214 protein-coding genes, 4 tRNA genes, 4 pseudogenes and 1 riboswitch (2 of these 223 only partly in view) are annotated in these 226,396 nt (G+C 64.6%); of the genes and pseudogenes, 108 read left to right on the forward strand and 114 right to left on the reverse strand.

Translation table 11 applies throughout. From position 1 onward, the window contains the following. Positions 1-801: the 3' end of a glycoside hydrolase family 97 protein gene (locus OU999_11800; protein ID WAC22440.1), read on the forward strand. It extends 1,257 nt beyond the left edge of the window; the window shows 801 of its 2,058 coding nt (coding positions 1,258-2,058); its start codon lies beyond the left edge, outside the window; its stop codon occupies positions 799-801. After that, a complete protein-coding gene (locus OU999_11805; protein ID WAC22441.1) occupies positions 798-1,709 on the forward strand; it encodes an alpha/beta hydrolase-fold protein in 912 nt (303 codons plus the stop codon). Before OU999_11800 ends, OU999_11805 begins: the two co-directional genes overlap by 4 nt. Positions 1,710-1,752: 43 nt before the next feature. On the opposite strand, the gene OU999_11810 is transcribed toward OU999_11805, so the two are convergent. Then, entirely contained in the window at positions 1,753-2,775 is a 1,023-nt protein-coding gene (locus OU999_11810; GenBank protein ID WAC22442.1) for a hypothetical protein, read from the reverse strand. A gap of 271 nt (positions 2,776-3,046) precedes the next feature. On the opposite strand from OU999_11810, the pseudogene OU999_11815 reads away from it, so the two are divergent. Continuing rightward, positions 3,047-3,196 (forward strand): annotated as a pseudogene (locus tag OU999_11815) (DUF3008 family protein). Positions 3,197-3,427: 231 nt separating this feature from the next. On the opposite strand, the gene OU999_11820 reads toward OU999_11815, so the two are convergent. Next, a tRNA-Gly gene (locus tag OU999_11820) sits at positions 3,428-3,502 on the reverse strand. A gap of 242 nt (positions 3,503-3,744) precedes the next feature. On the opposite strand from OU999_11820, the gene OU999_11825 reads away from it, so the two are divergent. Then, positions 3,745-4,650, forward strand: coding sequence for a tetratricopeptide repeat protein (locus tag OU999_11825; protein WAC25418.1), 906 nt, complete (start codon positions 3,745-3,747; stop codon positions 4,648-4,650). 5 nt (positions 4,651-4,655) lie between these two features. Continuing rightward, positions 4,656-5,282, forward strand: coding sequence for an LON peptidase substrate-binding domain-containing protein (locus OU999_11830; GenBank protein WAC22443.1), 627 nt, complete (start codon positions 4,656-4,658; stop codon positions 5,280-5,282). Between the two features lie 33 nt (positions 5,283-5,315). On the opposite strand, the gene rpoN is transcribed toward OU999_11830, so the two are convergent. The 6 genes from rpoN to OU999_11860 all read right to left on the reverse strand — a co-directional run bounded on the left by rpoN (position 5,316) and on the right by OU999_11860 (position 10,590). Next, positions 5,316-6,863 carry an RNA polymerase factor sigma-54 gene (rpoN, locus tag OU999_11835; protein ID WAC22444.1) on the reverse strand — a complete coding sequence of 516 codons (1,548 nt, stop codon included), beginning with the start codon at positions 6,861-6,863 and terminating at the stop codon, positions 5,316-5,318. A 33-nt stretch (positions 6,864-6,896) separates the two neighbouring features. Beyond that, on the reverse strand, positions 6,897-7,679 hold the full coding sequence (gene lptB, locus OU999_11840) for an LPS export ABC transporter ATP-binding protein (GenBank protein ID WAC22445.1): 783 nt from the start codon (positions 7,677-7,679) through the stop codon (positions 6,897-6,899). Positions 7,680-7,860: 181 nt separating this feature from the next. Beyond that, complete coding sequence (locus OU999_11845) at positions 7,861-8,403, reverse strand: LptA/OstA family protein (GenBank protein WAC25419.1); 543 nt, start codon at positions 8,401-8,403, stop codon at positions 7,861-7,863. 53 nt (positions 8,404-8,456) lie between these two features. Continuing rightward, the gene (lptC, locus tag OU999_11850; protein WAC22446.1) at positions 8,457-9,095 is read right to left on the reverse strand and encodes an LPS export ABC transporter periplasmic protein LptC; all 639 of its coding nucleotides are present in this window, start codon (positions 9,093-9,095) and stop codon (positions 8,457-8,459) included. A gap of 65 nt (positions 9,096-9,160) precedes the next feature. After that, positions 9,161-9,778 carry a ribonuclease D gene (locus OU999_11855; protein ID WAC22447.1) on the reverse strand — a complete coding sequence of 206 codons (618 nt, stop codon included), beginning with the start codon at positions 9,776-9,778 and terminating at the stop codon, positions 9,161-9,163. Further along, on the reverse strand, positions 9,775-10,590 hold the full coding sequence (locus OU999_11860) for a TerC family protein (GenBank protein ID WAC22448.1): 816 nt from the start codon (positions 10,588-10,590) through the stop codon (positions 9,775-9,777). The genes OU999_11855 and OU999_11860 overlap by 4 nt, the downstream gene beginning before the upstream one ends. A gap of 726 nt (positions 10,591-11,316) precedes the next feature. Here OU999_11860 and OU999_11865 point away from each other — a divergent pair. The 5 genes and pseudogenes from OU999_11865 (at position 11,317) to OU999_11885 (ending at position 14,952) form a co-directional block, all read left to right on the forward strand. Then, positions 11,317-11,532, forward strand: a pseudogene (locus tag OU999_11865) (cold-shock protein). 114 nt (positions 11,533-11,646) lie between these two features. Next, positions 11,647-11,850, forward strand: a pseudogene (locus OU999_11870) (cold-shock protein). A 160-nt stretch (positions 11,851-12,010) separates the two neighbouring features. Further along, positions 12,011-12,784, forward strand: a complete 774-nt coding sequence (locus tag OU999_11875) for a class I SAM-dependent methyltransferase (protein ID WAC22449.1) — start codon at positions 12,011-12,013, stop codon at positions 12,782-12,784. A 231-nt stretch (positions 12,785-13,015) separates the two neighbouring features. Then, positions 13,016-14,200 carry an acyl-CoA dehydrogenase family protein gene (locus OU999_11880; protein WAC22450.1) on the forward strand — a complete coding sequence of 395 codons (1,185 nt, stop codon included), beginning with the start codon at positions 13,016-13,018 and terminating at the stop codon, positions 14,198-14,200. Continuing rightward, the gene (locus OU999_11885; protein WAC22451.1) at positions 14,197-14,952 is read left to right on the forward strand and encodes an SDR family NAD(P)-dependent oxidoreductase; all 756 of its coding nucleotides are present in this window, start codon (positions 14,197-14,199) and stop codon (positions 14,950-14,952) included. Before OU999_11880 ends, OU999_11885 begins: the two co-directional genes overlap by 4 nt. Positions 14,953-14,958: 6 nt before the next feature. Here the strand turns inward: OU999_11885 and OU999_11890 are convergent, their stop codons facing one another. Then, entirely contained in the window at positions 14,959-15,339 is a 381-nt protein-coding gene (locus OU999_11890; GenBank protein WAC22452.1) for a VOC family protein, read from the reverse strand. A gap of 122 nt (positions 15,340-15,461) precedes the next feature. Between OU999_11890 and ung the strand changes: the two genes are divergently transcribed. After that, the gene (gene ung, locus OU999_11895; protein ID WAC22453.1) at positions 15,462-16,190 is read left to right on the forward strand and encodes a uracil-DNA glycosylase; all 729 of its coding nucleotides are present in this window, start codon (positions 15,462-15,464) and stop codon (positions 16,188-16,190) included. Between the two features lie 44 nt (positions 16,191-16,234). On the opposite strand, the gene OU999_11900 is transcribed toward ung, so the two are convergent. The 3 genes from OU999_11900 to OU999_11910 form a co-directional block, all read right to left on the reverse strand. Continuing rightward, entirely contained in the window at positions 16,235-16,639 is a 405-nt protein-coding gene (locus OU999_11900) for a DUF2177 family protein (GenBank protein ID WAC22454.1), read from the reverse strand. Between the two features lie 121 nt (positions 16,640-16,760). After that, the gene (locus tag OU999_11905) at positions 16,761-17,144 is read right to left on the reverse strand and encodes a VOC family protein (protein WAC22455.1); all 384 of its coding nucleotides are present in this window, start codon (positions 17,142-17,144) and stop codon (positions 16,761-16,763) included. Between the two features lie 169 nt (positions 17,145-17,313). After that, positions 17,314-18,906, reverse strand: coding sequence for an isocitrate lyase (locus OU999_11910; protein WAC22456.1), 1,593 nt, complete (start codon positions 18,904-18,906; stop codon positions 17,314-17,316). A 221-nt stretch (positions 18,907-19,127) separates the two neighbouring features. On the opposite strand from OU999_11910, the gene OU999_11915 reads away from it, so the two are divergent. Both OU999_11915 and OU999_11920 read left to right on the forward strand, forming a co-directional pair. After that, entirely contained in the window at positions 19,128-20,420 is a 1,293-nt protein-coding gene (locus OU999_11915) for a glycosyltransferase family 87 protein (protein ID WAC22457.1), read from the forward strand. 115 nt (positions 20,421-20,535) lie between these two features. Next, entirely contained in the window at positions 20,536-21,483 is a 948-nt protein-coding gene (locus OU999_11920; protein WAC22458.1) for a MipA/OmpV family protein, read from the forward strand. Positions 21,484-21,530: 47 nt separating this feature from the next. Here OU999_11920 and OU999_11925 read toward each other — a convergent pair whose 3' ends face one another. From OU999_11925 to OU999_11935, 3 genes are all read right to left on the reverse strand, one after another. Then, complete coding sequence (locus OU999_11925) at positions 21,531-22,328, reverse strand: TIGR00266 family protein (GenBank protein ID WAC22459.1); 798 nt, start codon at positions 22,326-22,328, stop codon at positions 21,531-21,533. Positions 22,329-22,459: 131 nt separating this feature from the next. Beyond that, positions 22,460-23,869: a hypothetical protein gene (locus OU999_11930; protein WAC22460.1), complete on the reverse strand. Its 1,410-nt coding sequence runs from the start codon at positions 23,867-23,869 to the stop codon at positions 22,460-22,462. Continuing rightward, positions 23,866-24,504, reverse strand: a complete 639-nt coding sequence (locus OU999_11935; GenBank protein ID WAC22461.1) for an ATP-binding cassette domain-containing protein — start codon at positions 24,502-24,504, stop codon at positions 23,866-23,868. The genes OU999_11930 and OU999_11935 overlap by 4 nt, the downstream gene beginning before the upstream one ends. A gap of 74 nt (positions 24,505-24,578) precedes the next feature. After that, positions 24,579-24,684: riboswitch (TPP riboswitch) on the forward strand. A gap of 47 nt (positions 24,685-24,731) precedes the next feature. Here OU999_11935 and thiC point away from each other — a divergent pair. From thiC to OU999_11950, 3 genes are all read left to right on the forward strand, one after another. After that, a complete protein-coding gene (thiC, locus tag OU999_11940) occupies positions 24,732-26,621 on the forward strand; it encodes a phosphomethylpyrimidine synthase ThiC (protein ID WAC22462.1) in 1,890 nt (629 codons plus the stop codon). A 127-nt stretch (positions 26,622-26,748) separates the two neighbouring features. After that, complete coding sequence (locus OU999_11945) at positions 26,749-27,096, forward strand: hypothetical protein (protein WAC22463.1); 348 nt, start codon at positions 26,749-26,751, stop codon at positions 27,094-27,096. A gap of 23 nt (positions 27,097-27,119) precedes the next feature. After that, on the forward strand, positions 27,120-27,479 hold the full coding sequence (locus OU999_11950) for a hypothetical protein (protein WAC22464.1): 360 nt from the start codon (positions 27,120-27,122) through the stop codon (positions 27,477-27,479). Positions 27,480-27,509: 30 nt separating this feature from the next. On the opposite strand, the gene OU999_11955 is transcribed toward OU999_11950, so the two are convergent. Beyond that, positions 27,510-28,034, reverse strand: a complete 525-nt coding sequence (locus OU999_11955; GenBank protein WAC22465.1) for a hypothetical protein — start codon at positions 28,032-28,034, stop codon at positions 27,510-27,512. A 179-nt stretch (positions 28,035-28,213) separates the two neighbouring features. On the opposite strand from OU999_11955, the gene OU999_11960 reads away from it, so the two are divergent. Beyond that, complete coding sequence (locus tag OU999_11960; GenBank protein WAC22466.1) at positions 28,214-28,651, forward strand: hypothetical protein; 438 nt, start codon at positions 28,214-28,216, stop codon at positions 28,649-28,651. A 20-nt stretch (positions 28,652-28,671) separates the two neighbouring features. Here the strand turns inward: OU999_11960 and OU999_11965 are convergent, their stop codons facing one another. The 5 genes from OU999_11965 to OU999_11985 form a co-directional block, all read right to left on the reverse strand. After that, the gene (locus tag OU999_11965) at positions 28,672-29,037 is read right to left on the reverse strand and encodes a hypothetical protein (GenBank protein ID WAC22467.1); all 366 of its coding nucleotides are present in this window, start codon (positions 29,035-29,037) and stop codon (positions 28,672-28,674) included. Between the two features lies 1 nt (position 29,038). Then, a complete protein-coding gene (locus OU999_11970; GenBank protein ID WAC22468.1) occupies positions 29,039-30,088 on the reverse strand; it encodes a hypothetical protein in 1,050 nt (349 codons plus the stop codon). A 73-nt stretch (positions 30,089-30,161) separates the two neighbouring features. Beyond that, on the reverse strand, positions 30,162-31,427 hold the full coding sequence (locus OU999_11975) for a glycosyltransferase family 87 protein (GenBank protein ID WAC22469.1): 1,266 nt from the start codon (positions 31,425-31,427) through the stop codon (positions 30,162-30,164). Positions 31,428-31,508: 81 nt separating this feature from the next. Beyond that, positions 31,509-31,946, reverse strand: coding sequence for a DUF2141 domain-containing protein (locus OU999_11980; protein ID WAC22470.1), 438 nt, complete (start codon positions 31,944-31,946; stop codon positions 31,509-31,511). A gap of 14 nt (positions 31,947-31,960) precedes the next feature. Then, entirely contained in the window at positions 31,961-32,740 is a 780-nt protein-coding gene (locus OU999_11985; GenBank protein WAC22471.1) for a sterol desaturase family protein, read from the reverse strand. Between the two features lie 148 nt (positions 32,741-32,888). Between OU999_11985 and crtY the strand changes: the two genes are divergently transcribed. Further along, the gene (crtY, locus tag OU999_11990) at positions 32,889-34,064 is read left to right on the forward strand and encodes a lycopene beta-cyclase CrtY (protein WAC22472.1); all 1,176 of its coding nucleotides are present in this window, start codon (positions 32,889-32,891) and stop codon (positions 34,062-34,064) included. A 105-nt stretch (positions 34,065-34,169) separates the two neighbouring features. Here the strand turns inward: crtY and OU999_11995 are convergent. Further along, positions 34,170-34,243 (reverse strand) — tRNA-Cys (locus OU999_11995). A gap of 264 nt (positions 34,244-34,507) precedes the next feature. On the opposite strand from OU999_11995, the gene OU999_12000 reads away from it, so the two are divergent. From OU999_12000 to OU999_12025, 6 genes are all read left to right on the forward strand, one after another. Then, complete coding sequence (locus OU999_12000) at positions 34,508-35,179, forward strand: protein-L-isoaspartate O-methyltransferase (protein ID WAC22473.1); 672 nt, start codon at positions 34,508-34,510, stop codon at positions 35,177-35,179. Positions 35,180-35,249: 70 nt separating this feature from the next. After that, positions 35,250-36,686, forward strand: coding sequence for a TolC family outer membrane protein (locus OU999_12005; protein WAC25420.1), 1,437 nt, complete (start codon positions 35,250-35,252; stop codon positions 36,684-36,686). Positions 36,687-36,724: 38 nt separating this feature from the next. Further along, complete coding sequence (locus OU999_12010) at positions 36,725-37,159, forward strand: DUF2497 domain-containing protein (protein ID WAC22474.1); 435 nt, start codon at positions 36,725-36,727, stop codon at positions 37,157-37,159. 55 nt (positions 37,160-37,214) lie between these two features. Then, positions 37,215-39,290, forward strand: a complete 2,076-nt coding sequence (locus OU999_12015) for a S9 family peptidase (protein ID WAC22475.1) — start codon at positions 37,215-37,217, stop codon at positions 39,288-39,290. 49 nt (positions 39,291-39,339) lie between these two features. Next, positions 39,340-42,171, forward strand: a complete 2,832-nt coding sequence (locus OU999_12020) for a valine--tRNA ligase (GenBank protein ID WAC22476.1) — start codon at positions 39,340-39,342, stop codon at positions 42,169-42,171. Positions 42,172-42,489: 318 nt separating this feature from the next. Then, positions 42,490-44,802, forward strand: coding sequence for a UvrD-helicase domain-containing protein (locus tag OU999_12025; GenBank protein ID WAC22477.1), 2,313 nt, complete (start codon positions 42,490-42,492; stop codon positions 44,800-44,802). Positions 44,803-44,814: 12 nt separating this feature from the next. On the opposite strand, the gene OU999_12030 is transcribed toward OU999_12025, so the two are convergent. Both OU999_12030 and OU999_12035 read right to left on the reverse strand, forming a co-directional pair. Continuing rightward, positions 44,815-46,908 (reverse strand): bifunctional (p)ppGpp synthetase/guanosine-3',5'-bis(diphosphate) 3'-pyrophosphohydrolase, encoded by a 2,094-nt coding sequence (locus OU999_12030; GenBank protein WAC22478.1) that lies wholly within the window; start codon positions 46,906-46,908, stop codon positions 44,815-44,817. 209 nt (positions 46,909-47,117) lie between these two features. Further along, entirely contained in the window at positions 47,118-47,456 is a 339-nt protein-coding gene (locus OU999_12035) for a hypothetical protein (GenBank protein ID WAC22479.1), read from the reverse strand. 162 nt (positions 47,457-47,618) lie between these two features. On the opposite strand from OU999_12035, the gene OU999_12040 reads away from it, so the two are divergent. Then, positions 47,619-48,158 (forward strand): helix-turn-helix domain-containing protein, encoded by a 540-nt coding sequence (locus OU999_12040; protein WAC22480.1) that lies wholly within the window; start codon positions 47,619-47,621, stop codon positions 48,156-48,158. Positions 48,159-48,201: 43 nt separating this feature from the next. Here the strand turns inward: OU999_12040 and OU999_12045 are convergent, their stop codons facing one another. Beyond that, the gene (locus OU999_12045) at positions 48,202-49,185 is read right to left on the reverse strand and encodes a substrate-binding domain-containing protein (protein WAC25421.1); all 984 of its coding nucleotides are present in this window, start codon (positions 49,183-49,185) and stop codon (positions 48,202-48,204) included. A gap of 167 nt (positions 49,186-49,352) precedes the next feature. Here OU999_12045 and OU999_12050 point away from each other — a divergent pair, with 167 nt between their 5' ends. From OU999_12050 to OU999_12060, 3 genes are all read left to right on the forward strand, one after another. Beyond that, entirely contained in the window at positions 49,353-50,099 is a 747-nt protein-coding gene (locus tag OU999_12050; GenBank protein ID WAC22481.1) for a DUF2807 domain-containing protein, read from the forward strand. 148 nt (positions 50,100-50,247) lie between these two features. After that, on the forward strand, positions 50,248-50,841 hold the full coding sequence (locus OU999_12055) for a class I SAM-dependent methyltransferase (protein WAC25422.1): 594 nt from the start codon (positions 50,248-50,250) through the stop codon (positions 50,839-50,841). Then, complete coding sequence (locus OU999_12060) at positions 50,838-51,563, forward strand: DUF2807 domain-containing protein (protein ID WAC22482.1); 726 nt, start codon at positions 50,838-50,840, stop codon at positions 51,561-51,563. The genes OU999_12055 and OU999_12060 overlap by 4 nt, the downstream gene beginning before the upstream one ends. A gap of 33 nt (positions 51,564-51,596) precedes the next feature. On the opposite strand, the gene OU999_12065 is transcribed toward OU999_12060, so the two are convergent. Further along, positions 51,597-51,827 carry a hypothetical protein gene (locus OU999_12065; GenBank protein WAC22483.1) on the reverse strand — a complete coding sequence of 77 codons (231 nt, stop codon included), beginning with the start codon at positions 51,825-51,827 and terminating at the stop codon, positions 51,597-51,599. A 144-nt stretch (positions 51,828-51,971) separates the two neighbouring features. Between OU999_12065 and OU999_12070 the strand changes: the two genes are divergently transcribed. Then, on the forward strand, positions 51,972-52,181 hold the full coding sequence (locus tag OU999_12070; protein ID WAC22484.1) for a hypothetical protein: 210 nt from the start codon (positions 51,972-51,974) through the stop codon (positions 52,179-52,181). A 26-nt stretch (positions 52,182-52,207) separates the two neighbouring features. Here the strand turns inward: OU999_12070 and OU999_12075 are convergent, their stop codons facing one another. Next, positions 52,208-52,975: an alpha/beta hydrolase gene (locus tag OU999_12075; GenBank protein WAC22485.1), complete on the reverse strand. Its 768-nt coding sequence runs from the start codon at positions 52,973-52,975 to the stop codon at positions 52,208-52,210. Then, positions 52,968-54,056 carry a DNA replication/repair protein RecF gene (gene recF / locus OU999_12080; protein ID WAC22486.1) on the reverse strand — a complete coding sequence of 363 codons (1,089 nt, stop codon included), beginning with the start codon at positions 54,054-54,056 and terminating at the stop codon, positions 52,968-52,970. The genes OU999_12075 and recF overlap by 8 nt, the downstream gene beginning before the upstream one ends. Before the next feature lie 257 nt (positions 54,057-54,313). On the opposite strand from recF, the gene OU999_12085 reads away from it, so the two are divergent. Beyond that, a complete protein-coding gene (locus OU999_12085; protein WAC22487.1) occupies positions 54,314-54,442 on the forward strand; it encodes a hypothetical protein in 129 nt (42 codons plus the stop codon). Positions 54,443-54,487: 45 nt separating this feature from the next. Continuing rightward, the gene (locus tag OU999_12090) at positions 54,488-54,676 is read left to right on the forward strand and encodes a PspC domain-containing protein (protein WAC22488.1); all 189 of its coding nucleotides are present in this window, start codon (positions 54,488-54,490) and stop codon (positions 54,674-54,676) included. 33 nt (positions 54,677-54,709) lie between these two features. On the opposite strand, the gene OU999_12095 is transcribed toward OU999_12090, so the two are convergent. Further along, positions 54,710-55,564, reverse strand: coding sequence for a queuosine precursor transporter (locus OU999_12095; GenBank protein WAC22489.1), 855 nt, complete (start codon positions 55,562-55,564; stop codon positions 54,710-54,712). A 36-nt stretch (positions 55,565-55,600) separates the two neighbouring features. Here OU999_12095 and OU999_12100 point away from each other — a divergent pair. Continuing rightward, a tRNA-Arg gene (locus OU999_12100) sits at positions 55,601-55,677 on the forward strand. Between the two features lie 41 nt (positions 55,678-55,718). Here the strand turns inward: OU999_12100 and OU999_12105 are convergent. Then, a complete protein-coding gene (locus tag OU999_12105; GenBank protein ID WAC22490.1) occupies positions 55,719-57,113 on the reverse strand; it encodes a methyl-accepting chemotaxis protein in 1,395 nt (464 codons plus the stop codon). 776 nt (positions 57,114-57,889) lie between these two features. On the opposite strand from OU999_12105, the gene OU999_12110 reads away from it, so the two are divergent. After that, positions 57,890-58,642, forward strand: coding sequence for a ferredoxin--NADP reductase (locus OU999_12110; protein ID WAC22491.1), 753 nt, complete (start codon positions 57,890-57,892; stop codon positions 58,640-58,642). Between the two features lie 16 nt (positions 58,643-58,658). Here OU999_12110 and OU999_12115 read toward each other — a convergent pair whose 3' ends face one another. The 6 genes from OU999_12115 to OU999_12140 form a co-directional block, all read right to left on the reverse strand. Continuing rightward, positions 58,659-59,093: a thioesterase family protein gene (locus OU999_12115; GenBank protein WAC22492.1), complete on the reverse strand. Its 435-nt coding sequence runs from the start codon at positions 59,091-59,093 to the stop codon at positions 58,659-58,661. Then, on the reverse strand, positions 59,090-60,634 hold the full coding sequence (locus tag OU999_12120) for an acetyl-CoA acetyltransferase (protein WAC22493.1): 1,545 nt from the start codon (positions 60,632-60,634) through the stop codon (positions 59,090-59,092). The genes OU999_12115 and OU999_12120 overlap by 4 nt, the downstream gene beginning before the upstream one ends. A 98-nt stretch (positions 60,635-60,732) precedes the next feature. Beyond that, on the reverse strand, positions 60,733-61,452 hold the full coding sequence (gene gspN / locus OU999_12125) for a type II secretion system protein N (protein ID WAC22494.1): 720 nt from the start codon (positions 61,450-61,452) through the stop codon (positions 60,733-60,735). After that, positions 61,449-61,928: a type II secretion system protein GspM gene (gene gspM / locus OU999_12130; GenBank protein WAC22495.1), complete on the reverse strand. Its 480-nt coding sequence runs from the start codon at positions 61,926-61,928 to the stop codon at positions 61,449-61,451. The genes gspN and gspM overlap by 4 nt, the downstream gene beginning before the upstream one ends. Further along, positions 61,925-63,043 carry a type II secretion system protein GspL gene (gspL, locus tag OU999_12135; GenBank protein WAC22496.1) on the reverse strand — a complete coding sequence of 373 codons (1,119 nt, stop codon included), beginning with the start codon at positions 63,041-63,043 and terminating at the stop codon, positions 61,925-61,927. The genes gspM and gspL overlap by 4 nt, the downstream gene beginning before the upstream one ends. A 91-nt stretch (positions 63,044-63,134) precedes the next feature. Beyond that, entirely contained in the window at positions 63,135-63,611 is a 477-nt protein-coding gene (locus OU999_12140) for a DUF4345 family protein (protein ID WAC22497.1), read from the reverse strand. Between the two features lie 227 nt (positions 63,612-63,838). On the opposite strand from OU999_12140, the gene OU999_12145 reads away from it, so the two are divergent. The 5 genes from OU999_12145 to OU999_12165 are packed head-to-tail and all read left to right on the forward strand — an operon-like array spanning position 63,839 to position 67,498. Continuing rightward, positions 63,839-64,603, forward strand: coding sequence for an SDR family oxidoreductase (locus OU999_12145; GenBank protein ID WAC22498.1), 765 nt, complete (start codon positions 63,839-63,841; stop codon positions 64,601-64,603). 19 nt (positions 64,604-64,622) lie between these two features. Beyond that, entirely contained in the window at positions 64,623-65,261 is a 639-nt protein-coding gene (locus tag OU999_12150; protein ID WAC22499.1) for a glutathione S-transferase family protein, read from the forward strand. Position 65,262: 1 nt separating this feature from the next. After that, positions 65,263-66,234 carry a thiamine pyrophosphate-dependent dehydrogenase E1 component subunit alpha gene (locus OU999_12155; GenBank protein ID WAC22500.1) on the forward strand — a complete coding sequence of 324 codons (972 nt, stop codon included), beginning with the start codon at positions 65,263-65,265 and terminating at the stop codon, positions 66,232-66,234. Further along, positions 66,231-67,268 (forward strand): alpha-ketoacid dehydrogenase subunit beta, encoded by a 1,038-nt coding sequence (locus OU999_12160; GenBank protein ID WAC22501.1) that lies wholly within the window; start codon positions 66,231-66,233, stop codon positions 67,266-67,268. Before OU999_12155 ends, OU999_12160 begins: the two co-directional genes overlap by 4 nt. Next, complete coding sequence (locus tag OU999_12165; protein WAC22502.1) at positions 67,268-67,498, forward strand: dihydrolipoamide acyltransferase; 231 nt, start codon at positions 67,268-67,270, stop codon at positions 67,496-67,498. Before OU999_12160 ends, OU999_12165 begins: the two co-directional genes overlap by 1 nt. Positions 67,499-67,515: 17 nt before the next feature. Here the strand turns inward: OU999_12165 and OU999_12170 are convergent, their stop codons facing one another. From OU999_12170 to OU999_12190, 5 genes are all read right to left on the reverse strand, one after another. After that, the gene (locus tag OU999_12170) at positions 67,516-69,330 is read right to left on the reverse strand and encodes a DUF885 domain-containing protein (protein ID WAC22503.1); all 1,815 of its coding nucleotides are present in this window, start codon (positions 69,328-69,330) and stop codon (positions 67,516-67,518) included. An 80-nt stretch (positions 69,331-69,410) separates the two neighbouring features. After that, positions 69,411-71,693 (reverse strand): TonB-dependent receptor, encoded by a 2,283-nt coding sequence (locus OU999_12175; protein WAC22504.1) that lies wholly within the window; start codon positions 71,691-71,693, stop codon positions 69,411-69,413. Positions 71,694-71,775: 82 nt separating this feature from the next. Further along, positions 71,776-72,261: a hypothetical protein gene (locus OU999_12180; protein ID WAC22505.1), complete on the reverse strand. Its 486-nt coding sequence runs from the start codon at positions 72,259-72,261 to the stop codon at positions 71,776-71,778. Between the two features lie 140 nt (positions 72,262-72,401). Beyond that, complete coding sequence (locus OU999_12185) at positions 72,402-73,661, reverse strand: amidohydrolase family protein (protein WAC22506.1); 1,260 nt, start codon at positions 73,659-73,661, stop codon at positions 72,402-72,404. Between the two features lie 34 nt (positions 73,662-73,695). After that, a complete protein-coding gene (locus tag OU999_12190; protein ID WAC22507.1) occupies positions 73,696-75,015 on the reverse strand; it encodes an amidohydrolase family protein in 1,320 nt (439 codons plus the stop codon). 267 nt (positions 75,016-75,282) lie between these two features. Here OU999_12190 and OU999_12195 point away from each other — a divergent pair, with 267 nt between their 5' ends. Genes OU999_12195 through OU999_12205 form a run of 3 tightly spaced genes read left to right on the forward strand, consistent with a single transcriptional unit; the run spans position 75,283 to position 78,799 of the window. Then, positions 75,283-77,088 carry a DUF885 domain-containing protein gene (locus OU999_12195; GenBank protein WAC22508.1) on the forward strand — a complete coding sequence of 602 codons (1,806 nt, stop codon included), beginning with the start codon at positions 75,283-75,285 and terminating at the stop codon, positions 77,086-77,088. A 2-nt stretch (positions 77,089-77,090) separates the two neighbouring features. After that, a complete protein-coding gene (locus OU999_12200; GenBank protein WAC22509.1) occupies positions 77,091-77,348 on the forward strand; it encodes a DUF3311 domain-containing protein in 258 nt (85 codons plus the stop codon). After that, positions 77,345-78,799 (forward strand): sodium:solute symporter family protein, encoded by a 1,455-nt coding sequence (locus OU999_12205; protein ID WAC22510.1) that lies wholly within the window; start codon positions 77,345-77,347, stop codon positions 78,797-78,799. The genes OU999_12200 and OU999_12205 overlap by 4 nt, the downstream gene beginning before the upstream one ends. Positions 78,800-78,814: 15 nt before the next feature. Here OU999_12205 and OU999_12210 read toward each other — a convergent pair whose 3' ends face one another. Beyond that, on the reverse strand, positions 78,815-79,711 hold the full coding sequence (locus OU999_12210) for a LysR family transcriptional regulator (protein ID WAC22511.1): 897 nt from the start codon (positions 79,709-79,711) through the stop codon (positions 78,815-78,817). Positions 79,712-79,867: 156 nt separating this feature from the next. Between OU999_12210 and OU999_12215 the strand changes: the two genes are divergently transcribed. The 6 genes from OU999_12215 (at position 79,868) to OU999_12240 (ending at position 84,632) form a co-directional block, all read left to right on the forward strand. Further along, positions 79,868-80,788: a dihydrodipicolinate synthase family protein gene (locus OU999_12215; GenBank protein WAC22512.1), complete on the forward strand. Its 921-nt coding sequence runs from the start codon at positions 79,868-79,870 to the stop codon at positions 80,786-80,788. Between the two features lie 5 nt (positions 80,789-80,793). After that, complete coding sequence (locus tag OU999_12220; GenBank protein ID WAC22513.1) at positions 80,794-81,969, forward strand: FAD-dependent oxidoreductase; 1,176 nt, start codon at positions 80,794-80,796, stop codon at positions 81,967-81,969. After that, positions 81,966-82,250, forward strand: a complete 285-nt coding sequence (locus OU999_12225) for a (2Fe-2S)-binding protein (GenBank protein ID WAC22514.1) — start codon at positions 81,966-81,968, stop codon at positions 82,248-82,250. Before OU999_12220 ends, OU999_12225 begins: the two co-directional genes overlap by 4 nt. Then, complete coding sequence (locus tag OU999_12230; GenBank protein ID WAC22515.1) at positions 82,243-83,607, forward strand: NAD(P)/FAD-dependent oxidoreductase; 1,365 nt, start codon at positions 82,243-82,245, stop codon at positions 83,605-83,607. The genes OU999_12225 and OU999_12230 overlap by 8 nt, the downstream gene beginning before the upstream one ends. 107 nt (positions 83,608-83,714) lie before the next feature. Beyond that, the gene (locus OU999_12235) at positions 83,715-84,203 is read left to right on the forward strand and encodes a VOC family protein (protein WAC22516.1); all 489 of its coding nucleotides are present in this window, start codon (positions 83,715-83,717) and stop codon (positions 84,201-84,203) included. A gap of 24 nt (positions 84,204-84,227) precedes the next feature. Beyond that, positions 84,228-84,632, forward strand: coding sequence for a RidA family protein (locus OU999_12240; GenBank protein ID WAC22517.1), 405 nt, complete (start codon positions 84,228-84,230; stop codon positions 84,630-84,632). A gap of 16 nt (positions 84,633-84,648) precedes the next feature. Here OU999_12240 and OU999_12245 read toward each other — a convergent pair whose 3' ends face one another. Both OU999_12245 and OU999_12250 read right to left on the reverse strand, forming a co-directional pair. Then, the gene (locus OU999_12245; GenBank protein ID WAC22518.1) at positions 84,649-86,301 is read right to left on the reverse strand and encodes a DUF885 family protein; all 1,653 of its coding nucleotides are present in this window, start codon (positions 86,299-86,301) and stop codon (positions 84,649-84,651) included. A gap of 39 nt (positions 86,302-86,340) precedes the next feature. Beyond that, a complete protein-coding gene (locus OU999_12250) occupies positions 86,341-87,510 on the reverse strand; it encodes an aminotransferase class I/II-fold pyridoxal phosphate-dependent enzyme (GenBank protein WAC22519.1) in 1,170 nt (389 codons plus the stop codon). A gap of 139 nt (positions 87,511-87,649) precedes the next feature. On the opposite strand from OU999_12250, the gene OU999_12255 reads away from it, so the two are divergent. The 8 genes from OU999_12255 to OU999_12290 are packed head-to-tail and all read left to right on the forward strand — an operon-like array spanning position 87,650 to position 95,189. Further along, positions 87,650-89,950, forward strand: coding sequence for a bifunctional salicylyl-CoA 5-hydroxylase/oxidoreductase (locus OU999_12255; protein WAC22520.1), 2,301 nt, complete (start codon positions 87,650-87,652; stop codon positions 89,948-89,950). Between the two features lies 1 nt (position 89,951). Continuing rightward, positions 89,952-90,713, forward strand: coding sequence for an SDR family NAD(P)-dependent oxidoreductase (locus tag OU999_12260; GenBank protein ID WAC22521.1), 762 nt, complete (start codon positions 89,952-89,954; stop codon positions 90,711-90,713). Continuing rightward, entirely contained in the window at positions 90,710-91,207 is a 498-nt protein-coding gene (locus OU999_12265; GenBank protein ID WAC22522.1) for a MarR family transcriptional regulator, read from the forward strand. The genes OU999_12260 and OU999_12265 overlap by 4 nt, the downstream gene beginning before the upstream one ends. Further along, the gene (locus OU999_12270; GenBank protein ID WAC22523.1) at positions 91,204-92,013 is read left to right on the forward strand and encodes an enoyl-CoA hydratase family protein; all 810 of its coding nucleotides are present in this window, start codon (positions 91,204-91,206) and stop codon (positions 92,011-92,013) included. Before OU999_12265 ends, OU999_12270 begins: the two co-directional genes overlap by 4 nt. 3 nt (positions 92,014-92,016) lie before the next feature. Next, positions 92,017-93,183: an acyl-CoA dehydrogenase family protein gene (locus OU999_12275; protein WAC22524.1), complete on the forward strand. Its 1,167-nt coding sequence runs from the start codon at positions 92,017-92,019 to the stop codon at positions 93,181-93,183. After that, positions 93,183-93,587, forward strand: a complete 405-nt coding sequence (locus OU999_12280; GenBank protein WAC22525.1) for a thioesterase family protein — start codon at positions 93,183-93,185, stop codon at positions 93,585-93,587. The genes OU999_12275 and OU999_12280 overlap by 1 nt, the downstream gene beginning before the upstream one ends. Next, a complete protein-coding gene (locus OU999_12285; protein ID WAC22526.1) occupies positions 93,584-93,994 on the forward strand; it encodes a RidA family protein in 411 nt (136 codons plus the stop codon). Before OU999_12280 ends, OU999_12285 begins: the two co-directional genes overlap by 4 nt. Positions 93,995-94,013: 19 nt before the next feature. After that, positions 94,014-95,189, forward strand: coding sequence for an acyl-CoA dehydrogenase (locus OU999_12290; GenBank protein ID WAC22527.1), 1,176 nt, complete (start codon positions 94,014-94,016; stop codon positions 95,187-95,189). A gap of 20 nt (positions 95,190-95,209) precedes the next feature. Here OU999_12290 and OU999_12295 read toward each other — a convergent pair whose 3' ends face one another. Beyond that, positions 95,210-96,535 (reverse strand): M24 family metallopeptidase, encoded by a 1,326-nt coding sequence (locus OU999_12295; protein ID WAC22528.1) that lies wholly within the window; start codon positions 96,533-96,535, stop codon positions 95,210-95,212. 401 nt (positions 96,536-96,936) lie between these two features. Here OU999_12295 and OU999_12300 point away from each other — a divergent pair, with 401 nt between their 5' ends. From OU999_12300 to OU999_12320, 5 genes are all read left to right on the forward strand, one after another. Further along, the gene (locus tag OU999_12300; GenBank protein WAC22529.1) at positions 96,937-97,410 is read left to right on the forward strand and encodes a MarR family transcriptional regulator; all 474 of its coding nucleotides are present in this window, start codon (positions 96,937-96,939) and stop codon (positions 97,408-97,410) included. Positions 97,411-97,614: 204 nt separating this feature from the next. Continuing rightward, entirely contained in the window at positions 97,615-99,390 is a 1,776-nt protein-coding gene (locus OU999_12305) for a tetratricopeptide repeat protein (GenBank protein ID WAC22530.1), read from the forward strand. A gap of 69 nt (positions 99,391-99,459) precedes the next feature. Further along, the gene (locus OU999_12310; GenBank protein WAC22531.1) at positions 99,460-100,239 is read left to right on the forward strand and encodes a cyclase family protein; all 780 of its coding nucleotides are present in this window, start codon (positions 99,460-99,462) and stop codon (positions 100,237-100,239) included. A gap of 6 nt (positions 100,240-100,245) precedes the next feature. Continuing rightward, positions 100,246-102,369, forward strand: coding sequence for an indolepyruvate ferredoxin oxidoreductase subunit alpha (locus tag OU999_12315; protein WAC22532.1), 2,124 nt, complete (start codon positions 100,246-100,248; stop codon positions 102,367-102,369). Continuing rightward, positions 102,369-103,811 carry an indolepyruvate oxidoreductase subunit beta family protein gene (locus OU999_12320; GenBank protein ID WAC22533.1) on the forward strand — a complete coding sequence of 481 codons (1,443 nt, stop codon included), beginning with the start codon at positions 102,369-102,371 and terminating at the stop codon, positions 103,809-103,811. Before OU999_12315 ends, OU999_12320 begins: the two co-directional genes overlap by 1 nt. 3 nt (positions 103,812-103,814) lie before the next feature. Here OU999_12320 and OU999_12325 read toward each other — a convergent pair whose 3' ends face one another. Continuing rightward, positions 103,815-105,563 (reverse strand): DUF885 family protein, encoded by a 1,749-nt coding sequence (locus OU999_12325; protein ID WAC22534.1) that lies wholly within the window; start codon positions 105,561-105,563, stop codon positions 103,815-103,817. 83 nt (positions 105,564-105,646) lie between these two features. On the opposite strand from OU999_12325, the gene OU999_12330 reads away from it, so the two are divergent. Beyond that, positions 105,647-106,126, forward strand: coding sequence for a MarR family winged helix-turn-helix transcriptional regulator (locus OU999_12330; protein WAC22535.1), 480 nt, complete (start codon positions 105,647-105,649; stop codon positions 106,124-106,126). 12 nt (positions 106,127-106,138) lie between these two features. Here OU999_12330 and OU999_12335 read toward each other — a convergent pair whose 3' ends face one another. The 7 genes from OU999_12335 to OU999_12365 all read right to left on the reverse strand — a co-directional run bounded on the left by OU999_12335 (position 106,139) and on the right by OU999_12365 (position 116,328). Beyond that, a complete protein-coding gene (locus tag OU999_12335; GenBank protein WAC25423.1) occupies positions 106,139-107,440 on the reverse strand; it encodes an FAD-binding oxidoreductase in 1,302 nt (433 codons plus the stop codon). A gap of 145 nt (positions 107,441-107,585) precedes the next feature. Continuing rightward, positions 107,586-108,485, reverse strand: a complete 900-nt coding sequence (locus OU999_12340) for a bile acid:sodium symporter (GenBank protein WAC22536.1) — start codon at positions 108,483-108,485, stop codon at positions 107,586-107,588. Positions 108,486-108,497: 12 nt separating this feature from the next. Then, positions 108,498-108,977 carry a DUF3830 family protein gene (locus OU999_12345; protein ID WAC22537.1) on the reverse strand — a complete coding sequence of 160 codons (480 nt, stop codon included), beginning with the start codon at positions 108,975-108,977 and terminating at the stop codon, positions 108,498-108,500. A gap of 10 nt (positions 108,978-108,987) precedes the next feature. Next, a complete protein-coding gene (locus OU999_12350; GenBank protein ID WAC22538.1) occupies positions 108,988-110,661 on the reverse strand; it encodes a DUF885 family protein in 1,674 nt (557 codons plus the stop codon). 1 nt (position 110,662) lies between these two features. After that, positions 110,663-112,897, reverse strand: coding sequence for a prolyl oligopeptidase family serine peptidase (locus OU999_12355; GenBank protein ID WAC22539.1), 2,235 nt, complete (start codon positions 112,895-112,897; stop codon positions 110,663-110,665). Positions 112,898-112,985: 88 nt separating this feature from the next. Continuing rightward, a complete protein-coding gene (locus OU999_12360) occupies positions 112,986-115,766 on the reverse strand; it encodes a TonB-dependent receptor (GenBank protein WAC22540.1) in 2,781 nt (926 codons plus the stop codon). Positions 115,767-115,848: 82 nt separating this feature from the next. After that, positions 115,849-116,328: a hypothetical protein gene (locus tag OU999_12365; protein WAC22541.1), complete on the reverse strand. Its 480-nt coding sequence runs from the start codon at positions 116,326-116,328 to the stop codon at positions 115,849-115,851. On the opposite strand from OU999_12365, the gene OU999_12370 reads away from it, so the two are divergent. Further along, positions 116,297-118,015, forward strand: a complete 1,719-nt coding sequence (locus tag OU999_12370) for a DUF885 family protein (protein WAC22542.1) — start codon at positions 116,297-116,299, stop codon at positions 118,013-118,015. The two genes, OU999_12365 and OU999_12370, sit on opposite strands and share 32 nt — an antisense overlap. Before the next feature lie 123 nt (positions 118,016-118,138). Next, positions 118,139-118,588: a YaiI/YqxD family protein gene (locus OU999_12375; GenBank protein ID WAC22543.1), complete on the forward strand. Its 450-nt coding sequence runs from the start codon at positions 118,139-118,141 to the stop codon at positions 118,586-118,588. On the opposite strand, the gene OU999_12380 is transcribed toward OU999_12375, so the two are convergent. The 5 genes from OU999_12380 to OU999_12400 all read right to left on the reverse strand — a co-directional run bounded on the left by OU999_12380 (position 118,585) and on the right by OU999_12400 (position 125,737). Then, positions 118,585-121,038, reverse strand: coding sequence for a zinc-dependent metalloprotease (locus OU999_12380; GenBank protein ID WAC22544.1), 2,454 nt, complete (start codon positions 121,036-121,038; stop codon positions 118,585-118,587). The genes OU999_12375 and OU999_12380 overlap by 4 nt on opposite strands. Positions 121,039-121,078: 40 nt before the next feature. Continuing rightward, the gene (locus OU999_12385; GenBank protein ID WAC22545.1) at positions 121,079-122,629 is read right to left on the reverse strand and encodes a PepSY domain-containing protein; all 1,551 of its coding nucleotides are present in this window, start codon (positions 122,627-122,629) and stop codon (positions 121,079-121,081) included. A gap of 26 nt (positions 122,630-122,655) precedes the next feature. Next, positions 122,656-124,806 (reverse strand): TonB-dependent receptor, encoded by a 2,151-nt coding sequence (locus OU999_12390; GenBank protein ID WAC22546.1) that lies wholly within the window; start codon positions 124,804-124,806, stop codon positions 122,656-122,658. A 101-nt stretch (positions 124,807-124,907) separates the two neighbouring features. Then, complete coding sequence (locus OU999_12395; GenBank protein ID WAC22547.1) at positions 124,908-125,336, reverse strand: hypothetical protein; 429 nt, start codon at positions 125,334-125,336, stop codon at positions 124,908-124,910. A 62-nt stretch (positions 125,337-125,398) separates the two neighbouring features. Beyond that, positions 125,399-125,737, reverse strand: a complete 339-nt coding sequence (locus OU999_12400) for a hypothetical protein (GenBank protein ID WAC22548.1) — start codon at positions 125,735-125,737, stop codon at positions 125,399-125,401. Between the two features lie 187 nt (positions 125,738-125,924). Here OU999_12400 and OU999_12405 point away from each other — a divergent pair, with 187 nt between their 5' ends. Continuing rightward, positions 125,925-126,422 carry a DNA starvation/stationary phase protection protein gene (locus tag OU999_12405; GenBank protein WAC22549.1) on the forward strand — a complete coding sequence of 166 codons (498 nt, stop codon included), beginning with the start codon at positions 125,925-125,927 and terminating at the stop codon, positions 126,420-126,422. Positions 126,423-126,618: 196 nt separating this feature from the next. On the opposite strand, the gene OU999_12410 is transcribed toward OU999_12405, so the two are convergent. Both OU999_12410 and OU999_12415 read right to left on the reverse strand, forming a co-directional pair. Then, positions 126,619-126,777, reverse strand: a complete 159-nt coding sequence (locus OU999_12410; protein ID WAC22550.1) for a NepR family anti-sigma factor — start codon at positions 126,775-126,777, stop codon at positions 126,619-126,621. Between the two features lie 167 nt (positions 126,778-126,944). Then, positions 126,945-127,607: a sigma-70 family RNA polymerase sigma factor gene (locus OU999_12415; GenBank protein WAC22551.1), complete on the reverse strand. Its 663-nt coding sequence runs from the start codon at positions 127,605-127,607 to the stop codon at positions 126,945-126,947. A gap of 230 nt (positions 127,608-127,837) precedes the next feature. Between OU999_12415 and OU999_12420 the strand changes: the two genes are divergently transcribed. Continuing rightward, complete coding sequence (locus OU999_12420) at positions 127,838-127,975, forward strand: entericidin A/B family lipoprotein (protein ID WAC22552.1); 138 nt, start codon at positions 127,838-127,840, stop codon at positions 127,973-127,975. 77 nt (positions 127,976-128,052) lie between these two features. Here OU999_12420 and OU999_12425 read toward each other — a convergent pair whose 3' ends face one another. The 9 genes from OU999_12425 to OU999_12465 form a co-directional block, all read right to left on the reverse strand. Then, a complete protein-coding gene (locus OU999_12425) occupies positions 128,053-128,220 on the reverse strand; it encodes a DUF1328 domain-containing protein (protein WAC22553.1) in 168 nt (55 codons plus the stop codon). An 86-nt stretch (positions 128,221-128,306) separates the two neighbouring features. Next, positions 128,307-129,134, reverse strand: coding sequence for an NUDIX domain-containing protein (locus OU999_12430; protein ID WAC22554.1), 828 nt, complete (start codon positions 129,132-129,134; stop codon positions 128,307-128,309). Positions 129,135-129,195: 61 nt separating this feature from the next. Beyond that, complete coding sequence (locus tag OU999_12435; GenBank protein ID WAC22555.1) at positions 129,196-129,456, reverse strand: hypothetical protein; 261 nt, start codon at positions 129,454-129,456, stop codon at positions 129,196-129,198. Between the two features lie 116 nt (positions 129,457-129,572). Further along, on the reverse strand, positions 129,573-129,989 hold the full coding sequence (locus tag OU999_12440; GenBank protein WAC22556.1) for a hypothetical protein: 417 nt from the start codon (positions 129,987-129,989) through the stop codon (positions 129,573-129,575). 474 nt (positions 129,990-130,463) lie between these two features. Beyond that, the gene (locus tag OU999_12445; GenBank protein WAC22557.1) at positions 130,464-131,261 is read right to left on the reverse strand and encodes a helix-turn-helix transcriptional regulator; all 798 of its coding nucleotides are present in this window, start codon (positions 131,259-131,261) and stop codon (positions 130,464-130,466) included. 56 nt (positions 131,262-131,317) lie between these two features. Then, positions 131,318-132,226: a 4-hydroxybenzoate octaprenyltransferase gene (ubiA, locus tag OU999_12450; GenBank protein ID WAC22558.1), complete on the reverse strand. Its 909-nt coding sequence runs from the start codon at positions 132,224-132,226 to the stop codon at positions 131,318-131,320. Between the two features lie 117 nt (positions 132,227-132,343). Further along, positions 132,344-133,150 carry a tryptophan 2,3-dioxygenase gene (locus OU999_12455; protein ID WAC22559.1) on the reverse strand — a complete coding sequence of 269 codons (807 nt, stop codon included), beginning with the start codon at positions 133,148-133,150 and terminating at the stop codon, positions 132,344-132,346. 40 nt (positions 133,151-133,190) lie between these two features. Then, entirely contained in the window at positions 133,191-133,379 is a 189-nt protein-coding gene (locus tag OU999_12460; GenBank protein WAC22560.1) for a hypothetical protein, read from the reverse strand. A 62-nt stretch (positions 133,380-133,441) separates the two neighbouring features. Beyond that, positions 133,442-133,762, reverse strand: coding sequence for a hypothetical protein (locus OU999_12465; GenBank protein ID WAC22561.1), 321 nt, complete (start codon positions 133,760-133,762; stop codon positions 133,442-133,444). A gap of 262 nt (positions 133,763-134,024) precedes the next feature. Here OU999_12465 and OU999_12470 point away from each other — a divergent pair, with 262 nt between their 5' ends. From OU999_12470 to OU999_12500, 7 genes are all read left to right on the forward strand, one after another. Next, positions 134,025-135,032 (forward strand): metalloregulator ArsR/SmtB family transcription factor, encoded by a 1,008-nt coding sequence (locus tag OU999_12470; GenBank protein WAC22562.1) that lies wholly within the window; start codon positions 134,025-134,027, stop codon positions 135,030-135,032. Then, the gene (gene metF / locus OU999_12475; GenBank protein ID WAC22563.1) at positions 135,029-135,985 is read left to right on the forward strand and encodes a methylenetetrahydrofolate reductase; all 957 of its coding nucleotides are present in this window, start codon (positions 135,029-135,031) and stop codon (positions 135,983-135,985) included. The genes OU999_12470 and metF overlap by 4 nt, the downstream gene beginning before the upstream one ends. Continuing rightward, the gene (locus OU999_12480) at positions 135,982-137,028 is read left to right on the forward strand and encodes a homocysteine S-methyltransferase family protein (GenBank protein WAC22564.1); all 1,047 of its coding nucleotides are present in this window, start codon (positions 135,982-135,984) and stop codon (positions 137,026-137,028) included. Before metF ends, OU999_12480 begins: the two co-directional genes overlap by 4 nt. Before the next feature lie 159 nt (positions 137,029-137,187). Further along, a complete protein-coding gene (gene metH, locus OU999_12485) occupies positions 137,188-139,797 on the forward strand; it encodes a methionine synthase (GenBank protein ID WAC22565.1) in 2,610 nt (869 codons plus the stop codon). An 86-nt stretch (positions 139,798-139,883) separates the two neighbouring features. Beyond that, the gene (locus tag OU999_12490; protein ID WAC22566.1) at positions 139,884-141,155 is read left to right on the forward strand and encodes a cation:proton antiporter; all 1,272 of its coding nucleotides are present in this window, start codon (positions 139,884-139,886) and stop codon (positions 141,153-141,155) included. Between the two features lie 69 nt (positions 141,156-141,224). Continuing rightward, positions 141,225-142,163, forward strand: coding sequence for a right-handed parallel beta-helix repeat-containing protein (locus tag OU999_12495; GenBank protein WAC22567.1), 939 nt, complete (start codon positions 141,225-141,227; stop codon positions 142,161-142,163). Positions 142,164-142,239: 76 nt separating this feature from the next. Next, the gene (locus tag OU999_12500) at positions 142,240-144,312 is read left to right on the forward strand and encodes a protein-disulfide reductase DsbD family protein (GenBank protein WAC22568.1); all 2,073 of its coding nucleotides are present in this window, start codon (positions 142,240-142,242) and stop codon (positions 144,310-144,312) included. Between the two features lie 7 nt (positions 144,313-144,319). Here the strand turns inward: OU999_12500 and OU999_12505 are convergent, their stop codons facing one another. The 4 genes from OU999_12505 to uvrB all read right to left on the reverse strand — a co-directional run bounded on the left by OU999_12505 (position 144,320) and on the right by uvrB (position 147,658). After that, positions 144,320-144,682 carry a hypothetical protein gene (locus OU999_12505; protein ID WAC22569.1) on the reverse strand — a complete coding sequence of 121 codons (363 nt, stop codon included), beginning with the start codon at positions 144,680-144,682 and terminating at the stop codon, positions 144,320-144,322. 142 nt (positions 144,683-144,824) lie between these two features. Further along, positions 144,825-145,145 (reverse strand): HigA family addiction module antitoxin, encoded by a 321-nt coding sequence (locus OU999_12510; protein WAC22570.1) that lies wholly within the window; start codon positions 145,143-145,145, stop codon positions 144,825-144,827. Continuing rightward, positions 145,117-145,362: a type II toxin-antitoxin system RelE/ParE family toxin gene (locus tag OU999_12515; protein ID WAC25424.1), complete on the reverse strand. Its 246-nt coding sequence runs from the start codon at positions 145,360-145,362 to the stop codon at positions 145,117-145,119. The genes OU999_12510 and OU999_12515 overlap by 29 nt, the downstream gene beginning before the upstream one ends. A gap of 115 nt (positions 145,363-145,477) precedes the next feature. After that, entirely contained in the window at positions 145,478-147,658 is a 2,181-nt protein-coding gene (uvrB, locus tag OU999_12520) for an excinuclease ABC subunit UvrB (protein WAC22571.1), read from the reverse strand. Positions 147,659-147,794: 136 nt separating this feature from the next. On the opposite strand from uvrB, the gene OU999_12525 reads away from it, so the two are divergent. The 5 genes from OU999_12525 (at position 147,795) to OU999_12545 (ending at position 151,830) form a co-directional block, all read left to right on the forward strand. Next, positions 147,795-148,355, forward strand: a complete 561-nt coding sequence (locus OU999_12525; GenBank protein WAC22572.1) for a DUF3617 domain-containing protein — start codon at positions 147,795-147,797, stop codon at positions 148,353-148,355. A 101-nt stretch (positions 148,356-148,456) separates the two neighbouring features. Further along, complete coding sequence (locus tag OU999_12530) at positions 148,457-149,563, forward strand: serine hydrolase (GenBank protein ID WAC22573.1); 1,107 nt, start codon at positions 148,457-148,459, stop codon at positions 149,561-149,563. A gap of 54 nt (positions 149,564-149,617) precedes the next feature. Continuing rightward, entirely contained in the window at positions 149,618-150,013 is a 396-nt protein-coding gene (locus OU999_12535; GenBank protein WAC22574.1) for a VOC family protein, read from the forward strand. A gap of 166 nt (positions 150,014-150,179) precedes the next feature. Beyond that, positions 150,180-151,496 (forward strand): amidohydrolase, encoded by a 1,317-nt coding sequence (locus OU999_12540; protein ID WAC22575.1) that lies wholly within the window; start codon positions 150,180-150,182, stop codon positions 151,494-151,496. A gap of 10 nt (positions 151,497-151,506) precedes the next feature. Beyond that, on the forward strand, positions 151,507-151,830 hold the full coding sequence (locus OU999_12545; GenBank protein WAC22576.1) for an HNH endonuclease: 324 nt from the start codon (positions 151,507-151,509) through the stop codon (positions 151,828-151,830). Positions 151,831-152,237: 407 nt separating this feature from the next. Here OU999_12545 and OU999_12550 read toward each other — a convergent pair whose 3' ends face one another. The 18 genes from OU999_12550 to OU999_12635 all read right to left on the reverse strand — a co-directional run bounded on the left by OU999_12550 (position 152,238) and on the right by OU999_12635 (position 172,004). Next, positions 152,238-152,969: a hypothetical protein gene (locus OU999_12550; protein WAC22577.1), complete on the reverse strand. Its 732-nt coding sequence runs from the start codon at positions 152,967-152,969 to the stop codon at positions 152,238-152,240. Positions 152,970-153,157: 188 nt separating this feature from the next. After that, positions 153,158-154,279: a photosynthetic reaction center cytochrome PufC gene (gene pufC / locus OU999_12555; GenBank protein ID WAC22578.1), complete on the reverse strand. Its 1,122-nt coding sequence runs from the start codon at positions 154,277-154,279 to the stop codon at positions 153,158-153,160. A 5-nt stretch (positions 154,280-154,284) separates the two neighbouring features. Then, positions 154,285-155,340 (reverse strand): photosynthetic reaction center subunit M, encoded by a 1,056-nt coding sequence (gene pufM / locus OU999_12560; protein WAC22579.1) that lies wholly within the window; start codon positions 155,338-155,340, stop codon positions 154,285-154,287. A 15-nt stretch (positions 155,341-155,355) separates the two neighbouring features. Next, positions 155,356-156,180, reverse strand: coding sequence for a photosynthetic reaction center subunit L (pufL, locus tag OU999_12565; protein ID WAC22580.1), 825 nt, complete (start codon positions 156,178-156,180; stop codon positions 155,356-155,358). 176 nt (positions 156,181-156,356) lie between these two features. Further along, positions 156,357-156,542 (reverse strand): light-harvesting antenna LH1, alpha subunit, encoded by a 186-nt coding sequence (gene pufA / locus OU999_12570; GenBank protein ID WAC22581.1) that lies wholly within the window; start codon positions 156,540-156,542, stop codon positions 156,357-156,359. A gap of 15 nt (positions 156,543-156,557) precedes the next feature. Continuing rightward, positions 156,558-156,770 carry a light-harvesting antenna LH1, beta subunit gene (gene pufB / locus OU999_12575; protein WAC22582.1) on the reverse strand — a complete coding sequence of 71 codons (213 nt, stop codon included), beginning with the start codon at positions 156,768-156,770 and terminating at the stop codon, positions 156,558-156,560. A 129-nt stretch (positions 156,771-156,899) separates the two neighbouring features. Beyond that, entirely contained in the window at positions 156,900-158,354 is a 1,455-nt protein-coding gene (bchZ, locus tag OU999_12580) for a chlorophyllide a reductase subunit Z (protein ID WAC22583.1), read from the reverse strand. Next, positions 158,351-159,895 carry a chlorophyllide a reductase subunit Y gene (bchY, locus tag OU999_12585; protein ID WAC22584.1) on the reverse strand — a complete coding sequence of 515 codons (1,545 nt, stop codon included), beginning with the start codon at positions 159,893-159,895 and terminating at the stop codon, positions 158,351-158,353. The genes bchZ and bchY overlap by 4 nt, the downstream gene beginning before the upstream one ends. Continuing rightward, positions 159,892-160,890, reverse strand: a complete 999-nt coding sequence (locus tag OU999_12590; GenBank protein ID WAC22585.1) for a chlorophyllide a reductase iron protein subunit X — start codon at positions 160,888-160,890, stop codon at positions 159,892-159,894. The genes bchY and OU999_12590 overlap by 4 nt, the downstream gene beginning before the upstream one ends. Next, positions 160,887-161,813 carry a chlorophyll synthesis pathway protein BchC gene (gene bchC / locus OU999_12595; protein WAC22586.1) on the reverse strand — a complete coding sequence of 309 codons (927 nt, stop codon included), beginning with the start codon at positions 161,811-161,813 and terminating at the stop codon, positions 160,887-160,889. Before bchC ends, OU999_12590 begins: the two co-directional genes overlap by 4 nt. Before the next feature lie 166 nt (positions 161,814-161,979). Continuing rightward, the gene (locus OU999_12600) at positions 161,980-163,089 is read right to left on the reverse strand and encodes a methyltransferase (protein WAC22587.1); all 1,110 of its coding nucleotides are present in this window, start codon (positions 163,087-163,089) and stop codon (positions 161,980-161,982) included. Positions 163,090-163,094: 5 nt separating this feature from the next. Beyond that, positions 163,095-163,994, reverse strand: coding sequence for an alpha/beta fold hydrolase (locus OU999_12605; GenBank protein WAC22588.1), 900 nt, complete (start codon positions 163,992-163,994; stop codon positions 163,095-163,097). After that, positions 163,991-165,685, reverse strand: a complete 1,695-nt coding sequence (locus OU999_12610; protein ID WAC22589.1) for a magnesium chelatase subunit D — start codon at positions 165,683-165,685, stop codon at positions 163,991-163,993. Before OU999_12610 ends, OU999_12605 begins: the two co-directional genes overlap by 4 nt. Beyond that, complete coding sequence (bchI, locus tag OU999_12615; GenBank protein ID WAC22590.1) at positions 165,682-166,689, reverse strand: magnesium chelatase ATPase subunit I; 1,008 nt, start codon at positions 166,687-166,689, stop codon at positions 165,682-165,684. The genes OU999_12610 and bchI overlap by 4 nt, the downstream gene beginning before the upstream one ends. Before the next feature lie 208 nt (positions 166,690-166,897). Then, the gene (locus OU999_12620; GenBank protein ID WAC22591.1) at positions 166,898-168,184 is read right to left on the reverse strand and encodes an acyl-CoA dehydrogenase family protein; all 1,287 of its coding nucleotides are present in this window, start codon (positions 168,182-168,184) and stop codon (positions 166,898-166,900) included. Positions 168,185-168,245: 61 nt separating this feature from the next. Beyond that, entirely contained in the window at positions 168,246-169,595 is a 1,350-nt protein-coding gene (gene creD / locus OU999_12625) for a cell envelope integrity protein CreD (GenBank protein WAC22592.1), read from the reverse strand. Between the two features lie 413 nt (positions 169,596-170,008). Then, entirely contained in the window at positions 170,009-171,322 is a 1,314-nt protein-coding gene (locus OU999_12630; protein WAC22593.1) for a M20/M25/M40 family metallo-hydrolase, read from the reverse strand. A gap of 106 nt (positions 171,323-171,428) precedes the next feature. Further along, positions 171,429-172,004 carry a PH domain-containing protein gene (locus OU999_12635; GenBank protein WAC22594.1) on the reverse strand — a complete coding sequence of 192 codons (576 nt, stop codon included), beginning with the start codon at positions 172,002-172,004 and terminating at the stop codon, positions 171,429-171,431. A 221-nt stretch (positions 172,005-172,225) separates the two neighbouring features. Between OU999_12635 and OU999_12640 the strand changes: the two genes are divergently transcribed. Next, positions 172,226-174,289, forward strand: a complete 2,064-nt coding sequence (locus tag OU999_12640; protein ID WAC22595.1) for an outer membrane beta-barrel protein — start codon at positions 172,226-172,228, stop codon at positions 174,287-174,289. Positions 174,290-174,413: 124 nt separating this feature from the next. Beyond that, positions 174,414-175,193 carry an outer membrane protein assembly factor BamD gene (locus OU999_12645; GenBank protein WAC22596.1) on the forward strand — a complete coding sequence of 260 codons (780 nt, stop codon included), beginning with the start codon at positions 174,414-174,416 and terminating at the stop codon, positions 175,191-175,193. 58 nt (positions 175,194-175,251) lie between these two features. Here the strand turns inward: OU999_12645 and argF are convergent, their stop codons facing one another. Next, positions 175,252-176,178 carry an ornithine carbamoyltransferase gene (argF, locus tag OU999_12650; GenBank protein WAC22597.1) on the reverse strand — a complete coding sequence of 309 codons (927 nt, stop codon included), beginning with the start codon at positions 176,176-176,178 and terminating at the stop codon, positions 175,252-175,254. A gap of 152 nt (positions 176,179-176,330) precedes the next feature. Continuing rightward, complete coding sequence (locus OU999_12655; GenBank protein ID WAC22598.1) at positions 176,331-177,530, reverse strand: aspartate aminotransferase family protein; 1,200 nt, start codon at positions 177,528-177,530, stop codon at positions 176,331-176,333. Positions 177,531-177,756: 226 nt separating this feature from the next. On the opposite strand from OU999_12655, the gene OU999_12660 reads away from it, so the two are divergent. Beyond that, positions 177,757-177,833, forward strand: a tRNA-Arg gene (locus OU999_12660). A 149-nt stretch (positions 177,834-177,982) separates the two neighbouring features. On the opposite strand, the gene OU999_12665 is transcribed toward OU999_12660, so the two are convergent. Continuing rightward, entirely contained in the window at positions 177,983-179,335 is a 1,353-nt protein-coding gene (locus OU999_12665) for a glycosyltransferase family 1 protein (protein WAC22599.1), read from the reverse strand. A 13-nt stretch (positions 179,336-179,348) separates the two neighbouring features. Next, the gene (locus OU999_12670) at positions 179,349-179,504 is read right to left on the reverse strand and encodes a hypothetical protein (protein WAC22600.1); all 156 of its coding nucleotides are present in this window, start codon (positions 179,502-179,504) and stop codon (positions 179,349-179,351) included. A 487-nt stretch (positions 179,505-179,991) separates the two neighbouring features. On the opposite strand from OU999_12670, the gene OU999_12675 reads away from it, so the two are divergent. Continuing rightward, a complete protein-coding gene (locus OU999_12675) occupies positions 179,992-182,271 on the forward strand; it encodes a TonB-dependent receptor (GenBank protein ID WAC22601.1) in 2,280 nt (759 codons plus the stop codon). Between the two features lie 55 nt (positions 182,272-182,326). Here the strand turns inward: OU999_12675 and OU999_12680 are convergent, their stop codons facing one another. The 3 genes from OU999_12680 to OU999_12690 all read right to left on the reverse strand — a co-directional run bounded on the left by OU999_12680 (position 182,327) and on the right by OU999_12690 (position 184,511). Further along, positions 182,327-182,878 carry a hypothetical protein gene (locus OU999_12680; GenBank protein WAC22602.1) on the reverse strand — a complete coding sequence of 184 codons (552 nt, stop codon included), beginning with the start codon at positions 182,876-182,878 and terminating at the stop codon, positions 182,327-182,329. 104 nt (positions 182,879-182,982) lie between these two features. Then, a complete protein-coding gene (locus tag OU999_12685; protein WAC22603.1) occupies positions 182,983-183,177 on the reverse strand; it encodes a hypothetical protein in 195 nt (64 codons plus the stop codon). An 11-nt stretch (positions 183,178-183,188) separates the two neighbouring features. Then, entirely contained in the window at positions 183,189-184,511 is a 1,323-nt protein-coding gene (locus OU999_12690; protein ID WAC22604.1) for an MFS transporter, read from the reverse strand. Positions 184,512-184,665: 154 nt separating this feature from the next. Between OU999_12690 and cyoA the strand changes: the two genes are divergently transcribed. From cyoA to OU999_12735, 9 genes are all read left to right on the forward strand, one after another. Beyond that, entirely contained in the window at positions 184,666-185,874 is a 1,209-nt protein-coding gene (cyoA, locus tag OU999_12695) for a ubiquinol oxidase subunit II (protein WAC22605.1), read from the forward strand. After that, positions 185,871-187,892, forward strand: a complete 2,022-nt coding sequence (gene cyoB, locus OU999_12700) for a cytochrome o ubiquinol oxidase subunit I (protein ID WAC22606.1) — start codon at positions 185,871-185,873, stop codon at positions 187,890-187,892. Before cyoA ends, cyoB begins: the two co-directional genes overlap by 4 nt. 4 nt (positions 187,893-187,896) lie before the next feature. Then, positions 187,897-188,529, forward strand: coding sequence for a cytochrome o ubiquinol oxidase subunit III (gene cyoC / locus OU999_12705; protein ID WAC22607.1), 633 nt, complete (start codon positions 187,897-187,899; stop codon positions 188,527-188,529). After that, positions 188,529-188,912, forward strand: a complete 384-nt coding sequence (cyoD, locus tag OU999_12710) for a cytochrome o ubiquinol oxidase subunit IV (GenBank protein WAC22608.1) — start codon at positions 188,529-188,531, stop codon at positions 188,910-188,912. The genes cyoC and cyoD overlap by 1 nt, the downstream gene beginning before the upstream one ends. Further along, the gene (locus OU999_12715; GenBank protein ID WAC22609.1) at positions 188,909-189,616 is read left to right on the forward strand and encodes an SURF1 family protein; all 708 of its coding nucleotides are present in this window, start codon (positions 188,909-188,911) and stop codon (positions 189,614-189,616) included. The genes cyoD and OU999_12715 overlap by 4 nt, the downstream gene beginning before the upstream one ends. Next, the gene (locus OU999_12720; GenBank protein ID WAC22610.1) at positions 189,613-190,908 is read left to right on the forward strand and encodes an ATP-binding protein; all 1,296 of its coding nucleotides are present in this window, start codon (positions 189,613-189,615) and stop codon (positions 190,906-190,908) included. Before OU999_12715 ends, OU999_12720 begins: the two co-directional genes overlap by 4 nt. Further along, positions 190,905-191,444 carry a response regulator transcription factor gene (locus tag OU999_12725; protein ID WAC22611.1) on the forward strand — a complete coding sequence of 180 codons (540 nt, stop codon included), beginning with the start codon at positions 190,905-190,907 and terminating at the stop codon, positions 191,442-191,444. Before OU999_12720 ends, OU999_12725 begins: the two co-directional genes overlap by 4 nt. A 505-nt stretch (positions 191,445-191,949) precedes the next feature. Continuing rightward, entirely contained in the window at positions 191,950-192,093 is a 144-nt protein-coding gene (locus tag OU999_12730; protein WAC22612.1) for a hypothetical protein, read from the forward strand. Positions 192,094-192,164: 71 nt separating this feature from the next. Continuing rightward, a complete protein-coding gene (locus tag OU999_12735) occupies positions 192,165-192,743 on the forward strand; it encodes a hypothetical protein (GenBank protein WAC22613.1) in 579 nt (192 codons plus the stop codon). Between the two features lie 20 nt (positions 192,744-192,763). Here OU999_12735 and mtgA read toward each other — a convergent pair whose 3' ends face one another. Genes mtgA through OU999_12750 form a run of 3 tightly spaced genes read right to left on the reverse strand, consistent with a single transcriptional unit; the run spans position 192,764 to position 194,533 of the window. Further along, the gene (gene mtgA, locus OU999_12740) at positions 192,764-193,456 is read right to left on the reverse strand and encodes a monofunctional biosynthetic peptidoglycan transglycosylase (protein ID WAC22614.1); all 693 of its coding nucleotides are present in this window, start codon (positions 193,454-193,456) and stop codon (positions 192,764-192,766) included. Positions 193,457-193,463: 7 nt separating this feature from the next. Beyond that, positions 193,464-193,967 carry a DUF192 domain-containing protein gene (locus OU999_12745; GenBank protein WAC22615.1) on the reverse strand — a complete coding sequence of 168 codons (504 nt, stop codon included), beginning with the start codon at positions 193,965-193,967 and terminating at the stop codon, positions 193,464-193,466. After that, positions 193,961-194,533 carry a RecX family transcriptional regulator gene (locus tag OU999_12750; protein WAC22616.1) on the reverse strand — a complete coding sequence of 191 codons (573 nt, stop codon included), beginning with the start codon at positions 194,531-194,533 and terminating at the stop codon, positions 193,961-193,963. Before OU999_12750 ends, OU999_12745 begins: the two co-directional genes overlap by 7 nt. Positions 194,534-194,727: 194 nt before the next feature. Between OU999_12750 and OU999_12755 the strand changes: the two genes are divergently transcribed. The 4 genes from OU999_12755 (at position 194,728) to OU999_12770 (ending at position 199,094) form a co-directional block, all read left to right on the forward strand. After that, positions 194,728-196,455: a fatty acyl-AMP ligase gene (locus OU999_12755; GenBank protein WAC22617.1), complete on the forward strand. Its 1,728-nt coding sequence runs from the start codon at positions 194,728-194,730 to the stop codon at positions 196,453-196,455. A 95-nt stretch (positions 196,456-196,550) separates the two neighbouring features. Next, a complete protein-coding gene (locus OU999_12760) occupies positions 196,551-196,946 on the forward strand; it encodes a hypothetical protein (GenBank protein ID WAC22618.1) in 396 nt (131 codons plus the stop codon). Between the two features lie 166 nt (positions 196,947-197,112). Further along, a complete protein-coding gene (locus OU999_12765; GenBank protein ID WAC22619.1) occupies positions 197,113-198,738 on the forward strand; it encodes a Kef family K(+) transporter in 1,626 nt (541 codons plus the stop codon). 38 nt (positions 198,739-198,776) lie between these two features. Beyond that, entirely contained in the window at positions 198,777-199,094 is a 318-nt protein-coding gene (locus OU999_12770) for a hypothetical protein (GenBank protein ID WAC22620.1), read from the forward strand. 173 nt (positions 199,095-199,267) lie between these two features. Here the strand turns inward: OU999_12770 and OU999_12775 are convergent. Beyond that, positions 199,268-199,396 (reverse strand): annotated as a pseudogene (locus tag OU999_12775) (type II toxin-antitoxin system RelE/ParE family toxin). Next, positions 199,393-199,650 carry a type II toxin-antitoxin system ParD family antitoxin gene (locus OU999_12780; GenBank protein ID WAC22621.1) on the reverse strand — a complete coding sequence of 86 codons (258 nt, stop codon included), beginning with the start codon at positions 199,648-199,650 and terminating at the stop codon, positions 199,393-199,395. The pseudogene OU999_12775 and the gene OU999_12780 overlap by 4 nt, the downstream one beginning before the upstream one ends. A gap of 211 nt (positions 199,651-199,861) precedes the next feature. Here OU999_12780 and OU999_12785 point away from each other — a divergent pair, with 211 nt between their 5' ends. From OU999_12785 to OU999_12805, 5 genes are all read left to right on the forward strand, one after another. Beyond that, entirely contained in the window at positions 199,862-201,073 is a 1,212-nt protein-coding gene (locus tag OU999_12785) for a toxic anion resistance protein (protein WAC22622.1), read from the forward strand. A 13-nt stretch (positions 201,074-201,086) separates the two neighbouring features. Next, positions 201,087-201,809, forward strand: a complete 723-nt coding sequence (locus OU999_12790) for a hypothetical protein (GenBank protein WAC22623.1) — start codon at positions 201,087-201,089, stop codon at positions 201,807-201,809. Between the two features lie 16 nt (positions 201,810-201,825). Then, positions 201,826-202,434 carry a DUF1449 family protein gene (locus tag OU999_12795; GenBank protein WAC22624.1) on the forward strand — a complete coding sequence of 203 codons (609 nt, stop codon included), beginning with the start codon at positions 201,826-201,828 and terminating at the stop codon, positions 202,432-202,434. A gap of 204 nt (positions 202,435-202,638) precedes the next feature. Further along, the gene (locus tag OU999_12800) at positions 202,639-204,288 is read left to right on the forward strand and encodes an SPFH domain-containing protein (GenBank protein WAC25425.1); all 1,650 of its coding nucleotides are present in this window, start codon (positions 202,639-202,641) and stop codon (positions 204,286-204,288) included. Between the two features lie 62 nt (positions 204,289-204,350). Further along, positions 204,351-204,812 (forward strand): hypothetical protein, encoded by a 462-nt coding sequence (locus OU999_12805; GenBank protein ID WAC22625.1) that lies wholly within the window; start codon positions 204,351-204,353, stop codon positions 204,810-204,812. A gap of 21 nt (positions 204,813-204,833) precedes the next feature. Here the strand turns inward: OU999_12805 and OU999_12810 are convergent, their stop codons facing one another. Further along, complete coding sequence (locus tag OU999_12810; GenBank protein ID WAC22626.1) at positions 204,834-205,235, reverse strand: gamma-glutamylcyclotransferase; 402 nt, start codon at positions 205,233-205,235, stop codon at positions 204,834-204,836. Positions 205,236-205,362: 127 nt separating this feature from the next. Between OU999_12810 and OU999_12815 the strand changes: the two genes are divergently transcribed. Together OU999_12815 and OU999_12820 are read left to right on the forward strand one after the other, a co-directional pair. Continuing rightward, on the forward strand, positions 205,363-205,689 hold the full coding sequence (locus OU999_12815; GenBank protein ID WAC22627.1) for a DUF962 domain-containing protein: 327 nt from the start codon (positions 205,363-205,365) through the stop codon (positions 205,687-205,689). Between the two features lie 68 nt (positions 205,690-205,757). Beyond that, positions 205,758-205,979, forward strand: coding sequence for a hypothetical protein (locus tag OU999_12820; protein WAC22628.1), 222 nt, complete (start codon positions 205,758-205,760; stop codon positions 205,977-205,979). Between the two features lie 9 nt (positions 205,980-205,988). Here the strand turns inward: OU999_12820 and OU999_12825 are convergent, their stop codons facing one another. The 6 genes from OU999_12825 to OU999_12850 all read right to left on the reverse strand — a co-directional run bounded on the left by OU999_12825 (position 205,989) and on the right by OU999_12850 (position 212,627). Then, positions 205,989-207,224, reverse strand: a complete 1,236-nt coding sequence (locus OU999_12825; GenBank protein WAC22629.1) for a NupC/NupG family nucleoside CNT transporter — start codon at positions 207,222-207,224, stop codon at positions 205,989-205,991. A 109-nt stretch (positions 207,225-207,333) separates the two neighbouring features. Continuing rightward, complete coding sequence (locus OU999_12830) at positions 207,334-208,272, reverse strand: DMT family transporter (GenBank protein ID WAC22630.1); 939 nt, start codon at positions 208,270-208,272, stop codon at positions 207,334-207,336. 57 nt (positions 208,273-208,329) lie between these two features. Beyond that, on the reverse strand, positions 208,330-209,256 hold the full coding sequence (locus tag OU999_12835; GenBank protein WAC22631.1) for a hypothetical protein: 927 nt from the start codon (positions 209,254-209,256) through the stop codon (positions 208,330-208,332). Positions 209,257-209,281: 25 nt separating this feature from the next. Continuing rightward, complete coding sequence (locus OU999_12840) at positions 209,282-209,914, reverse strand: glutathione S-transferase (GenBank protein WAC22632.1); 633 nt, start codon at positions 209,912-209,914, stop codon at positions 209,282-209,284. A gap of 10 nt (positions 209,915-209,924) precedes the next feature. Beyond that, entirely contained in the window at positions 209,925-210,761 is an 837-nt protein-coding gene (locus OU999_12845) for an ATP-binding protein (GenBank protein WAC22633.1), read from the reverse strand. 129 nt (positions 210,762-210,890) lie between these two features. Continuing rightward, positions 210,891-212,627 (reverse strand): acyl-CoA dehydrogenase, encoded by a 1,737-nt coding sequence (locus OU999_12850; GenBank protein ID WAC22634.1) that lies wholly within the window; start codon positions 212,625-212,627, stop codon positions 210,891-210,893. Positions 212,628-212,675: 48 nt separating this feature from the next. Between OU999_12850 and OU999_12855 the strand changes: the two genes are divergently transcribed. Then, on the forward strand, positions 212,676-213,644 hold the full coding sequence (locus tag OU999_12855) for an L-threonylcarbamoyladenylate synthase (protein WAC22635.1): 969 nt from the start codon (positions 212,676-212,678) through the stop codon (positions 213,642-213,644). A gap of 5 nt (positions 213,645-213,649) precedes the next feature. Here OU999_12855 and OU999_12860 read toward each other — a convergent pair whose 3' ends face one another. Both OU999_12860 and lgt read right to left on the reverse strand, forming a co-directional pair. Then, positions 213,650-214,726 carry an SAM-dependent methyltransferase gene (locus tag OU999_12860; GenBank protein ID WAC22636.1) on the reverse strand — a complete coding sequence of 359 codons (1,077 nt, stop codon included), beginning with the start codon at positions 214,724-214,726 and terminating at the stop codon, positions 213,650-213,652. Between the two features lie 4 nt (positions 214,727-214,730). Continuing rightward, complete coding sequence (lgt, locus tag OU999_12865) at positions 214,731-215,621, reverse strand: prolipoprotein diacylglyceryl transferase (protein WAC22637.1); 891 nt, start codon at positions 215,619-215,621, stop codon at positions 214,731-214,733. Between the two features lie 67 nt (positions 215,622-215,688). On the opposite strand from lgt, the gene OU999_12870 reads away from it, so the two are divergent. Together OU999_12870 and OU999_12875 are read left to right on the forward strand one after the other, a co-directional pair. Further along, positions 215,689-217,407 (forward strand): class I adenylate-forming enzyme family protein, encoded by a 1,719-nt coding sequence (locus OU999_12870; GenBank protein WAC22638.1) that lies wholly within the window; start codon positions 215,689-215,691, stop codon positions 217,405-217,407. A gap of 31 nt (positions 217,408-217,438) precedes the next feature. After that, positions 217,439-220,180 (forward strand): [protein-PII] uridylyltransferase, encoded by a 2,742-nt coding sequence (locus OU999_12875; GenBank protein ID WAC22639.1) that lies wholly within the window; start codon positions 217,439-217,441, stop codon positions 220,178-220,180. Positions 220,181-220,186: 6 nt separating this feature from the next. Here OU999_12875 and OU999_12880 read toward each other — a convergent pair whose 3' ends face one another. Next, a complete protein-coding gene (locus tag OU999_12880) occupies positions 220,187-220,456 on the reverse strand; it encodes a hypothetical protein (GenBank protein ID WAC22640.1) in 270 nt (89 codons plus the stop codon). 84 nt (positions 220,457-220,540) lie between these two features. Beyond that, entirely contained in the window at positions 220,541-221,851 is a 1,311-nt protein-coding gene (locus OU999_12885; protein ID WAC22641.1) for a hypothetical protein, read from the reverse strand. Positions 221,852-221,962: 111 nt separating this feature from the next. On the opposite strand from OU999_12885, the gene OU999_12890 reads away from it, so the two are divergent. From OU999_12890 to OU999_12905, 4 genes are all read left to right on the forward strand, one after another. Then, the gene (locus OU999_12890; protein ID WAC22642.1) at positions 221,963-223,135 is read left to right on the forward strand and encodes an acyl-CoA dehydrogenase family protein; all 1,173 of its coding nucleotides are present in this window, start codon (positions 221,963-221,965) and stop codon (positions 223,133-223,135) included. 109 nt (positions 223,136-223,244) lie between these two features. Further along, positions 223,245-224,441 (forward strand): hypothetical protein, encoded by a 1,197-nt coding sequence (locus tag OU999_12895; protein ID WAC22643.1) that lies wholly within the window; start codon positions 223,245-223,247, stop codon positions 224,439-224,441. A 132-nt stretch (positions 224,442-224,573) separates the two neighbouring features. After that, entirely contained in the window at positions 224,574-225,812 is a 1,239-nt protein-coding gene (locus OU999_12900) for a hypothetical protein (GenBank protein WAC22644.1), read from the forward strand. A gap of 81 nt (positions 225,813-225,893) precedes the next feature. Beyond that, positions 225,894-226,396, forward strand: partial view of a glutathione S-transferase family protein gene (locus OU999_12905; GenBank protein WAC22645.1) — the 5' portion only. 133 nt of this gene lie beyond the right edge of the window; the window shows 503 of its 636 coding nt (coding positions 1-503); it begins with the start codon at positions 225,894-225,896; its stop codon lies off the right edge, out of view.

Here is a 226,396-nt window from a genome sequence, read left to right on the forward strand (position 1 = left end):
GCCGATGCCGGCGGCATCATCGCGCCGGGCGACCGGCCCGGCGAGCAGCGGATGGAATGGCATGACGGCCAGCGCATGGCGCAGCACCACCTGAAAGTGGTGCAGGAGGCCGCCGCGCGCCGCATTGCGGTCAACCCGCACGAGCCGATCAAGGATACGGGCCTCCGTCGCACCTATCCCAACTGGGTGAGCCGCGAAGGCGCGCGCGGCGGCGAATATCAGGCCTGGGGTACGCCGGGCAACGGACCCAAGCACGCGCCGACCCTGGTATTCACCCGGATGCTCGCCGGCCCGATGGACTACACGCCGGGCATCCTCTCGCTGAAGGGACGCGGCAGGCGCGACCTTGAATCGACGCTGGCACGCGAGCTTGCGCTTTACGTGGTGCTCTATTCGCCGATCCAGATGGTCGCCGATCTGATCGAGAATCTGGAAGCGCACCTGCGCGAGCTGGCGTTCATCGAGGCTGTGCCGACCGACTGGGCGGAGACCCGCACATTGCTCGGCGAGGTCGGCCAGATGGCGGTCATCGCGCGCAAGGATCGCAACGGGCCCGACTGGTATGTCGGCGGCGTCACCGATGACCGCGCGCGCGACGCCGCGATCGACCTGTCCTTCCTGCCCCAGGGCTCGCGCTGGCGCGCGCATATCTGGCGCGATGGCGACAAGGCCGATTACCGCACCGACGCGCGGCACGAGATCGTCATCGAGCAGAAACCGGTTGGTGCCGGCGACACGCTCACGATCCGCATGGCACCGGGTGGCGGCTTTGCGCTGCGGCTGGAGCGGCTGGACCGGTGAGCCTGATCCGGCTCGCGCTGGCGCTGCTGGCGCTCGCGCTCGCCCCCGCGCTGCGGGCAGAGGATGCGGGACGGCTGCTGCAGTACGAGCGGATCGCGGCCGCCGGCCTGCCCGACCAGCGCCTCACCATCTGGCTGCCGCCGGGCTATGATGCCGGGGTGCGGCGCTATCCGGTGCTGTACATGCACGACGGGCACAATCTGTTCGACCGGCGCTTTTCCAATTTCGACAAGATCTGGGCGGCGGACAAGGCGATGCTGCGGGCCTCGGCCAGCGGCGCGGTCGAGCCGCATATCATCATCGGCATCTGGGCCCCCGGCGCGGACCGCTTCCGCCAGTATCTGCCGCGCAACATTCACGACGCCGCGTCACCCAGCTTGCGCGCGCGGATGGACGCGGCGGCGGGTGGCCCGATCCTCTCGCACGTCTATCTCGAATGGATCGCAGGGCCGCTCAAGACCTGGGTGGATGCGAACTTCCGCACCCGCACCGGGCGCGACGATACCGCGATCATGGGATCGAGCATGGGCGGGCTGATGAGCTGCTACGCCTTCCTCAATCGCCCTGACATTTTCGGCCGCGCCGCGTGCATCAGCACGCACTGGCCCGCCATCGATCCGCGCGCGGTGGAGGGCGGCGATCCCGAACTGATCCGGCTATGGGACCGCTGGTTCGCCGAGAAGCTGGGCCCACCCGACGACCGCCGCCTCTGGCTCGACCACGGCACCGCCACGCTCGACGCCTTTTACGCGCCTTATCAGCAGGCCGTCGACGCCCGCATCGCTGCCTCGGGTTGGCAAAAGGGCCAGGACTGGGAAAGCCGGGTGTACGAGGGCGCCGAACACGAGGAAAACGCTTGGGCCGCGCGGTTGCCGGAGATCATGGGGTGGTTGTTAAGGCGGGAGTGAGGGGAGGATAGCTTTCTGGTGGCGTATTGCTGAGATCCAAACCCTATTCACTTGCTTTTGATAGCGTTGGTTCACCAGCAGGCGGAGGTGCTGGGGGACCGGGAATTTCTAATGCGCCTTGCAGATAGGCTGCGGCCAACGTTCCAATGATTGCTGCCATAATTCCGATCCCCCACGAAGCCACCCGAGGCCATACTTTACCCAACCAGCCTATCTTCTTTTTTCGCAGATGGATGGCTGCAAATGGCACATAGCGAGAGTGCAGCCAATTCACCCCCAAAATGAGTGAAAGTACGATACCCATGAGGATGACGCGATCAAAAAGGTCGCGAAGGCTAGGTAGGAACACGATTGTAGCCAGCAACATCACTTGATTGATGCCTATGCCCCACCTTTTGAAATTCGTAACGTAGGTGCGCTCGTAGCGCTTAAGATCGCGCTTCAGAGTTTCAAGCTGCCCAAGCACCCACGCCTCATTCGCGCCTTGGGTCGTGGCCGTGTTCATCTGAGGCCCAAACTCGATTGCGACCACCTGATTGGAACCTGACCCGTCAGGCTTTTGTGCAAATATTTTGATGAATTCCGCCCGATCGACCGCAAATTGGAGTTGCTTAAAATCCTCCAGATATCGAGCTTGCTCTGTGCCTGCGACCACCGTTACAACAACGCTAGGGAACTCCCGCCTGATGCTATCAGCAATTTCTGTGATTTGCTCGCGCTCAATTTCAATGGCGCCGAAATTATGCCTTGCGATATGGAATTGCTCTGCTCGCTGAACATCATCCGGCTGCTCTCCTCCTGTATGAGGAAAGAGGATGAACGTGCCTGCAGTCCCGATGGTCGTTTCCCAGTCGCCATGAATTTCGCCCTTCGCATTCATGGTGCCAAGGGCCTCGAAATTGCCGAGCTCAACATCTTCCACATCGGCTGCTGGTGTCCCGGCTAATTTAAGGACAGGTGCTGTAAAAGCCCCAACGACGTTGTAAATGGCAACGCCCACACCTTGTTCGTTAATGCGAAGTACGCCAGAAAGCGCGGCATCATCGCCATCAAGCACAACGAACAAGTTGCCGATATTTGTGCCCCAAGTCCTGCCCGCCCATCGTTTAGTTATTGTCATACCGCCCCCTAACCTCTGAAGCATACACGAACGAGCATGCTTGGCACAGGTAAAGAACAATGAATGTACGAAGAACTATCACGGAATTGCCAGAAAATACCCTTGCCAATCCCTCGGCGCTACCCCAAGCTCATATTGCACTTATGTGGTGAAGCAATTGACGCCCCCCCACCCCATCCCGGCGCATCGTCCCTCGTCCATCGAGGAGCAACGTACCATGCCCGCAAAATCCAAGGCGCAGCAGAAGGCGGCGGGGGCTGCGTTGGCGGCCAAGCGCGGGGATGCGCCCAAGAAGAGCCTCAAGGGCGCGTCGAAGCAGATGGCGCAGTCCATGTCCGAAAAGGAGCTGGAGGATCTGGCCTTTACCAGGTGCAAAACGCTCCGCGTGATCGAACAGGCGCACAGCCGGATCGCGTCGGGCAGCAGCGCGATGCAGGGCCTGGGATCGACCACCGGCAGCTACTGACGCCGCCCCGTACCGCGCGACCGATTTCGCGCCTGGGGAAAGAGGGGCCATAAGCGCCCCTCTATTTTGCGCGCGCACGATCGCGATCAGGCCGAAGCCTGATGCACTATCGCTGCTAAATATCGGAAAAACTGGAGCGGGCGAAGGGATTCGAACCCTCGACCCCAACCTTGGCAAGGTTGTGCTCTACCCCTGAGCTACGCCCGCTCGGCGGCTGGTCCAGTGTGTCGGTCCAGCGGGTGAGGCGCGCAGTTAGCATCGGCTTTTGGGTCCGGCAAGCCCCTATTTGCGATTCGTGCGGAATCATTGTTCGGGCCTTGGCATATGCGGCTTGCGCACCATCTTGGGGTTTCGGATAAGGGCGTGCGAAACGGGAGGCAACATCCCGCACAGCCGGGCGGAACCCCGCCATGGCGCGCACCGCGACAGGAGCATTGAACTTGGCAAGCATGGGTTTGACGACCGAAGAGCACAAGGCGGTCGAGGCATTTCGCAGCAAGGTGGTCGAACCGTCGATGACCAAGCTCGTCATCCTCGATTTCTGGGCGGAATGGTGCGGGCCGTGCAAGGCGCTGACGCCGGTGCTGGAAAAGATCGCCGAAACCTATGCCGACAAGGGCGTGGTGCTGGTGAAGGTCAATGTCGATGAGGAACGCTTCATCGCCGCGCAGTTCCAGATCCAGTCGATTCCCACCGTCTACGCGATGTTCCAGGGCCAGCCGGTCGCCAACCTCACCAACGCGCGCACCGAATCGCAGCTGGCCGGCATTTTGGACCAGCTGCTCGCCAAGCTGCCGATCCAGGCGGGCGATGACGCGGCGCAGGGCCCCGATATCGCGCCGTTGATCGCTATGGGCGAAGAGGTGCTGGCCGAGGGCGATGGCGAGCGCGCGGCAGGCATTTTCGCGCAGATACTCGATATGGTGCCCGATAGCGTGCCCGCGATTGCCGGGCTGGTGCGAGCGTTGGCCGCCGCTGACAAGGTGGCCGAAGCGCAGGCGCTGCTCGATGACCTGCCCCCCGAGATCGTGGCCGACCCCGCGCTGGAACGCGCCAAGGCCGCGCTGGCGCTGGTCGCCGACAAGGCCGATGACAGCGAGATTGCCGGATTGCGGGCCGCCGTCGAATCGGCCCCGGACGACCATGCCGCGCGCTATGACCTGGCCGTGGCGCTGTTCGCCGCCGGATCGCGCGACGAGGCAGCGGACCATCTGCTCGCCATCGTGCGCGCCGACAAGGATTGGAACGAGGGCGCGGCACGGGCCCGGCTGCTGCAGATTTTCGAGGCGGTGGGCCTGGAAGACCCCTGGGTTTCGGCGACGCGGCGCAAGCTTTCCGCCGCGTTGTTCGGCTGAGGACGATGGCCGCGATGGTCGCACAGCGCATATCCATTTTTCCGCTGACCGGCGTGATCCTGTTTCCGGGACTGCAGGTGCCGCTGCACATTTTCGAACCGCGTTATCGCGCGCTGGTCAGCGACGCCATGGCGCGTGACCGGCAGATCGGCATGATCCAGCCGCGCGGTGCGGGCGAACCGCCGCCGCTGTTCGACATGGGCTGTGTCGGCCGCATCATCGATGTCGAAGCCCTGGAGGATGGCCGCTACAATCTGGTGCTCGAAGGCTTTGCTCGTTTCCGCGTGATGCGCGAACTGGACGTGACCACGCCATTTCGCCAGATCGAGGCCGAGCTGATCGAGGAAAACGAGATCGACCAGGCGCTGTCCAGCGTCGAGCGGGCGAGCCTGGAGCGCGAATCGCAACGCTTTGCCAATGCGCAGGGCTATAGCGTCGACTGGGATTCGGTCGCGCGGCTCGATGACCGTTCGCTGGTCAACGGCATCGCCCAGATCGCGCCGTTCGATGCGGCCGCGAAACAGGCTTTGCTCGAAGCCGAAGGCCTCAAGGTCCGCGCCGATCTGCTGGTGCAGCTGATGCAGTTCTTCGGCCGCCGCGACAGCGATGATCCCCAGGTGACGCTGCAGTAATGCCGCTTCCCCTCCTGCGAGCGGGAGGGGAGATCAGCGCGCGCCTTGCAGCTTCTTCTGGCGGCGGCGCTGCACCGAAGACCCGAGCCCCAGTGCCTCCCGATATTTGGCGACGGTGCGCCGGGCGATGTCGAAACCGCGCTCCTTGAGCATGTCGACCAGCTGATCGTCGGACAGGATGTTCTTGGCATCCTCCTCGTCGATCAGCGCCTTGATATGGCTTTTCACCGCAGAGGCGGACACAGCATCGCCGCCATCGGTCGCCTGGATCGCGCTGGTGAAGAAATATTTGAGCTCGAACAGCCCGCGCGCGCAGCTCAAATATTTGTGGCTGGTGACGCGGCTGACGGTCGATTCGTGCATCTCGATGGCGTCGGCGACGCTGCGCAGCGTCAATGGGCGCAGGTGCGTGACACCGTTGCGGAAAAAACCTTCCTGCTGCTTCACGATCTCGCTCGCGACCTTGATGATCGTGCGCTGACGCTGGTCGAGCGCCTTTACCAGCCAGTTTGCCTCGGCCAGGCATTCGCTGAGCCAGGCCTTGGACTTGGCATCGTGGCGGCCCCCGGTGAGCGAGACGGCATAGGAACGGTTGACCAGCAGCCGCGGCAGCGTCGCGCTGTTGATCTCGATCATCCATTTGCCTTCGCGCTCGACCACGAACAGGTCGGGCACCACTGCCTCGATGCTTGATCCGCCGAAGCGGCTGCCGGGCTTGGGGTCGTATTGGCGCAGTTCCGCGATCATGTCGGCGAGATCTTCGTCATCGACCCGGCAGATGCGCTTGAGCTGGGGCAACGCACCGCGCGCCAGCAGCTCCAGATTGTCGATCAGCCGCGCCATGCACGGATCATAGCGGTCCGCCTCCCTCGCCTGGAGCGCGAGGCATTCGGCCAGATCGCGCGCGCCGACGCCGGTGGGCTCGAGCGTCTGGACCGCCGCCAGCGCCGATTCGACCTCGGCCAGCGGCACACCAAGCTGGTGCGAGACCTGCAACAGATCACCGCGCAGATAGCCGTTTTCGTCGATCAGCTCGATCAGATGGCGGCCGATGAACAGCTGCACGCCGGACAGCACGATGCCCGCCTGGGCATGCAGATGCTCGCGCAGCGACAGGTCATATTCGAGCGAATCCTCCCAGCCGTCGCTGTCCGCGCCGCCGCCGGTGGCAATGTCATTGAGCGAAAGCGCGCCATCGAGCCCGCCTGAACCTTCACCCGCCACGCGCTCGGGGCAGTCGCTGGCGCTGTCGTGATGAAACACCTCGCCATTGAGGTCGATGTCGAGCGGGCGGTCCACCTCTCCCATGCCGGCGCCAATCAGCTCGTCGCTGCCCGCAGGGTCGCCATCGGAAGGGGGCGCAGCAGGAGCATCGAACACCGCATCGACCCCGCCCAGCTGGATATCGCCACCGCCATCCTCGCCGCCCAGTTCGAGCAGCGGATTGCGCTCCAGCTCTTCGCCGATAAACGCCTCGATCTCGATATTCGACAGCGCAAGCAGCCGGATCGCCTGCTGCAGCTGCGGCGTCATCACCAGCGACTGGCTCTGTCTCAGATCAAGGCGCGGCCCCAGCGCCATCAGATCAGCCCCTCATCGCCCGTTCGCCGTGCATCACAGCGCAAAGCCCTCGCCCAGATACAGCCTGCGGACATTCTCGTCGGCAACCAGAGCCTCGGGCGTTCCGGCGAACAGCACCTTGCCATCATAGATGATGCAGGCGCGGTCGACGATATCGAGCGTCTCGCGGACATTGTGATCGGTGATCAGCACGCCGATGCCGCGCGACTTGAGCTGCTTGATGAGATCGCGAATGTCGGCGATCGACAGCGGATCGATCCCCGCGAACGGCTCGTCAAGCAGGATGATCGAGGGGCTGGCGGCCAGCGCGCGGGCGATCTCGCAGCGCCGACGCTCGCCGCCCGACAGCGCCATCGCTGGCGAAGCGCGCAGCCGGGTCAGGCCGAATTCGTCGAGCAGCGTTTCCAGCCGCTCAGCCCGCGCGGTCACGTCGGGTTCGACCAGTTCGAGCACCGCGCTGATATTCTGTTCGACCGACATGCCGCGAAAGATCGAGGTTTCCTGCGGCAGATAGCCCAGACCCAGGATCGCGCGGCGGTACATCGGCAGCGGCGTGATATCGACGCCATCGAGCATGATGCGGCCCGAATTGGGCTTTACCAACCCCATGATCGAATAGAAGCAGGTGGTCTTGCCCGCGCCATTGGGGCCGAGCAGGCCCAGCACCTCACCCTTGGCGACCTGCAGCGAGACGTCGGACAGCACGACCTTCTTGTCATAGCTCTTGGCGATCGAGACGACATTCAGGCCGTCGCGCGACGTCGACGGATCGGCTGCGGTACCGCTGAGCAGGCCCTGGGGGGCAACATCGTTCATTCTGACTTCCTGCAAACCTAGCCCGCGACCCGCGCCGCCGCTTCTGCCTTGCCTTTCCCATAGCATGGAACAAGGCGATGAAAACCGGCGATATTCGCGTGTTGGCAGGATTTATGCATGGACTGGCGGAAACCATGTCGTCCGCTTCCAACCTGGCTCGGGGAGGATCTGGAAAGAAAGCTCAATCCCGCTTGGGCACCGAGAAGGTTCCCGATACGCGGCCGCCGGCGCTGCCCGTCTGGCCCGGCGCGCCGCCGGCAGAACGGCCATCGACCGTCGAGCGGCCCGTGGTCAGATCGATCACCATCCGCCCGCCATTGAGCGTGTTGCCGCCCTGGCGCAGCGCGACATTGCCGATCAGCGTGATGATGCGCCGGTTGAAATCATAGATGCCGACATTGCCGCTGGCACGTTCCTCGCCCTTGGTGACGACGACGCCGCCATTGGCATCGATCCGCTCGATCTCGATGCCACCCGCATTGCGATAGGCCACGGTCATGCGCGCAGCCTGCAGCCGCAGGCCCGCCTGGGTGATATCGACATTGCCCGAAAGCAGCACGCGGTTGGCGCGATCCTGCAGCTCAATGCGGTCGGCAGCATAATCGACGGGCGCATTGCTGTTATGGTTCATCAGCGACTGCGCGGTGACGCTGGCCGGAGCCAGCATCAGGCCAGCCAGCACCACGCCACCTGCCGATGCTGCCAGCAGGGCGCGCTGCGCCATACCTGAAACCTTGCCCGAAAACCGCATGCTGAATCCTGTCATCCTGAAGCCCGTCACGGCATACCGCCCTGGGTCATGCGCAGCCGCGCCCGACCTTCCAGCGTTACCGTGCGCTCGGCCAGGTTGGCCCTTAGCCGGTCGGCGCGGAAAGTGCCAGTCGGCAAGCGTCCGGTGACTTCGCCGCGGCTGACCATGCTGCGCTTGGGCAGATCGATATCGACATCGCGCGTCACCATGCGATAGCCATTGGCGCTGCTGAACTGGACCGGGCCGATGATCGAGACCTGCTCGCTATCCATGTTATAGTTGCCGCGCCCCGCCTCGAGCACGCCGGGCCCATCCTTGAGCAGGATACGCGCGGCGAGATCGTTCATTTCCACCACCGGATTGCGCGAGCTTTTCTGCACGGCGGAGCCTGCCTCGAGCGAGAACGGCCGCCCTTCGCTGTCCTGGCCGCGATACAGCGCCTGGGTCACGCGCATGCGTTCGCGCGCGATATCGACCTGGTTCTTGTCGAGCAGGAAGCTGACTTCGGTGTTGCGCAGCAGCGGTGCCAGCGCGAGGAACGCCACCAGCACGCCGATCGCGGCAGGCAGGAACATGCCCAGAAAGCGCACCATCTTGTCATGGCTGCTGCCGGGCGCGGCGAACAGCTGACGGCGGTTACGCATCTGATCGGCGCGCTGGGTCATGTCGCGATTAAACCTGTCGGTTGCGAACCCGCGATGAACGGGCCTGGTTTGAGCGACGCGCCCTATCAGGCGTGGGCGAAAATATCAATTTCGGGCCAACCGGCGAGATCGAGCTCGGCGCGCGCGGGGAGAAAATCGAAACAGGCCTGGGCAAGCTCGCGCCGCCCTTCGCGGACCAGCCGCGCGTCCATCGCCTTGTGCAGCGCGTGCAGGAAACGCACGTCGCTGGCGGCATAGTCGCGCTGGGCATCGTTGATCTCGGGCGCGCCCCAGTCGCTCGACTGCTGCACCTTGCTCAACTCCTTGCCCAGCACCTCGCGCACCAGCTCCTTCAGGCCATGCCGGTCGGTATAGGTGCGGATCAGGCGCGAGGCGATCTTGGTGCAGAACACCGGCGCGGCCATCACGCCCAGATAATGCTTGATCGCCGCCAGATCGAAACGGGCGAAATGATAGAGCTTCAGCCGCTCGGGATCGGCCAGCACCGCACGCAGGTTGGGCGCGGCATAATCGCTGCCGGGCATGAAGCGCACCAGGTGCTCGTCGCCGCGGCCGTCGGAAATCTGCACCAGGCAAAGCCGATCGCGCGGCGTGATCAGCCCCATGGTTTCGGTATCCACCGCCACGGGCCCGGGGGCCAGCACGTCTGCCGGCAGGTCGTCTTCGTGAAAATATACGCTCATGCTGTCTCGCCGTCATTGCTGGTCGGCGATGCGCCGCGTCGCTTTTCCCGCCCGTTGCGGGCCCAGATGTTCAGAGCCTCGACCATCGCAGAAAATGCCATGGCGGCATAGATATAACCCTTGGGCACATGGACGCCGAAGCCGTCGGCGATCAGCACCGCGCCGATCATCAACAGGAAGCCCAGCGCCAGCATCACCACGGTCGGGTTACGGTTGATGAAATTGGCCAGCGGATCGGCAGCAACGAGCATCACGCCCACGGTGATGATCACCGCGGCCATCATGATCGGCACCTCGTCGGTCATGCCGACCGCGGTCAGGATCGAATCGATCGAAAAGACCATGTCGAGCGCGATGATCTGGACGATGGCCGCTCCGAAGCCGATCGCAGCCTTGCCCTTCTTGTCGAGCGCCTCGCCCGAAGGCTCGTCATCGACGCTGTGATGGATTTCCTTGGTGGCCTTCCACACGAGGAACAGCCCGCCTGCAATCAGGATGAGATCGCGCCAGGAAAACTGCGTCTCGAACGTCGGTTCGCCATGCTGGCCGGGCGCGCCGGTAATGCCCAGATCGAACACCGGCGTGGTCAGCGAGACGATGAAGGCGATCATCGACAGCAGCGCCAGCCGCATCACCAGCGCCAGGCCGATGCCGACGCGGCGCGCAGTCTGCTGCTGATGCGCAGGCAGCTTGTTCGACAGGATGGAGATGAAGATCAGGTTGTCGATGCCCAGCACGACTTCCAGGATGACCAGGGTGACAAGCGCGGCCCAGGCGGCTGGGTCGCTCAAAAGCGGGATGATGCTGTCCATCGCCCCCAATTGCCGCAGCCATCGGGGTCTGGCAAGGGCTGGCGCGCGCGCATCCCGCCGATTTTGCGGTGGGCTGTAACAAGTCGGCCGGGCAATGCATGCCCACCAGTGTTGCCAGGCCGCGCCAGCCATGCGGCAAAGCCATGGCCAGCGCCATTTATCGTTCGCCAAGCATTGGAATTTGGTTTAAGAGAATCACTTGGAAGTGCGCGCCTTTCGCGGGTGTATCCCGATGCGCAAGGTCTGAATTGCGGTCTTCCACAGAAATTTGGTCAGTGGGGGCCGACGGCTGCGTCGATTAACCGGATGCTTTCATTGAATTGGGTTGGGGTGTTTTAAGTTTTGCAAGGTATGCGAGGCGGCTGGCAAGGTGCCAAAGCCATTGACCCGGATACCAGCCTGAAGTTGAGCGATGGGGTTCACGTCCGCCCTGTTCTTGAGCAAATGATCCAGGACGACATTGAAAGTGAATAGTTCGGCATGAGTTTTGACAGGGGTCGGCGCGGCGGCAGAGGCCGGGACAAACGCGACAGATTTGGCGAGGATGATTTCGACGCTTTTTCGCCTCCGCCTGCTTATGGTGACCGTGGTGGTTTCGGCGGCGGTGATCGCGGCGGATTTGGCGGCGGTGACCGTGGCGGCTTCGGCGGCGGCGGCGGTGGTGGCGGCTTCGGCGGTGCCCCGCGCGGCGGTGGTGGCGGCGGCGGTGGTCGCGGCTTTGGCGGCATGCCCACCCAGGTGGTCGGCGAAGCCAAGGGCAAGGTGAAGTTCTTCAACGCTCAGAAGGGCTTTGGCTTCATCCAGCGCGAAGATGGCGGCGACGATGTGTTCGTGCACATCAGCGCGGTCGAGCGTGCCGGCCTTTCCAACCTCGCCGAAGGCCAGGGCCTGGAATTCACTCTCGTCGATCGTGGCGGCAAGGTTTCGGCCAGCGACCTCAAGGTCGATGGCGAGCTGATCCCGGTGACCGAAGGTTCGGGCGGCGGCGGTGACCGTGGCGAGCGTGCTCCCCGTGGCGAAGCACCGCGGCGCGAACTCACCGGTGAGCGTGCGACCGGAACGGTCAAGTTCTTCAACTCGATGAAGGGCTTCGGTTTCATCACCCGTGATGACGGCCAGCCCGATGCATTCGTGCACATCAGCGCGGTCGAGCGTGCCGGCATGGCAGGCCTGAACCAGGGCGACCGTCTGGAGTTCGACCTCGAAGTCGACCGCCGCGGCAAGCACAGCGCCGTCAATCTGGTCGCGCACCACGATTGATCCGGTGCTCGGCCTACAAGGGCCGGGACAAGAGACATGAAACCCCGCCTGTGCCTTTTGGCGCGGCGGGGTTTTTTGTTGACGAAGTCCCGCCTCGCACCGGACGGGAATTCCATCATCAGACCTGGCAGGATCACTTGTGGCAAAGGAGAGCCCCGACATGCTGCGCAAGTCCGATGGCAGCGCCGGTGATGTGGATTACGGAGTGATCGGTCGTAGCTATGTCCACTACCGGAAGCCCGATCCGTTCATTGCCGCACAAATACGCCGGGCCCTTGGCGATGCGACAAGCGTCCTGAACGTTGGCGCAGGCGCAGGCTCTTACGAACCGGACGATTGTATCGTGACCGCTGTGGAACCCTCAGCGTCGATGCGCGCGCAGCGCCCTGCCCATCTTGCCGTGGCGATTGATGCCGTTGCCGAAGATTTGCCGTTCACGGACAAGAGCTATGACGCTTCGATGGCGACCGTCACCATCCATCAATGGTCCGATCTGGAAGCAGGCCTGGCAGAGATACGAAGGGTCACGCGCGGCTCGGTCGTTCTGCTGGTCTGCGACCCGGCGCTGATGATGGATTACTGGCTGAGCGACTATATTCCCGAGGTTCGCGAAACAGAGGCCAGGCGTTTTCCCGCGATCGATCGGATAACGCGCGCGCTGGGGGGCTCTGTGGCCATCGAGCCCGTCCCGATACCTCTCAACTGTGCAGATGGCTTCAACGAAGCCTATTATGGCCGACCAGAGATGTTTCTGGACCCGCAGGCGCGGCTGGCGTGTTCAAGCTGGAGCCTCGTACCACAGGCAGCCATTGATCGCTTTACTCAGTCCCTGGCGGAAGATCTGGCAAGCGGTGACTGGGACAGGAAATATGGGCATTTCCGTCTGCAGCCATATTTCGATGGGCCATTGAGGCTCATTGTCGGAAAGCCGTAACAGAAGCTGATGACGCTGCTGCCGAGCCGGGCGGAGCTGGCGCGTTTCAGAGAAAGCCGGCATCCGGAGCGCTGGCCGATCGCCCCTATCTCTGGATTCCAGTCTTCGCGGGAAAAAGGGTAAGGGGAAGACAGGAAATCCGCCCCCTCCCCCACTTTAATCAGTTGATTAAACTGTCAGCTCGTTTACCCGGCTTGGGCGATTCCATGAACGTTGCGGGAGCCTTTTTTCATGTCCCACCTGTCCGCCGCCGAAGTCGATGCCATTGCCGCGAAGGTTGAGCGGTTCGTCCGCGAAGTGATCGCGCCCTATGAGCAGGACCCTCGCTGCGGCCCGCATGGACCGTCCGAAGAGCTGGTGCTGGAGATGCGCGCGCTTGCCCGCGAAGCTGGTGTGATGACGCCGCATATCCTGCCCGATGGTCGCCACCTGACTCAGGCGCAGACCGCGATCGTGCTGCAGAAATCGGGCCTGTCGCCGCTCGGCCCGGTCGCCGTCAACACCGCCGCGCCCGACGAGGGCAATATGTACCTGCTGGGCAAGGTCGGGAGCCCGGAGCAGAAGGCGCGGTTCCTGAACCAGCTCGTTTCGGGCGATTCGCGCTCGGCATTCTTCATGACCGAACCGGCCGACGAAGGCGGCGCGGGCTCCGACCCGTCGATGATGCAGACGACCGCGAAGCTCGACGGCAACCATTGGGTGATCAACGGGCGCAAGGCGTTCATCACCGGCGCAGAAGGCGCGAAGGTCGGCATCGTCATGGCCAAGTCAGAGGACGGCGCGTGCATGTTCCTGGTCGATCTGCCCGACCCTGCGATTCGCATCGAGCGGGTGATGGACACCATCGACAGCTCGATGCCCGGCGGCCATGCCATTGTCGCCATCGAAAACCTGCGCGTCCCCGCCGACCAGATGCTGGGCAATAGCGGCGAGGGCTTCAAATACGCGCAGGTGCGCCTCTCCCCTGCCCGGCTGTCGCACTGCATGCGCTGGTTTGGCGCGGCGACCCGCGCGCACGAGATCGCGAGCGATTATGCCTGCCGCCGTCATGCGTTCGGCAAGCCCCTGGTCGATCACGAGGGCGTCGGCTTCATGCTGGCGGAGAACCTGATCGACCTGAAACAGGCCGAGCTGATGATCGCCTGGTGCGCGGGCGTGCTCGACACCGGCGAGCTCGGCACGGCCGAAAGCTCGATGGCCAAGGTTGCGGTGTCAGAGGCGCTTATGCGCGTCGCCGATCGTTGCGTGCAGGTGATGGGCGGCAAGGGCGTCAGCGGCGACACGATCGTCGAGCAGGTGTTCCGTGAAATCCGCGCCTTCCGCATCTATGACGGCCCGACCGAAGTGCACAAATGGTCGCTCGCGAAGAAGATCAAGCGCGACCACAAGCACGCGACCGAAGGAGCCGCCGCATGAGCCTGAGCGCAGATCTGACCGGCCAGCGCATCCTGGTCACCGGCGCATCGAGCGAAGGCTTTGGCGCGCATTTCGCGCGGCTGCTGGCGAAGAGCGGCGCGCATGTGATCGTCACCGCGCGCCGCCTGCCCGCGTTGGAGGCGCTGGTCGAGGAAATCCGCTCTGCTGGCGGCAGCGCCGAGGCGATCCGGATGGATGTCGCAGAGCTCGCCTCGGTGCGCGAGGGCATGGCGGCCGCAGGGGCGATCCACACCTGTATCAACAATGCCGGGGTCGCGGTGACCAGGCGCGCGCTCGACCAGACCGAGGACGATTACGACTTCGTGATGGGCATCAACCTGAAAGGCGCGTGGAATGTCGCGACCGAGGCGGCGCGCGGCATGCGCGAGCGCGGCGGCGGCAACATCATCAACACCGCGTCGATCACCGGCTTTCAGCCCGCTGCTGGAACCGGCCCCTATGCCGTGTCCAAGGCGGGCGTGCTGCACATGACGAAGCAGCTGGCGATGGAGCTGGCGCGGTTCAACATCCGCGTCAACGCGCTCGCGCCTGGCTATTTCCTGACCGACATCAACCGCGACCAGCTCTCTGGCGAGGCAGGCGAACCCCTGCGCAAGCGCATCGCGATGCGCCGCTATGGCGAACTGCCCGATCTGGATGGCCCGCTGCTGCTGCTCGCCTCCGATGCCAGCCGCTTCATGACCGGCAGCATCCTGACGGTCGATGGCGGGCATCTGGTGCAGTCGCTCTGAGGCGGCTCAGTTGCTCTGGGTGAGGCTCAGCAGATTGCCGTCCGGGTCCTGAAACCAGGCGACCTTTGCCACCCCGTCGGGCGCGGTCCAGATACCCAGCGCGTCCTGACCGAAGCCTTCATAGAATTTGGGTGCGACGCCGCGGCTGGCCAGATGCTCCATGGTCTGCTCGATATCCTCGACCGACCAGCCCAGCGCCGGGTGCGGCGCGGCAGCATAGCCCTCCAGCTCGGTGACCCGCAGCACGGCCCCGCCCAGATCGAACACGGCGGCAAAGCCGTCATCGGCAACAAAGGGCAGCTGGAGCGTATCGCGGTAAAAGGCTTCGGCCACCCGGCGATTCGCGGTGTTGATGAAGGTGACAGGTTTGGCGTGGGTGAGCGGCATGCAGAGATCTCCCGCTAATGCGTCGCGATTCGCGCGGCATGATGCCTGTGTATCATCAAATGGGTCCGAGGCGAAAACCCTTGGGTTGACGCTTTGGACCGGCCAGCGCCATGGTCGCGCGCATGGAACAGCCTGACTCGCCGCAAGCCGCCATCCAGCTCGATCCGCAATGGCGCGCGGCGCTGGCCGGTGAATTTGCCGCGCCCTATATGGCCGAACTCAAGCAATTCCTGCTGGAGCGCAAGGCGGCGGGCAAGCGCATCTTTCCGCCCGGAAGCCACTGGTTCCGCGCACTCGACCTCACCCCGCCGGACCAGGTGCGCGTGGTGATCCTGGGCCAGGACCCCTATCATGGCCCCGGCCAGGCCCACGGCCTGTGCTTCAGCGTGCGGCCCGGGGTGCCGGTGCCGCCCTCGCTGGTCAATATCTACAAGGAATTGCAGCGCGACCTGGGGCTGACCCCGCCGCGCCACGGTTTTCTGGAGCCCTGGGCGCGCCAGGGCGTGCTGCTGCTCAACGCGGTGCTGACGGTGGAAATGGGCGATGCCGGATCGCATCAGGGGCATGGCTGGGAGCGGTTTACCGATGCGGTCATCGCGCAGGTCAACGCGCTGCCGCACCCGGTGGTGTTCCTGCTCTGGGGTGCCCATGCCCAGAAAAAGGCAGCAGGCGTCGACAGCATCGATCGTGGCGGGCGGCATCTGGTGCTGAAGGCCCCGCACCCCTCGCCGCTATCGGCGCATCGCGGTTTTCTGGGCTGCGGCCATTTCAGCCAGGCCAATGCGTTCCTGCAAGACCAGGGGCTGGACCCGATCGACTGGCAGCTGCCCGAAAGCGTGCAACCCGCCTGACGCCATGCGCCACCTTCGCGAAGGCAGAGAGCGGGTTTGAACGTTTACTTGAACACCGCCCGCGTCACCGCAAAGCCGACCAGCGCCGACGATCCGGTCAGGAACGTGCCCCAGATGATGTCGAGCACGGTGATCTTGGTGCTCCAAGTCGCCAGCGTCGCCTGGTTGGTAAGGTCATAGGTCATGTAGCAGAAAAAGCCGAGCAGCGCGCCCTTGACCAGGGCGGTCTGCCAGCGGCCGTCGGCCAGAGCGGGGACCACGGCGAAAATCTGGATGCCCGCGATATACAGCAGGTAGAACACCACTGCAGGCGCGAGGCGGAAGGACGGGGCGAGCAGATCGCCCAGCAGCGGCTGATAGAGGCGCGGGGCCATGGTCTTGAGCCAGACGCTGTCGATCAGCGCAAAGGCAAGCCCGGTGAACAGATAGGCGGCGGCATAGCGGAGCATGTATCGGCTTTCTGGCTGAGGACGGATAAGGATCGCTTCGCGCCGGAAACGACCCTGGCCACCGGCGATTGTCAACGGTCTGATGGCAGCTACGCCCGACCATGCGATCCAGATACGCGCGTCAGCCCATCGGCTTGGGTTGCCACAGTTCGATCTTGCGCCCTTCCGGGTCCATGATGTGCGCGAACAGGCCATTGGCCTCGGCGGGGAAGGTCTTGACCGGCTCCACCCCTTCGGCCGCGCAGCGCGCCAGCACCGCCTCCAGATCGTCCACCATCAGGTTGAACATGAACTCCTTGGTCGATGGCGCGAAATATTCGGTGCTTGCTGCAAAGGGCGAGAACACCGTGCCCGCGCCGGGGTGATTCGCGGCGTCCTGCGGCAGAAACACCAGCCCGCCCCAGTCATCGAAGGTAAGGCCCAGCACGCGGGCATACCATGCGCGCAAGCCATCTGGGTCGGGTGATTTGAAGAAAAGACCGCCAAGGCCGATGATCTTGCCCATGTCCGCTCCTGTCGCCTGAGTCGGTGCGCAGGATATCACGAAGTAAACATAGCCCCCAAAAGGAAACCCGCCGATGTTGCCACCGGCGGGTAAACCTTTTTCCTCCCCAGGAAAACTTTATCGGTCAGACATTATTTTAACGCACTACCGATCACAAGGAACCGTCCGTTCAACCGAACTGGTTCATCGTGTTGTTGACGCCGCCGGCCTTCAGCGCCGCCTCGCCAGCGAAATATTCCTTGTGAGCATCGCCGATGTCGCTTCCAGACATGTTCTGGTGCTTCACGCATGCGATTCCCTGACGGATCTCCTGCCGCTGGACGCCCAATACATAGCCCAGCATGCCCGCTTCTCCAAAATATTCCTTCGCCAGATTGTCGGTCGACAGCGCGGCGGTGTGATAGGTCGGCAGCGTGATGAGGTGGTGGAAAATGCCGGCGCGGCGCGATCCATCCGCCTGGAAGGTGCGGATGCGCTTGTCGGCGGCAATGCCCAGCTCGGTGTCGTCATACTTGGCGTCCATCAGCTGGGCGCGGTCATATTCGGACACGTCGAGACCTTCGGACACCATCGCGTCATAGACCTGCTGGCGGAAGTTGAGCGTCCAGTTGAACGACGGCGAGTTATTGTAGACCAGCTTCGCATTGGGAACGACTTCGCGGATGCGGTCCATCATGCCAGCGATCTGCTCGACATGCGGCTTTTCGGTCTCGATCCACAGTAGGTCGGCGCCGTTCTGCAAGCTGGTGATGCTGTCGAGCACGCAGCGGTCCTCGCCAGTGCCTTCGCGGAACTGGAACAGGTTGCTGGGCAGGCGCTTGGGACGCAGCAGCTTGCCATTGCGGTTGAGGATGACATCGCCGTTGCGCGCAGTGGCGGGGTCGATCTCTTCGCAATCGAGGAAGCTGTTATACTGGTCGCCGATGTCGCCCGGCTCGTGGCTGACGGCAATCTGCTTGGTCAGGCCCGCGCCCAGCGAGTCGGTGCGCGTGACGATGATGCCATCCTCGACGCCCAGTTCCAGGAATGCATAACGGCAGGCACGGATCTTCGCGAGAAAGTCCTCGTGCGGCACGGTGACCTTGCCGTCCTGGTGACCGCACTGCTTTTCGTCCGACACCTGGTTTTCGATCTGCAGCGCGCAGGCACCGGCTTCGATCATCTTCTTGGCGAGCAGATAGGTGGCTTCCGCATTGCCGAAGCCGGCATCGATATCGGCGATGATCGGCACGACATGCGTCTGGAAATTCTCGACCTGGGCGAGCAGTTCCTGTTCCTTGGCGGTGTCGCCTGCGGCGCGCGCCTTGTCGATGCCGCTGAACAGCAGGTCAAGCTCGCGGGCATCGGCCTGGCGCAGGAAGGTGTAGAGCTCTTCGATCAGCGCGGGCACGCTGGTCTTTTCGTGCATCGACTGGTCGGGCAGCGGACCGAAATCGCTGCGCAGCGCGGCGACCATCCAGCCCGACAGGTACAGATAGCGGCGCTTGGTGGTGCCGAAATGCTTCTTGATCGAGATCATCTTCTGCTGCGCGATGAAACCGTGCCAGCAGCCCAGCGACTGGGTGTACTGCGCAGGATCGGCATCATAGGCGGCCATGTCTTCGCGCATGATCTTGGCGGTATAGCGCGCGATGTCGAGGCCTGTGCGGAAGCGGTTCTGCAGCTGCATGCGCGCCACCGATTCCGGATTGATGCCGGTCCAGCGGCCCTGCTTGCTGCCGACGAGCTGTTCGTTTGCGCGGATTTGATCGGTATAGGACATGGCGTCTTTCCTCATTGCGAATCAGACGGTGTCACAAATTGACACCTCATGAGAGTTGGATACGCCGATCCGGCGCTGACGACCGCAAAATAGCGCAAAATTCTTGTAGTTTTGCGCCAGGTGCGAACAAGCCGCGTGTCAAACTGTAAATTTAATTACAAATGACCGCGACGTTAACCATATGGAAGGCGCGGCATGCTAACCCGCTCTTCATGACGGCCATGACAGATCCTGCGGCCAGTGCCGATCGTGCTGCCCTTGCGGACAGCCCCTTCACGCGCACGCGGCTGGCGATAGCGATCCTGGCGGTGCTGGCGATGCTGGCGATCGTCTCGGCAATCTTCTTCCAGGCGCCGCAGCTGGTCGGCGCGACCAAGATCCTGACCGATTACGATGCGTTCCATGTTGCCGGGCGGCTGGCGCTGGAGGGCCGCGCCGACGATGCCTATCGGCTGGAGAGCATGTTCGCCGCGCAGGAAGAATTTACCGGCAAGCGCTCGTTCATGCCCTGGACCTATCCGCCGCCCTTCACGCTGTTCGTGGCGATGCTCGCCAACCTCCCGGTAGGCGTCGGATTTCTGCTGTTCACCGGGCTGACTTTTGCCTTCTATCTCCATGTCGTCCACCGAATCGCAGGCCGCTTCACGCCGGGGGTGCTGATGCTGATGCTGCCGACCTTGCTGCTGCTGACGCGCACGGGGCAGAACGGCTTCCTGACCGGGGGGCTGATCGGGATGTTCCTGCTCGCCTTTCTGAACCGCCAGCCCGGAGCGGGGCTGCCGCTGGGGCTGATGGTGATCAAGCCGCATCTGGCCGTGGGCATCACGCTGATGACGCTGGCCGAGCGGCGCTGGCAGTCGGTGATGATCGCCGCGCTCACCGTGATCACGCTGCTGCTCGCCGCGACCGCCGCGCTCGGGCCCGAGGTCTGGTCGGGCTTTATCGATGGCATCGCGGAATCGGGCACCTATCTGCGCGACGGCTATTACCCTTTGTTCCGCATGACATCGCTTTATGCCACCGCGCACACGCTGGGCGCAGGCCCCGGCATGGCGATGGTGATCCAGGCCGCAGGCGCGCTGAGCGCCATCGCTGCACTGCTATGGCTGTGGCGGCGCGGCACCAGCGGCAACCGGCTGGCCGCCGCGATCTGCTGCGCATCGCTGTTCATCAGCCCCTATAATTATGATTACGACCTGACCATCCTGGGCCTGGCCATAGCCTTTGTGCTGCCCGAGCTGGCAGAGCGCACCCGACCGGCCGAACAGACCACGCTGTTCGCGCTGACCTGGATCGCCACCGGCTATGGGCTGGGCGTGTCGATCACCATGCCCGAAAATTCGGTGGTGCGGCTGGGTGATCCCGAAAGCGGTGCCCGGTCGCTGTCGCTGATGGCACCGATGCTGCTGCTGGTGATCGCGCTGGCAACCCTGGCGCTGCGGCGCGCGCCGCTTGGCAGTCCAGCGCAGGATGACAGCGACGCGCAGGTCCAGGGGCGCATGCCCGCCGCGTGACAGTGGCGCGATATGCGATCTTGATCTGCTGCACCGCAGCATTATATCGAGTCGCGCGGTGTCCCCCCACATGCTCCTGCCCCGGCAGAGCCCCAGCCTCCATGGAATGTCCCCGATGATCGCCAGAACCCTTGCGAGCCTTGCCCTGATTCTGAGTGCAGGCACGCCCGCCTTTGCCCAGGCCGTGGCCGACCAGCCGCCCGCGCCGAAGCCCGCCGAGAGCGAAGACAAGGCCCCGGCCAAGCCCGGCCCCACGCCGGAACAGCTGCGTCTGCTCGCCACCGCCACCGCCATGGCGCAGTCGGTTTTCGCCAAGGATTTCTACATGACCGTGGGCCTCGGCGCGGGCATGGTGCCCAGCTATGAGGGGTCGGACCAATATGTCTTCTTCCCCGCACCGGTCGTCCAGGGCAGCTACAAGGGCTATAATTTCGGTGCGCGCGGTCCCGGCCTGTTCGTCGACCTGATCAAGGACCCGGTGCTGCCCAAGGTGGAGTATATTGCCGGGCCCGTGGTTCGCGTTCGACTGGAGCGGAACAACCGTATCCGCGACGCGGTGGTCAAGCGGCTGGGGGATTTCCCGATCGCGCTGGAAATGGGCGCGACCGGCGGCATCAAGATCAATCGCATCTTCAACCGCTTCGACAGCATCACCATCCAGACCGATGCGCTGTTCGATGTCTCCGGGGTGCATTCCGGTGCGCTGGTGACGCCGCAGGTCAGCTATAACCGGCTGCTCGGCACCAAGGGCGTGATCAACCTGTCCGCCTCGGCCGATTTCGTCGATGGTGATTATGCCGATACCTATTTCAGCATCGATGCAGCTGGCAGCCGCGCATCGGGCCTGCCGCGCTATCGCGCAGGCGGTGGCCTCAAGTCGCTCCAGACATCGGCCCTTGTCGGCATCGATCTTTCGGGTAACGCGCTCGATGGCGGCTGGGGTGCGTTCGTGCTGGGCAGCTATTCGCGGCTGCAGGGCGATATTGCCGACAGCCCGATCGTCGCCATTCGCGGCGATGCCGACCAGTTCTTTGGCGGCGTCGGCCTCACCTATACCTTCTGACATTATGCCGCCCCCGCGCCGCCCGATGGCCGCGCGGGGGCCGGCAGTCAGTTGTTGCCGCTGATCAGATCACCAAAACTGCCGAGGGCAGAGCCTTCGCCCCGCGTCTGGCCGCCCCGGCTGCCCGCCGCTGCCAGCATCCGGCCTGCCAGGCGCGAAAAGGGCAGCGACTGGATCCACACATGGCCGGGTCCGCGCAGCCGCGCGAAGAACAGCCCCTCTCCGCCGAACAGCGAGGTCTTGATGCCGCCGGCCGAGACCAGGTCAAAATCCACATTGCCGGTAAATGCCGCGATACAGCCGGTGTCGACATGCAGTTCCTCGCCGGCGCGCAGTTCGCGCTCGACGATCGTGCCCCCCATCTGCGCGAACACCATGCCATCGCCTTCCAGCTTCTGCATGATGAAGCCTTCGCCGCCGAACAGGCCGGTGAGGATACGCTTCTGGAAATGGATGCCGATCGACACGCCCTTGGCCGCTGCGAGGAAGCTGTCCTTCTGGCAGATCAGCCGGCCGCCATATTGCGACAGGTCGATGGGCAGGATCGATCCCGGCACCGGCGCGCCAAAGGCAACGCGCGCCTTGCCCGAGCCGGTATGCGTGAACACGGTGGTGAACAGGCTCTCACCCGTCACCAGCCGCTTGCCCGCTCCCAGCAGCTTGCCCATGAAGCCGCCGCCCTGATCGTCGCTGCCGTCGCCGAACACGGTGGTCATCTCGATCGAAGGGTCCTTCCACACCATCGATCCGGCCTCGGCCACGGCGCTCTCGCCGGGATCGAGCTCGATCTCGACAAACTGCAGTTCCTGGCCCTTGATCTCGAAATCTATCTCATGCGCGGGCATGTCCGTCTCCTGTGGGTATAAGCTGAAGCGACCCTAATGCCTGGCCATGACCGCAGCAATGCGGTGGGTCATAGGCGGGACGAATGTTCAGGGTCCAGCCCATGCGGCATGGTGCCATGAATTGGCGCTGATCAGCTGGAGAGATAGACGTACCAGGCGATCAGCAGCACGACCCGCGGGGCGAAAGATGATCCGGTCAGCGCGGCGAGCACTATGGCGGCTATCGAAGCAGCTCCGCCGGTCGTCACCGCCAGCGCCAGCGGCTCGCCCGATCCGCGCGCGACCGCAGCGGGCAGCGCCAGCAGCAGCGCCCAGCCGGTTCCCGCCACCACAAAGGCCGCGCGCCGCATCATCGGCGACAGGGCGGTGGTCGCAGCCAGCTTGAGCAGCCCGCGTGCCTCGCTGCGCCCGGCATGCGCGCACAGCCCGAAGATCAGCAGCAGCAGCGCCGCCGGGCTGCCCATATGGCGATAATCCCCGCCCAGCCCCATCAGCGCCACCGCAGCGGCGAGCAGCAGGAACAGGCGTCCTGCTCCGACCAGGCGGAATTCGGCGCGCACCAGCCCCAGCGCGGGCGATCCGGCCAGCCGGGCAGCGGGCGCATCGACGCGCGCCGCCGGAGGTGGCCCTGCGGACAGCAGCCTGGCGATCCGGCCCTGACCGGCCTTGCGCCTGCCGACGCGATGCGGGCGATATATCAGCCCCGCGATCAGCACCATCGCCACCGCAATCCCGATCCAGGCCAGCCGCGCGGCGATATAGCCCGGCGCGTGCAGCCCGGCGCGCACGTCCAGGTCGATGCGGCCGGGCTTCAGGGTGGCCGGGTCGACTCCGCCGATCTGGACGTTCATCTCGCCTGCCGGCTCGGGACCTGCCAGCGGGCGGACAAAGCCGGGATGGTCGAACAGGTTGGAGGTGAAGGACGAAGGCTGGTTCGCCCCCACAAGCGGCATCACGATCGATGCCATCCACAGGAAGAAATAGGCGAGATCGCCCAGCGCCCCGCGCAGCCATGGCAGCGCATCGAACAGGATGCGCAGAGCCGCAAGCATGATCAGCGGCGGGGTGGCGATCAGCCAGAGCGGATAGGCGATCTGCCACAAGCTGTACGGCCCGCTCACCATCAGCCAGCCGAGGAACCAGCCCGCCAGCGTCAGCGTGCCCAGCGTGCCGAGCAGCACCGCAGCATCGGCGGCGAACCGCCCGAACAGCATCGCAACGCGCGGCGCGGCGGTCACCTCCTCCACCTGCCAGGGCTGGCGGCGGTTGGTGTTGGCGCGCAAATAGATATACCCCACCGGCAGCAGCAGCGTCGTCACCACGATGCCCAACCACACACCAAGCATCGCCGAGGTCAGCACCGGCAGCTGATCCTGGACCGCGATCACGACGCCTTGGCCGCTCTCGTCCGAAATCATGAAGCGCGCGCCCACCGGGGCGATCAGCAGCAGCAGCCACAGCCCCCAGCTGCGCCGGTAGCGCAGCAGGCTGGTGTCGAGCGACGAGCGCAGCACCTCGCCGGGCCGGGCCGCGATGCTCATGCGGGCCGCACCTGGCCCTGATCGACGCGCAGCACCTGCACCGCATGCGGGGCGAGCGCGTCGGCAAGATGCGTGGTCATCACCACCACCGCCTCGCGCGCGCGCTCGACGATCAACTCGCTCAGCCGCGCTGCGGTCTCGCCATCCAGCTCGGCCGTGGGCTCATCCAGCGCCAGCAGCCGGGGCGCGCCTAGCATCGCCTGCGCGAACACCAGCCGGCGTCGCATGCCGCCGGAAAAGGTGGCGATGCGGTTGTTGATATCGGCATGCAGCCCGATCCGGTCGGTGATCGCGCCGAACTGCGCATCGGCCTCGGCATGTTGCAGCCCCTTCAGCGCCGCCATGTGCAGCGCAAACTCGCGCGCAGTCAGATCCTCGGGCAGATCAACGGCTTGCGGCGCATAGCCCAGGCTCGCCCGCAACGCCCTGCGCGCGCCGGGCAGCGCCGATCCATCCCACGCAATCTCGCCACCATTGGGCTTCTCCGCCGTCGCCAGCAGCCGCAACAAGGTCGACTTCCCCGCCCCGCTCGGCCCGACCAGCAGCGTAAGGCCCGTGGGAAAGGTGGCGGTCACCCCGTCAAGCACCCGCTTGCGGCCATAGGATCGGGAGATGTTGTTCAGTGTCAGCATCATGCTGTATTATTACGGCAATACACATCGCGCAAGCGGATTTCGCTGGCCTTGGCGCGCCGACCATCCTAATCTCACCCCCATCCCCGGGGAGCCGAGCGGCTGAGAGGTGGGCGTTGCGTCCCACGACCCGTTGAACCTGAACCGGCTGATACCGGCGGAGGGAGGGAGCGGGCTTGTCCATCCATGCGCCCGCATCCGCTCTCCCGCCGACCAAGGAGAGCATAACCATGGCAGATATCCACTCCCGCACCGAGATCGGCGTGACCACCGGGCCCATTCGCGGCAGCCGCAAGGTGCATGTCGCGACCAAATCGGGCAGCGGCATCCGCGTGGCGATGCGCGAGATCGATCTGGCCGGTGGCGAGCCTTCGGTGCGCGTCTATGACACCTCGGGCCCCTATACCGACCCCAATGCCCATATCGATATTTCCGCAGGGCTTCCCGAGCTGCGCCGCGACTGGATCCTGGCGCGCGGCGACGTCGAGGAAGTAACCCAGCGCGAGGTCAAGCCGGAGGATAACGGCCAGCTGGGCCCCGATCGTTCGGGCGGCGTGCCCCCCTTCCCCAATGTCCGCAAGCAGGTGCTGCGCGCGAAGCCGGGCATGAACGTCAGCCAGATGCATTATGCCCGTCGGGGCATCATCACGCCCGAGATGGAATATGTCGCCGAGCGCGAGAATCTGGGCCGCGAACGGCTCAAGGAATATCGCCGCGACGGCAACAGCTTCGGCGCGTCGATCCCCGATTATGTGACGCCCGAATTCGTCCGCGATGAGGTTGCGCGCGGCCGTGCGATCATCCCCAGCAACATCAACCATCCCGAAACCGAGCCGATGGCGATCGGCCGCAACTTCCTGGTCAAGATCAACGCCAATATCGGCAACAGCGCGGTCGCCTCGAACGTGGCGTCCGAAGTCGACAAGATGGTCTGGTCGATCCGCTGGGGCGCGGACACCGTGATGGACCTTTCCACCGGCCGCAACATCCACGACACGCGCGAATGGATCCTGCGCAACAGCCCCGTTCCGATCGGCACCGTGCCGATCTATCAGGCGCTGGAAAAGGTCGGCGGCATTGCCGAGGAACTGACCTGGGAGATCTTCCGCGATACGCTGATCGAACAAGCCGAACAGGGTGTGGACTATTTCACCATCCATGCAGGCGTGCGGCTCGCCTACATCCCGATGGCGGCCAAGCGCGTCACCGGCATCGTGTCGCGCGGCGGCTCGATCATGGCGAAATGGTGCCTGGCGCATCACAAGGAAAGCTTCCTGTACGAGCATTTCGACGAGATCACCGAGATCATGAAGGCGTACGACATCGCCTATTCGCTGGGCGATGGCCTGCGCCCCGGATCGATCGCCGATGCCAATGACGAGGCGCAGTTCAGCGAGCTCTATACTTTGGGCGAGCTGACCCATCGCGCGTGGAAATCCGACGTGCAGGTGATGATCGAAGGGCCCGGGCACGTCCCGATGCACAAGATCAAGGAGAATATGGAAAAGCAGCTCGAGGTGTGCGGCGAAGCGCCGTTCTATACCCTGGGCCCGCTCACCACCGACATTGCGCCGGGCTATGACCACATCACCTCAGGGATCGGCGCGGCGCAGATCGGCTGGTATGGCACGGCGATGCTCTGCTATGTCACGCCCAAGGAGCATCTGGGCCTGCCCGATCGTGACGACGTCAAGGTCGGCGTGGTCACCTACAAGCTCGCCGCGCATGCCGCAGACCTTGCCAAGGGCCATCCGGCAGCGCAGGTGCGCGACGATGCGCTGAGCAAGGCACGCTTCGAATTCCGCTGGCGCGACCAGTTCAACCTCTCGCTCGATCCTGACACCGCAGAGGAATTCCACGACCAGACCCTGCCCGCGGAAGGCGCGAAAACCGCGCATTTCTGCAGCATGTGCGGCCCCAAATTCTGCTCGATGCAAATCAGCCAGGAAGTCCGCGACTTCGCCACCAAGCAGAACCAGGGCGTCGAAGGCTTCATCGCCACCGGCCCGAGCGGCGCAGAGACAGCCGCCGCCAGCCGCGAGGCCGCGCTGAAAGGCATGGCGGAGATGAGCGAACGCTTCAAGCAGGAGGGCGGCGAGCTGTACCTGCCTGCGGAGTGAGGGGGGCCGGGCATTTGAGAGGCGAGCCATGATTACCGAAACGGCCAAGCACGCCGCAAGGAGCAGCTCGCCCTTCACCGCCCACCGCCTGAATTGCGCCCGAACACCATCAGAACCAAGGCCCGACATGTCCCGTACCCCGCTCACCCTCGCCCTGCTCACACTCCCCCTTGCTGCCTGCGCGCAGGACGCGCCGCCGCCGCCCTCAGAGCAGGAGGCTCCCGTCATCACAGGCGGCTGGAGCAAGGCCACACTCACGCCCGAGATCGAGGCAGTTGCGGTCTGGGCGTTCAATGCCATGGATGTGCCCGGCGCAGAGCTCGCCGAGATCGAGGCTATCAGCCAGCAGGTCGTGGCGGGGATGAACTATCGCATGGATCTCGTGTTCACGGACGGCAGCCGCTGGCGGGTGCAGGTGTATCAGAACCTGTCGGGTGAGCGCAGCCTGACCAGCGCGGAGCAGATCAAGGGCTGAAGGCCCCCAAGCGGAGACAGGATATGAGCGGCCCGGCCTTCCCCGAAGACCCCAGCTATCGCGTCGTGCTGACCGGTCTGAATACCGGACCGACGCCCGATACCGGCACGCTGCTGCTGCAACTGCCCGATCAGGGCGCGTTGCCGATGCTGCAGGTCTATGATGGCACCGCGTCGTACATCAAGCTGGTGCGGCGCTGGCGGCGCGGGGCCCGGCCGATCGAGCATCAGACGGTCTGGCTGGATATCGATGTCGGCCATGGCCCGTTCGAGGTGGTGGAGCCGCGCCCGCGCGAGGACATTCTGGCCGATATCCGCGCCTTTCTGGGCGATGATCCGCGCGCCGATGCGCTGATCGCCTGCCTGCCCAAGCTGCCCTGGTAGCGCGAGCGCTGGAGCCGGCAGAGTGCAGCCTCAGACCATCTTGTCCCAAAGGATCGCGCCCCACACCAGCATGGTCATCGCACCACCCGCGAAGGTGGCGATCACCGAATGGCGCAGATAATGCGCCTGTGAGTCGATCGAATGGATGAAGGCGGCGAACAGGCGGCGTTGCAGCTTGAGCACGCTATCGGGATCGGGCCCGGAGATCAGCCCTTCCTCCAGCCCTTCGGTTTCGAACTCCTCGCCCAGCAGCAGCGCGCGCAGGCACAATATGCTCGACCAGACCAGCGGCAGCAGACCGACCAGGCTGAGCAATGTCAGCAACGGCTGGGTCGGCGCATCGAGGCTGAGCGGCGCGCCGGGGCTCGCGGAAATGGGATGCGTGCCGATGGTGGTCATCAGCGCGTTGAACGCCAGCAGCCCGCCGAGACGGATCGACAGGTCCAGATCGCGATTCTCCAGATATTCGAGCGTGGCGATGAAGCCCGGGTCGGGACAATCGCCCAGCATCGCCTGAAACGCGCGGAGACGGGATCGGAAGAACGGTCGCACCATGGCCTTTAGCTAACGTCATTCGCGGCCACGCGCCAGACGGCAGATTGCGCCCAAGGGCGCGCCATCGAATTGATCCACTCCGGATCAAACTGCCCGGATCGGGCTGCACGCGGGGCGGTGGACGCATTATGCTTGCCCGCAGCAGCGAGCCGCTGCCACACGCCTGCGGAGGCCAAGCCATGCTCCATGCCAGACTGGCCCTGATGCGCGCGATGCTGGCGGCCGCAATCATCGCCTTGCCCGCCGACCTTGCGGCCGGCTCTGCGGCGACGGGCCCGGGGGACAAGGCCATGCCGATGGACTTTTCGCATGTCACCAGCCGCGAGAAAGCAGCGGCGCTGGCCAGGCGCGGCGAACTGGTGAAGATCCGGCTGCTGCCCAAACGCTTTGGCGGACCGGATGCACCGGAAAACACGAGCTATGTCCCCGCCGGCACGGAAGTGGCGCTCGATTTTGCGCATGATCGGATCAGCGGGCTGGTCGAGCTCAAGGCCATCGACCGGATGACCATCAAGCCCGAATATCGCGGCAAGAGCAAAGTCCCTGTGGCGATCACCTATATCTGTCACGGTGCGGGGGACAAGCCGCCGATCACGATCACGGTCAACATCTGGTAAGGGCCTGGCGAGGCGCGGGATCACCCCCCGCCGCGCGGCACCTTGCGCCTGCGGCTGGCGAGCAGGATGTCGCTCATCTCGTCAATGAGGACGCGGCCCTTGATGCCATCTTCGGTCTTGTCTTCCGGGTCGGCCTCGAAATGCGCGCGCATCTGCTGCGACATGCTGACAAGCTGGGCATATGTCTGTTGGCCGAGTTGGTGGCGGATCGTCTTCAAGCCTTCGTTGAGCTGAAAGAACGTGATGTCGATGCTTTCCTCATACGCCCATGACATTCCCGACTTGAATTCTGGCGCATATAGCATCATCCAACCCAGAAGATCATAAATGGAATCCAGGTCCTTGGGGAAATAGGGAGGTTTGCTGGGATCCTCTATTTTCGGCATCTTACTTTCCTGGCTTCTTGATGACGTAGGTACTGCCTCGTCCAAGCTGGGTAGGGCGCACGATCACCACAGAGTCGGCTCCAAAATCAGCGCCGAAAAACCCTCGAATCTGAGGCTTCGACGGCAACTTGCGTTCAGTGGTCATATCATAGGCCATTCTGCCAACCCTCGCATCAGGGATGCGATATGTTCGATCCGTTCCGGACGTATCATATTCGCGACCCGACACTCGCACCTGCCTGCCAACGCCATGTTGAATACCATAGCGATCAAACAGCATCCTCATTTCAGCCTTGACGGAGCGATCAATGAAATTGCCTATCGCTTCGTCGGGCGAAAGGCGCGGTCGCAAGTGCCCGGCACCAAACAGCTTAACGCCTTTCTCATAGGCTCGGTCAGTACTCGCCTGCATTTGCCGCAAGACCTCGACCTGCAGCGGCCCCATATCCCCCAGCTTGTTGTAACGCACCGCCGCGCGGTGCATCCTGAGGGTCTTGATCTCGTTGATCTGCCCCTCCAACGTGGTCGCAGGGCCGAGGCTCGAGTAGCGAAAATCGGGGTCCACCTGTCTGATCTGCGCGATCAGGCTCTTCACTTCGGCACCCGCGAGCTCCGTCGTCAGGCGGCGCGAGGGGCCAGTGATATCAAGCGCATTGTCGGCCAGCGCGATGATCGCCCCGCCCGGAGCATTGCGCAGACCCGGGAAGGTCTGCTCGAGCGTCATCGGGTCGTAGCTGGGCCGACGCTGGTTGCCGCCGATCCGGGCGCGCGGATTGGGCTTGTAATTGGCCAGCGTCAGCCGTGGTTGCGTCGCCGCCGGCCTGTCGGCAGGTGCAGAACCCTCGCGCGGGGATCGGCGCGCCGTGCCTGACCGCTGCCCGCCTGGAGCAAAGGTGAACTGCCCGTTTTCGGGATCGTGATAGGGGTTGAACTTGCGCTCCATGCGCCGCGTCGGTGCGACGAGACCGGAGCGCCTGCCGGTCCTCAGATAGGCTTCGAACGCCTGGCTGTACGGGGACTTATGGCTGATCGCATGGGGGTTTCCAGACATGGAATGCTCCCTTTGACCCGAGGGGAACAATCCAGGAACAAATCCAACATTTCAACAAGTTTTACCGATATGGTTATTTTGTATAAGAACAACCAACCATTTCTTCGCCAAGATGCTGGGGTGGCTCGGCATCCGGCACCCTATCCTGCCGACGCAGCACAGCTATGCTCCAGCCGATCAGGATCAGCAGCAGCGGGGCCATCAGCGACACGGGTTGATCGTCGACGCGAACCGCGCTGCCATCGCGCAGATAGGACGCGGCAAGGCCATAGCCGGTCGCCGCCCAGCATAAGGCCAGCAGGGCGGCCTGTTCCCATGCGCGGGTGCGCGCCAGCAGGTCAGGCAGGATGAAGGCAATCGCCAGACCCAGCAGGCACAGGTCATAGTCATAGGCATAAGGGCTGACGAAGAGGCTGGCGGCGCAGGCGAAAGCCGCGAGGCGATGCGGCGACAGCCGGTTGCGCCAGGCGAGCAGCAGCAGGCTGATCGCAGCGCACGCACCGAGCGCCTGTCCCACGAGCGCGGCTCCAGCGGGCAGGCCGAGGCTGAGCGCAAAGGCATAAAGCGAGGTCATGCGGAACATCGGATAGCGGCCCTCTGCCAGGAACACGCCGGACTCGCCCACGCCGTCGGCAAACGCCGTCCAGATCGCCGGGCCGAAGACCAATGTCGGCACGATCAGCGCTGTCGCCACCACCGCGGCGGCAACCATCATCACCCGCCCGCGCCGCTCGGCCAGGGTGAGCAGCGCGATACCTGCGGCAAGGTGCGGCTTGATCACCATCAGCCCCAGCGGCAGGCCCGCGCCGGGCTTGCGCGCCAGAAACGCAGTGAGGAACCAGCCGGTCAGCGCGCCGGTGAGAAATCCGTTCTGTCCGGTCATCACGCCCAGCGCCAGCACGGGCGCCATCGCCAGCAGCACGCCGGGCAGATGATCGCCCGCAATCCGACGCAGCATCAGCACAAAGCCCGTCAGCGTCAGCCCGGTAAACAGCGCATAGCCCAGCCCCAGCGGCAGCGCGGCCAGCCCCGCGACGAACAGGGTGAAGGGTGGCGGATAGGTCCAGGGCATGAACGCCGTGGTGCCCGTCATCCGCTGCTGCGCGGCCTCCATCGTCGCCATGCGATAGGCGTCACCCGCATGGCCTTCCAGCGCCAGGCTGCCTGCGACATGAAAGGCATGGAAATCGACGAACACGCCGCCGCCGCTCTGGCTGGCGCGGTGATAGGAGATCGCCGCCAGGGTCAGCAGCATGGCCAGCGCGGTCAGCACGGCCCTGGTCACCACAGGGCTGGTGGCGAAAATGCAGGGCAGGCGCTGGAACATGCGCGCAAACATGCCGCATCCGCGCTGCGATTTGGTTAACGCAAGCCTAGCGGATGCAAGCGGCTACTGCCCGCCTTGCAGACAACACGCGCCTTACAGATAATATTTGATCTTCACCCGCTGGCTGGTGCCGCTGCCCTGCGCGACGAACACCACCTGCGAAAAGCGCGGCGGGCCGAAGCTGAAGCTGGGGTTGCGCGAAAAGCCGATGCCTTCCTTGGGAATGCCGGCAAAAGTATCGAGCTTGTTGTTGCCGTTTTCGTCATGGACGATGGCGAGCGCATATTGCCCGGCGGGCAGGTTGTCGAACCGCGCCATGCCGTCCTTGGCGCGTGCGGTCAGGCGATAGGCACTCTTGTCCTTGTCGCAATCGGGAAAGCTCTTTTCATTGGCGGTCAGGCACAGCTGCAACAGGCCCTTGGTCGAACGCAACTGGTCGACCGTGATCTCCACATTGCTCAGCGGCGCGGCACCCGGCAACAGGCTGAGCGCCATGAAACCGATTGCGCAGGTCGAGAAAAGCTTACCCATTCCCCATCTCCGGATCAGACCGAGCGAGTGGCATCGCCCATCGACGCTGCCTCGCGCGGACGCGACTGTTTTTCCTGAAAGGCCCCCAGCCCTTTGTCCGTCCCGCATAGCCTGTCCCAGAAGCGGAAATAAAGTCCATAATTGCAAGTGTAGCGCGCATGATGGAGCTGGTGGTGGCTGGCGGTTATCAGCCCCTTGCCTAACCGGCCCTGAACAAGCCAGCGCGGAAACAGCTCCCAGCCCATATGGTTGGTCACCCCCATCAGCGTCATGGTGAACAGCACCAGACCCAGCATCGCGGCATGGATGGGGATGAGGAACACCAGCGCCGGGATCACCACCGCGCCGGTCAGCGCCTCGATCGGGTGGAAGCTCATCGCCGCCCAGGCTGTCGGCGGGCGGCTGTCGTGATGCACCGCATGCGCGATGCGGAACCATTTGGGCACGTGCATCCAGCGGTGCGTCCAGTAGAACCAGGTATCGTGCGCAAACAGATAGAGCAGCACCGATAGCGGCAGATACCAGAGCGGATAGGCGGCCCAATCGGTATAAATCTGCGTCCAGCCGCGGTTCTGCCAGCCCCAGGCGACGATGCCGGTGGGGATGCCATAGATCGCCGCGCTGTACAGCGACCAGCGGATCTCCCTGCCGATCTGCGGCTTCAGCCCGGCATAGAGGCCCGGCCGCACCTTTTGCGTCAGCCAGGCGAACAGCCCGCTGGTGATCAGATACCGCACGCCGACGATCAATGTCATCGCCAGCGCAGACACCAGGATATGCGAGGAACCGAGCATTCCACCGCTGTAGCGTGCTTGGGCCACGCTGCAAAGCGCCGCTTCCGCCCGTCCATCGCACCGCCCGCTGCGGCAGATTGGGTTTGTCGTGATTTCCGAGCCGTGAAATGTTCCATTTCGCTCGAAATCACTCTAGGGCGGTAGGAACATGAAATCCCCGCGCAATATTTCCAGCAAGACGCTCAAGTGCGATGTCGCGATTCTCGGCGGTGGCCTGGCCGGCGGTCTGATCGCGCTCGCGCTGCGCCGCAAGCGGCCCGAACTCGACGTGCTGCTGATCGAGGAAAGCGCGACGCTGGGCGGCAACCATATCTGGTCGTTCTTCGGACCCGATGTCGCAGGCGAGCACCGCTGGCTCGTCGCGCCGCTCGTCTGCCATGGCTGGCGCGGTTATGATGTAAAATTCCCGGGGCACGAGCGCGGCCTTGAGGAAAGCTATTATTCGATCCTGTCCGACCGGTTCGACGCCTATCTGCGCGAGGCCTTGCCCGCGCATCATATCGTCACCGGCGTGCGCGCACTGGCGGCGAGCCAGACCAATGTGGTGCTGGAAAATGGCGCCCGGATCGAGGCTGGGGGCGTGATCGACGCGCGCGGCGGCGGCAATGTGCGCCATCTGCGCTGCGGCTGGCAGAAGTTCATGGGGCAGATGCTGCACCTCAGCGAACCGCACGGCCTGACCCGGCCGATCGTGATGGACGCGACGGTCGAGCAGATGGACGGCTATCGCTTCGTCTATTGCCTGCCGGTGAGCCCGATGGAGATCTTCGTCGAGGACACCTATTACAGCGACACCTCGGACCTCGACACCCAGGCGCTGTCTGCGCGGATCAGCGCCTATGCCGAGGCCAAGGGCTGGCAGGTCGAGCGGGTGAGCCGCACCGAAACCGGCGCGCTGCCGGTGGTCTATGGCGGAGATTTCGGCGGCTATTGGCAATCGACCGGCGGCGATGTCGCCAAGGCGGGCACGCGCGCCGCACTCTTCCACGGCCTGACCGGATATTCGCTGCCCGATGCGGTGCGCCTGGCTGCGCATATTGCCGAAATGCCAGATCTGTCGGGCGCGGCGCTGGCCGAGATGAGCCGCAAGACCAGCCTGGACCATTGGCAGGCGGACGGCTTCTACCGGATGCTCACCAAGATGCTGTTCAAGGCTGCCGGGCCCGAAGAGCGGTACCGTGTGCTCGAACGCTTCTATACCCTGCCCGATGGACTGATTGCCCGTTTCTATTCCGGCAAATCGACGCTGATGGACAAGGCCCGCGTCCTGGCCGGCCGTCCCCCGGTGCCGATCTGGCGCGCGATCCGGGGATTGCTGAGCTAAGCCCCGCTGCCGGTGCATCCGAAACCGATGCATGTGACGCAGCGGAACCGACCGACCGGCGGGGCCGCACCGGCGATCATGTTTCCGCAACACTGACAGGGAAATTGGAGGCCCGAGCCGGAATCGAACCGGCGTGCAAGGATTTGCAGTCCTCTGCGTCACCACTCCGCCATCGGGCCACCGGTGGGGAAGGAGGGCGCATTGTGCCGGATCGGGTGGAAAGTCAAGATGCAAGAATGACATCCCGGCTCAGTTGTCATCTCCGCCCGGTGAATGATGCTGCCATATTGACGCAAATGCTGTATTGCCATGATAATACAGCCGTGCCATAACCTGCCATGCAGTGATGTCGATTGCATTTTGCAACCGGAGAGCTATCAAAGCGGGGCGTGATGTTCCGTTAGGGCTTGCATCGCTGTCCGCATATTCTAGGGCGCTTGGACATGACCGATACACAGACTCTTGCTCCGACCGATTTCGCCGCTGCCCGCAGGCACATGATCGAAAGCCAGCTGCGTCCCAGCGATGTCAGCGACCCCGTGGTGATTGCCGCCATGGCCGTGACCGCACGCGAGGATTTTGTCCCCGCCAGTCATCGTGCCCTTGCCTATATCGATCGCGCGGTATCGCTGGGCGGTGGACGCGTGCTCAACCCGGCGCTGTCGACCGGCCTGCTGCTGACCCGCGCCGAATTGTCCAGCGACGACAAGGTGCTGCTGATCGGATCGGGCACCGGCTATATGGCCAGCTTGCTCGCCGGAGTGGTGGCGCATGTGGTCGCCATCGAACAGGATCGTGCCTTGGTCGAACAGGCCAAAGCTCAGCTTGACGGCCTCGCCAATGTCGAAACCGTCGAATCGGCGCTGGCGGAAGGCCATGCTGCGCGCGCGCCCTACAGCCTCATCATCATCGATGGAGCGGTGGAGCAGGTGCCCGAAGGCATCGTGGCGCAGCTGGCCGATGGCGGACGGCTGCTGACCGGCTTGGACGAGGCAGGCGTCTCGCGGCTCGCCATCGGACGCCGCCAGGGTGGCGCGTTCGCGCTGGTGCCCTTTGCCGATACCGACATCGCACCGCTTGCGGCCTTTGCCCGGCCAAAAAGCTATACCTTCTGAAGCAGGGACCACGGCTGTGGCACCGGCGGTGGACGACAAGAGAACCGGATTGATGAAGACTTCGCTTTGGATGGCCGGTTGTGGTGCGGCGCTGGTACTGGGGAGCACACCGCTGCACGCAGAAACGCTGCGTGACGCGCTGATTGCCGCATATCAGACCAACCCCACGCTCAACGCCGCGCGCGCGCAGCAGCGCGCAACCGATGAAGGCGTGCCGATCGCGCTGGCCGATGGCCGGCCCAACTCGCAGGTCCAGGCGCAATATTCGGAAAACTTCCTCAACCCGGCCAACGCGTTCACCGCGCCCGACCGCTCGGTCAGCGGCACCGTCAGCCTCAACGTGCCAGTCTATTCCGGCGGCAGCGTGCGCAACGCGATCAAGGCCTCCAAGACCCGGGTCGAGGCTGGCCAGGCCGATCTGCGCGGCACCGAAGCCACCGTGTTCAGCAACGTCGTCGCCGCCTATATGGACGTGATCCGCGACGAGGCGATCGTCGGCCTTCAGCGCCAGAATGTCGAGGTGCTCGACGTCAACCTGCAGGCATCGTCAGACCGGTTCGAGATCGGCGACCTGACGCGTACCGACGTTGCCCAGTCCGAAGCGCGGCTGGCCATCGCGCGGACCGACCTGCAGACCGCCGAAGCGAACCTGATCCGCAGCAAGGAAACCTATATCCAGCTGGTCGGCCAGGCACCGGGAGATCTGGAACCGCCGCCGCCCCTGCCCAATCTGCCCGCTGCACCCGATGTCGCGGTGGCGACCGCGCTGGACAGCAACCCCGATCTGGAAGCCGCGCGCGAGCGCGTGAAGGCAGCGAATTTCGACGTGAAATCGGCGCGCGGCACCCGCATGCCGCAGGTCAGCCTGTTCAGCCAGGGCAACTACCAGAACTTCCTGGGCACGCTGGGAAGCGCGCTCATTCAGGGCAATTTCGTGCAGCAGCAGTCGAGCGCCGCAGCCGGCGTGCAGCTGACCGTTCCCGTCTATCAGGGCGGCCGTCCGGGGGCACAAATCCGCCGGGCTCAGGCTGTGTCGGGTCAGGCGATGGAACAGGAAATCGCGGTCGAGCGCAGCATCATCGCGCAGGTCCGCGCCGCCTATGCCAGCTTCAACGCCTCGATGCAGGTGATCGATTCGTCGCAAAAGGCGGTGGAGGCGAACACGCTGGCACTGGAGGGCGTGCGCGCCGAGAACAGCGTCGGCAACCGCACCATCCTCGACATTCTGGATGCCGAGCGCGAATTGCTGAATGCGCAGGTGCAGCTCGTCACCGCGCGCCGCAACGCCTATGTCGCGGGCTTCACCCTGCTCGCCGCGATGGGCCGGGCAGAGGCACGCGATCTGGGGCTGGACGGCGGCATGCTCTATGATCCGGAGATCAACTACGAGCGCGTGCGCGACAAGATCAACGATTTCGATTCGGACAAGGACCCGGTCGTCCAATCGACGCGCACCGTTGACAGCCCGGCGCAAAATGCCGCACTGATCGGGCCGCCCAACCAGTAAGCTGGATCAGGGCCGAATCGGATCAGGGGCGCAAGGACATGACACGCGACATTGGCGAGCCAAGCCTTGAGGAAATTCTCGCCTCGATCAAGAAAGTGATCGCCGAAGACGGCCGTCGCCCGCGCCGCGCAGCGCCGCAGCGTCCCGCACCCGCCCGGCAGAGCGCGCCGGTGGACGACATTCTGGAACTGACCGACAGCGTCGAGCCGGACCCTGTCGCCGAGCCCGAAGAGAGCCCGCTGATCAGCCGCGCCGGTGAACAGTCGATGCGCGAATCGCTGGCAGTGCTGGCCACGCTGACCGAACCCGGCGTCAGCCCGCAGATCGTGCGGTCGGGTGAAACCTCGCTGGAGGGCATGGTGCGCGAGATGCTGCGCCCGATGCTGTCCGACTGGCTGGACAAGAACCTGCCCCCCATTGTCGAGGCGATGGTGGCCAAGGAAATCGGGCGGATCACCGGCCGCAAGGGCTGATCGCCTGTCGCCAGGGGCTTTGCGCCCGGCATGTCAGGTGGTAACGCCTGCAACCATGAAGAAGCCGCTTTTCGCCGCGCTGCTCGCCAGCGCCCTGTCGCCCCTGTTCCTTGCAGCCCCTGCCCTCGCCCGGCCGATGACCGAGACGGACCTTGCGACCTTCAATCGCCTGGGCGCGCCGGCCGCATCGCCCGATGGCAAATGGGTCGCCTATCAGCTGACCAGCACCGATCTGGCGGCGAACAAGCGCAGCACCGGCCTGTATCTGCTCGATATTGCCAGCAAGAATGCCCAGCCGATTTCGGTTGCCGATTCGCCGGGCCATAACGAAAGCGCGCCGGTCTTCGCGCGTGATGGCAAGCACCTGTTCTTCCTCTCCAACCGCACGGGCACCACTCAGGTCTGGCGCGTCGCGCTGCCCGGCGGTGAGCCGGTGCAGGTGACGATGGCGGCGGTCGACATCAGCGGCTTCAGCCTCTCTCCCGATGGCAACCAGATCGCGGTCTGGGCGGATGTGGCCGAAGGATACTCGGTCGATGCGTGCGATGCCAAGGCAAAGCCGCAGGGCACCGGCCGCGAATATGACCGGCTGTTCGTGCGCCACTGGGACAGCTGGCGCGAGCCGGGCACCTATTCCCGAATCTATGCCTATGCGCTCGGCACCGACGGCAAGGTGGCAGGACCTGCCCGCGCGATCAGCGGCTCGATCGAGGGCGATGCTCCCAGCAAGCCGTTCGGCGGCGGCGAGGAAATCGCCTGGGCCGCCGACAGCAGCGCGATCGCCTTTGCCATCCGCAAGTCCGATGGCGACGAGCCACGCTCGACCAATCTCGACATCGTCTGGCAGCCCCTGGCCGAGGGCGCTGCGGCGATGAACCTGACCGAAGCGAACCAGGCGACCGATTCGCTGCCCGCCGCTTCGCCCGATGGCCGCTGGCTGGCCTGGGCCGCGATGGCACGCCCGGGCTATGAGGCCGACCGGATGGTCGTGCACCTGCGCGACATGAAGACCGGCAAGGTCACGAAGCTGACCGAAGCCTGGGACCGATCGGCAGGCTCGCTGGCCTGGGCGGCGGACTCCCGGAGCCTGCTGGTGACGGCGCAGGACCTGCTTGAGCATCCGGCATTCCGCATCGACGTGCCCAGCGGCAAGGTCACAAGGCTGACCGAACGCGGCAATATCGGCAATGTCGTCCCGCTGGCGAGCGGCGGTTTCCTCTACACGGTGAACTCGGTCGCCGCGCCCGACGATCTGGTGCTGATGGACAAGAGCGGCCAGACCCGCCGCCTGACCAATGTCAACGCCGACAAGCTCGCCGCGCTCGATCCGGTGCAGTACGAACAGTTCAGCTTCAAGGGCGCGAATGGCGACCTCGTATACGGCCAGATCGTCAAGCCGCAGGGTGGGGGGATTGGCGCAAGGGGGGGCAAGCTGCCAGTCGCGCTGCTGGTGCATGGCGGGCCGCAGGGCAGCTTCTACAACGCATGGTCCTATCGCTGGAACCCGGCGGTGATGGCCTCGCAGGGCTATGCCGCGGTCACCATCGATTTCCACGGATCGACCGGATACGGCCAGGCCTTTACCGACAGCATCAACCGCGACTGGGGCGGCAAGCCGCTCGAGGACCTCAAGCTCGGCATGGCCGCGCTGCCCGGCATCGACGCCTCGCTCGACACGCCCAATGCCTGCGCGCTGGGCGGCAGCTATGGCGGCTATATGATGAACTGGATCGCGGGCCAGTGGCCCGACGGCTTCAAGTGCCTGGTCACGCATGCCGGCGTGTTCGACCTGCGCGCGATGGCATTCGAGACCGAGGAGCTGTGGTTCGACGAATGGGACCATGGCGGCCCCTGGTGGCAGCGCACCGACGCGGAAAAGTGGAACCCGGTCAATTACGTGACCCGCTGGAAGACGCCCACTCTGGTCATCCATGGCGAGAAGGACTTCCGCATCCCCTATTCGCAATCGCTCGCCGCGTTCACCGCGCTGCAGCGTCAGGGGATCGAATCGAAGCTGCTGATCTTCCCGGACGAGAACCACTGGGTGCTGAAAGCACAGAACAGCGTGCAATGGCACCGCAACGTGTTCGACTGGCTGGCCAGGCATCTCAAGGCCCGCGAGGTGAAATAAGCGCGTCCGGGCTTGGCTTGATGCGGCAAATGCCGCTAATGGCCTGCCCATGACCGACAAGACCGAACTTCCGAAGACATTCGATCCGTCCGCGATCGAGGCGAAATGGTATCCGCATTGGGAGGAAACGAACGCGTTCCGGCCCGAGCGGCCCGATGCCGTGCCCTATACCATCGTCAACCCGCCGCCGAACGTTACCGGTAGCCTGCACATCGGCCATGCGCTCGACAACACGCTGCAGGACATCATGATCCGCTACGAGCGGCTGCGCGGCAAGGATGCGCTGTGGGTGGTCGGCACCGACCATGCCGGCATCGCGACGCAGATGGTGGTCGAACGCCAGCTCGAGGCACGCCAAGACAAGCGCACGAACTACAGCCGCGAGGATTTCGTCAAGAAGGTCTGGGAGTGGAAGGAAGAAAGCGGCGGGCAGATCACCCGCCAGCTGCGCCGCCTGGGCTGTTCGATGGACTGGTCGCGCGAGCAGTTCACCATGGACCCGCATTTCAGCAAAGCGGTGCTCAAGGTGTTCGTCGACCTGTACAATCAGGGGCTGATCTATCGCGACAAGCGCCTCGTCAACTGGGACCCCAAGCTCAAGACCGCGATCAGCGATCTTGAGGTCGAAACCCGCGAGGTGCAGGGCCATTTCTGGCATTTCCGCTATCCGCTCGCTGATGGCGTGACGCTCGACGATGGCCGCGACCATATCGTGGTCGCGACGACGCGGCCCGAGACGATGCTCGCCGATATGGCGGTGGCGGTGAACGGCGCCGACCCGCGCTATGCCAGCGTGATCGGCAAGTTCGTCGAACTGCCGATTACCGGGCGGCGCATTCCGATTGTGGCGGACGACCATGCCGACCCCGAGCTGGGATCGGGCGCGGTGAAGATCACGCCGGGGCATGATTTCAACGACTTCGAGGTCGGACGGCGCGCAGGCATCGCGGCGGCGGACATGCTCAACATGTTCGATGCCGAGGCAAAGGTGGTGCAGACCGCCGATGGCCTGATTCCTGCGGAATTCGTCGGCATTGATCGCTTCGATGCGCGTCGCCAAGTGGTCGAGCGGATGAAGGCGCTCGGCCGTCTGGTGCCGCATGTCGTCACCGCCAAGGATGGCGAAGTCACCGAACACGACGCCGAACCGCGCACCATCCAGACGCCTTATGGCGACCGCGGCGGCGTGGTCATCGAACCCTGGCTGACCGACCAATGGTATGTCGATGCCAAGACCCTCGCCCAGCCCGCGATCGAGGCGGTGAAGACCGGCGTGATCGAGATCGTGCCCAAGAGCTGGGAGAAGACCTTCTTCCACTGGATGGACAATATCCAGCCCTGGTGCGTCTCGCGGCAATTGTGGTGGGGGCACCGGATCCCGGCATGGTACTGTTTCAACCACGTGACCCTCGAAACGCAAATCTTCGTTACGCAGGCTCAAGATGAATTCGAGCAGATGGCGATCAAGAACGATCCCCAGATCAAGCGGTTCGTGTACCTTAATTCGCGTCGCGAAACTTATGAATATTGTGAACAAGGGGGAGTGCCCGTCGATACCTGTCTTGTTTATCGAGATGAAGACGTCCTCGACACCTGGTTCTCCTCCGCGCTCTGGCCGTTTGCGACGCTGGGTTGGCCACAGGATGGTGCGGACGCGCCGCTGGTTGCCAAGCACTATCCCAACGATCTGCTGATCTCGGGCTTCGACATCCTGTTCTTCTGGGATGCGCGGATGGCGATGATGGGGACGCATTTCATGGGCGCAGCGCCCTGGAAGCAGCTGTACCTGCACGGCCTCGTCCGCGCCGCCGATGGCGCGAAAATGTCCAAGTCCAAGGGCAATACCGTCGATCCTTTGGGCCTGATCGACCAATATGGCGCCGATGCGCTGCGCTTCTTCATGGCGGCGATGGAAAGCCAGGGCCGCGACATCAAGATGGATGAGCGCCGCGTCGAGGGCTATCGCAACTTCGCCACCAAGCTGTGGAACGCCGCGCGCTTCTGCCAGTCGAACGGCATCTGTGCGAGTTCCTCGGTTGCGGCACCAGCGGCGACGCTGGCGGTCAATCGCTGGATCATCGGTGAGGTCGTCGATACCGTCGCGGCATTGGACAAGGCGCTCGCGGACCTGCGCTTCGATGCGGCGGCGAACGCGATCTATCACTTCGTCTGGGACCAGTTCTGCGACTGGTATCTGGAGCTGATCAAGCCGGTGCTTTCCGCCGAGGGCGATGCAGCCGAGGCTGCAGAGACTCGTGCTGTAGCCGGCTGGGTGCTCGACCAGATCCTGGTGATGCTGCATCCGTTCATGCCGTTCATCACCGAAGAGCTGTGGCACGCGCTTGGCGAACGCTCGGGTGATCTGATCGTCGCACAATGGCCCGATCCGAAAGCGGCTGTAGACGCCGACGCCAAGGCGGAAACCGAGTGGCGTATCGATCTGGTCCGCGAAATCCGCTCGGCCAAGAACGAGCTCGGCATCGCGCCGGGTGCGCGGCTCCAGGCGTTTGTTCAGGATGCCAATGACCAGACCAAGACCTGGATCAACGGCTTCTGGAGCGGCGCACAGCGGCTGGCGCGGATCGATTTTGCGCCTCTCGACGAATCAGCTCCGGAAGGCGCGAATCTGCAGATCGTGGTCAACGAAGCGACCTTCGTGCTGCCGCTCGAAGGCATTATCGACATCGCCGCCGAAAAGGCCCGTCTGACGAAGGCGCTCGAGGCCGTGTCGAAGGAAGCCAAATCGCTCGAAGGCCGCTTGTCCAACCCGGCATTCGTGGAAAAGGCCAAGCCCGAAGCCGTCGAGAAAGCCCGCGCCGACCATGCAGAGAAATCCGCCGAGGCCGAGCGGCTGGCAGCAGCGCTGGCGCGATTGGGGTAGCCTACCACATCCGCTCAGCCTGAGCTTGTCGAAGGCCTGGCGCAGAGGATTTCGTTGGTATCTTCCGTCATCCTGAACTTGTTTCAGGACCCATCGTGCCCCGGGCATCGAAGCCGCGTGGGGAGAAATGGGCCCTGAAACAAGTTCAGGGTGACGGTTAAAGCAGTGCCTGATGGAAGCGCGGGGCCTTCGACAAGCTCAGGCTGAGCGGGGGTGGGGCGCAGGGCTGACAGGAGAGGTGTATTTGCCGCCGTCGTCCATCGCATCCCCCCACCTCACCCCTTGCCCCCAGCCCCCACGTTCCCTAAACGTTCGACGGTGAACGATCTCGCCCCCGCATCCGAATTTCCGCCGCCATCGGCATCTGACCCCGGCTATCTCCAGGGGCTCAACACGCCGCAGCGCGAAGCTGTGCTGTCGTCCGAGGGCCCGGTGCTGGTGCTGGCGGGCGCAGGCACCGGCAAGACTGCGGCGCTGACCGCGCGGCTGGCGCATCTGATCGCGACGCGCCGCGCATGGCCGTCCGAAATCCTTGCGGTCACCTTCACCAACAAGGCCGCGCGCGAGATGCGCGAGCGCGTAGGAAAGATCATCGGCGAGGCGGTGGAGGGCATGCCGTGGCTGGGCACCTTCCATTCGATCGGCGCGAAGATGCTGCGCCGCCATGCCGAGCTGGTCGGGCTGCAGAGCAATTTCACCATCATCGATACCGATGATCAGCTGCGGCTGCTCAAGCAGCTGATCCAGGCCGCCGATATCGACGACAAGCGCTGGCCCGCGCGCCAGCTCGCAGGCTGTATCGACCGGTGGAAGAACAAGGGGCTCAATCCGCACGAGCTGGATGCCGCCGAGAGCGAGCTCTATGCCAATGGGCGCGGACAGGAGCTGTACACCGCCTATCAGGACCGGCTGAAGGCGCTCAACGCCTGCGATTTCGGCGATCTGTTGCTGCACATGCTGACGCTGCTGAAGACCGACCGCGCGGTGCTGGAGACCTATCAGCAGAAGTTCAAATATATCCTGGTCGACGAATATCAGGACACCAATTCCAGCCAGTATCTGTGGCTTCGCCTGATGGCGCAGGCACGCAAGAATATCTGCTGTGTCGGCGATGACGACCAGTCGATCTATTCGTGGCGGGGCGCGGAGGTGGCGAACATCCTGCGGTTCGAAAAGGATTTTCCGGGCGCGCGGATCATCCGGCTCGAGCAGAATTACCGCTCCACCCCGCACATATTGGGCGCAGCGTCCGGGCTGATCGCCTCGAACAGCGACCGGCTCGGCAAGACGCTGTGGACCGAGGTCGATGCCGGGCAGAAGGTGCGCGTGCTCGGCATTTGGGATGGGCCGGAAGAGGCGCGGCGGATCGGCGAGGAGCTCGAACGGCTGGCGCGCGAAGGCACCAGCCTCGACAAGACCGCGATCCTGGTGCGCGCCTCGTTCCAGACCCGCGAGTTCGAGGACCGGTTCATCGCCATCGGCATGCCATACCGCATCATTGGGGGCTTCCGCTTCTACGAACGCGCCGAAATCCGCGATGCGCTGGCCTATCTGCGCGTGGTCAACCAGCCGGCGGACGATCTGGCGTTCGAGCGGATCTTCAATACGCCCAAAAGGGGCCTGGGCGACAAGGCGCTGGAAAAGGTGCACCGGCTGGCGCGGGCGACCGGGCTGCCACTGGCCGCCGCCGCCTTCCAGATCCTGGATAGCGACGAGCTGCCCGCGCGGGCGCGGACCGCGCTCACCGCGCTGATGCGCGGGATTGCCCGCTGGCGCGACCTGCTCGCCACGATGAACCCGGCGGACCTGGCGCGGCAGATTCTCGACGAATCGGGCTATACCCAGGTGCTGCAGGCCGAACGCTCGGTCGAAGCCTCCGGAAGGCTCGAGAACCTGTCCGAACTCGCCCGCGCGATGGAGGAATATGAAAGCCTGGGCGACTTCCTGGAGCATGTCAGCCTGGTGATGGACAATGAGGCGAGCGCGGACGAGGCCAAGGTCACGATGATGACCATCCATGGCGCCAAGGGTCTCGAATTCGACCATGTCTTCCTTGCCGGATGGGAAGAGGGCGTGTTTCCCTCGCAGCGTGCGCTTGACGAGGGCGGGCTGGCCAGCCTGGAGGAAGAGCGCCGCCTGGCCTATGTCGCGATCACCCGCGCGCGGGTCAGCTGCACGATCCTGCACGCGGCCAACCGGCGCATCTATGGCCAGTGGACGAGCTCGATCCCCTCGCGCTTCATCGGCGAACTTCCGCCCGAGCATGTCGAGGAGGAAAGCTCGCTCACCGGCGGCGCGTCGCTGTGGCGCGCGGGGCTTTCGGAGCGTGACGATCCGTTCGCGCATCTGGCGCGTGATCCTGATCGCGCGGCGCGCCGGGGCCCCGGCTGGCAGCGCGCGGCGCAGGTACCCGGCGGCTTCAACGCGGCGCCGCAGCGGGTTGCCGAGGCGCGGTCGAGCGCGATCAGCCTCGGCAATGCCGGGCGCAGCGATGTCGCCATCGGCACCCGCGTCTTCCACCAGAAATTCGGCTATGGACTGGTCGCCGAAAAGGAAGGCAACAAGCTGGAGATCGACTTCGAGAATTCCGGCCGCAAGCGGGTGATCGACAGCTTTATCAGCCTGGCCTGATGGCCCCGGCGTTCAGATACGCTCGGCCCGCGCCACCGATTCCGATGCGCGTAGCGCCATGATGATCTGCATCAGATGCCCGACATCATGCACTTCAAGATCGGATTCATAGGTGTGGAAGGGCTGGTCGCGGTTGGTCAGCTTCAGGTTGACGATGTTCGCCTTGTGATGGCTGAAAATGCCCGCCATGTCGGCCAGCGTGCCGGGGCGATTGTACAGGATCGCCCGGATGCGCGCCGTCGCACCGTCCGAATCCCCGCCCCATGACAGGTCGATCCAGTCGGCATCGACGCCGCTGACCAGATTGAGGCAGTCGATGGTGTGCACCTCGATATGCTGGCCCTGGCGGCGCAGGCCGACAATGCGATCCCCCGGCACCGGGTGGCAGCATTCGGCGAGCTGGAAGGCAACGCCCGGCGTCAGCCCCTGGATCGAGATCGCGCGGTCCTGGCTCGGGAATTCGCGCAGCGCCGTCTGCTCGCTGCTGCTGCCGGGGACCAGCGCGTCCATCAGCGCGACATCGCTGATCTGGTTCTTGCCCACCGCCAGCATCAGCTCGGTCTCGTCTTCCAGGCCAAGCCGTTCCAGCGCCTGTTTCAGCGCCTTCTTGCCAATCTTGACCGGCAGCCGCCCGGCGATCTCGTCAAAGATCACCCGGCCCATCGCGGCGGTTTCCTCGCGTTCCTTGTCGCGGACATAGCGGCGGATCGCCGCACGCGCCTTGCCGGTGGTGACGAAGCCGAGCCAGCTGGTCTGCGGCTCCTGCCCTTCGGATTTGAGGATCTCGACGATATCGCCATTGGCGAGCGGGGTGCGCAGCGGGACGTTGCGGCCGTTGATCAGCACGCCCACTGCCTTGTTGCCCAGATTGGTGTGGACCGCATAGGCAAAGTCCACCGCCGTCGCGCCCTTGGGCAGCTGGTGCAGCGCGCCCTTGGGGGTGAAGGCGAAGATGCGGTCCTGATACATCGCCATGCGGGTATGCTCGAGCAGCTCGTCGGCATCCTGCGCGGTATCGAGAATTTCGATGAGGTCGCGGATCCAGCCGGCCTGGCCATCGGGCCGGGTGCCGCCCTGCTTGTACGCCCAGTGCGCCGCGAGGCCGAATTCGCTCTGCCGATGCATCTCGTGCGTGCGGATCTGGATCTCGACGCGCATCGACTGACCATGGATGATCGCGGTGTGCAGCGAGCGATAGCCGTTGCGCTTGGGGGTGGAGATATAATCCTTGAACCGGCCCGGAATCATCTTCCACTTGCGGTGGATATGGCCGAGCGCGGCGTAGCAATCCTCGATGCTGTCGACGATGACGCGAAAGGCGATGATGTCGGTCATCTGCTCGAACGAAACATGCCGCTCGGCCATCTTGCGCCAGATCGAATAGGGATGCTTCTCGCGCCCGCTGATCTCTGCGGTCAGGCCATGCGCGGCAAGCTCTGTCTTGAGCGATTCCGCGATATTCTCGACCTGGTTTTCGCCGCTCGCCTTGATCTGGTCGAGCCTGCCGACAATCGTTTCATAGGCTTCGGGCTCAAGCTCGCGGAACGAGAGCATCTGCATTTCGCGCATATATTCGTACATGCCGACGCGCTCTGCCAGCGGCGCGAAGATATCCATCGTCTCGCGGGCGATGCGCTTGCGCTTGTCGGCGCTGGAGATGAACTTTAGCGTGCGCATGTTGTGCAGCCGGTCGGCGAGCTTGACCAGCAGCACGCGCAGGTCGTTCGACATGGCGAGCAGGAACTTGCGCAAATTCTCGGCCGCGCGCTCGTTCTCGGTCTGCGCCTCGATCTTGGACAGCTTGGTGACGCCATCGACCATCTCGGCAACCTTGGGGCCGAACAGGCGCTCGACCTCCTCGATCGTGGTCAGCGTGTCTTCCACCGTGTCGTGGAGCAGCGCGGTGATAATCGTTTCCACGTCCATCTTCAGGTCGGTCATCAGACCTGCAACCTCGATGGGGTGGCTGAAATAGGGGTCGCCGCTGGCGCGTTTCTGGCTGCCATGCTTCTGCACGGAAAACACATAGGCGCGATTGATCAGCGCCTCATCCGCATCGGGGTCATAGTCCTTGACCCGCTCTACCAGTTCATATTGTCTCAGCACCCTTTGAATGTCGGTGCTTTGCAAGCAATTGCAACAGAAAAACGCGCCTGTGCAGGGGCCTTGGTCGGGTTCGCTCGGGGGCAAGGGGCCAAGGCATCAAGGGGTCTGCACAGGCGCGGGAGGTTTGCCGGACGGATCGGGCTGCAATGTGGGAGGATCACAGCCCTGTCCGCCCAGCCGAAAACGGCAAGGCATCAATCCCTGGGCGATCAGCCCTTGGCGTTGCAGATGGCGAGCTCTTCTCCGGCCATCGCCTCGTTGCGGGTTGTAAACGCGGTGACATCACCCATCTTTCGAGCAAGGCGGGTGCAGGCATTGACCGGGCGCGAGGTCGCCTTCGATCCGGTGCAGACGGTGCCTTCGCACTGCCACACCACACCCTGGATGATCCTTGTGGTCTTCTCGACCGGTGCCGCGAGTTCTGCGGTGAAATAGCTGCTGCCCGGGGACTGGGCGCTGGCGGTGCTGGCCTGCATCATCACCATGCTGGAAAGCGAGGCGGCGGCGACAAAGGCGATCTGGGTGAGGGTCTTGGCGAGGCGGGGCATGGCGTGTCCTTTCCAACGGTTTTCCTGGGGAGGAAATCAGGGGGTGCAATTTGGGTTGCGAATCACTACCTACATAAATAGGTTTCGAGTTGCAACTAGAAACTGAATTTTCATTGGCAAGGCCGCATTTTTCGATAAGATGGCGGTTTGAAACTGGATTTGATGATCATGGCCCACAGCTCTCCCACCAAATTGCGCGAACCGCTGGCGGAAATTGCAGCCTGTTGCAGCCTGCCCCAGGCGCTGGAGACGATGGGTGAGCGCTGGTCATTCATGATCCTGCGCGCCTCTTTCAACGGCCTGCACCATTTCGAGGAGTTCCTGGAGGAGCTCGGCATCGCCCGGAATATCCTGTCCAACCGCCTGACCCGGCTGGTGGAGAGCGGCATCCTGAAGCGCGCGCCCTGTGTCGATGACCGCCGCAAGATCGAATATCGGCTGACCGACAAGGGACTGGACCTGCTGCCAACGATGATCGCACTACGCCAATGGGGCGAGAAATGGGAAAGCGGCGTGCCGTCCAATCCGGTGCTGGTCGACGAGCGTGATCGCCGTCCGATCCAGCCGATCTCGATCCGCGCGCATGATGGCCGCGTGCTGACGCATCACGATCTGTGCTGGATCGATATTGCCGATCTCAACGCCGCCGAAGGCGACGATGCCGATCACGATGGCGTCGTAAAGCGCATCGCCACGATCTGAAGCCATCAGGGCGGGGCGCGATCGCCCCTGCCCCCATCTGCCGCTAGCTGCTGGCGCGGATGATCAGTTCGGGCTCCAGCAGCACCGGCTCGCAAATCTCGCCATCGATCTGGCGGAACACCATATCGACCAGCATCTTCGCGCCGGCCTGCAGATCCTGCCGGATGGTGGTGAGCGGCGGCGTGGTATGCGCTGCCAGGATGATGTCGTCATAGCCGACCACCGCGACATCGCCAGGCACCGAAAGGCCGCGCTCGGCCAGGGCGCGCAAGGCGCTCATCGCGACGACGTCCGAGGCGGCGAAGATGCCGTCAATGCCGGGATTCTCGTCGAGAAACGCACTCGCCGCGCTATAGGCGGCCTCTGATGTGAGGTGGATCGGCAGCGTATGCACCCGGTCCGCGAGCCCCGCTTCGGCACAGGCCTGGAGGAACCCCTGCTGACGCTGGCCGAATTCGGGCGGGCTGGGATTGCCCAGGAACAGCAGCTTGCGCTTGCCGCGCTCGATCAGATGCCGCCCCGCGATCAGGCCGCCGCGCACATTGTCCGATCCAACGGTGACATGACGCTGGCCCTCGATGCTGGCCCCCCAGACCATCAGCGCCCGGTGACGTTCGGCTGCCGCTTCGAGTACTGCCATCTGGTCCGACTGGCCGATCACGATCGCCCCGTCGACGCGCCCGGAATCGAGCAGGTCGTCCAGCCAGCTGGTGCCCGAAGGAATGACGCGCGACAGCAGCAGGTCGAAGTTCCGCTCGGTCAGCGCATCGGCCAGATAGCCCAGCATGGTCATGAAGAACGGGTCGGATGGATGCTGATCCACCTCATGCCCCATCGGCATCACCACGCCGATCGCCTGCGCGCGGCGCAGACGCAGATTCTGCGCGACCTGATTCGGCTTGAAACCATGCAACCGCGCCAGTTCGACCACGCGTTCGCGCGTCTTGGCGTTGATGATCGTCTTGCCTGCCAATGCCCGCGATACCGTGGACACTGAAACTCCAGCGAGCTCCGCGAGCTCCTGCATCCCGATCTTGCTGATGGTACGCGCCTTTCCCCAAAAGATGCTGCGCCGCCCCCGCCCGAGGATGTAAACGCTCTGCGATGAATCGTCGAGCGTCTTGTCAGCATATGCTTGCATTTTCACCCCTAGTCTGTATTAATACAGCAATACACATGCAAGGAGTTGTCAGCATGGCCATCAAATGGAAGCACGCCCTGGTCGTCACCGCAGCCGTTATCGCACTGGCCGGGTGCAATATGGCCGACAGCGCCGAACGGATGGTCGAGGATGCATCGGCGGGATCGGACGAAGGCTGGACCAGCCAATGGTCGGGCGAACCGTTTGACCGGATCAAGCTGGCAGGGCCCGACAGCCTGACCTTCACCACCGAAGGCGACCATGCGGTCACCGCGACCGGTGATGCCAAGGCGCTGGAAAAGCTGGAATTCCGTGTCCGCGACGGCGAGCTGCGCATCCGCCGCAAATCGTCCACCTGGACCTTCGGCGATTCGGGCGAGGCGCTGATCAAGGTGAGCGCACCCGCGTTGCGCGGGCTGGTCATCGCCGGATCGGGATCGGCCAAGGTCGACCGGATGGAAAGCGACGAGGTCAAGCTGAGCATCGCCGGGTCCGGCGATGTCGATATTGCCGCGCTGACCGCCAAGAAGCTCGACAGCGCCATCGCAGGCAGCGGCTCGCTGCGCCTGGCGGGCAGTGCCGACAATACCGAAATCTCGATTGCAGGCTCGGGCAGCGTGCTGGGCGAGCGCTTTGCCAGCCCCACCGTCGACATCTCGATCGCAGGGTCTGGCGATGTCACCATGGCATCCGATGGCAATGTCGAGGCGAGCCTGATGGGATCGGGCGACGTCACCATCAAGGGCAAGGCCAGGTGCAAGAGCAGCGCCATGGGATCGGGCACGATCACCTGCGGCTGACCGGCCAGCGCAAAAGCGGTTGCGCGCTCGCCTGCCATGCTAGACACTCCCCCGTTCCCGGCACTGCCGGGCGGGGGAGAGCAGCTTGAATACCGACACCACCACCAGCGAGGCAGCCGAAAGCCCGAATTTCTGGGACCGGCACATCATGCCGCGCCTCATTACCTTTTGCTGCGGGCAACCGGCGATTGCCAAGGCGCGCAGCCGCATCGTGCCGCGCGCACAGGGCAGCGTGCTGGAACTCGGCTGTGGCGGCGGCATCAATCTCGATCACTATGACCGCGCGCGCGTGTCGGCGCTGGCCGGGGTCGATCCCTCGCCGCAACTGCTCGATACCGCGCGCGACAAGGCGCGTGCGCGCGGGTTCGATGCCGATTTCCGCGCGGGCTATGCCGAACATCTGCCCTTTGCCGATGGCGCATTCGATACCGTGCTGACCACCTTCACCCTGTGTTCGGTGCGCGATCCCCAGGCGGCACTGGGCGAAATGCGGCGCGTCCTCAAGCCTGGCGGCACGATCCTGTTCCTGGAACATGGCGCGGCGCCCGATCCCGAGCCCGCCCGCTGGCAGCAGCGGATCGAGCCGATGTGGAAACGCATCGCCGGCGGCTGTCACCTGACCCGCCCGGTCGCGAGAAGCTTTGCCGATCAGGGCTTTCGCCTGCACGGCTGCGACAGCCGCTACATGCCCAAGACGCCGCGCTTTCTGGGGTGGATCGAGATGGGAGAGGCCCGGCTATGACGCGGTGGTGGATTGCGGTGGCGGCAGCATCCGTGCTTTGGCCGAATGCGGTCTCGGCAGCAGAACGACGCTATACCCTGGCCAATTTCGACAAGGTGCGGATCGAAGGCGATGTCGCGGTGGAAATCACATCGGACGCCGCGCCGCGCGCCATTGCCAGCGGCGATTCACGCGCGCTCGAGGCGCTGACTGTCGAGGTGCAGGGTGGCACGCTGCTGATCCGCCGGGCGCGGACCAACGCCCCGGTCGAACGGCGCGCACGGCGGACCACGCCCGATGCGCTGCCGCTGGTCCGGGTCGGCGCGCGCAGCGTGCAGGCGCTGACCCTGCGCGGCCATGGCAGCGCGCGGCTCGACCGGCTGGTGGGGGCCAAGCCCAGCGCCACGGTCGATGGCAATGGATCGGCAGAGATTGGTGCCGTCAAGGCAGAGGCGCTGGCCGTGACCGTCACCGGCAGCGGCAGCCTGAAGATCGCAGGGGACGCTGATACGGCGCGCACGATGATGCTGGGCGATGGGCTGTTCGATGCCAAGGGCCTGAAGCTGTCGGCGCTGGATTTCACCAGCGAAGGCCCGGTGCGTGCCCGCATGCTGGTCAACGGCCCCGCGCGCATCGTGGCCAATGGCGATGCCGAGATAAGCGTGCGCGGCAAGGCGGCCTGCACCGTGCGCCAGACCGGCAATGGCCGGATCGATTGTGGCGAGGGTGAAACGCCGCGTTGACCCTCTGGCGTTGAACTGCTGCGTTCGCGCGGGTCAGCGCTTGCGCCGGTCCATGTACCAGATCGCGCCGTGCAGCGCCGCGCCGCCGCCCAGCCCTGCGAGAAAGCCGATCGAGGGCTGGCCCAGAAATCCGCCGATCACCGTGCCGGCCAGCGTCCCAATCGCCATGAACACGCCGCCAGCGCGGGCGGGAGGGGGCGCCTTGTCAGAAGAAGCATTGACCATGCCCGCGCCCATGCCATGGCGGGCCGGAATTTGCCACATGCAATCACACCGGTTTCCAAACGTCAGACCCTAACGCGCGGTTTACCATTGCGGTTGAGCGTTCCTCCATCGCCCGTCTGTATCAGCAACCAGACGCCCGCCAGCGTCGGGTGCGGCCATAACGACAAGGACAGACGAGCCCCTATGAACCTGCCGTATATCGGAAGCCGCGAAGCCTATGACGATGCCTGCAAGCTGCTTTCGCATTATGGCGAAACGGCCGGGATAGAGGCATCCGACCGGGCCGAGGCGGCGCGGGCACGCGGCAACCACATCCATTTCTGCCACTGGCGCCAGATCGAACGGCTGCTGGTGATCCTGACGATCGACCAGAGCATCGGCACGGTGCATTGATCCCTGCCCGCTGGGCAGACGGGCCATCAGCGCCGGGAGAGATAGGCCTGCAGCGCCGAATAATGGGACAGGCCGGGCAGCTTTTCCAGTTGCACGCATCGGCTGAGCTTATGCGCCAGATCGTCTGCCATGGCCGGCGGTGACCAATTGTCCTCCTCGCCATGGAAGATCGCCACCGGCGCATCGACCTCGGCCAGCAGCGCGGACCAGTCACCGACATAATGCAGGATTTCGCGGCGATAGCCTTGAGACCCCTCGTTCAGCGCGGCGCGCAGCACCTGTTGCATCGCGGCCTCAAATGCGGGCGATTCTGCCAGCGCACCATCGGCCCCTTGCGCCGTGGCAAACAGCATCCTGAACATCTGCGCGGGCAGCCATCTTGCCATGGCCGCCTGCATTCTGGTCATCAGCCCGAACATCAGCGGGCTCGCTGCCGCCATGCGGAACACCGGAGCGCCCGCCATGCTGCCCAGATAGTCGCCAAGGTCGAGCGGGGCTGCTGCTGATATGAGATCGATATGGTGCACCTGCGCACCCAGATGCGGCGCGGTGCGCAGCGCTGCGCTCGCCCCCAGCGAGAAACCGATCAGGTGCAGCGGCACGCCGGGAAACAGGTGCCGAATGTCGTCCGCGAGCTGAGCGAAGTAATCTGCAGCCGAATGTCCCGCGCCGGATCCGGTGCGCGCCACGACATGGAATCCGTCGGTGCGGCTCTTGATGTCCGCGCCAAACAGGCCGAGTTCGTCCGCACTGCCCGGCAGCCCGTGAAAATAGATGATCTGTGCCTCAGCCATCGCCGATGTTCGCCACCCCTGCACTGACGCACCAGTTGGCGCGGCCTGCGATCGGTACGGCGTCAAACAGCGAGGCATCGGTGCCCGTCATCCATACCTGGCCGGATCGGTCGGCAAGCTGCTCATAGAGCGCTGCGCGGCGCGCCGGGTCGAGATGCGCGGCGACCTCGTCGAGCAGTAGGATCAACCGGCTGCCGCGCCGCTCGGCGACCAGATCGGCATGCGCCAGGATGATCGCGATCAGCATCGCCTTCTGCTCGCCGGTGGAACAGAGCGCAGCGGCCTGGCCCTTCTGCCGCATCGTGACGATCGGGTCATCGCGGTGCGGCCCGGCCAGCGCGCGGCCCGCGGCCTTGTCGCGCGACCGGCCTGCACGCAGCGCCGCGGCCAGCGCGTCCGCATCGCTCGGCCCCTTGCGCTCCAGCGCGAGTGTGGGCTGGGCGAAGGGCCCAGCCTCGAGCGCCCCGATCTGCACGTCGAGCGCTTCGAGCGTATCGGCTCGCGCCGCCGCGATCGCCGCGCCATGCTCGGCCATGCGGACCTCCAGCGCGTCGATCCAGCCCGGATCGGCAGGACGATCGGCGGCCAGCAGCCGGTTGCGCTCGCGCATCGCGGCCTCGTAGCGCGCAGCATGGCGGGCATGCGCCGGGTGCAGCGCCAGCACCAGCCGGTCGAGAAACCGCCTGCGTCCGCCAGCGCTCTCCAGGAACAACCGGTCCATTGCCGGGGTCAGCCACACCACTGCCAGCCAGTCGGCCAGGCTGTTGGCCGCCGCCGCCGCACCATTGACGCGCACCTGCCGCCGCGACGGGCTGTCCGCAGCCGTGCCGGTGCCGATGCGCACCTCTTCCTCGCGCAGCGCAGCGGCGATGGCAAAGCAGCCGGGGCCCTGCTGGCGCGCCATCTGCTCGATAGCGGCCCGGCGCATGCCCCGGCCCGGCGCGAGCAGCGATATCGCCTCGAGAATATTGGTCTTGCCCGCGCCGTTATCGCCCCAGATCACGTTGAACCGCGCCCCCGCCTGAAGCCGGGTCGCCTCATGGTTGCGGAACTGGGTGAGAGAGAGGGAGGAAAGCGCCATCTGCGGCCCGCTATAGCGGCTTGAAACGCTGACCGCGCGCAAAATCGCATAGGGCCCGGCGCGCGCGACCCAAGCGATCCCAAAACATCGTGAATATTCCCAAACCTTCGCATTCAGCTGGGAGCAAGAATTGTGCCCGCGCGTATAATCTTCTGAAATACATAGGTTTTTCGGTTTGGCACGCCCTGTGCAACGTATCTGGCATCTCCCGACGGACAGTCCGAAGGGACACCGAAACACCTTGAAAGGACAACATCATGCTCTCGTTCTCGACCTTCAACACCAACGTTCTGGCTGCCATCTGCGCTCTCGCCACCTCGGCACTTTTCATCGGCCTGAGCGTAGGTCCTGCAGAAATCGGCACCATGTCGGTGATGGTCATCTGACCGCCTGACGCTCTCACCATCTTCACGGTTTAAAGGGAAACCAACATGAACAACCGCTCTTTCCATCTCGACAAGTCGAACGGCAAGCTGATGGGCGTCTGCTCGGGCATCGCCAACTATTTCGACTGGGACGTGAACCTGATCCGCATCGCCTTCGTGCTCGCCGCCTTGTTCGGCATCGGCGCACCGGTGCTGATCTATCTGGTCATCGGCCTGATCGCTTCCGACCGCTGAGCGGGAGGCAGCCGATGCCGGGCCAGCCCCCGATCAGACCTTCGTGCTGAACGGCGTGAAATCGGTGGCGGTATCGAATACCTCCACCCCCTCGCGCCGCTTCAGCCAGCCGACCACGGCATAGGTCACCGGCGTCAGCACAACTTCCCAGCTCACCTTGAGCAGCCAGTTGGTGATCATCACGGTGACGACCTGCTCTGTGCTCCAGATGCCGAGAAAGGCGACCGGATAGAAGACCAGGCTGTCTACCGCCTGGCCAAAGACGGTCGAGCCGATCGTGCGGCTCCACAGCATCTTGCCTGCGGTCCATACTTTCATGCGCGCCAGCACCACCGAGTTCACGAACTCGCCTGCCCAAAAGCCGAGCGTGGATGCCACCACGATCCGCCAGGTGCTTCCGAAGACCGATTCATAGGTGGCCTGGCAAATCGGCCCGGTGTCGGTCGTGCCACCGCCCGCATTCTTCATCACCACCATATCGGCAGCGCCGCACCACCAGCCCGGCGACGCTGGCATCGCGACGACGGCCCAGCTCATGAATGCCAGAAACAGCAGCGCGCCAAAGCCCGCCCAGATCACCCGCCTGGCCCGCGCATATCCATAGATTTCGGTGAGCACATCGCCGATCACATAGCCCAGCGGGAAGAACAGGATTCCTGCGCCGAACAGATAGGTCGATCCGAATATCGTGACCTCGCTAAGCTTCGATGCGCCAATGATGTTCGACAGCAGCAGCACCGTGACGAACGCGGCCATCACGAAATCATAATAGCGGAAGCGGTGCGTGGCGGGGTCGAAGCCGCCGCCCGTCTCTAGGCTGTGGCTGGTTGTGGCGGGTTCGGCAGAGGAGCTGTGCATCACGCCTGCCATATCGCGGTTTGCACGCACCTGCAAAGCCCGCTATTGCGCCCCCACCACCCAAGCGCGCCCTTAGCTCAGCTGGATAGAGCACGAGACTTCTAATCTTGAGGCCGCAGGTTCGACTCCTGCAGGGCGCGCCAGGGGGGCGGGCTTGACCCGTCCAGGCGGCGCCGATGCGCGATCAGAATTCGGACCAGTCTTCCTCGGACTCCTTCAACGCCAGATTGCCGGACACCATCGGCACCCGCGCGGGCGCTGAACGGCGCGCCTTGCGCGGCGCGGCATCTGCAGAATGCTGCTGGCCCGTGTGGAAACGCTGGACCACCTTGGAAAGGTCGGTTGCCTCCTCGGCCAGGCTGCGTGCTGCCGCGTTCGATTCCTCAACCATGGCTGCGTTCTGCTGCGTCATCTTGTCCATCTCGCCCACCGCCGTGTTGACCTGCTGGAGGCGAAGCGCCTGGGTCTGCGTGGACGATGAGATTTCGGCGACACGGCTGTTGATCGCGGCGACGCGGTCGCTGATCTGCACAAGCACCGATCCGGTTTCATCGACCAGCGCCACGCCATCGGACACGCCTGCGGTCGATGCGTTGATCAATTCCTTGATGTTCTTGGCCGCATCGGCCGAACGCTGGGCAAGTGCGCGGACCTCGTTGGCAACCACGGCAAAACCCTTGCCCGCATCGCCGGCGCGCGCAGCTTCCACCCCTGCGTTGAGCGCCAGCAGGTTGGTCTGGAAAGCGATGCCGTCGATTACATCGATGATGCTGTTGATTTCGCCCGACGACTTCTGGATCGCGCCCATGGCAGCGACGGCGCGGTGGACGACCTGCCCGCCTTCGGTCGCGGCCTGATGGGCTTCGCTCACCTGCTTGCCGACTTCCGCCGCATTCTGCGCGGTCTGCTGCACCATGGAGGTGACCTCGCGCATCGCAGCGGCGCTCTGCTCGAGACTGGCAGCCTGCTGCTCGGTGCGCTGCGCCAGATCGTCGGATGCGGAACGGATTTCCGATGCGCCGGTCAGCACATTGGCAGCCGCACTCGCGGTCTGGTTCAGGACGCTGCTGAGCTGACCCATGGTGTCGTTGAAATTCTGACGCAACTGGTCATGCTCGACATCGAATTCGGCGCTGATCGTGTAGGTGAGGTTGCCGTTTTTCATGTGCTGCAGGCCGGTGGTCACTTCGGTCACCACCGTCTGCAGGATGCGATCGGCACGCGCGCGCTCGGCCGCGTTGTCCTTGAACACGAGCATCGACCGCGCCATGCGACCGACACAGTCCTGATGGGTCGTGAACTCGATCTGCCGCTCCAGTTCGCCTGCAGCCAGCCCCTCCATGCGGACGACCGTCGTTACATAAGGATCACAGATCAGCTTCTTGGCGAGCAGGATAACGCCCATAACGCTGCCGACGACCGCCAGTTGGACCGCAATCTCTGCAACCGATCCGCCCTTGCCCACGGACAGGGCAGCAAGGCTGATCATCAACGGGATCGACGTCAGCACCGTCAATACGGCCAGGATCCAGTCGAACTTTTTGCGGATCGGAAGGTGGGCATAGAAATGATGAATCATGGCGGTCCTCAACTCAACGGACATAGTGGTTCAATCATGAGGTCGCCGCGAGGTCTTGGCGCGCAAACGATAAGCGCCGGTTAACGATCATGGCGGGGTGAAGGGGCCGGGCCGTCCAGCCAAGCACCATTCTGGTGGTTTTTCGCCCCAGTGCCGAACATCGCATAAGGGGCTGCGACCAAGCCGCCCCAACGCATTAAATTGCTGTTATTTCTTTGTATTTTTCGGCAAGCAAGATCATGGCGCCAAAATCGGGAAGCACCTCAAGTGTAAAGCGCAGTGGACACCATATCTGCGGGTAAATGAAGGTATAGAGATGTGAATGATTAACACGGATACTCTGCGGCTTACTTGGCATGAAGCCGAACAATTCAAATCAACATCGATCTGGGGGAATTGCGCTGGGGAGCTGAAAATGGGCACTGACGCGGCTGGTTTGCTCTTCAAACTGGCAGGTTGGTGGCGTGAAAAAAATTTTGTCCGGAGGTCGCGAGGTCCCGCGGAATGCGTGAATCAGACCGCGCAGGATCCCATTCCGTCCGCCTCGAACCGGACGATGGGGTTTGATTCGCCATCAGCGTGCCGATCATCTTCGGTACTCAGACGATGATCTTCTGCTGAAGCTGCGCCCTCTGCTCGCGATGGCTGGTCGCATGGTCCGACAGCAAGGCCGAGCCCCAAGCCAGATTTTTCCGCTGGAAAATTATCCTTCCTCACACTAGCGCGCAGATGCTGCTAGGCGCGGCACTTTGATCCTCCAGTTCATCGGACGCATAATGGCTTTCACCCCCGCCAAGGTTTTGACCACGCACCATTGGAACGAAGGGCTTTTCTCCTTCACCGTCGAGCGCCCGAGCTCGTTCCGCTTCGTCAGCGGCCAGTTCGTGATGCTGGGTCTTACGGTCGATGGCAAGCCGCTGCTGCGCGCCTATTCGGTGGCCTCGCCGATGTGGGACGAATCGCTCGAATTCCTGAGCATCATCGTGCCCGATGGCCCGCTGACCAGCCGCCTCTACAAGATCCAGCCGGGTGACGAGATCCTGCTCGGCGGCAAGCCCACCGGCACGCTGACGCTCGATGCGCTGCTGCCGGGCAAGCGGCTGCACCTGATCGGCACCGGAACGGGCCTTGCGCCGTGGATGTCGATCATCCGCGATCCGGAAGCCTATGAGCGGTTCGAACAGATCACCGTCCAGCACACCGTGCGCCAGATCCAGGACCTGGCCTATCGCGAGATGCTCGAAAGCAAGCTCAAGGACGACCCGCTCGTCGCCGAGGAAGCCGCCAAGCAGCTCGTCTATGATTGCTCGGTGACCAAGTGCCCGACCTGGGTGGACGAGAACCGCCGCATCACCACGCGCATCGAATCGGGCGATTATCCGCTCGATCCGGAAACCGATCGCGTCATGCTGTGCGGCAGCATGGCGATGATCAAGGAAACCGGTGCGCTGCTCGAATCGCTCGGCTTTGTCGAAGGCGCGCAGTCCAAGCCGGGCACCTATGTGCTCGAGCGCGCGTTCGTTGGCTGATATCAGGGGCTAAGCCTCAAGCCCGGATAGCCTCCAGCGCGGTGCGCAAGGCATCGGGCAGCGGCACCGGGCGGCGGGTCTCGCGGTCGACATAGACATGGGTGAAATGCCCCGCTGCGGCGGCGGCATCCTCGTCATTGGCGAACAGCCCCACCGCATAGCGCACCGAACTGGTGCCGATATGATCGACCCGTATGCCTGCATGGATCCGGTCCGGAAAAGCGGTGGGGGCGAAATAGGCGCAGCCCGTTTCCACCACCAGCCCGATCACCGCGCCGGCATGAATGTCGAGCGCGCCCGCCTTGATCAGATATTCGTTCACCGCAGTGTCGAACCAGAAATAATAGACCGAATTGTTGACGTGACCGTAGATGTCATTGTCCGACCAGCGCGTGCTGATCTGCGTGAACGCGCTGAACTGGGCGCGGACCGGGCGGGCCGGCCGGCTCATGCCGCCACCGTGAAGCTGTTGACGCCCTCTGCATGCCGGATGGTCACCGTCCGGCCGATCGGGTCGTGCGCCGGATCGACCAGCGCGGCCAGCTGTCCCGCCTTGTCCGCATCATCGGGCCGCGCAACGATCCGACCCTTGTCGGTCCGCGCGATGACCACGGCGCGCGCGGGCAGGCCCTTGGCATAGCCGACGGTATAGCTCTCGATCACGCCGCTCGCGTCCTCCTCCAGCCGCTCGGGCGAGGGCTGGGCATCGACCTCGGCCTGCATGGCTGCATGATCGACCGGAGCCCAGTTTTCGGGTGCGCTGGTGCTGTAGATGCCCACCGCCTCCTTGGACAGGAAACCGCCATTGGCGAGCACCAGGCCGAAGCTGCCGGGGTCGGCGCGGAGCGTTTCGACCATCGCCGCGATACCATGCATCGAGTAATTGTTGCCCGCCCCGCCCGAGAACGGCAGCCCGCCGGTCAGCGTCAGCGGCGTGGTGCGCCAGTCCACGCCCAGCGTCTCGGCGGCCAGCAGCACCGCAACCGGGAAGCAGCTGTAGATATCGAAATGCGCGATATCGGCGGCAGACTTGCCCGCACTGGCCAGCGCGCCGTTCAGCGATACCTCGATCGCGCGCGAACGCGACAGATCGGTGCGCAGGCTGACCGGCTTGTCCATCGCCTCGCCGCTGCCGTGCAGGAACACCCATTTCGCGCGCGGCACGCCCATCGCCTCGGCCTGGCCGACGCTGGTCAGGATGACGGCCGCACCCTGGTTCACCGCATCCTGCGCGACATGCCATTTGAGATAGGGGTCGGCGACCGGATAATTGCCCTCCGATGGCGTGGCGAGATAATCGGCGCTCATTGCCCTGGGGAATTGCGCATAGGGGTTGGCGGCGGCGACCTTGCTGAAATCCGCCCAGAGCGCCGACATGTCCGCGACATGCTCGGCCTTGCTACGGCCCAGGCGCGCGCGCAGGGCATTCTCGAACAGCGGATAGGTGAGGATCGGCGCGCCGATTCCGTTCTTCAGCTCATGCCTGTCGAGCAGCATCGGCCCCAGGCCGCGATCCTCCATCTCGCCTTCGATCGCCTCGTTCCAGTCGATCGCCACGCCCTTGCGCGCGGCGGTCTTGGCAGCGGCAATCGCTTCGGAGCCAGACAGCAGCACGCAGCGCGCCTCGCCGGCATGGATCGCGGCGGCAAATTCGTTGACCAGCGACTGCGGGCTCTGGCCGCCGACGATCGAATAGATCGTCCGGACGGGGTTTGCGCCGATGCGCCGGGCAAGGCCCAGCGGCGGCTTGTCGCAGCCGCCCGTGCCTTCGGGCACCATGCCGGGCGCGCTATCGGCGAAATGGCGCACGGCGGTGACGACATCAATGGCCGCGCGCACGGCATCGCCTGCACCGGTATCGGCAAGCGCAGCCTCGGCAGCGCGCTGCATCAGCGATTGCGGGCTGGGCGCTGCAGCGGCGTCGCTACCATCCCAATGATCGACCGCCTGGCCGACACCGATCAGGACGGGGGTGTTGGGGTCAAGGGTCATGGCGTTCTCTCCTGTTGTCGTTTTCTTGTCTTAGTTCTAGCCGTCACTCCTGCGAGCGCAGGAATCCCGCTTGATCACTGCCGCTCATCCGCCGTCCATCAGAACCGACCGTTGATCCGGATCGCCATCGCATCGCCCTGCTGGCGGAAGCCAAGCGCGGAAAGCGCAGGCGCAGCGCTCGCCGCCAGTCCGCCCAGGCGGAAATCGGCGGCATAGCGGCCATTGCCGCTGATCCTTATGTCCATCTGCTCGAGCCCTGACTGGCCCTTCAGCGGCACCAGCAACGCGTTGCCATCGCAGCGCAGATTGCCGCTGAGGCCGCGTTGCAGCGTCAGGCCGAACAGGCTCTGTTCGATATTCACGCGCACCGCGCCCGATGCGGCGGCGCAATTGCGCCCGGCAAAGGCAATGTCGACCCCGTCCAGACTGATGCTGCGCAGCGGCAGCGGCGCGAACAGATCGGCGGTCGCAATCTCACCCAGGCCATTGCGCATCGCGATGCTGTCGCCGTTCCTGGCCAGCTTGAAGGCCAGCGGCGGCTGACCCGTTGCATCGGCGGCGCGGGTCATGTCCAGCACCAGTTCGCCGCCCAGCAGACCGAGCGGCGACAGGCCCGCATCGAGGTCACCCAGGCTGAGCTTGCCGATCCGCAAATCGCGCACCGTTCCCGACCAGATGCTGCCTTCCACCGCACGGGCGCTGACCCCGCGCGCACCCAGGCCCGCCATGTCGAAGACGATACGCAGCGGCAGAAACACCAGCAGCGCTGCAACCAGCGCCAGCGCGATCAGCACCGTCCGCCTGGCGCTCCGGCTCATCCGCCGATCTTCATCAGCCGCGCGGAAACCGAAACGGTGCCATTGTCCATCCGCCGCACGACCAGCGTTTCGGGCACCACGCCGCGCCGTTCCAGATCGGCCAGCCAGGCCAGGAACGCGGTCGAACGAGCGGAACCGATGGCAATCTCTGCGCGGTCATTGCCTTGCGGCGTATTGGCATCGAGCGTGAACCCGCGCTCGCCTGCCTCACTGGCGAGCAGCAGGCTGAGCGCGGCAATCGCTTCGGCCGGGCGCTTGTCTGCCGGCATCGACAGCGCCTGTGCCTTGGCGTCGATCCGCCCGGCCTGCATCGTCGCCTCATAGAAGCTGCGCTTGGCGTCGGTGGCGAGGCTGTAGAGCGGGGTATAGATGCCGAAAAAGCCGATGACGCCCGCTGCCAGCAACGCAGCGACGCCGACGAGGATCTGTTCGCGGCGCGACAGCGCGATGAACCAGTTCTTGGCAGCTTCGGTCATGGCGCCAGCACCGTGATATCGGCGACCGCTTGGCCGGTCGCATCGCCGCGATTGGCGGCAGTGACCTTGTAGCCGTTATTCTGCAGCGCGATCAGCACCGCGTTCAGGTCCTCGACGCGCGGCGCTGCGATCATCGCGCCGATCATGCCGCCGGGGCGGTAATCGGCCTGGCGGATGACCACGCCGGGCACCGGCTGCATCGCCGAGAGCAGGCCGGACAAGGGCACACTGGCCACGCTGTTGCCTGTGCCGCGCGCAGCGAGCCTGGTATCGAGCTGCGCTTCGGCCTGCGCGACGTCGGTCGCTTCGGGGACCAGGCGTTGCGCGCTGGCAAGCGCGCGCCGCTGCGCGAGGTCTGCACCCAGATAATGCTTGCCGATTTCCACCAATGGCACCGCCAGGCTGACCAGCACCAACGCCCCCAGCAGCCAGGCGAGCATGTGCCCCTGGCCAGGCGCGAGCGCGAGCAGCGGCGTGCGGCGGGCAAATTCCCCCTGGCGCAGGTTGAGCGGCGGGTTGGCCAATGCGGCCAGCATCGCCGCATCACGCGCGTCAGCATCGAGCACGACAGGATCGGATTCGCCCAGCAGCAAGCCGGCCAGCGCCTCGTCGGGCGGCAGCACCAGATCGCCCATCCGGTCCACGCCCAGATCGCCAAAGGTCGCACTGACCGGCTGGTCGGACACGGGCAGCAACAGGCCGACAGGCATGATGATATCCGGGTCCAGCCCGCGCAGTGCGAGTTCGGCGAGGTGATCGGCGAGCGTGGCGCGTGCGATGGTGGCGCACAGCACCAGCATGCCGCCTTCCGCTGCCGCCTTGCCGAGCGCGCGCACCGCGACGAAGACATCGCCGCCGATGCTGAGATCGGCGGCGCGGTAGCGGGCGGCGGCCTCGGCCTGCGGGCCGCTCATATCGCCCATGTCGAGCAGGCGGATCACGGTGTCGGCGGCAGGAACCAGCGCGACGACCGGCGCATCGCCGCTATGCGCTGGAAGCGACGGCGGCGTGAAATCCTGGCCGCGCGCGGCGATATGCCCGCCGTCCGCACGCCACCAGTGCAGCGCGGCATCGGGTCCCGACGGACAGGTGACGATCAGGCCGGTATCAGCCATGGCGCGTTGCCATCAACCGGGAAACGGGCGAGCAGGTCCAAGGCAAGATCGCGAAACCCCCGGTCAGCGACAGAATCAACTGCCCTGCCGTCTAGCCAATCGGGCGGCCCAAGTCACCGTTCGTTTGCGGGTCGAACGTGTCGGGCGCGATATTTTCCTCAGGCACGGCCGGTGCCGGTTCCGCCACCATGCGGCGCGGGTTCAAAATCGCGAACGAGGCGACCAGCAGCACGACCGAAATCGCTTCGATAATCATCGACTGGGCGATGTTCGCGGTCAGCGGATCGTTCATCAGTCCGAACACGCGCCCGGTAAAGGCCAGGGCGACCATCGCGGCAGCGCCCAGCAGCCATTCGCGCCGACCCGGCATCAGCCCGACCAGTGCCGCAAGGCCCGTGCCGATGAAGAATGCGCCCATATCGGCGCGGATCGCGCTCAGCCCCGTGGCATTTTGCTGGCCGAGTTCGAACTGTGCGATGATGGTCTGCGGATCGAGCAGCGCCCGCGCGCCGATGATGACGAACAATGCGGCGAATCCGGCGACAAGCAGGCGAATGACCCAGGTCATGAGTGGTCGATCCTTTTCCCAAAGACTTTGGCAGCCTTGTTATGAACATGCACCAGGCGTGTCCAGCATGGCAGGACAACGGATGCACGGGGCATTCGATCCGATAAAGCATGTAAACACGCGTCACCGGTCGCAGCGGATGTCGGCTGTCATTTTTGCTGGTTATCGGCTGCGCCGCTTTCCGATAGCCTGCCCGGCACAAGGCATAAGCGGCAAGGAGAGCGGTGATGGATCTGGGCCTCAAGGGCAAGAAGGTGATCATGAATGGCGGCGGGCACGGCCTGGGCCTCGCATCGCTGCGGCATTTTGCCGCCGAGGGGGCAGATGTCGCCTTCCTGTCGCGCGACCCGGCCAAGGTGGAGGCTGCGGTCAAGGCCATCGATGCCGCCGGGCCCGGCAAGGTGCACGGCACCGCGATCGACATTACCGGCGATGCAGAAGGTTATAAGGGCTGGCTCAACGGCTGTCTCGACGCGCTGGGCGGCTGCGATATCTTCGTCCATACCGCCAGCGCCTCGGGCCAGGGTGCAACCGGCGACTGGCAGCGCTGCCTGGACATGGACATCATGAACGCGGTGCACGGGGTCGAAGTGCTGACCCCGGCGCTGACCGAATCGGGCACGGGATCGATCGTGTTCATGTCGTCGACCGCCGCGCTCGAAACCTTTGTCGCGCCCCAAGCCTTCAATGCGCTGAAAGCTGCGCTGATCACTTATGGATCGCAGCTTTCCCAGGCGCTCGCGGGCCAGGGCATCCGCGTCAACTGCATCTCGCCCGGCGCGATCGAATATCCCGGGGGCAACTGGGAGATGATCAAGGGCGTCGTCCCCGCGCTGTACGAAGGCACTCTGGCGAAAATGCCTATGGGCCGGTTCGGCGAGCCCGAAGAGGTTGCGAAAGCCATCGTCTTCGTCGCCAGCCCCGCCTGCCCGTACATGACCGGGGCGAATGTCGTCATCGATGGCGGCTTTACCCAGCGCGTCCAGTTCTGATCCCCGCGAAAGGCTTGCCATGAAGCTCTATCAATCGATCGGCCCCAACCCCAGGGTCGTGCTGATGTTCCTGGAAGAGAAAGGCGCTGTCATCGACCGCGCCTTTGTCGACATCATGAAGGGCGAGAACCGCAGCCCCGATTTCGTCGCCAAGAACCCGTTCGGCCAGGTGCCGCTGCTCGAGATGGACGATGGCAGCTATCTGTCGGAAAGCACCGCGATCTGCGGCTATATCGAGGAGAAATTCCCAACGCCCGCGCTGATCGGCAGCACCGCCGAAGAGCGCGCGGTGACCAATATGCTGATCCGCCGCCTCGATTATGATGTCGTCGCGCCGATGACGACCGGCTTTCGCGGGTCAGAAGGCCTGCCGATGTTCCAGAGCCGGATGCGCTGCCTGCCCGAAGCCGCGGACGGCCTGAAGGCCTGCGCGCGCGATGGCCTGGCCGCGTTCGATGCGCTGCTGGCAGGCAAGACCTGGCTGGCGGGGGATCGTTTCACGCTCGCCGACATCCTGCTCTATTGCCTGACCGAGTTCGGCAAGATGGTGGGCCAGCCGCTGCCCGATGGGCTGGCGAACCTTACCGCCTGGTCCGAGCGGGTCGCCGCGCGGCCCAGCGCTGCTGCCAGCCTCGACGCCAAGAAAGGGGTCGCATGACATGAGCATCGACCGGGAAAAACTGCTCGATATCTACACGCGCACGATGAAGGTCGCGCGCTTCGACGAGAAGATGCGCTCGCTGCTGATGAGCGGCAAGCTCGCCACCATCTATTACACGATGCGCGGCCAGGAGCTGGTGACATCGGCGATGATGGCGGCCTTGAACCAGGACGATTATCTCGTCACCACCTATCGCGGCCAGCATGACCAGATCGCCAAGGGCGTGCCGCTCGACCTGCTGATCGCCGAGATTGCCGGCCGCGCCACCGGCACCTGCAAGGGAAAGGGCGGATCGATGCACATCACCCATCCGGCGACCGGCGTGATGGTCACGACGGGCGTGGTGGGCTCCGGCCTGCCAATCGCCAACGGCCTCGCGCTCTCCAGCCAGAACCGCAAGGACGGCAAGGTCACCGTCACCTGTTTCGGCGATGGCGCGACCAATATCGGCGCGTTCCACGAGGCGATGAACATGGCGCAGCTCTACAGGCTGCCGGTGATCTTCCTGTGCCAGAACAACCGCTATGGCGAGCATACCAGCTTTGCCGATCACACCAAGGTCGACAGCATCGTCACCCGCGCCGCCGCCTATGGCATGAAGGGCGTGAAGGTCGATGGCAATGATGCGCTCGCCATGTATCAGGTCGCGCAGGAGGCGGTCGACCGCGCCCGCGCCGGCGAGGGCCCGACGCTGATCGAGGCGATGTGCTACCGGATGATGGGGCATTTCTTCGGCGCGGACTTCTCGTACATGCCGCCCGAGCATATCGAGGAAATGAAGGCGGAAGACCCGCTGCCCAAGCTCAATGCGCTGATGCTCGAGCATCAGTTCACGCAAGGCGAGCTCGACGCGATCGTCGCCAGGCTGGAAGCCGAGATCGAGGCGGCGGTCGAGTTCGCCTTCAACAGCCCGTTCCCGGATGCGGACGAAATCCGCAAGGATGTGTTCGAAGAGGAGATCGCGGCATGAGCGAGGCAGCGACGCTGGACGCCAAGGCGGACAAGACGGCCAAGGTGAAACAGATCACCATGGTCCAGGCGCTCAACGCGGCGATCGACGAGGCGATGGCAGCGGACGAGGGCGTCATCCTGCTGGGCGAGGACGTCGCGGCCAAACAGGGCGGCGGCGTGTTCAAGGTCTCGTCGGGCCTGACCGAGAAATATGGCGAGCACCGCATCCGCGCGACGCCGATTTCCGAACAGGCGATCATGGGTGCGTGCGTCGGCGCAGCGCTCACCGGCATGCGGCCGATTGCCGAGATCATGCTGATGAACTTCGTCACCGTGGCGATGGACCAGATCGTCAACCATGCCGCGAAACTGCGGTTCATGAGCGGCGGGCAGACCAATGTGCCGATGGTCATCCGCACCACCACCGGCGTCGGCGTCGGCTTTGGCGGCCAGCATTCGGACATGCTGGAGGCCTGGTTCGCACATGTACCGGGGCTGAAGATCGTCACGCCCTCGAACGCTGCCGATGCCAAGGGGCTGATGCGCAGCGCGATAGAATGCAACGACCCGGTGATCTTCATCGAGAACATCCTGTGCTACGGCCTCAAGTCCGATGACCCGGGCACCGACTACCGCGTGCCTTTGAGCAAGGCGGCGGTCGCGCGCGAGGGCAGCGACGTGTCGCTGATCACCTATGGCCGCACCGTGCTCGATGCGCTGGAGGTGGCAGGCCAGCTCGCCGAACAGGGGATTTCGGTCGAGGTGATCGATCTGCGCACCATTGCGCCGTATGACGAGGCGACGGTTACCGCATCGGTGCGCAAGACCGGTCGCGCGGTCGTGCTGCACGAGGCGGTGCGGAGCTTTGGCACCGGCGCGGAAATTGCCTCGCGGCTGCACGAAAGCCTGTTCAACGAACTGAAGGCCCCGGTGCAGCGCATCGGCGGCGCGTTTTCCGCCGTGCCGATGGCCAGCGTGCTCGAACAGGCCTGGATCCCCAAGAAGGAAGAGATCGCGGATGCGATCCGCACGACGATGGAATGGAAGCGATAATGTCGGCCGAAATCCGCATCCCCAAGCTCGGCATGAGCGTCACCGAGGTCACCCTGATCGAATGGATGTTCGGCGATGGCGAGACCGTGGAAAAGGGCGACGTGCTCTACACGGTCGAGACCGACAAGAGCACCACCGAGATCGAGGCGCAGGATTCAGGCGTGCTGCGCGTCACCGGCGAAGAGGGCGAGACCTACAAGATCGGCGATGTGATCGGCACGATCGGCTGAAGCCGGCGCCCTGCCGATCAGGCCGGATCCGCGCCCATCGCCTGGGCCGCAGCATCGAGCACCGTCATCGGCATCGGCCCCGATTCCAGCACCAGCGCGTGGAACGCCTTCACGTCGAAGGAAGCGCCTAGCGCCGCCCGGGCCTTTTCGCGCGCCGCGACCAGCGCATTTGCGCCCACCTTGAAGCTGCACGCCTGGCCGGGATAGACCGCATAGCGCGTCACTTCGCGGTCGGTCGCCTCGGGCTGTTCGCCCGCATTCTCGACCATCCACGCCACCGCCTGCGCCTTGGTCCAGCGGTGATGATGCAGCCCGGTATCGACCACGATCCGCGCCGCGCGGAACAGGTTCGATTGCAGATAGCCGATCCGGCCGAAGGGATCGTTCTCATAGATGCCCAGTTCATCCGCGACCTGCTGGGCATAGAGCGCCCAGCCCTCGGTATAGGCGGAAAAGCGGACCATTCGCCGGAACAGCGGCAGCGCCGGTGCCTCGGAGAGCACGCTCGCCTGATAATGGTGCCCCGGTATGCCTTCATGATGGGTCAGCGTCGGCAGCCGCCAGGTGACATGCTCGGCCGGGTTCTTGAGGTTGAGCGAATAGACGCCCGGCTCGCCCGGCGCGCCTTCGGAATAAAAGGCGCCCGGTGCCCCGGCCTCGATCGTGGGCGAAATCCGCCGCACGACGATCGGCTTGATCGCATGCGGCTTGAACGCGCCGGACATGCGCGCGGAAATCGCGTCGAGCTGGCCCGTGGCGAGCGCCAGCAGCTGCTCGCGCCCGGCATCATCATCGCTGACGCGGAACCGCGCATCGCCGTTCAGCGCGGCGATCCGGTCGATCACGCTGCCGCTGGTCAGCCCCTGCGCGCTCAGCAGCGTATCGATCTCCGCCGTGATTGCGCGGCACTGGTCCAGCCCGATGCGGTGCAGTTCGGCAGGTGACGTATCGACGGTGGTGTTCGATCGCACCGCAGCGGCATAATAGGCATCGCCATCGGGCAGCTTCCACACCCCGGCGCGATCGTCTGCACGCGGGGCCAAGGCCTCCAGCGCGTCGATCTGACGACTAAGAGCAGGCTGGATCTGGTCGCGAAATATCGCGAACGCCCGCGCCGAAACATCGCCCAGCCCTTTGGCGCGGACGCGGCGCAGCGCAGGGGCGATGAGCGCGGATTGCTCGGGCGTGCCGTCGCGCAGCGCCTTGATCTGCGTGATCGTGCGGACCAGCACGAAATCGGGCGGGATCACGCCCAGCCCGGCATCGTGGCGGATGCGCTCGCTCTCCTGATCGAGCGCGACGGCAAAGGCCGACAATCGACCCAGCCATGCCTCCACATCCTGAGCCGTGTCGATCGGGTGGCGACTGCCGATGAAGTCGGGCAGCCAGTAATAGGCCCCGTTCATCTGGCTGACGACATAGGGGCTGGGGCGTAGGTTGCCGTCGACATAGCCATAGCGGCCCAGCAGATCGTCGAGCGTCTGATAGACGAACAGCGCGACATCATGGTCCAGCCGCCCGCGCGCAGAGAGCGACGCCACGCGGATGCTGCCCAGCTGGGCGAGCGCCTGTTTGATCGCTTCCTGATCGGCGCCGCGCGCACCCAGCGAGCGATCGTCGAGCCGTGCACGCAGGGCCGCATTCGCGCCGGTATCAAAGCCGTTGCCGGTCGCCTCTTCGGGCGATCTGCGCAGATAGGCCTCGCTGTGCCGCTGCAGCATCGCCGCCAGCCTGGCGTCGGCGCCCTGCTGCTGCGCGCGGCCATGCACAGGCACTAGCCCGGCAAGACCGCTCGCCGCGGCCATCCCGATAAAGCCCCGGCGATCGATCATGTCATGCTCCAGATATTTCTAGTCCCGGTACGCGGTAAAGGATGGGGACGGCCGCGACCAGAGCCGTCCCCAGACTGGCATCAGAATTTATAGCCCAGGCTTGCCCCGAACATCCGGAACGAGGGTTCGACCTGAACGCCGCTGTAAAAGGCCTTTTCATAGGCATTGGCATAGAAGTCCGCCTTGAACAGGTTCTCGACGAACACGACCGCGCGGATTTTCTCGTCCTCGATGCCCAGGCGCAGGTTGACGTTGTGATAGCTGGGGCTTTCGAACGGTTCGCCGGCGACATTCTGGTACAGATAGTAGAACGGGTTGGAGATCATCGAGGAGCGGAAATTCCATTCCGCGCGCGCAAAGGCCTCGAACCGGTCGCCGATCGGCACGGTATACTGGGTTTGCGCACCCAGCGTCCATTGCGGCGCATTGGTCAGGTCTTCGCCCGAAATGTCGATGATCACCCCGTCGATCAGCGCATTGGGATAATCGATATACTTGGTCTTGTTATAGCCGACATTGCCGCTGAGGTTCCAGTTGTCGGTCAGCCGCGCATCGAAGCTCGCCTCGATACCATAGCTTTCCGCCGACGCCGCGTTGGCAATGCCGCTCACCCCGCGCAGCAGGCCCGTGGCGGGATCGATGAACTGGAAGCGGATGGTCTGCTGCACATCCTTCCAGTCCATGTAGAAGGCGGTGACGTCGACCCGCAGACGGTTGTCGAACAGGTTGAACTTCGAGCCGACTTCATAGTTCCACAGCGTTTCGGGCGCGAATTCATTGGTCAGCGCCGCGCTGTTGGTGGTTTGCGTGCCGCCCGACTTGAACCCGCGCGAGGCGGTGGCGAAGAACATCAGGTCGGTGTTCGGCTTGTAGGTCAGCGTGAACTTGGGCGACAGGTCCTCGAAATCGGCAGCGCGGTCATTGTTGCCGGTGACGATCGTGTTGGACCGGGTCTGCGAGACGTTGGTGACCTTTTCCCACGAATAGCGCAGGCCCGCCGTGGCGGAGAACTGTTCGGAGAAGTTGACCGTGCCCTGCGCGAAGATCGCGAAATAGCGGCTGGAGCTGTTGCCATCGGCGCCCGTCACTTCAAGCCCGCTGCAATTTCCGGCCCGCGCGGCGGGGCAGAGCGGGCTCGCCGCGCCGTGGAAGGTGGACTGGTCGCTGACGCCGGTGTCCTTGCCGAGCGAGGTGCCGATGCTCCAGTCGAAGACCTGTGTCCCCGTCGATTGCAGCCGCAGTTCGCCGCTGGTCGACTTGCGGGTGAGCACCAGGTCTTCATAGAAGAAGTCGCGGCTGCCGCCATCGACATCGCCGAAGTTGAACGAATCGGCGACGAGATGGCCGCCCACCGCGGTCAGCTCGGCCAGGCCCAGATCCCAGACCGCGCGGGTGCTGAAATATTCGAACTTGGTGCCCACGCTCTGCGGGCGGTTGAAGTTCACGCGGCTGTTGTTTTGCGGGAAGAAGCCGACTCCGTCGGGATCGCCGATCAGACCGGCGGTCTTGCCGTAATAGACCGACGCCCAGGTGCGCGTGACAAAGCCGGTGGGAACGCCATTGCGCATGCCCACCTCTTCATCCGAATAATTGTAGATGAAATCCCAGGTGAGATTGTCCATCGGGGTGAAGCGCAGCTGGACCCGGCCGGTATAATATTCGCTGTCGTTGCCGCCGCCGATGGCGTTGATGTTGCGGATATTGCCATCGGACTTTTCGAACTGGCCCGATGCGCGCAAGGCGAGGACACCGGGGATGATCGGCACGTTGATCACACCCTGCGCACGCTTGGTGTCAAAGCTGCTGTAGCCGATCTCGAACTCACCCTCGAACCGGTCGACCGGCTTCTTGGTGATGATGTTGATGGCGCCGCCAACCGCGTTGCGGCCGAAATAGGTGCCTTGCGGCCCGCGCAGGATCTCGATCCGCTCAAGATCGACGATCTGCGGATTGCTGGTGCCCGCCGCGACGTTGAATTCGTCGACATAGAAGGCGTAGCTCGACTGGCGGACATCGGCAAAGGGGTTGAGCTGGTTGGAAATCCCGCGGATCGACAGGTCCTTGCGATCGCGCGATCCGTTCGACTGGAAGCTGACATTGGGCGTCATCGCGAAATAGTCTTCGACGCTCTGGATGTTCTGGTCCTTGATCGTCTCGGCGCTGAGCGCGGTGATGGCGATCGGCACATCCTGCAGGCTCTGCTCGCGGCGCTGCGCGGTGACGACAATGTCCGTGGTGCCGACCGATTCTTCGGCCTCCTGCGCCAGGGCCGGCACGGCGGCCAGGCTGAACATCATGGCGGTGGCAGCCGTTCCGATGATGAACCGGCTGCGGCCACGCAGGCAAGAACTACGATATGTCATGATACAAACCCCCTCTTCACCGGCGGAGCACTCCGCCGGTTCCTGTGTTTCAAACCTCTCCGAATTCGCCTTTTTCGGGGCTTCACTTAGTCCAGCATTGCGCGTCGAGCGGGTCTTTGCCCGCTTCGAGCGTGTGCCGTACCAGCACGATGGACGCGATCTTGCCGCCCTTCAGTTCGGCATGGCCCGCAGCCAGCGAACAGCCGGTCTTGCCGTCGCGGCGCGAGCGGATCACGTGATAGGTGTAGACCCGGTCGGGAGTCTCGAAGACGTCCTTGAACGGCACCACGATCTCGACATCGCCGCCACCGGCCTGGATCTTCTGGAAATGCGTCGCCCATTGCTGGACACCGTTGATCACCATCTTGCCTTCCAGCACCAGCGTCGCTTCGGGCGTGAAGAAGCGCGAGAAGTTCTCCGGGGTATAGGCACCCGGAGTCTTGAACGCCTCGTTCCACCAGACGAACATCCTGGAGACGACATCGGTGGCCGGCTTTTCCTGCGCGACGGCAGGGCTGGCCAGGCCAAGGGCAGCGATGGCAGACGCGATGAGCAGCGATTTCTTCACATGAGGCTCCCTGGAATTTTGTTGCTTGTTCAAGGCCCGTTGCGGCGCCCTGTTGCGAGAAGTGTCCGTCAGTTGAACTGTTGTTTCAACAACATTGTAAATCCGGTTTCGTTGCGTTTGCCGCAATGGTCAGCCCGGCATCACGGCTTTCGGTCGTCGCGGATCACCTTGCCGCCCTTCATCACGAAGCCGATGGTGCGCAGCGCCGAGATGCTGGCGAGCGGATCGGCATCGACCGCGACGATATCGGCGTAATAGCCAGGTCTCAGCGCCCCTGTTTCGCCATCGACACCCAGCATCCGCGCGGGCTCTATCGTCGCCGCGCGCAGCGCCTGGGCAGGGGTCATCCCCGCCTCGACATAGATTTCAGCCTCGCGAACAGTCGCGGTGGTGCCCTCATTGGGCTCCCAGGGATATTGGTCGGTGCCCAATGCGATGCTGACGCCTGCCGCAATGGCGTCGCGCAGCGACTGGATATGCGCCTTGCCGACCGAATCCACCCGGTCCAGATACCAGGGCGGCGATCCGATCTTGCGATAGAATTCCTTGGCCCCGCTTTGCGAGACAACGATGGTCGGGACGTACCAAACGCCCTTCTGCTTCATCTTCCTGAGCACCGGCGGCGTCAGGAAATAGCCATGTTCGAAACAGTCGATCCCGGCATCGATCGCCGCTTCCGAGGCGATGGGCGAGCCGGTATGCCCGGTCACCTTGACGCCGTTGCGGTGCGCGACCTCGATCGCGGTCGTCAGCTCTGCATCGGTAAATGGCGATGCGCCGATATCGCCATGGGTATCGGAAATGCCGCCCGATATCCCGAGCTTGATCCAGGTCGCGCCCGCGCGCACCTGTTCGCGCACCGCGCGCGAGAATTCCGCAGGGCCGTTGACCTCGGTCTTGCCATGCCCGCCCGTCGCGACGATCGAGGAGCCGGCGGTATGGATACGCGGACCATCGAACAGGCCTGAATCGATCGCGCGCTTAAGCGTGAAGTCGACCCCGGCATCCGATCCGGTCAGCCGCATCGTGGTCACGCCCGAGCGCAGCGATTTCTGCGCATTGTCGAGCGATCGCAGCACCATGGAATCGGGCGTTTCATTGTAGATGCGCGATGCCCCCGGCAGGTTGAGCGCCAGATGGACGTGCATGTTCATCAGGCCCGGGATCAGCCATTTGCCATCCATCGGGATGACCCTGGCATCGGGCGGCACCGGGATCGATGCGCGCGGGCCGATCTGCTTGATCCGCTCGCCCTCGATCAGCACCACCGCATCGCGGATCGGGGCCTTGCCATCCAGATCGACGACGCTGCCGCCCACCAGCGCGATGGTTTCTGCGCTGGCCGGCATGGCAGCCAGTGCGCCGTATAATGCGGCAAAGGCGATGTACCGGTATTTCATGCGACCCCCCCTTGATGGTGGCACGCCCGCCTGATCAGCGAGCGATGGTTTCAGGCGCGCTGTCGTTGCGGTAGATCACCCCGCCCTTCATCACGAATTCGAGCGTGCGCAGCGCCGATATGTCCTTGGTCGGATCGGCAGTTACCGCAACGATATCGGCATATTGGCCGGCAACGATGCGTCCCACGTTCTTGTCCACGCCCAGCATGGCGGCGGGCCGGATCGTTGCAGCCTGCAGCGCCTGGAGCGGGGTCATGCCGGCCTTCTGGTACAGCTCGGCCTCGGCCACGGTGGCGGTGGTGCCGCCATTGGGCTCGAACGGGAACTGATCGGTGCCCAGCGCGACATTGACGCCCAGCCGGATCGCCTTTTGCAGCATCGCCCAATGGTCCTTGCCGGTCGATGCCACGCGATCGAGATACCAGTCGGGCGCGCCGATCTTGCGGTAGAATTCATAGGCGCCCGGCTGGCTGACCACGATGGTCGGCACCAGCCACACGCCCTTTTTCTTCATCTCGGCCAGCACCGCGTCGTCGAGATGATAGCCGTGTTCGAAGCAGTCGATGCCGAATTTCAGCGCCTGGCGCGCGGCTTCGGACGAGCCGTTATGCGCGGTGACCTTGACGCCGTTGCGATGCGCCACCTCGATGATCGTCGACAGCTCTTCATCGGTCATCGGTGCGGCGGCAATATCGCCATGCGTGTCGGAAATGCCCCCCGAGATCGCGATCTTGATCCAGCTGGCCCCTTGCTTGATCTGCTGCCGCGCGACCTTGCTCAGCTCTGCCGGGCCATCGGCCTCGAGCGAACCATGGCCGCCGGTCGGCACGATCAGCTCGCCTGCGGTCTCGATCCGCGGCCCGATGGCCTGGCCCTTGCCGATCGCCCGCTTGAGCATGAAGTCGAGCCCGCGATCCTCGGCGGTCAGGCGCACCGTCGTGACGCCCGCCATCAGCGTACGATAGGCATTCGAGGCCATGCGCAGCGCCTGCTCGCCGTCCTTTTCGTTGATCAGCTCCGCACCTTCAGCCCCCGGCAGCTTGAGGCCGAAATGGACGTGCATGTTCATGAGACCCGGGACCAGCCACTTGCCATCCATCCGCACCACCTTGGCGGCTGGGGGTACAGTGATCGACGCCGATGGGCCGACGCGGACGATCCGTTCGCCCTCCACCAGCACGACGGCATCGCGAATCGCAGTGCCGGTATCGACATCGACCACGGTCCCGCCGACCAGCGCGGTCACCGGGGCCGGAGGCGCTGCGGGGGCGGCTGGCTGCGCCTGTGCCGTCAGCGGCGCGGCGACCAGCCCCAATATGGCCGCGAATCCAGCCTTGCCCTGCCCTCGTTTCATCCCGTGACCCTCCGTTGCATAAGTGCTGCCAAGCCTGCGGCAATATCCGGGGAAAACAATGCGGAAGGCCGGCTCAATTCGTTGCGCCAAACGCAACATAAGATCATAATCCGTACGCCAAGGACAACGCAAAAGGAGAAATTCCCTGCGTTTTTCGTGACTTGATCCTCTTGCGGAGCATATGCTGGCGTCTTCGCCTTGCGCTTGCATTATTGCTGCAGTGCGACACGATCAGCAACAAGCGAAAAGCACAAAATGGGGAACACGATGCATATGCTGCCATTCCAACCGTCACGCCGGACGTTGATCGGCATGCTGGCGGCCAGCGCCGTGCCCTCCTTGCCCGCATTCGCGCTCGAATCCTCGGCATCGGGTGCCTTGCGGGCCCTGCTGGAACGGAGCGCCAATGCCGATGCCGCGCTCGACCCGTTGCGCGCCGCGCGCAATGGCAAGACCGGCGGCCCGCTGTTCGTCGATCCGCTGAGCGATGGCTATGCCGCGACCTTGCAGGCCAACAAGCGCGCCGAGCTGGCCGAGTTGGGTCAGATCGACCGCGCCGCCCTGCCCGAGGCTGAACGCATCGCATTTGACGTGTTCGATTATCAGACCCGCCAGACGCTGACCCTGTTCGACACCGGGCTGTTCGACATCCAGCGCATGGCGCCGCTCAACCCGTCCTTCGGCCTGCATGTCGAGTTCCCCGATTTCCTCTCCAGCGGGGCTGCGCCGTTCGCCACATCCCAGGATTATGACGCTGCCCTCAGCCGGATCGACGGGTTCGTCGGCTATATGGACAGCACCATCAGCCGCCTCAAGCAGGGCCGCGCCCAGGGCTATGTGCAACCGCGCGTGATCGTGTACAACGTGCTCGCCCAGGTTCAGGCGATGCTGAAGCTACCGGTCGAACAGAGCCCGTTCTGGGTGGGCATCACCCGCATGCCCGCTTCCATCAAGCCGGCCGAGCGCGAGCGGATCACCGCGGCATTCCGCAAGGCGGTAGAAGGCAAGGTCTATCCGGCCTATCAGGCCTGGGCGACCTATCTTGCTGGCACCTATCTTGCCGATGCGCCCGAAGCGCCGGGGCTTTGCGCGATGAAGAACGGCGATGCGCTCTATGCCTGGGATCTGGCGCGACACACCACGACCAACCGCTCTGCCGACGATATCCATGCGCTGGGCCTGTCCGAAGTTGCCCGTATCCGTGCCGAGATGGAGGCGGTGCGCAGCAAGGTCGGCTTCGAGGGCGATCTCAAGGCGTTTTTCGAGCATGTCCGCACCGATCCGCGCTATTATTGCAAGACGCCCGACGAGCTGCTTGGCCGGTTCAAGGCGATCGAGGCGCGGATCTGGCCTGCCATCCCCCGGCTGTTCCATGAACGGCCCAAGGCCCCGTTCGAAGTCCGCCCGCTGCCCGCGCTCGGCGATCAGCGCGGCACCGGCTATTATCGCGTTGGCCCGCCCGATGGGGTTTCGCCCGGCATCCTGTTTTTCAACATGTCGATGCTGGGCACCCGGCCCATCCCGACGCTGGAAACGCTGACGCTGCACGAGGGCATTCCGGGGCATCACTTCCAGTTGACCCTGGCAGCGGAGAATGCGGCGCTGCCCCCGTTGCTGCGGCACGGCCAGGCCACCGCCTATACCGAAGGCTGGGGGCTTTATGCCGAATCGCTGGGCCCCGAGCTTGGGATGTTCACCGACTCGATGCAGCTGTTCGGGCATCTCGACATGGAGATGCTGCGCGCGGTGCGGCTGGTGGTCGATACCGGCATTCATGCCAAGCAATGGGAGCGGCAGCAGGCGATCGACTATATGCTCGCCAACACCTCGATGGCGCCGCGCGATGTGGTGGTCGAGATCGACCGCTATATCGCCTATCCGGGCCAGGCCTGTTCGTACAAGATCGGCGAGCTCAAGTTTCGCGAGCTGCGCATGGCGGCGGCCAAGGCGCTGGGCGATGCCTTCGATGTCCGCGATTACCATCACCAGGTGCTGTCGACCGGCGCGCTGCCGATGGATGTGCTCGATGCCAAGATTCGGCGCTGGATTGCGGCGGGCGGCGGACGGGGCTGATCATGGCACAGTCCCAGCCTGCCCCGTCGCGCCGCCACCGCTGGCTGCTGCTGGTCCCGTTCCTCTGGCAGATCGGCGGCATTCCGCTGGTCAATGACATTGCGTGGCGACCCTTTTCGCTGCCCTTTCCGATGGTCTGGCAGATGGCGGGTATCGTGGTCACCTCGCTGATCATCGCCTTCATCTTCTCGATCGATCGCCAGCATCCCGAGTTCGAGGACGCGGCCGAACCTGCCCCGCCGGTCGGAGACGCATCATGATCCTGGCGCTGACCCTGGCGGTGGTGCTGGGGACCATGGCGGGCGCGCTGCTGTCTGCCCGGCGGCAGGCAAAGGCGCGGACGCTGGCCGACTGGGCCGTGGGCGGCCGCCGGTTCGGCGTGCTGGTCTTCTGGTTTCTCAATGCGGGCGAGATCTACACGACCTTTGCGGTGCTGGGCATATCGGGCTTTGCCTGGGCGCATGGCGCACCGGCCTATCTCGCGCTCACCTCGGTCTCGCTGTCGGCGACCATCGGCTATTGGCTGATGCCCAATATCTGGAATGCCGGGCGCAGGTTCGGACTGGTCACCCAGGCGGATTTCTTTGCCAGCCATTACAACGCCACCTGGCTGGGGGTGGTCGTGGGCATAGCCGGGATCGCCGCGCTGATCGTCTATGTGCAGATCCAGATCGTCGCGCTGAGCCTCATCGTGCGGATGACTCTCGGGCCCGACATATCGACCGTTGCAGCCGCGTGCATCGCGGCGGTTGTGATGCTGGCCTTTGTGTATTTTGCCGGGCTGCGCAGCGCCGCCTTCGCCGCCGGGGTCAAGGATGTGCTGATGCTGCTGATCGTGGTGGCCCTGTGCGCCACGGTCGCCTCGAAGGTCGGCGCAAGCTCGATGCTGGACGTCTACCGCATGGCGCAGGACCAGTATCCCGGCATCGGAAGACTGCCCGGCCTGCAACCCGATGCGGGCATGTCGACCATCTGGCTGATGACCGCCGCGCTCAACGTGGCCCTGGGCAACTGGATCCTGCCGCATCTGTTCCAGCTATGCTTTTCTGCAGGCTCGGAAGCGACGATCCGGCGCAATGCCATCTGGCAGCCGCTCTACTCGCTGTCCTATTTCTTCATCATCCTGCTGGGGCTCGCGGCGCTGCTGGCGGGCACCCAGCCAGCGGGCGGCGATACCAATGCCGTGCTGCTGCAGTTCGTGTCGGACCGCTACCCGGCATGGGCGGTGGGCATCTTTGCCGGAACCGCGTGCCTGCTGGCGCTGGTTCCCGGATCGGTGCTGCTGCTGACGTCCGGATCGATCTTCAGCCGCAACATCCTGCTGCCGATGGTGCCGCACCTGTCGGATCGGCACGCGCTGCTGGCATCGCGGCTGTCGATGATCGTGTTTGCAGCGATCGCGGTCTGGCTGACCCTGGGCGGGTCGCGATCGCTGGTCGAGATCGGCCTGTCCGCCTATGCCGCGATCGGCATGCTGGCCCCCGGGGTCTATTTCGCCTTTCTCTGGCCGCGGGCGCATGCCTGGGGCGTGCTGATCGGGATCATCGTCGGCTATGCCGCGTTGCTGCTGCCTCAGGCCCTGGCTCTTTGGGACGCGCTGCTGCCCGGCTGGGACCATGGGCTGGTGGCGATGGCGATCAACGCAGCCGTCACCGCGCTTGTCTGCCTGGTCTGGCCTCGCCAGCGCGCGCCTGCGCCGCTTTCGGCCTGAAGACCGACCTTGGCATCAGCTCCAGGTTTTCAGGCGGGTCTCCAGCACCCCCATCAGCCGCGCCGGCGCGCCCTCAAGCTGCCGCCCCAGCCGGTGGATCAGGCTGACGGTGCTGTGCTCGATCGCATCGTCCAGCAAGGGCCGCGCGACCAGGCTGCCCTCTTCCAGCTCTGCCAGCGCCGAGATGCGCGGCAGCACCGTCAGCGCGCGCCCGGCCTTGGCGATCTCGCGCATCATCTGGATCGACGTGGTCACCAGCCGCGGCTCAAGCCAGGTCTGCGCGCGCTTTTCGGCATGGTTGAGCGTGCTGCGGATACGGAAGCCCTGGGGCGGCAGGCACAGTTCGAACTGGCTGAGATCGGCGATGGTCAGCGCATCCATCGCCGCTGCCGGATGGCCCGGCGCGCACAGCACCATCAACGGCTGCTCCACCGTCGTGCGGGTGCGGATCTTGGGCTCGCTGGTGGTGTGCAGGATCATGCCGATATGCGCCTCGTCATCGAGCACCATGCGAATGATCTCGGAGCTGGCGCAGCTGGTAACGGTGATCGAAATGCCCGGATTGCGCCGCTGGAAATTCTCGATCAGCGCCGTGAACGACGGCCCGAAAAATCCCTCGCCAATCGCCAGGTCGATGCGCCCGGACTTGACCTCGCGCAGTTCCTGCACCCGGGTGAGCAGCGCCTCGCGATCGGCCATCTGGTTCTTGTGATAATCGAACAGCAGCTGCCCCGCCTCTGTCAGCCGGATCGAGCGGCGTCCGCGCTCGATCAGCGCAATCCCCATCTCGCTTTCCAGCTGCGCGATCTGGCGGCTGATCGATGACGTCGCCACCCCGATCTTGTCGCTCGCTAGCCGCATCGAACCGAGCGTTGCCGCCTCGTAAAAATAGTGGAGCGCGTTGTCCCACATGACGGACCGTCCTTTCGAGCGTTGCGATTCTGCAACGCCAGATTGCCTATCGTTGCGCCAAGCGCAATCAATTTCGCCTTTTGATGTCCTTGCTGCTAGGGCAGCTTGGCCTCACGGGGTGTTGATCTATATGGCTGAACTGGGGGAGCTGAATTCATGAACAAAAGAGAGCGCGCCAGTTGGCAGGGATATATCCCGGCGATCACCACACCGTTCGATGCGGATCATGCGCTTGATCTGGGCGCGCTGGGCAAGCTGCTGGAATGGCTGCACGCCGAAGGGATGCACGGGTTGCTGATCGCGGGGACCACCGGTGAATGGCCCAGCATGACGGCGGAAGAATGCAAGGCGCTGTTTTCGGCGACCGGCAACCAGCTCAGCGGCAAGCTGCCGCTGCTCGCCGGGTGCACCGCCTTCACCGCCAAGCGCGTGCTGGAACTGGCCGATCACGCCGCAGACAGCGGTTTCGACGCGATCGTGGTCACCCCGCCCCCCTATTACCGGCCGCTGCCTGACGAGATCTACGGTTTCTACCGCGCGATCTCGGATGGCACCCGGCTGCCGGTGTGCGTCTATAACTGGCCTCCGGGGACGGGCATCGACATGCCGGTCGATCTGCTCAGGCGCATTGCCTCGCTCGACAATGTCGTTGCGATCAAGCAGTCGACCAGCGATCTGCGCCGTTTTCTCGACACCTTTTTCGCGCTCAAGGACGAAATCCGCATCTTCGGCCATGCGATGGACGAACACGGTCTGGCGCTGCTCGAATCGCGTGGCGGCGACGGAACCATGGGCGCAGGCGGCGTGCTGGGCCGGATCCATGCGGATTTCTACAATCATCTCTGGGCCGGCGATATTGACGCTGCGCGCGAATGCGGCCGCAAGGATCGGTTGATCCTGGATGCGTGGTACACGCCCGAACTGGTCGGCCGCTTCGGATCGGGCCCTGCCATTCTCAAGGCCGCGCTCAATGTCCAGGGGCTTCCCGGCGGCCATGTCCGTCCGCCGCTGCAGGATGTCAGCGCGCAGGATGTCGAACGAATCCGGGAGACTCTGGTCGCGCTCGGGCGCATCTAGCATTCATGGAACAGGCGGATGTCGCGATCATAGGGGGCGGGCTGGTCGGCTGTGCGACCGCCTGGCGGCTCGCCCGCAAGGGGGCGAGCGTCGCGCTGGTCGAGGCTGGCGACATCAATGCCGGCGCGTCCGGACAGAATGCCGGATCGCTGCACTTCCAGATCGAACGCCGCTTCCTGGAAAATGGCGATGACCTGGCGGACCAGGGCGCGCAGATCGTGGCCTTGAGCCGCCATGCGGTCATCGACTGGCGGACGATCGAGGACGAACTGGACGCCGACCTGCACGTGGCCATGCACGGCGGGCTGATGGTCGCGGAAACAGCCGAGCAGGTCGCGCTGCTCGAGCGCAAGGCCGAACGCGAGAGCCGCGAGGGGCTGGCGGTGCGGACCATCGACGGCGATGCGGCACGCGCGCTCGCGCCCTATCTGGCCCCCGGCATATTGGCCGCGAATTTCTCCGCCGACGAAGGCCATGCCGATCCGCGCGCGATCACGCCGGCCCTGGCCGATGCCGCCCGCCGCGAGGGGGCATCGATCCGCACCGCAGCGCCCGTGCGGCAACTGACGCGCGAGAACGGCCGCTTCACCGTGCGCGGGGATGGCTTTGCCGTCAGCGCCAGCCAGCTGCTGGTGGCGGCGGGGGCATGGACGGCGCAGATCTGCGCGATGATCAACATCCACATGCCGATCTATCCGGTGGCGCTGCTGATGAACGCCACCGAACGCACCCCGCCCATGGTGCCGCACCTGGTGCAGCATGTCGGACGGCGGCTGTCGCTCAAGCAGACCCATGCGGGCAATCTGCTGATCGGCGGAGGCTGGCCTTCGCAGCTGGCCCAGACCGGGGACGGCAGCTTCGATCTGTCGGCCAAGGCGCAGCTGATCCCTGAATCGCTGACCGGCAATCTGATGGCAGCGCGCGACGTGGTTCCGGGCGTCACCCGGCTGAACCTGATCCGCAGCTGGACGGGCATCACAGCGATCACAGCGGACCAGCTGCCGATAGCAGGTCCCGTGCCGCGCATGCCGGGGCTCTGGGTCGCGGCGGGCGGATCGGCCTTCACGCTGGGCCTCACCTTTGCGCGGATGCTGGCCGAGGCGATGAGCGGAGGCGAGCAGGACGCGCTGGCTTTGCTGTCGCCGGCGCGGTTCGAGCATCTGAACGGATTCATGGGATGAGCGCCAACCGTATCACCCAGGGTGTAGAGCGCGGCGCGCCGATCTCGATCATCGTCGATGGCGTTTCCGTCGCCTGCTTTGCCGGGGAGACATTGGCGACCGCGATGCTGGCGGCGGGGCAAAGCGCCTTCCGGTCCGATCTCAACAACCAGCCGCGCGGGCTGCTGTGCAACATGGGCAGCTGCTACGAGTGCCAGGTGACGGTCGTCGCGACCGGGCACCGGGTACGCGCCTGCCTGACACCCGCGCGGGACGGGATGGAGATCGCCACTCATGGTTGATCGCAGCGCCCATTTCGATGTCGTGATCATCGGCGGCGGCCCGGCCGGCCAGGCGGCAGCGCTTGCCTTGTCGGGTCACGGGCTCGATATCGCGGTGATCGACGAGCAGCCAAGGCCCGGCGGGCAGATCCTGCGCCAGCCGCCTGCCGGTTTCTCGGTGAGCGGCTGGCTCGGTAGCCGGAGCTACCGCCCGCTCAAGGCGCTGCTTGCCCGGTTCGAGGCACAGCAGGGCGTCACCTGGCTGGGCGAGCATTCTGTGATCGGGCTGCAGACAGGGTCGGTCATGGCGATGGGACCCAGGGGTGCCTTGACCCTATCGGCGCGGCACATCGTGATCGCGGGCGGCTGCCATGATCTTGCCGTGCCTGTCCCCGGCTGGACGCTGCCCGGCGTCTATGCCGCAGGCGCTGTTCAGGCCTTTATCAAGGGCCAGCAATTGCTGGTGGGAGAGCGCATCCTGCTGGCCGGAACGCACCCGCTGCAGCTCATCATCGCGGCGCAGATCGTCGCAGCCGGGGGCAAGGTGGCCGCTGTGCTGTTCGCGCAACCGCGCAGCGCGATGCTGCAGGCGCTAGCACGCCATCCGATGGCTGCCCTGCGGCGTGCGCCCGATCTGCTCGCGAGCGCTGCGGCAATCAGGACGCTGGCAAAAGCCGGCACGCCCGTGCTGTATGGCGCGCGGATCGAAGCGATCGAAGGACGCGGAAGCGTCGCGGGTGCACGGACCAGCGCCGGCAGGTTCGACTGCGACGCAGTGGGGCTGTGCTACGGCTTCGTTCCGCAATCCATCCTGCCGCGCATGGCAGGCGCCCGAATGCAGGCGGCCGGCCCTGCAGGCGGCTGGGCCTGCGTGCATGATGGCTATATGCGCATCTCCGTCCCGGGCATCTCGGTGGCAGGCGAGACGGCGGGTGTCGCCGGCGCAGAGGCCGCAGCAGCAGGCGGTGCGCTGGCCGGGATCGGCGTCAGGCTGGCGCTCGGGCTGATCAGCGCCGAAGCTGCCGAACGGGCCGCGCGCGAACCCCGGCAGCGCCTCGCGCGCCACCGCGCCTTTGCCGCGCTGCTCGATGCTGTGGCCGACCCGCGCGACCATTTTCCAGTGCCAGAGGCCGATACCATCATCTGCCGCTGCGAGGATGTCGACCACGCCACGCTCGCCGGGCAGGTCGGCAGCGGCGGCACGGCCAATGCGGTCAAGCTCGCGACGCGGTGCGGCATGGGACCGTGCCAGGGCCGCAATTGCGAGCCCAGCCTGTTGCGGATGATCTCGCCAGACGGGCCCGGCGAGGACCCCGGCTTTACCCCGCGCTTTCCGGCGCGGCCGGTGGCCATTGCCGATCTGCTGCCGTCCGAATGAGCGCGCCGCGCTGCATTGCGCCATCGGCAACGACTTTTACGCTCATGTTGCGTTGCGCAACGCCTGATCGCTCCGCAATATCGCCCGGCACTTAAAAGGGGGTCGCCATGACATCAGCACCGGACAAGCCCGTTTTCCTCTCGGTCGATCATATCTCGTGGACCGTCCCTGACCTTGAGGCGGCCCTGGCCTTTTATCGCGACGTGATCGGGGCCGAAGAGCTGTTCCGCATGGGCCCGATGGATGCTGCCGACATGCCGGTGGACGATCAGGGCCGCGACTGGATGGAAACCCATGTCGGCGTGCCCGGCGCGCGGCTGACGCTGGTGATGTTGAAGCTCGCCGACAATATGAACTTCCAGCTTGTCCAGTATGACAAGCCCGATGACCGCCGAGCCGAACTGCCGCGCAATTGCGATCGCGGCGGGCATCATCTGGGCCTCAAGGTCGATGATGTCGACAAGGCGCTCGCCTATCTGACCGCGCATGGCTGCACCCCGCTCGAGACGATCCATATCGATGCCGGGCCGCTCGCGGGCAAGAAGAACGTCTATGTGCTCGATCCGTTCGGGCACCAGCTCGAGATTGTCGACTGACACCAGCATCCAAAGGAACAGCATATGGAAAATACCAGGATCAATCCGGCCGGCATGTACGATGCGGTCGGCTATGGCTTTTCGCACGCAGCGGTGCATGAAGGCGGCCGGATGCTGCAGATGGCGGGCCAAGTCGCCTGGGACAAGGACTGCAATGTCGTGGGCGGCGATGATCTGGCCGCGCAGACCCGGCAGGCGCTGGCGAACCTGAAAGAGGTGCTGGCAGAGGTCGGCGCGACGCCCGCCAATATCGTTCGCCTGCGCACCTATATCGTCGGCCACACCCCCGACAAGCTGGGCCCGGTGCTCGGCGAGATCGGTGCGTTCTATGAAGGGGCATCGCCCGCCCCCAACACCGTGATCGGCGTGCAGGCGCTGGCGCTGCCCGATTTCCTGATCGAGATCGAGGCGACCGCGGTCATCGCATGATCAGGCGCTGACAGGGTCAGCGCATCGCGCTGACCTCGTCGTCGCGGCCGGTCATCTCCCAGCGGATGAGCGAGATGGGGATCGATCCGGCGGCCCGGAACCGGTCGTGAAAGGCCTTGATGTCAAAGGCCTCGCCCTGCTGCATCGCGACGTCGGCCAGCAGCTTTTCAAGCTCGACCTTGCCCATGTAATAGCCGATGCCATAGCCCGGCTGGCGCAGATACAGCTCGATATCGAACTGCGCCACCGCATCGCCCGGCTTCATCCATTTGGGCGTGCGCGCGATCAGCGATTCATTGGCCTGTTTCCAGGTCCATTGATTGGCCTGCATCCGGATTTCCGGAACGACCCGTGCGGCACGCTTGGCGCCCAGGATATAGTCGATCTCGCGCGTCTTGGGCCGGTCCTCGAGCATGCCTGCCTGCAGGATCATCTCTTCAAGGTAGAAGGCCCAGCCCTCGTTGCGCAGGCCGTTGACGAAGAACAGCCGCGGCTTGCCGCGCACCGGCCGGGTATCGCGCGCCGCCTGCAACCCGTCGAACATATGTCCCGGCAGATTGTGGGCGCGCAGCGGCAGGCCATCGCGAAATTCAGCCTGGAAGAAGAAATGCAGGTTGAGCGGCGGATCGAACAGCCCCGGCTTTGACGGGTCGCGCTCGAACGGGAACTGATAGGGCCCTTCTTCGGGATCATGCGCGACATAATCGGGGATGGTCACCCATTGGCCATCGCGCAGCAGCTTGAGCAGATGCTCGTCCTCTGCCTTGCGCTTGGCATCGAATTCGGCGCGCGTCGTGACCGGTTCGGGCATCGGGATGCCGCGATTGCGGTGCTCCTCGATCTTCAGGAATGCGACCTGCCGCTGATATTCGCGCTCGCCGATCGTCTCGACCTGTTCGGGCGTATAGGGCAGCAGCAGGACGTTCTTGAGGTACCAGGCGTAATTGTCCCTGCCGACCCCGCCATGCGCGGGGAGACCCGCCTCGATCGATTCGAGCCAGGCCTTGAACTCGGCCGCCGCCGCCTGCGCGCGCCGGGCAGGCTCTGCCAGTTCGGGCTGCAGCTTTTCGGCAGAGGCTGCCAGCTCGCCGAACACGTTGATCTCGACCTGTTTCTGCACGATCGCCAGCCTGGCAAGATCGCCGCGCGGATCGGTCAGGTTGATCCGCGCCTGGCGGAGCGCTGCGGGCACTGCCTCCAGCTGCGCCTTGAACCGGCTGAGCCGGTCGCCTGCGAGCGGCAGTTCAGGGATGCCGAACGCGCCGTGCATCTTGGGCCCGAACCCCAGATTGGTGGTGCTATAGAACACCGGATCGCGCTTCCAGGGCTGCATGACCCGGTGCTGGAATTCCAGCCCGCGCATCTCGGCAAGGATGACCATGTAATCGACCCGCTCGCTCACCGGCCAGGCGGTGTCGTCGATCGCGCGCAGCTTCTGCTGCAGCGTGCGCAGCCGGTCATATTGGCGGGCCATGGCCGGCGGCGTATAATCGGGCACGCCCGCGGCCATTTCCGGCACGGTCAGCGCGCGAAACGCATCATAAAGCGCGACAAGTTCGGCATAGCCCGATGCGGCCTGCTCGGCCTGCGCCAGAGCGGGGGCGGCAGGGGCGGCGGCGAGGACAGGCAGCGCCATCACGGCGGCCAGCAAACGCAATTTCAGCTTCATTCCAGGCCTCCGTGATGCAGTCATGTTACGCCATGGCGCCTAGAGCGCGTTGAAGAAGCGGGTCAGCCGCTCCATCGCCTCGATCACCCGGGCTTCGGATTCGGACCCGAAGCACACCCGCAAATGGCCTTCGCCGCCGGGGCCGTAAAAGCTCCCCGCCTCGACCACGACATGCGCCTCTTGCAGGATCGCCATGGCAATGTCCTGCGCGTTGCGGCCGGTGCCGCTGATATCGGGAAAGGCGTAGATGGTGGCTTCAGGCGCGGCGCAGGTGACGCCGGGCATCTGGTTGAGCGCCTGGACGACGATGTCGCGCTTGCGCCGATCGGCCTCGACCATGGCCAGCATGGCATCCTGCGGCCCTTCGACCGCCGCGCGCGCGCCCTCCTGGACGAACACGTTGACATGGGTCACGTCGGTCATGGCGATGGTCAGGATCGCGGGCATCAACCGCGCGTCGGCGGTCACATAGCCCACCCGCCAGCCATCCATCGAATAGGCCTTGGTAAAGGCAAAGCAGGTGATCGTCCGCTCGCGCATGCCAGGCAGGCTGGCGATGCTGATATGCTCGGCCGAATCGTAGGTGATATACTCGTAGACCTCGTCCGACAGCACCAGCAGGTCATGCTCGATCGCAAGATCGGCAACATGCTGCAGTTCCTGACGGGTATAGACGCGGCCGGTGGGGTTGGCCGGGTTGATCAGCACGATCATCCGGGTCCGCGGCGTGATCTTTTCGGCGATCTTCGCTTTCGAGATCGCGAAATTATTGGCCTTGTCGAGCCCCGCGATCACCACCTTGCCCCCGGCCAGCTCGGTCTTGCCGATATGCTGCGGATAATAGGGATCGAGCAGGATCACCTCGTCGCCCGGATCGATCGCCGCCATGAACGCCGCGAACGAGGCATGGGTGAGGCCGTTGGTGACCAGCACCTCATCGACGCCGTAATCCAGCTTGTTGAATTCGCGCAGTTTCTTGACCAGCGCCTGGCGGAAGGACAGCGTTCCGCGAAAATCGCCATAATGGACAATCCCCGCATCGAGCGCCGCCTTGGTCGCCTGCTTGATATGATCGGGCGTATCGGCATGCGGCCGCCCGAACTCGAGATGGATCAGATCCGCCCCCGCAGCATCAAGCTTTGCCGCCTCGTCATACATGCCGAAGCTCTTCTTTGATCCTGACGTCAGACGTTGTGCCGGCCACTTCATGATCTGCCCTCCTGCAAGTTCCATACACGTGAATAATTGCGTGATATATGATATTTCAAGCTTAAAATTTTAGGCTTGAAGCAAATTGCGCCGCCGCATAGGATTGGGGCATCGAATCTGGGCGATGGAGTGTTGCGCGATGAAGATCGGATGCGTCGGCGGGGGGCCTGCGGGCCTGTACTTCGCGATATCGATGAAGTTGCACAATCCCGAACACGAGATCGACGTGTACGAACGCAACCGGCCCGACGACACGTTCGGCTGGGGCGTCGTCTTTTCCGACCAGACGGTCGACAACCTGATGGCCAATGACCCGGTCAGCGGCGCGACGATCCGCGACGAATTTGCGCATTGGGACGATATCGACGTCCATATCCACGGCGAATGCGTGCGATCGAGCGGCCATGGCTTTATCGGCATCGGCCGCAAGCGGCTGCTCGCCATCCTGCAGGCCCGTGCGCGAGACCTGGGCATCGGCCTGCATTTCGAGCATGAGGCAAGCACCGACCCTGCCGACTGGGCCGAGTTCGACCTGGTGATTGCCGCCGATGGCGCCAACAGCCGCATCCGCACCGCGCATGTCGAGCAATTCGACGTCGATATCCAGGTCAAGAAGAACAAGTTCTTCTGGTTCGGCACCACCAAGCAGTTCGATGCCTTCACCTTCGCCTTCGAACAGACCGAGGCGGGCTGGGTCTGGGCGCATGCCTATCGCTTCGACGACCAGCTTTCGACCTTCATCGTCGAGATGGCACCCGAAACCTGGACCGGCCTGGGCCTGGATGCGATGGACCAGCCCGAGGCGATTGCGCTGTGCGAACAGCTGTTCGCCAGATATCTCGACGGCAATCCGCTGATCTCGAACGCCACCCACCTGCCCGGCCCGCAGGCCTGGCTGAACTTCCGCCGGATCATCACCGGCAAATGGTCGTACGACAAGTTCATCCTGCTCGGCGATGCCGCGCATACGGCGCATTTCTCGATCGGATCGGGCACCAAGCTGGCGCTGGAAGACGCAATCAAGCTGGCCGAAGTGCTCAACCGCCCCGGCCTGTCGCGCGCGGACGCGCTGGCGGAATATCAGGCCGAACGCAGCGTCGAAGTGCTCAAGCTGCAGAACAGCGCGCGCAACTCGACCGAATGGTTCGAAACGCTCGACCGTTATCTGCCGTTCGCGCCGATCCAGTTCACCTATTCGCTGCTCACCCGCTCGCAGCGCGTCAGCCATGAAAATCTGCGCCTGCGCGATCAGACCTGGCTCGAGGGTGTCGAACGCTGGTTCCAGGCCCAGGCGCCCGGTGGCCGCGAGGTCAGCGCGCCGCCGATGTTCGCACCGTTCCGGTTGCGCGAACTGGAGCTGGCCAACCGCATCGTCGTCTCCCCCATGGCGATGTACAGCGCCACCGATGGCACGCCCGGCGACTTCCATTTCGTGCATTACGGCACGCGCGCTCAGGGTGGTGCAGGCCTGGTCTATACCGAAATGACTTGCGTCTCGCCCGAAGGCCGGATCACACCGGGATGCCCGGGCCTTTATGCGCCCGAACATGTCGCCGGCTGGAAGCGGATCACCGATTTCGTCCATGGCAACAGCAAGGCCAGGATGTGCCTGCAGCTGGGCCATTCGGGCGCCAAGGGATCGACCCGGCTGGGCTGGGAAGGGATGGACGAACCGCTCGAGACCGGCAACTGGCGGCTGATCGCAGCCTCGGACGTTCCGTGGAGCGCCGCCAACCAGACCCCGCGCCCGATGACGCGGGCCGATATGGACATGGTGCGCGACCAGTTTGTCGCGGCCACGCTGCTGGCGGTCGAAGCCGGGTTCGACATGGTCGAGATGCACGCGGCGCATGGCTATCTGCTCTCCAGCTTCATCACGCCGATGCAGAATCGCCGCACCGACGAATATGGCGGCACGCTGGAAAACCGGCTGCGGTTTCCGCTCGAGGTGTTCACCGCGATGCGCGCGGCCTGGCCTTCGGACCGGCCGATGTCGGTGCGCATTTCGGCCACCGACTGGATGGGCGATCAGGGCGTCACCCCGGAAGAGGCGGTGCAGATCGCGCAGGCTTTCCACGAGGCCGGGGCCGATCTGATCGATGTATCGGCGGGGCAGACCTGGGCCGATTGCAAGCCGGTCTATGGCCGCATGTTCCAGACCCCGTTCGCCGATCAGGTGCGCAACGAGGCGCGCGTTTCAACCATGGCGGTGGGCAATATCTACGAGACCGATCACGTCAATTCGATCCTGGCCGCAGGGCGCGCCGATCTGGTCGCGCTGGGGCGGCCGCACATGATCGATCCGATGTGGACGCTGCGCGCAGCGGCGCAGCATGGCTATCGGCACGTCGCGGTGCCGCCCGCCTATCTGAGCGGCATGGGCCAGCTGGCGCGCAACATGCAGCGCGCGGCGGAGCAGGAAGCGGCGTTGCGGGGCTGATATGCGGCTGGAGGGACTTCACGCGGTCGTCACCGGGGGCGGATCGGGCATCGGCGCGGCGATTGCGCAGGCGCTCGCCCGTGAAGGCGCACGGCTGACGCTGGTCGGGCGGCGTCGCGAGGCACTGGAGGCGACTGCATCGGCGCTGCCCGGTGCCTTTGTCGCGCAGGCCGATGTTACCGACCGGACTGCTGTCGATGCGGCCTTCGCATCCGCCCGCGCTGCGCAAGGCCCTGTCGCCATTCTGGTCAACAATGCCGGGATCGCGCCGAGTGCACCGTTTGCGAAGGTGACGGCACACGCCTGGCGCGAGACCATGGCGGTCAATCTGGATGCGCTGTTCCATTGCTGCCAGGCGGCATTGCCCGATCTGCTCGCCGCGCCGCACGGCCGCATCGTCACCGTGGCATCGACGGCGGGGGTCAAGGGCTATGGCTATACCGCCCCCTATGTCGCCTCCAAGCACGGCGCGATCGGCCTGATGCGCGCGCTGGCCACCGAATTTGCGCATACCGGCCTCACCGCCAACGCGGTGTGCCCCGGCTTTACCGATACCGATATCGTCGGCGATGCCATCGCCAATATCCAGGCCAAGACCGGACGCAGCGCCGAGGATGCACGCGCGCAGTTGACCAGGTTCAATCCGCAGGGCCGGTTGATCGATCCGGCAGAGGTGGCAGAAGCGGCGCTGTGGCTGTGCCTGCCCGCCAGCCGATCGGTGACCGGCCAGGCGATCATGGTGGCCGGTGGAGAAGTGATGTGACAGGCGCAAGCGCAATCCGCGAAAAGCATGACGGCGAGATGGCCGATCGCAGCAATGTGCGGCTGTGGCTGCGGCTCTTGACCTGCACCACGGTGATCGAAAAGCGGCTCAAGCGGCGCTTTGCCGACCAATATGGCATCACGCTGCCCCGGTTCGACGTGATGGCGGCGCTCGACCGCAATCCCGCCGGGATGACCATGGGCCAGCTGTCGCAGGAACTGCTGGTCTCCAACGGCAATGTCACCGGCGTCGTACAGACGCTGGCGCGCGACAATTATATCAGCATCTCGCCTTCGCCGACCGATGGCCGCGCCTCGATCGTGCGGCTGACCCAGCTGGGCCGCGAGTGCTTTTCCGGCATTGCCGAAGCGCATCACGAATGGATCGACATGATGCTCGAGGGCCTGACGCGCGATCAGAGATCGGCGCTGTACGAACTGCTCGGCGCGCTCAAGACCTCGCTGGCCGACGACAAGGGAAAGGAACAGCCATGAACCCGGAGAGCTTTTCGCCAGACCATTTCGGCTGGCATTTCGACAATGGCGTCGGCACGATCACGCTGAACCGCCCGGAGCGCAAGAATCCGCTGACCTTCGAAAGCTATGCCGAGCTGCGTGATACCTTCCGCGCGCTGGTCTATGCCCCTGCGGTCAAGGTGATCATTGTCACTGGCGCTGGCGGCAATTTCTCCTCGGGCGGCGATGTGCACGAGATCATCGGCCCGCTGACCAAAATGGCGATGCCCGAACTGCTCGCTTTCACCCGCATGACCGGCGATCTGGTCAAGGCGATGCGTGCCTGCCCGCAGCCGATCGTCGCGGCGATTGACGGCATCTGCGTGGGTGCCGGCGCAATCATGGCGATGGCATCGGACCTGCGGCTGGCGACTCCCGCCACCAAGACTGCGTTTCTTTTCACCCGCGTCGGGCTTGCCGGATGCGACATGGGTGCATGCGCCATCCTGCCGCGCATCATCGGCCAGGGCCGCGCATCGGACCTGCTCTATACCGGGCGGATGATGAGCGCCGAAGAAGGCGAGCGCTGGGGCTTCCACAACCGGCTGTTCGCCTCGGAGGATCTGCTGGACGAGGCCAATGCGCTCGCCCGCTCGATCGCGGCTGGCCCCACCTTTGCGCATGGCATCACCAAGACGCAGCTGGGCATCGAATGGGCGGTGTCGGTCGAAACCGCGATCGAGATGGAGGCCCAGGCCCAGGCGATCTGCATGGCCACCAACGATTTTCGCCGCGCCTTCGAAGCCTTTGCCGACAAGCGCACGCCCGAATTCCAGGGGGATTGATCGATGGCCGACCGCAGCTTTCTGGACTGGCCGTTCCTCGACGACAGCCATCGCAGCCTGGGGATCGAGCTCGACGTCTGGTGCGCCGCGAACCTGAGCGACGATCATCCGCACGATATCGATACGGCGTGCCGGGATCTTGTCGCCGCTCTCGGCGCAGCAGGATGGCTGCGCTATTGCGTGCCTGCGGCCTATGGCGGCGTGCACGAACAGCTCGACATCCGGTCGCTGGCGCTGATCCGCGAAACGCTGGCGCGGCATTCGGGGCTGGCGGATTTTGCCTTTGCCATGCAGGGCCTGGGATCGGGCACGATCAGCCTGCTGGGCACCGAGGAGCAGAAGCGCAGCTATCTGCCCGAGGTCGCCGCCGGCCGCAAGATCGCGGCCTTTGCGCTGACCGAACCGGGCTCCGGCTCCGATGTCGCATCGATGGAGACGACCGCCGAGCGCACCGCGCGGGGCTATGTCGTCAACGGCTCCAAGACCTATATCTCCAATGGTGGCATTGCCGATTATTACGTGCTGTTCGCGCGCACCGGCGAGGCACCGGGGGCCAAGGGCGTGTCGGCCTTCATCGTCGACGCCGATACCCCCGGACTGGCCATTGCCGAGCGGATCGAGGTGATCGCCCCGCATCCGCTCGCCACGCTGACCTTTACCGACATGGTGCTGCCGGAAACGGCGCTGCTCGGTGAAGCGGGGCGCGGATTTGCCGCTGCCATGGCGACGCTCGACATCTTCCGCACCACCGTGGGCGCTGCCGCACTGGGCTTTGCCCGCCGCGCGCTCGACGAGGCGACGGCGCGCGCCAGGGTGCGCAAGCTGGGCAATGGCACGCTCGCCGACAATGCGATCACCCAGTCCAAGCTCGCCGAGATGGTGCTCGACGTCGATACCTCCGCGCTGCTGATCTATCGGGCGGGCTGGCTGCGCGACGTGATGGGCCAGCGCAACACCCGCGAGGCGGCGCTTGCCAAGCTCCACGCCACCGACAGCGCACAGCAGGTGATCGACAAGGCGGTGCAGATGTTCGGCGGCATGGGCGTCACTGTCGGCGCTCCGGTCGAGGCATTGTACCGCGAGGTGCGGGCGCTGCGCATCTATGAGGGCGCGTCCGAAGTGCAGAAGGTCGTCATCGCGCGCCAGCATCTGGCGCAAAGCGCGGCCTGATGTTCCGCACGCGCCTGCCACTGCGCTTCGCGCATTGCGACCCTGCGGGCATCGCCTATTACCCGCGCTATTTCGAGCTGTGCGACGCGGCGATCGAGGACTGGACCGCCGAGGTGCTGGGCGTCAGCCGCCGCGAGATGCATTTCGCGCAAGGGCTGGGCATGCCCACCGTCACGCTGAGCGCGGAGTTCGCGATCCCCAGCCGGCTGGGCGACCTGCTCGACTTCACCGTCCGTATCACGCGCGTCGGGCGCAGTTCGGTCGATCTCAAGGTCGATATCGACTGCGGCGACGAGCGGCGCTTTTGCGTCCGCTACACCCAGGTGCTGACCGATCTGGCCAGGGGCAAGTCCCACCCCTGGCCGCCCGAACTGCTTGAACGACTGACCAAGGACCTGCCATGACCGCTCACCAGACCCTGTTGCCTCCCGGCTGGCCCCGGCCGCGCGGCTATGCCAACGGCGTCGCTGCCACCGGCCGGATGGTGTTCACCGCCGGCGTGGTCGCGTTCGATGCGCATGAGCGCATTGTCGGCGACGATCTGGGCAGCCAGTTCCGCCAGGTGCTGATCAACACGCTCGCCATCCTGGCCGAGGCAGGGGCACAGCCCGAGCATATCGTGCGGATGACCTGGTACGTCACCAGCCGCGACGACTATATCGCCAGCCTCCCAGCCATCGGCGAAGCCTATCGCACGCTGATCGGGCGTCATTTCCCGGCCATGGCCGTGGTCGAGGTGGCAGGACTCGTCGAAGCCGACGCCCGGATCGAGATCGAAACAACCGCGGTCGTGCCCCCCGCCGGGGCATAGGCCCAAGGAGCCTTATAGCATGCAGACTTTTGACTGGGCCGACCCGTTCCTGCTCGATGCGCAGCTGGACGAGGATGAACGGATGATCCGCGACACCGCCAGGGCCTATGCCCAGGACCGGCTGGCGCCGCGCGCGATCGATGCCTTTGCCAGCGAGACGACCGACCCCGAAATCTTCCGCGAGATGGGAGCGCTGGGCCTGCTGGGTCCGACCATTCCCGAAACTTACGGCGGCGTGGGCGCATCCTATGTCGCTTATGGTCTGGTCGCGCGCGAGGTCGAGCGGGTGGACTCGGGCTATCGGTCGATGATGAGCGTGCAATCGAGCCTGGTCATGCACCCGATCCATGCGTTCGGATCGGAAGAACAGCGCCAGCGTTTTCTGCCCCGGCTGGCGAGCGGCGAACAAATCGGCTGCTTCGGCCTGACCGAGCCCGATGCCGGATCCGACCCCGGCGGCATGCGGACCCGCGCCACCAAGATCGACGGCGGTTACCGCATCAGCGGCACCAAGACCTGGATTTCCAATGCGCCGATCGCCGATGTCTTTGTCGTCTGGGCCAAGTCCGACGCACATGGCGGGGCGATCCGCGGCTTCGTGCTGGAAAAGGGCATGAAGGGGCTGAGCGCACCCAAGATCGAAGGCAAGCTCAGCCTGCGCACCTCGATCACCGGCATGATCGTGATGGACGAGGTCGAGCTGCCCGAAGCAGCATTGCTGCCCGGCGTGCAGGGGCTCAAGGGGCCGTTCTCATGCCTCAACCGCGCGCGCTATGGCATCAGCTGGGGCGCGCTGGGCGCTGCGGAATTCTGCTTCCACACCGCGCGCCAATATGGGCTGGACCGGCATCAGTTCGGCCGGCCGCTGGCAGCAACCCAGCTGTTCCAGAACAAGCTCGCCAATATGGAAACCGATATCGCGCTGGGGCTGCAGGCCAGCCTGCGCGTGGGCCGGCTGATGGACGAGGACCAGTTCGCGCCCGAGATGATCTCGATCATCAAGCGCAACAATGTCGACAAGGCGCTGGGCATCGCCCGGATGGCGCGCGACATGCTGGGCGGCAACGGGATCAGCGGCGAATATCAGGTGATGCGCCACGCGATGAACCTTGAAACCGTCAACACCTATGAAGGTGCCTATGACGTTCATGCGCTGATCCTGGGGCGCGCGATCACCGGCATTGCCGCCTTCTGATCGCGCGGCCCCGGCCGGGCCTATTTGACCAGCAGGATGCGGCTGTTGGCGGGATAGACCCATTCCAGCCCGCGTTCGGTGACCATGCCATTGTCCTCCAGCGGGATCTTGATCTTGCGCCCGCCCCATTCGGGCACCGGGGTGTAGAGGAAGAGCTCGATCGACAGGAAGTTGCTGGTCCTGAGCGTGTAGGTCATGCGCAGCGGATTGAACTCCGCCATCGACGGCCCCGATCCGTGCCCCAGATCGCCAACCGAATGGCTGCCGATGACGACATCGGACACCCTGGGATCGGCCACGGGATCGTCATAGCGGCCCAGCGCCAGACCCGGCGTCTGCGCCACCCGCTGGTTGACCGCGGCCAACGCCGCGCCGGCGGTGACACCGGGGCGGATGACATCTAGGATCATCTGCCGGATCTCCACCGCCTTGTCGAACGCGCGCTGCACGCCAGGCGGCGGCGCATTCTCGCCGGGCTTGAGCACATAAGCCATGCGCTTCATGTCGGTATAGGCGGTGAGAAAATTGACCCCCCAGTCCATCGTGATCAGATCGCCGGGCTGGATGACATGATCGCCCGATACCGGTCCGCGCGGACCCGGCCCCAGGATATAGATGCTGGGAATGCCGAAGCTGTTGCCCAGCCCGTTCTGGTGCAACTGCTCCATCATCCACCAGGCCACTTCGCCGGTGGTGGTCTTGCCCGGCGTGATCACCTCGCTCGACAGCGCGCGCTCGGCAATGGTCCGCGAATATTCGCCCGCGCGCGCAAAGGCCGCGACCTCGGTTGCAGTGTGGCGTGAACGGAAGTCGGAAACGAGCTTTTCCGCCGATACCAGCCGCGACGACAGATCAGGCCCCAGCGTTTCGCGCAGCCGTTCGTGCAGGGCATGGCTCAGGCCGTCAGCAGTGCCGATCTCTGAGGCGACGTTGATGCCGATGCGGCGGGGGTTGCGCTGCTGGACAAACGCCTTGAGCTCGGCCGGTGACATGCGGCCATCGTAGAGCGGGCACTGGTCAAATGCCGCGCCGCCAATGCCGAAAGCAGCGCGTTCGATTCGGCCCTTGCCGGGGTCGGTGAACACATAATAGCCGATATCGCCGACATATCCGCCGCCCAGCAGCATGGCATTGGGGTCGTCATGGCCTTCGCGCGACGCCACGATCCACATGTCGATGTCATTCTCGCGCATCGCTTCGGGCAGGATCAGGTCGAGCTTGTCCTTGCGGATCTGGCAAAGCTGCTCCCAGCGCTGCCGCGCCTCCTGCGCTGGGGCCGGCGACGTTAGCGCGAGCGCGCACAAAGCGGCGGCTCCCATCTGCAACCACCGATGCCGCTTGCGCATATGCCTTACCCTTTCCTGCCATCCGATCGAATATGTCCGCCCTACAGCGGAGACTTCCAAAATATATTCATCTTCACGCGATTATTGTCAAATTTATTGCGCGCGGTATCTGGCTGGGCAAGGCGCACCCGGCAGCCAGACCGGCCATCCGCATCGCCGGATCGCAAGTACAGGCGCTGTGCCCATGCCTCTGCGCCAAGATGGCGCCTGCCGGCCGATGGGGCCGACCCTGCACTTTCCTTCTCCTGTGCGTGATAAGTCAGTGCAAATACACATGTATTCGGCTAATTCCCGCGCCACGTCCGGTCTCCCCCCACGGAACCGCTTGATCAATCGGGGCTTTTGAGAAACACATGAACACGAAGTCGAAATCAGCATCGACACAGCAGGAAGGGGAGCACGTGGAAAATCGCGGCGACTATGACCCGAGCAGTCCAACATTCCGCCTGGAAAACTCGCCATTCTATCTGATGGCGCATGCCGACTTCAAATATCACGAAGACATGGACAAGGTGCTGCACAAGCATGGCGTGTCCAAGCCCATCTACCGCGTCATGACCGTGTTGCGCGAAACCCAGCCGGCCAGCATAGGCGCGATCGCCGAAGCGGCGCTGACCAAGCGCTCGACGATCAGCCGCATCATCGATCGCATGGTCGAACAGGGCCTGGTTTCGACCGAACCCAATCCCGAAGACAACCGGATTACCGAAGTCACTCTCACCCCGGCCGGACAGCAGACGCTGCGCAAGCTGACCCCGATCGTGGGGCGCCAGTTTTCCCGCGCGATGGTCGGCATCAGCAACCGCGATATCGCGCACCTGCTGCGGACGCTGAAGAAGATCAGCGACAATCTGGGCAAGCTGCCGATCGAATAATCCGGCCGTTCCGGGCCCTGAATCGCGGGCGCGGAGCACGGCGCACCATCGCGTGCAATTGCATATGATGTTGCGCACAAACCCGTTGACCGTAGCAGATGAAGCTGCTTGTCTCGCTTAAAGGGCCGCAACCTGGCCATAGCAGCTGCAGCGGCGGGAGCCGAGGTGCCAACAGCACGATCACAGTCGATATCGTCGAACCTGTTGGCCCAGGCGATGGATCTGGCGCGCTCGGGCCGGCTGGATGAGGCGGAAAAGCTGCTGCGGCGGATACTGGTCTCGTCCCCGCGCCAGCCCGATGCGTTGCAGCTGCTGGGGATGGTCGCCCGCCAGCGCGGCGATCAGCATGCGGCGGCCGAGCTGTTTCGCCGCTCGCTCGCCATCGCGCCAGCACAGCCGCATGTGCTCAACAATCTGGGCAATTGCCTGACTGCGCTGGAAGAGCATGAAGGCGCGGTCAACGCGTATCGCCAGGCGCTGATGCTCAAGCCCGATTATGCCGATGCCAAGCTGAATCTGGCGGTGGCGCTGATCGCCTGCGACCGGCCGCGCGAGGCCGTCGCGCTCATGACCCCCGTGGTTGCCGATCAGCCGGGCCTTGCGAAAGGCTGGGCGCTGCTCGGCCAGGCACTGGCTGCGACAGGCGAGCAGGCGGGCGCAATCAAGGCCTATCGTACCGCGCTGCGCCTGAGGCCGGACCATGGCCCCTGGCTGCACAATCTGGCGGTCGCCCTGCGGCTGGCGGGTCAGGCAGAGGACGCATTGCCGCTGCTGGTCCAGTGCGTCGATCAGACGCCGGACGATGCGCGGATCCACTATAATCTCGGCCATTGCCTGCAGGACCTGGGGCGCGTGGACGATGCCGCCCGGGCCTATCGCCGCGCAATTGCGCTGACCCCCAGCGATGCCGCGAGGCACGAATCGCTCAGCCGGCTGTTGTGGCAGAGCGGCGACAGCGAAGGCCATGTCGCAAGCTATCGCGAGGCCCTGGCCCAGGCTCCCGACGATCCCGGACTGCTGATCGGCCTCGCCAACCGGCTGACCCTGTCGGGAAAGCCTGAGGATGCCGCGGCGCTGCTGCAGGGCCCTGCAGCCAAAGGCCTGGGCGGAGCCGAGCTGCGCTTGCGGCTGGGCCAGGCCTGCTGGTCGTCCCGCCAGCCCGATCAGGCCTTTGCGTCGTTCGATGCGGCGCTGGCGATCGACCCGCACCATGCGCCCAGCTTGCGCGAATCGGCGCGCTGCCTGATCATCGCTGACCAGCTGGTCGCGGCAGAAGAGCGGATAGCAACGCTGCTGCGGCAGGACCCGGCCGACCAGCAGGCGCTGGCGCTGCAGGGGCTGTGCTGGCGGTTGACCGGCGATCCTAGGGCGCGGTGGCTGATCGACCCGGCGCTGATCGGCACCGCAATGCTGGAGCCTGAAACCGGCGACGCCGCAGCCTTCAACCGCGCGCTCGATGCGGCGCTGGGCCAGTTGCACAACGGGCTGCAGCATCCGCTGGAACAGACCTTGCGCGGCGGCACCCAGACCACGGACGACCTGTTCGCTCGCAACCTGCCCGAAGTCGCGGCGGTGCGCGACATGATCCATCGGGCCGTGCGGACCTATATCGCAGCGTTGCCCGATGATCCGGCGCACCCGTTCCTGGCGCGCAAATCGGTCGGCTTCGCCTTTTCCGGCTCGTGGTCGGTCCGGCTCGGCAGCGGGGGCCATCACAGCAACCATATCCATCCCGAAGGCTGGATCAGCGCCGTCTATTATGTCGCCGTGCCCCCCGCTGTGGACGACGGCGAAAGCGGCTGGCTGACCTTTGGCGAAACCGGCCTACAGCTGGGCGCGCGCGAGCAGATGTTCCACACTATCCGCCCGCAGCCCGGGCTTCTGGTGCTGTTCCCCTCCTATTTCTATCACGGCACCATGCCCTTTGCCGACAGCAGCCATCGCACCACCATCGCCTTTGATGTCGTGCCCGTCGCCTGATCGGTGCGTGCGAAATTACTTGCATATGCAAGTTTATCGCGTCACATTTGCCGGGAAAAGGGGATGAGCATGACCAACCAGATTCTTCAGCAGCTTGCCGGCGCCGTGGCATCGGGCGCGATCCGCACCGTCGATCTGACCCAGACCCTGTCGCCCGATACGCCGACACTGGTTCTGCCCCCCGAATTCGGCCAGTGCGCCGCCTTCAGCCAGGAGGAAATCTCGCGCTATGATGAGCGCGGCGTCGCCTGGTACTGGAACAATTTCACCGTCAGCGAGCATACCGGCACGCATTTCGATGCGCCGGTGCACTGGATCACCGGCAAGGACCTGGCCAACAACGCCGTCGATACCGTGCCTCCGGCCGATTTCATCGCCCCGGCAGTGGTCATCGACATCTCGCGCCAGGCCGCCGAAAACCCAGACTATCTGCTGACCGTCGCCGATATCGAGGCCTGGGAGGCGCAGCATGGCCGCATCCCGCCGCGCAGCTGGATCATGCTGCGCACCGATTGGTCGAAGCGCGATGTCGATGCCTATACCAACCGGCGCGAAGATGGCGCACACACCCCTGGTCCCTCGACCGAGGCGGTCCGGTTCCTGATCGATGAGCGTGACGCGCACGGGCTTGGCGTCGAGACGATCGGCACCGATGCCGGACAGGCGCATCTGCTGGAGCCGGCCTATCCCGCGCACACCCTGTTCCACGCCGCCGGGCGCTATGGCCTGCAATGCCTGGAAAATCTGGACCTGCTGCCGGCTACCGGCAGCGTCATCCTTTCGGCGCCGCTCAAGATCAAGGGCGGTTCGGGCAGCCCGCTGCGCGTCCTTGCGCTCGTTGCAGAGTGAGCGGACATGGCCGAACGGTCCTTCAAGGCTGAGGTCGAAAGACTGAAGGCGGGCGATGGCGAGGTCTTCGAAGGCGAAGGCATTCTCGCCGTGACCAAGGCGCTGCTGCAATCGGGGGTGGCCTATGTCGGCGGCTATCAGGGCTCGCCGATCAGCCATCTGATGGATGTGTTCGCCGATGCAAGCGAACTGATGGCGGGGCTCGGCGTTCATTTCGAAAGCTCGGCCAGCGAAGCGACCGCAGCCGCGATGCTCGCGGCCTCGGTCAATTATCCGCTGCGCGGCGCGGTCGCGTGGAAATCGGTGGTGGGGACCAATGTCGCCTCCGATGCGCTGTCCAACGTGGCCTCGGGCGGGGTCACGGGCGGCGCGCTGATCATCGTGGGCGAGGATTATGGCGAAGGCTCGTCGATCATGCAGGAGCGCACCCATGCCTTTGCGATGAAATCGCAGATGTGGCTGCTCGACCCGCGCCCCAGCCTGCCGGTGCTGGTCGATATGGTCGAGCAGGGCTTTGCCTTGTCCGAAGCGTCGAACACGCCGGTGATGCTGGAACTGCGCGTGCGCGCCTGCCACATGACCGGAAGCTTCGTTGCCCGCGACAACCGACGCCCGCCGCTGACCGTTGCGGAGGCGGCGCAATCGCCCCGGCGCGACACCAGCCGCATCGTCCTGCCGCCCGCCAACTTTCTGCACGAGGTCGAGAAGATCGAGAAGCGCTGGCCGGCGGGAATCAGGTTCGTGCAGGACAACCGGCTCAACGAGCATTTCGGCACGCAAGAGGATGATATCGGCATCATCGTCCAGGGCGGGCTGTTCAACTCGCTCAACCGTGCGCTCGAGCTGCTCGGCCTGTCGGATGCCTATGGCGATGCGCAGCTGCCGATCTACGTCCTCAACGTCACCTATCCGCTGATCCCCGACGAGGTGCAGGCATTTTGCGCCGGCAAAAGCGCCGTCCTGATCGTCGAGGAAGGCCAGCCCGAATTCATCGAGCATGAGCTCAATACCCTGGTCCGCAGGGCCGATCTGAACACGCGGATCGTCGGCAAGGCCATGCTGCCGCGATCAGGCGAATATACCGCCGCCGTGATCAAGCAGGGGGTGGCGCAATTCCTGCACGCGCATGCACCCGGCCGCGCGCCAGCGCCGGAGCCAGCCGCACCCGCCCCGCTGCCCGCCAGCGCCGTACCGCAGCGCCCGGCAGGGTTCTGCACCGGCTGCCCGGAGCGGCCGATCTTTTCCGCGATGAAGCTGGTGCAGAAGGACATTGGCGAGCTGCACGTCTCTGCCGATATCGGCTGCCATCTGTTCTCGATCCTGCCGCCCTTCCATATCGGCAACACGACCATGGGCTATGGCCTGGGCACCGCAGGCGCATCGGCGTTCAAGCCCGAAGGCAAGCGCGCGGTCGCCATCATGGGCGATGGCGGCTTCTGGCATAACGGCCTCACCTCCGGCATCGGCAATGCGGTGTTCAACAAGGACGACACGCTCACGATCATCGTCGACAATGGCTATTCCGCCGCAACGGGCGGGCAGGACATCCTCTCGTCCAAGGCGACCGCGCCGCAGCGCAGCACCAACAACCCGATCGAAAAGGCGGTGCGCGGCGTCGGCATCACCTGGGCGCAGACGCGCACGCGCACCTATGACGTTGCCGGAATGCGCGATGCCATCCGCGACGCGCTGACCTCGCCCGAAAAGGGCCCCAAGGTGCTGGTCGCCCAGTCGGAATGCCAGCTCAACCGCCAGCGCCGGATCAAGCCGCAAATCGCCAAGGCGATGAAATCCGGGCAGCGCGTGGTGCGCGAACGCTTCGGCGTTGACCCCGACACCTGCACCGGCGACCATAGCTGCATCCGCCTGTCGGGATGTCCGTCGCTCACCATCCGCCCCAATCCCGATCCCCTGCGCCAGGACCCGGTCGCGCATGTCGAGAACAGCTGTGTCGGCTGCGGCGTCTGCGGCGAGGTCAGCCACGCGGCGGTGCTGTGCCCGTCCTTCTACAAGGCACGCGTCATTTCCAACCCCAGCCGCACCGACCGCTGGCGGCAGAAGATGCGCCAATGGGGCATCGGCCTGATGCAGCGCCGTTCGGCGCGCAAGATTGCCGCGAGGGCGTTTTGATGTCTGCATCGGGTCGCATCTCTGTCGCCATCCTGGGCCTGGGCGGCCAGGGCGGCGGCGTGCTGGCGGACTGGGTCGTCCAGCTCGGCGCGCATAACGGCTATGTCACGCAAGGGACATCGGTACCCGGTGTGGCGCAGCGCACCGGGGCCACTGTCTATTATGTCGAGATGATCCCGGCCGGCGGGGCGACGCCCCCGCTGCTCGCGCTGATGCCGGTTCCGGGCGATGTCGATATCGTCGTCGCCTCCGAACTGATGGAAGCGGGCCGCGCGATCCTGCGCGGGTTCGTGACCGACCGCACGGTGCTGATCGGCTCCACCCACCGCGTCTATGCGATCGACGAGAAATCGGCTATGGGCGATGGCCGCGCCAGCGGCGAGCGGATCCTGACGGCAGCCCGCGAGCGCGCGCGCCGCTTCATCGGCTTTGACATGGACGGGGCAGCCGAGGCCGCGGGCAGCGTGATCAGCTCGGTCATGTTCGGCGCATTGTGCGCCAGCGGCGCGCTGCCCTTTGCGCGCACCGCCTTTGAAGCGGCGATCGTCGCCGGCGGCAAGGCGGTCGATGCCAATCTGCGCGGATTTGCGGCAGGCTTTGCCGCAGCTTCGAGCGATAGGCAGGCGGTGCTGGACGCACAGCCCGTGCCCGCCCTGCCCGTCGCCACCAGCGCGCAGGGCCAGGCATTCCAGGCCCGCATCGAGGCAAACCTGCCCCGGGCGGCGCATTTTTTCGCCATTGAGGGCGCAAGGCGGCTGATGGATTATCAGGATGCCGACTATGCGGACCTCTATCTCACCAGGCTGGAAGGCCTGGCCGGCAACGCGGATCTGATCGCGGAGGCAGCCCGCTTTCTTGCCCTGTGGATGTCCTACGAGGATACGATCCGCGTTGCCGACCTCAAGGTTCGCGAGGGCCGCTTCCGGCGTGTCCGGGATGAGGTCAAGGCCAGGGACGACCAGATCGTCCAGCTGACCGAATATATGCACCCCAGGCTGGAAGAAATCTGCGAGACCCTGCCCGCCGGCATCGGTCGCGCGATCCTGGCCAGCCCCGGGCTGTCGCGCCGGCTCGCCCGCCTGTTCGGCAAGGGCCGCCATGTCGAAACAACAAGCCTGCGCTGGTTCGTCATGCTCAACATGCTTGCCGGCATGCGGCGCTGGCGGCGCGGCACCCTGCGCTACCAGACCGAACAGGCGCGGATCGAAGCCTGGCTGGATCTCGTCCGCAGTGCCGATCCGGAGGTCGCGATCGAGCTGGTCAAATGCCAGCGGCTGATCAAGGGCTATGGCGACACGTTCGAGCGGGGGCTGGGCAGCTTCAACCGGATCATGCAGCGCTATCAGACTGGCGGGCTGACGGCGGCAGGTATTGCTCGGCTGCGCGAGGCAGCGCTGGCCGATGACAAGGGCGATACCCTGCAGGCCGCGCTCGCCGGTTGACGGTCAGCGCGGGCGGGCCTGCGCGGCGATCCAGCCATCGACCTTCTGCTCCAGCAAGGTCATCGGGAGCTGACCCTGCGCCAGGATCAGATCGTGGAACGCGCGGATATCGAACCGGTCGCCCAGCGCCTGTTCGGCGCGCTGGCGCATCGCGATGATCCGCAGTTCGCCCACCTTGTAGGCGACAGCGCCCGCCGGCGCGCCGATATAGCGCGCGAGCTCGGTATCGATGTTGATATCGGCCAGCGCGGTATTCTCCGCAAAGCACTGGCGCGCCTGGGCATAGTCCCAGCCCATCACATGAATGCCGGTATCGACAACCATGCGGCACGCGCGCCACATCTCGGTCGACAGGCTGCCAAAGGCCTCATAGGCATCACGATACACGCCCATTTCATGCCCTAGCCGCTCGGCATAGAGCGCCCAGCCCTCACGAAATGCCAGCAGGTCGCGGGCGCGGCGGAACGACGGTAGGTCCGGGTTCTCGTTGGTGAGCGCGCCATGGGTATGATGCCCCGGCGCGGCCTCGTGCAGGCTGAGCGCGGGCACCTCGTACAGCGGGCGCTGGTCGAGATGCGAGGTGTTGACGACGAATGTCCCGGCAAAGCCCTTGGCGAAATCCCCACCGCCGCCGCCGCGCGCAGTGGTATAGCCCTCTTCGAGTTCCGGCGGAACGGGGACGATCGTGAACGGCTGGCGCGGCAGTACCGAGAAATAGCGCGGCAGCAGGCCGTCGATCCGCTTGGACGCGGCGGCATATTTCTCGATCAGCCCCTCGCGGCTGGTGGCATAGAAGCGCGGATCGGTGCGCAGGAAGGCGAGCCATTCGGCATAGCTGCCCTCAAAGCCGGTCGAGGCAATGACCTTGTCCATCTCCCCGCGGATGCGCCTGACCTCGGACAGGCCCAGCGCGTGGATCTGCTCGGCAGACAGGTCGGTGGTGGTATAGTAGCGCAGCAGGAAATCATAATAGGCCCGCCCGCCCGGCACCGCTGCAATGCCCAGCGGCTTGCGCGCTTTGGCGCGATAGGGCCCGTCGATAAAGGCGAGCATGGCGCGCTGTGCCGGGCGGATATCCTCGGCCACCAGCCGCTGGGCATCGGCCAGCGCCGCCGGATAGGCCTTGAGCGGGGTGAGCATCGGGTCCTCGGCCACCGGCACGGCGATCTGCTTGCCCAGGATCGCCACCGCGACATCGACCACCAACGCCGGATGCGTCCAGCCGGTGGCCATGCCGCGCTCAAGATTCGCGCGTTGTTCGCTGAAATAGCCGGCAATCGCGCGCATGCGGTCCACCCAGGCACGGGCATCGGCTTCGGATCGCAGATCCAGCCCGCGCGCTGCGGAATAGGGCGTGTTGTAAAAGCCTTCATGCGCGACAAAGGCGAAACGCCGCTCGTCCTGGTCGATGCCTTCGATCCGCCACCCGATCAGAACGCGCAGATATTGGCGATCGAGCCTGTCCTCGCCCGCCAGGCCGGCTTCATCCAGCGCATCGAGCGCGGCTGCCATCCGCGCCAGCTCGGCCCGGCGCGCAGCCATGGCGACCGGAGTCTCGCTCGGCCAGCCGGTGCGCGACCAGGTCGGGTCGGATCGCCCCGCCTCCATCGGATATTCGGCAGAAAAGCGTTCATACTGGCCGACAAGATCGGGAAAGGAGGGCGGGCTTGCCGCCGTCAGCAGCGATGCCGCAGCGGCCAGCATCAGCGTTCGCACGACTATCATGGGTCGGCTGGCACGGGTCATGGGCATCGGCCTCTCATCTTGGGTTGGCGGGGTTCGCCCGCGCGTCGGTGGCGGATTGAATCGCAGCCGTTTTCGGCTAAAGCGCAGCCATGGATGCCTTCAGGTCGGGAAATCCCGGCGACCCCGCCTTTCGGGTCAAGAGATACCCGTTCTACCTGCTCAACCGTCTGGTGAGCCGGTACAACAGCATCATAGACCAGCGGCTGCGCGCGATCGGGCTGGATATCCCGAGCTGGCGGGTGCTGATGATCCTGGGCGAAAGCTCGCCGCGCGGATCGCGCGAAATTGCCGAAGCCGCCGTCATCAACCTGTCGACGATGACGCGGATCATCCAGCGCATGGCCGCTGCCGGACTGGTGACGACCGCGCCGAGCCCGGATGACGCCCGCGTGACCTTGGTCGCGCTGGCCCCGCTGGGCGAAAGCCAGCTGGCCGAGGCGCGCCAGGCCACTGCGCCGATCTTTGCCCATCTCACCAACGGGCTGGACCCGGACGATTTCGACCGCCTCGTCGCGCTGCTCGACCGGCTTCACGACAATCTGGAGCCGCTGGCCCCCAAGGCGGGTTGAGGGCGCATCGCTTCAGTTGGTCAGATAGGCCAGCGACATCAGCAGCTTGGGCAACAGCGCGGCACCGGCATGGAACCTGACCGGGCTGGGCGCGCGGGGGCGCACCGACAGGGCATCGCGATCGCCCGTCGCCAGCATCGCCGCGACCTCGGAGCCGATGGCCGCGTTGGTCGCGATGCCCCGGCCATTGCACGCCTGAATGGCGATGGCATTGTCCCCCAGCTCATAGATTTCGGGCAGGAACGACGTGTTCACCCAGGCAAGCCCATGCCACAGATAGTCGATCTGCGGATCGGGCATGGTGCTGAAATATTGCGACAGGCGGCGCTGCGCCTCGCGATAGCAGGCCTTGTCGCCATTCACCGCGAACGACATCGGGAAGGCGGAAATGAGATGGCCCAGGCCATCGAGCCGCGCGGTGAAGAGATAGGGCATCTTGTCGGTAAAGGCGCCGCCCCGGGGCAGGATCACCTGGCGCTGCGCAGGGTCGAGCGGCATCGAGGCAAACTGGAAGACGTTGAGCGGCAGCGAAGTACGCCGCATCGCCGGATGCAGCGCCGCATTGCCACCATTGGCGGCCAGCACCAGCCGTTGTGCCCGCACGGTCCCGCCCGGTGTCCGGCAGACCCAGTGCCCCTGCCGGCGCTCTAACTGCGTCACCGGGCTGTTGGCGAAAAGCCTGGCCCCCTGTTGCTGGGCCGCGTGCGCCACGCCGCGCACAAAGCCCAGGGGGTTCAGCCCGCCGCCCTCTTCAAAGCGCAGCGCGCCGCAATAGCGATCGGTGCCAAACAGCGCACGGGTCTGCGAGCCATCGATAAAGCTGACCTTGTGGCCGCGCGCCTGCCATTGCTGCGCCGTGGCCTGCTGCTGCGCGGCCAGCGCATCGGTATGGGCAGGCGTGTAAAAGCCGTCCTGCCGCATGTCGCAGTCGATCTCGTGCCGGCGGATCAGGTCGAATATATGCCGGCCGGAACGCCCGATCATGTCGGTCAGCCGTTCGCCAGCCTGCTGACCGAGCACGGTCTGGATGCTGTCCGGCGTGTGGCGGATATAGTCGGGCGCGACGATGCCGCCGCTGCGGCCGGTGGCCCCATCGCCGAACTGGCCCGCCTCGACCAGCGCGACATCGACATGGTGTTCGGCCAGGTGCAGCGCCGTCGTCGTCCCGGCAATGCCGCCGCCGATGATCAGCACATCCACATCGCGCGCACCGGCAAGGGCTTCAGCGCGTGGCGCAGGGCCGGCATTGACGGTCCAGACCGGCCCGGTCAGGCGCTGCTGGCGGTCGCGGTTCGATATCGCCTGATACTGCATCACGGCTTGACCGCACGATCGACAGCGCAGGGCATGGCGGCAGGCCGGCAAAGCCGATGCTTCCCCTTGAGACCTGCCGGATGGAACAACTTCATGGTGACAACTATCCTGTTCGCCCGGTGACAGGCGGTGAAATTTCTGGCGTTCAGATGGCGGCGTGCCGGGCGTCCGGCAGCGGTGCCCTGCGCCGCGCGACCGCGACAAACAGCAGCACGACGCACAGCGCGACGGGGGTGTTCATGATCATCGGCAGCGACATCTCGTTATTGCCGACGATCGACACGGCGATGAAAATGGCCGTGCCTTCCTGGCGCATCAGATGCTCGATGCCGATCGCGACATTCTCCCGATGGGTGAAGCCTGCAAAGCGCACGATGGTCATCACCACCGCGACCATGATCACATTGAGCGCCACGGTGATCCAGAACAGCGCGCCCAGATTTTCGCGCAGCACCGGCACCTGATCGTAGAGGATCACGGCAAACGAGCTGAAGAGCACGATGGTCGCGATGTTCTTGAGATAGCGCTTGAACCACAGCGCGAAGGCAGGCTGCCAGGCGCGCACCGCAAAGCCGGTCGCCGCTGGCAGCACGGTGATCGAGAAAATATCCCAGAAGAACGAGGCGAGCGGGACGTTCACGTCCGCTTCCAGCCCCATGAAGTGCAGCAACGCGAAGTGCGCGTAAAACGGCACGACGAAAATGTAGATCATGCTGAGGATCAGCGTCATCGACATCGACAGCGCCAGATCGCCCTTGGCCATATCGGTGAACAGGTTGGACAGCATGCCGCCCGGCGTGGTCGCCAGCAGCACGAAGCCGACCGCCAGCGCCGCCGTCGGCGTGACCGTCAACGCCAGCGTGACGCCGATGGCGGGCGGCACGATCAGCATCGAGCACACCCCGAAGATCAGCGCGCGGCGATTGCGGAACACCTGGCGGAAATCGTCCGCGGTCAGCGACAGGCCCATCGAGGCCATGATCGCGATCAGCGAGCCGGGCAACAGCCAGTTGCCCAGCAGGGCCATCAGATCAGCATAGGTCATGCGGTGATATCCTCAGGCGATTTCGAGCGACAGGGTGCAGGCACCGTTGCGGCGAATGGTCCGGCAATCGGCCTGCGCCTTGGCGAGGTCTTCATCCAGGATGCGCGCGCAGACATTCGCCTGGATCCAGCCAAAGGGCATCAGCAGGCGGCCGCCGGAACCGTAGAACAGGCCGATATCGTAGAAGTCCCCCGGCGGCAGGCCCCTGGTGCTGCCAGCCGCGAGATAGGCGAGCACGATATCGCCCGCATCGGGATAGGAGGTGGCGTTTTCCGGCGGGATCGCCGGATGCGCCATGCCTTCGGGCAGCGTGCTCGCGGGCATCGGCACCGAGATTTCCGGCCCGGTCCAGATCGCGTGGATCGCCTCGAACCCGGCCTTGCGCTCGGCCAGATCCCACAGGAATGCGGCCGATATCGGCGCGGCGTCGTCGAGCAGACGACACCGGGCAGAAAGTCCCGACTGCGGCTCTACCAGTCTGATGATGCGCATATCGCTCCCCCTATTTCCCTGCGACCATGGCGAGATATTCTTCCTTCTGCAGCGCGATCGGCACATTGCCGTTCAGCCACAGGAAGTCGTGAAACCGCTTCAGATCGAACGCCTTGCCTTCGCGCACGCGCGCCTCGGCCAGAAACTCGGTCGTCTGGATCTTGCCGATCTGATAGCTGATCGCCTGACCGGGCGACGCGGCGAAGAACACCGCCTCCTCGTGCGCGGTCTCGCGGTCCATCGGGACCATCGCCTGCAGATAATCGGCCGCCTGATCGATGGTGAACGTGCCGGTCGCGAGCTTCACATCGACCTCGACCCGCAGCGCGCGCAGCCGCGCGAAATTGTAGATGATCTCGCGCGACTTGGGCGCATCGTCCCACAGCCCGGCCTGCAGCATCATCTCTTCGGCATAGAAGCCCGTGCCCTCATTGGCACCGCTGTCGTAATAATGGCGGCGCAGCGGATTGGGATGCTTCCACCCCAGAGTGAGCTGGAAGAAATGGCCGGGCACGCCTTCATGCACGATGATCGGCCTGGGATCGCGCGCGATCGAAAGGTTGAAATAGCCAAGGTTCGGCGAGGGATCGGGCAGATAGACCGTCGCATTCTGGCCCACCCGGGTGCGGTCGGTCAGGTCGAACGTACGCCCCAGCCAGCCGATCGGCGCAAGATAGGCCGGGAATGGCAGCGCGTTGTAATGGCCGGCCCAATCGGGCACGGTCAGCAGCTGCTTGTCCTTCAGGAAGGCGCGGATATCGCGTTCGTCCGATGCCAGCTTCGCGACCACGGCATCGATCGATGCGCCGATCGGCAGTTCGGCCAGCCCCGCATTGCGGTTGCGTTCAAGCTCTTCGAACAGCACCGAACGCGTCCATTCCTGCCGCCCCATCTGCGCCAGTTGCTCGGGCGTATAGGGGTAGAGCGCGACGTTGCCGAGGAAATAGCGATAGCTTTCCGCCCCAACCGCAGTCTGATCGGGCAGCGTAGCGCGGCGAACTTGCAGATAGCTGGCATAGGCAGCGAAGGCCTTGATCGCCTTGTCGACTGCAGCGTCCAGCAGCTTGCGCTGCGCGCCACTGGCATGCGGTGCAAGGCCGCGCGCCATGCCGCGCAGGCTGTCGGGCACGATCGCGATCTGGGCCAGCGCGGCATCGACAAACGGGCCGCGCATGTCGTCGAGATTGGCCTGGCCGGCGGCGAGCACGGCTGGCGCATTGTCGAGCAGCCGGATGACCTGATCCACCCGCGCCGCTTCGACCGGCGGCGGCGGCAGCAATGTCTCGAACACCGGGTTCAGCGCCTGGGCGACATAGAAATGCGGCTGGCGTCGCCAGGCGGCGACATGATCGAGCTCCCAGTGTACCCGCGCCAGCGCCGAACCGACCAGCCGATAATCGACCTTTTCGCTGACGGTGCCGGGCTTGGCGGCCAGCGCCTTCCATTGCGCCTCGAACTGGGCCAGCGTCTTGCGCTGCTCGGCAACGGCCCCCGGCGACCAATCGGGGGTCCAGCCCTGCGGGCGCACGATGCGCGGAATGTCGTCGCTCGTTGCCGGCTGGGTGGTAGCGCGCCACGCCCAGAAATCGGCACCCAGCTGCTGCACCTCTGCCTGGGCCAAGGCGCCCTGGGCCGATGCAAGCAGGACGCCGCCGGTGATCCCCAGAAGGACTTTCCTCAACATTCTACTTCCTGTTCTTGACGTTGCGGTCAAAGAACTCTGCCATCTTCTTGAACGAGAAACGAGCCTGGCGCAGGTTGTCGCTGGCCCAGGCATGGTTGCCGCCGGGCAGCGTCACCAGCTCGAACATCTGCTCGCGGTCGATCATCTGCTCGGCCAGCGCAATGGTGTCAGAATAGAGCACCACCGGATCGCGCGTGCCGTGGATGATCATCAGCGGGTCCTTGATGCCCTTGGCCTGATAGAGCGCCGACTGCGCCTCGTAGCGTCCGGGCATGTCCGGTCCGTCGGGCGGCCCCATGATCCACATCTGCGCCGGGTAGGCGTGCCACACATTGGTGGCGGGCGCGCCCGCGATGCCCGCAGCATAGACGCCCGGCTTTTTCGACAGCGACATGATCGTCATCAGGCCGCCATAGCTTGACCCCCAGATGCCGATGCGCCTGGGGTCGGCATAGCCCTTGTCGATGAGGAAGCGGACGCCGCTTTCCAGATCGTTGATATCGGTCTCGCCATAGCTGTGCAGCTGGGTCTGGTTGTGGTCGCGCCCCTGCCCCCAGGAACCGCGAACGTTGACATTGAGGACGATATAGCCCTGCGCGACGAAATACTGGTCGAGCCCCCAGGTCGGGTGCGCACGCCTGCCGCCCCATTGGTTGCGCACCGCATCCGAATAGACCGACCCGACGATCACCGGATATTTCCTGGCCGGATCATAATTGGCCGGCAGGCTGATCCGCGCGACCAGGTTCACGCCATCGACATGGCTGGGAAACTCGGCATAGCCGATATTCGCCCAGGTCTGCTTGTAGAAGCCCGGCTGCGGCGATTGGGTGACCTTGGCGACCTTGGCGGGGCTGGCCGCATCGATGACGAACATCTCGGGCGGGGTGGTGTCGTTGCTGTACCAGTCGGCGATATGCCTGAAATCCGGCGAATAGACCGGCTCGTGCGTGCCTGCAGCCTTGCCGCTGACCTGCTGCACCGCGCCGCCCGCCAGGGGAACGCGATAGATCTGCCGGTCCGACAGATAGCTTTTGTTGGCGGTAAAATAGATCTGCCGGCGCGCATGGTCGATATCGAACTCGGCAATTTCCCATGACCCGCTGCTGATCTGGCGCGGCTTTTCTCCGGCGGCGCGCTGGTGGTAGAGATGCAACCAGCCATCGCGGTCGGTCAGGATGATCAGGCCGTCGTCACCGGGAGCCCAGGCGACCTGCCAGTCGGTCCGCAGATGCTTCGGCTCTCGCAGCTGATAAAAGGTTTCACGGGCACCGGTCGCCGCATCGAACACATAGATGCTGTGCTCCTTGGCCTCCATGTCCGATCCGCTGACGAACACCCGCTTGCAATCGCTCGACAGGCCGAAGCCCCAGATGTGATGCTTCGCATCGGGCCGTTCGAACATCCGGGTGGTGCCCGATGCCAGATCGACCAGGCCGACGGTTGCCCTGGTCGTTTCTTCGCCGGGAAAGGCGCGCACGACGCGGTTGTTCTGCAGCTCGCCCTTGGCGTGATAGAAGATGTCGCGCTCGGCCATGGCGCGGTCGTCCGACTGCTGGAAGACAATCGCCTTGCCGTCGGCCGACCATTGATAGTCGTCGATATAGATTTTCGGATCGTCGCTGCCGACGACGCGGCGCGCGGCCTTGTCCTCGGTCGCCGCCAGATCGCGCGTCCACAGCACGCCGCCCATGGTCACCCGGTTGCGGGCGTCGCCGGGATTGCCCGCGATGAACGCCAGGCTGCGGCCATCGGGCGAGACAGCCAGCCTGCGGATCGCCTGCTTGTCGCTTTCCACCTTGGCGATGGTGCCATCGGCGCTGCGGATGTGCAGCGCGCCGCCCAGCGTGAACGCGACGCGTCCGCCATCGAGCGCAACCGCCTGGGCAATGCCCTTCTGCTCTGCCTCGGGCTTGCTGTCTCGACCCAGAAAGGTCAGCTGCGTCTTCTTGCCGGTCTTGACCGAATAGGACCAGATATCGCGATAGCTAAAGCCTTCGTCATTCCACAGGAACAGCACGGTGCCGCCATCGCGCGACCAGCTATAGCCTTCGGGCGAGGTCCCGATCAGGCTCTTGGGCTGATAGAGTTCATCGATCGACAGCGAGGTGCCCGCGACATCAGATCCGCCATGCACCGGCGCATGCGGCCAGGGCCGATCCTGCGCCATCGCCGAAGACGACATCAGCAAGGCCGCCACTGCCATGGCCGACCGCAACGCACCCATCCGCTTCATCAACCCAACCCCAGTCTGGATTTGCCGCCCAGGCGGGCGACCTTGTGGCCGCAGCGACACGATGCCGCTGCGGCCATTCCGTTAGCAATCAAAAGTTGGCGGTGAAGCCCACCGTGAAACGCCGTCCGATCGCGTCGAACGTCTCACGCTCGAACAGATAGAAGGGCGGGTCGCGATCGAGCAGATTGTCGATCGAGGCGAAGAACCGGAACTTCTCGGTCACGTTGAGATTGGCGCTGAGATCGAAATAATGGACGTCGCCCGTCTCGGGCCGCGCCAGCAGCGGACGCGGCGTGCCCGATGCGATCGCTCCGGCAATGCGACCATCCTTGGTCGATTGCAGGAAGCGGTGACGCAGCGAGATCTGGAAATTGTCCACATCCCAGGTCAGGCGCTGCGTGATCCGCCAGGTCGGGTTGGCCGTCGTGCAGCTGCCGCCGCCGATATAGCCGGCACAGTCGACAGGAGCGGCCACCGGGCTGCCCTGCGTGATCGCCTCGATCAGATAGCTGCCCGCAATGAAGTAATTGAGGCTGCTGCCTTCCCGCAGCTGGTAGCGATAGTCGAGACGGAAATCGACGCCCGAGGTTTCCAGCTTGGCGATATTGGCGTTGAGCAGCGGCACATCGATCAGCTGGCCGTCGGGCGTGCGATTGCGCAGCGGCTGGCAGAAGATGTTGGTCAGCGACAGATTGGCGTTGCACGCATTGATCACCGACTGCAGACCGCCGCCGAACGACCCGATCGCATCGTCGATCTTGATGTTGTAATAGTCGATCGTCAGCTGAAGGTTGGGGATGAAATCGGGGCGGATCACCGCGCCGACCGACCAGGTGTCCGACGTTTCTTCCTGCAGGTTCGGGTTGCCGCCAGTGACGGCGCGGATCTGCTGGTTTTCCTGCTGGAACACGTTGATGACGCTGGCCGGAACGCCCAGCGCGTTGACGCAGAAGTCGCGCTCTGCCGTGGTGCGGCCCGCATCGGCGTTACAGAAATCGAGCGCCTGGGGTGCGGTGTTGGTCGCGCCGGAGAACAGCTCGACCACGTTCGGTGCACGCACCGCACGCTGGTAGAGGCCGCGGAACTTCAGGCCACGGAACGGCGAATATTCGCCGCCGATCTTGTACGAATAGACCTTGCCGGCCGTCGAATAGTCAGAGAAGCGCGCACCGCCTTCGAACGCCAGCAGCTCGAAGCCCGGCGTGTCGGCGAGGATCGGCACATAGACTTCGCCGTACAGCTCGGCCACGTCGAACGAGCCGCCGGTGGGGCTGAGACCTGCCGAACGCGACAGCGCCTTGCCCTGGACATAAAGCTGGTCGGGATCGAACTGCGAGCTTTCCTTGCGATATTCCGCACCCACCGAGATGCCGACATCGCCCGCCGGCAGCGAGAACAGGGTGCCGGTGACACTCGCACCGATCTGCTTCTGCTTGAGGTTGGTGATGTTCGTCAGGTCAGTCGAGATATAGGCCAGCATCTCGGGCGTCAGCGATCCGAAGCCGAACGGATTGATGGTGACGCAGCGGGGATCGGCCACGGCGCAATCGAACGGATTGGCCGGGTTGGTGAGGAAGCTGTTGGCGAAATTGTCGATCAGAACGCCGCCGCCCTGCTTGTCGACAATCTTGTTCTCACCCTGGTTGTAGAAGATTTCCCAGTTGAGCCGGTCGGTCAGCGCACCCTTCAGCCCCAGCACGATGCGATAGAAATCGCGGGTCTGGTCGCTGGTCCGGTTGCCGCCATCGAGCAGGCGGCGGTTGATGTTGACCGGCACCAGATTGTTGCCGTCCTGGTCCAGGTTCACCCGCAGGAATTCGCGCAGGCTGGCATCCAGATAGGGGTTGCGCAGATCGAGCTGGAAGCCGGGGATGAAGCCCGAGCTGCTCATCGGTACCGCACCCAAGGTCGAGTTGATCTTGTTCTGGACGTACGAGCCTTCCCAGAACGCGGTGACCGAATCGTTGATGTCGTAATGCCCCAGCACCGACGCCTGCAAGCGCTTCATCGGCATCTGCAGGTTGGTGAAGACGCGGTCGTTGAAACCGTCCGAGGCGCGATAGGCGCGCCAGCCTTCGGGCGCGAAGAATATGCCGGCGGTGCCGATCGCGGTTCCCGAGCGGTCGCGCAGGCCGACCAGCTGCGGCGCGAAGATCGTGCCCTGCGGCGTCACGCCATTGCCGGCGGGGACCAGGGTCGGCTGGCCGTTGACGATGGCATCGGCCAGGAAGACGGTGGCATGATCGCGCCGCGCACCAACCAGCTGGGCACGGTCGAAATAGCTGCCGTGGAAGACGATATTGCCGCGACCATCGGCGAAATTGCCGCCTGCGGTGAATTCCAGATTGTAGCGCGCGGCATCGCCTTCATCGCTGATGCCATAGAAGCCGCCGACTTCGAAGCCTTCGAAATCGTCCTTCATCACGAAGTTGACGACACCGGCCATCGCGTCCGAACCGTACACGGCAGAAGCGCCGCCGGTCACGACTTCGACCCGCGCCACCAGCGAGGGCGGCAGCAGGTTCAAGTCGACCACGCCGTCCTGCGACGCGCCGACGATACGACGGCCATTCTGCAGCACCAGCGTGCGCACCGCGCCAAGACCGCGCAGGTTGACGGTCGCCGAAAGGTTGCCCGAGTTCGACTGCGCACCGGCACCGGCCACGGCCTGGGGCAGCGCGTTGAGCAGCTGCTCGCTCTCGACGGTGACGGAAAGCTTGATTTCCTCTTCGCCGATCACGTTGACCGGGCTGTTCGATTCGACATCGGGACGCGGGATGCGCGATCCGGTGACCACGATCGATTCGCCCGCCTCGCCTTCGGCCTGGTCCTGCGCGAACGCAGCGCCCGTCATTGCTGTGGTCAGCAACAGCGCAGATCCGCACTTTAACGCTGCCCGATGAATTCCAACCCGCTTCATAGCCATTTTTAGCACTCCCTGATTTGAACGCTCACCTGCGATCGCCCCGGACGCCGATTTTGCATCGGTCATTCCCGTGAACAGTTGCGTGATTTTGAGCATATTGGGCCGGCGCCGTCAATCGCCCGGAAAGAAAAATATGTTTCAGCCCGGGTTTGAACAATTTTCGGTTGGTGGCTCGCGCCCGGCAGATCGATGGCATCCAGCCCCGGTAAAATCTCCAAGATATTGTTAAAAGTGGCATTTTCTTCGACAAATGGCGATTGGCGGCGGCGTTTTGCGCGGCCCGGGCGCGCGCGGGCCAGCGTTGCGTCTGATCGATGCGACCGTTGCTTTCAGGGCACCAATTCCACGCTTGACGAGACCGCCAGACCGGCACAGTATATTCAAATTCACGCATTTTTCGTTTTAAATGAGATGTCTGCCGGGTGCCGAGGGTTGATGGCATGCCGCCGGCAAAGCTGGAAGGAGACGGCCCCATGCGGATGGTATCGCTTGCAACACTGGCCATGCTGATCGCGGCGCCCTGCGCGCCTGCCCTTGCCCAAGCGGCGCCTGCCGCGCCGATCGAACGCTCGGTCGGTCCGCCCCAGGGCAGCGCCGCCTATGCAGAGCTCGTCACCCTGTTCACCCAGTTCAACGAATGGAAATCGCCCAAGCCGGTCAACGGCATCGTCGACTACAGCCCCGCGACGGTCGCCCGCCGCCGCGCCGAGCTCGCTGCGTTTCAGGCAAAGCTTCCGGGCTTTGGCGTCGCTGGCTGGGACCGGCACCAGCAGGTCGATTATCTGGCGGTGCGCGCGCAGATGGACCTGCAGGATTTCACCCTCAACATCACCAAGCCCTGGGCGCGCGATCCCGGAATGTATGTCGATGAGCTGCAGCGGCTGGCCTATTCCGATCTTCCGCTCGATGGCGCGCAGCGCAGCGCTTTCCAGGCGCGGCTGAAGACCATCCCCGCCTATCTGCAACAGGCCCGGATCAATCTTGATTCGGTCGCTGCCGATTATGCCGATCTTGCCATCCACAGCCTGTCGAACGGTGACGGCGTGGGGCACGGCATGCCCTATCGTGCAGTCGAACCCGCCGGGCTGATCGGCTGGTTTGCCGATCTGCGCGCCCGTGCCGAGAGCCAGCAGCCCGAATTGCTGCCCGATATCGATGCCGCGCAACAGGCGATCGCGGGCTTTCGCGACTGGCTGGTGACCGAGCGGCCCGGCATGACCGCAGCGGCAGGTGTCGGCAAGCCCGCCTATGACTGGTTTCTGCACCATGTCCGGCTGATGCCCTATACGTCGGACGATATCGTCACCCTGGCCGAGCGCGAGCTGGAGCGGCACTGGGCCAATTACACCACCGAACGCCACCGCAACCGCAACCTGCCCGAGCTGCAGTTGCCCGGATCAGGCGAGGAATATGAGGCGCAGCTGGCCGGCACCGATGCCAAGATTCGCGCCTGGCTGAAGGATGAGGAGATCATCACGATTCCCGATTACATCCCCGGTACCTATCAGGAGGTCGGGTTCAACGCCCCCTGGGTGGTGCGCCCGAAGGGCCCGATGTTCTGGGAACAGGTGCAGTTCCGCGACGCCTCACCCGATCATCTGCATGCGACTTTCCCGGGCCATCGCTTTGACGGCATGACCGGCCAGCGCGTGACGCACCCCATCCGCCGCCATATCAGCGACAGCGGGCGCACCGAGGGATGGGGCTTCTATCTGGAGGAAGCCGCGCTGCAGCTGGGGCTGTTCGACGACCGCCCGCGCACCCGCGAGCTCATCTACATTTTCGGCCTGTTCCGCGCGGCGCGGACGATCGGCGATGTGAAGATGCAGCGCAACGAGATGACGGTCGGGCAGGCCATGGCCTTCTGGAAGGAATGGACGCCCTATCTCGACGACGATGTCGCGCGGGTGGATGCGGGCATCTATATCCGCCGCCCGCCCGGCTATGGCATGACCTATACGATCGGGGCGATGCAGCTGCAGAAGATGATGGTCGATCGCAAGCGCCAGCTGGGCGATGCGTTTTCGATCAGGGATTTCCACGATTATCTGATGAACACCGGCCGCCTGCCGGTGTCGCTGCTGCGTTACGACCTGACCGGGCATGATGATGAAATCGGCAAGCTGTGGCGCCATGTCCCGTTGGCCCAGGCGATGGCCGGGACCGGCAAGGGCACGCCATCCGGACAGTGAGCCTCCGGCAAGTCAGGCCAGGATCGGCAAGGCGCGGGCTTACAGCCGCGCGCCAATCGTGCATAAGCCCCGCCTGAATCGCGCGACCGCATCTGCGGTTCGCCACTGGCTGGGGTTTGCTGCATGATGATCTGGGTCGATGCCGATGCCTGTCCGGTCAAGGACGAGGTCTATCGCGTCGCGTTGCGGCACCAGGTGGCGGTGACCATCGTCAGCAACAGCCCGATCCGGGTACCGGCGCATCCGCTGATCGCACGCACGGTGGTCAGCGATGGCTTCGATGCCGCCGATGACTGGATTGCCGAGCGCGCCGACACGGCATCGGTGGTCATCACCGCCGATATCCTGCTGGCCGATCGTTGCCTCAAACAGGGTGCAACCGTCATCGGGCCCAATGGCAAGCCGTTCACCTCCAGCTCGATCGGCAGCGCGATTGCCAAGCGCGCGATCATGGCCGACCTGCGCGCAGGCGGCGACAGCATCGGCGGCCCGCCGCCGTTCGGCAAGGCAGACCGCTCGCGCTTCCTGCAATCGCTCGACGAGGCGCTGGTGCGCCTGAAGCGCCGGGGTTAATCCTCGCCGCTGCCGATCGGCATGCCGGGCGGGATCGGTACCTCGGCCTGGTCGCTGGCCAGCATCGCTTTCAGCGCATCGCGATCCTTGAGCAGCCGCGCTGTCGAGAGCGCCCAGGCGCGATCCGCAGGGTCGGCAAAGCGCCGGTTGTCCTGCGCTTGCGCCCAGTCGTGCAGCGCCTGATCGATCCGGGTCGATGCCTCGACGCCCGATCCGGGCGCTGCCGCCGCCTTGGCGAGCGACAGGATGATCCGCGTTCCCAATGCCCGGCGCACCGCCGCCAGCCGCGTGTCGCGTACCGGCGCATCGACAAGCGCGAGCAGCCGCTGCGTCACAGTCTGCGCGCCAGGGCTGGCGGGATCGGCGCGGTGCTGATCGGCCATGCGCGCCAGCCTTTCGGGCGCGAGCAGCGCGTTCAGCGTCTGCTGCGCGGCCACCTGCGCTGCGGCCAGCGGATCGAACGCGGCCGCGCCCGCCATCGGCATGATCTCGATCTCGGTCTGACGGTCGCTGTCGCCTGAAAACCCGGCGGACAGCTGCGGCACCAAAGCGGGCGGCACATCGAGCGCCGCCGGTGCCAGCGTTGCCAGCAGCGATTCCAGCGCGCGCAGCTGATCGGCGGGCGGCACAGGCGCACCCTGGGGCGCGGCGCTGCTGCCCACGGCATAGACCGATCCGAGCCCTCCGAGCAGCTTGGCCGCCGCCTCGACCTGATAGCGGTGCACCAGCCAGATCGGCACGAACTTGCGGCGGAGGGCCGCAACCGGCTCGTCCGGGGCGAGCGCCGCCGGGCCGAAGCGCGAAACCGCAGCGGCGCGGACCTGCATCATCCGGTCAAGCTCTGCCACCGGATCGGCACCGTCATCCCACAGGCTGCCCCAGGGCTGGCTGGCCGAAACGCTGCGTGCATTCTCGTCCGACACGAAACGCAGCCCCTCGCGCTCGGCAGCTTCGGCCTTGGCGCGCGCGGCGGCATCGGGATTGCCGCTGACCGGATCGCCATAAAGCCAGTCTATCGCATGGACATCCCAGCGGCCCATGCCCACGCCATAGGCATCGCTGAGATCGGGAGCCCCGTCCTTCAGCCCGATACGCGGCGCGGGATAATCCATGACCGAGGCGCGGTCTTGCGTGCTGCCGGCAAAATTGTGCAGCAGTCCCAGAGCATGGCCAACCTCGTGCGCCGAGAGCTGCCGGATGCGCGCCAGAGCCACCTCGGCGGGATCATTGGGGCCGCCCTTGCCGGTCTTGTCCGCGCCGACCAGCCCTTCATAGATCAATATGTCCTGCCGCACGCGCAGCGAGCCGAGCAGCACCGTGCCCTTCAGGATCTCGCCGGTGCGCGGGTCGGTGACGGCATAGCCATAGGACCAGCCGCGCGTCGCCCGGTTCACCCAGTTGACGACATTATAGCGGATATCGAGCGGATCGGCGTCCTCCGGCAGGATCTCGACGCGATAGGCATCGATATAGCCCGCCGCCTCGAACGCCTGCTTCCACCAGGATGCGCCTTCGAGCAGCGCGGTGCGGATCGGCTCGGGCGCGGCATTGTCGATATAGAAAACGATCGGCTTGCGCACCCGCGAGCGCGGCGCATTCGGGTCCAGCCGCTCGAGCCGGAAGCGGTTGGCGAGATTCTGCACGATCTGTCCGCCCAGGGGCGCGGAGAAATCGAGGATCTGGGTCGCGAAACTTCCGCCGCGCGGATCGAAGCTGCGTGGGACATAACCGCTTTCGGGCAAGGCGATCAGGCTGTGACGGACGACCAGAGTCACCTGGCGGCTGTCGGGCGCGATGTTGCGCACTTCGGGCCCCGGCGTGTCGCTGGCATAGGTCTGGCGTGCCTCGAACTCCAGGTTCATCGGAAACGCGCGTACGGCATTGGGGTCTGCCGCGCTCAGGCCATCGACCAGCCGCCAGCCCTTTTCGCCGCTGGAGTTGAGCTGCGCGGTGATGTTGCGCGTGTCGCGCGCCAGAAACGGCGCAATGTCGACCAGCAAGCGCCCGTCGGGCGCGTCGATCGCCTCGCCCATCCACAGCAGCGAGGTGGCAAAGGCATTGGCGGCAGCCGCCTGTTCCGCCGGGGTGCCGCTGCTGGCGCGAAAGCGGGGATTTTCCAGCTCGAACGCAACCTTCTTGCCCATGCGGCGGACGAGCAGGATCTGCGCCGGGCCGGGCTGCGCACGATCCAGCCCGATCGGCGCAGAGCCCAATCCGGTGCGCAATGCGGTCGCATAGAGCATCCGCGTCACCACGCCATCGGCTGCCGCAGCCGGCAGCGACAGCAGGATGCGCCCGCTTTTGCGGTCGACATGCACCGGATAAAGGCCGTCCAGTTTTTCCGTGCCCGCAAGGGGGCTGGTGGCGGAAGCCGCCGGCGGCGCGGCCTCTGCTGCCAGCGGAACGGTAAGGGCGGCAAGGCCCAGGGCAAGTGCAAGCGAACGGTTCATTGGACCCCCAGTCTTTTCAGCAGACTAGGGGCCAATGTCATCAGCGGGCAAGCGGCTTTTGGTTTCTCCTGCGCCGCCGGTCGAGCCACAGCCCGATGCCGGCCATGAAGCCCATCAGCAGCAGCATGAAGGTTCCGACCACCGCATTCAGCCCGACCTTGCCGATGGGGAACAGGAAGTTCCATTTGTGGATGAAGCTGAAGATATAGCGTTCGGGCTTCTGCCAGTTTTCCGTCCGGTCGGCGAGCACGCCGGTGGTGGTATCGACGAACAGGGTCGCATTGACCGGCGCGCCATAATCGATGCGCCAGACGGGAAGCCGCTTGTTGCGGAAATCGTAATCCGGGCCGAAGCGGGTGACGATTTCCATGTTCCTGATCGCGCTGTCCGGTGCGCCGCTGAACCGTCTGCCCAGCGCCCTGGCCAGGGCCTTGTCGCCATCGGCCCAGGGCTTGCCGGTCGCGGCATCGATATAGAGCGCGGGGCCGGTCGGACTGACACCTTCAAATCGGGCGTTGCGGATTGCGGTGTCGCCCATCGGCATAGTGTGCCCCTGATGCGCGCTGTGATCGTGCTCGCCCTTGGGCGCGCCTGCGCCCGGCTGGGCGAGACCCAGGCGATAGAGCGCGCGGCCATCGGGCCCCTCGACCAGCGACAGCGCGTTGACATCAAGGCCCCTGGCGATCTCGGCCCAATCGCGCTCGACCGGATAGCGGGCGTTGGCGACATTGATCGAAGGCGAAAGCCGCAGCTGGCTGGTCGGCGCCTCCAGCGCGGCCTGCACCAGATGGATGATGCCACTGACCGAGAACATCAGCAGCGGCAGCGCGAGCACATAGCCCATCACCCGGTGCCAGCCTTTCGACCCCGGCAGCCGCTTGCCGCGCCGGATCGCAACGAGCAGCAAGATGCCGGTCACCGCCAGCGCCGCGAGGCTGCCGACCATCGCCGTGATGACGATGACGCGCAGCCAGTTGAGTTCCTCGGGCACCCATTCCCAGCTGTGCAGGAAACGGAACACCGTCTGCAACCGGGTCTTGGTGAGATTGTTCACCGCCGCCAGACTGCTGGTTTCGGTATGGACATAGGCGGTCAGCCGATCATCGCCGGCAAATCGGATGCGCCAGACGGGCAGCAGCCGGTTGACCCAGGGGTAATCGGCATCGAACGCCCTTTGCTGGACGATTTCGGCGACCGGGCGCTGCTCCTTGAGGAAATGCCGGGCGATGAACTCGGCCTGGCGGGCATCTTCGTTCGCCAGTTCAGCGCCGGTATCCAGCCGGAAATAGCGGCGCGGGGCTTGGGGTGTCTCAGTCACCTGCAGCAGGTTCCGGTCCTTGCCGACCACGACCTTGACCGCGCGCGCCTTGCTGATCCCGGCACGGGCGAGCACCTGCTCCACCGGCGCGGCACCGGCCATGTCGACCGGGCGCTTCGGCGGCATGAACTCCAGCTGCTGCGGGCCGAACAGCACCATGGCGATATGCGCCATGCCCGAAAGCCCCCAGATAAACAGGCTGATGCCGCCGATCAGCGCCAGCCATTGGTGCTTGCTCATCGACCAGCGGGCGAGCTTGGGACGGTTTGCCATGATGCTGTTCTCCCTTTCCGTTTCGCTCAGAAGCGGGCCTGGATGCCGCCGTAGATCGCGCGGCCGACACCCGGGGTGTAGATCGCAGCGCGTTCCAGCGACTGGTTGGCGTTGGTTGCGACGTTCGAGATGAACACAGTGTCGAACAGGTTCTCGACCGATCCGAACAGCCGCACGCCGGGGATCACATCGACGCCCGCGGTGATGCCGACCAGTTCATAGCCAGGGGCCCGCTCGGTATTGGCAAAGTCTGCCCAGGGGCCGTCGAACACCCAGCGGAGGTTCGCCGAGACATACCAGCTGTCCTTCTGCTCGAACCGTGCTTCGGACACGAAAATGTGCCGCGGCACCCCGGCCAGCTGGTTGTCGCCATAGGTCAGGTCGCCATCGAAACGGAAATCGTTGAACGTATAGGCCCCGCGCAGCGTGAACGCCTGACCGCGCGCCGCCAGCACTTCGCGCGCGACATAGACGTCGAGCCCCAGTTCGATGCCCTGATGGATCGTCTTGTCGGCATTGGCGGTGAACGAGACAAAGCCGTTCGCGCCCGGCAACCCGAAGTCGAGAAACTCGTTCTCCACCTCGCTGCGATAGAGCGAGACATCCCAGGCGACGAAATCAGCCTGGCCTCGACTGCCGATCTCGAAGGTCGTCGCGCGCTGTGCCTTGAGCGGCGCAAAGGGCCGCGCGCCGCCCGAGGTCAGGTCGGCAAGGCTGGGCGGTTCGAAGCTGCGGTTGATATTGCCATAAAGCTGCGCATTGTCCGCCAGCTGGTAGAGCAGGCCGAAACGCGGGCTGAACTGGTCATATTCGCCGCGACCGGAAATCTCGGCCAGCACCGCATCGACATCGCGCACCACCTTGACATACTGGCCGCCGACAATCGCGGTGAAGCGGCTGGAAAGGCCGAGATCGAGCTGACCGAAGGCGGTGAGGTTGGTCGAATTCTGTTCGGATTCGCTGGTCAACCCGGCGCGCTGCCCAGCCACATTGCGGTGACGGCGGGCGCGGTTGTCGGCCGTGGCGAAGCTGCCGCCCAGCGTCCAGCGGCTGACCGCATCGCCCAGCAACGTGAATTCGCCCAGTCCGCGCAGCGAGACGCCGAATTCATCCTCCTTCTGATCGATGATGCCGGCAAAGCGGGTGATCGCATGGTCAAGCGTGCGCCGGGCATACCAGCCGCCGATTTCCACCGTGCTGCTGCCCATACTGATCACAGTGAGGTTGGACAGGCGCAGCACATCCAGATTGCGGTCCCAGTCGTCGGCGACCGGGCCGGGATCGAGCACCGTCACCGGGCCGCCGGGTCGGAACGGACCCACCGTGACCGGGCGCCCCGCCGCACGGGGATTGGCGAGCGCATCGGCGAGGCGCAGCGATCCGTTCAGCTCGAAATTGTCGCTGAGCGCGGTGACATAGAAGCGCGTTTCGACATTGTCGCCCAGCTTGAAGCCGATATTGCCATGGCCATAAAGGCTGCGCACATCGCTATGCTCGCGAAAGCCGTCGTCACGCAGACCGGTCAGGCCGATATAATAATCGGTGTTGCCCGACACGCCCGAGGCGCTGAGATTGCCGCGCAGCGTGTTGAAGCTGCCGCCCTCGATCCGGCCCGAAAAGCGCGAATGCGCGGTGCGTCCTGTCGGCGAGACAATATTGACCGCGCCGCCCAGCGACGCTGCGCCGAATTGCAGGCCGTTAGCGCCCTTGAACACTTCCAGATAGCGGATGGTGAGCGGGTCGATCTCCTGGAATTCGGTCGCGCCGCTCGCGCGGCTGATCGGCACACCATCACGAAGCACGGTGAGCCCGCGCCGCTCGAAGCCCGAATTGAGGCCCGAACCACGGATCGAGATGCGCGATTCACGCTGCGCGCTGGTATCCGCGAACACTCCGGGGGTGAAGATCAGCACATCGCCAATGCTCTGCGCAAAATCCTCGGCGAACACGGTGTCTTCGACCAGGCCGACGCCGCCCGGCACCTGTTCGAGCCGCTGGCGCGCCTCTTCGACGCTGGGTGAAGTGGGGGTGCCGGCGGTGCTGGCGGTCACGACGATGACGGGATCGGTGCGCTGGCCGACACCCTGAGCGAAAGCGGGGGTGACAAGCATGGGGGAGGCACAGGCGAAAGTGGCCCCGCCCAGCAGGGCGGCGCGCAGAAATGCGGTATTCTTCATGGGTATCAGTCCCTGAACACGGGATTCACAGGTACGCGGCACGCCGGTGGCCCACGCACCCTCAAGGGCACGCGGTGGCGGGCTGCGAAAGCGTCAATGGTTCAGAGAAAGCTGGGTGGTCCGGTGGCAGGCGGGGTGGCGGCGTGATGCCGCGCGCGCAACAGCTGATGGTGCAGCGCAGGCGGCACCTCAGTGGTCGTCATCATCTCGGGCACGACGATCGCATCGACTGGAACGGCGAGCAGGCCCAAGCCGGCAAAGGCGCAGGGCGGCATCGGATTGTCCGCATCATCGCCTGAATCGTCTGGCTGCTGGCCAGCCTTTGCTGCCGCCAGCCTGGCATAATCCTGGTAGCGCGGATCATCGCGCGAGATGGTGGTCGCCTTGTTGCCGAGGCCCGAGCACAGCTCGATGGTCAGTCCGTCCGGCCCGAAATGCGGCATGAACCCGCGCGGCGCGAGCGCGCCGAACAGCATTGCCAGCAGCAGAACCGGCAGCGCGCGTCGGGTCAGGTTACGAAAGTGCCCCATCGGTGCGGCGGGTAGAACCGATCACCGCACGGATCAACCCTCAAACCGCAGCGCCGATCCGGTCAGGATGCGAAGTTGCGCGCGGCGGGCCGACGTGCGGGCGTGCGATTGCCGCTCAAGCTGCCCCGCAGCCGTGCCCAGAAGGTCGGCCTCGGCTCTTCCGGCAGCGTCTGGCCGGTAACCTTGAGCAGGTAGCGCGCCAGCAGCAATGCCTGGTTGCGCGTCATCACGATATCGCGCTGTTCGATGACATCATTGTCGAGCGCGATGCGCGATCGTGCGCATTCGATCCTGAGATCGATGCCGTTCGGCATGTCCAGATGCGTCCAGCCGACCAGCGCCGTGGGCGTCTGATCGATGGATTTCTGTTTAACGGCAGACGGTTGCAGTTCGTCGTTCATGGCCCCACTCCTTGGGGGATTAGCCGACATTTGTAACCTTCTGTCAAGAGTCTCCCCAAAACGGTGCTTGGTGCGACGGGAAACCGGCATGCTGCGGGAACCGGTAGCAGGGCTGCACGTAAGCACGGTGGCAGGCCCTGCCATTCCGCAAGGCCCCCTTTCCCGTACCAAAACAGGAGGAATTGACATGGCCACTGCAGCCAAGACCACCAAATCCGAAAATGTCGATACCGGCATCGAACCCAAGGATCGCAAGGAAGTCGCCAAGGCGCTCCAGCACGCCCTGGCCGATACCTATTCGCTCTATCTGAAGACGCTGGGCGTTCACTGGAACATCGTCGGCCCGTCGTTCTACAGCGTGCACAAGCTGACCGAAGAGCAGTATGAAGATCTGCACGCTGCTGCCGACGTGATCGCAGAGCGCATCCGTGCGCTGGGCGAAATCGCTCCGGCATCGTTCGGCGACTATACCAAGCTGTCGGTCGTCGATTCGAGCGAAACGCCGCGTCAGGCCGATGCGATGATCAAGGGCCTGATCACCGACAACGAAGCCATTGCCAAGCGCATGCGCGAATTTGTCGAAGTGGCCGAAGATGCTGACGACGTGTTCACTGCCGATCTGCTGACCGCACGCATCGGCAAGCACGAAGAAAATGCCTGGATGCTGCGTGCCCTGATCAGCTGATCACCGCGCATTCCATCCGGACCGAAAAGGCCGCGATCCAGGACGGGTCGCGGCCTTTTTCTTGCCCTGCGCTGCCAGGTGCCGAGGCGATCGAGCGGAGATTTGCCCTCAGGCGACACGACCCAGCGCAGCAAAAAACCCGCCCGGACATGGTCCGGACGGGCTTGGGAATTGTTATCGGAGAGCAAACCGGCGTCTAGCGGCGCTCGGGTCCGGCAATCTTGTCGAGTTCACTCAGCAGGGCATCGAACTGGTCGGGCAGCGGGCTGTCGGCGACGCCGTCATAGACTTCGCGCAAACTGCGGCCGATGCGCGCCTGGCGCATGACGACGGGATCGAAACATGAAGTACGCATGGCACTGGCCTCCAGACGATCTAGGGAACTGGCACCGCGCACTGTCTACACTTCCCGTCCAGCCTTAGGCTGCTGTCAAGATTGCGGGGCACAGACCGCCCCTGGGTTGAACATGACCGCGACCTTCAAAGGGCCGACGGTTCCCGGCCATATGCCGGATAGCTATTTCAGGCCGCGAGCGCGGTAACGCCCTCGCTCAGCCGGTCGAGCGTACCCAGAATGTCGCTCATCGCCTCATCGGCCGAATTGCGCTGACGACGCGTACCGATGGGTGAATCGCCGTCGAGCATGGCGACCAGCGCCGCACGGGCGCGCGACACGCGGCTCTTCATCGTACCGACCGCGCAATCGCAGATTTCCGCAGCTTCCTCGTAGGAAAAGCCGCCAGCGCCGACGAGGATGATCGCCTCACGCTGATCCGCGCCCAGCTGCATCAGCGCCATGCGCACATCTTCCAGGTGGAGCGGCGCCTGCTGGTCGGCATTGGCCGTCAGCGTGCGCTCGGCAACGCCCTCATCATAAGGCGCGGTAAACTTGTTGCGGCGCATCTGCGAGATATAGCAGTTGCGCAGGATCACGAAGGTCCAGGCGCGCATCGAGGTATCCGGACGGAAACGCGCACGCGCGGCCCATGCCTTCAGCATGGTATCCTGAACCAGATCATCGGCGACATCCATCTTGCCGCACAGGCTGTACGCAAAGGCACGCAGATGCGGGATGGTCGCAGCAAGCCGCTGCTTGAACGTTGCATCATCCAGCGGCACCACGGCCTCTTCGTCCCGCGCATCGGCGGCATTCGCTTCGGTCGACTGGTCCTGAATGATCGTCATAACTTCGCCTCTCTTAAGCTGCCCCCAAAGCAGCATGGATTGGTCCTCACCCGGCTCTGCAACCCGGGTCCTCACAACCCGTCGGCTCGCAGTGCCATGATCCAACAACCCCCCGCTACCGGGATGGTTCCAAGCGATTTGTCGGCAACCTGTATCCCAGCTTCGCGTTAATGGCCGGGCCAACCCCCAGAACATCAACAACAAGCCATTGAAGAAGAAGGATGATCCCCATGAACCGTAGCGCCTCTCTCCGTATCGTGATCGCCGCCGGCCTGGTCGCGTCGCTGCTTTCTGCCTGCAACACCGTCAAGGGTGCCGGCCGCGACGTCGAATCGGTTGGCCGTGCCGCCGAACGCGCCATCGACTGATCGCCTCGATCCATCGCGCAAAGAAAAAGGCCCGGATCGCTCCGGGCCTTTTTTGTAATCGGCTGAATGATGCACTATTACGCGCGGCCGCGCACCAGATGCATCACCAGGCTGGCCACGAGGAACAGCAGGAAAAGGAAGAAAAGGATCTTGGCAATACCTGCCGAAGCTCCGGCGATACCGCCAAAGCCCAGCACGCCTGCGACGATCGCGACGATCAGAAAGATAAGGGCATAACGCAACATGGTTCATCTCCGATTGGGATGAACCGGTTACGAAGCCATGGGCGATGCGGTTCCCTGGACGCCGTGAATTTAGCTTCCCGGCCCGATCAGCGGCGCAGCGCAGAACCCATCGGTTCGCTGGTCACCGGATAGCCCATGCCCTCGGGAATGCACAAGAACGGCTTGCCGTCGCGCTCTTCGATGAACGGCATGATCATCTGCGGCGGATAGTGCGTGGCATGCTCCACCGCATCGGCATGGCAGCCCAGCTGTGCCAGGCGTTCCATGTTGCGCCGGGTGGGGAAGATCAGCTTGACCTTGCCTTCATCCGCCATGGCCAGGGCATCGGATGCAGAGGCCCAGAACAGATGCCGGTTCTCGGTCGCATCGACCTCGACGATATGATCATGCCCGTCATAGCGCGCGATATAGAAGCGCGTGTCGAACACCCGCCCCTCGTTGAACGGCGGCCGCCAGCGCGTGAACGGGGTCAGCGCCGAAAGATCGAACTGCCATTGAGCCTCGCGGCACAGCGCAGAAAACACGCTGCCTGCATTCATCGCCGCCCTGGCTGCAGCCAGCGCCTCACGCTCGGGCGGAACGACAAAACCGATGCCAAGCCCGGTTTCCTCGATCGTCTCGCGAATGGCGGCGATGCGGGCGGCGGCATCATCCGGGTCCAGCTGATGATCGATGCTGGCGGCAATCGCATGGTCATCGGGATCGACCCGGCCCCCGGGAAACACCACCGCGCCGCCTGCAAACACCATTTGCGACGATCGCTCGACCATCAGCAGCTCGGGCGCGCCGCCTTCGGGGCAATCGCGGAAGATGACGATGGTGGCGGCGGGCGTGGCAGCGATCAGCGGTTCGCCGGTGCGCGGATCGACGGTCTGGATATGCGGGTCAGCGGTCTGCGGTTCGGGATCGGCCATGCACCCGTCATTGCCTATCGCGCGCAGACTGCCAAGCGCGAAAAATGCCAGCGCCGCCGGGTCAGTGGCGCAGGATCCGCTCGGCGATCCGGTCCGGCTCGATGCGATACAGCCGCTGCGCCGCTTCGCGCGCCAGCGATCCGTAGCGATCGGGCAGGTCGGCTGCGCTGCTGACTAGCTCCGCCTCGCGCTCGCATTCATCGACCAGCATGTCGAGCAGGCCGATCAGCTTTTCGCGTTCGGGCGAAGACAAGGCCGGCGACATCTGCGTGGGCGCGCGCCCGAAAAGGCTGAGCCCCTTTTGCGCCAATATGCCGATCATTGCTGCGTCTCCTTTTTTGCTTGCGATGCGATGAAGGGGATAACGGCAGCGGCGAGAGCCGGTTTAGGATTTTGATAACCATGATTCCCGGCGGGCCATCCACTCATTGCCGCAGATCATTCCGGCAGCTTCATGCCGTGAATGTAGAGCAGCATGATGCCCACGGCCTGCTGCATTTCGGTCCAATGGGATGGAGCGCAAGGCATGGCCTGGCCAAAAGCCGAGTTGGTAATGGCTATGGCGAGAAACTGGTTTAGCCTTTCCATCAGCAAGACCCGCTCACCAGGCGTAAGGGGTGGCAGGCAGATGCTGTCTGACCCGGCCCACATCACCAGCTTCTGGTCGAGCCGTTCTGCAAATAGATCGTCAAAGGGTACCTTGATCAGGTTTTCCCGGTTCAAGTCTCCGATCTGGTCATAAAAGGGCCAGATCAAGGTGCACAGCCGATAGCCACTGCACTTCGGGGGATCGATCCAAATCCCCGCATCGCTATCCAGCCAGTCCAGGTAATCGAGAAAGGCATCGACAGTCATTCTACCCCCACAGATTTGCAATCGATTGCAGAAGGAGGCGCTCTCTAGAACCATGCTGACGAAATGCAAGCAGAGAAGTCGATGACCGGCAGACCAGATGTAGCAGGACACTGGCTGGGCTGGCCTTGTAAACTGTATACTAGTACTGCCAAGTGGATCCAATATTATTCCAATAGGCTGCAGAGAGCCCGTATTTCGGGATATGTGCGGGAGAATTGGTTGGCGTGCCGTGCAGCACTGGGCGCAGTTTGCGCACCGCACCGGCTTGAATGATGAACCGCCAGACCGGTCTTGTGTCGAAAGTTTTTACAAATCAGCTGGAGCGTAGGGATGCGTTAACCATAGAGCCCTATGTAAAAGCTCGTAATTCCGCTGATGGCACGGCGCGTGCAACGTCGCACGTACAGTCATCTTCACTTCAGGCAGGGCGGCTCGCTAGTCAGGTCTCGCAGCCGCCCTGCCATCCCCTTCCCCTCAATGTTCCGCCAGCGACCGCAGCACCTGCATGGTGTGTGCGTCAGCCGGGAAGAATGTCTCCAGCGCCAGCTCGGACAGGGTGATATCGCGCGGCGTCCCGAAAATCGTCACCGTGGTCATGAACGACAGCCTGCCTGCCACCGTATCGATCGTCAGCGGCAGCGCGATCGGCGCGCGGCCCGGCGGCGCATTGTCATTCGCCGACCCGGGATAGCCGGCCAGCTCATCGCGCAGCTCGGCCAGCCCCGAATCGGCGGTCAGCTCGATATCGCGATCGAGCCGGTGAAGGATGTAGCTGCGCCATTGTTCATAGTTGACGATCTGCGGGGCAAGGCCATCGGGGTGCAGCGCCAGCCGCAGCACGTTGACCGGCGGTACCAGCAGGTGCGGCGCGATCTGCTCGGTCAGCAAGGCGAGCGCGCCATTGGCGGCGACCATGTTCCAGTGCCGGTCCACCGCCAGTGCCGGAAACGGCTCATGCGCCTTGAGCAGATGCTCGACCGCCGCAAGCGCCTCGGCCATTTCCGGCGCGGACAGGCCCGTCTCCTCGAACTCGGGGGCGAGCCCGGCCGCGAGCAGGATCTGGTTGCGCGCACGCAGCGGGATGTCGAGATAATCGGCCAGGCGGATGATCAGCTCGCGGCTCGGCTGTGCACGGCCGGTTTCGACAAAGCTCAGATGCCGGGTCGACATTTCCACCTCCAGCGCCAGTTGCAGCTGGCTGAGACGGCGGCGTTCGCGCCATTGGCGCAGTTGCTGCCCGGCGGGCTCCTGGGTGCGGCTATCGTGCTTCATGCGTGCAAGGCTAGCCGAGCGCGATAGCCAGGGCCATTACCTGGCAGGTCATCGAATCAACCCGCAAGGCCCACCACGGCAAAGGCCAGAAAGGCGAGCAGCCCGGCATTGCGGTTGCTGCGGAACTTGGCGAGCGGGTCCTGCGGGTCCGCGGGCCGGAGCGCCAGCACCTGCCACGCCAGATGCGCCGCCACCGGCAGCAGCGCCATCACCGCCACCCAATCGGGCCGCACCAGCCAGATCGCGCCGCCCCATGCCGCGATGGTGAGGATGTAGCAAAAGCCGACGCCCGGCCGCACGGCCCCGCCCAGCGCACGCGCGCTGGAGCGGATGCCGACCAGCGCGTCATCCTCGACATCCTGCAGCGCGTAGATGGTGTCATAGCCGATCACCCAGGCGATGCAGCCGCCGTACAGCAGTAGCCCGGCCAGCGGAACGGTACCCGCCACCGCCGCCCAGGCGACCAGCGCACCCCAGCTGAACACCAGCCCCAGCCAGACCTGCGGCCACCAGGTGATTCGCTTCATGAACGGATAGGCCGCGACCAGCGCCAGCGAGGCGATGGCGATCAGCGCGGCAACCAGGTTGAGCTGCACCAGAACGACCAGCCCGATCAGGCACAGGGCGAGCAGCCAGCCCCAGGCGGCCTTGAGGGTGACGGCACCGCTCGCCAGCGGCCGTCCGCGCGTGCGCGCGACGCGGGCGTCGAGATCGCGGTCGACAATGTCGTTATACACGCAGCCCGCGCCGCGCATCGCAATCGCGCCCAGCAGCATCCACAGCAGCAGCGGCCAGTGCGTGATCAGCCCGCCCGCCAGCGCCAGCGCATAGGCGCAGGGCCAGTAGAGCAGCCACCAGCCGATCGGCCGGTCGAATCGCGCCAGCAGCGCAAAGGGTCGCATCCCGGTCGGCAGCACCGACAGCAGGCCGCGGGTTTCGGTATCGGGGAGCGGGGTGCTGGTCATGGGGCAAGGCTTAGCGGGGATTCGCTGCGCACGAAACCTGCCGAACGCATGTCCCTGCAACGAATTTTGTCACCCCCGCGCAGGCGGAGGTGGCGCTTTCGAGGGAAGCTAGGGCCACTAGAGCCGCGTGCGAAGCGACCAGAGTTCGGGAAAGGCGCGTTTGGTGAGGGTCGTGTGCAGATAGGCCGCGCCCGCCGTGCCGCCGGTGCCGCGCTTCAGCCCGATGATGCGCTCCACCGTCAGCACATGCTTGTGCCGCCACGCTGCCATCGCATCGTCGAGATCGACCAGCTTTTCGGCGAGCTGGTAGAGGTCCCAATAGCGCTCGGGCTGGCGATACACTTCCAGGAACGCATCCTCCACCGCCGCATCGGGCGTGTGCGCCTGGGCAAAATCGCGCGTCAGCAGCGCAGGGGGAATGGCAAAGCCCGCACGCGCCAGCGCCGCAATGGCATTGTCCCACAGGCTGGGGGCGACCAGCGCCTGCTCCATCGCGCCAAGAGCGTGCGGACGGTCCTGCTGATATTTCAGGAATGCGCCATCCTTCAGCCCCAGCAGATATTCGACCGTGCGGAACTGATCGGACTGGAAGCCCGAGCTGGGCCCCAGCACGCCGCGAAAGCGGGTATAATCGCTGGGCGTCATCGTCGAGAGGATATCCCAGCTCAATGTCATCACCGCCTGGATGCGGCTCACCCGAGCCAGCCCCTTATAGGCTGGGATCAGCGCGCCACTGGCGACCTGGGCATTGGCCAGCTGCAGCTCGCGGATGATCTGCTTGAGCCACAATTCCTTGGTCTGGTGGATGATGATGAACAGCATCTCGTCATCCTCGGACGAGATCGGGTGCTGGCAATCGAGCAGCGAATCCAGCGCGAGATAGCGCGCATAGGTCATCGGCGGGGTCGTGGGATGATCGGTCATGCCCGCGTCATAGCGCCGGGGCAAACAAAGCGGAACCGCTTCAGCGCTCGCCTTGTGCGACAGCATCGGCAGCGGCCTGATCGGCCTTGCGGGTCGCCGCATCGGGATTGGCCTGGCGCTCGTCCAGCATTTCTGCGGCATCGTCGAGCGCGCGGGCCTCGCCCACGGTCACGCCGCCCGGGCCCGGATCGTTTTCCGCCGGCCCGCAGGACGCCAGACCAAATGACAAGGCCGCCAGCGCCAAAGCGCTGACGGCCCGTGTCTTACCTGCGCTTCCGAAGAAGCGAGGCATTACTTCTTGGCAGCTTCGCCAGCGGCAGCAGCAGCGTCCTTGGCAGCGTCCTTGGCTTCGCCAGCAGCAGCAGCGGCCTTGTCGGCGCCAGCTTCAGCAGCGTCAACGGCGCCTTCAGCAGCAGCTTCGGTGGCTTCGCCAGCAGCTTCGGTGGCTTCAGCAGCGGCGTCGCCAGCAGCTTCAGCAGCTTCCATGCCGGCGTCGGCAGCTTCTTCAGCGGTTGCTTCGGCGGTGGCAGCTTCTTCGGTCTTTTCTGCGCCGCAAGCAGCCAGAGCCAGCGAGAGTGCGGCAACCGATGCGATCGAAATAATGCTCTTCATCTTGAACTTCCGTCCTTGTCTAAATGGCTGATTGCAGCCCAAAAGGAGTTAAACACGTCACAACCGTGCCGACAAGCTTCAGCCAAGCCCCCACTGTCGGACGCGCGCATCTAGCGCCCAAATTTTTCCTTTGCAATCTTTTTGGTTGGGATAAGCGACAAAGCGTGACACGGCTTTACGTCCTGCTGATCGGCAGCACCACGCCGACCGGCCTGCGAAGCCGCATTGACCACATATAAAGATTTCTTTATATGCCCCTTCCATGGACATGGGAACCCTCTTCCGGGCACTGGCGGACGACAGCCGGCTGCGCATCATGCTGCTGCTGCAGCTGATGGAGCTGTCGGTGGGCGAGCTGGCGCAGGTGCTGGACCAGAGCCAGCCGCGCGTATCGCGCCATGTCCGCATCCTGGCCGAGGCCGGGCTCGCCGAACGGCACAAGGAGGGCAGCTGGGTATTCCTGCGCCCGGCCCTGCCGCGCCGCGACCATGAGGCTGCGCGGCTGCTCGACGCGTTCCTGCGCCGCGAGGACGCGGTTGGTCCGGCGCTGGCCGCGCAGCACGCCGAAGACCGCAAGCAGCTGGATGCGATCCGCGCGGTCCGCGATCAGCACGCAGCCAATTTCTTCGCGCAGCATGCGGGCGAATGGGATGCGATCCGCTCGCTGCATCTGCCCGAGGCCGAGGTCGAGGCCGCACTCGCCGCAATGATCGGCGATCGCCCGCTGGGCCGCCTGCTCGATATCGGCACCGGCACGGGCCGCATGATCGAGCTGTTCGGCCCCGCCGCCGATCACAGCACCGCGCTCGATCGCAGCCCTGAAATGCTGCGTCTGGCGCGCGCCAAGCTGCAGCATCTGGCAAGCGGCGAGGTCGATCTGATCCAGGCCGATTTCTATGCCCTGCCGCTCGCCGATCAAGCTGCGGACACCATCCTTCTGCACCAGGTGCTGCATTATGCGCAGAACCCGCAGGCCGTGCTCGACGAGGCAGGCCGCGTGGCTGCACCGGGCGCGCGAATCGCCATTGTCGATTTTGCCGCCCATGCGCTTGAAGAGCTGCGCGAGCGCGATGCGCATGCAAGGCTTGGCTTCAGCGACGAGGCCATGGCCGCAATGCTCAACCATGCTGGTTTTGCCGTGGCCGGTACGCGCAGCCTTTCGGGCGGCACGCTCACCGTCAAGATCTGGCTGGGCCAGCATCGCGGCGAGCCTGCCCGCATCCGCCCCCATTCCCAAACACAAGAAACGCCCAGAAAGGCTGCCGCATGACTCTCTCTCTGAAACAACTGGCCGAAGCGCGCGAAGCGCTGGGCACGCCGCTGTTCGCGGGGCTGGCCGGAGATGTCGAGGTGAGCTTCGAATTCTTCCCGCCCAAGACCGAGAAGATGGAAGAAACGCTGTGGGACACGCTGACCACGCTCGCCCCGCTGGCGCCGAAATTCGTCTCGGTGACCTATGGCGCGGGCGGATCGACGCGCGAGCGCACCCATGCCACGGTCGCGCGCATCGCCGCCGAAACCGCCATCCCGGCCGCCGCGCACCTCACCTGTGTCGATGCGACGCGCGACGAGATCGACGCCATCGCGCAGAGCTATTGGGATGCGGGCGTGCGCCATATCGTCGCGCTGCGCGGTGATCCGCCGCGCGCGGGCGAGAAATTCTCGCCGCATCCGGGCGGCTATGCCAATGCAGCCGAGCTGGTCAAAGGCCTCAAGCAGGTCGCGCCGTTCGAGATTTCGGTGGCCGCCTATCCCGAAACGCACCCGGATGCCGATTGCGCCGACAGCGATATCGACAATCTGAAGCGCAAGATCGATGCCGGCGCGGACCAGGCGATCACCCAGTTCTTCTTCTCGCCCGAAGCGTTTTTCCGCTTCCGCGACGCCTATGCCAAGGCGGGCATCACCGCGCCGATCCTGCCGGGCATCTTGCCGGTCAGCAATGTCGCCACCACGCGCAAGATTGCGGGCGTGTGCGGCACCGAGATTCCGCAATGGATGAACGATCTGTTCGAAGGGCTGGACGATCATCCGACCACCCGCCAGCTCGTCGCTGCCACCGTGGCTGCCGAAATGTGCCGCCGCCTCTATTCGGGCGGCGTCCGCCACTTCCACTTCTATACCCTCAACCGCGCCGAGCTGAGCTTTGCGATCTGCCACCTGCTGGGCCTTCGCGCCCCCAAGGTCGCCGCCGCCCCGGTGCTTCAGGAGAATGCCGCGTGACCCCGTCCGAGAAACTCAAGTCGATTGCCGCCACGCGCATCATGATGCTGGACGGCGGCTATGGCACGCAGATCCAGGCGCACCGGCTGGAAGAGGCCGATTTTCGCGGCGGACGCGAGTTTACCCATGACCAGAAGGGCAATAACGACATTCTCGCGCTGACCTGCCCCTCGGTCATCGCCGGGATCCACCGCGCCTATCTGGACGCAGGATCCGACATCATCGAGACCAACACCTTCAGCGCCAACCGCATCAGCCAGGCCGATTATGGCGCCGAGCATCTGGTGCGCGAGATCAACATCGAATCCGCCCGTGTCGCACGCGAGCAAGCCGATGCGGCAGAAGCCCGCGACGGCAAGCCACGTTTTGTCGCGGGCGCGATCGGCCCGACCAACAAGACGCTGTCGCTTTCGCCCGATGTCAACGATCCGGGCTATCGCGAAGTCGATTTCGACATGATGCGCGATGTCTATCGCGAACAGTGCGATGCGCTGGTCGAGGGCGGGGTCGATTTCATCCTCATCGAGACGATCTTCGACACGCTCAACGCCAAGGCTGCCGCGATGGCCGCACGCGATGCGGCAGAGGCTGCCGGTCGCGAGGTGCCGATCATGCTCAGCATGACGATCACCGACATGGCCGGCCGCAACCTCTCCGGCCATACCGTCGAGGCGTTCTGGCACGCGGTCCGGCACATCAAGCCGCTCACCGTGGGGCTCAACTGCTCGTTCGGCGCGGACCTGCTGCGTCCGCATCTGGCCGCGCTGGCACGCCAGGCCGATACGCTGGTCATGGCCTATCCCAATGCCGGCCTGCCCAACGACCTTGGCCAGTATGACGAGCTGCCCGAACATACCGCCAAGCTGATCGGCCAGTGGCTGGAAGACGGCCTGATCAACATCGTCGGCGGCTGCTGCGGCACCACGCCCGGCCATATCGGCGCGATCGCCCGCGCCGTGGCCAGCGCCCCGCCGCGCGCCATCCCGACGCTGCCGGTGCAGACCCGCCTGTCGGGCCTGGAACCGTTCACCATGGCGGCTTGAGCCAAATATGCCCTCTCTCGTTGAGCTTCGCTCGTCTGCGACTCAGGGGAGAGGGAAGAGCCGCGCAGCGGCGAAGGGAGAGGGGCATGTTGCAACCCTCTCCGCATGTTCCCCTCTCCCAACCCTCTCCCCTGAAGGAGAGAGGGCGAAAGTGAAAAAATGACCCAGTCCGCCACCCAGTCCACAGCCCAGTTCGTCAATATCGGCGAGCGCACCAACGTCACCGGTTCGGCCAAGTTCAAGAAGCTGATCATGGAAGACCGCTATGAAGAGGCGGTCGATGTCGCGCGCCAGCAGGTCGAAAGCGGCGCGCAGATCATCGACATCAACATGGACGAAGGTCTGCTCGACGCGCACGCCGCGATGACGCGCTATCTGAAGCTGATCGCTGCCGAGCCCGATATTGCCCGCGTGCCGTTCATGATCGACTCGTCCAAATGGTCGGTGATCGAGGCGGGGCTGAAATGCGTCTCGGGCAAGCCGATCGTCAATTCGATCAGCATGAAGGAAGGCGAGGAGGAATTCCTCAAGCACGCCCGCATCTGCATGGATTATGGTGCTGCCGTCGTCGTCATGGCGTTCGACGAGGTCGGCCAGGCCGACACGCGGCAGCGCAAGGTCGAGATCTGCGAGCGCGCCTACAAGCTGCTGACCGGAATCGGCTTCCCGCCCGAAGACATCATCTTCGACCCCAATATCTTTGCGGTCGCCACCGGCATTGACGAGCACCGCCGCTATGCCATCGACTTTATCGAGGCGTGCCGCGACATCAAGCAGCGCTGCCCGCATGTCCACATCTCCGGCGGCGTTTCCAACCTGTCGTTCAGCTTCCGCGGCAACGAGCCGGTCCGCCGCGCGATGCACAGCGTGTTCCTGTATCATGCGATCAAGGCGGGCATGGACATGGGCATCGTCAATGCCGGCCAGCTCGACATTTATGACGATATCGACCCGGTGCTGCGCGAAGCCTGCGAGGACGTAATCTGGGACCGCACCGAAGATGCGACCGAAAAGCTGATCACGCTGGCTGAAACCTTCCGCGGCAAGGACGAGAAGGCCGAGAAGGAAGCCGCCGAATGGCGCAGCTGGCCCGTGATCAAGCGGCTGGAACATGCGCTGGTCAAGGGCATCGACGCGCATATCGTCGAGGATACCGAGGAAGCCCGGCTTGCCGCCGCGCGCCCGATCGAGGTGATCGAAGGCCCGCTGATGGACGGCATGAACGTCGTGGGAGACCTGTTCGGCGAGGGCAAGATGTTCCTGCCGCAGGTGGTCAAGTCCGCGCGCGTGATGAAAAAGGCGGTCGCGCACCTCTTCCCCTATATCGAGGCCGAGAAGGACCCCAATGCCAAGGGCAAGGGCCGCATCATCATGGCGACGGTGAAGGGCGATGTGCACGATATCGGCAAGAACATCGTCGGCGTGGTGCTGCAGTGCAACGGCTATGAGGTCGTGGACCTGGGCGTCATGGTGCCCTGGCACGACATCCTGAAGGCTGCGAACGACAATCAGGCCGACATCATCGGCCTGTCGGGCCTGATCACCCCGTCGCTCGACGAGATGGTGACCGTGGCCGAGGAGATGCAGAAGGCCGGCATGCGCATTCCGCTGCTGATCGGCGGCGCAACCACCTCGAAGGTGCACACCGCGCTGCGCATCGCACCGGCCTATGAAGGCCCGGTCGTGCATGTGCTCGACGCCAGCCGCGCGGTCGGTGTCGCCTCGAACCTGGTCAGCGGCACGCTCGCCGAACCGTTCATCGCCAAGGTGGCGGAAGAATATGAGGCCGTGCGCCTCGCCCGCTCGGGCAAGGGACAGAACGACCTGTCGCCGCTCGATGTCGCGCGCGACAATGCGTTCGTCGCCGATATGGGCCAGAAGCCGCCCGCGCCGGTCCAGCCGGGCGTGCATGTCTTCGAGGAGTGGGACCTGGCGGACCTGCGCGAATGCATCGACTGGACGCCGTTCTTCCGCGCGTGGGAGCTGGCGGGCAACTATCCCGCGATCCTCACCGACGAGATCGTCGGCGAAAGCGCAAGCGCGCTGTTCGCCGATGCCAATGCGATGCTCGACCGGATCGTCGAGGAAAAATGGCTGACCGCCAAGGGCGTGGCCGGCCTGTGGCCCTGCCGCCGCGAGGGCGACGATGTGATCATAGACGCCGATGGCCAGGATGTGCGCATGCCCTTCCTGCGCCAGCAGATCGCCAAGCGTGAGGGCCGCGCCAACATGTGCCTGGCCGATTTCATCGATCCGGCGGGCGACTGGATCGGCGGCTTCGCGGTCACCGCAGGCCATGGCATCGATGCGCATCTGGAACGCTTCCAGGCGGCGCATGACGATTATAACGACATCCTGCTCAAGGCGCTGGCCGACCGACTCGCTGAAGCCTTTGCCGAGCGGCTGCACCAATATGTCCGCACCACCCTGTGGGGCTATGCGGCGGGTGAGCAGCTGACCAACGAGGCGCTGATCAAGGAACAGTATCGCGGCATCCGCCCGGCCCCGGGCTATCCCGCCTGTCCCGACCACAGCCAGAAGCCGGCGCTGTTCGACCTCCTCAAGGCCACCGATGCCACCGGGATCACCCTGACCGAAAGCTTTGCGATGCTGCCCACTGCGGCGGTCAGCGGCTTTTATTTCGGGCACCCGGAAAGCGCCTATTTCGGCGTCGCACGCATCGGCGAGGACCAGGTCATCGACTATGCTGCACGGCGCGGGGTCGATCTGGATACGGCGCGCCGCTGGCTGCGTCCCAATCTGGATTGAGCCATCGCGATTGACTCTGGCCTGACAAACCGCAAACTCCCCGCGCATGCCCTGCTGCGAGGGGTGTGCGGGAGGGGCATTGGCGCGTGACACCGTCTGAACTCAGCGCGTATTTCTTCGTGCAGATGGCGCTGATCATCGGCACCTGCCGCCTTGTCGGCTACGCCGTGCGCCGCTGGCTGGGCCAGCCGCAGGTGGTGGGCGAGATGATGGCCGGCGTGCTGCTGGGCCCTTCGCTGTTCGGCTTTTTCCTGCCCGATCTGCAGGCAGCCTTGTTCCCGCCGGAAACCAAGAACGTGCTGTTCGTCTGCGCCCAGCTGGGCGTGGGCCTGTACATGTTCCTGGTTGGCCTCGGTTTCCGCTCAGACCATTTCCGCGCCCAGATCGGCAGCGCGGCAGCCGTATCGTTCACCGGCATGGCGGTGCCCTTTATCGTCGCGATATTGCTCGCGCCGATGCTTCAGGATGTGCCCGGCCTGTTCGCCAGCGACGTCAATCAGTTTCAGGCGACGCTGTTCCTGGGCGCGTGCATTGCCATCACCGCCTTTCCGATGCTGGCGCGGATCATTCATGAGCGCGGCCTGACCGACACGAAGCTGGGCAGCCTGACCCTGTCGGCAGGGGCCATCGACGATGCCGCCGCCTGGACGGTGCTGGCGATCGTGCTCGCCAGCTTCGGCGACGGGCCGGGCGTCGCCATCAAGGCGATTGTCGGCGGGGCCAGCTTTGCCGCGTTCATGCTCATCTTCGGGCGCAGGCTGCTGGCGCCGCTGGGCCGCATCACCGAACGCAATGGCAAGGTCACCCATTCGATGCTGGCCGCGGTGCTGGTGCTGTTCATGCTGGCGGCCTTTGCGATGGACTATATCGGCATCCATGCGGTGCTCGGCGGCTTTCTGCTGGGCATCTGCATGCCGCGCGGCAAGCTGTCGAACGAGCTGCAGCGCCAGCTTGAACCGATCATCATGGTGCTGCTGATCCCGATGTTCTTCACCTATTCGGGGCTCAACACCCAGCTGACCGTGGTCAACAATGCCGAGCTTCTGGCCATTGCGATGGGAATTCTCGCCGCTTCGATCCTGGCCAAGGGCGTTGCCTGCTATGTCGCGGCGCGGATCACCGGGCAGGACAACTCCACCGCGATGGCGATCGGCGCATTGATGAACGCGCGCGGGATGATGGAGCTGATCATCATCAATATCGGCCTGCAGCGCGGCATTATCGGCCCGGCATTGTTCTCGATGCTGGTGATCATGGCGATCGTCACCACCTTCATGGCCTCTCCGCTGTTCGACCTGGTCTATGGCCGCAAGCACCGGTCGCCGCCGGTAACCGATGATGCAGCGCCTGTCCCCTGACGGGACGGCCGATGCGTTAACCCTCTAATACCAGGCATTTTTGTCCGCCGCATGATAGTCCCTGCGGCCATGACCGTGCTCCGCATTCTCCTTGTCGCCGCGCTGGCGCTGATCAGCGCCCTGCCCCTGTTCGCGCAGCAGCGCGCGATGCCCTATCGCATCGCCGAGACCGGCAAGAGCTACAAATCGCTGACCGATGCGGTGAACAAGATCGGCGGCGGAACCGGCACGATCGAGGTTCAGCCCGGCATCTGGCGCGATTGCGCGGTGCAGGAGGCGGGCAATATCACCTATCGCGCGGTGACGCCCGGTACCGCGATCCTGGATGGCGGCGTGTGCGAGGACAAGGCGACGCTGGTGCTGCGCGGCCGCAGCGCGCGCGTCGAGGGCCTGATCTTCCAGAACATCGCCGTGCGCGACGAAAACGGCGCTGGCGTCCGGCTGGAGCGCGGCGACCTTACCGTCGTCAACAGCCTGTTTCGCGACAGCCAGCAGGGCATCCTGACCGGCGAGGACCGCAACGGCCGGATCGTCATCGACAAGTCGAGCTTTTCGGGCCTCGGCCTGTGCGCGTCGGACTGCGCGCATTCGATCTATATCGGCGACTATGGGTCGCTGACCGTTACCCGCTCGCGCTTCGAAAAGGGCCAGGGCGGCCATTATGTGAAGAGCCGCGCGGGCCGCGTGACCATCGCCGATTCGAGCTTCGACGACAGCCGTGGCAATGGCAGCAATTACATGATCGACCTGCCCGGCGGCGCGAGCGGCGAGATCACCCGCAACATCTTCGTCCAGGGGCAGAACAAGGAAAACTGGTCGGCGTTCATCGCGGTCGCCGCCGAGGGACGCGCTTACAGCTCTGCCGGCCTCCAGATTTTCGGCAATGATGCCAGCCTTGCCCCCGGCGTCGAGCGCGCGACCTGGTTTGTCGCCAACTGGAGCCGTGACAGCATCCCGCTGGGCGAAAACCGGCTCGGCAAGGGATTGAGCGCCTACGACCAGCGGTAACCCCGCTGGCTCACCCGGCGTATAGCCCGCCGAACGGCCATTGGTTTTGGCCTGCAAACCCTTTACATGGCGGCGCATGATGTTGGCTGTTTTCCGGTCCCTGCTGGGCCTGCTTCTGCTGGGCCTTGCCCTTCCTGCTGCCGCCCAGCCTTTGCAGCGGGGGCCGAACAATATCGCCGCATCGCTGGTGGCAGAAAGCGCCAGCCCCGCGCCCGGCACCACCGTCGACCTGGCCTTTGCCATGACGCCCAAGACGGGCTGGCATGGCTATTGGGAAAATCCGGGCGATGCGGGCCTTGGCATGACGCTCGAATGGACGTTGCCCAAGGGCGTTACAGCGGGAAACCTGCGCTATCCGGTGCCGCAGACGTTGATTATCGCGGGGCTGATGAACCATGTCTATGAAGGGCCCTATGCACCTTTGGTGGCGCTGAAGTTCGACTCTTCGCTCGCGCCCGGCACGGTCCTGCCGATCAGCGTCAAGGCCGACTGGCTGGCCTGTACCGATGAAATCTGCGTCCCCGAAAGCGCGACGCTCACCACCAGCCTGACCGTGGGCAATGGCAGCGTCGACCAGACGGCGCGGACGCGCTTCGATGGCTGGCGGCAACGGCTGCCCGCGCCCTTGGGCAGCGAAGCCAGCTTTGCCCGTGACGGCAAGGTGCTGCGCATCGCCATCCCCTTCCCCGCCGGCGGCAAGATCGACGCGCCGCATTTCTTCGCGCGCACCGACAAGGCGATCCGCTACAGCGCGCCGCAGAGCTTCTTCCGCGATCGCGACCGGCTGATCGTCGAGACCGAGGTCGCCGGAACTGCCGCGCAGGACATTGGCGGCGTCCTTCGGATCGGCGAGCATCTGGGCCTCGACCTGATCGCCAGGCCCGGCAAGGTCGCGCCTGGCGGTACCCGGATAGATACCACGGCCACCGCCACCCCCGCGCAGGGTGATACCATGACGCTTCTGCTGACCGCGCTGGGCGGGGCGCTGCTCGGCGGGCTGCTGCTCAACATCATGCCGTGCGTCTTCCCGATCCTCAGCCTGAAAGCGATCAGCCTCGCCAAGGCCGGCGGCGACGAACGCGCGGCGCGGAGCGATGCGCTCGCCTATACCGCAGGTATTGTGCTGGTCTGCCTCGGGCTGGGCGGGCTGCTGCTCGCCTTGCGCGCAGGCGGCGAGCAGATCGGCTGGGCGTTCCAGCTGCAGGATCCGCGCATCATCCTTGCGCTGCTGCTGCTGGTCACCGCGATTGCGTTCAACCTCGCTGGCCTTTTCGAGTTCGCCACCGTTTCGGCAGGGGGCAGCCTGACGCAGAAACAAGGCGCGGCGGGATCGTTCTGGACCGGCGCGCTCGCCGCCTTTGTCGCGACACCGTGCACCGCGCCGTTCATGGCTGCCGCGATGGGCACCGCCCTGGTGCTGCCCGTGCCCGCTGCTCTGCTGGTCTTTGCCGGGCTGGGGCTGGGTCTCGCGCTGCCGTTCCTGGCCATCGGCTTCATCCCCGCGCTCCGCCGAAGGATGCCACGCCCCGGTGCCTGGATGAGTGTTTTCCGCCGGATCATGGCGGTGCCGATGTTCCTCACCGCGCTTGCCCTGGTCTGGCTGCTCGGCCAGCAGACGGGCAACACTGGCGTGCTCTTCGGCCTGGCCGCCGCAATGCTGCTGGCGATGCTGCTGTGGTGGCTGGGCGCACGGCAGGCGAGCGGACGCAGCGGCTGGTTGCCGATCATTCCTGCGCTTATCAGTGCAATCGCCGCCATCGCGCTGCTGCCGATGGATGCGGGCGCGTCAAGCGCAGAGGCATCGACCAATGCCACGCTGCCAACGCAGGCGTTCAGCGAGGCAAAGCTCGCTGAGCTACGCGGCGCAAACACACCTGTGTTCGCCTATTTCACCGCCGATTGGTGCATCACCTGCAAGGCAAACGAAGCCGCTGCGATCCAGCGCGAGGCCACCGCTGCCGCCTTCAAAAAAGCGGGTGTCGTCGTGCTGGAAGGCGACTGGACCCGGCGCGATGCCGAGATCAGCCGCTATCTCGAAGCGCAGGGACGCTCGGGCGTGCCGCTGTATGTCTGGTATGCGCCGGGCAAGGAGCCGGTGATCCTGCCGCAGGTTCTCACGGTCGACACGCTCACCGCGCTGCCCGGCTGAGCCCGGCCTATTCGCCTGCGCGCTCGAGTATCTCGGGCAGATAGCTCTCGCCGAGCGTGCTGCAGCCATCGGCCAGTTCGTCGAGATCGTTGGTCATGCCCTTGTCATCGGCGACCATGGCGACAGCGAACATCTGGGCCTGCTCCTCGAGTGCCTTTTCGGCCTTGGCGGTATCGCCACCGGGCGCAAGCAGCACGGCACCGGTCATGAACGCGGTGGCCAATTCGGTCGCATCGCCGCTGGCCTTCGCGTCACCTTCGGTCACCGCCGCTGCTGCAGAAAAGAACGCCGCGCAGCTCAGCAGCGAATCATAGCCTTCCTTGTCGGAAATTGCCTGGCCATGCGCAGGCACAGCCAGCGCGCCAAGCATGACGGCACCGGCGAGAACACGAGAGAAAGGCAAGGAAAGCATACACGACGTCCGATCTGATTTGTCCCGCAAAAATTGACGAGACCACGGTGCGACCCGCTGCAGCCACGGGTGCCGTTTTTCGGTCAGCTTGGCAAGGGGATCAGGCGGCGTGCTGAACGATGCGATCGAGCTCTCCATTGAGCGACCGTTTGGCTTCAAGCAGTTCATAGCTGTCCTGAAGCCGAAGGAAAAATCCCTCCGACATTCCGAAAAAGCGCCCCAGGCGCAGATCCAGTTCAGCATCCATGCGCTTTTCACCATCGATAACCGAACGGATATGCTCTGCACTCACGGCAATGGCATCGGCCAGGGCTTCGACGGTCATATCGAACGGTTCGAGAAATTCAGACAGCAGCAATTCCCCGGCATGATCGTTCTCAAGCCAGTCCGGATCAGTGGTAATCGACAATTTCGACGTCATGAGCGTCTCCGTCCTTCCAGACAAAACATATACGCCATTTTTTGTTAATGGAAATGGAATGCTGTCCCGCCCGGTCGTCGCTCAGCGCATGCAGGCGATTGCTGGGCGGGTTGCGAAGGTCGTTTAGCGACGTTGCTGCATCCAGGAACTTCAGACGGTTCAGCGCACGCTTCTGGATATCGTCCGGAAGCTCGCGACTGCGATTGCCGATCCAGATTCGCTCGGTTTCAGCATTTTTTGAAAGAAAGGATCATCTTGGCTTCCTCGTAAAGCCAAGCTTATGCAGCTCTAAACTGCTTGTCGCTATTTAACGTTTTCAGTCCCGCCAACCCTCAAAACTTCCGCTGCGTCTTCCCATAGCGCATCTTGCGCGTGCCCGGCTTGCCTTCGGTCGCCCGGCCCTTCGGCGCTGCCACCCGCTGTTCGACCGGAAGGCCGAGCTCTTCCGCCTCCAGCTTGCGGATTTCGTCGCGCAGGCGCCCTGCCTCCTCGAACTCGAGGTCGGCAGCGGCGGCGCGCATCTTCTTTTCGAGGTCCTCGATATAGGCGCGCAGATTGTGGCCGACCATGTGCGGGCGATCATCGACGCCGGTATCGACCAGCACGCTGTCCTTGCTCGCGACATGCGCGATGATGTCGCCGATATTGCGCTTGATCGTGGTCGGCGTGATGCCGTGTTCGGTATTGTAGGCCACCTGTTTTTCGCGGCGGCGATTGGTCTCGTTGAGCGCGCGCTCCATGCTGCCGGTGATGCGATCGGCGTAGAGGATCACGCGGCCCTCGACGTTGCGCGCCGCCCTGCCGATCGTCTGGATCAGCGAGGTTTCGGAGCGCAGAAAGCCCTCCTTGTCCGCATCGAGGATCGCCACCAGCCCGCATTCGGGAATGTCGAGCCCCTCGCGCAGCAGGTTGATGCCGATCAGCACGTCGTACACGCCCATGCGAAGGTCGCGGATCAGCTCGATACGTTCGAGCGTCTCGACGTCCGAATGCATATAGCGGACCTTGATCCCCGCCTCGTGCATATATTCGGTCAGGTCCTCGGCCATGCGCTTGGTCAGCGTGGTGACGAGCGTGCGATAGCCTTGTGCCGCGACCTTCTTGCACTCGTTGATCAGGTCATCGACCTGCTCCTCGACCGGCTTGATCTCGACCGGCGGGTCGATCAGCCCGGTGGGGCGGATGACCTGTTCGGCAAAGACGCCGCCGGTCTGTTCCATCTCCCAATTGCCGGGGGTGGCCGAAACGCTGACCGTCTGCGGCCGCATCGCGTCCCATTCGTTGAAGCGCAACGGGCGGTTGTCGATGCAGCTGGGCAGGCGGAAGCCATATTCGGCGAGCGTCAGCTTGCGCCGGTGGTCGCCGCGCGCCATCGCACCGATCTGCGGCACGGTCTGGTGGCTTTCGTCGATGAACAGCAGCGCGTTTTCGGGCAGATATTCGAACAGCGTCGGTGGCGGTTCGCCCGGCAGGCGTCCAGTTAGGAAGCGCGAGTAATTCTCGATGCCCGCACAGCTGCCGGTCGCCGCGATCATCTCGAGGTCGAAATTGGTGCGCTGCTCCAGCCGCTGTGCCTCCAGCAGCCTGCCTTCGATCTCAAGCTCCTTCAGCCGCTCGGTCAGCTCGAAGCGGATCGCCGCCGCAGCCTGCTGCATCGTTGGGCCAGGCGTGACATAGTGCGAGTTCGCATAGACCCGCACCTGGGCGAGCTTTGCGCCGGGCTTGCCGGTCAGCGGATCGAACTCCGCGATCGATTCCACCTCGTCGCCGAAGAACGAGATGCGCCAGGCGACATCCTCGTAATGCGAGGGAAACAGCTCGAGCGTATCGCCGCGCACGCGGAAATTGCCGCGGGTGAAGCTTGCATCGTTGCGCTTGTACTGCAGCGCGACGAGCTTACGGATCAGCTCGCGCTGGTCGACGCTTTCGCCCGCCTTGATGTCGAAGATCATCGCCGAATAGGTCTCGACCGATCCGATACCGTAGATGCACGACACCGAGGCGACGATGATCACGTCGTCGCGCTCGAGCAAGGACCGCGTCGCCGAATGGCGCATCCGGTCGATCGCCTCGTTTACCGAGCTTTCCTTCTCGATATAGGTGTCGCTGCGCGGCACATAGGCTTCGGGCTGGTAATAATCGTAATAGCTGACGAAATATTCGACCGCGTTTTCAGGGAAGAAGCTCTTGAACTCGCCATACAACTGCGCGGCGAGAATCTTGTTGGGCGCCAGGATCAGCGCGGGACGCTGCGTTCGGTCGATCACCTGCGCCATGGTGAAGGTCTTGCCCGATCCGGTGACGCCGAGCAGCACCTGGTCGCGGTCATGCGCCTGGATCCCCTCGACCAGCTCCTTGATCGCGGTCGGCTGGTCGCCTGACGGGGTGTAATCGCTCACCAGCTTGAACCGCCGCCCGCCTTCTGCCTTTTCGGGCCGTTGCGGCTTGTGCGGCACGAACGTGCCATCGGTTTGCGGCTCTTCAAGCCCGCGTCGGATTACCAGTTCAGCCATGCGCAGAGATATGCGGAGCGGGGGCCATCGGCGCAAGGGCGGCGATGCGATTGCCAAGCGCCAGGCGCATCTTTAGGGTCGGCGGCAACAAGGACAGACGGATCGCGCATCCCCAATCGCTCAACGGAGAATTTTCATGAAGATGCAGACTGTTTCGATCCTGGCCCTGCCGCTGATGGCGCTGGCCGCATGCAGCGGCGGCGGTGCGGACAAGGATGGCGACGGCAAGATCAGCAAGGAAGAGGTCGCCAAGGAAGCCGAATCGATCAAGTTCAGCGCGGGCGAATGGGAAAACAAGGTCGAGATCGTCGATGTGAAGTTTGACGAGACCAAGCTGTCGGCCGAACGCAAGGCGATGACCGGCGCGATCGTCAAGCAGATGATCGGCCAGGTGCAGACCACCAAGAATTGCCTGACCGAAGAGCAGGCCAAGAAGCCGGGGGCGGACTTCCTGGCCGGGGCTGCCAATGACGAGTGCACCTACAAGAAGTTCGACCTGTCCGGCGGCGCGATCAATGCCGATATCACCTGCAAGGGCCAGCAGCCGGGCCAGAAGGGCGACATCAAGCTGAACGGCACCTACACCTCGACCAGCTATGACATGCAGATGGAAATGGCGATGAGCTCGGGCGAGATGGGCACGATGACGATGAAGGCGAAGAACAGCGCCAAGCGCATCGGCGAATGCAAGGGCTGATCGCTCGGTTTATGGCGTCAAGCTCGTCGCCCCCGCGCACGCGGGGGTCCCGCTTCCTGAAGCAATTTTGGCGCAATAGCGGGATTCCGGCGTTTGCGGGAATGACGATGCTGGCGGCGTTGGTGGTCGCGGCACTCGCCACCCCCGCCGCCGCACAAGCCGACGACAATGTCCGCATCGAGCTGAAATTCTCGGCCGACCGGTTGGATCGCGGCAAGGTCTCGGGCCTCGCTCACCGCCCGTCGATGCGGGTAGCGACGCTCGACGATCCGGTGCGCATCGCCTCGATCTCCAAGCTCGCGGTCGGTGTCGCGGTGATGCGGCTGGTCGACAAACAGGTGCTCGATCTGGACCGGGACGTGTCGCTGTATCTCGGTTGGCGGCTGGTCCATCCGCAATTCCCGACGCAGAAGATCACGCTGCGGCTGTTGCTGTCGCACCAGTCCGGGCTGAAGGATGATGCCGGCTATTTCATCCCGCTCGATGCCAACCTGGCAGAGCTGATGGCCAGGCCCGAAGCCTGGGATGCAGACCACTCGCCCGGCAGCTATTTCCGCTATGCCAATGTCAACTTCCCGGTCATCGCGGCGGTGATGGAGGCTGCCTCTGGCCGCCGCTTCGACCGGATCATGACCGAGGAGGTGTTCGAGCCCCTCGCCATCCCCGCCTGTTACAACTGGTCAGGCTGCAAACCCGGCACGGCAAAGACCGCGATCACCCTGTACAATCCCGATGGCAGCGTCGCGCGTGATGACTGGACCGCCAGTCCCGATCAATGCGCCTATGTCCCCGCGAGCGATGGCCGCTGCGACATCGAGCTGTACCTGCCCGGCAGGAACGGATCGGCGTTCAGCCCGCAGGGCGGCATGCGCATTTCCGCCGGCGGGCTGGCGCGGCTGGGGCAGATGCTTCTCAATGGCGGCGACGGGCTGCTCACCCCGCAGTCCTTTGCCGAGCTGACCCGCGCGCAATGGCGGTTCGATGGCAGCAACGGCGATGACGACAGGGGCTATTTCACCGCGTTCGGCCTGGGCGTGCAGCGGATCGAACAGCCCGACGGGTCTGTCTGGATCGGCCATCCGGGCGAGGCCTATGGCCTGCGCGCCGGGCTGTGGGTCAACCGGGTCAGCGGCGAGGGCGTGGTGCGGATCAGCACCGGCCATGCCGAAGATGACCCGATAGGTCATTGCCTCGACACATGCCCATGATAAGTTGCGAACTGCAACTGGCCTGAGTCGGGCCGGACATGCAGGAGAGACACGATGATCGGCTATGTAACCCTGGGAACCAATGACCTCGACAAGGCGCGTGATTTTTATGCGGCATTGATTGGCGCGCTGGGCGGCAGCGAGTTGATGCGGATGGAAGAAAACGGCTTCACCCTGTTCGGCACCGTCTGGGGTGCGCCGGGCATTGCCGTGACCCGGCCCTATAATGGTGAGGCCGCAACGGCGGGCAACGGTACGATGGTGGCGCTGGCGATGGATGCGCGGGCCAAGGTGGACATGCTCCACGCCAAGGCGCTCGAACTGGGCGGCACGTGCGAAGGCGCGCCGGGCCTGCGCGGAGCAGAGGGCGACCAGGCCTTTTACGGCGCCTATTTCCGCGACCTCGACGGCAACAAGCTGTGCGCGTTCAAGGTGGGGCCTGCGGATTGAGGCCAGTTCCACGGACAGCCAGGGTTGTCACACGCGCCGTCGTGGGAATGACGATAGATTAAGCGATTCAAAGCGCTATAGTCGCTCCGGACGGCGCGTGAACGCCTTGGGGAAAAAGGGGAAATCGATGAACAGGGCAATAGCTTGGGGCTTGATCGGCAGTGCCATGGCACTTGCGCTGGGGGCACCTGCCCAGGCGCAGGATGCGCTCGGCAAGGCAGTGGCCAGCGATTATGACACCAAGCTGGAAAAGCTGTTCCTCGATTTCCACGCCAATCCCGAACTGTCGTTCAAGGAAACCCGCACCGCCAAGATCATCGCGGCGGAACTGCGCGCGGCTGGCGCCATCGTCACCGAAGGTGTCGGCGTGACCGGCGTGGTCGGCATCATGAAGAATGGCGACGGCCCGGTCATCATGGTGCGCGCCGATATGGACGGTCTGCCGCTGGTCGAGGACAGCGGGCTTTCCTATGCCTCGAAGGTCAAGCAGGTCGATATCGACGGCACCGAAAAGCCGGTGATGCACGCCTGCGGGCATGACACGCACATCACATCGATGATCGGCACCGCGCGCCGCCTTGCCGCGATGAAGGACCAGTGGAAGGGCACCGTGGTGTTCGTCGCCCAGCCCGCCGAAGAGCGTATCGGCGGCGCGGCCAAGATGATGCAGGACGGGCTGTACACCCGTTTCCCCAAGCCCGATTATGCGCTCGCCTTCCACGTTTCGGCGGGCACGCCCACGGGCAAGATCGAGATCCAGCCGGGGCTGACCGCTTCGTCATCGGATTCGGTCGACATCACCATCTTCGGCGTCGGCACCCACGGGGCCTATCCGCATATGGGCAAGGACCCGATCGTGATGGGCGCGGAAATCGTCATGGCGCTGCAGACTTTGGTCTCGCGCGAGATTTCACCTCTTGAGGCAGGCGTGGTGACCGTGGGGTCGTTCCATTCGGGCTTCAAGCACAACATCATCTCGGACAAGGCCGAGCTGCAGATCACGGTGCGGTCGAACGACAATGCGGTGCGCAAGACGCTGCTCGACGGGATCAAGCGCATTGCCGAGAATGTCGGGCGATTGAACGGCCTGCCCGAAGACAAGCTGCCCCAGGTCCGCGTGGGCTTCGAATCGACCCCGGTAACGGTCAACGACAAGCCGCTGACCGAGCGGATTACCAAGACCTTCGCCAAGCGGTTCGGCGCGCAGGCGCTGCTCACCAACGAGCCGCAGACCGGGATGGGCGCCGAGGACTTTGCCTATTTCGTCGCACCCAATACCGATGTGCCGGGGCTGTATTTCAATGTCGGCGGCACCCCGCAGGCCGATATCGACGCGGCCAAGGCGGGCAAGATGACGCTGCCTGCGCACCACAGCCCGTTCTTCAAGGTCGCCCCGCGCGAATCGATCACGCTGGCGACCGAGGCGATGGTGACGGCGGTGGTCGATCTGCTGGGCCCCGGCAACGGCCCAACTGCGGATTGATGCCCGCCTGATGCCAAAGCGCCGCGCCTGGGAAGAGGAAGAAGACGAGGCGGAGGCTCCGCCGCCCGAGCCGTGCTGGCTGTGCGAGCGCGATCTGGGTGAAGTCATCGAATGGCACCACCCTGTACCCAAGAGCAAGGGCGGCAAAGGCCGCGTCGCCGTCCACCCGATCTGCCACCGGACGATCCATGCGCATTTCACCAACGCCGAACTTGGGCGGGTCGGCGAGGATGTGGAGGCGTTGCGTCAGCATCCAGAGATCGCCAAGTTCCTGACTTGGATCGCGGGCAAACCAGCCGATTTCAACGCGCCGACCAAGAAGAAGGAGCGGTAGGGGGCGAGGCGGGCTCGGTGCGCTCGACGCAACTTGGCCAGCTCCCGCACCCTGCCCGCTCGGCACCCGCACCCCACCCCGCTCAGCCTGAGCTTGTCGAAGGCCCCGCGCTGAACGTCGCGATGTCACCTCCGTCACCCTGAACTCGTTTCAGGGCCCATTTCTCCCCACGCGGCTTCGGCTTGATCGGGCACGATGGGTCCTGAAACAAGTTCAGGATGACGTTATCAGACCTCGATGGGCAGCATAGCCCCGGACCGACCAGCGGGATGAAGGCGTAGATCCCCCTATTCCCCCTTGTCGGGCCGGCTGACGCTCCAATACTGCCAGGCGCAAAAGCCCAGGACGAGCACGCCCGACATCAGCATCTCGATGATGCCCAGATTGTTGACGATCCAGTCTTTCATTCAGGCCTCCCGTCGCGTTACAGACGCGCTCCCGCCACGCTTTTGCGGGCGTTTGGCCAGCGTATAGCGGATGATCAGGCTGACGCCGATGATGCTGGGCACAGCCCATATCAGCGGGTTGAAGACATGATCGGGCACCAGCCGGATCAGCCCGACAGACAGGAAGGCGGTATAGGCCGAAATGCCCATGCCGAGCAGCGCACGGAAATGTTCGGGCACATGCGCGCGCGGCGGAGCACTCGGGCGCCAGACATAGAAGAGCTGCGTCGCCACCGCAGTCAGCCCGACCACGGCGAGCGCGGCCATCAGCGGCTGACCGATCATCAGGCCGTAATAGCCGCACCATGCCGCAGAGGCGATCACCGCGCCGAACAGCGCGAGATAGTGCGGCGCGCGCAGCGCCGCGCGGTTGGCACGGTGGCGAACCACCGCCAGGCCATAGACCGCAAAGCCGATGGTGAGCGTGCCGAGATACAGCATCATCCAGCCGAACAGCCCGTCGAACAGCACGCGATCGGTGATCATCGGCAGGCGCTTTTCCGGACCATAGAGCGACAGCAGCGCCATCGCGATCGCCAGAATGCCGGCACCGATAAAGGCCAGCGTGGCCACCCGCCCCCATTTGCGATGCGCCTGCCCGCCCTTGCGCGCGGCAATCGGCACCCAGAACGCGATCAGCCCCGTCGCCCCGCAGATGACGTGAAGGACAACCAGGGTTTCGAACAGGTGCATTACCGAGCCAATCGACGAAAATCCTCCCCCAGCTTGCCGGGGGAGGGGGACCGCCCGTGTCGCGGGTGGTGGAGGGGCAGCGGTGAAGTGCAGGCAATGTGCGTCATGCCATCTCGCTTCCCCTCCACCACCGACCTGCGGTCGGCGGTTCCCCTCCCCGAGACAAGCTCGGGGAGGATTTCATTCGGTCAGTTCCCCGCAGCTGCTGCAGCAGCAGGAGCCGCTGCTGCCGCCGGGGCGGGTGCTTCCATGCCCGGCATGGCCGCAGCAGGAGATACCGGACCCTTGGGCGCCAGCGTCAGCAGCGCCGGATAGTCCTTGGCCATCTGGGCACCGCCCAGCGGCTTGCGCTGGATCTGGTGACAGGTGGCGCAATTGGCCTTGTAAGGGTCACCCTGCGGTCCAAGCCGGTTGGCCGGGAACACGCTGGTCAGCGGGTGGATATATTCCTGGTTGGTATTCTTGACCATCTGCAGGCCATACCAGGCCTGGGCACGCTGCGGGCTCGACTGGCCCCATTGCGCAAAGGCACGGCTGTTATGGCAATAGGTGCAGTTGACGTTCAGCGACCGCGACAGATGCATCATGATCGCATAATTGGCTTCCGCATCCTTGGTGCCCTTGAGATTGAGCGTCGTGGGATGGCGCGTCTTCGATTGCACCCGTGCCGCCTTGGCATCCAGACCCAGATACATGCTGGCCGTGCTGAGCGGCAGCGAAGCATAGGCGGTCACCGGGCTGGGCGTGTTCTGGCCACGCTTGTTGCCCATCAGACGCCCGTCGCTGGGCTTGGGATCGGTCCAGACATATTTCGGCACTGCATTGCCACGGTGGCAGGTATAGCAGGTCACGCCGGTCTTCTTGACGTGGTCCGAATAGTTCTGGTTGATGTTCTGCGTCATCTGGATCATCCGGCGCGCGACAACCTTGGTATATTTGCTGTCGTCGGCCAGATTTTCGGCATTGTGGCAGTAATTGCACCCGGCCTGTTCGGGCGGGGCATCGGCAGGGACGATCCACTGGGTGATCGCCGCCATGGTGTAATCGAACTCTTCCTGGCTGACATGACCCAGCACCTTGACGTTCTGGTACACCTCGGCTGCCTTCGGCCCGGTCGGGGCCGGGAGGGCATAAGGAGGCGGCGGAACGGTGCCGGGATCGATCTTGTTGTCAGCATCGGTGATCTGGGCGATGCCGGTTCCCCGGTAGCCGCCCTGCTCTGATGTCTTGGGTCCGATTTCACAGGCCGTGAGGGCCAGGCCCGCTATCGCCAGCGCGCCCAATGTGGTCAGTTTGGATAGGGTCAACATGGCTGTCAGTTCCCTTCTGCTGGGCTGGGAGCCGCAGGCGCAGCAGCGCCGGGGTCCGCAGCCATCAGGCTCGGCTCCGCAGGCACCGCTGCCGGTGCGACGAAGCTCGTGCTCGGATCAACAACACCGGTATCCGGATAGGCAGGGGCAAATCCATGCTCCTGAGCCCAGAGATACCAGTTATCGACAACCGTGCCGGTCAGCAGGATGCCGATACCGCCGGTAAGTGTGGTCAGCACTGCAAACCACCAGGCCCAACGATGGATCGATTCCATGGTGGCATTGAAGCCCATGGTCCAGCGCCAGAACAGGCCGGCGCGTTCACTGGCTGTGCCGCGATCGTAGATCTGTTCGATCTCACGCTCGCCACCATAGCGACCCACGGCCAGGATGGTCGCACCGTGCATCGCAAAAAGCAAGGTGGAGCCATAAAGGAAGGCAATCGAAAGCGCGTGGAACGGGTTGTAGAACAGGTTGCCGTAGCGGATCGAGAATGCCGCGGTCCAATCAAGGTGCGGGAAGATGCCGAAGGGTACCGCTTCCGACCAGCTGCCCAGCAGGAACGGGCGGATGATGCCCAGAACCAGGAAGAGCCAGATGGCGCTCGCAAAGGCCCAGGCGATGTGCGTGCCCATGCCCAGCGCCTTGGCGCGGAGATAGGTACGGGCCCACCAGAGCATGACCGATGCGGTCAGGAAGAAGCCGGCAATGATCCACCAGCCGCCTTCAGCCAGCGGCACGTAGACGGAAAAACCCCATTCAGGACCGGGCGGCTCCAGCGCGAGCCAGAACAGCTCCTTCAGGAAGCGGTTGGGGTTCCAGTTGACCGAGGCCATCATGTTGAGGCCGATGATCTCGAACGCCAGGAAGCCGAACAGCAGCGAGGCGAGCCCCAGCTTGCCGAGATAGAGCGGCCCCAGCTGCGCCTGGCCCAGCTTGCCCATCCAATAGCTGAATGCGGTGACGTTGATGCGCGGTTCGCTGTCGTCCTTGTGCGGCATGCCCATTTCGGGGTGCCCACGCAGCTGAACCTGGGTGAATAGATTTTGGTAGCGTGCCATGGTGAATTACCCCTCTCACATCCAGATCGGCAGGTTGAGCCACCAGGTCCACCATTCCGGCCAGCCGCGGGTCCAGAAGGGGCCGGATATGATGATGCACACTGCGCTCCAGAAACCGGCATTCAGCGCCAGCAGCAGGCCCACGCGGTGGATACCGAGCGTGCCGACCGAATAGCCGATCAGGTCGCGGAAGAAGGTGTCTTCATATTCGGGGGATTTCACTTCCTCACCCTTGGCCGGGTTGGTGGCCGAAAGGACCAGCGCGCCGTGCATCGAAAGCGCGAGCGTGGTGGTGAAGAAGAACGACACGGCGAGCATGTGTGCCGGATTGTAGTGGAAGTGCAGATACTGGTAGCCGACGTTAGACACCCAATCCAGGTGGCTGAAAATGCCGTACGGAAAGCCATGGCCCCAGGCGCCCAGCAGGAACGGGCGGAACACCACCAGCGTTACATAGGCAAAGATGGCGACACCAAAGGCGAACGGCACATGATAGCCCATGCCCAGCTTTCGGCAGATTTCGACCTCTCGCAACGCCCAGCTGACGAACGCGCCGATCGCGCAGACCGTGATGATCTGCCACAGGCCGCCCTCCTTCAGCGGCGCCAGGCCCAGGCCGTATTTCAGGTCCGGCGGCGCGATGCTGATCAGCCAGGGGTTCCAGGTTCCGCCCTGCGATGCACCATAGAAGATGAGCGCAGTGCCAAGCGAGGCGAAGAACAGCGTCGTGATCCCGAAGAAGCCGACATAAAATGGCCCGACCCAGAAATCGAACAGATCCCCGCCGACCAATGTTCCGCCTCTGACGCGATATTTTCTCTCGAAGCTCAAGAGCGCCATTGCCAGACTCCTTCGTTCGCCGCCGCGATGCTGTGCGGCGAGCGTGAATGATAATCCCCGTATGCGGGGTCTCGTTTGTTCTCATGCAACCAGTGAAAGGGGCGGACCGGTGAAAACCGGTCCCGCCGGTCCGCCCTCATCGCCTGGCAAGGCGACACACTGGCATTACCCTGATGTCAGGGTGTAATCGCCGATGCCGCAGCAACCGCCGCAGGTGCAGCTGCCGGCATAGGGGGCTCCAGCCAGTTGTAGCGATTCGTGCTCAACAGGATGAAGTGGATGAGAAGTGCGAGGACGAACAGGAAGACCGCAAGCGCAGTCAGGATCCTGTTGCCATCGAATGATTGCCACATTCTATGCATGATCAGGTTTCCTTCTTAGCTGAGCTGAACGTCGGTCACCGGGTCGAGGCTCGATGTCGCTTCATAGCCGGGCGTACCCGGGAACCAGGGGCGCCATTGCCAAACCAGTACGTGCGCGATGATCGCGACGATGGTGAAGAAAGCGAAACTGGCGACGAAGAGCTTGTGGAACTCCTTCGCCTCGCTTTCTGTGAGGTAGGTCGTGGGACCCATCCCTTCATCTGCCATGAGATATTCTCCTTAGCTTCCAGATTTGGAAGAACGCCACATGGGCGCCTTCCAGGCGATTATCCGTGCAGGCGAACCTGACGCGGATATTGGAGGCCCCGTCCCAAGGCCGATGACTGGACAAGGCGCTCACGCCACCTGGCCCATATTCTGTGCGACGGCTTCCTCCACCAGCCGCACCTCGGTTACTGAATCTTCGCCCGCGCGCCGGGCCGCCCTCTCCGCGGCATCGCGCAACGTCTTGGCGGCAGAAATGCGCACCAGTACCGGCTGCGCATCGACCAGCCGGTCAAGCCGCGCCTTGGCGTCGTCGGTCCAGGCGAGTTCCCGCTCGATCCTGGCCGGCGTCGCCGCCACGGCATCCATCTGGCTCGACAGCGGCAGGATGTGGAACAGCGCGTCGAACAGCGCATTGCACACTTCCTGCACCAGCCAGGTCGCACCCGAATAGCCCATCACCGGCGTGCCCGTGTAGCGGCGGATCACCGCGCCGGGGAAGCTTGCCGGAATGTACATGCCGCGCGCGCCGCATTCGGCCATGTACATGCGCTCGTTATAGCTGCCGAACACGACCAGCGGCGGGTTGGTACGGATCGCCTCGCGCACCGCCTCGTTGTCGGGCTTGACCCCGGCGGTGCGGCTGAAGGCGAAATTGCACGGCAGCCCCATGTCGTGCTCAAGAAAATTGCGGATGCCGCGCGCATAGGTTTCATTGGCATGGATGCCGAAGCTTGCGGTGCCGAAGAAATCCTGCGTGACCGAACGCCACAGATCCCAGAGCGGCTTGATCGTCGTGTGCTTCTCGCGGTCGATGAACGGCTCGGGGTTAAGCCCCGTGAGCTCGCCCAGCTTGCGCAGGAACAAAGTGGTCGATTCAAGGCCGATCGGCGCCTGGAGATAAGGCCGCTCCAGCGTTTCGCACAGGTTGCGGCCGAACTCGCGGTACATGCAGATATTGACCTCTGCATCGGCGAGCTTCTTGACGTCCGCCAGATGGCTGCCCAGCGGGAAGACCATGTTCAGTTCGCAGCCGATGCCCTCGACCAGCCGCTGGATCTCGGCAAGGTCGCTCGGCATGTTGAACGTGCCGTAGATCGGGCCGATGATGTTGACCTTGGGCTTCACGCCTTCCTTGCGGGGGGCGAGCGGCTTGACCTTTTTCGGGCCGAATTCGGTCCACAGCCAGGTCAGCGCGCGGTCTGCGGCCTGCCACTGATCCTCGTCGATGGTGCGCGGCAGGAAACGGCGAATATTGGTGCCATTGGGCGTCACGCCGCCGCCGATCATCTCGGCGATCGATCCGGTGACCACCACGGCGGGCAGGTCCGGGTCGAGCGTCTGCCAGGCACGGCGCATCGCCGCCTCGGTACCGGTCTTGCCCAGCTCTTCCTCGCCGAGCCCCGTGACGACGATGGGCAGCTCGTGCGGCGGCAGTGCGTCGGTATAATGCAGCACCGACGTGACGGGCAGGTTCTCGCAGCCTACGGGTCCATCAATGATGACCTGCAGGCCCTTGATCGCGGTGAACGCATAGACTGCGCCCCAATAGCCCCCGGCCCGATCGTGATCGATAATGAGCGTCATGTGCCCACCGCCTCTTCGGACTTGTTGAGGCCGACCATGCGGGCGGCGTACTTCTTCTTGAACTCGGGCCGGTCGACCGGCGTGTCGCGCCAGATGCCGGCATTTTCCTGGGTGCCGACGCCGTCGAAAAAGCTCTGCATCCGGTTGAACCGGTCCTGATTGGCGAGCGCGGCGTTGATGACAACCGCCAGCGACCCTGCACCTGCAGGGCCCATCAGCGGCCGCGCGGAAATGAGGTTGGTAAAATAGAGCGCCGGGATCGCCTCGCTCTTGGCGTGCTGGACCACAGGCGTGGTACCGATCGCCAGGTTCGGGCGGAATTCCTCGACCGCGGCAATGTCCTGTTCCAGGCTGGCGCGATACTGGATGCGCACGCCGCGGGCTTCCAGCCATTGGCGGTCGGGCTCGGACCAGCGCGTCCTCGGGCAGGCAGTGCCGACATAGGGCACGTCCGCGCCGCTTTCGATCAGCAGCCGGGCAACGAGCAGTTCGGAGCCTTCATAGCCCGAAACGGTGATGCGGCCCTTGATCGGGCTGGCATCGAGCGCCGCGCGGATGGCCGGCAGGAACCGGTCCTTGGCGGCATCGACCATCGATTGCGACACACCACAGGCGCGGCCCACGGCGTCGAGCCAGGCGGCGGTGCCATCGACACCGACGGGCGCCGACCCGATGACCGGGCGGCCAGCGGCCTCGAACTCGCGAATGCTGGCGGTGTAGAACGGGTGGATCGCGGCGACGGCGGCGCAATCGAGCGCGCTGTACAGCTCGCGCCATTCGCGCGTCGGCACGACCGGGCCAGCGGCCAGGCCCAGGGGCTCGAGCAATTGGCCGATGCCGACCGGATCGGCGGGGAACATTTCTCCGAGCAGCGTCACCGTCGGACGGTCGGGGCGGTGGCTGGGGGCTGCGACCGGGCCCTGCGCGGCTTCCTTGCGGGCATAGGCGAGCATCGCGCCTGCGAGCACGTCCTTCGCCTCGGCATGCGTCGGCACGCCGAAACCGGGCACGTCGATGCCGATGATCCGTACGCCGTTGATCTGCTTTGGCAGATTCTGGATCGGAACGCCCGATGCGGTCGGCACGCACAGATTGGTGACGACGACGGTGTCATACAAAGCCGGATCGGCCATCAGATGCACTGCATCGCGAATGTCTTCGTACAGCTTGCCGGTGACGAGCGTTTCCGAGCTGAACGGCACATAGCCGACCGAACGGCGCGCGCCGTAGAAATGCGAGGTGAAGGTCAGGCCATAGACGCAGCAGGCAGAGCCCGACAGGATCGTCGCGGTGCGCCGCATGCGCAGACCGACACGGAGCGATCCGAAGGCGGGGCACATGCTCTGCGGCTGATCGTGCGGGCCCTGGGAAGGTTCGGGCGGATAATCCGCCGTATAGCGCGCCAGAATCTCGCCCTTGCCCGCCTGCTCCGCAGCAGCGCGCATGGTGTCTTTCGACGCGCAGCCACCTTCGACCGGGACAGCGGCCAGCTCGATCCGGTCAGGGGTGCGTGGCGCAGAGGGGGCGGGAATATCGGTCATATCGCGTCGTAAACGACCTCCAGCGAAGCCTTTTCCTCGAACACGCCGCCGCGCATATCGGCTTGGGTCGCAGGGACCAGCTCGACATTGCCGCCGGTATCCTCGGGCTTGAACAGGCCGAGCAGACCATCCTGGGTCAGCGGGCGCGGATGCGTCGGCTGCGCATCGGCGACATTGATCGCCAGCTCCTCGAACAGCGACGCCCATTCGGTGTCGGGCCTGCCGATGATCTGGTAATTGGCCGACTTGCGGCGGATATCCTCGTTCGCGGGGATCGAGGCGAGCACCGGAATGCCCACGGCTTCGGCAAAGGCCTGCGCCTCGCCTGTGCCGTCATCCTTGTTGATCAGGATGCCTGCGACGCCGACATTGCCGCCCATCTTGCCGAAATAGTCGACTGCCTTGCAGACATTGTTGGCGACATAGAGCGACTGCAGGTCGTTCGATCCGACGACGATCACCTTCTGGCACATGTCGCGGGCGATCGGCAGGCCGAAGCCGCCGCAGACCACATCGCCGAGGAAATCGAGCAGCACGAAATCAAAGCCCCAGTCGTGGAAGCCCAGCTTCTCGAGCAGTTCGAAACCGTGGATGATGCCGCGTCCGCCGCAGCCGCGTCCCACTTCGGGGCCGCCCAGTTCCATCGCGAACACACCGTCGCGCTGGAAGCAGACGTCCTCGATCTTCACCTCTTCACCGGCGAGCTTCTTGGCGCTGCTGGTTTCGATGATGGTCGGGCACGCCTTGCCGCCGAACAGCAAACTTGTGGTATCGGATTTGGGATCGCAGCCGATCAGCAGCACGCGCTTGCCCTGCTGCGCCATCATGTAGCTGAGGTTGGACAGGGCAAAGCTCTTGCCCGATCCGCCCTTGCCATAGATGGCGATGATCTGCGTTTCCTTGGTGACCGGACCCGTCGCGACAGGATCGGGTTCGTGCGCGGCTTCCTCGCGCAACGCAGCCGTATCAGGACCAGAGTGTTCCAGCATCGTCATGCGCAATCGCTCCAATCGAGTATCATCTTGAGGCAGTTCGGGTCGGTGAACGCGGTCGGATAGGCAGCCTGTGCCTCCGCGACCGGCTGGACATGGCTGACCAGCCCGGCGAGATCGAGCGCGCCGCCAGAGACCATCGCGCGGATGGCGACCAGATCGTCCGGCCCCCATTCGGCGGCGACGCGGATGCGTGCCTCGCGCATGAAGGCGGGCGGGAAGGTGAAGCTCAGCGGCTGCTGATAGAAACCGGCCAGCGTCACCTCGCCGCACTTGGCCAGACGGCCGATCAGGGTGTCGAGCAGGGCACTGTCGCCGCTGACATCGCAGATGCTGCGATAATCGCGGCGCGAATCGCTGTCGGGATGGATGACGGCATAGCCGTGGTCGCCCGAGCGGCGGTCGGCATGGATTTCCCACACGGTGGGCGCGGGCGCGCCGCTGGCAATGGTCAGCCGGGCGAGCAACCGGCCCAATATGCCGTGCCCGACGATGAGATCGGGCGGCTCGCCACCGGCCATCGCATGGAGCGCGGTCGCTGCGAGCGCGAACAGCACACCGTCGCTGCCCCAGCTTTCATCGATCGGCAGCGCGCGGGCCGAAGGCACCACCAGCCGCCGCGCCGAACCACCGAACAGGCCGCGCGCATCGGCAAAGCAGTTGGCGCCGGGCACGAACACCCATTCGCCGATCCGTCCGCGACACTCGCTGCCGGAGTCGACAATGCGACCAACCGATTCGTAGCCGGGGACCAGCGGATAGCCCATTCCGGGGAAGCTCGGCATCTTGCCGGTGAACAGAAGCTTTTCGGTTCCGGTGCTGATGCCGCTCCAGACGATCTCGACGATGACATCGCCGGATTCCGGGGCATTCAGCGAAAGAGGACGAAGCGCAAGGCGGTGCGGCGCTTCAAAAATGACGGCCATTGCCTGCACGTTCGCGCTCCCCTTGTTCTTGTCGACAGGGCCCTGAAGAGGGACCTTCCATCAAGGTGTCATCTTATATTAACGCCTCCAAGTGTCAATCTAGGTTTACAGCTTGGGACGCATTAGTTCCGCGACAGGACGCCAGCGTTGCAAAAAATCGGACGGTTCAGGCGGTCGCGGCGATGACGCGGGTGACGATGGGCAGTCCGGTGCGCCGTTCAGCCCAGCCGGAAAAGCCGGCTTTGCCGAGCATCGCGCCGATTTCCTGGGGGGTGCGGGCTCGGCCCGACCCCATCGCCAGCAGATAGAAGCCGAAATAGGCATCGGCCATCGCCTCGGCCCCCGGGGTTCCCGCCATCGGCTCGGCGATCAGCAGGGTGTCGCCGGGCTTGAGCGCTGCACGCACCTTGACGAGCAGGCTCTGCGCCAGATCATCGTCATGGTCGTGCAGGATTCGCACCAGCGTGATCAGGTCATAGCCGGTGGGAATCGCATCGTTGCGGAAGTCGCCCGGATGCGGGGTAACACGCACACCCTTTTCGCCCAGCTGGCGTGCACCGATCGCGGTGACGGCGGGCAGATCGAACAGGCCGAAGTCGAGAGCGGGTGCCACCCTGGCCACGGCGGCGATGAACGCCCCTGCACCGCCGCCGACATCGAGCATCCGCCGGTGCCGGGCAAAGCGCCAGGCATGGGTGACCTGATCGGCGACCATCGGCTGCGATGCGGCCATCAGCTGCGAATAGGGCGAGACCGCCGCCTGATTCTCGCCTTCGCTGCCGTCGCCCAGCGCATAAGGCCAATAGCCCGCCAGCGCGCCCGGCTCGGTGCGTTCGCCGCGCAGCAGCGAAAGCGGATCGGCAAGATCGGCGTAGAGCAGGTGATGATGGCGAATCATCGCCACTGCGCCCGGATTGCCGATCAGCGCCACGCCCTGTTCGCCCAGCATCCACAGGCCGTCGCCGACCCGCTCGATCACGCCCAGAGCCGCCGCCGCGCGCAGCAACCGGTGAGTCGCGTCCTCGCCCAGCCGCGCGCGCGCGCCCAGCTCTGCCGAGGTCGCCGCGCCCTGTTCCAGCCGGGCGACAATCCCGCTTTCGACACAGGCATAGAGCGTCTGCGAATAGGTGAAGCCGGCGATGATATCGAACAGCCGCCGTGCCCTGATGCGCGACACGCCGCGCGTCAGCAGCGAGCGCGACGCCCAGGACTGGAAGGCCGGGCTTCCGATCATCCGGTTGCGCCAGCCGACCCAGCGCTGCTTGAACCCCGCCATCGTTATCAGGCCGCCACAGCCGGGCTCTGCGCGGCAAAGGCCAGGATCATCTCGGCCAGGCGATCGGGCGCTTCCTCGTGCGCCAGATGCCCCAGATCGGGCAAGGTGGTCAGCTCTGCGCCCGGGATCAGCCCGGCAGCGCGCTCGACCGAATCCTGCGGGATCATCGCATCGCGCCCGCCATGAACCAGCAACGCGCGGCCCGTCAGCCCTGGCAGGCTGGCCGACAATGTCTCCAGATCCCAGTTCGCCATCATGCCGATCGCACCGGCGCAATGGTCCGATGTGCGGAACAGCCGGTGGTACAGATCGATGCCCAGGTCATCGATGCGCGATCCGGTCGATTTCTTCAGGAACCGCGCGACCTCGCCCCGGCTGCTCGCCATCTGGGCAAAGATCATCGCGGTGAACGGGTTGACGAACAGCGCCCGCGCCAGCGCCGGGAACAGCCGCGCGGCCAGGCCCGGAAAGGGCATCAGCGCCGGCGTCAGGCCGACCAGCGTGGCATCCCAACGCTCGTCCAGCGCCAGCCGCGCGCCGATCGCCGCACCCGCCGAATGCCCGACGATCACCGAAGGCGCTGCATGGCCCAGCTTGGTCAGCAGTTCGCCAAGTGCCCTGGCCATGCCGGGAAGACTCTGCCCGCCCGATATCCGCCCACGCGTAAAGCCATGGCCGGGCATGTCAGGGGCAATCACGGTATAATGCCGGGCCAGCAGCGGCAGCAGGTCGCGCCAGCTATGCGTCGCCGCGCCCGTGCCATGCACCAGCAGCAGCACCGGCGCCTGGCCCGCTTCCGGCCCTGCGATCTGGACATGCCAATCGAGCATCGCGGTGTGCACGAAGCGGCTGTACGCGCGATTGGGCCAGTCCTGCCCTTCGACCTCCCAGCGAACCGAACTCATGACGCTTTCCCGAACTGCAGCGCGGATACCGCCTGCTCCACCCCCCGCGCATCGGCGCGCGGCAGCGCCAGATAGCGCGCGCGCATCGCGGCTGCAATCGCTGCGGCCTCGGGCTGGGGCCGGGCGGAGATATCGATGACTACGCCCTGCATTCCCGATCCGGCAAAGCGCCGCGCCGCCGCCAGCGCATCCTCGCCCGCCCGGGCGCGACCCGGCTGGCCATGCTTGTCGATATTGCCCTTGCCATCGGTGAGCAGCGCGACGAACGGCGTGCGCCCGCGTGCGGCCTGGGTCTCGGCCAGTTCTGCGGCGGCTGCCAGCCCCAGCGCGAGCGGCGTGCCGCCCCCGCCGGGTAGCTCGCCCAGCACCTTCTTGGCGCGGGTGAGCGATCGCGTCGGCGGCAGCAGAAGCTCCGCGCTGGTGCCCCTGAAGGCGATCAACGCCACCTGCGCGCGTTTGACATAGCTTTGCGCCAGCATCAGCTCGACCGCGCCCTTGGCCTCGGCCAGCCGCGCGAGCGCCGACGAGCCCGACGCATCGACCGCGAAGATCGTCAGCGCCTCGGCGCGCTCCTCGAAACGGCGGATGCGCAGGTCGCCCTTGCGGATGCGCAGGCGTTTCGCCGCGTCCGGTGCTTCCTGCTGGCGGCGGATTTCCTGCCACGGCACCGCCGCGCGCAGCGTATCGATCAGCGCCAGCCTTGCACCGCCGCGCGGCAGGCCGGGCCGCGCCCCCAGCGGCCGCCCGCGCGTCTGCGAGGCGCGCTTGCGCCCGGCCCCGCCGCCACCGATCGCCCGGCGGGCACCGCGTCCCTCGCCGATCCGCGCGAGCACATCCTTGGGGATAGAGGCGAGCGCGGCGGCGAGGATCAGATCGTCGAGCTGGTCGGGATCGTGCTGTTCCTGCTCGGACTCGGCATCACCGGGAGGCGGTTCGTCCTCGGCTTCGGGTGGTGGCGGAGGCGGTTCTTCGGCCTGTTGCGGAATGCGGGTGGCACGCGGGCCTAGCACCGTGCGCGCGGTGAAGGCGAGGTCTTCGTCTGTGGCGTGATCGCGTGCATGCCATTCGGCGTGGAGCCGCGTCGCGGCCTGCGCGAACAGCAGTGCGCGGGCGGAATCGACGCCGAGGGCCAGGGAGAGATTGGCGAGGGATTTTTCCGCATCATCCCTTTCTGTTTGTCCCGAGCCTGTCGGTGGGGCGACAGGCGGCACCGAAGCGCTCGGGCGCTCGGCACCGGGGGGGCTTGAGGTTGAGGGAGGCCCCATCCCCTCACACCAGAAGGCCACGCGCTCGGTCAGCGAAACCGGCGGGGCCTCGTCCTCGGTCCCGTCATCGAGCAGGACCAGCGCAAAGCCTGTCCCGGCGTCCATCGCCTGCGCGATCCGCCCGGCGACCATCGCAGAGAGCCGCTCGGCCATCGGTACGACGAGCAGTCCGCCCGCCGCCTCTTGCAGCAGCCCCGTCTGTTCGATGCGATGCCCGGCAGAAAGCGAGGCCGCAACATCGAGCCCGCCGCACAGCCGTTCCTCGTCGATATGCACCGGCACCCGGCGCAGCGGTCGCCCGTGAAAGGCCGCCGTGAGCAGCGCGAGCGCCGCATCGCGCTCCGGCCCTGGCCCGCGCAGCCAGATGCCGCCCAGCCGTCGGGGCGCTGCAGCCAGCAGCCTGGCCGCCATCAGTGTGTCGGTCATCCGAACAGCTCGGCAAGCGCCCGGTCGATGCGCGCCGTCGATCCCGTCTCGTCGAGCACATCGCGGCGCAGCCGGTGGCGCAGCGCCATCGGTGCGACCGCGCGCAGATGCTTGCGCTCGGCCGATTTGGCGCCCTCGAGCGCGGCAAAAGCCCGCGCGGCACGCATCAGCGTCAGTTCTCCGCGCAGCCCATCGGCGCCCACCGCGATGCACAGGCTGGCCGCATCCTGCAGCGTCGCATCGGGCATCGCCACCTTGGGCAGCGCCTTCTTGCCCTTGGCGATCCGCTTGACGATCTTGGCGTCCTCATCGGCCCATGTCGCCGCAAATGTCGCCGCATCGCGCTCCAGCGCATCACAGCGACGCATGATCTCGATGCGCTGCGCAATATCCTGCGGCGTCTTCACCTCGACCGACAGCCCGAACCGATCGAGCAGCTGCGGGCGCAACTCGCCCTCTTCCGGATTGCCGCTGCCGATCAGCACGAACCTGGCCGCGTGACGCACCGAAAGCCCTTCGCGCTCGACGAGATTTTCGCCCGATTGCGCAACATCGAGCAGCAGGTCGACCAGATGGTCCTCCAGCAGGTTGATCTCGTCGATATAGAGGTAACCGCGATGGGCCCTGGCGAGCAGCCCCGGCTCGAATGCTTTTTCGCCGCGCCCCAGCGCCCGTTCCAGGTCGAGCGCGCCCAGCACGCGGTCTTCGGTCGCGCCCAGCGGCAGGTCGACGAACGGCACCGGCACCTTGCCGGCCTTGGCACCCCTGGTTTCGGCGCATTTGTCGGGGCAGCGATCCGCCTCTTCGGGCGCGCAATTATAACGGCAGCCGGCAATCGCCACCATCGGCGGCAGCAGCGCCGAAAGCGCGCGCGCCGCGGTCGACTTGCCGGTCCCGCGATCGCCGAACACCATCACCCCGCCAATACGCGGATCGACCGCGCTGATCAGCAAGGCACGCTTCATTTCGTCCTGGCCGACGATGGCAGAAAAGGGAAAGGCCATGGCCCATGTCTAACACATCGGACGGCCATCACAAGCGGGAGTGTCAATCAAAGTTGACGCCCAGCTGTTCCTAAATCCTCCCACAGCTTGCTGGGGGAAGGGGGACCTCCCGCGCAGCGGGTGGTGGAGGGGCAGCGGGATGGCACGATGCTGAACCGAAGCACCACCTCGCTTCCCCTCCTCCACCGAGACAAGCTCGGGGAGGATTTTATTCGAACAGCGCCTTTCGCGGCCCGAGATAGCCGAACAGGTACGCCGCCACCTTGCGCATCTGGATCTCTTCCGATCCTTCGGTGATGCGATAGCGGCGGTGGTGGCGGTAGATATGCTCGAACGGCGTGTGCCGCGAATAGCCGATGCCGCCGTGCACCTGCATCGCCCGGTCCGCCGCCTCGCAGCACAGCCGGTTCGCCCAGTAATTGCACATGCTGACCTTGTCGGAAAGTTCGCGCTCGATCGCCTTGTGCGGCATGTTGTCCATGTCCCAGGCGGTCTTGCGGATCAGCAGCCGCAGCATTTCCGCCTGGGTCGCCAGCTCCACCAGCGGGAACTGGATCGCCTGATTCTCGCTCAACGGGCGACCGAAGGGCTTGCGATCCCGCGCATATTTCACGCTTTCCTCGATGCAGAACACCGCTGCTCCAAGCGATGACGCCGCCTGACGGATGCGGTTCTGGTGGACGAAGCTCTGCGCGAGCGACAGCCCGCGCCCTTCCTCGCCCAGCATCGCGCTCTCCGGCACCCAGCAATTGGTGAACGACAGGCGCGGGTGATCGGTGGGCATGTTGAAGGTCCAGAGATACTCCTCGATCTTCAGGCCCGGCGTATCGGTGGGCACCAGCAGGCAGGTGATGCCGCGCGCATTGCCGTCCTCGCCGCTGGTCCGGGCAAACAGCGCGCAGTGCGTCGCGACATGCATGCCGGTGATCCACATCTTCTCGCCATCGATGCGCCAGCCCGGCACGCCGTCGCGCGTCTCGCGGACGGCGCGCGTCTCCATATGCGTCGCGTCCGATCCGTGGTTCGGTTCAGTGAGGCCAAAGGCGGTGATGCGCTTGCGCTCGAACCCGCCCAGGATGAACTCCTGCTTCTGTTCCTCGGTGCCGAATTCCTCGAACATCGCGACAAACGGGAAATTGCCGACGATCGAATGCTCGTTCTGCAGGTCATTGTGCAGCCCCAGCCCCTGGGCGGCGAAATGCTCGCGGATCACCGCCATCCACAGGTTCGATCCGTCCTGGCCGCCGTACTTCTTTGGCGCAGAGAACCGCCAGTGCCCGGCGGCATCGGCGCGGCGCTGCGCCTCGCGCAGCAGCTCTTCCCAATCGTGCCTTGGCAGGCCGCCATTGTCGAAATCGGTCCGCGCCCATTCGCGGCGATGATCGAAAAAGCGGATATTGTCGTCCGCCTGTTCGAGCGGCTTGATCTCCTTGGCGATGAACGCGTCGAGCTCGGCCAGATAGGCGGTCAGCTCCGCCGGAAGCGTGAAATCCATGGGTGCATCCTCACATTATCGTTTGGATGCACTATGAACGGCTTTACGCGTCCGGCAAGCCTTATGCCGAGCCGGCGGCCTCCTCGCGCTTGCCGAGGCCCGACCAGTCGACCCGCCTTGTCACATACATCACCGCGGCCAGCGCCACGAACAGCAGCACCGATCCGATCAGCAGCGAATAGGCCTCAAGGTTGAGCAGCACATAGAGCAAAGCGTACAGGCCGAGCAGCAGCCCGGCGATGAAACCGGCGCGCTTGGCGCTGCCGAGCACCGCGGCGCTATAGGCGCTGATCAGCCCGATGATCGCGCCCGAGGCGAGCAGATAGGCGAGCGTAAACCCGATGATCTCTGCGAAGGCGAGCAGCAGCACGAAGAACAGGATCAGCCCCGCGCCGGTCAGCAGATATTCCGCCGCCGCGACCCGCGCCCCTGCAATGATGTCGAACATCAGGAACGCGAGGAAGGTGAAGCCGATGAACAGGAATCCGTATTTCACCGCGCGGTCGACCTGGCTGTAGAAGTTGACCGGCTCGATCAGGTCGATCTGCGCCATCTGTGCGCCAGCCCCCACCTGCTCGCCGGGCTGGGGCAGTTGCACGATCGCGCGGCCCAGCGCGAGATTGCTGATCTTGTAGCGCGCGGAGAAGCCCTTGTCGGTAACGCGGCGGCTGTTGGGCAGGAACTGTCCGGCAAAGCTCGGATGCGGCCAGTGCGAGCGCACGGTCCAGTCTGTTGCCTCGCCATCGGGGATCAGCATCAGCTGGCCATTGCCGCGCACGCCGAAGCGATAGGCGACATCGACAGGGGCTCCGGCGTTTTCCGACCAGTCGGCAAAGGCAAAAAAGCCCGATCCGTTGGTCGCGCCCAGCCCCTTGCCGGGGCGCAGCGGCAGCGCCTTGCCCGCCATGGCAAGCGCATTGTCGGCGAGCAGTCCGCGCGCATCGGAAATGCCGACGCGGATTTCGGCGCGGTCGAGCATCAGCTCCTCCGGGTTCACGCCGAAACGCTCCAGATCCTCAGGCAGCGCGAACCGCGCCTTGCCCTTGACCCGCGCTTCATAGACCACGGTTTCGTAGATCGACTTGGTCCGGCGCTCGGGCTCGACATCGACAGATGCGGTGTTGGTGACGGGGGCCAGCAGCAGCTCGCGCTCGATCGTCACCGCGCGCGACGTCTCCCTGCCGTTTTCGGTGACAGTCTCGACCGATTGCTGGCGATAGGGAATGACCATCACCGGCCCTGCGAGCATCTGCGGCCCGCCCCAGCCCTCGGCGACGCTGGCGCGCGCGGTTTCCGACTGGCTCTGCCGGTCCCAGACGAGCGCATAGACCATGAACAGCGGGATCGCGAGCAGCGCGCCGATCAGCACGGTCATGCCCAGCTTGAATCCTGGGCTGCGTTCCTTGGCCATGCGATCTAGGTCCCTTCACGGTTCATCGATGAAAATGCACGGGTGAGCTATGCCCGCGGAGCTGAAATGGGTGTGAACTACGTCACAGCGAATCGATGAGCAAGACGTTAACCCTGTGCTGGAAGCCGGATGCCCCACCCGTTCGTTGCCCGCTAGCAATCGGGGCGTCCGGCTTCCACTAGCCCTAGATCGCCACCCCCGTCATTCCCGCGCACGCGGGAATCTTACTCGCGCGCGTGTGTTGTGCCCAAAGCGGGACCCCCGCCTGCGCGGGGGTGACGACGATATTTTGCGATCAAGAGAGCGTGGGCGTCCAGATTGCGTTTTGCGGAATCTCTTCGCGCCTTCGCGCCTTCGCGTGAAAAATCGGGTTCACGCGAAGCCGCCAAGAAGTCGCGCGCAGCCGCCTCCCCTCACCTTTTCTCCATCGACAACCGCGTCATCAAGATCGCCGCGCGTTTCGCCTGGCGCTTGATGCTCGGCAGATCAACCGTTTCGCCCGGCGCATGTGCACCATCACCAGCAGGCCCCATGCCGACCAGTCCGTCGACATAGCGCGCGACGAACGAGATATCGCCTGCGCCGCGCTTCAGCGGATCGAGTTCGGCCATCTGTTCGAGGCCCAGGTCCGTGTTGATCACGTTCAGCCGTCGCAGCAGGCCGCGGTTGCCTTCGGTCGGGGCCATCGGGGGATAGCCCTGTTCGAACACGATCTCGGCGCTGGTGCCCGGCAGGTGCTGGGCGACGATGGCCTGCATCTTGGCCTTGACCCGCTCGGACTGTTCGTCGCTCAAGGTGCGGAAATCGCCGCGCGCGATGGCTTGCGCGGGGATGATGTTGGTCTTGCCCGCCGCCTGCGCGCGGACGAGATCGGTATCGAGCTGCGCTACCGATCCGCCCGCGATCAGGCCGACATTGAAGGTCAGCTTGTCCTCGGGCAGTTCGTCGTGGAACTGGTCGATGATCCGAGCGAGTTCGTAGATCGCGCCATGGCCCGCGCTGGCGGAAAAGATGCCCGAGCTGTGGCCTTCCTTGCCGGTGGCGTTGACCTGCCAGCTATAGGAGGAACGCCGCGCGATCGAGCCCATGTCCTTGCCGTCGACCTGGCTCAACCCTTCGAAGTCGAGCGCGACATCGGCCCATTGGCCCCATTTGATGAGGTCCGCGCGCGCGATGTCGATCGGTTCGCCTGCATCCTCCTCGTCGCCGGTCAGCACGATGGTGATCGTGGCAGCGGACAAGGTGCCCGCCTTCTGCATCGCATCCAATGCGGCGAACATGGTGATGACGCCGCCCTTGTTGTCCTCGATCCCCGGCCCCTCGAGCGTGGTTTCGTTGAGGCGGCGGACATTCTGGAACGGCGAATCGGGTTCGAACACGGTGTCGAGATGCCCGATCAGCAGCATCTTGGTGCTGCCCGGCCGACCGGTGCGTGTCGCGATCAGGTGCCCGGCGCGCCCCGCCGCCTTCTGGTCGATCCATTCGACCTTGAAGCCCAGCTTTTCGAGCTCGGGCGTCACCATCTCGGCCACCTTCTTCACGCCCGCCAGATTGCGGCTGCCGCTGTTCTGCCGGGTGATCGCCTCGAGCACGCCGATCCAGCGGTCGTGATCCTTGTCCACCGCAGCGACCATCTTCGCCTCTTGCGGGCTGAGCTTGGCCAGGGCGGGCGTGGCGACAACGGCCAGTGCGGTGGCAGCGGCGAGTGCGAATGTCCGGATTGTCATCAAATACCCCTTTGAGTGATTTCGAGTGAAATGGAACATTTCACGGCTCGGAAATCACGGCAAAACAGAAAGATAGACCCAGCTTTGATTTCATCAAAATCGGGGTCTAGCCGATATCGAATTCGCGCACGCCGCGCCGCTGGCGGATCGCCTCCACCCGGTCGCGCAGCTCGGCGCGGATCGCACGGGCGTCGCGCACATTGGTCACCTCGATCATCGTACGCGGATGCGGCGCGGCAGACGCAGCGCGCCCGGTCGAATCCGACGAGCTGATCTGGATGGTGCCATTGTCGAACATCTGCTGGATGATCGAGAATTCGACCTTCACGTCCTTGATCCGGTAGAGCTCGATCTCTTCCTCGCTGCGCATCAGGATGCCGCGCCGCATGAACAGCCGCTGGTCGTCGATCCAGAACAGGCTCGCTCGGTTTTCGACATAGGTCCAGGCAAGATAGGCCCCCAGCACCACCGCCAGCACCGCGCCGGTCTGCCAGCCATAGCCGGCATAGATTCCGCCGCCCAGAATGCCGAGGGCGACCGCCAGGATCAGCCAGCCCGTGCCCGACTGGAACAGATAGGCAAAGGTGGAAGAGCGGAACTCGATCCGGGGCACACCCTCCATCCGGCGCACGGCGGAGCGCGGCTCGATCGGACGGTGTTCGATAATGTCATGCGGGTCCATGGCGGGCTCCCTCCCCCTGTGATCGCGCTGTCTTAACCGGCATGACGGCGGCGGTAAACGGGATTGCTCGTCGCCTGGGAACAGTTGCGTTTCGTCGAAGCCGAAGGTGCGCCGGTCGAAGCCGCAGCGCATCGCCACCCGTAATGCCGCCAAGGACCGACTACGGATGTAGTTGAAACGCTGCGACACTCGGGCAACATCCGGACAGGCGGGGGAATTTCGTGAAAAGCCGGTATCTTGCATCTGCCGCGGCGCTGGCCGTGACCGCCGTGCCGGCGCTCGCCCTGGCGCAGGAGGCTGCGCCCAAGGACAGCCCGGCCCCTGCCGGTCAGACGACCCCGCTGCGCAGCTTCGAGCCTGCCTATTTCAACCAGTTCGCGCCGCGCACCGCGCTCGACATGGTGCGCCAGATCCCGGGCTTCTCGATTGCGGAAGGAGAAGACCGGCGCGGCCTGGGCCAGGGCGGCAGCAACGTGCTGATCAATGGCGAGCGCTTTTCGGGCAAGAGCAACGATGTCGTGTCCGAGCTGGGCCGCATCGGCGCGGGCAATGTCATCCGCATCGAGCTGATCGACGGCGCGACATTGAACCTGCCGGGTCTCACCGGCCAGGTGGTCAATATCGTCAGCAAGGTGGACAGCCTGACCGGCCAGTTCCGCTGGAGCCCGCGCGTCCGCTTTCGCCGCACCGATCCGCAATATCTGGACGGCGAGATTTCGGTCAGCGGCAAGGCCGGCAAGATCGCCTATACGCTCAGCGTTTCGAACGACAGCTTCCGCAACGGCAATGCCGGAACCGAGCGGGTGCTCGACGCTGCGGGCAATGTCACCGATCGCCGCTATGAGGAGCTGTACGTCAATGGCGACCAGCCGCGCATCGCCGCGGGCCTCAAATATACCGGCGACAGCGGCCAGATCGGCAATCTCAATCTGGTGTTCGAGCGCCCCTGGACCCGCATTACCGAGGATTCGGATGGCGAGGTGGTGCGCGACCGCGACTATCTGGAGACCGAGAAGGAATATAATTACGAGATTGGCGGCGATTATCTGTTCCCGCTCTGGGGCGGCAATCTGAAGCTCATCGGCCTGCGCCGGTTCGAGCACAGCCCGTTCTTCACGCGCGTGGTCCTCGACTTCGAGGACCGCCGCCCGAGCGAGGGCAACAGCCTGGCCACCGTGATCGACGAGACCGAGACGATCGCGCGCGCCGAATATGGCTGGAAGGCGGGCGGTGCCGACTGGCAGTTCAGCCTGGAAGGCGCGATCAACAAGCTCGACACCCGCGCCGAGCTGAAGCTGCTCGATACGGCGGGCCAGTTCGTTCCGGTCCCGCTTCCCGGATCGGACGCGGTGGTCGAGGAAAAGCGCGCCGAGATTGGCCTCAGCTATGGCCGCCCGCTCAGCCCCAATCTCACGCTGCAGACCTCGCTCGGCGCGGAATATTCGCAGATCATGCAGAGCGGCGCAGGCGGCCTGACGCGCAGCTTCATCCGCCCCAAGGGCTTTGTCTCGCTCGCCTGGAAGCCGAGCAAGCGGCTCGACCTGTCGCTGCGCCTGCAACGCGATGTCGGCCAGCTCAACTTTTTCGACTTCGTCGCCTCGGCTGATCTCGGCGCGGAGAACCAGAACAGCGGCAATCCCGATCTGGTGCCGCAGCAAAGCTGGAACATCGATTTTCAGGCCACGCAGAATCTGGGCGCGCTGGGATCGATCAACGCCAAGGCGTTCGTCAATTTCGTCGAGGATATCGTCGATCAGGTGCCGATCGGCCTGACCGGCGAAGCCCCCGGCAACATCGAAAGCGCCACCATCTGGGGCTTTTCGATCGACAGCACGTTCAAGATGGACGTGATCGGCTGGACCGGGGTGCGCTTCGACATCGACTATACCTATCGCAAGTCCAGCCTGCCCGACCCGTTGACCGGCCTGAACCGCCGCATTTCGGGCGATCTGATCCACGAATTCAGCGCCGAGTTCCGCTATGACATTCCCGGCGGCGACTGGGCGGTCGGCGCCAACTATTTCGATTTCAGCCAGGCCGACGAGGTGCGCCTGTCGCAGCTGGCCGAATTCCCGATCGATGGCGGGGACCTGGGCTTCTATGTCGAGAACAAGGATGTGCGCGGCATGACCGTGCGGCTGGGCCTGTCGAACATCATCGGCACCAACGAGGCGTTCCGCCGCACCTTCTATGTCGCCAGGCGCAACGGCCCGGTTGCCTTTGTCGAGGACCGGACCCGGTTTTTCGGCCCGGTGGTCAGCCTGGACATCAATGGCAGCTTCTGATGGCTGCCGGTTCATCGCCGATACAGCCGGCGAAAACTAGGCGGAACCCGGTGCGGCAAATCCTTGGCATTCCCCAAGGATTTGCGCTTGGCGCACGGGTGCTTAGCCGATAAGGGTTGCGGCCATGAACAAGGCGATCAAACTGGCTCTGGCAAGCGCGGCTGCGCTGACCGTGCTCTCCGGCTGCGCAGGCGGCAAGAACAAGGTCAACACCAACTATATCGCGCGCGATGTCAGCACGCTGTACATGGCCGCGAAGGACCGGCTGGACCGCGGCCAGAACAAGATCGCCGCCGAGCTGTTCGACGAGGTCGAGCGCCAGCATCCCTATTCGCCCTGGGCGCGCCGTGCGCAGCTGATGAGTTCGTTCAGCTATTATCTCGCCAAGGATCACAACAAGTCGATCCAGTCGGCGCAGCGCTTCCTGGCCATCCACCCGGGCAACAAGGACGCGGCCTACGCTTATTACCTGATCTCGCTCAATTATTACGAGCAGATCAGCGACGTCACCCGCGACCAGAAGATCACCCAGCAGGCGCTGGCTGCGCTGGGCGAGGTGATGCGCCGCTATCCTAACACCCGCTATGCCTCCGACGCACGGCTGAAGGTCGATCTGGTCAACGATCACCTTGCCGGCAAGGAAATGGAAATCGGCCGCTATTACCAGCGCAGCTCGAACTGGCTGGCCGCGACGCTGCGCTTCCGCGAGGTGGTCGACAAGTACCAGACCACCAGCCACACCGCCGAGGCCCTGTACCGCCTGACCGAATGCTATCTGGCGCTGGGCATCCCGGTCGAGGCGAAAAAGGCCGCTGCCGTGCTGGGCGCGAACTATCCGGGTTCGGAATGGTATGAAAAGGCCTTCGAGCTGACCGAGAAACACAGCGAGCTCATCGCCAGCTGACCGGCCTGCCGACCGTCATCGAAAAAGCCCCGAAGCGCGATGCTCCGGGGCTTTTTTGTCAGATCTGGCCGAACACCCAGCGCAGCACCGATTTCTGCGCGTGGAGCCGGTTCTCCGCCTCGTCCCAGACCACCGATTGCGGCCCGTCGATGACGCTGGCCGTCACTTCCTCTTCGCGATGCGCGGGCAGACAGTGCAGGAACAGCGCGTCCTTGTTGGCGCGCGCCATCAGCGCATCGTTGACCTGATAGGGCATCATCGCCTTGAGCTTTTCCTCGGCATGCGCCTGGCCCATCGAGATCCAGGTATCGGTCACGATGACATCCGCGCCCGTCGCCGCCTCTGCGGCATCGCGGTGGAAGCTGATCGTACCGCCGGCCGCGCGCGCCCGTTCAACAAATCCAGCATCAGGATCATAGCCATGGGGGCAGCCGATGCGCACGGTGAACTTCATCAGCCCGGCGGCCTCGACGATCGAGTTGAGCACGTTGTTGCCATCGCCGAGCCAGGCGACGACCAGCCCGGGCAGCGCCTTGCGGTGCTCGATGATGGTCAGCAGGTCCGCGACGATCTGGCACGGGTGCGACAGATCAGTGAGGCCGTTGATCACAGGCACGGTCGCAAAATGCGCCATTTCCTCAATCTTGGCATGATCATCGGTGCGGATCATGATGGCATCGCACATGCGCGACAGCACGCGCGCAGTATCCGCCACCGTCTCGCCGCGGCCCAGCTGGGTGCTGCCTGCATCGAGGATCAGGCTGGTGCCGCCGAGCTGGCGGATCGCCATGTCGAACGAGACGCGGGTGCGGGTGGAGTTCTTCTCGAACACCATGGCGAGCGTGTGGCCCTCCAGCGGCGCATCGGGATCGGCCTTGCCTTTGGGCCAGCCATGGCGCGCGTCCTTGCGATCAATCGCATCGTTGAGCATGGCGGCGATGGCATCGTGTCCGGCATCGGACAGGTTCAGGAAATGACGGGTCATCAGATGTCTCCCCCCTCCTCTCTCCTTTAGGGGAGAGGATACGGAGCCTTGGCAGCACCGCTGCCTAGGCGAAGTTGGAGAGGGGTATGCGATGGTGCACCCCGCCCCCTCTCCCAACCCTCTCCCCTGAAGGGGAGAGGGCTAGCTAAGTCTCACGCCGCCTCAGGCAACGCAAAGTCCCGCGCGCCGGCGGACAGGCGCTCGATGAACTCGTCGACATGCGCCTGCTCGATCACCAGCGGCGGCAGGATGCGGACCACATTCTCGCCCGCCGCCACGGTCAGCAGACCGTGATGATCGCGCAAATGCGCCACGAACGCGCGGTTCTCCGCCCGGTCCTTGAGCTTCAGGCCCAGCATCAGCCCCATGCCACGCACCGAATCGAAGATTTCGTCGTGATTGGGAATGAGCTGCTCGAGCGCACCGCGCAGCCGCTCGCCCATGTTGCGGACATGCGCCAGGAACTCTGGCGTGTTGACGACGTCAAGCACCGCCTCGCCCGCCGCCATGGCCAGCGGACCGCCGCCATAAGTGGAGCCGTGCGTGCCGATCACCATGCCGCGCGCCGCCTTTTCGGTGGCGAGGCACGCGCCCATCGGGAAGCCGCCGCCAATGCCCTTGGCGGTCGCCATGATGTCGGGCTCGATGCCGTATTGCTCATAGGCATAGAGCGTTCCTGTGCGCGCGACGCCGCACTGCACCTCGTCGAGCACCAGCATCAGGTCATGCTCGTCGCAAAGCGCCCGAAGCCCCTTCATGAATTCGGGGCTGGCCGGGCGGACGCCGCCCTCGCCCTGCACCGGCTCGACCAGGAAGCCTGCGACATCGGGGCCGATCGCTGCCTTGGCGCCTTCCAGATCGTCGAAATCGACATAGCGGAAGCCGGGCAGCAGCGGGGCAAAGCCCTTGTGCATCTTTTCCTGGTTCGACGCGCTGATCGTGGCCATCGTGCGGCCGTGGAACGCGTTCTTGAAGGTGATCAGCACCGTCCGGTTAGGATCGCCGCCTTCGGACTGGTGATAGGCGCGCGCAGTCTTTATCGCGCATTCGCACGCTTCGGCGCCCGAATTGGTGAAGAACACGGTGTCGGCAAAGGTCGAATCGACCAGCCGCTGCGCCAGATGTTCACCCTGCGGGCTGCCATAGAGGTTCGACACATGCACCAGCGTCTCGGCCTGTTTCTGAATGGCTTGCGTGAGGTGCGGATGGCCATGGCCGAGCAGGTTGACGGCGATGCCGCTGGCAAAGTCCAGATATCGCTCGCCACGTTCTCCGATCAGGTAACAGCCTTCGCCGCGCACCGGGCGCACGGCGCACCGGGGGTAAACGGGCATCAGCGGCGTGATCGTCATGGCAGCCTTGTCCTTCCTTCAACCGGTCCCGATCAAAAATCCGCAACCGCCCTTCCATCGGCACAGGGGACCACTGCACCAAACGTAAAAAGGCGACCCCAAGAACCAGGGCCGCCAGCGTGCGGGCCGCAGCTATAGCGCCGCTGTGGGCATGGGGTCAATGATGGCTGCACAAAGGGACTGGCGGCGCGCCTGCGGGCTTGCTAAGGGCTTGCGCCTTGGCGATGCACCCGTAGCTCAGCTGGATAGAGCGCTGCCCTCCGAAGGCAGAGGTCACAGGTTCGAATCCTGTCGGGTGCGCCAGTTTTTCCCCTTGGAAATCCTTTAGCCTTACGCCCCGTGGCTCGGTCTTTGCGCCGGTTTGGGATGCGCTGTGTAAGTCCAAACTCCCGGCCAAGGAGCATGGGGCTAAGCGCGACCTCAAAGCCAACGCCTCAGCCTGATCAGTGGCATCACGCCAGATTGGGCAGCTCCTGCTCCACCAGAACCGGCATTGGCGGTGCTGTGCCAGGGGCAGGAGTCGGCTTCAAGTCCATCGCTTCGAGCACGATGTCCGCTGCCTGATCCCAATCGTGGGGCTTGAAGTCGCTTTTGACGCGCCGTTCCCATTGCTGGCGCCATTGATGGTCGAAGGCCATGCGGCAAATGGCTTCGCGCCAGGCCCGTGTGTCATAGGGGCTGATATGCAGGGCGCAACCGGCGCTGGCTTCCGGCAGTGCCCCGGCATCCGAAGCGATGACCGCCTTGCCAAATGCGAGCGCCTCGGACACCGGCAGGCCCCAGCCTTCGTAATAGGAGGGGTAAACGCAAAACAGCGCATCATGGTAGAGCCTTGCCAGCATGGCATCGGATACGTTGTCGAGTAACAGGAATTTGTGCGCGATCCGGTCGTTCAGCTCGATATCGTCGAGGAGATCGTTGACCCGCCATCCCGGCATGCCGACCATGCATATCGTCGGCAGCCGCTCGAAATCGGCATGGCCCGCCATCTCGGCATAGACCTCGTACAACATCCTGTGATTCTTGCGTCGCTCGATCGTCGACACGAACAGGATATAGGTGCTCCTGGGCAGGCGTGCGGCTTCCTGACAGGTCAGATCTCCGGATGCCGGCAGGTTGCAGCCCAGCGGCACCACTGCCAGAGGCGGCGCTGTCAGGCCCTGGTTCTCGATGAATTTCAGCGCGTCATTGCGGGTGCAGACGGAGTTGCAGAGCAGGAGCGAAGACGCGCTGGTCAGCGCCCTGAAATAGTCCACCATCCTGGCTTTCGTCCCGCGAACGAAAAACTCCGGAAAATCGACGGGCAACACGTCATGAAAGAACCCGATGATCGTTGCCTGTCGTTCCTCGACGATTTTGTGGAACATCACGGGGTAATCCAGATAGCCATCATTGCTGACGGTCAAGAACCTGTCGCCCGGCCTGATGTCCGCCACCGGCGAGGATATGCGGGGCTCCTGACTGCGACGGAATCTGTTCCGCCATGCGAGGATCTGTCGCAACACGGGTTCGGCGCGACCGCCTTCGCACAGAAAATGATAGAATACCGCCTTGCCGCCCGCCCAGACCGCACCGCGCAACCGGGCAAGGACGGTGGCCTTGCCCGTCTCGGCCTGCTGCCCTGTCCAGCTCAGCGCTCCGGCAGGATCGACCTCATAAAATTCGCCGCCCACGAACACGCAATAGCGCATCGGCTCGTCGGTCTTCCCCACGAGGGCTGCAAAGAGTTCGCGCTCGACCCGGATAATACCTGCCGGGGGCCGCGACCAGAAATAGGACCCTGTAAAATGCAACCAGATCGTCATCTCGTATTCCGCGTCAGAACGTCTTCAAACATGCCGCCAGGATGCGGCGTGCAGCCGCTGGTGCGCCAGTTCCGCGCTGAGGGTTGAGGTCGTTCCGCTCGCCGACCTGGCTGAGGTCCGGCCTTCCGGCAGGCTCATGGCCGCTGCCCTGGCCCATGCTGTTGTCCATGCCCCCTGCCCTTGTCCCCGCGTGCCGAACAGGCACGAAATGGCGGATAGGAGTAAGTCGGAGACGAACGGACCACAAGCGCTGTCAATCGGGGCGTTTGCCTGCCTGGCCGCAACCACCCACAGCGGCAATTGCCGAATTTCGAAGACCAGAGCCGATGGGGCGCTCCCCCCGTCGGCTGCGCTCAGAATGCTGAGCACGCCCGGATGCTCCAGGGCGCCTGCCCATAGTCACCCGGATGAAGCCATGGCCGGTGCGCGGGGCATCGGGTGGGCAAAGCCATTGAAAGATCGGCGGAATGTGCGCTAGCGCGTTCGATCCGCTGATTCATGCATGACACACCCATGTCTCAATAATGCCACAGCGCTGAAAAATATTGCGGCGCAGCAGCGATGGAATTGACGAGATACCGGCTTTCCGGCGATGGACGAACCACCGTGGATCAGGCGCGCAGCCTGTCACTTTTCTGTCACATTGAGGACTTCCGATGAACTCATCTTCGCGCCGCCTGGTATCTTCCATCGCGCTTGCCGCCGCCGCTTTCGGTTGCGCGCTGGCTTCCCCCGCTGCGGCGCAGAGCGCGGGCGAGCAGGGTGAAGAGGGCGAACGCGGCGTCGGCGTCATCGTGGTCACCGCGCAGAAGCGCGAGCAGGACCAGCGCGATGTTCCGCTGTCGATCTCGACGCTGAGCAATGATGCGCTGGCAGCGGTTCAGGCAGGCGGCGGCGACATTCGCGGCCTCGCCGGACGCGTGCCCAACCTCAACATCGAAAGCTCGTTCGGCCGCAGCTTCCCGCGATTCTACATCCGCGGCCTCGGCAATACCGATTTCGACCTCAACGCCTCGCAGCCGGTCAGCCTGGTCTATGACGATGTCGTGCTGGAAAACCCGATCCTGAAGGGCTTCCCGATCTTCGATCTCGACCGGATCGAGGTTCTGCGCGGGCCGCAAGGCACGCTGTTCGGCCGCAACACGCCGGCGGGCATCGTCAAGTTCGATACCGTCAAGCCCGGCGCCGATGGCGGCTATGCCAAGGCCAGCTGGGCGCGGTTCAACACCATCCAGCTCGAAGGCGCGGTCGGCGCGAATCTGGGCAACGGCTTCTCGTTCCGCGCATCGGGCCTGTACCAGCACCGCGACCATTGGGTGGACAATGTCGACAATGGCCGGGGCGACGATCTGGGCGGCTATGACGATTTTGCCGGCCGCCTGCAGCTTCAATATGAGGACGGCCCGCTCACCGCGCGGCTGACCGGCCAGGTGCGCGTGCTCGACGGATCGGCGATCCTGTTCCGCGCCAACGTCTTCCAGCGCGGCAGCAACGAGCTGATCGGGCTGGGCGGCCCCGCTACCGAGTTCCGCCGCGACCAGATCCGTTCGGACGGGATCAATTTCCAGGAGCTCAACACCTATAATGTCGGCCTGACCGTCGACTATGATTTCGGCCCGGCGACGCTGACCTCGGTCACCTCCTACTGGAATGGCAATCTCAAGAGCCGCGGCGATATCGATGGCGGCTTCGGCAATGCCTTTGCACCCAGCCAGGGCCCGGGCTTCATACCCTTCTCGGCGCAGACCCGCGACGACGTGCCGAGCCTCGACCAGTATACCCAGGAAGTGCGCCTGGCCTCGAACGGCACGACCGGCCTTGGCTATCAGATCGGCGGGTTCTTCTTCAACGAGCGGCTGAACATCACCACGCTCGATTACGGTGCTCCTGCCGATACCGTTGCAGCGGCGGTCGCGGTGCAGCGCCAGGTGACCAACGCCTTCGGTCTGTTCGGGACGCTCAGCTACACCTTCGACAACGGCCTGATCCTGCAGGCGGGCGCGCGCTACAATGACGATGATCGCGACTTCGCCGCCGCGCGGCCGATCGACACGCGCCCCGGCTTTCTCGGCTTTGGCGGCCCGGTGCCCACGCTGCGAACCGAAGCCAAGGCGAATCTGCTGACCTGGGACCTGAGCGCGGTCTATCCGGTGAGCGATGCGGTCAACATCTTTGCCCGCGCCGCACGCGGCTATCGTGCCCCCTCGATCCAGGGCCGCCTGGCCTTTGGCCGCGCGCTGTCGGTCGCCGATGCCGAACGCACCATGTCCTATGAAACCGGCATCAAGACCGTGCTGTTCGATGGCGCGGCGCGGTTCAACCTGACCGGCTATTATTTCAACACCGAGGACCTGCAGCTGACCGCGGTCGGCGGCGGCGGCAATGTCACCGCGCTGCTCAATGCCGATGACGTCGAAGGCTATGGCTTCGAGGCCGAGCTGGCAGCGCGTCCCACCGATGGCCTCGATCTCAGCATCGGCATCGGCTTCAACGAGAACGAGATCAAGTCGCCTGGCCTGGGCGTGGCCGGATGCGGCGCGCCGTGCACCGTGCTCAACACACCTGTCGCAGGTCGCCCCGGCATCTTCTCGATCGATGGCAACCGCCTGCCGCAATCGCCCAAATGGTCGGTCAACTGGACCGCCGGTTACGCGCACCCCGTCGGAAATGGCGAGCTGTACGTGTTCACCGACTGGTATTATCGCTCGCGCATCCAGTTCTTCCTCTACAATTCGGTCGAGTTCAGCGATGACAGCCTGATCGAGGGTGGCCTGCGCTTCGGTTACCGCACCGCCGACGGCAAGTTCGATGTCGCAGCCTTTGCGCGCAACATCACCAACAATGTCTCGGCCACCGGCGGCATCGATTTCAACAACCTGACCGCCTATGTGAACGAACCGCGCGTCTTCGGCATCGAGGTCGGCACGCGCTTCTGATCGGAGCCGAACAGGCGTAGCGCGCGGACCCGGCCCGCGTGCCGCGCCCGTTCGGTCAGATCACCGGACGGCCCGCCAGACAAGTATCGAGCCCGGCCAGGATCGTCCTGAGCGAGGTCGCTTGCGTGGCCAGCGCATGGGGCAGGCTCACCCATTGGCCCAGCGGGAAGTTCCCGATCATCGCGGTGAAACTGGCCGTGGCCGTCAGCAAGCCGGACGTTTTCGCAATGGCAGCCTCGATTTCGGACGGACCGGCCAGCCCATCAAGCTCGCCCGACCATGGCGCATCGCCCTTGGCAGTGATCTGGACTTTGGCGGTCGTTCCAGCCTCGACGAAGGCAGGGCGGGGCAGCACCACCGCGTAGACCTTGCCCTTGGTACCGTTGCGCACCGTGAACGATACCGCCTTGCCTTGCGCATCGACCAACCGGGCCGCGCAGCTCGGCACCTGGTTCTGCACCGAATAGAGGAAGGTGAAATCGTCGATCTTGCCTGCCGTGGCGGTGCGCTTCTTGCCCGGCTGTGCGCTCTGGGCGCAGAGCGGTGCGCCGGCCAGGCCCAGCGAGATCAGCGCTGCCAGGACGGGGTGGGAGAAACGGTGGTGCATGCGCGATACTCCTGCTGCGGCACCGACAGGGTCCGTGCACTCGCAGAGCTGTAGAACAGTCATGATCGGCGGCAGCAACCGGGACTGGACATTCGTCCAGACGCTCAACCCCACCAGCCAAGCAATGCGCCGATCACCGTTGCGCCGCCGATGGGCGCGACGACCATCAGCACCAGGTTGAGGCCGACCAGCTGCAAAAGCCGCTTTTCCTGCGCGGGGTTCAACCGGCGGGGCGGCGGTGGCGGCGCACGGCGGGGCGGATCGAACGGCGGCCAGTCGGGATCGAACGGGACGAACATTCGACCAGCGCCTATTGCTGCTGGCCGAGTTCGCGGTTGAACCACAAGGCGATCAGAGTCGCCAGCGCGCCGGAGAGCAGATAGGCGCCCGCGGCCAGCAGCCCGTAATTGGCCGAGAGCCAGAGCGCGACCATCGGCGCGAAGCCCGCGCCAAACAGCCAGGCGAGATCCGATGTCAGCGCCGAGCCGGTATAGCGGTGCTTCAACGGGAAGAACGAGGACAAGGCGCCCGAGGACTGGCCGAAGGCGAGACCGAGCAGGATGAACCCGCCGAACATGAATGCCGCCTCGCCCGCGCCGCCCGCATCGAGCAGCTGCGGGGCGAAGCCGCTGAACGCGGCGATGGCGACAGCGGTGGCGCCCAGCAGGTTGCGGCGGCCATAGGCGTCGGCCAGCTTGCCCGAGGCGAGGATGGCAAGCACGCCCAGCGCGGCTGCAAAGGCCTCGATCAGCAGGAAGCGCACCGGCGATTCATCGGTGAACAGGAACACCCAGCTCAGCGGATAGACCGTGACCATGTGGAACATGGCAAAGCTTGCCAGCGGGGCGAAGGCACCCAGCACGATGATCTTCCACTCGCTGCGCACCGTCGACAGCACCGGTTCGGGCTGGAGCGTCTGGCTTTCGAAAAGCTCGGTATATTCGGGCGTCACCACGATGCGCAGCCGCGCGAACAGCGCAACGACATTGATCGCAAAGGCGACGAAGAACGGATAGCGCCAGCCCCATTCGAGGAAGTCCTGCGCCGGCAGCGCCCCGATGAGAAACGCAAACAGCAGGCTGGCGACGATCAGGCCGAACGGCGCGCCGAGCTGCGGGATCATCGCATACCAGCCGCGCTTGTCCTTGGGTGCGTTCAGCGCGAGCAGCGAGGCCAGGCCATCCCAGGACCCGCCTAGAGCCACGCCCTGGCCCATGCGGAACAGCGCGAGCAGCAGCGCCGAGCCGATCCCGATCGTCGCATGGCCGGGAAGGAAGGCAATTGCTGCGGTCGATCCGCCGAGCAGGAACAAGGCGATGGTGAGCTTGGCCCCGCGGCCATAGGCGCGGTCGACCGCGGTGAAGATCAATGTCCCCGCCGGGCGTGCGACAAAGGCGAGCGCAAAGATGGCGAACGACCAGAGCGTCCCTTCGACCGGGTCGAGATAGGGGAAGACCAGCTTGGGAAAGACCAGCACCGAGGCGATGGCATAGACGAAAAAGTCGAAAAACTCGGATGTGCGGCCGATGACCACGCCGATCGCGATCTCGCCCGGCCCCACCGAATGGCCATCGTCATTGATCGCACGCGCGTCGCGTTCGGCCTCGGTCGTGGGGACGGTGTTGGCCACCATGGGCATTTCCTTACAGGCTGGTTCGGGCGGAATTCTACACGCGCCTTATGCATCTTTGATCCAGATCAATGCACTTGGACAAAATGTCCTATGTGCGCGCGTGGCAGGCAGGTCTAATTGGACAGTCATGCCAAGTTCCATCACTCGTCTGCCCATGACCAGTCTGTCCGTGACACACCTGCGCCCCAGCCGCTGGATCGCCGCCGCCTGCCTGTTGCCGCTGCTGGGCGGATGCAACATGGTCGTGCTCGACCCGGCGGGCGATGTCGCGCAGCAGCAGGGCGATCTGGTCGTCATCTCGACGCTGCTGATGCTGATCATCATCGTGCCGGTGATGGCGCTGACCGGCTGGTTTGCCTGGAAATATCGCGCGGCCAATGAGGCTGCGACCTACAAGCCCGATTGGGACCATTCGACTCAGCTCGAGCTCGCCATCTGGGCGATCCCGCTGCTGATCATCATCTGTCTGGGCGCGGTGACCTGGGTCGGCACGCATCTGCTCGACCCCTATCGCCCGCTCGCCCGCACCGCGCCCGGACAGGCGGTGACTGCAAAGGACAAGCCGCTCGAGGTGCAGGTCGTGGCACTGCACTGGAAATGGCTGTTCATCTATCCCGAACAGGGCGTGGCGACGGTGAACGAGCTGGCCGTGCCCGAAGGCCGCCCGCTCAAGTTCCGCATTTCCTCCTCCTCGGTGATGAACAGCTTCTATGTCCCCGCCATGGCCGGGCAGATCTATGCGATGCCCGGCATGGAGACGAAGCTGCACGCGGTGTTCAACAAAACCGGCAATTTCGAGGGATTTTCCGCCAATTATTCGGGCGCGGGCTTTTCGAACATGCGCTTTGGCGTGCGCAGCATGACGGCGCAGGGCTTCGAGCAATGGGCCGCCAAGGCGCGCAAGGCCGGCCAGACGCTCGACCGCGCCGCCTATCTCAAGCTCGAACGCCCGAGCGAGAAGGAGCCGGTGCGCCGCTATGCCAGCGTAGAGGCCGATCTGTTCGACCGCATCGTCAACCTGTGCGCAGAGCCGGGCAAGATGTGCATGCACGACATGATGGCGATCGACGCGCGTGGCGGCATGGGCCTGGCTGGCCTGCACAATGTGCGCCAGCTGTCCTATGACAAGTTCGCCGCACGCGGCACCGGCGAGACCGCCAGCGACCGCTATATCGCCGAAAACTGCACCAATCCCGAGCTGCTCGGTGCCAGCCTGGCCCGGATCGAGGATCGTGTCATCGACCTCGCCACCCTGACCGGAGCAGGCCTTCCCCGTCCTGGCGGACCGCGCTTCCGCACGCGCACCGCCACCCCCAAGCCGGCCGAACTGACCCAGGTCAGCAATATGGACCCCGCATCATGACCGCGAACGCCGTCCCCTCGACCTCCGCTGCCGAGCCGAGCTTCCTGCTCGGCAAGCTCTCGTGGAATTCGCTGCCGCACGACCCCATCGTGCTCTCGACGATGGTTGTCGTCATCATCGGCGGCATCGGCCTGTTCGCGCTGGTCACGCGCTACAGATTGTGGGGCTATCTGTGGAAGGAGTGGTTCACCACCGTCGACCACAAGAAGATCGGGATCATGTACATGATCCTGGGCCTCGTCATGTTCCTGCGCGGCTTTGCCGATGCGATCATGATGCGGCTGCAGCAGGTCATGGCGTTCGGCGGGTCCGAAGGTTATCTGAATTCGCACCATTACGACCAGATCTTCACCGCGCATGGCGTGATCATGATCTTCTTCGTGGCGATGCCGTTCATCACGGGCCTCATGAACTATGTCGTGCCGCTGCAGATCGGCGCGCGCGACGTCTCCTTCCCATTCCTCAACAATTTCAGCTTCTGGATGACCACATCGGGCGCGGTGCTGACCATGGCATCGCTGTTCGTCGGCGAATTCGCCGCGACCGGATGGCTCGCCTATCCACCACTATCGGGCATCGCCTACAGCCCCAGCGTCGGGGTGGATTACTATATCTGGGCGCTGCAGATCGCGGGCGTCGGCACGACCCTGTCGGGCATCAACCTGATCGTCACGATCCTCAAGATGCGCGCGCCGGGCATGGGCCTGATGAAGATGCCGGTGTTCACCTGGACGTCCTTGTGCGCCAACATCCTGATCGTGGCGAGCTTCCCGGTGCTCACCGCCGTGCTCGCGCTGCTGACGCTCGACCGCTATGTCGGCACCAATTTCTTCACCAACGACTTTGGCGGGTCGTCGATGATGTACGTCAACCTGATCTGGATCTGGGGCCACCCGGAGGTGTACATCCTCATCCTGCCGCTGTTCGGCGTGTTCAGCGAGGTCACCTCGACCTTCTCGGGCAAGAAGCTCTTCGGCTATACCTCGATGGTCTATGCGACGATCGTGATCACGATCCTGAGCTATGTCGTGTGGCTGCACCACTTCTTCACCATGGGCTCGGGCGCGTCGGTCAACAGCTTCTTCGGCATCACCACGATGGTGATCTCGATCCCGACGGGCGCCAAGCTGTTCAACTGGCTGTTCACCATGTACCGCGGCCGCATCCGCTACGAGCTGCCGATGATGTGGACGGTGGCGTTCATGCTCACCTTCACCATCGGCGGCATGACCGGCGTGCTGCTCGCGGTGCCGCCTGCCGATTTCGTGCTGCACAACTCGCTGTTCCTGATCGCGCATTTCCATAACGTGATCATCGGCGGCGTGCTGTTCGGCATCTTCGCGGCGATCAACTACTGGTGGCCCAAGGCGTTCGGCTTCAAGCTCGATCCGTTCTGGGGCAAGGTCAGCTTCTGGTGCTGGGTCCCCGGCTTCTGGGTCGCGTTTGCGCCGCTCTATGTTCTGGGCCTGATGGGCGTCACGCGCCGCATGCGGGTGTTCGATGACCCCAGCTTGCAGATCTGGTTCGCCATCGCCGCTGTCGGCGCATTCATGATCGCCGCCGGGATCGCCGCGATGCTCATCCAGTTCGCGGTCAGCATCTGGAAGCGCGAGGCGCTCGCCGAGACGACGGGCGACCCGTGGAACGGCCGCACGCTCGAATGGGCGACCAGCTCGCCCCCGCCCGACTATAATTTCGCCTTCACTCCGCGTATCCATGCGCTCGATGCCTGGTACGACATGAAGGCGGCGGGCGTGGAGCACCCTGCCGATGGCTACAAGGACATCCACATGCCGAGCAACACCGGCGCGGGGATCATCCTGGCGGGCATCAGCACCGTGTGCGGCTTTGCCCTGGTGTGGCATATCTGGTGGCTGGCGGGCGCGAGTTTTGCGGCGCTGATCGCCACCGCGATCATCCACACCTTCAACTACAAGCGCGATTTCCACATCCCGGCAGCCGAGGTCGCCGCGACCGAAGCGAAGCGGGCGCGCCTGCTCGCCAGCGCGGGAGCCTGACGCCATGACAAGCGCAACCACAACGATCGCGGCGGGCGGTGACGCACCGGTCTATTACGAGATCGACGAGCATCCGCACCCCGAAGGGCACAGCACCATGCTGGGCTTCTGGATCTATCTGATGAGCGACTGCCTCATCTTTGCGATTCTGTTTGCCTGTTATGCGGTGCTGGGCGGCAATTTCGCCGCCGGTCCCGGTCCCAAGGACCTGTTCGACCTGAACCTCATCGCGCTCAACACCGCGATGCTGCTGTTCTCGTCGATCACCTATGGCTTTGCGATGATCGCGATGCAGGGCAGGAACCTGCGCCACACGCAGATGTGGCTGGCGGTGACCGGATTGTTCGGCGCGGCGTTCCTTGCCATCGAGCTGTACGAATTCTCGCACCTCATCCATATCGGCGCGACCCCGCAGCGCAGCGCGTTCCTCTCGGCCTTCTTCACGCTGGTCGGAACGCACGGCCTGCACGTCACCTTCGGCCTCATCTGGCTGGTGACGCTGATCGTGCAGCTGGGCCGCCATGGCCTCAACCCCGCCAACCAGCGCCGCGTTGCGTGCCTCAGCCTGTTCTGGCACTTTCTCGACGTGATCTGGATCGGCGTGTTCACCTTTGTCTATCTGATGGGAATGCTGTGATGAGCGCCAACACGCACGCCGAACAGGTCGAGCACGACAGCCACGGCATCGAGATCCCGCACGCCAGCTTCCGCGATTATGCCACCGGCTTCGTGCTATCGGTTGTCCTCACCGCCATTCCCTTCGCGCTGGTGATGACAGGCGCGCTGTCGCCTGCCGTCACGGCGGTGACGATCATGGGCTTTGCCGTGGTGCAGATCGTCGTCCACATGGTCTATTTCCTGCACATGAGCCCCAAGGCCGAAGGCGGCTGGTCGATCACCTCGCTGGTGTTCACGATCATCGTCGTCGGCATCATGCTGTCGGGCTCGCTCTGGGTGATGAGCCATCTCAACAGCAACATGATGCCGCAGGCGCATGAAGAGATGAGCCAGATCCCGTGACCCGGGCCCGGCCAGCCGCGCGGGTCGTGCTGGTCGTTGCGCTGCTGGCCCTTGCGCTGACCGGCTTTGCCCTGAGCGCCTGGCAGGTCCAGCGGCGCGCGTGGAAACATGCACTGATCGAGGCGGTGGAGAGCCGCAGCACCGCAGCGCCGGTGCCCGCGCCCGGCCCCGCCACCTGGCCGCGCATCAGCCAGGATCGCGATGCCTATCGGCGCGTGACCATCACCGGGCGCTTTGCCCATGACCGCGAGACGCTGGTCCAGGCGGTGACCGAGCGCGGCGGCGGCTATTGGGTGCTCACCCCGCTGGTGGGCGATCGCTTCACGGTGCTCGTCAATCGCGGCTTCGTGCCTCCCGAAAAACGCGACCCGAAGACGCGGGTGCAAGGCATTTCATCGGCACCGGTCACCGTCACTGGCCTGCTGCGCATCACCGAGCCCGAGGGCGGCTTTCTGCGCTCCAACGACGCCAAGGCTAACCGCTGGTATTCGCGCGATATTGCTGCGATCGCTGCCGCGCGACGCCTGGATCGCACCGCGCCCTATTTCATCGATGCCGATGCCGCGCCCAATGCGGGCGGCTATCCGGTCGGCGGGCTGACCGTGATCCGCTTCAGCGACAATCACGCCGTCTATGCCCTTACCTGGCTGGCGCTCGCGCTTGGGTGCCTGTTCGGCGCAAAGCTGGTATGGCAGCGGCGATGATCCCCACCGCCGCACCCCAGGTCACCGATGCCGTACGGCGCAACATGGCGCTGCTCATCCAGCTGCGCTGGCTGGCTGTCGGCGGCCAGCTGTTCACCATCCTGCTCGTCCACGGGCCGATGGACATCGCGCTGCCGCTGGCGCCGCTGATCGCCGCCATCTCGCTGCTCGTGTTCATCAACATCGTCACGCTGTACATGCTCCACCGGTTCGATGCGGGGCTGGAATATGCGCTGTTCACGGCCTTGATGTTCGATATCGCGGCGCTGACCTGGCAGCTGCATTTCACCGGCGGCCTCGCCAATCCGTTCGCGGCCCTGTTCCTGCTGCAGGTGGTGATCGGCGCGATGGTGCTGCGGCCCGCCGCGTCCTGGGCGATGGTTGCCGCATCGCTCGGCGCGCTCGCAGTGCTGGCGATCGATCCCGTGCCGCTCACCCTGCCGCCCGAATTGCAGGACGAGGAATTCAGCCTGTACCTGCAGGGCAGCTTCGTGTGCTTCGGGCTGATCGCGGTGTTGCTGGTCGCCTTCGTCACCCGGATCGCCCGAAACTTGCGCGAACGCGATGCCGCGCTCGCCGCGATCCGCCAGCGCGCGGCGGAAGAGGACCATATCGTGCGCATGGGCCTGCTCGCCTCGGGCGCGGCGCACGAACTGGGCACGCCGCTCGCCACGCTGTCGGTGCTGGTCAACGACTTTCGCGCGATGCCCGAACTGGAGGCCGTGGCCGATCTTTCCGCCGATCTCGACGACATGGAAAATGCGGTGCAGCGCTGCAAGACGATCGTCAGCGGCATCCTGATGTCGGCAGGCGAGGCGCGCGGCGAAGCGCCCGAGCGCACCACGATGCGCGCGTTCCTGCGCGATATCGCCGACGAATGGCGGGTGACGCGCGGGCTCGACACGCTCGAATATCACGACCGGTTCGGCCAGGATGTCGCGATCGTCTCCGACCCTGCGCTGCGCCAGGTGATCGGCAATGTCATCGACAATGCGGTCGATGTCTCGCCGCAATGGGTGAGCATCCGCGCCGCGCGCCAGGGCGATGCGCTGGAGCTCACGGTGATCGACAAGGGGCCGGGCTTTGCCCCCGAAATCCTGGAGGGCCTGGGCAAGCCGTACCGGTCGACCAAGGGCAAGCCCGGCGGCGGACTTGGCCTGTTTCTGCTGGTCAACGTGATGCGCAAGCTGGGCGGAGAGGTGCGTGCGGGCAATCGCGAGCATGGCGGGGCAGAAGTCACCATATGGCTGCCATTGGACGCCATCGCCTATCCAGCCGGAGTGCGGACATGACCACGGACCGTCATTTGCTGATCGTCGAGGATGACGAAACCTTCGCCCGAACGCTCCGCCGGTCGTTCGAGCGGCGCGGCTATACCGTGTCTTCTGCATCGAGCCACGATGGCCTCAAGCTGCTGCTGGACGAGGGGCTGGTGCCCACGCACGCGGTGATCGACCTCAAGCTGGCGGGAAGCGCCTCGGGCCTGACCTGCGTTCCGGCGGTGCGTGCAGCAGCGCCTCTCGCGCGCATCGTGGTGCTGACCGGCTTTGCGAGCATCGCCACCGCTGTCGAGGCGATAAAGCTGGGCGCCGACCATTATCTCGCCAAGCCATCGAACACCGACGATATCGAAGCCGCCTTCGCGCGCACCGAAGGCGATGCCGACACCGCGCTCGACACCCGCCAGTCGTCGATCAAGACGGTCGAATGGGAGCATATCCACCAGACGCTGGTCGATACCGGCTTCAACGTCTCCGAAACCGCACGGCGGCTGGGCATGCACCGGCGGACATTGGCGCGAAAGCTGGAGAAGCGGCAGGTGCGGTGATCGTCATTGCCATAACGAATTGCATCCGCATAAAACCATCAGTGATTCGCCTGTGAACACGTCAGTCTGGTAACTTGGGACCAACCCAAGGGTTCATCGGCCTTTGTATTGAACAGGCCTTGCCTTCACATTCGCCAAAGAAAACAAAGCACAAGCAGTTTATCTAAGAATTTTAGCAACTGGTCCTATTGGCGGTTGATTTGGCGCTCCTTCGCAATCATATTGCAGCCGCGTAAAATTCTGGTTCCACATAGAGGAAGCAGTAACCAATCTCGCCTAGCTTCGGTCAGAACCGGCACGGCGGATGGGAGACTGTTGCGTGTGTGATTCTGACTGCCTGCGGCGTCAGAACGATGATCAGATGGGTAAGGACAAGGGTGTGCCGTCGGCCCTGACAACAACTGTCGGCAAAAGGGTGGCGTGTCTGGCACGTCGGGGGCAAGGACAGCGAGGGTCAGGGTCTGGCCTTTGGCGGTTCGATGGATAGAGTATAAGGAATAGCGACATGACACTTACGAAACACAAAGAGGGCGTCATGACGGCCAGCCGCGGCGCGGTGCGTATGTATCCGAACAACAGCCTCGGGAAGCCGGTGCGCTCTTTTGAGAACACACTTTTCGCAATGGTGAAAAAGACCTTTACGAAGTAAGATTTTCTCTTCACATACATGCCCCCTGACCACCGGTCAGGGGGCTTTATTTTTATGTGGCGTAATCTGTGATGACCTATGCCGACGATCCAGGCGAATATCCCAATATTTTCCGACAGCTAGAAGAATCCGAAGCATTCTTCACTGAATTTGTGGGCAACCATTTTTCGGCAGCCCCTGATGAACTGCAATCTTTGGCCAAATGTAGCGTCACGATCGACCAGGCACGGCTGAGCTATGCCTATGATCAGTATATTCAGGGCATCGGGAGGTTTGCCGTTATCCTGGAATCAGGTGATCCTGACCATTTCAAGCGTGCCGGGGCGCTGCTCCATGCGATTTATTCGAGTCAGCCCATCACCGGCATCTGTTTCGATCCAGAGCTAGAAGACATAGACACCAATTCAACACCCATTGGCATCACCTATCACGATGCGGAAGACGCATTGTTCTTCGCGCGCTTCTTCAACGAATATCACAATGAGTTTCTCGGCTTTCAGATCGCGTTCGAAATCTGCCGCATGTATGTTCCGGGCACCCCGCAGACAGTAGATTTTGAATATGTGTACACCGTTTGCGTCTACCTGAAAAATGACGGCAATCTGAGTGTGGAATCGCTATTCATGATTTTCAAAAGCCTGTTGAGATAATCGCCCAAGCCGGCAGTGTCTCAAGGCCGCGCGCAAGCATCCAGGCCGTCGCGCTGGACGATGCGGATGCGGCGCGCGATGTTGTTGCCATAGCGGCGCACGAAGCCGCTGGGGTTCTTGACCGATCGCTTCTTGGGCAGCGGCAGCGCAGCGGCCATGCGCGCGGCCTGATCGCGGCTGAGCGACGCGGCACCCTTGCCGAAATAGCGTTCAGCCCCCGCTTCGACGCCATAGGTGCCGATGCCGGTTTCGGCGACGTTGAGATACACCTCCATGATCCGGCGCTTGCCCCAGATCGCCTCGATCAGCACGGTGAACCAGGCCTCCAGACCCTTGCGGAAAAAGCCGCCATTCTGCCAGAGGAACACGTTCTTGGCCGTCTGCTGGCTGATCGTCGATCCGCCCCGGATGCGCCCGCCCTGCATGTTGCGCCGCATCGCATCCTCGATTGCCTTGGTATCAAAGCCGTTATGCGTGCAGAACTTGCCGTCCTCGGCAGCGATCGCGGCAGAGACCATGTTGCGGTCGATCCGGTCGAGCGGGGTCCAGTCGCGCGTCGCGCCATTGCTGTCGGTGAGCATGGTGATGGTCGTGGGCGGCGGCACGAAGCGATAGAGCGCCACCATCACCAGCGACAGCAGGACAAAGCCGAAGATCAGCTTGAATACCCAAGCGATCAGGCGGGCGAGAATGCCCCGTTTGCGCGCCGCCATGCCGCCCTCAGCGCTTGTCGCGCCAGGTGACGGTATCGCCGGGCTTGATCCCCAGCTCGGCAGCCCGGCCGCCGGCAATTTCCAGCACCGCAGCGACCGGTTCGCCCGAGCTGATCGGGTCGAGCGAATAGGGCACCGCATTGGCAGCGATGCTCTCGACGGTGCCATCGGCGCGCACGAACAGCAGATCGAGCGGGATGACGGTGTTCTTCATCCAGAAGCTGGCGGGCTTGGGCGTCGGGAAGGGAAAGAGCATGCCCGCATCGGGGGCAAGCTCGGTGCGGAACATCAGGCCCTGCGCCTGTTCCTGCGAGCTGCGCGCCATCTCGACGGTAAAGCTGTGCGTCTTGCCGCCGCTCTTGATGGTCAGCGGCACCAGATCGAGCCCGGCAGGCGACAGGGCAGCCTTTTCAGCCGCCGGGCGCTGCGCCACCGCATCGCTGGGCGCAGAGGCATTGCACGCCACCAGCGCCAGCGTCGCCAGCATCGCCCCGCAGAATCTCGTCACCATTGGTCTCTCCCGAATTGCTCGTCCAGCCCCGCTATCTCCTCCATGCTATCGGCGAAAACAAGGGCGCGGGCGAGCGCAAAATCATGGCCGGCGCGGATAAACGCCTGCAATTGCTTCTGCCTGCGGTCGGGATCGGCAGGCCCTGTGGCGAACGGGCCGATGCGCTTGCGCCGGGCAAAGGCCAGCGCGGCCGCACCAGCCTGATCCCGCCCCGCCTCACGCGCGGGTGCGCGCTCCGCCTCGCCGACACCGGCTGCGACCAGGGCCTGCTCCACCCGCCGCGCGCCATAGCCCCGGCGCAGCAGCGCGCCGCTCTTCATCGCGGCAAATCCGGCATCGTCGACATAGCCAAGCTCGGCGCAGCGATCGGCGATCGCCTCGCAATCGGGTGGGCGTTCACCGGCCCAGCCGCGCTCGCGCACCTTGCGCTGCAGATAGTGCACCAGCCGCGCCCGTGTGGTCGCAAATCGCCCCAGATAATGCAGCGCCAGATCCTTCAGCGTCTGCTCGTCGAGCGGCTTGGGCGGGCGTTTTTCGCGCTTGCGTTGGCGATCGGGAGGGGTCATGCGCCATTTTTGTGCCACAGTCGGGTCGAATTTAGAACGCTTCTCATCGGCTAGAGCCGAAATGGGGCATTGTGGGATGAAGCTGGTTCATCCCCGGGCCATGACAGCAAGGGCAGACGCTAGCGGGTCCTGCCCCTGCAACGCGACAGACCGGAAATCCGGCGCGCGCAGAGGAAAGCAACGGGTTAATACGCATGATGCAATTGCAGCCGACTCCCACCGCCGATGCGCTTGAGCGCCGGTTCGCCGATTTCGCGACGCTGGGCGATGCGCTCGATTACGCGGCGCTTGGGCAACGCGGGTTCAACTTCCACGATCCGCGCGGCACGCTGGTGCGGCCCTATCCCTATAGCGAACTGCGCACCGACGCGCTGGCGCATGCGCTGCGGCTGATGGCACGCGGCGTGAAGCCGGAAGATCGGATCGCGATCGTCGCCGAAACCGGCGCGGAATTCGCCTCGCTGTTCTTCGGCGCGGTCTATGCCGGGGCCTGGCCGGTCCCGCTGCCGCTGCCCACCAGCTTTGGCGGCAAGGAAAGCTATGTCGAGCAGCTCAGCGTCCAGCTGCGCTCCAGCGATCCCAAATTTCTGTTCTACCCTGCCGAACTGGCGGAAATGGGTGGCGAGGCGGCCAAGCGCTGCGGTGTCGAGGGCGTGGATTGGGAGAGCTTCGCAGCCGAAGCCGCTCCGCAAACCGATCTGCCGAGCGCCAGCCCCGAAGATATCTGCTATCTGCAATATTCGAGCGGATCGACCCGCTTCCCGCACGGCGTGGCAGTCACCCATGCCGCGCTGCTGAGCAATCTGGCGGCGCATTCGCACGGCATGCACGTGTGCGAGACCGACCGCTGCATCTCGTGGCTGCCCTGGTACCATGACATGGGCCTAGTCGGCTGCATGCTGTCGATGGTCGCCAATCAGGTCTCGACCGATTATCTGAAGACCGAGGATTTCGCGCGCCGTCCGCTAGCCTGGCTCGACCTGATCAGCCGCAACCCCGGCACCTCGTGCAGCTATTCGCCGACCTTCGGCTATGACATCTGCGCGCGCCGCATCGGCAGCCAGTCGCGGGTCGAGGAACGCTTCGACCTGTCGCGCTGGCGGCTCGCGGGCAATGGCGCGGACATGATCCGCCCCGATGTCATGCAGGCGTTCGTCAACGCGTTTGCTCCTGCGGGCTTCAAGGCGAGTGCCTTCCTGCCCAGCTATGGCCTGGCTGAAGCGACGCTGGCGGTGACGCTGATGCCGCCGGGCGAAGGCATTGTCGTCGATCTGGTCGAGGAACAGCGCCTGTCGGGCGCGCCGGTCGATGCCAGCAAGCCCAAGCGGTACCGCTCGATCGTCAATTGCGGCAAGGCGTGCCGGGGCATGTCGATCGAGATCCGCGATGGCGATGGCCGCGTGCTCGCTGACCGCGAAATCGGCAAGGTGTGGACCGCTGGTCCCTCGATCATGCACAGCTATTTCCGGGATCCCGAGGCGACCGAGGCGTGCCTGGTCGATGGCTGGCTGGATACCGGCGACATGGGCTATATGGTCGATGGCTATCTGTACATTGTCGGCCGCGCCAAGGACATGATCATCATCAACGGCAAGAACCACTGGCCGCAGGACATCGAATGGGCGGTGGAGCAGCTGCCCGGGTTCAAGTCCGGCGACATTGCCGCCTTCTCGATCACCACGCCTGCAGGTGAAGAGGCACCCGCCGTGCTGGTCCAGTGCCGCACCACCGACGAGGCCGAACGACGCCGTCTGCGCGACGAAATCCGCGAAAAGGTGCGTTCGATCACCGGCATGAACTGCGTGATCGAACTGGTGCCGCCACGCACGCTGCCGCGCACCTCGTCGGGCAAATTGAGCCGCGCCAAGGCCCGCAACCTGTATCTCTCGGGCGAGATCCAGCCCTACGAACTGGCGGCCTGATCGCGGCAGCCTGCGGGTCGGCGGGTTTACCGCTGGCCCCCGCGTCCCTATATCACAGGGATATGCCGCCGATTGCGCCCTCCTCTCAGCCGTTGATGGCCCTGCCTCCCGTTGCGGCGCGCCCTCGGCATGCCTGGGTGAGCGGCATCATCATCGCGCTGTTCATCGCTCTGGCAAGCGCGCTGCTGCCCGGATCGATACCCTCCACCCAGACGGTGGGCTCAGCCTTCAACCCCGCAACCACGCAGGTGGCGCTGAGCCGCGAGGAAAGCGAACAGTTTTCCTTTGCCGCGCCCGTCGACGATGTGCCCAAACCGGCGCTTGATGGCGGCGATGCCGGGCGGTTTCACATCATCGCGCCTGCCGCCCTGGCTGCAGCAGCACTGGGCGAGCCCTATCGGCCGCTGCACACGGCATCGCCCCTGTTCCCCGATCTGCCTGCAGCCGCGCGCCCGGGATCGGGTCCGCGCGCCCCGCCCGCCCGCGCCTGATCTTCGCGCGGCGTCTTCTGCACCCCCAACATCTCCGGAATAGCCCGCAGGCCTGAGCCTGTGCCGCATCGACGTCGCGACTGATCGCCCGGGCCAGCCGCTCCCCGCCTGAGGCGGAGACAGCGTGCTGCCCGCGACCATCCCTCTCATCCCGAGAGATCAGATCATGCATCATGCCACCCCGCTGATCGGCACCATCGTTGCCGGTCTGGTCGTCGCGTTCCTGATGGGCGCGCTGGCCCAGAGGCTCAAGATATCCCCCATTGCCGGCTATCTGCTCGCCGGAGTCCTGGTTGGCCCGTTCACCCCCGGCTTTGTCGCCGATGGCAAGCTGGCCAATGAACTTGCCGAAATCGGCGTCATCCTGCTGATGTTCGGCGTCGGCCTGCACTTTTCACTGCGCGACCTGATGGCGGTAAAGGCGATCGCCATACCCGGTGCGCTCGTCCAGATCGCGACCGCCACTGCGTTGGGCATGGGCCTGTCCTGGGCGATGGGATGGACGCCGATCGCCGGCTTCATCTTCGGCCTTGCCCTGTCGGTCGCCAGCACCGTGGTGCTGCTGCGCGCCTTGCAGGTGCGCAACCTGGTCGAGACCGAACGCGGCCAGATCGCCATCGGCTGGCTGATCGTCGAAGACATCGTGATGGTGCTGGCGCTGGTGATGCTGCCACCGCTGGCGCGCATCGCGACCAATCCGGAAGGGGCGGACCTGATGTCCATCGCCCAGCCGATGGCCGCCACGCTGTTCAAGGTCGCAGGGTTCGTCATGTTCATGCTGGTCATCGGCCGCCGCGTGATCCCGCATGTGCTGCACTGGGTGGTGCATACCGGATCGCGCGAGCTGTTCCGCCTCGCGGTGCTTGCCATCGCGCTGGGGGTCGCCTTTGGCGCGGCCTTCGTGTTCGAGGTGAGCCTTGCCCTGGGCGCATTCTTTGCCGGGATGATCCTGGGCGAAACCACGCTCAGCCGCCGCGCGGCGGAAGAGACGCTGCCGCTGCGCGATGCGTTTGCGGTGCTGTTCTTCGTTTCGGTCGGCATGCTGTTCAACCCCCATGTGCTGGTCCAGCAGCCGCTGCCGCTGCTGGCGACGGTGGCGATCATCATCATCGGCAAGTCGATCGCGGCCTATGGCATCGCGCGGATGTTCCGCAAATCGCACCGCACCAGCCTGACCATCGCGTGCAGCCTGGCGCAGATCGGCGAATTCTCGTTCATCCTGGCAAGCCTGGGCACCAGCCTGGGGGTCCTGCCCGCAGAGGCGCGCGACCTGATCCTGGCGGGCGCGATCATCTCCATCTTCGTCAACCCCTTCCTGTTCAGCTGGGTGATGCGGATGCAGCAGCGCTTTTCCGATGCCGATGCGCTATCCGGCCAGGGCCCGGCGGGCGGCCATATCGTCATCATCGGCCATGGCCGGGTGGGCCAGCATGTCGCCGCCGCGCTGCAGCAGGAGCCAGGCAGCCTGGTGGTGATCGAGGACAATCCCGACAAGCTTGCCAAGGCGCAGGCCGATGGGCTTGCCACCGTGCGCGGCGATGCCGTGGACAATGGCATCCTGGAAAAGGCCGGGATCGGCCGCGCCAGCGCACTGATCCTCGCCATTCCCGAAGGCTATGAGGCCGGCGCGATCCACCAACGCGCCCGATCGCTGAACCCCGATCTCAAGGTCATCGCCCGCGCCCATTCCGAGGATGAATATGCGCATCTCGCCCGTCTGGGCGTGCGCCACATCGTCCGCGCCGAACAGGAAACCGCACGCCGCATGGTCGACCTGCTCCACGGCAGCTGACCGCGCGCCCGGCCCACCGACATCACGAAAGACAATCCATGCAAGACATCAAGCAACAGGGCGATGCGCCCGCCACCGACAACGAAGCGCTGCGCAAGCGCATGAAATCGCTGTTCAAGCGCTATCCCGATATCACCGCGTCCGAGCGCGACGAGATCGTGCGCTATCTGCGCACCGCACCGGTGCTCGACATCGGCCTGCTGAAGAGCGACGAGTCGCTGCGCTACCGCATCGCCGCCTTCGAGCAAGCCAATGCCCGCGCGCTGGGCAGCTCGCCGTCGGAAATCGCGATCCTTATCGCGATCTTCGCGATCGTCGCGGCCATATGTGTCGCATTATGGGACATGGGGGTGTAGCTGCGGCCACCCATCAATCGAGATCGCCATCATGGTCCTGCGCTCCGTTGATGATGCGCAGGATCGTGATGGCGTCTGCATCGATCCGGTAGAAAATCAGGTATTCCATGCACGCGCCGCCGCACGGCCTCACGCGCATAGCGCTCCACGGCCGGAAAGCGGCGCGGGAAATTGGCGATATCCGCGCACTTTGCCCGCAGCGTGCGGATAAAGGCCAGCGCATGGCTGGGGCTGTCTGCAGCGATATGGTCGGCAATGGCTTCAAGATCGCTTTCTGCCGCAGACGACAGAAGCACTTTCATACCTGGCGGTCCGGCATCGCGCCGTAGCGCGCTTCCAGCCGGGCAAATACTTCATCGGCCAGTTTGAGCTTGCCTGCATTGGCATCCTCCAGCCCCTGGGCAATCGCGATGTCGAGCGCGGCCAGCCGTGCCTCTCGCTCCTGAATCAGGCGGACACCTTCGCGCAGCACCTCGCTTTTGGAATTGTAACGGCCCTGTTCCACCAGCGAGGCGACGAAGCTCTCCAGCGTCTGACCCAGATCGGCACTGATCATGCGCACAGCCTCCTTGTCCTCGTATGTTATCAACTATTATCAAGCCAGATGCAAGGATCGCAGGGGGCGTGGATTTCGACCCCGTCCCCAGCCGCCATTTCCCTTGCACTTTACGGCTGTATTGTTATCTTAACACAGTAACACTTATCTCTTGCCCTCAAGGGCATCTCCCCTCATTTTAGGGAACAAGAGCGAACGGGAGCGCAAGGCCATGGCGACGCAAACTGCGATTGCGGACAAGAAACTGACGCTGGAGGCGCCCGATCCGGTGCCTGTCGTCACCGCAGCCGAGGCCACCGGGCTGGTGCCCGTGTCCGAAGAGGTGAAATCCAAGCTCGACGAGAAGGTCGACGGCTTCATCAGCGATCTGGTCGCGCAGGACGTCAACTCGCCCGAATTCGGCAAGCGCGTCGATCAGATCACCAATATGGGCCGCAAGGAAATCACCGATGCGGCGGGCCAGTCGAACCGTTTTCTCGACCGGCCCGTGCGCGCGATGGACAATGACAATTCGGTCGGCGCGAACCTGGCGCAGCTTCGCCGAACGGTCGAGGATCTCGACCCCGGCAAGAAGGGCGACCTGTTCACCCGCAAGAAGATTTTCGGCATCATCCCCTTCGGCAACAAGATGCGCGACTATTTCGACAGCTACAAGTCGAGCCAGGGGCATATCCAGTCGATCTTGGGCAGCCTGCAGAGCGGCAAGGACGAGTTGCTGATGGACAATGCCGCGATCGATGTGGAGCGGCAGAATCTGTGGGCGGCGATGGGCAAGCTCGAGCAGATGATCCATGTCTCCAAGACGCTCGACGCGCGGCTCGAGGCCAAGGCTGCCGAGCTGGAGATGACCGATCCGGCCAAGGCCAAGGCGATCAAGGAAACCGCGCTGTTCTATGTCCGCCAGCGCACGCAGGACCTGCTGACCCAGATGGCGGTCACGGTGCAGGGCTATCTCGCGCTCGATCTCGTCAAGAAGAACAATGTCGAGCTGGTCAAGGGTGTCGACCGCGCCAGCACCACCACCGTGGCAGCGCTGCGCACCGCCGTGACCGTGGCGCAGGCTTTGGTCGGCCAGAAGCTGGTGCTCGACCAGATCACCGCTCTGAACACCACCACCGCCAACATCATCGATTCGACCGGCACGATGCTGAAAGAGCAGACCGCCAAGATCCACGAACAGGCGGCATCGGCGACGATTCCCGTCGAGACGCTGCAGCGCGCGTTCCAGAACATCTATGACACGATGGACAATATCGACACGTTCAAGGTCAAGGCATTGGACAGCATGAAGACCACCGTCGACACGCTGAGCAAGGAAGTCGAGAAGTCCAAGGGCTATATCGCGCGCGCCGAAGGCGCATCGCAGGGCGGCAGCAGCGGCGCGTCCTCGGGCCCGTCCCTGCTCAGCTCGCTGGAGGCCTGAACCAGGCAGGCCCATGAGCAAATCGCTGACCAGCCAGTCCGACCAGATTCTCGCCGATGCCGCCGCGGTCAAGCGCCGGGTGCAGATGGGCCCGTCGATCGGCAGCAAATCGCGCGCCCTGAAGCGCGAGCATCTGTGGAAGAAGATCGCCGCGATCGCGATCAGCATCGGCGTCATCCTGGTGGCGGCCGGCATTGTCGGCGCGATCATCGACGGCATCGGCTTCTACGGCGTGCTGCTCACCGTGCTGGCGGCGGTCGTCGCCACCGTGGTGCTGGGCAGTTCGATGAAACTGCGCATCCCCACGCCTGAAAAGCTCGCCAAGGAGCCGCTCAAGGTGCTCGCGGGCAAGACCGAGATCTGGCTGGAAAGCCAGCGCCCCGCGCTGCCCGCGCCCGCCGTGACGCTGATCGACAATATCGGCGTGCAGCTCGACATGCTTGCACCGCAGCTCCAGACGCTCGAGGAAAACAGCGAACCCGCGCGCGAAATCCGCAAGCTGGTGGGCGAGCATCTGCCCGAGCTGATCACCGGCTATCGCAGGATCCCTGCCGCCATGCGCAAGGAAAAGCGCGGCGAACGCACCCCCGACGAGCAATTGCTCCTTGGCCTGGGCGTCATCGAACGCGAAATCGCCAGCGCCACCCGCACGATTGCCGAGGGCGACGCCGACAAGCTCGCCATTCGCGGGCGCTATCTCGAACTCAAATATGATGGTGTTGCCGACAGCCAGTGATTAGGCTGCAGCCATCATGCTCGACTTCCTGCTCGCCAGCCAGAACACGCCTTTTGCTTCCGCCATCGTGCTGATGTTGCTGATCGGCGGGCTGCAGGCCGCAGGGCTCGGCGATCTCGACACCGATAGCGACCTTGGCGATGCGGCAAGCGATGGCCTGCTGGCACTGCTGGGGCTGGGCCGCCTGCCTTTGCTGCTCTGGCTCGCACTGTTCCTGATGATATTCGGCGTGATCGGCTATGCCGGCCAGCAATTCTGGCAGGCGCTGACCGGAAGCCTCGCCAGCGCCTGGCTCGCCGCACCCGTCGCCGCCGCCGTCTCGCTGCCCTTTACCGGCGCAGGATCGCGCCTGCTGGCCCGGATCATGCCGCAGGACGAAACCACCGCCGTCGCGGTTGATTCACTCGTCGGCCGCTTCGCCACCATCCAGACCGGCACCGCCCGCCCCGGCTCCCCGGCCCGCGCGCGCGTCACCGACGTGCACGGCCACCCGCATTTCGTGATGGTCGAACCGGATAACGCCGATCAGGTGCTGCATGAGGGCGAAGAAATATTGCTGGTCCGCCGCGAGGGCGAGACGTTCAAGGCGATCAGCAGGGGTGGGCATTTTCTGCCGGGGTTGTGAGGGGGCCGCTGTTGGCACGCTCCTTAACCGCATTCGCTCGTCCTGAGCGGGTGAAGGAATGCGCAGATCACCGCCAAACCTGCTCCGATTGTCCTCGCAACACGCATGACGAGCGGTTAGCCTCCCAGACGAAATCACCGATTCCTGCCCGTCCAAGGAGCCCCCATGACCGACATCATCCCCAGCGGGGTCGTCACCATCGCCATGATCGTCGGCGTGGTATTCGCGTTCCTGATCATCTTCGGGCTGATCATCACCCGGCTGTATCGCCGCGCGACCAAGGAGATTGCGTTTGTCCGCACCGGCTTTGGTGGCGAGAAGGTGGTGATGAATGGCGGCGCGCTGGTGCTGCCGGTGCTGCATGAGACGATGCCGGTGAACATGAACACCGTGCGGCTGGCGGTGGAGCGCAAGAATACCGATGCGCTGATCACGCTCGACCGGCTGCGGATCGATGTGAAGGCCGAATTCTACGTGCGCGTGCGGCCCGATGCCGGCGCGCTCGCCATGGCCGCGCAGACGCTCGGCCTGCGCACGATGCAGCCCGAGGCGCTCAAGGATCTGGTCGAGGGCAAGTTCGTCGATGCGCTGCGTTCGGTCGCGGCCGGCATGACGATGAACCAGCTGCACGAACAGCGCAGCGACTTTGTGCAAAAGGTGCAGCAGGTCTCGTCCGCCGATCTGGCGATGAACGGTCTGGAGCTCGAATCGGTGTCACTCACCGGGCTCGACCAGACCAGCATCGAGCATTTCAACGCCAACAATGCCTTTGACGCCGAGGGTCTGACCAAGCTGACCGAGCAGATCGAGCTGCGCAAGAAGGCGCGCAACGATATCGAGCAGGATACCCGCGTCCAGATCGAGACCAAGAATCTGGAAGCCGACAAGCGCTCGCTGGAAATCTCGCGCGACAACGAGTTTGCGCGGCTCGAGCAGGAGCGCGAGATCGAGATGCGCCGCGCCGAACAGGCGGCTGAGGTCGCGCGCGAACAGGCTCTGCGCAACCAGGAGGCCGAAGCCGCACGCATCGAAGCGAAGAAGCTGGTCGACAGCCAGCAGATCGAGGCTGACCGCGCGGTGCAGCAGGCACGCATCGCGCAGCAGCAGGCGATCGAGATCGCCCGGCAGGAACAGCAGATCGCCATCCAGAACAAGAGCCGCGAGGAAAGCCAGGCCAAGGGCGAGGCCGATACCGCGCGCGCCACTGCGGTCGCCGCCGAGGAGCAGGTCACCACCGCACGCGAGACCGAAATTGCCGAGCGTTCCAAGCGCATCGAGCTGATCGAGGCGGCCAAGCAGGCCGAGCGCGATGCGATCCGCGTCAAGGTGGAGGCCGAAGCCGAGAAAGCCGCCGCCGCCAACCGCGCCGAAGCGGTGCGGCTGGAAGCCGAGGGCGAATCCGAGGCCGAAAAGCTGCGCGCCGAGGCGGCGCGGGTGCGCTTCGAGGTGGAAGCGGCGGGCCAGCGCGCGGTCAACGAGGCGGCGAACCTGCTGTCGTCCGACCAGATTTCGCTGCAGACCAAGCTCGCCTTGCTCAAGGTGCTGCCCGAGGTGATCCGCGAGGCAAGCAAGCCGCTGGAAGCCATCGATTCGATCAAGATCGTCAAGGTCGATGGTCTGGGCCAGTCAGGCGGATCGAATGGCGGGAGCGGTATGGGAAGCAGCGGCAACCTGGCCAGCGATGCCGTCTCCGCCGCGCTCAGCTATCGCGCGCAGGCACCCATCATCGACGGGCTGATGAAGGAACTGGGCCTCAACGGAAGCTCGCTCGATGGGCTGGTGGCAGGCGCAACGCAGATCGAGGCGGCTCCGGCAACGAACGACGCGCCGCCGCCTTCGGAGGGAACAGGGTAAGGTAGAAGGCGATATCTGCTCTTCAGCAGAATGCCAGACCGGTGCGCACTTTGAGAAAACTCGTGTCCGCTGTGGGCTCAGCCTGCGTGACGCTGGCTTGTCTGAACGCTTGCCAGCCCTCATCGCTCGAATTGAACAGCGCTGCCATTCGATACCAATATCGGGTTGAGGCGGACGAGTATCATTACCACGCTGTCTTTATCCCACAGGCACCGAACAAAGCAGCGCAGACTTTCTTCCTGCTGGGAGATTCCGGCATGATTACAGACCTCGAGCAATTTCAACGAGGCGATCCGATGGGCCAGATGGTGACTTTCAAACGGATCGGGACAAAGCTCGTTGTGGAAGAGCTGGGTCTGTCAGTCGATCGTTCAAATCGAGCAGCCCCGCCGGCCCCATCGACCTTGGCATCCGACTGGGGGATCGAGCAATTCACTGATGGAAAGGCAAAATATACGCTCGTATCGTGCGACGGCATAATGTCGCAGCGGTTCAGAAAGGAGTTTCCCAACCTTTTTCACTGAACCCCCGATCCTGATCTCCCCTTAAGCTTTGAGCCAGTCCCCGCCCGGCATCCGCTCCAGCCCATCGCGCGGCAGGTTCCAGACATAGACCATCGCTTCGACTGACCCATCTGCGGTCATGACCTCAGCCATCTCGCGGCGGTAATCATGCGGCGGTGGATCATCCGGGCCGCAGCTTTCGAACGCGTCGAGCCAGGGCAGGCTGGCGGCGGGATCGGTGAGGCGCAGCAGGTCGCCGGTGACGCGGTCCGTCCCGTCCAGCACCAGCGCCGGGTGCCAGCTCACGCGGTAGAGCGTGCCGGTGAGCGTGGCATGCCCCAACCATGCGCTCTCCTGCGCCAATCGCGTGGCATTGGGGTGGTCGCTGCCCCGGCGCAGGGTGCCATAGACGAAGATCAGCGGCGGGATCTGGATCGGCGGCATGATCTGTGCCTATCATGGACCTAAGCATTTTCAAGTTGACCGGTTACGGTCAACGGCTCGGAAAATGCGGCGATACAGGTCTGGAGCGTTTTGGCACTTTGCAAAACGCTCTCGGGAGAACATCGATATGCAGCGTTACTCCAGCTTTGCCGAATTCTGGCCCTATTACCTCAGCGAACACAGCCGCCCGCTGACCCGCGCCTGGCATTATGTCGGCACCTCGCTGGTCGTGCTGCTGGGGATCGCCGCGCTGCTGACCGGCAACCTGCTGCTGTTCGCGGTGATGCCGGTGGCGGGCTATTTCTTTGCCTGGGTCAGCCACTGGCGGATCGAGCGCAACCGGCCTGCGACCTTCACCTATCCGCTCTGGTCGCTGGCGGCGGATTTCAGGATGTGGGCGCTATGGCTGACCGGGCGGCTGGGGCCCGAGCTCAAGCGCGCGGGGCTGGCCTGACCTGTCGGCCGATCGGGGGAACTGCCTTGCCGCCCGGCGCGTAAGGGGGGGCACAAGGAGAGCCCCCGATGACCGAGAATGACAACGCCCAGCCGAGCGAACCGGTAGACTGCACCGAAGAGACCGCCCAGCGCGCAGGTGCGAAGAAGACCAGCCTCAACGACGCGGCCGAAACCGAAAAGCCGACCGAACCCGAAATCGACAAGGACGATATCAGCGAGGCCGACCTGGACGAGGCGATCGAGGAATCGATGGACGCTTCCGACCCGCCGTCGTTCACCCAGCCGTGATCAGGCCGGTCAGACGGTAATCAGCAGACCCGCCAGCGCCGCGCTCATCAGGTTGGCGAGGCTGCCTGCTGCGAGTGCCTTCAACCCCAGCCGCGCGATCATCGGTCGCTGGCTGGGCGCCAGGCCGCCGGTGACCGCCATCTGGATGGCGATCGACGAGAAATTGGCAAAGCCGCACAGCGCAAAGGTGACGATGGCAACGGTCCGCGCCGACAGCCCGGCATCCGGTCCGCCCAGTTCGATAAAGGCGACGAATTCGTTGAGCACGATCTTGGTGCCGAACAGGCCGCCTGCGCGCAGCGCCTCGTCCCAAGGCACGCCGATCAGGTACATGATCGGTGCGAAAACATAGCCGACGACCTGCTGGAACGACAATTCGGGCTGGCCGAACCAGCCGCCGATCCCGGCCAATATGCCGTTGGCGAGCGCGACCAGCGCCACGAATGCCAGCACCATCGCCCCCACCGCCACGGCCAGCTTGACGCCGGTCTGCGCGCCCATCGCCGCTGCCATGATGACATTGGCGGGGCGCTCGTCCTCATATTCGACATCGAGCGGCATCACCGCCTCGCTGCTGACATCGGCCGGATCGTCGGGCATGATGATCTTGGCCATCAGGATGCCGCCGGGCGCGGACATGAAGGCGGCGGCGAGCAGATAATCGATGCGGATGCCCATCGCGGCATAGGCGGCCAGGATCGTGCCTGCGACGCCTGCCATGCCGACGCTCATCACGGTGAAAAGCTGCGCGGGCTTGAGCGCCGCAAGATAGGGGCGAATGACCAGCGGCGATTCGCTCTGCCCGACAAAGATGTTCGCTGCGGCGCACAGGCTTTCGACCTTGGAAATGCCGATCAGCTTTTCGATGCCGCCGCCGACCCATTGGATCACGCGCTGCATGATGCCGAGGAAATAGAGGATCGACACCAGAGCCGAGAAGAAGATGATCACCGGCAGCGCGGCGATGGCAAAGCTGTTGCCGCCGACTTCGGGGCTGGCGAGCGGGCCGAAGATGAAATTCGTGCCGGCCTGCGCATAGCCCAGAAGATTGGCGACGCCGCGCGACATCGCCTGGATCGCGGTGCGGCCTGCGGGCACATAGAGCACCAGCACGGCAATGCCCGATTGCAGCGCAAAGGCTGCGCCGACCACGCGCAGCCTGATGGCGCGGCGGTTGTTGGACAGCAGCAATGCAATCGACAGGATGAGCGCAATGCCCGCCACCCCCAGCAAAATCCGTGTCATGCCCTGAGCCTGTGTCCCGTCTATCGAATTTTGAGATTGTCCCCGGTTCTGCCTAGCCAGATTGACGCGGCGGGGAAAGCGCGAACTGTGCCGCGCTGCGGCCAATGGATCAGCCGGGCTGTCGCCGCGCCACCTGCCAGCAGCCGGTGACGATCAGCGCTGCCCCTGCCAGCGTTGTCCAGCCGATCGTCTCGTTGAAGATCAGCCAGCCGAACAGCGCGCCCCAGATGAACATCGAATATTCCAGCGGCACCAGCGCTTGTGCCTCGGCGCGCGCATAGGCCCAGGACAGCAGCGAGAGCGACAGGATCGCCAGCACCGCCGCCAGCGTCAGCAGCCCCCAGCCCAGCGGCGCGGCCATGGCGGCATCGCCGGGCATCGCGCCGACAAAGGGCATGGCAAGGCCGATCCAGAAGCCCATGATGACATTTTGCACCAGCACGATTTCCTGCGGACTGGCGATCTGCGCCTGCTGGCGTTGCAGCACCAGGTTCCAGGCATAGAGCACCGCCGACGCCATGATCGCGGCGATGCCCTGCCATTCGGCCTCGCCCTGCTCTGCGCCCGCAGCAGCGCCGCCCAGCCATCCCAGCCTGCCCGCCGCTATCACCAGCACCCCGCCAAAGCCCAGCACCGACGCCAGCACCGCGCCACGCCCGATCTGCTCTTTCAGCAGCACGGCAGCCAGAAACAGCGCTATGATCGGCGCGATAAAGGTGATCGCCACGGTTTCGGCCATCGGCGTGCGGGCCAGGCCCCAGAAGAACAGCACCGCCATGCCGGCCACCACCGTGCCGCGCAACAGGTGCAGCCGCAGCGCCGCACCGCGCGCAATGCGCCGGTTGCCCCTGGCCAGAAACAGCACGCCTGCCAGCACCGATCCGATCACGCAGCGCCAGAACAGCGCCGCGATCACGCCGATGTCGATCGTCACCGCCTTCATCGCGCTATCCATCGCGCCGAAGAACATCATGCCGCCCGCACAGGCGAGGATCGCCAGCAACGGTGCGCGCGGGGCGCCGGTCAGGGGAGCGGGGGCAGAGGCCATGGCTGCGCTATCGCGGCGGCAGGCGCGCCTGTCCAGCGCCGAGGCGCAAATGTCCGGTCAGCGATCCATCTCGGCCAGTGCGGCGCGCGTCGCATCGCGATAGGCGGTGCCGTCATGGCGGTGCGCACCGACAAAATGCATGAAGCGGCAATCGGCATCCCAGGGCTCGGCCCAGTAATTGCCATATTGCGCGTAGGGCAGCAGGATCGGGTCGGGATCATTGGCGACCACGAAGCTCGACGTCACCTGCTCGCTGCCCCATTCGGCCATCGCCTCGCGGCCGAGCAGCCGGGTCATCTCGTCATGGAAGAAACGCGCCAGATCGCGCCCGTTGCCGCCGCGCGCAAAACCGGCAAAGCCTGCGCAGCCCCGTATATAGCCCAGCCTGTCGGCATCGGTGATGGCGGCGAGCGAGCGTTCCATCCGCGACTGGATGTGCCGCTCGTCGGCGGCGTTGTTGGGAGGGGGCGGGGCGAACTCGGTACAGCCCTTCACCCCGATGCCCCATTCCGGCCCACCCAGCAGCGTGAAGCTGCGGTTGCTGGTGATCGCATCGGCGACGACTCCGGGATGTCCCAGCGTCACCGTGTCGCTGTCGAGCTGGATGACATAATCCTCGGCGCGCCGGTCGAGGATCGAGAGGAACCGCTCCCATGCGCCGCCCGCCGGAAAGCCGTTATGGTCGACATTGGCAATGTCGATGATCTCGGGCGAACCGCAATGCCAGTCGAGCACCGCGCGGTCCTCGGTGGTCAGCGTGCCGTCCGACAGGATCACGATGCGCCCCCGGCGCAGATGCCCCCAGAACGACTTGACCGCGATCAGATAGGGCAGCAGCACGGCGGTGCCCATCATCGAGAAGATCACCAGCCCGTCATCGGCGGGGCGGATCGGCGCGGTCCCCAGCACCGGGCGGCACGCAGAATCATGCCGCCAGTTGTCCAGGCGCGTTTGCAGGCGATAGGGCAGAAAACGGGTCAACATGGTCGTGCGGTGTAACACCCGGCGGTTAACCGGTGGCAAACAGCAGCGCAGGATCACCCGGCTGCCAGGGCGGAACGCGCAGCATGATGCGGTCGAACAGATCGGACCCGATCAGCCCCGCCAGCCAGGCCTGCACCAGCACCAGCGGCTGGGCATCGAACCAGGGCTGATCGGTCGCGGCATATTGGCGGATGAACGGGAAGAGCGCGATATCGGCGAGCGTGCGCGCCGGCCCGCACAGGAAGGCGCTGGCGGCAAGACGCTGTTCGAGCGTCTCCAGCAGCGCCAGCCCTGCCGCGCGGTGCAGCAGCGGATCCTCGCCATGGCGCGAGGGATATTTGTAGCGGTCGAGATGGTGCTTGAACGGACCATCGAAGGTGGCGATCAGCGCGGCATCGTCTCCCGCCAGCCAGGCTTCGGGGTCATGACGCCCCAGCGCCCAGCGCATGATGTCGAGGCTCTGGTCGATCACCGTGCCGTCGGCCAGCACCAGCACCGGCACCGTGCCCTTGGGCGAGGCGGTCAGCATCGCCTCCGGCTTGGCGCGCAGCAGGATCTCGCGCAGCTCGACCGTCTGGCCGCTGACCTGCAGCGCCATGCGCGCGCGCATCGCAAAGGGGCAGCGGCGAAAGCTGTAGAGGATCGGATGCTGGGTCACCGCACCCGCGTCAGCCCAGCGACCGACCTGCGCGGCCCGCCAGTTCGGTAATGTAATGCCAGGCGATGCGGCCCGACCGGCTGCCGCGTTGCCGCGCCCAGAGCAGCGCGTCTTCGGGATCGAAATCCAGCCCATAGCTCTGCGCATAGCCGCGGATGATATCCAGATAGGCGTTCTGGTCGCAGGCCGGGAAGCCCAGGCTCAGCCCGAAACGGTCGGCCAGCGCCAACCGGTCATCCACCGCATCGCGCGGATTGATGGGATCATCCTGCTCGCCCATATGCCGTTCGACGATCGCGCGGCGGTTGGAGGTCACGGCCAGCCGCACATTGGCCGGGCGCGCCATCGCCCCGCCTTCGAGCAGCGAGCGCAACGACCGCGCAGCGCTAGCGGCTTCGGGCCCGTCAAAACCGATATCGTCGATGAACACCAGGAAGCGCCGGTCGGTATCGCCCAGCTGCGAAAACAGCCGGGGCAGCCCCGACAGCGCATCGGCCTCCCCGCCGACCTGCACCAGCGCCAGCGAACCGCCACCTGCCTGGATATCGGCAACCGCCGCCTTGACCAGCGCCGACTTGCCCATGCCGCGCGATCCCCAGAGCAACGCGTCATGCGCAGGCAAACCTGCGGCATGACGGCGCGCGTTTTCGGTGAAGCTGGCCTTTTGCGCATCGATGCCGCGCAGGCGGTCGAGCGGCACGGCCTGCAGGTGGTGGACCCCCAGCACGCTGTCGCCGCTCCAGACATAAGCTGGCGATGCCGTCCAGTCGGTCGGCGGCAGCGCAGGCGGCGCGATGCGTTCGAGCGCGGCGGCGATGCGGGTGAGGGGGTCGTTTTGGTCAGTCATTTCGCTCTGCAGCTAACGCTTACCATGCCCGTTCTCCGGCGAAAGCCGGAGTCCAGGGGGCGGATGGCACGATCTCGCTCTGGACCCCGGCTTTCGCCGGAGAACAGAATGCGAAGGATATGGCCACGATCAAGCCGCCAGCGCCTCGGCATCCAGCGCATAGAGCAGGTCTGCACCCGCCATGGCCGCCGCCTTGAGGCCGCTAGCCTCGGGCACCATCCGCTCCAGATAGAAGCGCGTGGTGACCAGCTTGGCCTTCAGGAAATCGGCATTGCCTTCGCCCGCATCCAGCATCGCCTGCGCGGCCTGGTGCTGCTTCAGCATCAGCCAGCCCGCGGCCATCACCGCCATCATCGTGCAATAGGGATAGCTGCCTGCGAGCCGGTCATCGACACTCGCGCCGACCATATATTCGGTCACCTGCGCGACATCGCCTGCCAGCGACGCCAGCGCCGGGTGATTGCCGGCATCGGCCTGCACATCGGCGATCAGGCCGCGCACGACATCGCCGCCCGCCATGCCCAGCTTGCGCCCGACAAGGTCTGCCGCCTGGATGCCGTTGGTGCCTTCATAGATCTGCGCGATGCGGATATCGCGATAATATTGCGCCGCGCCGGTCTCCTCGACATAGCCCATGCCGCCATGGACCTGCACGCCGAGCGAGGCGATCTCGCTGCCGAGATCGGTGCCATAGGTCTTGGCGAGCGGGGTCAAAAGGTCGACCATGTCGCGGGCGCCGGGCACGCCCAGATTGGCGCGATCGACCTGGCCAGATGCGAAATAGAGCAAGGCGCGTATCGCCTCTGTCCCCGCCTTCATGCGCAGCAGCATGCGGCGGACATCGGGATGCTCGATGATTGCCACCGGGTCGCGGCCCGCACCGGCGCGCGCCGACTGGACGCGTTCGCGCGCGAACCACAGGGCCTTTTGCGTCGCACCCTCGGCAATCTGCACGCCCTGCAGGCCGACATTGAGCCGCGCATTGTTCATCATCGTGAACATCGCGCGCATGCCGCCGAATTCTGGGCCGATCAGCTCGCCGACGCTCTCGCCTTCCTCGCCGAACTGCAGCACGCAGGTGGGCGAGGCGTTGATGCCCATCTTGTGCTCGATCGACACGGTCTTGATGCCGTTCGCCTCGCCCGGATTGCCATCGGCATCGAGCCGATATTTGGGCACCAGGAACAGCGAGATGCCCTTGGTTCCGGCAGGCGCATCGGGGGTGCGGGCGAGCACGAGATGGATGATATTGTCGGCCATGTCATGGTCGCCGAACGAGATGTAGATCTTCTGGCCGCGGATCGCATAGGTGCCGTCGCCGCGCGGGGTGGCGGTGGCGCGCAGGGCGCCGACATCGCTGCCCGCCTGGGGTTCGGTGAGGTTCATCGTGCCGGTCCATTCGCCGGTCGAAAGCTTGGGCAGGTACAGCGCCTGCTGCTCGGCGCTGCCATGATGGTGCAGCGCCTCGATCGCGCCGACGGTGAGGATCGGGCAGAGCGCGAAGGCCATGTTCGCCGCGCCGAGCGAATCAAGTGCAACGGTCGCAAGGCTGAAGGGCAGACCCTGGCCGCCATGATCCGCCGGGGCACTAAGCGCGCTCCAGCCGGCCTCGACATAATGCTGATATGCCTCCCGGTAACCCTCGGGCATCTTCACCGCGCCATCGATCAGCCGCGCGCCGACCGTATCGCCGATGCGATAGAGCGGTGCGAACTCGCCTGCTGCAAATTCACCCACGCCCTCGACAATCGCCTCGACCAGATCGGGCGTCGCCTCCGCAAAGCGCTCGTGCGCGGCAAGCTCGTCGATGCCGGTGATCGTCTTGAGGACGAACAGCTGCTCGGTGGTCGGTGCGGTGAATGTCATGGCGTTTCCCTGCTGTCCCTTGCGTTTCAGCGCTGTATAGGCAGCAACATGCCCGGTTCCAAGCCTTCTGACCCCCGGATTTCGCCCGCCGACCCCATGGGGATCGCGCGCGCGGTGGAAATGCTGCGCACAGGCCAGGTCGTGGCGCTGCCGACCGAGACGGTCTATGGCCTTGCCGCCGACGCATCACGCGCCGATGCCGTAGCGGCGATCTATCGCACCAAGGGCAGACCCGATTTCAACCCGCTGATCGTGCATGTGCCCGACCTCGCTGCCGCGCGCACACTCGTGATTTTTGACGAGCGCGCAGAAAATCTGGCCGCCGCCTTCTGGCCGGGACCGCTGACGCTGGTGCTGCCGCTGAAACAGGGGGCGCAGATTGCGCCGGCGGTGACCGCCGGGCTTCCCACGATCGCGCTGCGGTGCCCGGCGCATCCGGTGATGCGCGCGGTGCTGCAGGCAAGCGGGCTGTATCTTGCCGCACCGTCAGCCAACCGGTCGGGCGCGATCAGCCCGACCCAGGCCGAGCATGTCGCCGCCAGCCTGGGCGCGGGGCTGGAGCTGATCCTCGACGGCGGCGCAGCAAAGGCCGGGCTCGAATCGACGATAGTTGCGCTGCGCAACTTTGAAGGCGCACCGGCAGGCTGGCAGCTGCTGCGCCCCGGCCCGGTCGACCCGGCGGCGATCGAGGCGCTACTGGGCGAACCGCCCATCCCGCTGGCCGACCAGCGTATCGAGGCACCCGGCCAGCTTGCCAGCCATTATGCGCCCGGCAAGCCGTTGCGGCTGAACGCGCTGTCCGCCGCGCCCGACGAGTGGCTGATCGGATTCGGCGCGGTGGCGGGCGATGACATGCTTTCGGCCTCGGGCGACATGGCTGAAGCCGCGTCAAATCTCTACGCTGCGCTCCACCGCGCCGATGCCAGTGCCAGGGCACGGATCGCCATCGCGCCGGTACCGCCGGGCGGCATGGGCGATGCGATCAACGACCGGCTGGCGCGCGCCGCTGCCGGCTGATCTGGCTAGCCTTCGAACCCGGCCCCGACAGGCCAGCCGGGTCCGCGATAGGCGAGAACCTTGAACAGGCTGCCCATCTGGTCGGGCGACACGAGCCGGTCGAGCGCCTCTGCGACCTGTTTTGCCTGATCGGGCCGCGAGCGTCCCAGCAGCGCCGCACGCTGGCCGATACCCAGCGCCATCAGCCAGTCGCCCTGCCCCACCGGCCCATGGCAATCGATATCGCCCGCCAGCGCAATCTGCTTCAATTGCGCGAAATCGACCAGCGCGGTGAGATCCGAAAGGCCGGGGTCGCTGAACGGATCGACCTTCTGATGCGCGCGCACCGCCTGGAGCGTGCTGCCGGTCTGGGCTGTGGCATAGCCATAATCGATGAACAATGCGGCGCCGCCCTGCGCCTTCAGCCGCGCGGCAATCTCGTATGCCATACCGGCTGCAGCGGGGCAGCTTTCCAGGATCGTCCCCGGCGGGCTGCTGGCGAGCGCGGGCGGGACGACGCTGTCCATCGGCCGTGGTCCGGCAGCCGGGCGAAAGCGCTCGCCATCATGCAATACCACGCGCTCGCGCCAGCCCTGTTCGGTGCGCACCACCTGGCGGACCGGCAGCGCGTCGAGAAACTCGTTGGCAACGATCAGCAGCGGCCCTTCGCGCGGCACGCTGTCCAGCCCGTCATGCCAGGTCGCCTGCGGCAGCGCGATCTTCTGCGCCATGCGCAGCGCGGTGCTGCCTTCGATCAGGTGGACCCTGGGGTGGAAGTCGAACTGCGCCATCGCCCGCAAGGCATCGGCGGCCAGCGTGCCGCGCCCGGGGCCGAATTCGACGAACTGGCACATCGAGGGCTTGCCCGCGCGCTGCCACTGATCGGCGAGCCACAGCCCGATCATCTCGCCGAACATCTGGCTGATTTCAGGCGCGGTGATGAAATCGCCCGCCGCGCCGAGCGGATCGGTGCGGTTGTAGTAATGCGCGTTGGCCTCGGCCATGTAATGCGCGATGCTGATCGGACCGGTCGCGCCGATCAGCCGCTTGAACACCGCCTCCAGCCCCGGCGGCGCGTCTCCCCCAGCCTCGAACTCCTCCATCGGTTCAGGCGGTGGCGGGCAGCGGCCTCGCCGTACGCCCGCGCGAAGTGAAGATGAGGTACAGGCCGATCAGGATCATCGGCACGGTCAGCCACTGGCCCATGCTCATGCCGGTCTGTTCGGCAAATTCGATGAGGTGCGCATCGGGATTGCGGAAGAATTCCACCACGAAGCGCGACGCGCCATAGCCCGCCAGGAAGACGCCGCCCAGGAATCCGGGACGGTGGCGCACCTGCGTTTTCCAGAACAGCACCGTCAGCACGGTGCCCAGCAACAGGCCTTCCAGCCCCGCCTCGTACAACTGGCTGGGGTGACGCGGCAGGCCGTCCGGATCGGTGGGGAAGATGACCGCCCAGGGCACGTCGGTCGGACGGCCCCACAGCTCTGCATTAACGAAATTGGCGAGCCGCCCGAAAAACAGCCCGAACGGCACGACGCAGCTGACATAATCGCCGACACGCAGATAGCTCAGCTTGTTGCGCCAGGTCAGGAAGGCGATGGCGAGCAGCACGCCGATCAGCCCGCCATGGAAGGACATGCCGCCTTCCCACACCTTGAACACCGAGAGCGGGGTTTCGAACAGGTCGGGGCGATAGAAGATCACATAGCCCAGCCGTCCGCCCAGGATGATGCCCAGGGTCGAATAGAGCATCAGGTCATCGGCATGGCGCTGCGCCATCGGCGCGCCGGGCTGCTTCAGCATGCGGCCCATATACCAATAGCCCAGCAGGATACCGAACAGATAGGCGAGGCTATACCATTTGAGCTGGAACGCGCCGATCTGCAGGGCGACCGGAGACAAGCCGAGTTCCTCGAAACGGATCGCGGTCTTGGCGGCGGCAGCGCCAGTGGTCGAGGCTATGTTGGCGGCTAGCGCCGAAATGGGCAGGATCAAGGCTTTTCCCCACGGGTTTTCCCCTTCATAAGGGCGGATAAGCACAAGCGAAAGAGGAGAGATTTTGATGGCAACCGAGCTGGACCAGATGATGGATGAAGCGATCCAGGCGCTGACCGGCGAAGGAGGAATGCTCCCGCTGACGGTGCATGAGACATACGGCCAGAAGCTGCCCATGATTGCGTCGGCACCGCCCGCGCTGTCGCATTTCTTTGCCTATTTCTGCATGCAGCATGCCGATGCCGAATTTCTCGTCGATGGCGATACGCGCCTGACCTTTGGCCAGAGCTATGCCGCAGCGCGCCAGGTTGCCGCAGCTTTGGTCGCCGGCCATGGCATCGCCAAGGGCGACCGCGTGGGCATTGCCGCGCGCAATTCCGCCAACTGGATCATCGCCTATATGGGCGTGCTGATGGCAGGCGGCGTGGCGACGCTGCTCAACGGCTGGTGGCAGGGGCCCGAGCTGTGCGCCGGAATTACCGATGTCGATTGCACGCTGGTGCTGGCCGATGACCGCTGCGCCAGGCGGATCGCCGAATGCGGCGCTGTCGGAAATGCCCGCGTGATCGTGTTCAGCCATGACGGCCCGCCCGAAACGGGCCTTGCGCCGGTGCTCGAGGCGGGCGGCGACGCATCGACCGAGCTGCCCGAGCTGACCGGCGACGACATTGCCACCATCCTGTTCACCTCTGGCTCCACTGGCCAGTCCAAGGGTGCGTTCTCCGATCATCGCGGCGTGGTGCAGGGCGTGTTCAGCTATGTCGCGCAGACGCTGATGGCGCTCAATATCGTCACCCGCCAGGGCAAGCCGCCCGAAGGCCAGCCCGCCACGCTGCTCAACGTGCCGCTGTTCCACGTCACCGCCGAAGTGCCGGTGCTGCTGCAGAGCTTCGTCATCGGCCGCAAGCTCGTCCTCATGCCCAAATGGGATGCCGAAGAGGCGATGCGGCTGATCGAGAAGGAGAAGATCAGCTATTTCGTCGGCGTGCCGCTGATGAGCTACGAGATCGCGCAGCACCCCAATCGCGACAAATATGACCTCAGGAGCTGCGTCACCTTTGCTGCCGGCGGCGCGCCGCGCCCGGTCGAGCATGTCAAGCGGATCAAGGAGACGATGGACTGGGCCTTCCCGATCCTGGGCTATGGCCTGACCGAGACCAACGGCGTCGGCTGCGGCAATTTCAACGAGAATTATATCGCCAAGCCCGACAGCACCGGCCAGGCTTCGCGCCCGCTGGTCGACCTGGCTATCCTGGACGATAACGGCCATCCGCTGCCCCAGGGCCAGGTCGGCGAAGTGGCGATCCGGTCGGTCGCGAACTTCCTGGGCTATTGGAACAACGAGGCCGCGACCCATGCGGCGATCATGCCCGATGGCTATTTCCGCACCGGCGACCTCGGCTATCTCGACGCCGACGGCTATCTGTTCATCGTCGACCGCAAGAAGGACATCATCATCCGCGGCGGCGAGAATATCAGCTGTGTCGAGGTGGAATCGGCCATCTATGCGCATCCCGACATTGCCGAAGCCAGCGTGTTCGGCATTCCCGACGAGCGCTTTGGCGAGATTGTCGGCGCGGTCTATGTGGTGCGCGAGGGCGCCAGCCTGAACGATGCCGAGCTGACCGAGTTCCTCTCCGGCCAGCTGGCCGCGTTCAAGGTGCCCGCGCGGCTGTGGCAGAGCGCCGATGCGCTGCCGCGCCTGGGCACCGCCAAGATCGACAAGGTAAGCTTGCGCAAGTCCTATCAGGCCGCGGCCAAGGCCGAAGCGGGAGCAGGCACCTGACCTTAACTTTGCGCCTGTATCGCCATTTGCCATGAACCCTGTCGCCAACCAGCGCGCGATCATCGATCGCCGCGCGCTCGACGCGCGCATCTCCGAGTTCGCCACCGAACTGGGCGACAAGGCGCGCATGCCCGTCGTCACCATCCTGCGCGAGGCGCTCGCGGCAGGCAGGGCAGAGATCGCCGCGCGGCTGCATGCCAATCCGGCAGCAGGGCATGATTGCGCGGCGGCCCAGTCGTTCCTGATCGACCAGATCGTGCGGCTGATCCACGATTATGTCGTGCGCTTCCAGTACCCGGTCGCCAATCACAGCGCGGGCGAGCATTTCTGCATTGCCGCGGTCGGCGGCTATGGCCGCGGCGAGATGGCACCGCATAGCGATGTCGACATCGCCTTCCTGACGCCCATGCGCAAGAACAGCTGGACCGAGCAGGCGATCGAGGCGATGCTCTACATGATGTGGGACCTGGGCCTGAAGGTCGGGCATTCCAGCCGCTCGATCGACGAGATGGTCCGCCAGGCGCGCGGCGACCTGACCATCCGCACCGCGCTGCTCGAAGGCCGCTATGTCTGGGGCGACCAGGATATCTATCGCGAGGCATCGGTCCGCTTCTGGAAGGATGTCGTCACCGGCACCGCGCGCGATTTCGTCGCGCAGAAGCTGGAAGAGCGCGACGCCCGGCACAAGAAGATGGGCGACAGCCGCTATGTCGTCGAACCCAATGTGAAGGACGGCAAGGGCGGCCTGCGCGATCTGCACACGCTCTACTGGATCGGCAAATATATCCATCAGGTGCGCTCTGCCGCCGAACTGGTCGATGCAGGCCTGCTGACCATGACCGAATATCGCGGATTTCGCCGCTCGGCCAATTTCCTCTGGGCGGTGCGCTGCCATTTGCACGACATTACCGGCCGCGCCGAGGACCGGCTGACCTTCGACCTGCAGCGCGAAGTCGCGACGCGGATGCGCTTTGCCGACCGGCCGGGCAAATCGGCGGTCGAGCGGTTCATGCAGTATTTCTTCCTCAACGCCAAACGGGTGGGCGACCTGACCGGCGTGTTCCTGGCGCAGCTGGACGACCAGTTCGCCGCGCGCGACCGGCGCTTCATTCCGGCCATGCTGAGGCGCAGGCCGCGCAAGCTTTCCGGCTTCATCCTCGATCGCGGCCGCCTCGCGCTGCCCCGCCCCGATTTCTTCCGCGAAGACCCGATCCGGATGATCGAGATCTTCCAGCTTGCCGACAAGCACAAGGTGGAAATCCACCCCAGCGCGATGCGCCAGGCGAGCATGGACGCGCATCTGATCGACCGGCATGTCCGCGCCGACCGCCGCGCCAATGCACTGTTCATGGACGTGCTGTGCAGTCCGCGCGACCCCGAGCTGGTGCTGCGCTGGATGAACGAGGCAACGGTATTCGGCCGTTTCGTGCCCGATTTCGGCCGCGTCGTCGCGCAGATGCAGTTCGACATGTACCACCATTATACGGTGGACGAGCATTCGATCCGCGCCATCGGGCTGCTCGCCCGCATCGAATCGGGCGAGCTCAAGGACGATCACCCGCTCGCGTATGACGTGATGCAGAAGCTGATCAGCCGGCGGGTGCTGTTCGTCGCGACGCTGCTGCACGATATCGCCAAGGGTCGGCGCGGCGATCACAGCGTGCTGGGCGCGGAGGTGGCGATGAAGCTGTGCCCGCGCCTCGGCCTGACCGAAGCGGAAACCGAACAGGTCGCCTGGCTGGTGCGCTATCACCTGCTGATGTCGGCCACCGCGTTCAAGCGCGACCTGACCGACTACAAGACCATCGCCGATTTTGCCGCCATGGTGCAGAGCCCCGAGCGGCTGAAACTGCTGCTGGTGCTGACCGTTGTCGACATTCGCGCGGTCGGCCCCGGCATCTGGAACAGCTGGAAGCGGCAGCTGCTGGGCACATTGTTCGAATCGACCGAGGAGGTGCTGCGGCTTGGCCACAAGCAGCATGGCCGGCGCGAGCGCGTGATCGCCAAGCAGGATGCGGCCCGTGCCGCGCTGGGGCTGGACGAGGCGCGGTTCGTGCAACTGGCGCGCAAGCTCGACGATGCCTATTGGATCGCCGAGCCTGAGGATATCATCGCGCAGAACCTGCGCCTGATCGACGCGCACGATACCGAGCCGCTGACCGTGTCGGCCGAATTCTACCCCGCGCGCGGTGCGACCCTGGTGACGGTGAGCGCCGCCGACCATCCGGGGCTGTTCTATCGCATCGCGGGCGGCATCCATCTGGCCGGCGGCAACATCATCGACGCGCGCATTCACACCCGGCGCGACGGCATGGCGCTCGACAATTTCCTGGTGCAGGACCCGCTGGGCCGCCCGTTCATGGAAGAAAGCCAGATCGCGAGGCTCAAGACCGCGATTGCCGATGCGCTGGCCAACCGCGTCGCCTTGACCCCCAGGCTGATTGCGCGCCCCGTCGCCCGTCCGCGCGCCGAAGCGTTCAGCATCGCCCCGAATGTGCTGGTCGACAACAAGGCGTCAAACCGGTTCACCGTGGTCGAGGTCAACGCGCTCGACCGGCCCGCTTTGCTCAACCGCCTGGCCTTTGCGCTGTTCGACCTCAAATGCATCGTCCATAGCGCGCATGTCGCGACCTATGGCGAGCGCGCGGTCGATACCTTCTATGTCACCGATCTGCTGGGCGACAAGATCGACAGCAAGTCGCGATTGAAGACGCTGGAAAAGCGGCTGCTGGCCGCAGCCTCGCAGGATGCCGAGCAGGCGGTCGCAGCCTGAGGGCCGTCAGATCTTGCCCGTAAGGATCGCCCAGCCGGCCACGCCGTTCATGCCGGTATAGACGATATAGGCAGGCAGCGCGATCGTGTAGCCCAAGGCTGCAAAGCTGAGCGCGGAGAGCAGGATCAGATATTCCAGCATATAGCTGCCCCAGCCCCGCATGAAGCCCTGGAACAGCGCCCGCATCTGCGCCGCCATCGGGTGCGCCGATTCCATCGTCGCCCGGTGCAAGGCGAAGTTGATGATGCCACACAGGACGATGAGGATGGTTGCCATGGCGTTAATGTAACGCCATTCGGGCCGCGCTTGGAAGCCCCCAGTTGCACCTGGACGATTTCGGGACGCAAAACGCCGCGCGGGTTAACCGACCAGGCGGACGATCTCTGCGCCCGGCGGCTGCTTGGCCAGGCGGAAGACCGGCATTTCGCCCACGCCCTTGAGCGTGATCTTTTCCGGCAGCTCGAAATAGCGGTCGCCGCGTCCGCGCATCCAGGTGCTTTCGGAAACCGCGATGCCATCGGGATGCGCGGTGCCTTCGATGCGGCTGGCGATGTTCATCGTCTCGCCCCAGTAATCATAGGCCATGCGCGTCTCGCCGATCACGCCGCCGACCACCGGCCCGGTATGGATGCCGACGCGGATGTGCAGATCGATGCCGGTCAACGCACGCAATTCGGGCAGCCCGGCAATCACCGCCTCGCCAAAGCGGATCGCGGCATCGGCGCTGTTGAGCGCGGGGTTGTTGCCGCCGCTGATCGCGAGATACGCATCGCCGATGGTCTTGACCTTTTCCACCCCGGTCTGCGCCGCGCATTTGTCGGCCAGCAGGAAGAAGCCGTTGAGCAGATCGACCAGATGCCCCGGCGAAATGCGCCGCGACAGGTCGGAAAAGCCGCAGATGTCGATAAACACCACCGAGACATCGGGATAGGCATCGGCAACCACCTGCCCCGCCTTCAGCCGCTCGGCCACTGCCGGCGGCAGCACGTTGAACAGGAGCTCTTCGGTCTTTTCCTTCTCTGCCGCGAGCGCGTCTGACAGCAGGAAGCTCTGCCGGTGCGCCTGGCCGACCGACCAGTTGAGCAGCACCATGACCGCTGCGCTGGTGAGATAGGCGAGCAGCGCATAGATCGCAGGCACCAGATCGCTGGCGGTCAGCGCCACCACGGTGAAATAGACCGCGGCATGGGCCCCCAGCCACGTGGCAAACCAGCGCGTCTGCCCGGCAAAGGCGATCGCGGCAAAGGCCATAACGATCAGCCCGTTGATTGCGATCGAGGCGTGCAGCTGGACATGCTCGCGCTGCATCTCTTCATAGAGCAGCGCATTTTCGGCCATGATGAGGAAGGCGACACCCAGCAGGCTGGTAAAGTCGATGATCGGCCTGGTCGCATAGCCCCGCCAGAAGGTGGCGCCGGCAAAACTCGCCAAGATCGCGAGGGTCGGCAGCAGCAGCACCGAGAATTTCAGTTCGTCCGCGCGCGAGAAATAGAGCGGGTTGACCAGCGCATAGCCGATCAGCATCGCGGCAAGAAAGCCTGCGAACAGGCGCATGTGCACCACGCGCGCCTGGCGCTCGCCCGTGACGAACCGCGTTTCCAGCGCCGTGTCGAGAAAGCGCCCGGTCGCCGACCGCGCGGTATCCAGCGTACTTGCATCCTGCTGCATCATGCCCCCTCATAGGCCTGTTACGCCATCCGCATAGCCCAATAGCACGCGAGAATTGACAAACCGGTAATGTCGCCGCAGCCAAGACAGCAAAACAGGACAGAGGATGGCTGAATGACCGATTTCGACAGCTGGCGCGCGCGCTCGCCCTTTTACGACGAGAGCCATGAGGCGCTGGCGCAATCGGTCCGCCGCTTTGTCGCGCGGGAGATCGCGCCCTTTATCGACCAATGGGAGGCAGACGGCGAATTGCCGCGCGATCTGCACCGCAAGGCGGCCGAGGCCGGCATATTGGGCCTGCGTTACCCGGAAGAATATGGCGGCCATTCGGAAGGCTTCGACATCTTCCACGGCATGACCCAGACCGAAGAGCTGGCGGCGGTGGGCGCGGGCGGGCTTTCGGCCTCGCTGATGACGCACGGCATCGGGCTGCCGCCGGTGCTGGCACTGGGCAGCGAGGCGATGAAGCAGCGCGTCGCCCCGCCCGTGCTGGCGGGCGAGAAGATCATTGCGCTCGGCATTACCGAGCCTTCGGGCGGATCGGATGTCGCAAGCCTCAGGACCCGCGCCGAACGCCGCGGCGACCATTATGTCGTCAACGGCTCCAAGATGTTCATCACATCGGGCATGCGCGCCGACTGGCTGACCTGCGCGGTGCGCACCGGCGGGCCGGGCGCTGCGGGGATATCGCTGCTGCTCATCGACATGGACACGCCCGGCGTCACCCGCACCCGGCTGGACAAGATGGGCTGGCGCTGTTCGGACACCGCAGCAATCTATTTCGAGGACGTCCATGTCCCGGCCGAGAACCTGATCGGGCCCGAAAATGGCGGGTTCATCGGGATCATGCGCAATTTCAACGCCGAGCGGCTGGGCATGGCGATGGGCTGCTGCGCTTATGCGCGGGTGTGCCTGAGAGAAGCGGTCGAATGGGCCCAGACCCGCGAGACCTTCGGCAAGGCGCTGGTCAAGCACCAGTCGATCCGCATCAAGCTGGCCGACATGGCGCGGCGCATCAACGCGACCCAGGCCTGGGTCGATCAATGCGCCTGGGCCGTGGAGAACGGGCGCGACCAGCCTGCCGACTTTGCGATGCTCAAGGTGCAGGCGACGCAGATGCTGGAGCATGTCGCGCGCGAGGCCGCGCAGATCCTGGGCGGGGCGAGCTATATCACCGGATCGAAGGTGGAGCGCATCTATCGCGAAGTCCGCGTCAACGCGATCGGCGGCGGATCCGAGGAAATCATGCTCGACCTGGCGGGACGGCAGCTGTTCGGGGGGAAATGATCGGAAACGGAGGCGGTTGTTCCGCCTTCGCTCGATAATGGTCCGGCAAAGGCTGGCGAACGCACTACGATTTGCGCCCTTATGCACCCTTATCCGGGGAGGCTGCGCCATGGCTGCATCATGCGACGAGAGTTTTATTGCCAGCACCTATTACGAATCAATGCGCGACAACTTTGAAGGCTATGCCTGGGAAACTGATCCGAACAACCCGAATTCAAGCGAGATAAATAAGCAAAAGGCCGATCAGCTTCAAAAGCTCAAGGACGAGTTCGAAGAGCTTGATCCCGAAAAGGGCTACAAGCCAAAGCTTGGACAGTTGTTCAAGATCGAACTGGCGCTGGTCTGGCTCATTCCTGATGTGGCGCTGCAGGCGCGATTCTGGACGATAGAGGACCGATTTCAGCGGGTTGTACCCAAGTCCGTAGTCCAGTCTTACAAGAATACGCTGGCCAACCAATTGCCAGGACCAGTTCCGAATGCGGTATTGCGACAACGTGCGCGCAATCTGCTCGACACGATCCACGCGAATTATCTTATCAATCTGGCCCGTGAACAGCTGATCAGACGGCTGATGACCATACTCACGGCGGTCGCTGCACTTGTCCTGGTGGTGTGTGTGACGATCATTGCTGCAACAGAGGCACCAACCTTGCGTAGCATCGTGACGGTCATGCTGATTGGCATGGCAGGGGCGATGATATCGATCATCCAGCGCCTGCAAAAGGCGACTTCACGCGATGCAATGGTCGATGACGGGATATTTGAACTGATCGGATTGCGCATTGGCTGGGTCAGCGTGCTGCTGTCCGTGGCCATAGGCGGGGTATTCGCATTGTTCATCTACGTACTGATTGCAGCAAATATACTCGATCAGGTACTCCCCAAGATGAGTGCAGGTTCGGCAGACACGGGGGGAGGATCGCCGCTCAATGGTTCCAACGGCATCAGGGTGGACAGTTTTTGGGCAGACCAAATGTATCGCGCGCTGGGGCTTCGCGATCAGAGCGACCTGTTCAAGCTGTTCGTGTTTGCTTTTGCATCGGGCTTTGCCGAGCGTTTCGTGCCAGACATCATCAACAAGCTGACAAAGGATGTGTTGCCTGGACCGCAATCCCCCAATGGTCCGCCGGGAGGCACCAACATCGCTGACAACCGAGCGGGAATGAATTTGGATTGGGATTCGGCCACCCTGCCAGGCGAAAGCGCGACTATAGCCAAGGACGGTACCGAGGTTGACAAGACACCGGATATCGACGGGCCCGATGCACCATCGGAAGCCAAAACGCCGAGCCCACCGGCCACATAATCCGCTGCGACGCACAGCAGCGCCACCTTCTGGCATATGACCCAGCGCACTACAGGCAGGACTCCCGGAACCTAAAGGACAATGCTATCAGGCGACTCGCCTGCATGTCCTTGTTTTCCTGAGGAGCCTGCCATGCCCCTGCGCGTACGTCGTTCTGCCGTTTTCAGCCTCTCTGCCGCAGCGATCGCGGTGCTCGTTGCCAGCCCCTTGAGCAGCCAGCAGGCAGCCTCGCCCATCGCCCGCTATGATATGGATGTCGGCACCGTTACCGGGCTTGCCGCGATGGGCAGCGGCATGGGCGCTGGGCTTTCGATGATGTTCGGCGGGGGCGGAAACAAGCAGGCGCACGAGCTGATCCTGCGCCTGGGCTCGGCCAGTGCCGCCGCCGACGGCAAGCCCAGGGCGGATCACTTCATGCCCGCCGTCGCCAAGCTGGGCGCATCGGTCCCGCTGCTCACCCCCAAGCCCGGCACGCGCAGCGACGTGCCCGAAGATCTGCCCAAGGACTTCCAGCGGCCCAAGGGGCGGTTGCTGATCTATTGGGGCTGCGGCGCCAAGGCCGGTCCCGGCCAGCCGGTGGTGATCGATTTCGCCAAGCTGAGCGCGGGCCAGGTACCGCCCGACCTGTTCGCAGGCGCGATGCCGGTCGACCGCAGCGTGACCGCCGGCAACAGCAAGACCTATGGCGAATGGCCCAATGCCGAAACGCGCAAGCTGCTGAGCGGGGACAGCTCGCTGCTGGGTGAACACCGGATCGCCGGCAATTATTCGCCCGAGATCAAGTTTGCGCTGGCGCAGGACTTCATGCCCGCGATCACCGGCAAATCCTCTCCGCTGGCGGGCGGTGCGACCCAGATCAACTGGAACAGCGTCGCTAATGCCACCGGCTATTATGCCTGGGTGATGACCGCCAAGGCGAACAGCAAGGGCGAGTTCCAGGACATGGTCTGGTGGTCGTCCTCCGCCTCGCGCCAGTTCGGCGGGGCGCTGTGGGACTGGATTGCGCCGGCGCAGGTGGCCAGGCTCATCCAGCAGCAGGTCGTCATGCCGCCCAGCCAAACCAGCTGCACCGTGCCCGCTGAGGTGACCGCAGCCGGAGGCGAGTTCGCGCTGGGCAACCTTTATGCCTATGGGCCCGAGGCGAACTTTGCCTATCCGCCGCGCCCGGCCAACGCCAAGACGCCGTGGAAGCCGCAATGGACTGCGCGGGTGCGCTATCGTTCCAACTCGATGTGGCTGCTCAACGGCCCCGACATGGACGCGATGATGCGCGGTGACAGCAGCGAGGCCGAGCCGCCGAAGAAAAAGAAGAAGTGCAAGGGCGGGCTTGGCGGCCTGCTCGGCGCGGTGGTGACCGGCGAGGGCTGCTGACGCGAACCGGGGTTGGACCGCCGCTTTGTTCCTGCTATGTTCCAACTGCGATCTCGAGTCGGAACAAGAGGGGACAAAGCGATGAGCAACGTGATTTTCTATACCAATCCCATGTCGCGCGGGCAGATAGCCCGCTGGATGCTCGAAGAGGTGGGCGCGGATTACGAACAGCGCCTGGTGCAGTACGGGCCCGAGATGAAGGCGCCCGACTATCGCGCGATCAACCCGATGGGCAAGGTCCCCGCAATTGTGCACGACGGCCAGGTGGTGACAGAGTGCGCCGCGATCTGCGCCTATCTTGCCGACGCCTTTCCCGATGCCGGACTGGCGCCGCAAGTCCATGAGCGGGCGGCCTATTATCGCTGGATGGCCTTTGGTGCAGGCCCGCTCGAACAGGCGATCACCAACCGGTCGATGGGCTGGGAAGGCCCCGAGGACAAGCAGGCGATGCTGGGCTATGGCAGCTATGACCTGGTCGTCGATGCGCTGGCAGGCTGGCTGGCCGGGCGCGACTATATCTGCGGCGACCGGTTCACCGCTGCCGATGTCTATGTCGGTGCGCAGGTCGATTGGGGCCAGGCCTT

Origin of the sequence: Blastomonas sp. SL216 (assembly GCA_026625625.1) — a bacterium.
In the GTDB taxonomy this organism is placed as follows: domain Bacteria; phylum Pseudomonadota; class Alphaproteobacteria; order Sphingomonadales; family Sphingomonadaceae; genus Blastomonas.

What these genes read in the sequence shown, in the direction of transcription:
- OU999_12510 (WAC22570.1), bottom strand. Translation starts at nt 145,145, where the DNA reads ATGACGTCGAAATTGTCGATTACCACTGATCCGGACTGGCTTGAGAAC.
- OU999_12000 (WAC22473.1), top strand. Translation starts at nt 34,508, where the DNA reads ATGACCGATACACAGACTCTTGCTCCGACCGATTTCGCCGCTGCCCGC.
- OU999_11935 (WAC22461.1), bottom strand. Translation starts at nt 24,504, where the DNA reads ATGATGCTGACACTGAACAACATCTCCCGATCCTATGGCCGCAAGCGG.
- OU999_12830 (WAC22630.1), bottom strand. Translation starts at nt 208,272, where the DNA reads ATGGCCTCTGCCCCCGCTCCCCTGACCGGCGCCCCGCGCGCACCGTTG.
- OU999_12845 (WAC22633.1), bottom strand. Translation starts at nt 210,761, where the DNA reads ATGACTGACCAAAACGACCCCCTCACCCGCATCGCCGCCGCGCTCGAA.
- OU999_12605 (WAC22588.1), bottom strand. Translation starts at nt 163,994, where the DNA reads ATGAGTTCGGTTCGCTGGGAGGTCGAAGGGCAGGACTGGCCCAATCGC.
- OU999_12545 (WAC22576.1), top strand. Translation starts at nt 151,507, where the DNA reads ATGCCAAAGCGCCGCGCCTGGGAAGAGGAAGAAGACGAGGCGGAGGCT.
- OU999_12420 (WAC22552.1), top strand. Translation starts at nt 127,838, where the DNA reads ATGAACCGTAGCGCCTCTCTCCGTATCGTGATCGCCGCCGGCCTGGTC.
- OU999_12890 (WAC22642.1), top strand. Translation starts at nt 221,963, where the DNA reads ATGACCGATTTCGACAGCTGGCGCGCGCGCTCGCCCTTTTACGACGAG.
- OU999_12385 (WAC22545.1), bottom strand. Translation starts at nt 122,629, where the DNA reads ATGGCAAACCGTCCCAAGCTCGCCCGCTGGTCGATGAGCAAGCACCAA.
- OU999_12335 (WAC25423.1), bottom strand. Translation starts at nt 107,440, where the DNA reads ATGCAGTATCAGGCGATATCGAACCGCGACCGCCAGCAGCGCCTGACC.
- OU999_12245 (WAC22518.1), bottom strand. Translation starts at nt 86,301, where the DNA reads ATGAAGCTGAAATTGCGTTTGCTGGCCGCCGTGATGGCGCTGCCTGTC.
- OU999_12290 (WAC22527.1), top strand. Translation starts at nt 94,014, where the DNA reads ATGCAGACTTTTGACTGGGCCGACCCGTTCCTGCTCGATGCGCAGCTG.
- OU999_12445 (WAC22557.1), bottom strand. Translation starts at nt 131,261, where the DNA reads ATGAAGCACGATAGCCGCACCCAGGAGCCCGCCGGGCAGCAACTGCGC.
- OU999_12165 (WAC22502.1), top strand. Translation starts at nt 67,268, where the DNA reads ATGTCGGCCGAAATCCGCATCCCCAAGCTCGGCATGAGCGTCACCGAG.
- OU999_12760 (WAC22618.1), top strand. Translation starts at nt 196,551, where the DNA reads ATGGCCCTGCCTCCCGTTGCGGCGCGCCCTCGGCATGCCTGGGTGAGC.
- OU999_12680 (WAC22602.1), bottom strand. Translation starts at nt 182,878, where the DNA reads ATGCACCACCGTTTCTCCCACCCCGTCCTGGCAGCGCTGATCTCGCTG.
- OU999_11965 (WAC22467.1), bottom strand. Translation starts at nt 29,037, where the DNA reads ATGCCGAAAATAGAGGATCCCAGCAAACCTCCCTATTTCCCCAAGGAC.
- pufL (WAC22580.1), bottom strand. Translation starts at nt 156,180, where the DNA reads ATGGCGCTCTTGAGCTTCGAGAGAAAATATCGCGTCAGAGGCGGAACA.
- OU999_12070 (WAC22484.1), top strand. Translation starts at nt 51,972, where the DNA reads ATGAACCTGCCGTATATCGGAAGCCGCGAAGCCTATGACGATGCCTGC.
- OU999_12205 (WAC22510.1), top strand. Translation starts at nt 77,345, where the DNA reads ATGATCCTGGCGCTGACCCTGGCGGTGGTGCTGGGGACCATGGCGGGC.
- OU999_12900 (WAC22644.1), top strand. Translation starts at nt 224,574, where the DNA reads ATGCCCCTGCGCGTACGTCGTTCTGCCGTTTTCAGCCTCTCTGCCGCA.
- OU999_12860 (WAC22636.1), bottom strand. Translation starts at nt 214,726, where the DNA reads ATGGAGGAGTTCGAGGCTGGGGGAGACGCGCCGCCGGGGCTGGAGGCG.
- OU999_12720 (WAC22610.1), top strand. Translation starts at nt 189,613, where the DNA reads ATGATCCCCACCGCCGCACCCCAGGTCACCGATGCCGTACGGCGCAAC.
- OU999_12405 (WAC22549.1), top strand. Translation starts at nt 125,925, where the DNA reads ATGGCCACTGCAGCCAAGACCACCAAATCCGAAAATGTCGATACCGGC.
- OU999_12850 (WAC22634.1), bottom strand. Translation starts at nt 212,627, where the DNA reads ATGACATTCACCGCACCGACCACCGAGCAGCTGTTCGTCCTCAAGACG.
- OU999_12410 (WAC22550.1), bottom strand. Translation starts at nt 126,777, where the DNA reads ATGCGTACTTCATGTTTCGATCCCGTCGTCATGCGCCAGGCGCGCATC.
- cyoB (WAC22606.1), top strand. Translation starts at nt 185,871, where the DNA reads ATGACCGCGAACGCCGTCCCCTCGACCTCCGCTGCCGAGCCGAGCTTC.
- argF (WAC22597.1), bottom strand. Translation starts at nt 176,178, where the DNA reads ATGACCCGTCATTTCCTGAACCTGTCCGATGCCGGACACGATGCCATC.
- OU999_12110 (WAC22491.1), top strand. Translation starts at nt 57,890, where the DNA reads ATGGCTTTCACCCCCGCCAAGGTTTTGACCACGCACCATTGGAACGAA.
- OU999_12535 (WAC22574.1), top strand. Translation starts at nt 149,618, where the DNA reads ATGATCGGCTATGTAACCCTGGGAACCAATGACCTCGACAAGGCGCGT.
- crtY (WAC22472.1), top strand. Translation starts at nt 32,889, where the DNA reads ATGAAATCCCCGCGCAATATTTCCAGCAAGACGCTCAAGTGCGATGTC.
- OU999_12330 (WAC22535.1), top strand. Translation starts at nt 105,647, where the DNA reads ATGGATGCCTTCAGGTCGGGAAATCCCGGCGACCCCGCCTTTCGGGTC.
- OU999_12055 (WAC25422.1), top strand. Translation starts at nt 50,248, where the DNA reads ATGCCGCGCCTCATTACCTTTTGCTGCGGGCAACCGGCGATTGCCAAG.
- OU999_11905 (WAC22455.1), bottom strand. Translation starts at nt 17,144, where the DNA reads ATGGGCAAGATCATCGGCCTTGGCGGTCTTTTCTTCAAATCACCCGAC.
- OU999_12675 (WAC22601.1), top strand. Translation starts at nt 179,992, where the DNA reads ATGAACTCATCTTCGCGCCGCCTGGTATCTTCCATCGCGCTTGCCGCC.
- OU999_12380 (WAC22544.1), bottom strand. Translation starts at nt 121,038, where the DNA reads ATGAACCGTTCGCTTGCACTTGCCCTGGGCCTTGCCGCCCTTACCGTT.
- OU999_12085 (WAC22487.1), top strand. Translation starts at nt 54,314, where the DNA reads ATGCTCTCGTTCTCGACCTTCAACACCAACGTTCTGGCTGCCATCTGC.
- recF (WAC22486.1), bottom strand. Translation starts at nt 54,056, where the DNA reads ATGGCGCTTTCCTCCCTCTCTCTCACCCAGTTCCGCAACCATGAGGCG.
- OU999_12895 (WAC22643.1), top strand. Translation starts at nt 223,245, where the DNA reads ATGGCTGCATCATGCGACGAGAGTTTTATTGCCAGCACCTATTACGAA.
- OU999_12885 (WAC22641.1), bottom strand. Translation starts at nt 221,851, where the DNA reads ATGATGCAGCAGGATGCAAGTACGCTGGATACCGCGCGGTCGGCGACC.
- OU999_12670 (WAC22600.1), bottom strand. Translation starts at nt 179,504, where the DNA reads ATGGACAACAGCATGGGCCAGGGCAGCGGCCATGAGCCTGCCGGAAGG.
- OU999_11975 (WAC22469.1), bottom strand. Translation starts at nt 31,427, where the DNA reads ATGTTTGCGCGCATGTTCCAGCGCCTGCCCTGCATTTTCGCCACCAGC.
- OU999_11880 (WAC22450.1), top strand. Translation starts at nt 13,016, where the DNA reads ATGTCCCACCTGTCCGCCGCCGAAGTCGATGCCATTGCCGCGAAGGTT.
- OU999_12270 (WAC22523.1), top strand. Translation starts at nt 91,204, where the DNA reads ATGAACCCGGAGAGCTTTTCGCCAGACCATTTCGGCTGGCATTTCGAC.
- OU999_12825 (WAC22629.1), bottom strand. Translation starts at nt 207,224, where the DNA reads ATGACACGGATTTTGCTGGGGGTGGCGGGCATTGCGCTCATCCTGTCG.
- OU999_12240 (WAC22517.1), top strand. Translation starts at nt 84,228, where the DNA reads ATGGAAAATACCAGGATCAATCCGGCCGGCATGTACGATGCGGTCGGC.
- OU999_12815 (WAC22627.1), top strand. Translation starts at nt 205,363, where the DNA reads ATGCAGCGTTACTCCAGCTTTGCCGAATTCTGGCCCTATTACCTCAGC.
- OU999_12375 (WAC22543.1), top strand. Translation starts at nt 118,139, where the DNA reads ATGATGATCTGGGTCGATGCCGATGCCTGTCCGGTCAAGGACGAGGTC.
- OU999_11960 (WAC22466.1), top strand. Translation starts at nt 28,214, where the DNA reads ATGCTCCATGCCAGACTGGCCCTGATGCGCGCGATGCTGGCGGCCGCA.
- OU999_12635 (WAC22594.1), bottom strand. Translation starts at nt 172,004, where the DNA reads ATGGACCCGCATGACATTATCGAACACCGTCCGATCGAGCCGCGCTCC.
- OU999_12355 (WAC22539.1), bottom strand. Translation starts at nt 112,897, where the DNA reads ATGAAGCGGATGGGTGCGTTGCGGTCGGCCATGGCAGTGGCGGCCTTG.
- OU999_12090 (WAC22488.1), top strand. Translation starts at nt 54,488, where the DNA reads ATGAACAACCGCTCTTTCCATCTCGACAAGTCGAACGGCAAGCTGATG.
- OU999_12280 (WAC22525.1), top strand. Translation starts at nt 93,183, where the DNA reads ATGTTCCGCACGCGCCTGCCACTGCGCTTCGCGCATTGCGACCCTGCG.
- OU999_12620 (WAC22591.1), bottom strand. Translation starts at nt 168,184, where the DNA reads ATGGATTTCACGCTTCCGGCGGAGCTGACCGCCTATCTGGCCGAGCTC.
- gspN (WAC22494.1), bottom strand. Translation starts at nt 61,452, where the DNA reads ATGAGCCGGAGCGCCAGGCGGACGGTGCTGATCGCGCTGGCGCTGGTT.
- OU999_11985 (WAC22471.1), bottom strand. Translation starts at nt 32,740, where the DNA reads ATGCTCGGTTCCTCGCATATCCTGGTGTCTGCGCTGGCGATGACATTG.
- OU999_12210 (WAC22511.1), bottom strand. Translation starts at nt 79,711, where the DNA reads ATGTGGGACAACGCGCTCCACTATTTTTACGAGGCGGCAACGCTCGGT.
- OU999_12395 (WAC22547.1), bottom strand. Translation starts at nt 125,336, where the DNA reads ATGGGGCACTTTCGTAACCTGACCCGACGCGCGCTGCCGGTTCTGCTG.
- OU999_11875 (WAC22449.1), top strand. Translation starts at nt 12,011, where the DNA reads ATGCTGCGCAAGTCCGATGGCAGCGCCGGTGATGTGGATTACGGAGTG.
- rpoN (WAC22444.1), bottom strand. Translation starts at nt 6,863, where the DNA reads ATGGCGCTGGGGCCGCGCCTTGATCTGAGACAGAGCCAGTCGCTGGTG.
- OU999_12235 (WAC22516.1), top strand. Translation starts at nt 83,715, where the DNA reads ATGACATCAGCACCGGACAAGCCCGTTTTCCTCTCGGTCGATCATATC.
- OU999_12365 (WAC22541.1), bottom strand. Translation starts at nt 116,328, where the DNA reads ATGGCCAGTGTTGCAAGCGATACCATCCGCATGGGGCCGTCTCCTTCC.
- OU999_12065 (WAC22483.1), bottom strand. Translation starts at nt 51,827, where the DNA reads ATGTGGCAAATTCCGGCCCGCCATGGCATGGGCGCGGGCATGGTCAAT.
- OU999_12505 (WAC22569.1), bottom strand. Translation starts at nt 144,682, where the DNA reads ATGCTTGGCGCGCTGGCTGTGCCTGCGCATGGCCAGGCAATTTCCGAC.
- OU999_12015 (WAC22475.1), top strand. Translation starts at nt 37,215, where the DNA reads ATGAAGAAGCCGCTTTTCGCCGCGCTGCTCGCCAGCGCCCTGTCGCCC.
- OU999_12440 (WAC22556.1), bottom strand. Translation starts at nt 129,989, where the DNA reads ATGACTGTCGATGCCTTTCTCGATTACCTGGACTGGCTGGATAGCGAT.
- OU999_12465 (WAC22561.1), bottom strand. Translation starts at nt 133,762, where the DNA reads ATGAAGAGCATTATTTCGATCGCATCGGTTGCCGCACTCTCGCTGGCT.
- OU999_12415 (WAC22551.1), bottom strand. Translation starts at nt 127,607, where the DNA reads ATGACGATCATTCAGGACCAGTCGACCGAAGCGAATGCCGCCGATGCG.
- OU999_12730 (WAC22612.1), top strand. Translation starts at nt 191,950, where the DNA reads ATGACACTTACGAAACACAAAGAGGGCGTCATGACGGCCAGCCGCGGC.
- OU999_12690 (WAC22604.1), bottom strand. Translation starts at nt 184,511, where the DNA reads ATGGTGGCCAACACCGTCCCCACGACCGAGGCCGAACGCGACGCGCGT.
- OU999_12200 (WAC22509.1), top strand. Translation starts at nt 77,091, where the DNA reads ATGGCACAGTCCCAGCCTGCCCCGTCGCGCCGCCACCGCTGGCTGCTG.
- OU999_12350 (WAC22538.1), bottom strand. Translation starts at nt 110,661, where the DNA reads ATGTTGAGGAAAGTCCTTCTGGGGATCACCGGCGGCGTCCTGCTTGCA.
- OU999_12250 (WAC22519.1), bottom strand. Translation starts at nt 87,510, where the DNA reads ATGAAGTGGCCGGCACAACGTCTGACGTCAGGATCAAAGAAGAGCTTC.
- OU999_12455 (WAC22559.1), bottom strand. Translation starts at nt 133,150, where the DNA reads ATGACCGATCATCCCACGACCCCGCCGATGACCTATGCGCGCTATCTC.
- OU999_11900 (WAC22454.1), bottom strand. Translation starts at nt 16,639, where the DNA reads ATGCTCCGCTATGCCGCCGCCTATCTGTTCACCGGGCTTGCCTTTGCG.
- OU999_12310 (WAC22531.1), top strand. Translation starts at nt 99,460, where the DNA reads ATGACCAACCAGATTCTTCAGCAGCTTGCCGGCGCCGTGGCATCGGGC.
- cyoC (WAC22607.1), top strand. Translation starts at nt 187,897, where the DNA reads ATGACAAGCGCAACCACAACGATCGCGGCGGGCGGTGACGCACCGGTC.
- OU999_12540 (WAC22575.1), top strand. Translation starts at nt 150,180, where the DNA reads ATGGCACTTGCGCTGGGGGCACCTGCCCAGGCGCAGGATGCGCTCGGC.
- OU999_12795 (WAC22624.1), top strand. Translation starts at nt 201,826, where the DNA reads ATGCTCGACTTCCTGCTCGCCAGCCAGAACACGCCTTTTGCTTCCGCC.
- bchC (WAC22586.1), bottom strand. Translation starts at nt 161,813, where the DNA reads ATGGCCGTCATTTTTGAAGCGCCGCACCGCCTTGCGCTTCGTCCTCTT.
- pufM (WAC22579.1), bottom strand. Translation starts at nt 155,340, where the DNA reads ATGGCACGCTACCAAAATCTATTCACCCAGGTTCAGCTGCGTGGGCAC.
- OU999_12735 (WAC22613.1), top strand. Translation starts at nt 192,165, where the DNA reads ATGACCTATGCCGACGATCCAGGCGAATATCCCAATATTTTCCGACAG.
- OU999_12590 (WAC22585.1), bottom strand. Translation starts at nt 160,890, where the DNA reads ATGACGATGCTGGAACACTCTGGTCCTGATACGGCTGCGTTGCGCGAG.
- OU999_12275 (WAC22524.1), top strand. Translation starts at nt 92,017, where the DNA reads ATGGCCGACCGCAGCTTTCTGGACTGGCCGTTCCTCGACGACAGCCAT.
- lptC (WAC22446.1), bottom strand. Translation starts at nt 9,095, where the DNA reads ATGACCCAGCGCGCCGATCAGATGCGTAACCGCCGTCAGCTGTTCGCC.
- OU999_12770 (WAC22620.1), top strand. Translation starts at nt 198,777, where the DNA reads ATGCAAGACATCAAGCAACAGGGCGATGCGCCCGCCACCGACAACGAA.
- OU999_12255 (WAC22520.1), top strand. Translation starts at nt 87,650, where the DNA reads ATGAAGATCGGATGCGTCGGCGGGGGGCCTGCGGGCCTGTACTTCGCG.
- OU999_12430 (WAC22554.1), bottom strand. Translation starts at nt 129,134, where the DNA reads ATGGCCGATCCCGAACCGCAGACCGCTGACCCGCATATCCAGACCGTC.
- OU999_12470 (WAC22562.1), top strand. Translation starts at nt 134,025, where the DNA reads ATGGACATGGGAACCCTCTTCCGGGCACTGGCGGACGACAGCCGGCTG.
- OU999_11970 (WAC22468.1), bottom strand. Translation starts at nt 30,088, where the DNA reads ATGTCTGGAAACCCCCATGCGATCAGCCATAAGTCCCCGTACAGCCAG.
- OU999_12320 (WAC22533.1), top strand. Translation starts at nt 102,369, where the DNA reads ATGTCTGCATCGGGTCGCATCTCTGTCGCCATCCTGGGCCTGGGCGGC.
- OU999_12550 (WAC22577.1), bottom strand. Translation starts at nt 152,969, where the DNA reads ATGCACCTGTTCGAAACCCTGGTTGTCCTTCACGTCATCTGCGGGGCG.
- uvrB (WAC22571.1), bottom strand. Translation starts at nt 147,658, where the DNA reads ATGGCTGAACTGGTAATCCGACGCGGGCTTGAAGAGCCGCAAACCGAT.
- OU999_11890 (WAC22452.1), bottom strand. Translation starts at nt 15,339, where the DNA reads ATGCCGCTCACCCACGCCAAACCTGTCACCTTCATCAACACCGCGAAT.
- OU999_12295 (WAC22528.1), bottom strand. Translation starts at nt 96,535, where the DNA reads ATGCGCAAGCGGCATCGGTGGTTGCAGATGGGAGCCGCCGCTTTGTGC.
- OU999_12500 (WAC22568.1), top strand. Translation starts at nt 142,240, where the DNA reads ATGATGTTGGCTGTTTTCCGGTCCCTGCTGGGCCTGCTTCTGCTGGGC.
- OU999_11930 (WAC22460.1), bottom strand. Translation starts at nt 23,869, where the DNA reads ATGAGCATCGCGGCCCGGCCCGGCGAGGTGCTGCGCTCGTCGCTCGAC.
- OU999_11915 (WAC22457.1), top strand. Translation starts at nt 19,128, where the DNA reads ATGACAGATCCTGCGGCCAGTGCCGATCGTGCTGCCCTTGCGGACAGC.
- OU999_11860 (WAC22448.1), bottom strand. Translation starts at nt 10,590, where the DNA reads ATGGACAGCATCATCCCGCTTTTGAGCGACCCAGCCGCCTGGGCCGCG.
- OU999_12005 (WAC25420.1), top strand. Translation starts at nt 35,250, where the DNA reads ATGGCCGGTTGTGGTGCGGCGCTGGTACTGGGGAGCACACCGCTGCAC.
- pufC (WAC22578.1), bottom strand. Translation starts at nt 154,279, where the DNA reads ATGTTGACCCTATCCAAACTGACCACATTGGGCGCGCTGGCGATAGCG.
- OU999_11920 (WAC22458.1), top strand. Translation starts at nt 20,536, where the DNA reads ATGATCGCCAGAACCCTTGCGAGCCTTGCCCTGATTCTGAGTGCAGGC.
- OU999_12020 (WAC22476.1), top strand. Translation starts at nt 39,340, where the DNA reads ATGACCGACAAGACCGAACTTCCGAAGACATTCGATCCGTCCGCGATC.
- OU999_12495 (WAC22567.1), top strand. Translation starts at nt 141,225, where the DNA reads ATGACCGTGCTCCGCATTCTCCTTGTCGCCGCGCTGGCGCTGATCAGC.
- OU999_12790 (WAC22623.1), top strand. Translation starts at nt 201,087, where the DNA reads ATGAGCAAATCGCTGACCAGCCAGTCCGACCAGATTCTCGCCGATGCC.
- OU999_12060 (WAC22482.1), top strand. Translation starts at nt 50,838, where the DNA reads ATGACGCGGTGGTGGATTGCGGTGGCGGCAGCATCCGTGCTTTGGCCG.
- OU999_12525 (WAC22572.1), top strand. Translation starts at nt 147,795, where the DNA reads ATGAAGATGCAGACTGTTTCGATCCTGGCCCTGCCGCTGATGGCGCTG.
- OU999_12120 (WAC22493.1), bottom strand. Translation starts at nt 60,634, where the DNA reads ATGACCCTTGACCCCAACACCCCCGTCCTGATCGGTGTCGGCCAGGCG.
- OU999_12875 (WAC22639.1), top strand. Translation starts at nt 217,439, where the DNA reads ATGAACCCTGTCGCCAACCAGCGCGCGATCATCGATCGCCGCGCGCTC.
- OU999_12835 (WAC22631.1), bottom strand. Translation starts at nt 209,256, where the DNA reads ATGTTGACCCGTTTTCTGCCCTATCGCCTGCAAACGCGCCTGGACAAC.
- OU999_12260 (WAC22521.1), top strand. Translation starts at nt 89,952, where the DNA reads ATGCGGCTGGAGGGACTTCACGCGGTCGTCACCGGGGGCGGATCGGGC.
- OU999_12685 (WAC22603.1), bottom strand. Translation starts at nt 183,177, where the DNA reads ATGTTCGTCCCGTTCGATCCCGACTGGCCGCCGTTCGATCCGCCCCGC.
- OU999_12345 (WAC22537.1), bottom strand. Translation starts at nt 108,977, where the DNA reads ATGCGCATCATCAGACTGGTAGAGCCGCAGTCGGGACTTTCTGCCCGG.
- OU999_11945 (WAC22463.1), top strand. Translation starts at nt 26,749, where the DNA reads ATGTCCCGTACCCCGCTCACCCTCGCCCTGCTCACACTCCCCCTTGCT.
- OU999_12425 (WAC22553.1), bottom strand. Translation starts at nt 128,220, where the DNA reads ATGTTGCGTTATGCCCTTATCTTTCTGATCGTCGCGATCGTCGCAGGC.
- OU999_12780 (WAC22621.1), bottom strand. Translation starts at nt 199,650, where the DNA reads ATGATCAGTGCCGATCTGGGTCAGACGCTGGAGAGCTTCGTCGCCTCG.
- OU999_12150 (WAC22499.1), top strand. Translation starts at nt 64,623, where the DNA reads ATGAAGCTCTATCAATCGATCGGCCCCAACCCCAGGGTCGTGCTGATG.
- OU999_11955 (WAC22465.1), bottom strand. Translation starts at nt 28,034, where the DNA reads ATGGTGCGACCGTTCTTCCGATCCCGTCTCCGCGCGTTTCAGGCGATG.
- OU999_12105 (WAC22490.1), bottom strand. Translation starts at nt 57,113, where the DNA reads ATGATTCATCATTTCTATGCCCACCTTCCGATCCGCAAAAAGTTCGAC.
- OU999_12645 (WAC22596.1), top strand. Translation starts at nt 174,414, where the DNA reads ATGAACAAGGCGATCAAACTGGCTCTGGCAAGCGCGGCTGCGCTGACC.
- cyoD (WAC22608.1), top strand. Translation starts at nt 188,529, where the DNA reads ATGAGCGCCAACACGCACGCCGAACAGGTCGAGCACGACAGCCACGGC.
- OU999_12435 (WAC22555.1), bottom strand. Translation starts at nt 129,456, where the DNA reads ATGATCGGCATATTGGCGCAAAAGGGGCTCAGCCTTTTCGGGCGCGCG.
- OU999_12115 (WAC22492.1), bottom strand. Translation starts at nt 59,093, where the DNA reads ATGAGCCGGCCGGCCCGCCCGGTCCGCGCCCAGTTCAGCGCGTTCACG.
- OU999_12400 (WAC22548.1), bottom strand. Translation starts at nt 125,737, where the DNA reads ATGAACGACGAACTGCAACCGTCTGCCGTTAAACAGAAATCCATCGAT.
- OU999_11925 (WAC22459.1), bottom strand. Translation starts at nt 22,328, where the DNA reads ATGCCCGCGCATGAGATAGATTTCGAGATCAAGGGCCAGGAACTGCAG.
- OU999_12160 (WAC22501.1), top strand. Translation starts at nt 66,231, where the DNA reads ATGAGCGAGGCAGCGACGCTGGACGCCAAGGCGGACAAGACGGCCAAG.
- mtgA (WAC22614.1), bottom strand. Translation starts at nt 193,456, where the DNA reads ATGGCGGCGCGCAAACGGGGCATTCTCGCCCGCCTGATCGCTTGGGTA.
- OU999_12225 (WAC22514.1), top strand. Translation starts at nt 81,966, where the DNA reads ATGAGCGCCAACCGTATCACCCAGGGTGTAGAGCGCGGCGCGCCGATC.
- OU999_12785 (WAC22622.1), top strand. Translation starts at nt 199,862, where the DNA reads ATGGCGACGCAAACTGCGATTGCGGACAAGAAACTGACGCTGGAGGCG.
- OU999_12190 (WAC22507.1), bottom strand. Translation starts at nt 75,015, where the DNA reads ATGAAACGAGGGCAGGGCAAGGCTGGATTCGCGGCCATATTGGGGCTG.
- OU999_12175 (WAC22504.1), bottom strand. Translation starts at nt 71,693, where the DNA reads ATGACATATCGTAGTTCTTGCCTGCGTGGCCGCAGCCGGTTCATCATC.
- OU999_12145 (WAC22498.1), top strand. Translation starts at nt 63,839, where the DNA reads ATGGATCTGGGCCTCAAGGGCAAGAAGGTGATCATGAATGGCGGCGGG.
- pufB (WAC22582.1), bottom strand. Translation starts at nt 156,770, where the DNA reads ATGGCAGATGAAGGGATGGGTCCCACGACCTACCTCACAGAAAGCGAG.
- OU999_12010 (WAC22474.1), top strand. Translation starts at nt 36,725, where the DNA reads ATGACACGCGACATTGGCGAGCCAAGCCTTGAGGAAATTCTCGCCTCG.
- OU999_12040 (WAC22480.1), top strand. Translation starts at nt 47,619, where the DNA reads ATGATCATGGCCCACAGCTCTCCCACCAAATTGCGCGAACCGCTGGCG.
- OU999_12655 (WAC22598.1), bottom strand. Translation starts at nt 177,530, where the DNA reads ATGACGATCACGCCGCTGATGCCCGTTTACCCCCGGTGCGCCGTGCGC.
- OU999_12370 (WAC22542.1), top strand. Translation starts at nt 116,297, where the DNA reads ATGCGGATGGTATCGCTTGCAACACTGGCCATGCTGATCGCGGCGCCC.
- OU999_12325 (WAC22534.1), bottom strand. Translation starts at nt 105,563, where the DNA reads ATGCCCATGACCCGTGCCAGCCGACCCATGATAGTCGTGCGAACGCTG.
- OU999_12610 (WAC22589.1), bottom strand. Translation starts at nt 165,685, where the DNA reads ATGACCGACACACTGATGGCGGCCAGGCTGCTGGCTGCAGCGCCCCGA.
- bchI (WAC22590.1), bottom strand. Translation starts at nt 166,689, where the DNA reads ATGGCCTTTCCCTTTTCTGCCATCGTCGGCCAGGACGAAATGAAGCGT.
- OU999_11830 (WAC22443.1), top strand. Translation starts at nt 4,656, where the DNA reads ATGGCCGCGATGGTCGCACAGCGCATATCCATTTTTCCGCTGACCGGC.
- metH (WAC22565.1), top strand. Translation starts at nt 137,188, where the DNA reads ATGACCCAGTCCGCCACCCAGTCCACAGCCCAGTTCGTCAATATCGGC.
- gspM (WAC22495.1), bottom strand. Translation starts at nt 61,928, where the DNA reads ATGACCGAAGCTGCCAAGAACTGGTTCATCGCGCTGTCGCGCCGCGAA.
- OU999_12315 (WAC22532.1), top strand. Translation starts at nt 100,246, where the DNA reads ATGGCCGAACGGTCCTTCAAGGCTGAGGTCGAAAGACTGAAGGCGGGC.
- OU999_12750 (WAC22616.1), bottom strand. Translation starts at nt 194,533, where the DNA reads ATGACCCCTCCCGATCGCCAACGCAAGCGCGAAAAACGCCCGCCCAAG.
- OU999_12870 (WAC22638.1), top strand. Translation starts at nt 215,689, where the DNA reads ATGGCAACCGAGCTGGACCAGATGATGGATGAAGCGATCCAGGCGCTG.
- OU999_12800 (WAC25425.1), top strand. Translation starts at nt 202,639, where the DNA reads ATGATCGTCGGCGTGGTATTCGCGTTCCTGATCATCTTCGGGCTGATC.
- OU999_11910 (WAC22456.1), bottom strand. Translation starts at nt 18,906, where the DNA reads ATGTCCTATACCGATCAAATCCGCGCAAACGAACAGCTCGTCGGCAGC.
- OU999_12220 (WAC22513.1), top strand. Translation starts at nt 80,794, where the DNA reads ATGGAACAGGCGGATGTCGCGATCATAGGGGGCGGGCTGGTCGGCTGT.
- OU999_12155 (WAC22500.1), top strand. Translation starts at nt 65,263, where the DNA reads ATGAGCATCGACCGGGAAAAACTGCTCGATATCTACACGCGCACGATG.
- OU999_12880 (WAC22640.1), bottom strand. Translation starts at nt 220,456, where the DNA reads ATGGCAACCATCCTCATCGTCCTGTGTGGCATCATCAACTTCGCCTTG.
- bchY (WAC22584.1), bottom strand. Translation starts at nt 159,895, where the DNA reads ATGACCGATATTCCCGCCCCCTCTGCGCCACGCACCCCTGACCGGATC.
- OU999_12530 (WAC22573.1), top strand. Translation starts at nt 148,457, where the DNA reads ATGACGATGCTGGCGGCGTTGGTGGTCGCGGCACTCGCCACCCCCGCC.
- OU999_12195 (WAC22508.1), top strand. Translation starts at nt 75,283, where the DNA reads ATGCATATGCTGCCATTCCAACCGTCACGCCGGACGTTGATCGGCATG.
- OU999_11855 (WAC22447.1), bottom strand. Translation starts at nt 9,778, where the DNA reads ATGAGCGTATATTTTCACGAAGACGACCTGCCGGCAGACGTGCTGGCC.
- OU999_11980 (WAC22470.1), bottom strand. Translation starts at nt 31,946, where the DNA reads ATGGGTAAGCTTTTCTCGACCTGCGCAATCGGTTTCATGGCGCTCAGC.
- OU999_11845 (WAC25419.1), bottom strand. Translation starts at nt 8,403, where the DNA reads ATGGCGCAGCGCGCCCTGCTGGCAGCATCGGCAGGTGGCGTGGTGCTG.
- cyoA (WAC22605.1), top strand. Translation starts at nt 184,666, where the DNA reads ATGACCAGTCTGTCCGTGACACACCTGCGCCCCAGCCGCTGGATCGCC.
- gspL (WAC22496.1), bottom strand. Translation starts at nt 63,043, where the DNA reads ATGGCTGATACCGGCCTGATCGTCACCTGTCCGTCGGGACCCGATGCC.
- OU999_12820 (WAC22628.1), top strand. Translation starts at nt 205,758, where the DNA reads ATGACCGAGAATGACAACGCCCAGCCGAGCGAACCGGTAGACTGCACC.
- OU999_11885 (WAC22451.1), top strand. Translation starts at nt 14,197, where the DNA reads ATGAGCCTGAGCGCAGATCTGACCGGCCAGCGCATCCTGGTCACCGGC.
- ubiA (WAC22558.1), bottom strand. Translation starts at nt 132,226, where the DNA reads ATGACCAGCACCCCGCTCCCCGATACCGAAACCCGCGGCCTGCTGTCG.
- OU999_12810 (WAC22626.1), bottom strand. Translation starts at nt 205,235, where the DNA reads ATGCCGCCGATCCAGATCCCGCCGCTGATCTTCGTCTATGGCACCCTG.
- lptB (WAC22445.1), bottom strand. Translation starts at nt 7,679, where the DNA reads ATGAACGATGTTGCCCCCCAGGGCCTGCTCAGCGGTACCGCAGCCGAT.
- OU999_12215 (WAC22512.1), top strand. Translation starts at nt 79,868, where the DNA reads ATGAACAAAAGAGAGCGCGCCAGTTGGCAGGGATATATCCCGGCGATC.
- OU999_12140 (WAC22497.1), bottom strand. Translation starts at nt 63,611, where the DNA reads ATGACCTGGGTCATTCGCCTGCTTGTCGCCGGATTCGCCGCATTGTTC.
- OU999_12170 (WAC22503.1), bottom strand. Translation starts at nt 69,330, where the DNA reads ATGATCGATCGCCGGGGCTTTATCGGGATGGCCGCGGCGAGCGGTCTT.
- thiC (WAC22462.1), top strand. Translation starts at nt 24,732, where the DNA reads ATGGCAGATATCCACTCCCGCACCGAGATCGGCGTGACCACCGGGCCC.
- OU999_12035 (WAC22479.1), bottom strand. Translation starts at nt 47,456, where the DNA reads ATGCCCCGCCTCGCCAAGACCCTCACCCAGATCGCCTTTGTCGCCGCC.
- OU999_12630 (WAC22593.1), bottom strand. Translation starts at nt 171,322, where the DNA reads ATGACAATCCGGACATTCGCACTCGCCGCTGCCACCGCACTGGCCGTT.
- OU999_12755 (WAC22617.1), top strand. Translation starts at nt 194,728, where the DNA reads ATGATGCAATTGCAGCCGACTCCCACCGCCGATGCGCTTGAGCGCCGG.
- OU999_12185 (WAC22506.1), bottom strand. Translation starts at nt 73,661, where the DNA reads ATGAAATACCGGTACATCGCCTTTGCCGCATTATACGGCGCACTGGCT.
- OU999_12285 (WAC22526.1), top strand. Translation starts at nt 93,584, where the DNA reads ATGACCGCTCACCAGACCCTGTTGCCTCCCGGCTGGCCCCGGCCGCGC.
- OU999_11950 (WAC22464.1), top strand. Translation starts at nt 27,120, where the DNA reads ATGAGCGGCCCGGCCTTCCCCGAAGACCCCAGCTATCGCGTCGTGCTG.
- OU999_12765 (WAC22619.1), top strand. Translation starts at nt 197,113, where the DNA reads ATGCATCATGCCACCCCGCTGATCGGCACCATCGTTGCCGGTCTGGTC.
- creD (WAC22592.1), bottom strand. Translation starts at nt 169,595, where the DNA reads ATGGCCAAGGAACGCAGCCCAGGATTCAAGCTGGGCATGACCGTGCTG.
- ung (WAC22453.1), top strand. Translation starts at nt 15,462, where the DNA reads ATGGAACAGCCTGACTCGCCGCAAGCCGCCATCCAGCTCGATCCGCAA.
- OU999_12045 (WAC25421.1), bottom strand. Translation starts at nt 49,185, where the DNA reads ATGCAGGAGCTCGCGGAGCTCGCTGGAGTTTCAGTGTCCACGGTATCG.
- OU999_12855 (WAC22635.1), top strand. Translation starts at nt 212,676, where the DNA reads ATGCCCGGTTCCAAGCCTTCTGACCCCCGGATTTCGCCCGCCGACCCC.
- OU999_11825 (WAC25418.1), top strand. Translation starts at nt 3,745, where the DNA reads ATGGGTTTGACGACCGAAGAGCACAAGGCGGTCGAGGCATTTCGCAGC.
- OU999_12665 (WAC22599.1), bottom strand. Translation starts at nt 179,335, where the DNA reads ATGACGATCTGGTTGCATTTTACAGGGTCCTATTTCTGGTCGCGGCCC.
- metF (WAC22563.1), top strand. Translation starts at nt 135,029, where the DNA reads ATGACTCTCTCTCTGAAACAACTGGCCGAAGCGCGCGAAGCGCTGGGC.
- pufA (WAC22581.1), bottom strand. Translation starts at nt 156,542, where the DNA reads ATGCATAGAATGTGGCAATCATTCGATGGCAACAGGATCCTGACTGCG.
- OU999_12075 (WAC22485.1), bottom strand. Translation starts at nt 52,975, where the DNA reads ATGGCTGAGGCACAGATCATCTATTTTCACGGGCTGCCGGGCAGTGCG.
- OU999_12745 (WAC22615.1), bottom strand. Translation starts at nt 193,967, where the DNA reads ATGGTGACGAGATTCTGCGGGGCGATGCTGGCGACGCTGGCGCTGGTG.
- OU999_12050 (WAC22481.1), top strand. Translation starts at nt 49,353, where the DNA reads ATGGCCATCAAATGGAAGCACGCCCTGGTCGTCACCGCAGCCGTTATC.
- bchZ (WAC22583.1), bottom strand. Translation starts at nt 158,354, where the DNA reads ATGACGCTCATTATCGATCACGATCGGGCCGGGGGCTATTGGGGCGCA.
- OU999_12725 (WAC22611.1), top strand. Translation starts at nt 190,905, where the DNA reads ATGACCACGGACCGTCATTTGCTGATCGTCGAGGATGACGAAACCTTC.
- OU999_12230 (WAC22515.1), top strand. Translation starts at nt 82,243, where the DNA reads ATGGTTGATCGCAGCGCCCATTTCGATGTCGTGATCATCGGCGGCGGC.
- OU999_12390 (WAC22546.1), bottom strand. Translation starts at nt 124,806, where the DNA reads ATGAAGAATACCGCATTTCTGCGCGCCGCCCTGCTGGGCGGGGCCACT.
- OU999_12340 (WAC22536.1), bottom strand. Translation starts at nt 108,485, where the DNA reads ATGACCTATGCTGATCTGATGGCCCTGCTGGGCAACTGGCTGTTGCCC.
- OU999_12600 (WAC22587.1), bottom strand. Translation starts at nt 163,089, where the DNA reads ATGGCGGGGTTCAAGCAGCGCTGGGTCGGCTGGCGCAACCGGATGATC.